The sequence below is a fragment of the Ferrigenium straubiae genome, assembly GCF_051257895.1.
Taxonomy (GTDB): domain Bacteria; phylum Pseudomonadota; class Gammaproteobacteria; order Burkholderiales; family Gallionellaceae; genus Gallionella; species Gallionella straubiae.
Window position 1 is genome coordinate 112,043 of sequence record NZ_CP194331.1, and the last position, 229,407, is coordinate 341,449.

At 59.4% G+C, this 229,407-nt stretch carries 213 protein-coding genes, 1 tRNA gene, 1 other RNA gene, 1 pseudogene and 1 CRISPR repeat array (2 of these 217 only partly in view); of the genes and pseudogenes, 152 read left to right on the forward strand and 64 right to left on the reverse strand.

All coding sequences use genetic code 11. From position 1 onward, the window contains the following. Positions 1–36: the 5' portion of an Mth938-like domain-containing protein gene (locus tag ACRRNM_RS00565; protein WP_435626303.1), read on the reverse strand. 336 nt of this gene lie to the left of the window's left edge; 36 of the gene's 372 nt are visible here — the first part of the coding sequence; it begins with the start codon at positions 34–36; the stop codon falls past the left edge of the window. Positions 37–176: 140 nt separating this feature from the next. Between ACRRNM_RS00565 and ACRRNM_RS00570 the strand changes: the two genes are divergently transcribed. The 5 genes from ACRRNM_RS00570 (at position 177) to rimO (ending at position 6,380) form a co-directional block, all read left to right on the forward strand. Beyond that, positions 177–1,406: a pyridoxal phosphate-dependent aminotransferase gene (locus ACRRNM_RS00570; RefSeq protein ID WP_435626304.1), complete on the forward strand. Its 1,230-nt coding sequence runs from the start codon at positions 177–179 to the stop codon at positions 1,404–1,406. 94 nt (positions 1,407–1,500) lie between these two features. Then, positions 1,501–2,811 (forward strand): homoserine dehydrogenase, encoded by a 1,311-nt coding sequence (locus ACRRNM_RS00575; RefSeq protein WP_435628618.1) that lies wholly within the window; start codon positions 1,501–1,503, stop codon positions 2,809–2,811. A 12-nt stretch (positions 2,812–2,823) separates the two neighbouring features. Beyond that, positions 2,824–4,230 (forward strand): threonine synthase, encoded by a 1,407-nt coding sequence (gene thrC / locus ACRRNM_RS00580; protein WP_435626305.1) that lies wholly within the window; start codon positions 2,824–2,826, stop codon positions 4,228–4,230. Positions 4,231–4,271: 41 nt separating this feature from the next. Further along, positions 4,272–5,030, forward strand: coding sequence for a ZIP family metal transporter (locus ACRRNM_RS00585; protein ID WP_435626306.1), 759 nt, complete (start codon positions 4,272–4,274; stop codon positions 5,028–5,030). Between the two features lie 18 nt (positions 5,031–5,048). Then, complete coding sequence (rimO, locus tag ACRRNM_RS00590; protein WP_435626307.1) at positions 5,049–6,380, forward strand: 30S ribosomal protein S12 methylthiotransferase RimO; 1,332 nt, start codon at positions 5,049–5,051, stop codon at positions 6,378–6,380. Positions 6,381–6,493: 113 nt separating this feature from the next. Here the strand turns inward: rimO and ACRRNM_RS00595 are convergent, their stop codons facing one another. Then, positions 6,494–6,703 (reverse strand): hypothetical protein, encoded by a 210-nt coding sequence (locus ACRRNM_RS00595; RefSeq protein WP_435626308.1) that lies wholly within the window; start codon positions 6,701–6,703, stop codon positions 6,494–6,496. Positions 6,704–6,815: 112 nt separating this feature from the next. Next, on the reverse strand, positions 6,816–7,382 hold the full coding sequence (locus ACRRNM_RS00600; protein ID WP_435626309.1) for a DUF3106 domain-containing protein: 567 nt from the start codon (positions 7,380–7,382) through the stop codon (positions 6,816–6,818). A gap of 152 nt (positions 7,383–7,534) precedes the next feature. Between ACRRNM_RS00600 and ompR the strand changes: the two genes are divergently transcribed. The 21 genes from ompR (at position 7,535) to ACRRNM_RS00705 (ending at position 32,339) form a co-directional block, all read left to right on the forward strand. Beyond that, positions 7,535–8,248, forward strand: a complete 714-nt coding sequence (gene ompR / locus ACRRNM_RS00605; RefSeq protein ID WP_435626310.1) for an osmolarity response regulator transcription factor OmpR — start codon at positions 7,535–7,537, stop codon at positions 8,246–8,248. Further along, complete coding sequence (locus ACRRNM_RS00610; protein ID WP_435626311.1) at positions 8,245–9,546, forward strand: ATP-binding protein; 1,302 nt, start codon at positions 8,245–8,247, stop codon at positions 9,544–9,546. The genes ompR and ACRRNM_RS00610 overlap by 4 nt, the downstream gene beginning before the upstream one ends. A gap of 73 nt (positions 9,547–9,619) precedes the next feature. Further along, positions 9,620–9,889: a hypothetical protein gene (locus tag ACRRNM_RS00615; RefSeq protein WP_435626312.1), complete on the forward strand. Its 270-nt coding sequence runs from the start codon at positions 9,620–9,622 to the stop codon at positions 9,887–9,889. Between the two features lie 71 nt (positions 9,890–9,960). Then, positions 9,961–10,992 carry a CAF17-like 4Fe-4S cluster assembly/insertion protein YgfZ gene (ygfZ, locus tag ACRRNM_RS00620; protein WP_435626313.1) on the forward strand — a complete coding sequence of 344 codons (1,032 nt, stop codon included), beginning with the start codon at positions 9,961–9,963 and terminating at the stop codon, positions 10,990–10,992. A gap of 64 nt (positions 10,993–11,056) precedes the next feature. After that, the gene (locus tag ACRRNM_RS00625) at positions 11,057–12,286 is read left to right on the forward strand and encodes an NnrS family protein (RefSeq protein WP_435626314.1); all 1,230 of its coding nucleotides are present in this window, start codon (positions 11,057–11,059) and stop codon (positions 12,284–12,286) included. A gap of 230 nt (positions 12,287–12,516) precedes the next feature. Next, positions 12,517–14,457, forward strand: a complete 1,941-nt coding sequence (locus ACRRNM_RS00630) for a type IV pili methyl-accepting chemotaxis transducer N-terminal domain-containing protein (protein ID WP_435626315.1) — start codon at positions 12,517–12,519, stop codon at positions 14,455–14,457. Next, positions 14,454–15,107, forward strand: coding sequence for a response regulator (locus ACRRNM_RS00635; RefSeq protein ID WP_435626316.1), 654 nt, complete (start codon positions 14,454–14,456; stop codon positions 15,105–15,107). The genes ACRRNM_RS00630 and ACRRNM_RS00635 overlap by 4 nt, the downstream gene beginning before the upstream one ends. 308 nt (positions 15,108–15,415) lie before the next feature. After that, a complete protein-coding gene (locus ACRRNM_RS00640; protein ID WP_435626317.1) occupies positions 15,416–16,678 on the forward strand; it encodes an MFS transporter in 1,263 nt (420 codons plus the stop codon). A gap of 82 nt (positions 16,679–16,760) precedes the next feature. After that, positions 16,761–18,395, forward strand: a complete 1,635-nt coding sequence (locus ACRRNM_RS00645) for an antiporter (RefSeq protein ID WP_435628619.1) — start codon at positions 16,761–16,763, stop codon at positions 18,393–18,395. A 127-nt stretch (positions 18,396–18,522) separates the two neighbouring features. Beyond that, on the forward strand, positions 18,523–22,284 hold the full coding sequence (locus ACRRNM_RS00650; RefSeq protein WP_435626318.1) for a nitrate reductase subunit alpha: 3,762 nt from the start codon (positions 18,523–18,525) through the stop codon (positions 22,282–22,284). A 35-nt stretch (positions 22,285–22,319) separates the two neighbouring features. Beyond that, positions 22,320–23,867: a nitrate reductase subunit beta gene (gene narH, locus ACRRNM_RS00655; protein WP_435626319.1), complete on the forward strand. Its 1,548-nt coding sequence runs from the start codon at positions 22,320–22,322 to the stop codon at positions 23,865–23,867. Positions 23,868–23,876: 9 nt separating this feature from the next. Continuing rightward, the gene (gene narJ / locus ACRRNM_RS00660; protein ID WP_435626320.1) at positions 23,877–24,407 is read left to right on the forward strand and encodes a nitrate reductase molybdenum cofactor assembly chaperone; all 531 of its coding nucleotides are present in this window, start codon (positions 23,877–23,879) and stop codon (positions 24,405–24,407) included. A 10-nt stretch (positions 24,408–24,417) separates the two neighbouring features. Further along, positions 24,418–25,164, forward strand: coding sequence for a respiratory nitrate reductase subunit gamma (gene narI, locus ACRRNM_RS00665; RefSeq protein ID WP_435626321.1), 747 nt, complete (start codon positions 24,418–24,420; stop codon positions 25,162–25,164). 160 nt (positions 25,165–25,324) lie between these two features. Continuing rightward, positions 25,325–26,038: a carbonic anhydrase gene (locus ACRRNM_RS00670; RefSeq protein ID WP_435626322.1), complete on the forward strand. Its 714-nt coding sequence runs from the start codon at positions 25,325–25,327 to the stop codon at positions 26,036–26,038. A 185-nt stretch (positions 26,039–26,223) separates the two neighbouring features. Continuing rightward, entirely contained in the window at positions 26,224–26,460 is a 237-nt protein-coding gene (gene hfq, locus ACRRNM_RS00675) for an RNA chaperone Hfq (protein ID WP_435626323.1), read from the forward strand. Continuing rightward, a complete protein-coding gene (gene hflX, locus ACRRNM_RS00680) occupies positions 26,460–27,584 on the forward strand; it encodes a GTPase HflX (RefSeq protein WP_435626324.1) in 1,125 nt (374 codons plus the stop codon). Before hfq ends, hflX begins: the two co-directional genes overlap by 1 nt. A gap of 9 nt (positions 27,585–27,593) precedes the next feature. Then, positions 27,594–28,772 (forward strand): FtsH protease activity modulator HflK, encoded by a 1,179-nt coding sequence (gene hflK / locus ACRRNM_RS00685; protein WP_435626325.1) that lies wholly within the window; start codon positions 27,594–27,596, stop codon positions 28,770–28,772. Beyond that, a complete protein-coding gene (gene hflC, locus ACRRNM_RS00690; RefSeq protein WP_435626326.1) occupies positions 28,773–29,651 on the forward strand; it encodes a protease modulator HflC in 879 nt (292 codons plus the stop codon). Further along, the gene (locus ACRRNM_RS00695; RefSeq protein ID WP_435626327.1) at positions 29,651–29,836 is read left to right on the forward strand and encodes a DUF2065 domain-containing protein; all 186 of its coding nucleotides are present in this window, start codon (positions 29,651–29,653) and stop codon (positions 29,834–29,836) included. Before hflC ends, ACRRNM_RS00695 begins: the two co-directional genes overlap by 1 nt. Positions 29,837–29,846: 10 nt before the next feature. Then, a complete protein-coding gene (locus ACRRNM_RS00700) occupies positions 29,847–31,004 on the forward strand; it encodes an ATP phosphoribosyltransferase regulatory subunit (RefSeq protein ID WP_435626328.1) in 1,158 nt (385 codons plus the stop codon). 24 nt (positions 31,005–31,028) lie between these two features. Beyond that, a complete protein-coding gene (locus ACRRNM_RS00705; protein ID WP_435626329.1) occupies positions 31,029–32,339 on the forward strand; it encodes an adenylosuccinate synthase in 1,311 nt (436 codons plus the stop codon). Between the two features lie 138 nt (positions 32,340–32,477). Here the strand turns inward: ACRRNM_RS00705 and ACRRNM_RS00710 are convergent. Further along, positions 32,478–32,564 (reverse strand) — tRNA-Leu (locus tag ACRRNM_RS00710). Positions 32,565–32,612: 48 nt separating this feature from the next. On the opposite strand from ACRRNM_RS00710, the gene rnr reads away from it, so the two are divergent. The 4 genes from rnr to ACRRNM_RS00730 all read left to right on the forward strand — a co-directional run bounded on the left by rnr (position 32,613) and on the right by ACRRNM_RS00730 (position 36,822). Further along, on the forward strand, positions 32,613–34,859 hold the full coding sequence (gene rnr, locus ACRRNM_RS00715) for a ribonuclease R (protein ID WP_435626330.1): 2,247 nt from the start codon (positions 32,613–32,615) through the stop codon (positions 34,857–34,859). Next, positions 34,852–35,592 (forward strand): 23S rRNA (guanosine(2251)-2'-O)-methyltransferase RlmB, encoded by a 741-nt coding sequence (gene rlmB, locus ACRRNM_RS00720; RefSeq protein ID WP_435626331.1) that lies wholly within the window; start codon positions 34,852–34,854, stop codon positions 35,590–35,592. Before rnr ends, rlmB begins: the two co-directional genes overlap by 8 nt. 37 nt (positions 35,593–35,629) lie before the next feature. Further along, positions 35,630–36,256 carry a phosphoribosyltransferase gene (locus ACRRNM_RS00725; RefSeq protein ID WP_435626332.1) on the forward strand — a complete coding sequence of 209 codons (627 nt, stop codon included), beginning with the start codon at positions 35,630–35,632 and terminating at the stop codon, positions 36,254–36,256. 161 nt (positions 36,257–36,417) lie between these two features. Beyond that, positions 36,418–36,822, forward strand: a complete 405-nt coding sequence (locus ACRRNM_RS00730) for a hypothetical protein (protein WP_435626333.1) — start codon at positions 36,418–36,420, stop codon at positions 36,820–36,822. 91 nt (positions 36,823–36,913) lie between these two features. On the opposite strand, the gene ACRRNM_RS00735 is transcribed toward ACRRNM_RS00730, so the two are convergent. From ACRRNM_RS00735 to ACRRNM_RS00795, 13 genes are all read right to left on the reverse strand, one after another. Further along, entirely contained in the window at positions 36,914–37,915 is a 1,002-nt protein-coding gene (locus ACRRNM_RS00735) for a hypothetical protein (protein WP_435626334.1), read from the reverse strand. 144 nt (positions 37,916–38,059) lie between these two features. Further along, on the reverse strand, positions 38,060–38,551 hold the full coding sequence (locus ACRRNM_RS00740) for a hypothetical protein (protein ID WP_435626335.1): 492 nt from the start codon (positions 38,549–38,551) through the stop codon (positions 38,060–38,062). A gap of 349 nt (positions 38,552–38,900) precedes the next feature. Further along, a complete protein-coding gene (locus ACRRNM_RS00745; RefSeq protein WP_435626336.1) occupies positions 38,901–39,527 on the reverse strand; it encodes a dienelactone hydrolase family protein in 627 nt (208 codons plus the stop codon). A gap of 134 nt (positions 39,528–39,661) precedes the next feature. Then, positions 39,662–40,750: an AmmeMemoRadiSam system radical SAM enzyme gene (gene amrS, locus ACRRNM_RS00750; RefSeq protein ID WP_435626337.1), complete on the reverse strand. Its 1,089-nt coding sequence runs from the start codon at positions 40,748–40,750 to the stop codon at positions 39,662–39,664. A 1-nt stretch (position 40,751) separates the two neighbouring features. Next, entirely contained in the window at positions 40,752–41,300 is a 549-nt protein-coding gene (gene amrA, locus ACRRNM_RS00755) for an AmmeMemoRadiSam system protein A (RefSeq protein ID WP_435626338.1), read from the reverse strand. Then, entirely contained in the window at positions 41,290–42,093 is an 804-nt protein-coding gene (gene amrB / locus ACRRNM_RS00760; protein ID WP_435626339.1) for an AmmeMemoRadiSam system protein B, read from the reverse strand. The genes amrA and amrB overlap by 11 nt, the downstream gene beginning before the upstream one ends. Before the next feature lie 140 nt (positions 42,094–42,233). After that, positions 42,234–43,508 carry a complex I 51 kDa subunit family protein gene (locus tag ACRRNM_RS00765; RefSeq protein WP_435626340.1) on the reverse strand — a complete coding sequence of 425 codons (1,275 nt, stop codon included), beginning with the start codon at positions 43,506–43,508 and terminating at the stop codon, positions 42,234–42,236. After that, on the reverse strand, positions 43,496–45,088 hold the full coding sequence (locus ACRRNM_RS00770) for an FAD-binding protein (protein ID WP_435626341.1): 1,593 nt from the start codon (positions 45,086–45,088) through the stop codon (positions 43,496–43,498). The genes ACRRNM_RS00765 and ACRRNM_RS00770 overlap by 13 nt, the downstream gene beginning before the upstream one ends. Before the next feature lie 6 nt (positions 45,089–45,094). Then, positions 45,095–45,766, reverse strand: coding sequence for a 2Fe-2S iron-sulfur cluster-binding protein (locus ACRRNM_RS00775; RefSeq protein WP_435626342.1), 672 nt, complete (start codon positions 45,764–45,766; stop codon positions 45,095–45,097). Then, complete coding sequence (locus tag ACRRNM_RS00780; RefSeq protein WP_435626343.1) at positions 45,763–46,662, reverse strand: thiamine pyrophosphate-dependent enzyme; 900 nt, start codon at positions 46,660–46,662, stop codon at positions 45,763–45,765. Before ACRRNM_RS00780 ends, ACRRNM_RS00775 begins: the two co-directional genes overlap by 4 nt. After that, on the reverse strand, positions 46,659–48,380 hold the full coding sequence (locus ACRRNM_RS00785) for a 2-oxoacid:acceptor oxidoreductase subunit alpha (protein WP_435626344.1): 1,722 nt from the start codon (positions 48,378–48,380) through the stop codon (positions 46,659–46,661). The genes ACRRNM_RS00780 and ACRRNM_RS00785 overlap by 4 nt, the downstream gene beginning before the upstream one ends. A gap of 212 nt (positions 48,381–48,592) precedes the next feature. Beyond that, positions 48,593–49,132 (reverse strand): gamma carbonic anhydrase family protein, encoded by a 540-nt coding sequence (locus ACRRNM_RS00790; protein ID WP_435626345.1) that lies wholly within the window; start codon positions 49,130–49,132, stop codon positions 48,593–48,595. A gap of 54 nt (positions 49,133–49,186) precedes the next feature. After that, a complete protein-coding gene (locus tag ACRRNM_RS00795; protein ID WP_435626346.1) occupies positions 49,187–50,365 on the reverse strand; it encodes an amidase in 1,179 nt (392 codons plus the stop codon). Between the two features lie 195 nt (positions 50,366–50,560). Between ACRRNM_RS00795 and ACRRNM_RS00800 the strand changes: the two genes are divergently transcribed. Beyond that, a complete protein-coding gene (locus ACRRNM_RS00800; protein WP_435626347.1) occupies positions 50,561–50,710 on the forward strand; it encodes a hypothetical protein in 150 nt (49 codons plus the stop codon). Between the two features lie 70 nt (positions 50,711–50,780). Further along, entirely contained in the window at positions 50,781–50,924 is a 144-nt protein-coding gene (locus ACRRNM_RS00805; protein WP_435626348.1) for a hypothetical protein, read from the forward strand. A gap of 42 nt (positions 50,925–50,966) precedes the next feature. Here the strand turns inward: ACRRNM_RS00805 and ACRRNM_RS00810 are convergent, their stop codons facing one another. The 6 genes from ACRRNM_RS00810 to ACRRNM_RS00835 form a co-directional block, all read right to left on the reverse strand. Continuing rightward, positions 50,967–52,331: an NAD-dependent succinate-semialdehyde dehydrogenase gene (locus tag ACRRNM_RS00810; RefSeq protein WP_435626349.1), complete on the reverse strand. Its 1,365-nt coding sequence runs from the start codon at positions 52,329–52,331 to the stop codon at positions 50,967–50,969. A 94-nt stretch (positions 52,332–52,425) separates the two neighbouring features. After that, positions 52,426–53,847, reverse strand: a complete 1,422-nt coding sequence (pntB, locus tag ACRRNM_RS00815; protein WP_435626350.1) for a Re/Si-specific NAD(P)(+) transhydrogenase subunit beta — start codon at positions 53,845–53,847, stop codon at positions 52,426–52,428. A 34-nt stretch (positions 53,848–53,881) separates the two neighbouring features. Beyond that, positions 53,882–55,465 (reverse strand): Re/Si-specific NAD(P)(+) transhydrogenase subunit alpha, encoded by a 1,584-nt coding sequence (locus ACRRNM_RS00820; protein ID WP_435626351.1) that lies wholly within the window; start codon positions 55,463–55,465, stop codon positions 53,882–53,884. Positions 55,466–55,685: 220 nt separating this feature from the next. Then, on the reverse strand, positions 55,686–56,690 hold the full coding sequence (locus ACRRNM_RS00825; RefSeq protein ID WP_435626352.1) for an HpcH/HpaI aldolase/citrate lyase family protein: 1,005 nt from the start codon (positions 56,688–56,690) through the stop codon (positions 55,686–55,688). 28 nt (positions 56,691–56,718) lie between these two features. Then, a complete protein-coding gene (gene oadA, locus ACRRNM_RS00830) occupies positions 56,719–58,554 on the reverse strand; it encodes a sodium-extruding oxaloacetate decarboxylase subunit alpha (RefSeq protein WP_435626353.1) in 1,836 nt (611 codons plus the stop codon). 25 nt (positions 58,555–58,579) lie between these two features. Further along, positions 58,580–59,998, reverse strand: a complete 1,419-nt coding sequence (locus ACRRNM_RS00835) for an acetyl-CoA carboxylase biotin carboxylase subunit (protein WP_435626354.1) — start codon at positions 59,996–59,998, stop codon at positions 58,580–58,582. Between the two features lie 704 nt (positions 59,999–60,702). Between ACRRNM_RS00835 and nifJ the strand changes: the two genes are divergently transcribed. Together nifJ and ppdK are read left to right on the forward strand one after the other, a co-directional pair. Beyond that, complete coding sequence (gene nifJ / locus ACRRNM_RS00840) at positions 60,703–64,287, forward strand: pyruvate:ferredoxin (flavodoxin) oxidoreductase (protein ID WP_435626355.1); 3,585 nt, start codon at positions 60,703–60,705, stop codon at positions 64,285–64,287. Between the two features lie 189 nt (positions 64,288–64,476). Then, a complete protein-coding gene (ppdK, locus tag ACRRNM_RS00845) occupies positions 64,477–67,272 on the forward strand; it encodes a pyruvate, phosphate dikinase (RefSeq protein WP_435626356.1) in 2,796 nt (931 codons plus the stop codon). Positions 67,273–67,403: 131 nt separating this feature from the next. Here ppdK and ACRRNM_RS00850 read toward each other — a convergent pair whose 3' ends face one another. Beyond that, a complete protein-coding gene (locus ACRRNM_RS00850; protein WP_435626357.1) occupies positions 67,404–67,661 on the reverse strand; it encodes a hypothetical protein in 258 nt (85 codons plus the stop codon). Positions 67,662–67,691: 30 nt separating this feature from the next. Here ACRRNM_RS00850 and ACRRNM_RS00855 point away from each other — a divergent pair, with 30 nt between their 5' ends. The 9 genes from ACRRNM_RS00855 to ACRRNM_RS00895 are packed head-to-tail and all read left to right on the forward strand — an operon-like array spanning position 67,692 to position 74,572. Beyond that, positions 67,692–68,690 carry an FAD:protein FMN transferase gene (locus tag ACRRNM_RS00855; protein ID WP_435626358.1) on the forward strand — a complete coding sequence of 333 codons (999 nt, stop codon included), beginning with the start codon at positions 67,692–67,694 and terminating at the stop codon, positions 68,688–68,690. Between the two features lie 2 nt (positions 68,691–68,692). Then, positions 68,693–69,193: a SoxR reducing system RseC family protein gene (locus ACRRNM_RS00860; protein WP_435626359.1), complete on the forward strand. Its 501-nt coding sequence runs from the start codon at positions 68,693–68,695 to the stop codon at positions 69,191–69,193. 19 nt (positions 69,194–69,212) lie between these two features. After that, positions 69,213–69,794, forward strand: coding sequence for an electron transport complex subunit RsxA (gene rsxA / locus ACRRNM_RS00865; protein ID WP_435626360.1), 582 nt, complete (start codon positions 69,213–69,215; stop codon positions 69,792–69,794). 2 nt (positions 69,795–69,796) lie between these two features. Further along, entirely contained in the window at positions 69,797–70,372 is a 576-nt protein-coding gene (locus ACRRNM_RS00870) for an RnfABCDGE type electron transport complex subunit B (protein WP_435626361.1), read from the forward strand. A 12-nt stretch (positions 70,373–70,384) separates the two neighbouring features. Further along, on the forward strand, positions 70,385–71,878 hold the full coding sequence (gene rsxC, locus ACRRNM_RS00875) for an electron transport complex subunit RsxC (RefSeq protein ID WP_435626362.1): 1,494 nt from the start codon (positions 70,385–70,387) through the stop codon (positions 71,876–71,878). After that, positions 71,875–72,951, forward strand: coding sequence for an RnfABCDGE type electron transport complex subunit D (locus ACRRNM_RS00880; protein ID WP_435626363.1), 1,077 nt, complete (start codon positions 71,875–71,877; stop codon positions 72,949–72,951). The genes rsxC and ACRRNM_RS00880 overlap by 4 nt, the downstream gene beginning before the upstream one ends. After that, positions 72,948–73,598, forward strand: a complete 651-nt coding sequence (rsxG, locus tag ACRRNM_RS00885) for an electron transport complex subunit RsxG (protein ID WP_435626364.1) — start codon at positions 72,948–72,950, stop codon at positions 73,596–73,598. The genes ACRRNM_RS00880 and rsxG overlap by 4 nt, the downstream gene beginning before the upstream one ends. Beyond that, positions 73,595–74,278 carry an electron transport complex subunit E gene (locus ACRRNM_RS00890; protein ID WP_435626365.1) on the forward strand — a complete coding sequence of 228 codons (684 nt, stop codon included), beginning with the start codon at positions 73,595–73,597 and terminating at the stop codon, positions 74,276–74,278. Before rsxG ends, ACRRNM_RS00890 begins: the two co-directional genes overlap by 4 nt. A 9-nt stretch (positions 74,279–74,287) precedes the next feature. Then, entirely contained in the window at positions 74,288–74,572 is a 285-nt protein-coding gene (locus ACRRNM_RS00895) for an RnfH family protein (RefSeq protein ID WP_435626366.1), read from the forward strand. Positions 74,573–74,657: 85 nt separating this feature from the next. Here ACRRNM_RS00895 and nhaB read toward each other — a convergent pair whose 3' ends face one another. Further along, positions 74,658–76,163, reverse strand: coding sequence for a sodium/proton antiporter NhaB (gene nhaB / locus ACRRNM_RS00900; protein WP_435626367.1), 1,506 nt, complete (start codon positions 76,161–76,163; stop codon positions 74,658–74,660). 37 nt (positions 76,164–76,200) lie between these two features. Continuing rightward, complete coding sequence (locus tag ACRRNM_RS00905) at positions 76,201–76,842, reverse strand: pentapeptide repeat-containing protein (protein WP_435626368.1); 642 nt, start codon at positions 76,840–76,842, stop codon at positions 76,201–76,203. 245 nt (positions 76,843–77,087) lie between these two features. Here ACRRNM_RS00905 and ACRRNM_RS00910 point away from each other — a divergent pair, with 245 nt between their 5' ends. After that, the gene (locus tag ACRRNM_RS00910; protein WP_435626369.1) at positions 77,088–78,656 is read left to right on the forward strand and encodes an ATP-binding protein; all 1,569 of its coding nucleotides are present in this window, start codon (positions 77,088–77,090) and stop codon (positions 78,654–78,656) included. Next, positions 78,643–79,269 carry a response regulator transcription factor gene (locus ACRRNM_RS00915; RefSeq protein ID WP_435626370.1) on the forward strand — a complete coding sequence of 209 codons (627 nt, stop codon included), beginning with the start codon at positions 78,643–78,645 and terminating at the stop codon, positions 79,267–79,269. Before ACRRNM_RS00910 ends, ACRRNM_RS00915 begins: the two co-directional genes overlap by 14 nt. A 24-nt stretch (positions 79,270–79,293) precedes the next feature. Here ACRRNM_RS00915 and ACRRNM_RS00920 read toward each other — a convergent pair whose 3' ends face one another. Further along, the gene (locus tag ACRRNM_RS00920) at positions 79,294–80,046 is read right to left on the reverse strand and encodes a 4-hydroxy-tetrahydrodipicolinate reductase (RefSeq protein ID WP_435626371.1); all 753 of its coding nucleotides are present in this window, start codon (positions 80,044–80,046) and stop codon (positions 79,294–79,296) included. Between the two features lie 157 nt (positions 80,047–80,203). Between ACRRNM_RS00920 and ACRRNM_RS00925 the strand changes: the two genes are divergently transcribed. Both ACRRNM_RS00925 and ACRRNM_RS00930 read left to right on the forward strand, forming a co-directional pair. Further along, positions 80,204–81,448 (forward strand): cation:proton antiporter, encoded by a 1,245-nt coding sequence (locus ACRRNM_RS00925; RefSeq protein WP_435626372.1) that lies wholly within the window; start codon positions 80,204–80,206, stop codon positions 81,446–81,448. A 3-nt stretch (positions 81,449–81,451) separates the two neighbouring features. Next, positions 81,452–82,669 carry a cation:proton antiporter gene (locus tag ACRRNM_RS00930; protein WP_435626373.1) on the forward strand — a complete coding sequence of 406 codons (1,218 nt, stop codon included), beginning with the start codon at positions 81,452–81,454 and terminating at the stop codon, positions 82,667–82,669. A 126-nt stretch (positions 82,670–82,795) separates the two neighbouring features. Here the strand turns inward: ACRRNM_RS00930 and ACRRNM_RS00935 are convergent, their stop codons facing one another. Continuing rightward, entirely contained in the window at positions 82,796–84,124 is a 1,329-nt protein-coding gene (locus ACRRNM_RS00935; RefSeq protein WP_435626374.1) for a cation:proton antiporter domain-containing protein, read from the reverse strand. Positions 84,125–84,809: 685 nt separating this feature from the next. On the opposite strand from ACRRNM_RS00935, the gene ACRRNM_RS00940 reads away from it, so the two are divergent. The 6 genes from ACRRNM_RS00940 (at position 84,810) to ACRRNM_RS00965 (ending at position 92,743) form a co-directional block, all read left to right on the forward strand. After that, positions 84,810–84,998, forward strand: a complete 189-nt coding sequence (locus ACRRNM_RS00940) for a hypothetical protein (protein WP_435626375.1) — start codon at positions 84,810–84,812, stop codon at positions 84,996–84,998. Positions 84,999–85,475: 477 nt separating this feature from the next. After that, entirely contained in the window at positions 85,476–85,751 is a 276-nt protein-coding gene (locus ACRRNM_RS00945; RefSeq protein ID WP_435626376.1) for a helix-turn-helix transcriptional regulator, read from the forward strand. A gap of 8 nt (positions 85,752–85,759) precedes the next feature. Next, a complete protein-coding gene (locus ACRRNM_RS00950) occupies positions 85,760–86,647 on the forward strand; it encodes a hypothetical protein (RefSeq protein WP_435626377.1) in 888 nt (295 codons plus the stop codon). Positions 86,648–87,135: 488 nt separating this feature from the next. Then, positions 87,136–87,909, forward strand: coding sequence for a hypothetical protein (locus tag ACRRNM_RS00955; protein ID WP_435626378.1), 774 nt, complete (start codon positions 87,136–87,138; stop codon positions 87,907–87,909). A gap of 1,112 nt (positions 87,910–89,021) precedes the next feature. Then, positions 89,022–89,297 carry a hypothetical protein gene (locus tag ACRRNM_RS00960; RefSeq protein ID WP_435626379.1) on the forward strand — a complete coding sequence of 92 codons (276 nt, stop codon included), beginning with the start codon at positions 89,022–89,024 and terminating at the stop codon, positions 89,295–89,297. A 701-nt stretch (positions 89,298–89,998) separates the two neighbouring features. After that, a complete protein-coding gene (locus ACRRNM_RS00965; RefSeq protein ID WP_435626380.1) occupies positions 89,999–92,743 on the forward strand; it encodes a conjugal transfer protein TraG N-terminal domain-containing protein in 2,745 nt (914 codons plus the stop codon). A 120-nt stretch (positions 92,744–92,863) separates the two neighbouring features. Here ACRRNM_RS00965 and ACRRNM_RS00970 read toward each other — a convergent pair whose 3' ends face one another. Beyond that, positions 92,864–93,076: a hypothetical protein gene (locus ACRRNM_RS00970; protein WP_435626381.1), complete on the reverse strand. Its 213-nt coding sequence runs from the start codon at positions 93,074–93,076 to the stop codon at positions 92,864–92,866. Positions 93,077–93,149: 73 nt separating this feature from the next. On the opposite strand from ACRRNM_RS00970, the gene ACRRNM_RS00975 reads away from it, so the two are divergent. The 7 genes from ACRRNM_RS00975 (at position 93,150) to ACRRNM_RS01005 (ending at position 97,070) form a co-directional block, all read left to right on the forward strand. Continuing rightward, positions 93,150–93,593, forward strand: a complete 444-nt coding sequence (locus ACRRNM_RS00975; protein WP_435626382.1) for a hypothetical protein — start codon at positions 93,150–93,152, stop codon at positions 93,591–93,593. Then, on the forward strand, positions 93,590–93,886 hold the full coding sequence (locus tag ACRRNM_RS00980; protein WP_435626383.1) for a hypothetical protein: 297 nt from the start codon (positions 93,590–93,592) through the stop codon (positions 93,884–93,886). The genes ACRRNM_RS00975 and ACRRNM_RS00980 overlap by 4 nt, the downstream gene beginning before the upstream one ends. Before the next feature lies 1 nt (position 93,887). Continuing rightward, complete coding sequence (gene traN / locus ACRRNM_RS00985) at positions 93,888–95,207, forward strand: conjugal transfer protein TraN (RefSeq protein ID WP_435626384.1); 1,320 nt, start codon at positions 93,888–93,890, stop codon at positions 95,205–95,207. A gap of 87 nt (positions 95,208–95,294) precedes the next feature. Then, a complete protein-coding gene (locus ACRRNM_RS00990; RefSeq protein WP_435626385.1) occupies positions 95,295–96,107 on the forward strand; it encodes a hypothetical protein in 813 nt (270 codons plus the stop codon). A gap of 8 nt (positions 96,108–96,115) precedes the next feature. Continuing rightward, on the forward strand, positions 96,116–96,529 hold the full coding sequence (locus ACRRNM_RS00995; protein ID WP_435626386.1) for a hypothetical protein: 414 nt from the start codon (positions 96,116–96,118) through the stop codon (positions 96,527–96,529). Next, entirely contained in the window at positions 96,529–96,717 is a 189-nt protein-coding gene (locus ACRRNM_RS01000; protein WP_435626387.1) for a hypothetical protein, read from the forward strand. Before ACRRNM_RS00995 ends, ACRRNM_RS01000 begins: the two co-directional genes overlap by 1 nt. Before the next feature lie 215 nt (positions 96,718–96,932). Next, entirely contained in the window at positions 96,933–97,070 is a 138-nt protein-coding gene (locus ACRRNM_RS01005; protein ID WP_435626388.1) for a hypothetical protein, read from the forward strand. A gap of 222 nt (positions 97,071–97,292) precedes the next feature. Here ACRRNM_RS01005 and ACRRNM_RS01010 read toward each other — a convergent pair whose 3' ends face one another. From ACRRNM_RS01010 to ubiG, 4 genes are all read right to left on the reverse strand, one after another. Further along, the gene (locus tag ACRRNM_RS01010; RefSeq protein ID WP_435626389.1) at positions 97,293–98,564 is read right to left on the reverse strand and encodes a tyrosine-type recombinase/integrase; all 1,272 of its coding nucleotides are present in this window, start codon (positions 98,562–98,564) and stop codon (positions 97,293–97,295) included. 188 nt (positions 98,565–98,752) lie between these two features. After that, positions 98,753–99,120: a transfer-messenger RNA gene (ssrA, locus tag ACRRNM_RS01015) on the reverse strand. A gap of 44 nt (positions 99,121–99,164) precedes the next feature. Next, the gene (locus ACRRNM_RS01020) at positions 99,165–99,818 is read right to left on the reverse strand and encodes an HAD-IA family hydrolase (RefSeq protein WP_435626390.1); all 654 of its coding nucleotides are present in this window, start codon (positions 99,816–99,818) and stop codon (positions 99,165–99,167) included. A gap of 2 nt (positions 99,819–99,820) precedes the next feature. Then, positions 99,821–100,516, reverse strand: coding sequence for a bifunctional 2-polyprenyl-6-hydroxyphenol methylase/3-demethylubiquinol 3-O-methyltransferase UbiG (gene ubiG / locus ACRRNM_RS01025; RefSeq protein WP_435626391.1), 696 nt, complete (start codon positions 100,514–100,516; stop codon positions 99,821–99,823). A 154-nt stretch (positions 100,517–100,670) separates the two neighbouring features. Here ubiG and gyrA point away from each other — a divergent pair, with 154 nt between their 5' ends. The 18 genes from gyrA to ACRRNM_RS01115 all read left to right on the forward strand — a co-directional run bounded on the left by gyrA (position 100,671) and on the right by ACRRNM_RS01115 (position 122,154). Then, positions 100,671–103,223: a DNA gyrase subunit A gene (gyrA, locus tag ACRRNM_RS01030; RefSeq protein WP_435626392.1), complete on the forward strand. Its 2,553-nt coding sequence runs from the start codon at positions 100,671–100,673 to the stop codon at positions 103,221–103,223. Further along, complete coding sequence (gene serC, locus ACRRNM_RS01035; protein ID WP_435626393.1) at positions 103,224–104,306, forward strand: 3-phosphoserine/phosphohydroxythreonine transaminase; 1,083 nt, start codon at positions 103,224–103,226, stop codon at positions 104,304–104,306. 19 nt (positions 104,307–104,325) lie between these two features. Further along, positions 104,326–105,390 carry a prephenate dehydratase gene (gene pheA / locus ACRRNM_RS01040; RefSeq protein WP_435626394.1) on the forward strand — a complete coding sequence of 355 codons (1,065 nt, stop codon included), beginning with the start codon at positions 104,326–104,328 and terminating at the stop codon, positions 105,388–105,390. A gap of 22 nt (positions 105,391–105,412) precedes the next feature. Next, positions 105,413–106,189 (forward strand): class I SAM-dependent methyltransferase, encoded by a 777-nt coding sequence (locus ACRRNM_RS01045; RefSeq protein WP_435626395.1) that lies wholly within the window; start codon positions 105,413–105,415, stop codon positions 106,187–106,189. Between the two features lie 19 nt (positions 106,190–106,208). Continuing rightward, on the forward strand, positions 106,209–107,312 hold the full coding sequence (gene hisC, locus ACRRNM_RS01050) for a histidinol-phosphate transaminase (RefSeq protein ID WP_435628620.1): 1,104 nt from the start codon (positions 106,209–106,211) through the stop codon (positions 107,310–107,312). Then, positions 107,309–108,325 carry a 3-deoxy-7-phosphoheptulonate synthase gene (gene aroF, locus ACRRNM_RS01055; protein ID WP_435626396.1) on the forward strand — a complete coding sequence of 339 codons (1,017 nt, stop codon included), beginning with the start codon at positions 107,309–107,311 and terminating at the stop codon, positions 108,323–108,325. The genes hisC and aroF overlap by 4 nt, the downstream gene beginning before the upstream one ends. A gap of 183 nt (positions 108,326–108,508) precedes the next feature. Continuing rightward, entirely contained in the window at positions 108,509–109,381 is an 873-nt protein-coding gene (locus ACRRNM_RS01060) for a prephenate dehydrogenase (protein ID WP_435626397.1), read from the forward strand. Between the two features lie 7 nt (positions 109,382–109,388). After that, complete coding sequence (locus ACRRNM_RS01065) at positions 109,389–111,032, forward strand: glycosyltransferase family 39 protein (protein WP_435626398.1); 1,644 nt, start codon at positions 109,389–109,391, stop codon at positions 111,030–111,032. Next, positions 111,029–111,400 (forward strand): SMR family transporter, encoded by a 372-nt coding sequence (locus tag ACRRNM_RS01070; protein WP_435626399.1) that lies wholly within the window; start codon positions 111,029–111,031, stop codon positions 111,398–111,400. Before ACRRNM_RS01065 ends, ACRRNM_RS01070 begins: the two co-directional genes overlap by 4 nt. A gap of 6 nt (positions 111,401–111,406) precedes the next feature. Further along, a complete protein-coding gene (locus tag ACRRNM_RS01075) occupies positions 111,407–112,534 on the forward strand; it encodes a DegT/DnrJ/EryC1/StrS family aminotransferase (RefSeq protein WP_435626400.1) in 1,128 nt (375 codons plus the stop codon). A gap of 84 nt (positions 112,535–112,618) precedes the next feature. Beyond that, positions 112,619–112,960, forward strand: coding sequence for a quaternary ammonium compound efflux SMR transporter SugE (gene sugE / locus ACRRNM_RS01080; RefSeq protein ID WP_435626401.1), 342 nt, complete (start codon positions 112,619–112,621; stop codon positions 112,958–112,960). 419 nt (positions 112,961–113,379) lie between these two features. Next, the gene (locus ACRRNM_RS01085; protein ID WP_435626402.1) at positions 113,380–114,477 is read left to right on the forward strand and encodes a glycosyltransferase; all 1,098 of its coding nucleotides are present in this window, start codon (positions 113,380–113,382) and stop codon (positions 114,475–114,477) included. Further along, positions 114,474–115,394: a formyltransferase gene (locus ACRRNM_RS01090; RefSeq protein ID WP_435626403.1), complete on the forward strand. Its 921-nt coding sequence runs from the start codon at positions 114,474–114,476 to the stop codon at positions 115,392–115,394. The genes ACRRNM_RS01085 and ACRRNM_RS01090 overlap by 4 nt, the downstream gene beginning before the upstream one ends. A gap of 10 nt (positions 115,395–115,404) precedes the next feature. Continuing rightward, positions 115,405–116,445, forward strand: coding sequence for a bifunctional UDP-4-keto-pentose/UDP-xylose synthase (locus ACRRNM_RS01095; protein ID WP_435626404.1), 1,041 nt, complete (start codon positions 115,405–115,407; stop codon positions 116,443–116,445). A gap of 165 nt (positions 116,446–116,610) precedes the next feature. Next, the gene (locus ACRRNM_RS01100) at positions 116,611–117,516 is read left to right on the forward strand and encodes a polysaccharide deacetylase family protein (RefSeq protein WP_435626405.1); all 906 of its coding nucleotides are present in this window, start codon (positions 116,611–116,613) and stop codon (positions 117,514–117,516) included. A 93-nt stretch (positions 117,517–117,609) separates the two neighbouring features. Then, on the forward strand, positions 117,610–118,452 hold the full coding sequence (locus tag ACRRNM_RS01105) for an HDOD domain-containing protein (RefSeq protein WP_435626406.1): 843 nt from the start codon (positions 117,610–117,612) through the stop codon (positions 118,450–118,452). A 4-nt stretch (positions 118,453–118,456) separates the two neighbouring features. Beyond that, positions 118,457–119,365, forward strand: a complete 909-nt coding sequence (locus ACRRNM_RS01110; RefSeq protein WP_435626407.1) for a Tll0287-like domain-containing protein — start codon at positions 118,457–118,459, stop codon at positions 119,363–119,365. Continuing rightward, the gene (locus ACRRNM_RS01115) at positions 119,362–122,154 is read left to right on the forward strand and encodes a PAS domain S-box protein (protein ID WP_435626408.1); all 2,793 of its coding nucleotides are present in this window, start codon (positions 119,362–119,364) and stop codon (positions 122,152–122,154) included. Before ACRRNM_RS01110 ends, ACRRNM_RS01115 begins: the two co-directional genes overlap by 4 nt. Before the next feature lie 217 nt (positions 122,155–122,371). Here the strand turns inward: ACRRNM_RS01115 and ACRRNM_RS01120 are convergent, their stop codons facing one another. From ACRRNM_RS01120 to mutL, 6 genes are all read right to left on the reverse strand, one after another. Then, a complete protein-coding gene (locus tag ACRRNM_RS01120) occupies positions 122,372–123,538 on the reverse strand; it encodes a nucleotide sugar dehydrogenase (RefSeq protein WP_435626409.1) in 1,167 nt (388 codons plus the stop codon). Positions 123,539–123,606: 68 nt separating this feature from the next. Beyond that, positions 123,607–123,993 carry a DUF302 domain-containing protein gene (locus ACRRNM_RS01125; protein ID WP_435626410.1) on the reverse strand — a complete coding sequence of 129 codons (387 nt, stop codon included), beginning with the start codon at positions 123,991–123,993 and terminating at the stop codon, positions 123,607–123,609. A 78-nt stretch (positions 123,994–124,071) separates the two neighbouring features. Further along, positions 124,072–125,106, reverse strand: coding sequence for a tRNA (adenosine(37)-N6)-dimethylallyltransferase MiaA (gene miaA, locus ACRRNM_RS01130; protein WP_435626411.1), 1,035 nt, complete (start codon positions 125,104–125,106; stop codon positions 124,072–124,074). A 102-nt stretch (positions 125,107–125,208) separates the two neighbouring features. Beyond that, positions 125,209–126,594 carry an MFS transporter gene (locus tag ACRRNM_RS01135; protein WP_435626412.1) on the reverse strand — a complete coding sequence of 462 codons (1,386 nt, stop codon included), beginning with the start codon at positions 126,592–126,594 and terminating at the stop codon, positions 125,209–125,211. A 40-nt stretch (positions 126,595–126,634) separates the two neighbouring features. After that, positions 126,635–127,099, reverse strand: a complete 465-nt coding sequence (locus ACRRNM_RS01140) for a hypothetical protein (RefSeq protein ID WP_435626413.1) — start codon at positions 127,097–127,099, stop codon at positions 126,635–126,637. 60 nt (positions 127,100–127,159) lie between these two features. Next, positions 127,160–129,013, reverse strand: a complete 1,854-nt coding sequence (mutL, locus tag ACRRNM_RS01145; RefSeq protein WP_435626414.1) for a DNA mismatch repair endonuclease MutL — start codon at positions 129,011–129,013, stop codon at positions 127,160–127,162. A gap of 110 nt (positions 129,014–129,123) precedes the next feature. Here mutL and ACRRNM_RS01150 point away from each other — a divergent pair, with 110 nt between their 5' ends. Then, the gene (locus ACRRNM_RS01150) at positions 129,124–129,588 is read left to right on the forward strand and encodes a hypothetical protein (protein ID WP_435626415.1); all 465 of its coding nucleotides are present in this window, start codon (positions 129,124–129,126) and stop codon (positions 129,586–129,588) included. A gap of 3 nt (positions 129,589–129,591) precedes the next feature. Here the strand turns inward: ACRRNM_RS01150 and ACRRNM_RS01155 are convergent, their stop codons facing one another. Together ACRRNM_RS01155 and ACRRNM_RS01160 are read right to left on the reverse strand one after the other, a co-directional pair. Then, positions 129,592–131,190, reverse strand: coding sequence for a DNA internalization-related competence protein ComEC/Rec2 (locus tag ACRRNM_RS01155; RefSeq protein ID WP_435626416.1), 1,599 nt, complete (start codon positions 131,188–131,190; stop codon positions 129,592–129,594). 78 nt (positions 131,191–131,268) lie between these two features. Next, positions 131,269–131,706 carry a DUF6641 family protein gene (locus ACRRNM_RS01160; RefSeq protein WP_435626417.1) on the reverse strand — a complete coding sequence of 146 codons (438 nt, stop codon included), beginning with the start codon at positions 131,704–131,706 and terminating at the stop codon, positions 131,269–131,271. Between the two features lie 173 nt (positions 131,707–131,879). Here ACRRNM_RS01160 and ACRRNM_RS01165 point away from each other — a divergent pair, with 173 nt between their 5' ends. Then, complete coding sequence (locus tag ACRRNM_RS01165; protein WP_435626418.1) at positions 131,880–132,143, forward strand: type I restriction endonuclease subunit M; 264 nt, start codon at positions 131,880–131,882, stop codon at positions 132,141–132,143. A 32-nt stretch (positions 132,144–132,175) separates the two neighbouring features. Next, a complete protein-coding gene (locus tag ACRRNM_RS01170; RefSeq protein WP_435626419.1) occupies positions 132,176–132,637 on the forward strand; it encodes a thermonuclease family protein in 462 nt (153 codons plus the stop codon). Between the two features lie 269 nt (positions 132,638–132,906). On the opposite strand, the pseudogene ACRRNM_RS01175 reads toward ACRRNM_RS01170, so the two are convergent. Then, positions 132,907–133,179 (reverse strand): annotated as a pseudogene (locus tag ACRRNM_RS01175) (integration host factor subunit beta); the annotation flags it as partial. Between the two features lie 195 nt (positions 133,180–133,374). On the opposite strand from ACRRNM_RS01175, the gene ACRRNM_RS01180 reads away from it, so the two are divergent. After that, a complete protein-coding gene (locus tag ACRRNM_RS01180; RefSeq protein ID WP_435626420.1) occupies positions 133,375–133,818 on the forward strand; it encodes a helix-turn-helix domain-containing protein in 444 nt (147 codons plus the stop codon). 235 nt (positions 133,819–134,053) lie between these two features. Here ACRRNM_RS01180 and ACRRNM_RS01185 read toward each other — a convergent pair whose 3' ends face one another. Further along, a complete protein-coding gene (locus tag ACRRNM_RS01185) occupies positions 134,054–134,656 on the reverse strand; it encodes a tyrosine-type recombinase/integrase (protein ID WP_435626421.1) in 603 nt (200 codons plus the stop codon). A gap of 295 nt (positions 134,657–134,951) precedes the next feature. On the opposite strand from ACRRNM_RS01185, the gene ACRRNM_RS01190 reads away from it, so the two are divergent. After that, positions 134,952–135,299 (forward strand): hypothetical protein, encoded by a 348-nt coding sequence (locus ACRRNM_RS01190; RefSeq protein ID WP_435626422.1) that lies wholly within the window; start codon positions 134,952–134,954, stop codon positions 135,297–135,299. A gap of 32 nt (positions 135,300–135,331) precedes the next feature. Here ACRRNM_RS01190 and ACRRNM_RS01195 read toward each other — a convergent pair whose 3' ends face one another. Further along, a complete protein-coding gene (locus tag ACRRNM_RS01195) occupies positions 135,332–135,703 on the reverse strand; it encodes a hypothetical protein (protein WP_435626423.1) in 372 nt (123 codons plus the stop codon). An 88-nt stretch (positions 135,704–135,791) separates the two neighbouring features. Here ACRRNM_RS01195 and ACRRNM_RS01200 point away from each other — a divergent pair, with 88 nt between their 5' ends. The 4 genes from ACRRNM_RS01200 (at position 135,792) to ACRRNM_RS01215 (ending at position 138,297) form a co-directional block, all read left to right on the forward strand. Then, positions 135,792–136,733: a DNA cytosine methyltransferase gene (locus tag ACRRNM_RS01200; protein WP_435626424.1), complete on the forward strand. Its 942-nt coding sequence runs from the start codon at positions 135,792–135,794 to the stop codon at positions 136,731–136,733. Between the two features lie 126 nt (positions 136,734–136,859). After that, positions 136,860–137,615, forward strand: a complete 756-nt coding sequence (locus ACRRNM_RS01205; RefSeq protein ID WP_435626425.1) for a hypothetical protein — start codon at positions 136,860–136,862, stop codon at positions 137,613–137,615. A gap of 20 nt (positions 137,616–137,635) precedes the next feature. Further along, entirely contained in the window at positions 137,636–138,058 is a 423-nt protein-coding gene (locus tag ACRRNM_RS01210; RefSeq protein WP_435626426.1) for a very short patch repair endonuclease, read from the forward strand. A 95-nt stretch (positions 138,059–138,153) separates the two neighbouring features. Beyond that, positions 138,154–138,297: a hypothetical protein gene (locus ACRRNM_RS01215; protein ID WP_435626427.1), complete on the forward strand. Its 144-nt coding sequence runs from the start codon at positions 138,154–138,156 to the stop codon at positions 138,295–138,297. On the opposite strand, the gene ACRRNM_RS01220 is transcribed toward ACRRNM_RS01215, so the two are convergent. Next, positions 138,263–139,123, reverse strand: coding sequence for a hypothetical protein (locus tag ACRRNM_RS01220; protein WP_435626428.1), 861 nt, complete (start codon positions 139,121–139,123; stop codon positions 138,263–138,265). The genes ACRRNM_RS01215 and ACRRNM_RS01220 overlap by 35 nt on opposite strands. Before the next feature lie 151 nt (positions 139,124–139,274). On the opposite strand from ACRRNM_RS01220, the gene ACRRNM_RS01225 reads away from it, so the two are divergent. From ACRRNM_RS01225 to ACRRNM_RS01240, 4 genes are all read left to right on the forward strand, one after another. After that, positions 139,275–139,520, forward strand: a complete 246-nt coding sequence (locus tag ACRRNM_RS01225) for a hypothetical protein (protein ID WP_435626429.1) — start codon at positions 139,275–139,277, stop codon at positions 139,518–139,520. A 358-nt stretch (positions 139,521–139,878) separates the two neighbouring features. Further along, a complete protein-coding gene (locus ACRRNM_RS01230; protein ID WP_435626430.1) occupies positions 139,879–140,367 on the forward strand; it encodes a hypothetical protein in 489 nt (162 codons plus the stop codon). Between the two features lie 110 nt (positions 140,368–140,477). Then, complete coding sequence (locus tag ACRRNM_RS01235; RefSeq protein ID WP_435626431.1) at positions 140,478–140,933, forward strand: hypothetical protein; 456 nt, start codon at positions 140,478–140,480, stop codon at positions 140,931–140,933. 368 nt (positions 140,934–141,301) lie between these two features. Beyond that, the gene (locus tag ACRRNM_RS01240; RefSeq protein ID WP_435626432.1) at positions 141,302–141,529 is read left to right on the forward strand and encodes a hypothetical protein; all 228 of its coding nucleotides are present in this window, start codon (positions 141,302–141,304) and stop codon (positions 141,527–141,529) included. Positions 141,530–142,067: 538 nt separating this feature from the next. Here the strand turns inward: ACRRNM_RS01240 and ACRRNM_RS01245 are convergent. From ACRRNM_RS01245 to ACRRNM_RS01255, 3 genes are all read right to left on the reverse strand, one after another. Continuing rightward, positions 142,068–143,816: a recombinase family protein gene (locus ACRRNM_RS01245; RefSeq protein ID WP_435626433.1), complete on the reverse strand. Its 1,749-nt coding sequence runs from the start codon at positions 143,814–143,816 to the stop codon at positions 142,068–142,070. 58 nt (positions 143,817–143,874) lie between these two features. Next, the gene (locus ACRRNM_RS01250) at positions 143,875–144,645 is read right to left on the reverse strand and encodes a ComEC/Rec2 family competence protein (RefSeq protein WP_435626434.1); all 771 of its coding nucleotides are present in this window, start codon (positions 144,643–144,645) and stop codon (positions 143,875–143,877) included. 78 nt (positions 144,646–144,723) lie between these two features. Further along, positions 144,724–145,629, reverse strand: coding sequence for a cation diffusion facilitator family transporter (locus ACRRNM_RS01255; RefSeq protein ID WP_435626435.1), 906 nt, complete (start codon positions 145,627–145,629; stop codon positions 144,724–144,726). Between the two features lie 330 nt (positions 145,630–145,959). Between ACRRNM_RS01255 and ACRRNM_RS01260 the strand changes: the two genes are divergently transcribed. The 19 genes from ACRRNM_RS01260 to ACRRNM_RS01350 all read left to right on the forward strand — a co-directional run bounded on the left by ACRRNM_RS01260 (position 145,960) and on the right by ACRRNM_RS01350 (position 161,741). Next, positions 145,960–146,508: a DUF2062 domain-containing protein gene (locus ACRRNM_RS01260; RefSeq protein ID WP_435626436.1), complete on the forward strand. Its 549-nt coding sequence runs from the start codon at positions 145,960–145,962 to the stop codon at positions 146,506–146,508. A gap of 174 nt (positions 146,509–146,682) precedes the next feature. Next, positions 146,683–148,560: a pyruvate kinase gene (locus tag ACRRNM_RS01265; RefSeq protein ID WP_435626437.1), complete on the forward strand. Its 1,878-nt coding sequence runs from the start codon at positions 146,683–146,685 to the stop codon at positions 148,558–148,560. 27 nt (positions 148,561–148,587) lie between these two features. Continuing rightward, entirely contained in the window at positions 148,588–148,959 is a 372-nt protein-coding gene (locus ACRRNM_RS01270) for a hypothetical protein (RefSeq protein WP_435626438.1), read from the forward strand. Between the two features lie 370 nt (positions 148,960–149,329). Beyond that, on the forward strand, positions 149,330–150,685 hold the full coding sequence (locus ACRRNM_RS01275; protein ID WP_435626439.1) for an FAD-dependent oxidoreductase: 1,356 nt from the start codon (positions 149,330–149,332) through the stop codon (positions 150,683–150,685). A gap of 188 nt (positions 150,686–150,873) precedes the next feature. After that, positions 150,874–151,509 carry a response regulator gene (locus ACRRNM_RS01280; protein ID WP_435626440.1) on the forward strand — a complete coding sequence of 212 codons (636 nt, stop codon included), beginning with the start codon at positions 150,874–150,876 and terminating at the stop codon, positions 151,507–151,509. Positions 151,510–151,730: 221 nt separating this feature from the next. Further along, entirely contained in the window at positions 151,731–151,994 is a 264-nt protein-coding gene (locus tag ACRRNM_RS01285) for a hypothetical protein (protein ID WP_435626441.1), read from the forward strand. A 4-nt stretch (positions 151,995–151,998) separates the two neighbouring features. After that, on the forward strand, positions 151,999–152,205 hold the full coding sequence (locus ACRRNM_RS01290) for a cold-shock protein (RefSeq protein WP_435626442.1): 207 nt from the start codon (positions 151,999–152,001) through the stop codon (positions 152,203–152,205). A 32-nt stretch (positions 152,206–152,237) separates the two neighbouring features. Next, positions 152,238–152,705 (forward strand): Hsp20/alpha crystallin family protein, encoded by a 468-nt coding sequence (locus tag ACRRNM_RS01295; RefSeq protein ID WP_435626443.1) that lies wholly within the window; start codon positions 152,238–152,240, stop codon positions 152,703–152,705. 93 nt (positions 152,706–152,798) lie between these two features. Further along, positions 152,799–153,131: a hypothetical protein gene (locus tag ACRRNM_RS01300; RefSeq protein WP_435626444.1), complete on the forward strand. Its 333-nt coding sequence runs from the start codon at positions 152,799–152,801 to the stop codon at positions 153,129–153,131. Between the two features lie 78 nt (positions 153,132–153,209). Then, positions 153,210–153,716 carry a BCAM0308 family protein gene (locus ACRRNM_RS01305; protein WP_435626445.1) on the forward strand — a complete coding sequence of 169 codons (507 nt, stop codon included), beginning with the start codon at positions 153,210–153,212 and terminating at the stop codon, positions 153,714–153,716. Between the two features lie 10 nt (positions 153,717–153,726). Beyond that, on the forward strand, positions 153,727–153,942 hold the full coding sequence (locus ACRRNM_RS01310; protein ID WP_435626446.1) for a hypothetical protein: 216 nt from the start codon (positions 153,727–153,729) through the stop codon (positions 153,940–153,942). Positions 153,943–153,977: 35 nt separating this feature from the next. Next, positions 153,978–155,297: a class I SAM-dependent methyltransferase gene (locus ACRRNM_RS01315; RefSeq protein ID WP_435626447.1), complete on the forward strand. Its 1,320-nt coding sequence runs from the start codon at positions 153,978–153,980 to the stop codon at positions 155,295–155,297. Further along, a complete protein-coding gene (locus ACRRNM_RS01320) occupies positions 155,284–156,399 on the forward strand; it encodes an NAD(P)/FAD-dependent oxidoreductase (RefSeq protein WP_435626448.1) in 1,116 nt (371 codons plus the stop codon). Before ACRRNM_RS01315 ends, ACRRNM_RS01320 begins: the two co-directional genes overlap by 14 nt. Before the next feature lie 71 nt (positions 156,400–156,470). After that, positions 156,471–156,920, forward strand: coding sequence for a CBS domain-containing protein (locus ACRRNM_RS01325; RefSeq protein ID WP_435626449.1), 450 nt, complete (start codon positions 156,471–156,473; stop codon positions 156,918–156,920). A 27-nt stretch (positions 156,921–156,947) separates the two neighbouring features. After that, complete coding sequence (hpf, locus tag ACRRNM_RS01330) at positions 156,948–157,325, forward strand: ribosome hibernation-promoting factor, HPF/YfiA family (protein WP_435626450.1); 378 nt, start codon at positions 156,948–156,950, stop codon at positions 157,323–157,325. A 55-nt stretch (positions 157,326–157,380) separates the two neighbouring features. Then, positions 157,381–157,887, forward strand: coding sequence for an Hsp20/alpha crystallin family protein (locus ACRRNM_RS01335; RefSeq protein WP_435626451.1), 507 nt, complete (start codon positions 157,381–157,383; stop codon positions 157,885–157,887). A gap of 3 nt (positions 157,888–157,890) precedes the next feature. After that, the gene (locus ACRRNM_RS01340; RefSeq protein WP_435626452.1) at positions 157,891–158,478 is read left to right on the forward strand and encodes a YbhB/YbcL family Raf kinase inhibitor-like protein; all 588 of its coding nucleotides are present in this window, start codon (positions 157,891–157,893) and stop codon (positions 158,476–158,478) included. 81 nt (positions 158,479–158,559) lie between these two features. After that, entirely contained in the window at positions 158,560–159,285 is a 726-nt protein-coding gene (locus ACRRNM_RS01345; protein WP_435626453.1) for a protein-L-isoaspartate(D-aspartate) O-methyltransferase, read from the forward strand. Positions 159,286–159,353: 68 nt separating this feature from the next. Then, a complete protein-coding gene (locus ACRRNM_RS01350; protein WP_435626454.1) occupies positions 159,354–161,741 on the forward strand; it encodes an SAM-dependent methyltransferase in 2,388 nt (795 codons plus the stop codon). A gap of 24 nt (positions 161,742–161,765) precedes the next feature. Here ACRRNM_RS01350 and lolD read toward each other — a convergent pair whose 3' ends face one another. Continuing rightward, on the reverse strand, positions 161,766–162,461 hold the full coding sequence (gene lolD, locus ACRRNM_RS01355; protein ID WP_435626455.1) for a lipoprotein-releasing ABC transporter ATP-binding protein LolD: 696 nt from the start codon (positions 162,459–162,461) through the stop codon (positions 161,766–161,768). Beyond that, on the reverse strand, positions 162,454–163,698 hold the full coding sequence (locus ACRRNM_RS01360) for a lipoprotein-releasing ABC transporter permease subunit (RefSeq protein WP_435626456.1): 1,245 nt from the start codon (positions 163,696–163,698) through the stop codon (positions 162,454–162,456). The genes lolD and ACRRNM_RS01360 overlap by 8 nt, the downstream gene beginning before the upstream one ends. 237 nt (positions 163,699–163,935) lie before the next feature. Between ACRRNM_RS01360 and ACRRNM_RS01365 the strand changes: the two genes are divergently transcribed. Then, positions 163,936–164,184 (forward strand): addiction module protein, encoded by a 249-nt coding sequence (locus ACRRNM_RS01365; RefSeq protein WP_435626457.1) that lies wholly within the window; start codon positions 163,936–163,938, stop codon positions 164,182–164,184. Positions 164,185–164,186: 2 nt separating this feature from the next. After that, positions 164,187–164,480, forward strand: coding sequence for a type II toxin-antitoxin system RelE/ParE family toxin (locus tag ACRRNM_RS01370; RefSeq protein ID WP_435626458.1), 294 nt, complete (start codon positions 164,187–164,189; stop codon positions 164,478–164,480). Between the two features lie 119 nt (positions 164,481–164,599). Next, positions 164,600–165,373: a CRISPR direct-repeat array (repeat unit 37 nt; unit sequence GTTGTAGCTCCCTCTCTCACCCCGGATGAGCTACCAT). 62 nt (positions 165,374–165,435) lie between these two features. Here the strand turns inward: ACRRNM_RS01370 and cas2 are convergent. Genes cas2 through cas9 form a run of 3 tightly spaced genes read right to left on the reverse strand, consistent with a single transcriptional unit; the run spans position 165,436 to position 169,996 of the window. Beyond that, complete coding sequence (gene cas2, locus ACRRNM_RS01375) at positions 165,436–165,744, reverse strand: CRISPR-associated endonuclease Cas2 (RefSeq protein WP_435626459.1); 309 nt, start codon at positions 165,742–165,744, stop codon at positions 165,436–165,438. A gap of 27 nt (positions 165,745–165,771) precedes the next feature. Then, positions 165,772–166,677 carry a type II CRISPR-associated endonuclease Cas1 gene (gene cas1, locus ACRRNM_RS01380; RefSeq protein ID WP_435626460.1) on the reverse strand — a complete coding sequence of 302 codons (906 nt, stop codon included), beginning with the start codon at positions 166,675–166,677 and terminating at the stop codon, positions 165,772–165,774. Beyond that, entirely contained in the window at positions 166,664–169,996 is a 3,333-nt protein-coding gene (cas9, locus tag ACRRNM_RS01385) for a type II CRISPR RNA-guided endonuclease Cas9 (RefSeq protein ID WP_435626461.1), read from the reverse strand. Before cas9 ends, cas1 begins: the two co-directional genes overlap by 14 nt. Positions 169,997–170,560: 564 nt before the next feature. Between cas9 and ACRRNM_RS01390 the strand changes: the two genes are divergently transcribed. The 15 genes from ACRRNM_RS01390 to ACRRNM_RS01460 all read left to right on the forward strand — a co-directional run bounded on the left by ACRRNM_RS01390 (position 170,561) and on the right by ACRRNM_RS01460 (position 189,687). Next, positions 170,561–171,616 (forward strand): hypothetical protein, encoded by a 1,056-nt coding sequence (locus ACRRNM_RS01390; protein WP_435626462.1) that lies wholly within the window; start codon positions 170,561–170,563, stop codon positions 171,614–171,616. A 30-nt stretch (positions 171,617–171,646) separates the two neighbouring features. Further along, positions 171,647–173,179: a cyclic nucleotide-binding domain-containing protein gene (locus ACRRNM_RS01395; protein WP_435626463.1), complete on the forward strand. Its 1,533-nt coding sequence runs from the start codon at positions 171,647–171,649 to the stop codon at positions 173,177–173,179. Positions 173,180–173,218: 39 nt separating this feature from the next. Then, positions 173,219–174,187, forward strand: a complete 969-nt coding sequence (locus tag ACRRNM_RS01400) for an acetyl-CoA carboxylase carboxyltransferase subunit alpha (protein WP_435626464.1) — start codon at positions 173,219–173,221, stop codon at positions 174,185–174,187. 50 nt (positions 174,188–174,237) lie between these two features. Then, positions 174,238–175,632: a tRNA lysidine(34) synthetase TilS gene (gene tilS, locus ACRRNM_RS01405; RefSeq protein ID WP_435626465.1), complete on the forward strand. Its 1,395-nt coding sequence runs from the start codon at positions 174,238–174,240 to the stop codon at positions 175,630–175,632. Between the two features lie 264 nt (positions 175,633–175,896). After that, entirely contained in the window at positions 175,897–176,442 is a 546-nt protein-coding gene (locus tag ACRRNM_RS01410) for a hypothetical protein (protein ID WP_435626466.1), read from the forward strand. 723 nt (positions 176,443–177,165) lie between these two features. Further along, positions 177,166–177,591 (forward strand): nucleoside-diphosphate kinase, encoded by a 426-nt coding sequence (gene ndk / locus ACRRNM_RS01415; protein WP_435626467.1) that lies wholly within the window; start codon positions 177,166–177,168, stop codon positions 177,589–177,591. A gap of 12 nt (positions 177,592–177,603) precedes the next feature. After that, positions 177,604–178,689, forward strand: a complete 1,086-nt coding sequence (rlmN, locus tag ACRRNM_RS01420; RefSeq protein ID WP_435626468.1) for a 23S rRNA (adenine(2503)-C(2))-methyltransferase RlmN — start codon at positions 177,604–177,606, stop codon at positions 178,687–178,689. 18 nt (positions 178,690–178,707) lie between these two features. After that, the gene (gene pilW, locus ACRRNM_RS01425) at positions 178,708–179,475 is read left to right on the forward strand and encodes a type IV pilus biogenesis/stability protein PilW (RefSeq protein ID WP_435626469.1); all 768 of its coding nucleotides are present in this window, start codon (positions 178,708–178,710) and stop codon (positions 179,473–179,475) included. After that, the gene (locus ACRRNM_RS01430) at positions 179,472–180,377 is read left to right on the forward strand and encodes a helix-turn-helix domain-containing protein (protein WP_435626470.1); all 906 of its coding nucleotides are present in this window, start codon (positions 179,472–179,474) and stop codon (positions 180,375–180,377) included. Before pilW ends, ACRRNM_RS01430 begins: the two co-directional genes overlap by 4 nt. A 2-nt stretch (positions 180,378–180,379) precedes the next feature. Continuing rightward, positions 180,380–181,612 carry a flavodoxin-dependent (E)-4-hydroxy-3-methylbut-2-enyl-diphosphate synthase gene (gene ispG / locus ACRRNM_RS01435; protein WP_435626471.1) on the forward strand — a complete coding sequence of 411 codons (1,233 nt, stop codon included), beginning with the start codon at positions 180,380–180,382 and terminating at the stop codon, positions 181,610–181,612. 93 nt (positions 181,613–181,705) lie between these two features. Next, on the forward strand, positions 181,706–182,974 hold the full coding sequence (hisS, locus tag ACRRNM_RS01440; protein WP_435626472.1) for a histidine--tRNA ligase: 1,269 nt from the start codon (positions 181,706–181,708) through the stop codon (positions 182,972–182,974). Positions 182,975–182,983: 9 nt separating this feature from the next. Beyond that, the gene (locus ACRRNM_RS01445; protein ID WP_435626473.1) at positions 182,984–183,622 is read left to right on the forward strand and encodes a tetratricopeptide repeat protein; all 639 of its coding nucleotides are present in this window, start codon (positions 182,984–182,986) and stop codon (positions 183,620–183,622) included. Beyond that, positions 183,619–184,782: an outer membrane protein assembly factor BamB gene (bamB, locus tag ACRRNM_RS01450; protein ID WP_435626474.1), complete on the forward strand. Its 1,164-nt coding sequence runs from the start codon at positions 183,619–183,621 to the stop codon at positions 184,780–184,782. Before ACRRNM_RS01445 ends, bamB begins: the two co-directional genes overlap by 4 nt. Positions 184,783–184,946: 164 nt before the next feature. Further along, complete coding sequence (gene der / locus ACRRNM_RS01455) at positions 184,947–186,347, forward strand: ribosome biogenesis GTPase Der (RefSeq protein ID WP_435626475.1); 1,401 nt, start codon at positions 184,947–184,949, stop codon at positions 186,345–186,347. Between the two features lie 22 nt (positions 186,348–186,369). Continuing rightward, on the forward strand, positions 186,370–189,687 hold the full coding sequence (locus ACRRNM_RS01460) for an SNF2-related protein (RefSeq protein WP_435626476.1): 3,318 nt from the start codon (positions 186,370–186,372) through the stop codon (positions 189,685–189,687). Positions 189,688–189,731: 44 nt separating this feature from the next. Here the strand turns inward: ACRRNM_RS01460 and ACRRNM_RS01465 are convergent, their stop codons facing one another. Both ACRRNM_RS01465 and ACRRNM_RS01470 read right to left on the reverse strand, forming a co-directional pair. Then, the gene (locus ACRRNM_RS01465) at positions 189,732–190,103 is read right to left on the reverse strand and encodes a hypothetical protein (protein WP_435626477.1); all 372 of its coding nucleotides are present in this window, start codon (positions 190,101–190,103) and stop codon (positions 189,732–189,734) included. Positions 190,104–190,358: 255 nt separating this feature from the next. Next, positions 190,359–191,138 carry an endonuclease/exonuclease/phosphatase family protein gene (locus ACRRNM_RS01470; protein ID WP_435626478.1) on the reverse strand — a complete coding sequence of 260 codons (780 nt, stop codon included), beginning with the start codon at positions 191,136–191,138 and terminating at the stop codon, positions 190,359–190,361. Between the two features lie 345 nt (positions 191,139–191,483). Here ACRRNM_RS01470 and ACRRNM_RS01475 point away from each other — a divergent pair, with 345 nt between their 5' ends. Genes ACRRNM_RS01475 through ACRRNM_RS01485 form a run of 3 tightly spaced genes read left to right on the forward strand, consistent with a single transcriptional unit; the run spans position 191,484 to position 195,410 of the window. Continuing rightward, the gene (locus tag ACRRNM_RS01475) at positions 191,484–191,741 is read left to right on the forward strand and encodes a hypothetical protein (protein WP_435626479.1); all 258 of its coding nucleotides are present in this window, start codon (positions 191,484–191,486) and stop codon (positions 191,739–191,741) included. Next, positions 191,738–194,356: an AAA family ATPase gene (locus tag ACRRNM_RS01480; RefSeq protein WP_435626480.1), complete on the forward strand. Its 2,619-nt coding sequence runs from the start codon at positions 191,738–191,740 to the stop codon at positions 194,354–194,356. Before ACRRNM_RS01475 ends, ACRRNM_RS01480 begins: the two co-directional genes overlap by 4 nt. Before the next feature lie 16 nt (positions 194,357–194,372). After that, positions 194,373–195,410 carry a virulence RhuM family protein gene (locus ACRRNM_RS01485; protein ID WP_435626481.1) on the forward strand — a complete coding sequence of 346 codons (1,038 nt, stop codon included), beginning with the start codon at positions 194,373–194,375 and terminating at the stop codon, positions 195,408–195,410. Between the two features lie 266 nt (positions 195,411–195,676). Here the strand turns inward: ACRRNM_RS01485 and ACRRNM_RS01490 are convergent, their stop codons facing one another. Further along, positions 195,677–196,621, reverse strand: coding sequence for a FecR domain-containing protein (locus tag ACRRNM_RS01490; protein ID WP_435626482.1), 945 nt, complete (start codon positions 196,619–196,621; stop codon positions 195,677–195,679). 89 nt (positions 196,622–196,710) lie between these two features. On the opposite strand from ACRRNM_RS01490, the gene ACRRNM_RS01495 reads away from it, so the two are divergent. The 19 genes from ACRRNM_RS01495 to ACRRNM_RS01585 all read left to right on the forward strand — a co-directional run bounded on the left by ACRRNM_RS01495 (position 196,711) and on the right by ACRRNM_RS01585 (position 215,633). Beyond that, entirely contained in the window at positions 196,711–197,040 is a 330-nt protein-coding gene (locus ACRRNM_RS01495; RefSeq protein ID WP_435626483.1) for a metal-sulfur cluster assembly factor, read from the forward strand. 58 nt (positions 197,041–197,098) lie between these two features. Next, complete coding sequence (locus tag ACRRNM_RS01500; RefSeq protein WP_435626484.1) at positions 197,099–198,187, forward strand: hypothetical protein; 1,089 nt, start codon at positions 197,099–197,101, stop codon at positions 198,185–198,187. Between the two features lie 162 nt (positions 198,188–198,349). Beyond that, positions 198,350–198,748, forward strand: a complete 399-nt coding sequence (locus ACRRNM_RS01505) for a DUF2946 family protein (RefSeq protein ID WP_435626485.1) — start codon at positions 198,350–198,352, stop codon at positions 198,746–198,748. A gap of 121 nt (positions 198,749–198,869) precedes the next feature. Next, complete coding sequence (locus ACRRNM_RS01510) at positions 198,870–199,403, forward strand: DUF411 domain-containing protein (protein WP_435626486.1); 534 nt, start codon at positions 198,870–198,872, stop codon at positions 199,401–199,403. 68 nt (positions 199,404–199,471) lie between these two features. Next, positions 199,472–200,746 (forward strand): TolC family protein, encoded by a 1,275-nt coding sequence (locus ACRRNM_RS01515; RefSeq protein WP_435626487.1) that lies wholly within the window; start codon positions 199,472–199,474, stop codon positions 200,744–200,746. After that, positions 200,743–202,614: an efflux RND transporter periplasmic adaptor subunit gene (locus ACRRNM_RS01520; RefSeq protein ID WP_435626488.1), complete on the forward strand. Its 1,872-nt coding sequence runs from the start codon at positions 200,743–200,745 to the stop codon at positions 202,612–202,614. Before ACRRNM_RS01515 ends, ACRRNM_RS01520 begins: the two co-directional genes overlap by 4 nt. 1 nt (position 202,615) lies before the next feature. Further along, a complete protein-coding gene (locus ACRRNM_RS01525; protein WP_435626489.1) occupies positions 202,616–205,786 on the forward strand; it encodes an efflux RND transporter permease subunit in 3,171 nt (1,056 codons plus the stop codon). A 94-nt stretch (positions 205,787–205,880) separates the two neighbouring features. Beyond that, positions 205,881–206,387 carry a YHS domain-containing protein gene (locus ACRRNM_RS01530; RefSeq protein WP_435626490.1) on the forward strand — a complete coding sequence of 169 codons (507 nt, stop codon included), beginning with the start codon at positions 205,881–205,883 and terminating at the stop codon, positions 206,385–206,387. A gap of 65 nt (positions 206,388–206,452) precedes the next feature. Beyond that, the gene (gene glgP / locus ACRRNM_RS01535; RefSeq protein WP_435626491.1) at positions 206,453–208,147 is read left to right on the forward strand and encodes an alpha-glucan family phosphorylase; all 1,695 of its coding nucleotides are present in this window, start codon (positions 206,453–206,455) and stop codon (positions 208,145–208,147) included. A 25-nt stretch (positions 208,148–208,172) separates the two neighbouring features. Continuing rightward, positions 208,173–208,424, forward strand: coding sequence for a hypothetical protein (locus ACRRNM_RS01540; RefSeq protein ID WP_435626492.1), 252 nt, complete (start codon positions 208,173–208,175; stop codon positions 208,422–208,424). A 72-nt stretch (positions 208,425–208,496) separates the two neighbouring features. Continuing rightward, positions 208,497–208,982, forward strand: coding sequence for a hypothetical protein (locus ACRRNM_RS01545; RefSeq protein WP_435626493.1), 486 nt, complete (start codon positions 208,497–208,499; stop codon positions 208,980–208,982). Further along, on the forward strand, positions 208,964–209,371 hold the full coding sequence (locus ACRRNM_RS01550) for a hypothetical protein (protein WP_435626494.1): 408 nt from the start codon (positions 208,964–208,966) through the stop codon (positions 209,369–209,371). Before ACRRNM_RS01545 ends, ACRRNM_RS01550 begins: the two co-directional genes overlap by 19 nt. Before the next feature lie 130 nt (positions 209,372–209,501). Continuing rightward, complete coding sequence (locus tag ACRRNM_RS01555; RefSeq protein ID WP_435626495.1) at positions 209,502–210,209, forward strand: lycopene cyclase domain-containing protein; 708 nt, start codon at positions 209,502–209,504, stop codon at positions 210,207–210,209. An 83-nt stretch (positions 210,210–210,292) separates the two neighbouring features. Next, positions 210,293–210,526 (forward strand): DUF2933 domain-containing protein, encoded by a 234-nt coding sequence (locus ACRRNM_RS01560; protein ID WP_435626496.1) that lies wholly within the window; start codon positions 210,293–210,295, stop codon positions 210,524–210,526. Continuing rightward, on the forward strand, positions 210,523–211,164 hold the full coding sequence (locus ACRRNM_RS01565; RefSeq protein WP_435626497.1) for a methyltransferase family protein: 642 nt from the start codon (positions 210,523–210,525) through the stop codon (positions 211,162–211,164). Before ACRRNM_RS01560 ends, ACRRNM_RS01565 begins: the two co-directional genes overlap by 4 nt. A gap of 197 nt (positions 211,165–211,361) precedes the next feature. Then, positions 211,362–211,799, forward strand: coding sequence for a hypothetical protein (locus tag ACRRNM_RS01570; protein WP_435626498.1), 438 nt, complete (start codon positions 211,362–211,364; stop codon positions 211,797–211,799). 210 nt (positions 211,800–212,009) lie between these two features. Continuing rightward, positions 212,010–212,582 carry a class I SAM-dependent methyltransferase gene (locus ACRRNM_RS01575; protein WP_435626499.1) on the forward strand — a complete coding sequence of 191 codons (573 nt, stop codon included), beginning with the start codon at positions 212,010–212,012 and terminating at the stop codon, positions 212,580–212,582. Beyond that, on the forward strand, positions 212,579–213,253 hold the full coding sequence (locus tag ACRRNM_RS01580) for an HD-GYP domain-containing protein (protein ID WP_435626500.1): 675 nt from the start codon (positions 212,579–212,581) through the stop codon (positions 213,251–213,253). The genes ACRRNM_RS01575 and ACRRNM_RS01580 overlap by 4 nt, the downstream gene beginning before the upstream one ends. Then, on the forward strand, positions 213,237–215,633 hold the full coding sequence (locus ACRRNM_RS01585) for a heavy metal translocating P-type ATPase (protein WP_435626501.1): 2,397 nt from the start codon (positions 213,237–213,239) through the stop codon (positions 215,631–215,633). The genes ACRRNM_RS01580 and ACRRNM_RS01585 overlap by 17 nt, the downstream gene beginning before the upstream one ends. A 484-nt stretch (positions 215,634–216,117) precedes the next feature. Here ACRRNM_RS01585 and ACRRNM_RS01590 read toward each other — a convergent pair whose 3' ends face one another. Genes ACRRNM_RS01590 through tadA form a run of 4 tightly spaced genes read right to left on the reverse strand, consistent with a single transcriptional unit; the run spans position 216,118 to position 218,418 of the window. After that, a complete protein-coding gene (locus ACRRNM_RS01590) occupies positions 216,118–216,918 on the reverse strand; it encodes a thiopurine S-methyltransferase (protein ID WP_435626502.1) in 801 nt (266 codons plus the stop codon). Positions 216,919–216,938: 20 nt separating this feature from the next. Further along, positions 216,939–217,367: a GNAT family N-acetyltransferase gene (locus tag ACRRNM_RS01595; protein WP_435626503.1), complete on the reverse strand. Its 429-nt coding sequence runs from the start codon at positions 217,365–217,367 to the stop codon at positions 216,939–216,941. Between the two features lie 11 nt (positions 217,368–217,378). Continuing rightward, entirely contained in the window at positions 217,379–217,858 is a 480-nt protein-coding gene (locus ACRRNM_RS01600; protein ID WP_435626504.1) for a L,D-transpeptidase family protein, read from the reverse strand. Next, positions 217,855–218,418, reverse strand: a complete 564-nt coding sequence (gene tadA / locus ACRRNM_RS01605) for a tRNA adenosine(34) deaminase TadA (protein WP_435626505.1) — start codon at positions 218,416–218,418, stop codon at positions 217,855–217,857. The genes ACRRNM_RS01600 and tadA overlap by 4 nt, the downstream gene beginning before the upstream one ends. Before the next feature lie 250 nt (positions 218,419–218,668). On the opposite strand from tadA, the gene ACRRNM_RS01610 reads away from it, so the two are divergent. Beyond that, positions 218,669–219,931, forward strand: coding sequence for a hypothetical protein (locus ACRRNM_RS01610; RefSeq protein WP_435626506.1), 1,263 nt, complete (start codon positions 218,669–218,671; stop codon positions 219,929–219,931). A gap of 430 nt (positions 219,932–220,361) precedes the next feature. Here ACRRNM_RS01610 and ACRRNM_RS01615 read toward each other — a convergent pair whose 3' ends face one another. The 3 genes from ACRRNM_RS01615 to ACRRNM_RS01625 all read right to left on the reverse strand — a co-directional run bounded on the left by ACRRNM_RS01615 (position 220,362) and on the right by ACRRNM_RS01625 (position 225,669). Then, a complete protein-coding gene (locus tag ACRRNM_RS01615; protein ID WP_435628621.1) occupies positions 220,362–221,792 on the reverse strand; it encodes a DEAD/DEAH box helicase in 1,431 nt (476 codons plus the stop codon). 242 nt (positions 221,793–222,034) lie between these two features. Next, positions 222,035–224,548, reverse strand: coding sequence for a putative bifunctional diguanylate cyclase/phosphodiesterase (locus tag ACRRNM_RS01620; RefSeq protein WP_435626507.1), 2,514 nt, complete (start codon positions 224,546–224,548; stop codon positions 222,035–222,037). Beyond that, a complete protein-coding gene (locus tag ACRRNM_RS01625; protein ID WP_435626508.1) occupies positions 224,545–225,669 on the reverse strand; it encodes an EAL and HDOD domain-containing protein in 1,125 nt (374 codons plus the stop codon). The genes ACRRNM_RS01620 and ACRRNM_RS01625 overlap by 4 nt, the downstream gene beginning before the upstream one ends. A 294-nt stretch (positions 225,670–225,963) precedes the next feature. Here ACRRNM_RS01625 and ACRRNM_RS01630 point away from each other — a divergent pair, with 294 nt between their 5' ends. Then, the gene (locus ACRRNM_RS01630; protein ID WP_435626509.1) at positions 225,964–226,452 is read left to right on the forward strand and encodes a low molecular weight protein-tyrosine-phosphatase; all 489 of its coding nucleotides are present in this window, start codon (positions 225,964–225,966) and stop codon (positions 226,450–226,452) included. A gap of 118 nt (positions 226,453–226,570) precedes the next feature. Continuing rightward, positions 226,571–226,972 carry a hypothetical protein gene (locus ACRRNM_RS01635; protein ID WP_435626510.1) on the forward strand — a complete coding sequence of 134 codons (402 nt, stop codon included), beginning with the start codon at positions 226,571–226,573 and terminating at the stop codon, positions 226,970–226,972. A gap of 65 nt (positions 226,973–227,037) precedes the next feature. Here ACRRNM_RS01635 and ACRRNM_RS01640 read toward each other — a convergent pair whose 3' ends face one another. Further along, positions 227,038–229,407: the 3' portion of an Rne/Rng family ribonuclease gene (locus tag ACRRNM_RS01640; RefSeq protein WP_435626511.1), read on the reverse strand. Its footprint extends 171 nt past the window's final position; only the last 2,370 of its 2,541 coding nucleotides appear in the window; its start codon lies beyond the right edge, outside the window; its stop codon occupies positions 227,038–227,040.

A 229,407-nucleotide genomic window follows, 5' to 3' on the forward strand; every position in this document is an offset into this window, starting at 1 on the left:
TTTGGTGTCGCCGAGATTGGCCAGTTGCAGCTTCAAGTCTAGCTCTCCATAGTCGTGTTGCATTTGCTGCGCGGGGGCTGCGCGGGTAAAATCGCGCCTTTGCTGCTTTGTGCCGGATTCTACCATTTCGAGATGGCGGAACGCACCGGGCAGCATCCCGCATGAACAGGTGAATTGTGAAACCAATACTGAAATCGACCAAGCTTTCCAACGTGTGCTACGACATCCGCGGGCCGGTGATGGAACGCGCCAAGCAGATGGAGGAGGAGGGTCAGCGCATCATCAAGCTGAACATCGGCAACCTCGCGCCGTTCGGTTTCGAGGCGCCCGAGGAAATCCAGCGCGACGTGATCCTGAACATGCCGAATTCGTCCGGCTATTCCGATTCCAAGGGCATGTTCGCGGCGCGCAAGGCGATCATGCATTACTGCCAATCGAAGAACATCAGGGGTGTCGGGCTGGAGGACATCTACATCGGCAACGGCGCGTCGGAACTGATCGTGATGACGATGCAGGGGCTGCTCAACACCGGCGACGAGGTGCTGGTGCCCGCACCGGATTATCCGCTGTGGACAGCGGCGGTCACGCTGGCCGGTGGTACGCCGCGCCACTATATTTGCGACGAAGCCAACGAGTGGATGCCCAACCTTGCAGATATCCGCAGCAAGATCACGCCGAACACGCGCGCCATCGTCATCATCAACCCGAACAACCCGACCGGTGCGCTGTATTCCGACGAGATTCTGAAGGAGATCGTCCAGATTGCGCGCGAGCATGAGCTCATCGTCTTCGCCGACGAAATCTACGACAAGATGTTGTACGACGGCGCGACGCATACCTCGATGGCCTCGCTGGCCGACGACGTGCTGTTCATCACGATGAACGGCCTGTCGAAAAACTACCGCGCCTGCGGCTACCGCGCCGGCTGGATGGTGGTGTCGGGCGAGAAGAAGCATGCGCAGGATTACATCAACGGGCTGACTATCCTGGCCTCGATGCGGCTCTGCTCCAACGTGCCGGGGCAGTTCGCGATCCAGACCGCGCTGGGCGGCTACCAGAGCATCAACGACCTGGTCGCGCCGGGCGGGCGCCTGTGCAAGCAGCGCGACCTGGCCTGGAAGCTGATCACCGCGATCCCCGGCGTGACCTGTGTCAAGCCGAAGGCCGCGCTGTACCTGTTCCCGCGTCTCGACCCGAAAATCTATCCGATCAAGGATGACCAGAAATTCATCCTCGAGTTGCTGGAGGCCGAGAAGGTGCTGGTGGTGCAGGGCAGCGGCTTCAACTGGGTGCATCCGGATCATTTCCGCGTGGTGTTCCTGCCGAATGCCGATGACCTGACCGAAGCGATCGGGCGCATCGCGCGTTTCCTGGAAGGCTACCGCAAGAAACACGGCACGGATTAACAATCGTAGGAGCCCGATTTATCGGGCGATTCAATCGCGCAATAAATTGCGCTCCTACAAAGAAATTTTGAATAACAGGCAAAATATCATGAGCATCAAACCAATCAACGTAGGCCTGCTCGGCATCGGCACCGTCGGCGGCGGCACGTTCACCGTACTGAAACGCAATGCGGAAGAGATTGCGCGCCGCGCCGGGCGTCCGATCCGCATCACTGTCGTGGCGGACAAGAACCTGGATCTGGCGAAGCAGGTCACCGGCGGCGCATGCCGCATCACCGACGATGCGTTCTCGGTGGTGAGCGACCCGGAAGTGGATATCGTCGTCGAGCTGATCGGCGGCTACGGGGTCGCGAAGGAGCTGGTGCTCAAGGCGATTGCCAATGGCAAGCATGTGGTCACTGCTAACAAGGCTTTGCTCGCGACGCACGGCAACGAGATTTTCAAGGCAGCGCAGGACAAGGGCGTGATGGTCGCGTTCGAGGCGGCGGTGGCGGGTGGTATCCCGATCATCAAGGCGCTGCGCGAAGGGTTGACCGCGAACCGCATCCAGTGGATCGCGGGCATCATCAACGGTACCACCAATTTCATCCTGTCCGAGATGCGCGACAAGGGCCTCTCCTTCGACACCGTGCTCAAGGAGGCGCAACGCCTCGGTTATGCCGAAGCTGACCCGACCTTCGACATCGAGGGCGTGGACGCGGCGCACAAGATCACCATCCTGTCCGCGCTGGCCTTCGGTATCCCGATGCAGTTCGACAAGGCGTACATCGAGGGCATCAGCAAGCTGGATGCGACCGACATCAAATACGCCGAACAACTCGGCTACCGCATCAAGCTGCTCGGCATCACGCGGCGCACGGCTGAAGGCGTGGAGCTGCGTGTCCACCCGACACTGATCCCGGCGAAGCGCCTGATCGCCAACGTCGAGGGCGCGATGAACGCGGTGCTGGTGCAGGGCGACGCGGTCGGCTCGACGCTGTATTACGGCAAGGGTGCGGGCGCGGAGCCGACCGCCAGCGCGGTGATCGCCGATCTGGTCGATGTGACGCGCATGCACACCGCCGACCCGGAACATCGCGTGCCGCACCTGGCGTTCCAGCCGGACCAGTTGGCTGATCTGACCATCCTGCCGATGGACGAGGTCACCACCAGCTACTACCTGCGCCTGCGCGTGCAGGACAAGCCCGGTGTGCTGGCCGACATCACGCGCATCCTCGCCGACGAGCAGATTTCCATCGATGCGGTGATCCAGAAGGAGCCCGCCGAAGGCGAAGAGCAGACCGACCTGATCCTGCTCACCCACCAGACGCGCGAGAAGCGCATCAACGCGGCGATAGCCAAAATGGAAGCGCTGCCGGTGGTGGCGGGCAAGGTGACGCGTTTGCGCCTCGAACAACTCGGTTAAGAAAATACCAACATGAAATACACTTCAACCCGCGGCGGCATGGCCGCCAAACCTTTCACCGAAATCCTGCTCGGCGGCCTCGCCGACGACGGCGGGCTGGCGGTTCCCGATCATTATCCGAAGCTGAGCCCGGCCGACCTTGCCAGGATGCGTGGCATGAATTACCGCGAGCTGGCATTCGAGGTGATCAGCCGCTTTGCCACCGACATCCCGGCGGACGACCTGAAGGCGATCATCGCCCGGACTTACACCGCGCAGGCTTTTGGCAGTGACGAGATCACCCCGGTCAGGACGCTCGAACCCGGCCTGCATATCCTCGGCCTGTCCAACGGCCCGACGCTGGCGTTCAAGGATGTCGCGATGCAGTTGCTCGGCAACCTGTTCGAGTACGCGCTGGCCAGGGATCATGCGGAACTGAACATCCTCGGCGGCACTTCCGGCGATACCGGTTCGGCGGCGGAATACGCGATGCGCGGCAAGCGCGGCATCCGCGTGTTCATGCTGTCGCCGCTCGGCAAGATGAGCCCGTTCCAGACCGCGCAGATGTATTCGCTGCAGGATCCGAACATCTTCAACATTGCGGTGACCGCGCCGTTCGATGCCTGTCAGGACATGGTCAAGGCCGTGTCGAATGACCTGACCTTCAAGGAAAAATACCAGATCGGCACGGTCAACTCGATCAACTGGGCGCGCGTCGTCGCGCAGGCGGTTTACTATTTCCAGACTTATTTTGCGCTGACCAAAAGCAACGATGAGCAGGTTTCCTTCGCGGTGCCGTCCGGCAATTTCGGCAACGTCTGCGCCGGGCACATTGCGCGCCAGATGGGACTGCCGATCCGCAAGATGATTGTCGCAACCAACGAAAACGATGTGCTGGACGAGTTCTTCAAGACCGGCGTCTATCGCCCGCGCCCGGAGACGATGCATACCAGCAGCCCGTCGATGGATATCACCAAGGCGTCCAACTTCGAGCGCTTCATCTACGATCTGGTCGGGCGCGATCCGAAAGTTCTCAAGGGCTTGTGGCAGCAACTGGAAAAGGACGGCTCGTTCGATTTGAGCAAGACGCCTTATTTCGCCCGTGTGCAGGAATTCGGCTTGGCCTCGGGCGCGAGCAATCATGCCAACCGCATCGCCACCATCCGCCGCGTGCATCAGCAATACGGCGTGGTGATCGACCCGCACACCGCCGACGGCATGAAGGCCGGGCTGGAGCACCGCGAAGCCGGCATCCCGCTGGTGTGCCTGGAGACCGCGCTGCCCGCGAAGTTCGAGGAGACCATCCTCGAGGCGCTGGGGCAGGGGCCGCAGCGCCCGGCCGGTTACGAGAACATCGAAAGTTTGCCGCAACGCTTCGATACGCTGCCGCCGGACGTCGCGCAGTTGAAGGCGTACATCGCGGCAAGGATTCCGGCGTGAGCAGTTCCGGCGGCACTTTCATTTTCTGCTGAGCATATTGCATGACATCCTTATGGTGGATCATCGCGGCCAGCCTGATGGGCGGCGTGCTGAGCGTGTTGTGCGCCGCGCTGTTCGCGCTGAATGCCCGCCCGCACTGGGTCGGCTCGCTGGTCAGCTATGCCATCGGGGCGCTGCTCGGTGCGGTGTTTCTCGACATCCTGCCCGAGGCGATGGAGACCGGCAGCAGCGCGGCGGCGGTGAGTGGTACGGTGCTGGCCGGCATCCTGCTGTTCTTCACGCTGGAGAAGCTGCTGCTGTGGCGGCACTGCCACCACAACGATTGCGAGGCACACGAACACGATACGCATGGCCGCAGCGGTACGATGATCATGGTCGGCGACACCTTCCACAACTTCGTGGATGGGGTGATCGTCGCGGCGGCCTTCCTTGTCGATACCCATCTCGGCATCGTCACCGCGCTGGCGATCATCGCGCACGAGATCCCGCAGGAGGTCGGTGATTTCGCCATCCTGCTGCATTCCGGATATAGCAAGGCGCAAGCCCTGCGCGTCAACCTGCTGTCCAGCCTTGCTATGCTGGTGGGCGGCGTGCTGGCTTATTTCGCGCTGCAATCCGTGCAGAGCATCGTGCCGACCCTGCTGGCCCTGTCCGCGGCGAGCATGATCTACGTTGCCGTAGCCGACCTGATCCCCGGGCTGCACAAGCGCACGCAACTGCGCGACACCGTCCAGCAGGTGGCGCTGATTGCGCTGGGGATAGGCTCCATTTTCCTGGTCGGGGTGCTGGTTCCCGAATGATCCGAAAGAAGTATTGCAATGAATAACGCCATCCCGAAAGTCGGCTTCGTCTCGCTCGGTTGCCCGAAGGCGACCGTGGACTCCGAGCATATCCTCACGCACTTGCGTGCCGAAGGTTATTTGATTTCCGGAAGCTACCAGGATTCCGATCTGGTGATTGTGAACACCTGCGGCTTTATCGACAGCGCGGTGGAAGAATCGCTGGACGCGATCGGCGAGGCGCTGACCGAGAACGGCAAGGTGATCGTCACCGGCTGCCTCGGCGCGAAGGGCGATGTGGTGCGGCAGGCGCATCCCAGGGTGCTTGCGGTGACCGGCCCTCATGCCACCGACGAGGTGATGGCGGTGGTGCATCAGCACTTGCCCAAACCCCATGACCCCCTCTCCGATCTGGTTCCCGCGCAGGGCATCCGCCTGACGCCGAAGCATTACGCCTACGTGAAAATTTCCGAAGGCTGCAACCACAGCTGTACCTTCTGCATCATTCCCAGCCTGCGCGGGCCGCTGGTCAGCCGCCCGGTCGGCGAAGTGATGCAGGAAGCGCAGAGCCTGGTCAACGCGGGCGTGAAGGAATTGCTAGTGATTTCGCAGGACACTTCCGCCTACGGCGCGGACCTGAAATTCCGCACCGGATTCTGGAACGGCCGGCCGCTCAGAACGCGCCTGACCGAGCTGGCTGCGGCAATGGGAGGGCTGGGCCAACTGGATCAAAAAGCCTGGGTGCGGCTGCACTACGTCTATCCCTATCCGCATGTGGACGAGGTGATCCCGCTGATGGCCGAGGGCATTATCCTGCCCTACCTCGATGTACCGTTCCAGCATGCCAACCAGCGCATCCTCAGGCTGATGAAGCGCCCCGGCGACAGCGAGAACGTGCTGGCGCGCATCAAACAATGGCGCGAGACCTGCCCCGAGCTCACGCTGCGCAGCACCTTCATCGTCGGTTTCCCCGGCGAGACCGAGGAAGAGTTCGAGGAGCTGCTGGATTTCATCGAGGAGGCGCAACTGGATCGCGTCGGTGCATTCGCCTATTCGCCGGTGCAGGGTGCTGCGGCCAACGCACTGCCGGATCATATCCCGCCCGAAGTCCAGCAGGAACGCCTCACGCGGTTGATGCTGCTGCAGGAGGAGATCAGCGAGGAGCGCCTCCGTCACAAGGTCGGCAAGACCCTCACCGTGCTGGTTGACGAGGTGGATGAGGAGGGCGCGGTCGCGCGCAGCAGCGCCGATGCACCGGAAATCGACGGGCTGGTGTACATCGAAGACGGCCAGCGGCTAAAGGTGGGCGACTTTGTCGAGGTGAAGATCACAGATTCCGATACGCACGATCTGTGGGCGGAAACGATTTGAGTTGCAGTGATTCAAATAAAAACGGGAGCTTGGGCTCCCGTTTTTATTTGAACTGGTGGATTTTCATCAGGGCCAGAGTTGAGTGGCTACTCTGGATGCTGAATCCGCATGATTCAGGCTGTGACGTTGATGATCGTACCTATGGATTGTCCGCTGGTGTTAACCGTTGGTTTGATTGCATTCACATTGGATGAGACGCCATCATCGCTGTCCCCATCATTCTCTTTCTCACCGCGAACCTCAGCATGGGCTGGAGGAGGTGAGCTCTGCCTGATATTGTCTACCTGGAAACTGGTGTTCGATGAAACTGCGTTGATGGCCATTTTAATTCCCTTAATTAGAACCAAGTCATGGAGCGATACTAACAGATTATCGGTATTCAGAGAGCTTGTGTCAAATGGCCGAATGAGCCTCGCTCCGAGGAGAGCAGCTGAACTATCGCGCCTCGCCCGGCTTGCCGTCGGGCTGACCGGCAGGCATGTCACCGCGCCTGCCCATATCGCGTTTGAATTGCTCGCGCTCTTCCGGCGACATCCTCTCGAAGCGTTCATGCATCTCCTTGCGCCGTGCTTCACGCTCTTCGGGCGGCAGACTTTCCCAGCGCTCCCGCATCTTCTCGCGCATCTCGCGGCGTTCATCGGGCGGCATCTTTTCGAAGCGCTCGCGCATCTCCTTGCGTTTTTCGGCACGCTGTTCCGGGGTCATGTTCTCCCATTCCCTGCGCCGCTCCTCGCGGTAGGCGCGGCGTTCTTCCGGGGGCATATTTTGTATGTGTTCGCGCATGGCCTCGTGCATGGCGCGGCGCTCATCCGGCGACATCTTCTCGATGTGTTCGCGCATCTTCTTGCGCAGTTCCGCGCGCTGCTCCGGAGTCGTCTGCTGCGCTTCCTTGCGTGCCGCTTCGCGCGTGTCGGGATTCGGTCCGGCAGCGGCGGCTGGAGCGTTGAGGCCGAACGATGCGACGATGCCTGCGGCGATCATGGATTTCAAAATGGCATTCATGGTTTTCTCCTGCTGGGGTCCGCTATGGGTGTGGATGCATGATGCGATTGAACTGTAATTCAAGTGTTTGCGCCAGCGCCTGATTTGTAAAAGTTTGTTTCAGCCGCAGTCTTGCATCCTCCATTTTTCCGTCTTCTGTGTATCATGTTGCCATGAGCCAACGCATCCTCATCATTGACGACGACGCGCGCCTGCGCGAACTGCTGTTGCGCTATTTATCCGAGCAGGGCTTTACGGCCAAGGCGGTGGAGGACGGCAGCGCGATGGACAAGGCCTTGAAGCTTGGCCATTACCACCTGCTGGTGCTCGACCTGATGCTGCCCGGCGAGGACGGGCTGGCGATTCTCAGGCGGCTACGGGGCGCGGGCGAGAACGTGCCGGTGATCCTGCTCACCGCGAAGGGCGACGACGTGGACCGCATCGTCGGGCTGGAAATGGGTGCGGACGACTACCTGCCCAAGCCGTTCAACCCGCGCGAACTGGTAGCGCGCATCAATGCGGTGCTGCGGCGCAAGGGCTCATTGCCGGCCGGCGCGCCCGGGGCCGAGGAGAAGGCCATCGTCTTCGGCGACTGCGAACTGAACCTCGCCACGCGCGTGCTGACCCGGTCAGGCGCGCCGGTTTCCCTGACCACCGGGGAATTCGCGCTGCTCAAGGCGCTGGTGACCCATCCGCGCCATCCGCTGTCGCGCGACAAACTCATGGAGCTGGCGCGCGGCCGTGACCATGAGCCGTTCGACCGCGCCATCGACGTGCAGGTGTCGCGGCTGCGCAAGCTGGTCGAGGCCGATCCCGCCAAGCCGCGCTTCATCCAGACGGTATGGGGGCACGGCTATGTGTTCGTTCCCGACGGGGTCAAGCCTTGACCATCCTGCCGCGCACCCTGCTGGCGCGCGCCTTCCTGCTCATGGTCATCCTGATTGTGCTGTCGTTCGCCGCCTCCGTGGCGGTTTTCCGCCATGTCGAACAGGAGCCGCGCGCTCGGCAGATGGCGCAACTGGTGGTGTCGGTGGTCAACCTCACGCGCGCCGCGGTGCTGTCTGCCGCGCCGGAGTGGCGCGGTGCGCTGCTGTATGAATTGGCGGAGTCCGAAGATCTGCTGGTGCAGATGGCGGAGCCTAACGATGCGCTCGAAGCCTTGCCCGATCGTCCGCCGATATTGCGGGAAATGGCCGAGAAGGTGCGCGCCAGCCTCGGCGGCAACACCCGCTTCGCGGCAAAGCGCAACGGCGTGGAAGCCCTGTGGGTGAGCTTCTTCATCGGCGACGAGGAGTTCTGGGTGGCGCTGCCCAAGGAGCGCATCGAGCATCCGGTATCGGAGGTGCTGCTGATCTGGGGCAGCGTAGTGCTGGCGCTGGCGCTGCTCGGCGCCTATTTCATCGCGCTCCAGGTGACGCATCCCCTCAAGCGGCTCGCGCAGGCGGCGCAGGATGTCGGCCGGGGCGAGACGCCGCCGCAACCGCTGCCGGAACGCGGTGCGCAGGAAATCGTCGCGGTATCGCACGCCTTCAACCAGATGTCCGCCGACCTTGCCGCCGACGAGCGCGAGCGCGCGCTGGTGCTGGCCGGTATCTCGCACGACCTGCGCACTCCCTTGGCGCGCGTGCGGCTCGCCGCAGAATTTAGCGCGGATGAAGCGCTACGTAAGGGGCTGGCCGCCGATGTGGAGCAAATGGATACGGTGATTCAGCAATTCCTTGATTACGCGCGCCTCGATGAACATGAAGCCGCCGTTCCGACCGACCTGCAAGCCCTGGTGCAGGAAACGGCGCAGCCATTCGTGGTTCAGGCCAAATCGCTCATGCTCGATTTGCCGCCGCTGCCGCCACTTGCGGTGCGTCCCGTGCTGCTGAAACGCGCGCTTGCCAACCTGCTGGATAACGCCATTAAATACGGCGGTGGCGAGATCACCGTACGGATCGTGCAGGAAGGCGGCCGGGTCGTCGTGGAAGTGGCGGATCGCGGCGCAGGGATTCCCGCCGAGCAACGCGAAACCGCAAAGCGGCCGTTCATGCGCCTGGAAAGCGCACGCAGCGACACGACCGGGTCGGGTCTCGGGCTGGCGATCGTCGAGCGCGCCGCGCGGCTGCATGGCGGCGAATTTCAATTGGAAGGCCACGCCGAAGGCGGGTTGGTGGCCAAGTTTGTGCTGCCTGCGGGTTAAGAGGCATATTTCGCTTGTCGCCCGCAGCAAAAACGGGTAGGGTTAGCGCCATAAGTTTACCGGAGAAAAAATCATGGACGTCAGTAATGCTCTTGCAACTTCCGTCAGCGCGATAATCAACAGCCCGCAACCGCCAGCACCGAAAAATGACAGGCAGCCGGAGAAGCAGCAGGATTCCGCGGTAGTGAAACTGTCCGACAAAGCGCAGCAGATGAGCCGTGCCGAAAATCAGAACAACAATACCGAGCGCGCCGAAACCAGGCCACAGGAAGTTGCGGAGCCTCCCGGTATCCAGTTCATGGAAGGTGAAAACAAAGGCGGACGCGTCAACACCTTCGCCTGAAGTTCAGTATATTCCGATCAACTGCGCCGTCCGGATAACTGCCGGGACGGCGTGTCTTGTACCGCTACATTATGAATCCAGACTGGCAACTATTCCTTACCCAGCAAGGCGCAACCATTGACGCAGGTATGGTGCAGCACTTTGGCAACCTCGCAGCCGAGTTGCGCACGGCGGAACAGAACACCGTTTTGTGCGACCTCGGCCAATTCGGCACGCTGCGCGCTTCCGGCGAGGATGCGCAAACTTTCCTGCAGAACATGCTGAGCAACGACATCCGCGAAGTCGATGCCGGCCGCGCACAACTCAGCAGCCTGAACACCCCGAAGGGGCGCATGGTGGCGAGCATGCTGATCTGGCACAGCGGCGACGACTATCTGCTGCAACTGCCGCGCGTCATGTGCGAACCTATGCGCAAGAAACTCAGCATGTACGTGCTGCGTGCCAAGGTGAAAATCTCCGATGCAAGCGATGAGATCGTTACGCTGGGCCTGTCGGGTGAAAATGCACAGGAAATCCTGAGCAGGCAATTCGGCGAGTTACCGCAACAGCCGTTCGGCGTTGCCTATACCGGGCAAGCGGGTGTGCTGAAATTCGGCGACACGCGCTTTCAGATCAGCACCACCGTGCAACATGCGTCGGCGCTCTGGCTGGCACTCGGCCAGGATGCGCAACCGGCCGGCAGCACATGCTGGGACTGGCTCAACATCCGTTCCGGTATTCCCATCATCCTGCCGCAGACACAGGAACAATTCGTGCCGCAGATGGCGAATTTTGAACTCATCGGCGGCGTGAATTTCAAGAAGGGTTGCTACCCCGGCCAGGAAATCGTGGCGCGCATGCAATACCTCGGCAAGGCGAAGCGGCGCATGTACCTCGCACATCTCGACGGCGGCGCAGCGCCCCAACCGGGCGATGAATTGTTCAGCGCAGACATGGAAGGGCAGGCCAGCGGCATGATTGCCAATGCCGCACCCGCACCGGGCGGCGGTTACGATGTGCTGGCCGTGGTGCAGACCTCCAGCCACGAATCGCAAACGCTGCATTGGAAATCCCTGCAGGGCGAAGCATTGCAATTCCTGCAGCTGCCCTATCCGCTGGCGTAAGAGCCTTCTCGGCTTGCCGGATAGGGCTGCGTCCACTTTTCGTCCCGCATATTCCAAACAGATCATGGCTATTTCAAAACACTGGCATGCCTTTACCGCCGCGCCCCACCGCGTCATGTTCCTGGGGGGCGCGCTGCAATCGATCGCCGTGATGTTGTGGCTGTTCCTGGAAATGGCGACACGCTATAGCATAGCCGCCCAACCCATGGTCTGGCCTGTTGCCCCCGTCGCCATACATGGCTACCTGATGATCTACGGTCTGTTTCCATTTTTTATTTTCGGCTTCCTGATGACCACCTATCCACGCTGGATGAACGGCAAGGAAATTCCGGCGCGGCGTTATGTGCCGGCCTTTGTGCTGCTGATGCTGGGAAGTGCGGGTTTTTATGCGGGATTGCCGGGTGGCCGCCCCGTGTTGATTGCCGCCGCTGTTGCCACACTTGCCGGTTGGGGAGTGGCGTTGTATGCGCTATTGCGCGTATTGCTCGATACGCAGCACCCGGACAAGCGGCACCCGCAGATTATTTTCATCGCGCTGAGCATGGGCTGGTGCGGCCTCGCCGCCTATCTGGTCTGGCTGTGGAGCGACAATGCGGCCTGGCTGCATCTCGCCATACACGGCGGGCTGTGGCTATTCCTGCTGCCGGTCTTTGCCAGCGTCGGGCACCGCATGATCCCCTTCTTCACCAGTACCGCATTGCCGAATCGGCTCGTGGCGCGCCCCTACTGGGCATGGTGGACCATCCTCGCGGCCAGTGCGATGCACGGCCTGTTGAAGCTTGCCGAGGCAGACGCCTGGCTGTGGCTATGCGACGCACCGCTGGCGGTTGCGGTTTTCCATCTGACCTATGTCTGGGGGCTGCGCAGCAGCCTGCGCATTCCGATGCTCGGTGTGCTGCACATCGGTTTTGCCTGGCTGGGCATCGCCATGCTGCTGTCCACCTTGCAAAGTTTTGCGTTATTCATCAGCCACGGCGCAACCTTCATCTGGGGGCTCGCGCCGCTGCACGCGCTGACCATCGGCTGTTTTGCAACGCTGCTGATCGGCATGGGGACGCGCGTCACGCTCGGGCATTCCGGCCTGCCGATGCAGGCGGACACAGGGGTCAAGCTGATGTTTGCCGGCATACAGCTTGCCGCCTTGTTGCGCGTATTGGCCGACATGCTTCCCGTGCAAGCCATGCATTGGCTGTATCTGGCCGCGGCTTCGGCCTGGCTGATGTGTTTTGTGCCGTGGACGTTGCGCTATCTGCCGTTCTACTGGCGGCCGCGGGCGGATGGAAAAGCCGGATAGCGCTTCCACCGATACATCGGAATATGCCGGTGAGGGAAAATCCCTTGCTTGCATAAAAGGCATCTTGGTCGCATCATAGTGCCGTTCCGCAATCTCCGCAGAACGGAAAACACCGCCCGGGAATGGCGATGATTTCCAGTCCTGCGCCAGACTGAACCGGCTCAATTTGCCGCGCCAGACAGCTATCGCGCTGCATCAGAGTTTATAACCGGGCTGCGGTAATTCACTTCATGATCGGCAAGGGGCAGATGGTCGCAGTACTGAAACTCCAGGAGAAAATCACCGGCCTGCTGGTGTTCTACTTCCTCGTTGCCCTGGTTGCCATCAGTTCGACGCTGTATGTTTCCTGGCGGCTCGAGGGCGGCGCCGCGGCGATCAACGACGCCGGCAGCGAGCGCATGCGCTCCTATCACATCGCTTTCCTCCTCGGCCAGCAGGTGCAGCAACCCTCCGTCGAACTGCGCCACGAAATCGAGGCGAAGGTTGTGCAGTTCGAAAAAATCCTGTCCGACCTTGACCGCGGCGACCCGCGGCGGCCGCTTTCGCTGCCCAAGGACAAGGAGGTGCGCGCTCAGATGAGCAAGTTGCACCAGGCTTGGGAGGGCGAAATCAAGCCGCGTATCCAGCGCATACTCGATACCTCGCAACGGGCGGAGCAGGAGAGAATGCTGGCGGAATACCGGTATGTCGTGGAAAGTTTTGTCGGCAACGTGAACGACCTGGTTGCGATGGTGGAAACCAGCAATGCCCGTGCCACCACGCTGCTGCGCACTTTCCAGATCGGTCTGGTGAGTCTGGCGTTTATCGGCACGGTGTTGCTGATGAACCTGTTTTCGCTGATGGTGGTGCGCCCCGTCAACCGCCTGCGGGAAGGGTTGCAGCGCATGGGTAAGGCGGATTTCGGCGTGCGCCTGAAGGTTGCCAAGCGGGATGAATTCGGCGAGCTGGCCGAGGGGTTCAACCAGATGGCCGACCAGTTGCAGGATCTTTATGCCACGCTGGAGCAGCGGGTAGAAGAGAAATCCCGCAGCTTAGAGGTGAAGAATCGCGAGCTCACCGCACTCTACGATGTGGCTGCATTCCTGAATTCCTCGACCGCAACGGAACCCCTGTGCGGCATTGTGTTGGATAAGCTGGCTACCCTGATCGGTGCGCGCGACGGCGTGGTGCGTCTGGTCGACCCAAAGGGGGAGCAACTGCAGATTGTCGCCTCGCGCGGCGTTTCGAAATCCTTCCTGGCCGAGGAAACCTGTCTTGCCGTCGGTGATTGCCTGTGCGGCACGGTTGCGCGTGACGGCATTGCCATCAGCTCCGATTTTTCCTTTCCGACACAACCGCTGCTGTTGCACGCATGCAAACGGGACGGGTTCCAGGCGATGGTGGCTGTCCCGATCCGCTCCAAGCAGCGGGTCATGGGCATGCTCAATCTGTTTTTCGAAACGCCGCGTATCCTGCCGCCGTCGGAAATACGGCTGCTGGAATCGGTGGGGCAGCATCTCGGCGTCGCCATCGAAAATCAGCGGCTCGTCGCGCGCGAGAAGGAAATGGCGGTATCGGAGGAGCGCAACCTGCTCGCGCAGGAGCTGCACGACAGCATCGCCCAGTCGCTCGCCTTCCTGAACATCCAGATACAACTGTTGCGCAACGACCTGCAGGAGGGGCAGATAAGCACTGCCTTGCAGGGCCTGGAACAAATACGCGAGGGTGTGCAGGAAAGCTACGACGATGTGCGCGAGCTGCTGGTGCATTTCCGCACGCGGGTCGGCAATGCCGACCTGGAAACCGCCGTGCGCAGTGCGCTGGAGAAATTCGAAGGACAGACCGGTATACACGCCAGTTTTTCGCATCGCGGGACAGTGCCGGATCTGCCGCCGGAACACGTGCTTCAGGCCATGCACATCGTTCAGGAATCGCTTTCCAATGTGCGCAAGCACGCCAAGGCGAACCGCGTTGACGTGGAGCTTGTCTGTGACGGAGAATGCTCGCTCTGCATCAATGACAACGGCATTGGCTTCGATGCCGCGCACGATGCCGGCGATACCCATGTGGGGCTGAGCATCATGCGCGAACGGGCGCACCGCATTGGCGCCGAGTTGGCGCTGGAATCGAAACCCGGACAGGGCACGCGGGTGCGTCTTGTCCTGCCGCACAGGAGAGACTCGATAGCATGAAACCGATACGCATTCTGATCGTTGACGATCACACCTTGTTTCGCAGCGGCATCAAGCTGGTATTGCAGCGGCACGAGGGATTCGAAGTGGTCGGTGAAGCCGGCGACGGGCTGGAAGGCATCAAGCGCGCTAAACAACTCAAGCCCGATGTGGTGCTGCTCGACCTGCACATGCCCGGCACCAGCGGACTGGAAGCGTTGCGCGTACTGGCGGAAGATGTGCCGGAAACGCAGGTTGTCATGCTGACCGTTTCGGAAGATGCCGAAGATCTGCTGGAAACCCTGCGCGCCGGGGCGCGCGGCTACCTGCTGAAGAATATCGATACCGAGTTCCTGCTGGAATACATCCGGCGGGCGGCACAAGGTGAATCCGTGATGTCGCCGCAAATCGCCCACAAGCTGGCGGACTCCCTGCGCGCCCCGCCGAAGGAGAACGCTGCGGCAGCGGACGTCAGCCCAAGCAAACTTTCCCCGCGCGAACGGGAAATCATCGTCATGCTCGCCCACGGCGCCAGCAACAAGGAAATTGCCCGCGTACTCAATCTGTCTGAATCCACCATCAAGATTCACGTGCAGGGCATCCTGCGCAAGCTCAATATCGCCAAACGCGTGCAGGCTGCCGTCTATGCGGTAGCGCACGGCCTCATCTAGCCGGTTCCCCGCCCTCCCTGTGATCGCCGGTCAGTCCCTGCCGGTTTTTTTCTTTTTTAATCAGCAGGCCACTAACGGTGGCCTGCCTATGGCATCCGGCCTCGAGGCAGACGAAATCCGCCAGTAAGGTGACTTGATCTACCTCCCTCGACTACCCGAAAGAACTAGTTCTTTTTACCGTTGGAGTAGTTCTTTTTTTCGATTCGCTTAGTTCTTTTTCCTGCGGGCCTCTGTACTTCGGAAGAATGGGCACGCTATCCATGCAAGCCTATCCTGATGCCATAAGTAAAAGCAAAGGGGGGGTCGCCATGGCATCGCAAAAATACAAGGCGTGGTCGGTGGTAATAATGAGCACGCTGGCGTTCACGGTGTGTTTCATGATCTGGATGATGTTTGCGGTGATCGGTATTCCGATCAAGCAGACGCTGGGTCTCAACGAGACCCAGTTTGGCTTGCTGATCGCCATGCCGGTGCTCACCGGATCACTGATCCGCCTGCCGCTCGGCATGCTGACCGACAAGTTCGGCGGGCGTATGGTGTTCTTCGTGATCATGCTCTCTACCGTTATCCCGATTTATCTCATCTCCCTCGGCACGGAATATTGGCACTACCTGGTTACCGGCCTGTTCGTCGGCGTGGCTGGCGGCTCGTTCACGGTGGGTATCGCCTACTGCGCGCGCTGGTTCCCGAAGAGCCAGCAAGGCCTGGCTATGGGCATTTTCGGTGCGGGAAATACCGGTGCGGCGGTGACCAAGCTGGTGGCGCCGGCCATCGTGGTTGCGTACGGCTGGACGATGGTGCCGCAGGTTTATGCGGCGCTGATGCTGGGCACCGCGATTCTGTTCTGGTTCTTCACCTATACCGATGCGTCCCACGTAGCGGGTAAGAGCGTGTCGATCCGCGAACAGCTTGCGGCGCTCAAGGACCCCACGGTATGGAAGTACAGCCAGTATTATTCCATCGTGTTTGGCGGGTACGTGGCATTGGCGCTGTGGATGACCAAGTACTACATCAATGAATACGGGTTCGACCTCAAGACGGCAGCCTTTCTGGCTGCCGCATTCAGCATACCGGGTGGGGTGTTGCGCGCATTGGGCGGCTATTTTTCCGACCGCTTCGGGGCGCATACCATCACCTGGTGGGTGATGCTGGTGTCGCTGGTCTGCCTGTTCTTTCTGTCCTTCCCGAACGCCGAGTTCACCATCAAGACCGTGAATGGCCCTACGACTTTTTATGTAGGCCTCAGCGCGACGGTGTTCACCATCATCATGTTTACCCTGGGTATCGCCTTCGCGATCGGCAAGGCATCGGTCTTCAAATATATCTCCGACGACTATCCGCACAACATCGGTGTGATTTCCGGCGTGGTGGGGCTGGCTGGCGGTATGGGCGGGTTTCTGCTGCCAATCATGTTCGGCGCGCTGGTGGATCTGACGGGCATCCGCTCTTCGTCGTTCATGCTGATGTTCGGCATCGTGTGGGTCTCCCTTATGTGGATGTACTGGACCGAAGTGCGGACGCTGGACAAGGCTGCGGGCAAGAGAAAAAGATTGGCAGATTCACTTGAATAACCGGGTATCAAATTTCAATAAAAGGAGAATTTGAGTCATGATAAACAAGAAAGAACAACGCGGCTCGGTTGGCGCGGTGAGCATGGAAGGCTCGACCAGCTACAGCTCCGCCGACATTGCCGATTGGAACCCGGAAGACAACGCCTTCTGGGAATCGAAAGGCAAGAAGATCGCCAGCCGCAACCTGTGGATTTCGATCCCCAGCCTTCTGCTGGGTTTCGCGATATGGTTGATGTGGGGCATCATCACAGTGCAGATGATCAACCTCGGCTTTCCCTTTACGCCGGCCGAGATGTTCACGCTGACCGCGATTTCGGGGTTGATGGGCGCGACCTTCCGCATCCCGGCATCGTTCTTCATTCGTCTCAGCGGCGGGCGCAACACGGTCTTCCTGACCACCGCGCTGCTGATGATCCCGGCCATCGGAGCGGGTATCGCGCTGCAGGATAAGACCACCCCGCTGTGGGTGTTCCAGATGCTGGCGTTCCTGTCCGGCATCGGTGGCGGTAACTTCGCCTGCTCGATGTCCAACATCAGCGGCTTCTATCCCAAGCGCTTGCAGGGTACCGCCCTGGGGCTCAATGCCGGGCTGGGAAATTTCGGCGTGACCACCATGCAGATCCTGATTCCGCTGGTGATGACCGCCGGCATTTTCGGCGCGATGGCGGGCGACTCGATGGCGCTGCTGAAGGATTCCGGCTGGATCATGGGCAAGATCACTGCCGGTACCGCAACCTATATTCAGAATGCCGGTTTCGTCTGGATGTTGGCACTGATTCCGCTGGCGTTCCTCGGTTTCTTCGGCATGAACAACCTGCTGCCGTTGTCCCCCAACTATGGCGGCACGCTGGCTGGTTTTGCCAAGATACTGTACCTGTGGGGGCTGACCTGCGTCGTTGGTGTTGTTGGCCTCTATCTGTACCTTCCGGCACCGACTGGCCTTGGCGTACTTAATATGTGGGTGGCCTTGCCGCTGATCATGATCACCATGCTGATGGTGATGAAACTCGCGGCGTTCGGCGAGATGAAGGCCGGCATCAACAAGCAGTTTGCCATCTTCGGCAACAAGCATACCTGGTCATTGACCGTGCTCTACCTGCTCACCTTCGGTTCGTTCATCGGCTTTTCGATGGCCCTTCCGCTGTCCATCACGGTGATCTTCGGGGTGCAGCATGTGGTTGACCCGGCAACCGGCCTGATGACGCATACCCTGAAGAATCCCAACGCTCCTTCTGCATTGACCTATGCCTGGATCGGTCCGTTCATCGGTGCGCTGATCCGCCCGGTGGGCGGCTGGATTTCCGACAAGGTCGGTGGCTCCATCGTTACGCAGATCATCTCGGCGGTGATGGTAGTGGCCTCCGCCGCAACGGGTTACGTGATGATGCTGGCCTACAAGTCGGCGACTCCGGAAGAATATTTCATGATCTTCATGGTTTTGTTCGTCATATTGTTTGCGGCGAGCGGCACAGGGAACGGCTCCACGTTCCGCACTGTGGGCGTGATCTTTGACCGGCAGCAGGCAGGCCCAGTACTCGGCTGGACTTCCGCTGCAGCTGCCTATGGCGCGTTCATCGCACCAGTGGTGATCGGCGGACAGATCAAGGCCGGCACGCCGGAAAACGCCATGTATGGATTCGCAGTGTTCTACGCTTTGTGCCTGATTTTGAACTGGTGGTTCTACTTGCGTAGCGGCTCTGAGATCAAGAACCCGTAAAGGGCTTTAGGCAGGGTGGGTCGGCTGCATTGCGTCCGACCCGCAAATGATGGCTGGTTACGGCTTGAGGGTAAAAAACCGGACCGGGAAGTTTGAATAAAAATTTTTACACAGGAGCAAGAAAAACATGAGTCACTTTCTCGATCGATTGAAGTTTTTTGAAAAAATCAAGGAGACTTTCTCCAATGGTCACGGCATCGTCACCAACGAGGATCGCCAGTGGGAACAGGCCTATCGCACCCGCTGGCAGCACGACAAGATCGTGCGTTCCACGCACGGTGTGAACTGTACCGGCGGTTGCTCCTGGAAGATTTTTGTCAAGAACGGATTGGTCTCATACGAGGTGCAGCAAACCGACTATCCGCGCACCCGCGAGGATTTGCCCAACCATGAACCGCGCGGCTGTCAGCGCGGAGCTTCTTTCTCCTGGTATCTGTACAGCCCCCATCGCATCAAGCACCCGCTGGTCCGTGGCCGCCTGCTCGACCTGTATCGTGCCGAGCGTAAGAGCGGCAAGGATCCTGTAGACGCTTGGGCAGCAATCCAGGCTGACCCGAACAAGCGCAAGCAATACGTTCACGTGCGCGGCCTCGGCGGATTTGTGCGCGCCAAATGGGATGAGGTCAACGAAATCATCGCCGCCGCCAACATTTACACGATCAAGAAATGGGGTCCGGACCGGATTTTTGGCTTCTCGCCGATCCCGGCCATGTCGCAAATTTCTTACGCATCCGGTGCGCGTTACCTGTCCCTGATCGGCGGCGTATGCGGCTCGTTCTACGACTGGTACTGCGACTTGCCGGCGGCTTCCCCACAAACCTGGGGCGAACAGACCGACGTGCCGGAATCGGCGGATTGGTACAACTCCTCCTACATCATCGTCACCGGTTCCAGCTTGCCGACCACGCGTACGCCGGATGCTCACTTCGCTGTCGAGGCGCGTTATAACGGCACCAAGATCATCGCGATGAGCCCTGACTATGGCGAACACGTCAAGCTTTCCGATCTGTGGATGCCGGTCAATCCGGGTACCGATTCAGCTGCCTTCCTGGCGTTTGGGCATGTGGCGCTGAAAGAATTCCTGGTAGACAAACAGGATCCGTACTTCCAGGAATATAACCGCAAGTACACCGATATGCCGATCCAGGTGATGCTGCGCAAGGAAGGCGACGCTTATGTATCCGACCGTTGCCTGCGTGCCTCCGATTTTGCGGGCAATCTGGGCGAATCCAACAATCCGGAATGGAAAACCATCGTTTATGACGAAAAGTCCAAGACCTTTGTTGCGCCTAACGGATCAATCGGTTTCCGCTGGGGCGAGGAAGGTAAGTGGAATTTGCTGCCGAAGAATGGCGCCAGCCAGCAGGAAATTATGGCCGAACTGACCTGCATCAACAGCAAGGATGCGGTGGTTTCGGTGGGCTTCCCGCACTTCGCGCATGGCGAAGACAGCCTGCTGTTCCGCAATGTGCCGGCGCGCAAGCTGAAGCTGGCCAGCGGCGAAGAAGTATTGGTCACCTCCGTGTTCGACCTGCAGGTTGCGCAATACGGTATCGACCGCGGCTTGGGCGGCGGCAATGTCGCCAAGGACTACAACGACGCCAACGTGGCTTACACGCCAGCATGGGCATCCAAGGTTACCGGCATCAAGGCTATGGATATTGAGCGCACCGGTCGCGAGTTCGCGAAGAATGCCTCGCAAACCCACGGCAAATCGATGGTGATCATGGGCGCGGCAATTAACCACTGGTATCACAACGACATGACGTACCGGGGCGTTATGAACCTTCTGCACATTTGCGGTTGCGTGGGCCAATCCGGTGGCGGCTGGGCACACTATGTGGGCCAGGAAAAACTGCGTCCGCAAGCAGGTTGGGCGCCGATTGCCTTCGCACTCGACTGGCAGCGTCCGCCGCGCCAGATGAATTCGACCTCCTACTGGTATTTCCATACCGACCAGTGGCGCTACGAAACCGTGAAGGCGGAAGACATCACGTCGCCTGCCGGCAGGAACAAGAACGCGAAAGAGGGTTACTCGATCGCCGACTACAACGTTGCAGCAGTTCGTATGGGCTGGTTGCCTGGCTTCCCGCAATGGAACGCCAACTCGCTCGACCTAGCGGATGAAGCCGCCAAGGCCGGCGCTACCGACGAAGCTGGGGTTGCCAATTACGTTGCCGGAAAACTCAAGTCGGGTGCAATGGATATCTCTTTTGCCGACCCGGATGCGGATATCAACTGGCCGCGCAATATTTTCGTGTGGCGCGGTAATTTGATCGGTACTTCGGGCAAGGGGCAGCAATACTTCCTCAAGCACCTGCTGGGCGCGCAAAACAACGTGCTGCAGGAGGGCGGGGACGGAAACGACAACAAGCTGGTCAAGTGGCGTGACGAGGGTCCCGCAGGCAAGCTGGATCTGTTTGTGGACATCAACTTCCGCCTCAACTCCACCGGTGCCTACTCCGATATCGTTTTGCCGACCGCAACCTGGTACGAGAAAAACGACCTCAACACCACCGACATGCACCCCTTTATCCATCCGCTGTCGGAAGCCGTGTCGCCGGGCTGGGATTCCAAGTCCGACTGGCAGATTTTCAAGGAGCTTGCCAGGGTCTTCTCTGGCTTGGCCGCGAAGCATCTTGGTACACGCAAGGATGCGGTCATCTGGCCGATGCAGCACGACTCGGCGGCCGAGTTGGCACAGCCGTTTGGCCAGGTGAAAGATTGGCACAAGGGTGAATGTGAGCCGATCCCGGGCAAGACCATGCCGTTCATCAAGCTGGTGGAGCGCGACTATGGCAGCATCTACAACAAGTACATCGCGATCGGCCCATTGATGGTCAAGCTGGGCAACAACGTCAAGGGCATCGACTGGAACACCGAAGCGGAATACGAGGAGCTTAAGCTGTGCAATTACACGGTGAGAGTGCCGGGCGTCTCCTACGGTATGCCCTCCCTTGAGGAAGATATTTCCGTGTGCGATGCGGTGATGCGCATGGCGCCGGAAACCTGCGGTCCGGTGGCGCACAAGTCGTGGTCCGCCTTGTCGAAGAAGACCGGCATCGACCATCATCACCTGTATGCCTCACGCGAGGAGGACAAGATCACGTTCCGTGATATCCAGGTACAGCCGCGCAAGATCATTACCGCGCCAACCTGGTCGGGGATCGAGTCCGAGCATGTGTCGTATACCGCGGGTTACACCAATATTCATGAGCACATCCCGTTCCGCACCCTGACCGGCCGGGCTCACTTCTACCAGGATCACGAGTGGTTCCAGGACTTCGGCGAGACTTTCTGTGTGTACCGTCCGCCGCAAGACTTGAAGTCGTTCAAGAACGTGCCGGCTAACATCCTGCAAAAGCCGCATCTCAAGCTCAGGTTCATCACGCCGCATGGCAAGTGGGGTATCCACTCGAGCTATCAGGATACCCTGCGTATGTTGACGCTGTTCCGCGGCGGTCCTCATATCTGGATCTCTGAACTGGATGCGCAGCAGGTCGGGATCAAGGACAACGATTGGGTGGAGCTGGTCAACAGCAACGGCGCCAGCATGTGCCGTGCGGTGATTTCGCAGCGTATCCCGCGCGGTGCGTCGGTGATGCACCACTCCCAGGAGAAGAACGTGAACGTGCCGGGATCGGTTACCACCAACAAACGTGCCGGTACCCACAATGCGCTGACGCGGGTCATCATGAAACCGACCAACATGGTCGGCGGTTATGTGCAACTGGCCTACGGCTTCAATTACTACGGTACGGTGGGATGCAACCGCGATACCGAGATCATCCTGCGCAAGGTGGAGGATCAGGACATCGACTGGCTGGAGCGTCCGCTTACCCCGGAACGGGAAGCGCATCGCAACCCACCCGGAGTCGGCAAGCGCTGATCGTCACGTGAATTAGGATAAATTAGGAGAAACTCATGAAAGTACGTGCACAATTCGCATTCATTTTTAGCCTGGACAAGTGTATCGGTTGCCACACCTGTTCGGTAACGTGCAAAAACACGTGGACCAACCGCAAGGGCGTGGAATATGTCTGGTTCAACAACGTCGAATCCAAACCCGGCATCGGTTACCCCAAGGATTGGGAGAACCAGGAAAAGTGGCGGGGCGGCTGGACGCTGGTCAACGGCAAGTTGGAACTGAGGTCTGGCGGGCGCGCATCGCGGCTGCTGAACATCTTCTCCAACCCGGATCTGCCGCAGATTGACGATTATTACGAGCCGTTCACCTACAACTACGCGCGCCTGCAGAACGCGCCGCTGTCCGAGGCGACGCCTACCGCCCGCCCGCTCTCGCAGATCACCGGTCAGCCCATCGAGAAGATCAACTGGGGGCCGAACTGGGAAGACATCATGGCCGGCGCATGGGAAGACCGCAGTGTGGACAAGAACATGGATGGTGTCGGACGGGAGATTTATGGCCAGTTCGAGCAGACCTTCCATACCTATTTGCCGCGCATCTGCAACCACTGCCTGAATCCCGCGTGCGTGGCTTCCTGCCCTTCCGGTTCGCTCTACAAGCGTGAAGAAGACGGCATCGTGCTCGCCGACCAGGACAAGTGCCGCGGCTGGCGTTTCTGCATGAGCTCATGCCCGTACAAGAAGGTGTACTACAACTGGGAATCCGGCAAGGCCGAAAAATGCATCGCCTGCTACCCGCGCGTCGAATCCGGCATGCCGACGATCTGCTCCGAATCCTGCGTCGGGCGTATCCGCTACAACGGCATCATCCTCTATGACGCCGACCGTATCTCGGAACTGGCCAGCACGCAGAACCCGCAAGATCTGTATGAAGCGCAGTGCAAGATATTCCTCAACCCCAACGATCCTGCAGTGATTGCCGCCGCTCAGGCAGAAGGCATCAGCAAGGACTGGATCGTAGCCGCACAGAAATCGCCGATCTACAAGATGGCGATTGACTGGAAGATCGCCTTCCCGCTGCATCCGGAATTCCGTACGTTGCCGATGGTGTGGTATGTGCCGCCGCTGTCTCCGGTGCAGACCGCAATCGAACAGGGCAAGCTGAAAACCGGTGCGGATGGCGTGATCCCGCTGGCCAGCGAGTTGCGCGTGCCGGTCAAGTACCTGGCCAACCTGATGACTGCGGGCAAGGAAGCGCCGATCGTGAGCGCCCTGAATCGCATGATTGCGATGCGCAGCTACCAGCGCATGAAACGCGTGGAAGGTGTGGTCAATACGGCTGCCCTCGAGGCTGCAGGCATCACCGAGGAGATCGCGCAGGATATGTACCGTTACCTCGCGATTGCCAACTACGAAGACCGCTTCGTCATCCCCACCGGCCACGAAGAGGAGCGCCTGGACGATGCCCACGGCTTCCAGGGTCAGAACGGGTTCAGCTTCGGCAACACTTCCTCGACCGGTATCAGCAAGGTCACGCTGTTCCCGCGGCGCCGTCTGGAGTCGATGGAACCCAGGGAAAAAGCGCCGCTCGCGGGCGACCGTTAAGGAGAAATCATGCAAACTTATAAAATCCTATCGGCGCTGCTGGAATATCCGGAAGAGGAGTTGATCGACAACCTGCCGGAAATCCGCTCTATCGTTGATCAAAGTACAAGCATCGATGATGGGGAACGGGCAGTCTTGCGGAAATTTCTCGATTACCTGGGGAGCATGCCGCTGACAGAAGCGCAGGTGAACTATGTGAACACTTTTGACAGGACTGCAGAGCACAGCCTGCACCTGACACACCATTTGTTTGGCGATGATGACGACAGGAACCGCGGCCCTGCGCTGATCGACCTGGGAGAGATGTTCAAGGACTACGGCGTAAAGACGGTGACCAACGAGTTGCCGGACTATCTGCCGCTGCTCCTGGAATTCACCTCTTACCTGGACAGCAATGAAGCGACGGTATTCCTGTCCGATGTCCACAAGGTGCTGAATATTCTGGCCGGAAATCTGGCCAAGGCCGAAAGCCCTTATGCTCCGCTGATTTCCATGATCGAGAGCCGGGCTACGCTGACTCGTCTGACTGCTTTAACCTAAGGAGAATGAAATGCATGATTCAGTTTTTACTCTAAACAATTTGCTGTTCGGCGTGTATCCGTATGTCTGCCTTACGGTGTTCTGGATTGGCAGCTGGCTGCGCTTCGACCGCGAGCAATACGGTTGGAAGGCAGATTCCACGCAATTGCTTTCCAAACCCAATATGCGTCTGGCTAGCAACTTCTTCCACTTTGGTGTGATCGCCATTTTCGGCGGCCACTTCGTGGGATTGTTGACACCGCATGCCGTGTTCCAGGTGCTTATGGATGACATGTCGCACCAATATGTGGCTATCACCGCAGGCACCATCTTCGGCCTTTGTGCCCTGTTTGGGGGCGTTATCCTGTGGTTCCGGCGCTTCGGCAATCCGCGCATTTCGCTGACCAGCCGCTGGGCGGACAAGTTTGTCCTGACTTGGGTGATGCTTACGCTGATTCTCGGCCTGCTGACCATTCCGGTATCCATCGGCCACGCCGGCCACGGTGACCCCCGCGTGGTGACGGCCATGGCGGAATGGATCCAGAGTATTGTCTATCTCTATCCAAGCCCGCAATACCTGGAAGGCGTTGACACCATCTTCAAGCTGCACGTATTGGCCGGCATGACGGTGTTCCTGATCTTCCCGTTCACCCGTCTGGTGCATATCTGGAGCATGCCGTTCGGTTACCTGGCTCGCGCATACCAGATCGTGCGCTCCAAGAAGGTGAAGTATCAGGAAATCAACAGGTACGACCTCGGCAAGCCGGCAGATTATTAATAGGTTGCTGGCACCACCGTTGTCACTTAGCCTTCGCGCTGCCCGATCGTTCATTTATACGGAAGGGCAGCGCCCCCTGCCATGATGGTGATCCACGTTGCGATTCGTGCTGCGACTCGCCGGTTCATGAGCATCATTCATCAATGACAACAACTGCAATATGCGTGACGTAAACATATTTCTGAAGGGCTTCAGGCGCTTTCAGCATCATTACTTCGACCGGAATCCTGAACTTTTCGACCGGTTGTTCAGAGAAGGGCAGCGCCCGCGGGCACTGATGGTGGCCTGTTGTGATTCTCGCTGCGACCCCGGGGTGCTGACCGACAGCGAGCCGGGCGACATGTTTGTGGTACGCAATGTCGCCAACCTCGTCCCGCCATATATCCAGGCGACTTCCTATGCCGGAACCACTTCCGCCATTGCGTTTGCGATATGCAACCTGGCGGTGGAGCATGTGATCGTCATGGGGCACGCCAAATGCGGCGGTATCCGTGCGCTGATGGAAGACAAGACCCCTACGTTCGACGAGGAACAACTCATCGCAAAATGGCTCGGAATCGCCGCCGATGCCCGGCAACAGGTGTTGAAGGAGCTGCCGGGAAGATCGCGGGAAATCCAGACGCGTGCCTGCGAGCAGGCGTCCATCCTCAAGTCGCTGGAAAACCTGATGTCCTACCCGTGGGTCAGTCGGCGCGTGAACGATGGTACATTGGCGCTGCATGGCTGGTATTTCGACATGGAAAACGGAACGCTGATGCAATACGACAGTGACGCCGGGGAATTCCGTGTAATAGACTTGCGTCTCGAAGGGTCGGAGGGGGCGCTCCAACCGCAACGCCTGTTCGAAAATTGGGAATCAAACCCGCCGCCATAAAGCTGCGCAAGGTTTTCTGCCGGCAGTTCTATAGCGTCGCTCCACAATGCGCCCACCACTATCGCGGTATCGCCGGCCACCCTGTTAAAAACGGGGTGTTTTGCCGACTTTTGGACAAACCTGTTCACAGTTGCGCCGGAATCCAGTAAAGTGCCATCCCGTTCCTAACTGATAAGAGCAATAATATGAGTGCAAAAGGACAACAGCTTCAAGACCCGTTTCTCAATGCGCTGCGCAAGGAGCATGTGCAGGTCGCAATTTACCTAGTGAACGGCATCAAGCTGCAAGGCCAGGTCGAATCATTCGACCAGTATGTGGTGTTGCTGAAAAACACCCTTACGCAGATGGTTTACAAGCACGCCATTTCCACCATCGTTCCGGCACGCGCGGTCAACATTTCCTACGACGACTCCGCCGAGTAATGCAGCAAGACTCCGCGGGGGCCGAGGCCGCAGTCCTGGTCAGCATCGATTTCGGCGAGAACGACTACAGCGAGAGCCTGGCGGAACTGGGCCTGCTGGCCGAAACGGCCGGAGTGCGCACGCTGGCTGTCATCAAGGGGAGGCGGCAGCACCCCGATGCGGCGCTGTTTGCGGGTAGCGGTAAGGTGCAGGAAATCGCCGAACTCGTCGAGCGCATGGAAGTTCCGCTCGTCATCTTCAATCATGACCTTTCCCCCGCGCAGATGCGCAACCTGACCAACCGGCTGAATACGCGCGTCATCGACCGTACCATGCTGATCCTGGATATTTTTGCGCAACGCGCGCAAAGCCATGAAGGCAAGGTTCAGGTCGAGCTGGCGCAGCTCAAATATCTCGCCACACGCCTGGTCGGCATGAATCAGGGCATGGGGCAGCAGAAACATGCCGTGGGCGCGCGCGGTCCCGGCGAAACCAAGCTGGAGCTGGATCGGCGCAAGCTGGACAAACGCGTCCATCTGCTGAAAGAGCGCCTGGAGAAGCTCAAGCACCAGCGTGTCGTACAGCGCCGTGCACGCAGCCGCGCCGATGTGCTTTCGGTATCCATCGTCGGTTACACCAATGCGGGCAAATCCACGCTGTTCAACAGACTGACCCGCGCCGATGTCTATGTAGCCGACCAGCTGTTCGCCACGCTGGATACTACCTCGCGCCGCATGCATACTGAGGGGACGGGCGAGATTGTGGTGTCGGATACCGTCGGTTTTATCCGCCATTTGCCCCATTCGCTGGTTGCGGCATTCCGTAGCACGCTGGAAGAGACTATACAGGCCGATCTGTTGCTGCATGTGGTGGATGCCAATAACGCCATCCGCGATGATCAGATTGCCGAGGTGAACAAGGTGCTCGCGGAGATAGGCGCGGCGGATATTCCGCAGGTTCTGGTGCTCAATAAAATCGACTTGCAGGACCTTCCGCCGAGCGTGCAGCGTGACGATTATGGTAGAATCGCCCGCGTTTTCCTGAGCGCCAGGAGCGGCGCTGGGCTGGATGGTTTGCGGCTTGCCTTGGCTGAGGCCAAGGCCGCGCGTCAGGCTGCAGAAGCAACTAAATCAACCACACAGTGAGTGCAAATTATGGGATTGAACGATCCGCAATGGGGTAAAAAGAACAGCGGCGGCCCGCCCGACCTGGAAGAATTGCTGCGCAAGCTCAACGAGAGAGTTGCATCCATGATGGGCGGCAAGGGCGGAGAAGGCAAGTCCGGTGGCAATGAATCGCCAAAGGGATTCGGCGGAGGCATCGGCCTGATCGTCGCGATTGCCGCGCTGATCTGGCTGGGCAGCGGCTTTTATATCGTCGATGCCAGCCAGCGCGGCATAGTGCTGCGCTTCGGCAAGTTGGTCGAGACGACCCAGCCGGGCCCGCGCTGGCATTTGCCGTTCCCGGTCGAAACGGTGGAAATCGTCAACCTGAGCCAGGTCCGGACCGTGGAAGTCGGCTATCGCGATAACGTCAAAAACAAGATGCTGAAAGAGTCGCTGATGCTGACCGACGACGAGAATATCATCGACATCCAGTTTGCGGTGCAGTACTTCCTGAGCGATCCGGCCGACTACCTGTTCAACAACCGCATGCCGGACGAAAACGTGCGCCAGGCGGCGGAAACCGCCATCCGCGAAGTGGTCGGCAAGAGCAAGATGGACTTCGTGCTCTATGAAGGCCGCGAGCAGGTGGCTGCCGCGGCGACCAAGCTGATGCAGGATATCCTCGATCGTTACAAGTCCGGCATCCAGATCAGCAAGCTGACCATGCAGAATGCGCAGCCGCCCGAGCAGGTGCAGGCCGCCTTTGACGACGCGGTCAAGGCCGGTCAGGATCGTGAGCGGCAGAAAAACGAAGGGCAGGCTTACGCGAATGACGTGGTGCCGCGCGCGCGCGGTACGGCGGCGCGCCTGATCCAGGAGTCGGAAGGCTACAAGCAGAGCGTGATTGCCAATGCCGAGGGTGATGCCAGCCGCTTCAAGCAGATTCTCGTCGAATACGAAAAGGCGCCCAGCGTAACGCGGGAGCGCATGTATCTGGACATGATGCAGCAGGTGATGGGCAATATCAGCAAGGTGATGGTCGACCAGAAGAACGGCAACAGCCTGCTGTATTTGCCGCTGGACAAGCTGGTGGAAAGCACGCGCACCGCCGGTGGAGTAGCGGAGGCACTGACCGCTCCCGCTCCCGCCACTACGCAATCCAACGATAACACCGCGGCGCAACGCGCACGGGATTCGTTGCTCAGCCGCGACAGGGAGGCACGCTAAATGAACAAAAATATGGGCAACGTGTTGATCGGCGCGGTTGCCGCGCTGGTTCTGCTGGGAATGAGCGTGTTCGTGGTGGATCAGCGCCAGGACGCGATTGTGTTCCAGTTGGGCGAAGCGGTCAGCATCAAGACTGAACCTGGGCTTTACTTCAAGGTGCCGCTGATGCAGAACGTGCGCTATTTCGACTCGCGCATCCTCACCCTGGACACCGTGGAGCCGGAGCGCTTCATCACCGCGGAGAAGAAGAACGTGCTGGTGGATTCCTTCGTCAAGTGGCGCATCGTGGACGTGAAACAGTATTACGTCAGCGTGGGAGGCGACGAAGTACGCGCCAGGACGCGCCTACTGCAGACGGTGAATTCCAGCATGCGCGAGGAATTCGGCAAGCGCACCATTCACGAGGTCGTATCCGGTGAGCGCGAAAAAATCATGACGGTGCTGCGCGAAAAAACCGATAGCGATGCGCGCAAGATTGGCGTGCAGGTGCTGGACGTGCGCCTGAAGCGCGTCGACTTCCCGATCGAGATCAGCGAGTCGGTGTATCGCCGCATGGATGCGGAGCGCAAGCGCGTGGCTAACGAACTACGCGCTTCCGGCGCGGCGGAAGGCGAGAAAATCAAGGCCGATGCCGACAAGCAGCGTGAGATCATCTTGGCAGAAGCCTACCGCACGGCGCAGAAAACCAAGGGCGAGGGCGATGCCAAGGCGGCCTCCGTGTATGCCGCCGCGTTCGGCCGTAATCCGGAGTTTTATTCGTTCTACCGCAGCCTGGAAGCCTACCGGCAAAGCTTCAAGAACAAGAGTGACGTGATGGTGCTGGATCCGAGCTCGGCATTCTTCAAGTATCTGAAGAGCTCCGGCAAGGGCGGCAAGTAGTGCTGGAATACTGGCTGCTCGGTATTGCGATGATGCTGGTAATCGAAGGTCTGCTGCCATTCACGTTTCCCGACCTGTGGCGCGAGACCTTCCGCAAGATGATTGCGCTGACGAATGGGCAGCTGCGTTTCGCCGGCATCGTCTCGATGCTTTCGGGACTGATGCTGTTGTACTGGGTTAAATGAAAGTGCCGTAATGCAAAACTGGCTGCTTCCGGAATACATACAGGACATGCTGCCCGACGAGGCGTGGCGTGTGGAGTGGATGCGCGCGCAGTTCCTGGACCTGCTGCGCAGATCGGGCTATCAACTGGTCGCACCGCCCTTGCTGGAATATACCGAATCGCTGCTGATCGACGACAGCCGCGACGTGGATTTGCGCACCTTCAAGCTGGTCGACCAGTTGAGCGGCCGCACCTTGGCGCTGCGTGCCGACATTACGCCGCAAGTTGCGCGTATCGATGCCCATCTGCTCAACCGCGAAGGGGTAGTGCGCCTGTGCTATGCGGGCAGCGTGCTGCACACCCAGCCGGCCGGGCTGACGCGCACCCGCGAACTGCTGCAGATCGGCGCCGAAATATACGGGCACGGCGGGCTGGAAAGCGACCTGGAAATCCAGCAGCTGATGCTGCAATCGCTGGCCCTGCTGGGCATCGGGGGCATACACCTCGATCTCGGCCATGTCGGCGTATTCCGTGCGCTGGCAAGCCATGCCGGGCTCGGCAAGGAGCTGGAAAACGAACTGTTTGCGGCATTGCAGGGCAAGGACAGCGCGGCCCTGCAGTCGCTGGTGCAGCCGCTCGAGAAAACCTTGCGCAATGCCCTGCTGGCGTTGCCGATGCTGTATGGCGGCTGCGCCGAGGTGCTGGCGCGGGCGCGCCGGGAGCTTCCGGCCTATCCCGGAATCCATGCCGCGCTGGACGAGCTGGAAACGGTGTCGAAGAAGCTGCAGCCCCTGGCGTCCAGCGTCGGCATCGATCTCGCCGACCTGCGCGGCTATCACTACCACAGCGGCATGGTGTTTGCCGCCTACCACGCCGGAAGCCACGATGCGATCGCCCTGGGCGGGCGCTACGACGACCTCGGCCGGAGCTTCGGGCGCGCCCGCGCCGCGACCGGCTTCAGCATGGACCTGCGCCAGTTATACCAGTTGCTGCCGTCCGAGGCGGCGCAACTGGGCATCTGCGCACCGCATCTCGACGATGCCGCCCTGCGCGACAGGGTTGCGCAGCTGCGTGCGGCGGGAGAAACGGTGGTGGTGGATCTGCTCGGCAATCCCGCGTTGCGCCGCGAACTGCAATGCGACCGCGAACTGGTGCTGCGCGACGGCGCCTGGCAGGTTGTTCCCCTTTGATTTTTGAAATCCGGAAGCTTTGTAATGGCTAAGAACGTAGTGGTAATCGGCACCCAATGGGGCGATGAGGGCAAGGGCAAGGTCGTCGACTGGCTGACCGATCACGCGCATGGCGTGGTGCGCTTCCAGGGCGGGCACAACGCCGGGCATACGCTGGTGATCGGCGGGCAGAAGACCGTGCTGCACCTGATCCCGTCCGGCATCCTGCGCGGACATGTGATGTGCTACATCGGCAACGGCGTGGTGCTGTCGCCGCAGGCCCTGCTCAAGGAAATGGACAAGCTGCAGCAGGCCGGCATCGACGTCTACGGCCGCCTGAAGATTTCCGAAGCCTGCCCGCTGATCCTGCCTTACCACGAGGCGATCGACAAGGCGCGCGAATCGGCGAAAGGCGACGCCAAGATCGGCACCACCGGACGCGGCATCGGCCCGGCCTACGAGGATAAGGTCGCGCGCCGCGCGATCCGCCTGCAGGATATCTTCCATCGCGAGCGCTTCGCCGCAAAGCTGGGCGAGGTGCTGGATTACCACAACTTCGTGCTGAAAAACTATTTCCAGGCCGCGACGGTCGATTTCCAGAAGACCCTGGACGATACGCTGGCGCTGGCCGAGCGCATCAAGCCGCTGGTGATGGACGTGCCGCGCGCGCTGTACGAGGCCAACCGGGCGGGCAAGAGCATGCTGTTCGAAGGCGCGCAGGGCTCGCTGCTGGATATCGACCACGGCACTTACCCGTATGTCACGTCGAGCAACTGCATCGCCGGCGCGGCCTGCGCCGGTGCAGGTGTGGGGCCGCAGATGCTCGACTACGTGCTGGGCATCACCAAGGCCTACACCACGCGCGTCGGCTCCGGGCCGTTCCCCACCGAGCTGTACGACGCGGTGGACAAGTGCGACCCGATCGGCGCGGGCCTCGCCCAGCGCGGCCACGAATTCGGCTCCACCACGGGGCGCGCGCGCCGTTGCGGCTGGTTCGATGCGGCCGCGCTCAAGCGCTCGATTCAGATCAACGGTGTGTCCGGCCTGTGCGTCACCAAGCTGGACGTGATGGACGGCATGGAAAGCGTGCGCATCGGTGTGGGCTACCGCATCAACGGCGTGGAAAGCGACATCCTGCCGGCCGGTGCGGATGCGCTGACGGATTGCGAGGCGGTGTACGAGGAAATGCCGGGCTGGAGCCAGAGTACGGTCGGCGTGCAGCGCTACGAGGACCTGCCGCAGGCCGCGCGCAACTACCTGGAGCGCATCGCGAAGGTCTGCGGCGTGCCGGTGGACATGGTTTCTACCGGGCCGGACCGCGACGAAACCATCGTACTGCGCCATCCGTTCGAATAGGCCGATAGCGGCATGGACAACACTGAAAACGCAGTGTCCGATGTACACTGCGTTTTTGCTTTCGACCGGGATTTACAGCCCGGAAGAGGGCTGGGGCATGAAAATAAAAAGGCTCGCTTGCGCGAGCCGATTTATGATTGGTGCCCAGAAGAGGACTCGAACCTCCACAGTGTTGCCACCGCTAGGACCTGAACCTAGTGCGTCTACCAATTCCGCCATCTGGGCTGAGATTTGCGAAGGCGCGCAATTTAATTGTTAAAGGACTAGTTGTCAATGAAAAAGAAAAATAATTTACGCCTGAAAGACCCCCATCTCGAGCGCGAGCGCGAGCAATACGAGCATCCGCTGCCGAGCCGCGAATTCATTTTGCAGATCCTGGCGGAGCAGGGCGCGCCGGTCGGCGAGGAAGAGTTGCGGCAACTGCTGCACATCGAGGTGCACGAGGAAGACCTGTTTGCGCGCCGCCTGCGGGCGATGGAGCGCGACGGGCAGATCATGCGCAACCGCAAGCACGCCATCTGTGTGGTGGACAAGCTCGATCTGGTCAAGGGCAAGGTACAGGGCCATCCGGACGGCTTCGGCTTCCTGATCCCCGAGGATGGCAGCCCCGACATGTTCCTCAGCGAGAAGGAAATGCACAAGGTGCTGCACGGCGACACCGTCATGGTGCGCCAGAGCGGCGTGGACCGGCGCGGCCGCCCGGAGGCCAAGATCATCGAAGTGCTGGAGCGCGCCAACAGCCGCGTCGTCGGCCGTTTGTTCGAAGAGCACGGCATCCATTACGTGGTGGCGGAAAACCGCCGCATCAGCCAGGACATCCTGGTCGCAGCCGGCGAGACGGGCGGCGCCAAGGCTGGGCAGGTCGTGATCCTGGAGATATTGAAACACCCCGACAAGCACGCCCAGCCGATCGGCCGCGTCGTGCAGGTGCTGGGCAATTACGCCGACCCCGGCATGGAAATCGAGATCGCACTGCGCAAGCACGACCTGCCGCACGAGTTCCCCAATGACGCGGAGAAGCAGGCCAAACTGTTCGCGCCGGAAGTCAGGGCGGAGGACTGGATGGGGCGCGAGGACATCCGCAAGCTGCCGCTGGTGACCATAGACGGCGAAACCGCACGCGACTTCGACGACGCGGTGTATTGCGCGCCGGAGAAGGGCGGCTACCGGCTGGTGGTGGCGATCGCCGATGTCAGCCACTATGTGCAGACGAACGATGCGCTGGATCGCGAGGCGATCCTGCGCGGCAATTCGGTGTATTTCCCGCGCCGCGTGATACCGATGCTGCCGGAGGAACTTTCCAACGGCCTGTGCTCGCTGAATCCGAAGGTGGACCGGCTGTGCATGGTGTGCGACATGCACATCAGCGGCAAGGGCGAGATCGGCGAATACCGCTTCTACCCCTCGGTGATGCACTCCCACGCGCGCCTCACCTACACGCAGGTCGCCGAAATGCTGGCAGAGCCGGACGGCAAGCTGGCAAAAAAGAATGTGGCAATCCTGCCGCACCTGCAACACCTGCATGAGCTGTTCCAGAAGCTGCTGCACGCGCGCGAGAAGCGCGGCGCGATCGACTTCGAGACGGTCGAGACGCAGATGATCTTCACCGACCAGGGCAAGATCGAGCGTATCGTGCCGGTGGTGCGCAACGACGCGCACCGCCTGATCGAGGAGTGCATGCTGGCGGCGAACGTGTGCGCGGCCGGTTACCTGCACGAACACCGGCACACCGTGCTGTACCGCATCCACGAGGGGCCGACGCCGGAGAAACTCGAGGCGCTGCGCGAGTTCCTCGGGGAATTCGGCATGCAACTGGGCGGCGGCGACGAGCCGCAGGCCGGCGACTATTCCAAGGTGCTCAAGCGCATCAAGGGGCGTCCCGACGCGGGATTATTGCAGACCGTGATGCTGCGCTCGCTGCGCCAGGCGCGCTATGAGCCGGAGAACGTCGGCCACTTCGGCCTGGGCTATGAGGCTTACACCCATTTCACCTCGCCGATCCGCCGCTATCCCGACCTGCTGGTGCACCGCGCGATCAAGGCGGTGCTGCACGGCAAGCAATACAAGCCCGCGATGAAGTGGGCAGAGCTCGGCGAGCATTGCTCGATGACCGAGCGCCGCGCCGACGACGCGACGCGCGATGTCGAGGCCTGGCTGAAGTGCTTCTACATGCGCGACCATCTCGGCAGCGTGTTCAGCGGCACGGTCTCGTCGGTCACGAATTTCGGCCTGTTCGTCTCGCTGGACGATCTGTACGTCGAGGGGCTGGTGCACATCTCCGAACTCGGCAAGGACTATTACCACTTCGACGCGACGCGCCACCAGCTCATCGGCGAGCGCACCGGCCAGCGTTACCGCCTCGGCGACCGCGTGCAGGTACGCGTGGTCAAGGTGGACATGGAGAGCACCAAGGTCGATTTCGTGCTGGACGAGGGCGTGAAGAAAGCCGCGTCGCAGCCCGCGGCGAAGAAGGCTGCGCCGGAGAAAAAAGCAACGAGAGGAAAGAAGCAACATGGCTGACCTGCGCCTGATCTACGGCTTCCACGCGGTCACCGCGCGCATCCGCCAGAATCCGGATGGCGTGCTTGAAGTCTATCTGCAGGCGCAGCGCAACGACCCGCGCATGCGCGACCTAGTCAAGCTCGCGGAGGCGGGCGGCGTGCGCGTGATCCCGGTCGATGCGAAGCGACTCGACGGCATGGCGGGCAACGCGCGGCACCAGGGCGTCGCGGCGCGCGTCGATGCCTCGCGCCGCGTGCAGCACCTGGAAGACGTGCTCGATACCCTCTCGGAGCCGCCCCTGCTGCTGGTGCTCGACGGCGTGCAGGACCCGCACAACCTCGGCGCCTGCCTGCGCAGCGCCGACGCGTTCGGCGTGCACGCGGTGATTGCGCCCAAGGACCGCGCGGTCGGCATCACTGCGACGGTGGAGAAGGTCGCGTGCGGCGCGGCGGAAACCGTTCCCTACATCACCGTCACCAACCTCGCGCGCACGCTGCGCGAACTCAAGGAGCGCGATATCTGGGTGGCCGGCGCGGCGGGCGAGGCGGAGCAGGACTTGAACGGCTTCAAACACAAGGGCGCGCTCGCCTGGGTGCTCGGCGCGGAAGGCGAAGGTCTGCGCCGCCTCACGCGCGAGACCTGCGACGAACTGGTGCGCATCCCGATGCTCGGCAGCGTGGAAAGCCTCAACGTCTCGGTGAGCGCGGGCATCTGTCTGTTCGAGGCGCGGAGGCAGCGGCAGCATTCGTAGGTCGGGCAACATCAACGTGCGAAAGGAGGGCAGGAACATGCTATTCCGTGATCGTGACGATGCTGCGCGCCGCCTGGCGGAGGCGCTTGCGCAATACCGCGGCCAGAACCCGCTGGTGCTGGCGATACCGCGCGGCGCGGTGCCGATGGCAAAAATCATCGCCGAAGAGCTGAGCGGGGAGGTGGACGTGGTGCTGGTGCGCAAGCTGCGTGCGCCGGGCAACCCGGAGTTCGCCATCGGTGCGGTGGACGAGACCGGCTGGGTGTACCTCGCCGAGCATGGTCGGCATGTGGCGGGCAGCCAAGAATACATCGATTCCGAGAAGGCCGCGCAGATGGAAGTGATGCGTGAGCGGCGCGCGAGCTACACGCCGGTGCGCCCGCCACACGACCCGGCGGAGCGCATCGTCATCGTCGTGGATGACGGCCTCGCGACCGGCTCGACGATGATCGCCGCGCTGCATGCACTGCGCGCGAGGCAGCCGCAGAAGCTGGTCTGCGCCGTCCCGGTCGCGCCGCCCGATACGCTGGACAAGGTATCGCCCTATGCGGACGAGATAGTCTGCCTGAGCGCGCCGGAGCTGTTCTACGCGGTGGGGCAGTTCTACCAGTCCTTCCCGCAGGTGAGCGACGAGGAAGTGATCGCGGCGCTGGCGGGGGATTGAGCCTGAAAAGCTTCATCCACAGATTACGCGAGATTTAACAAAAGAAACTCGACGATGGTTTTAGAATCTGTGCGAATCTGCGTAATCTGCGGATCGAACTGCGGATTTCAGGATAGACTGTTTCGAGTTATAGCTAGCAACGACTTCAGAGAAGAAAGCCGATGAAAAAGAAAACCCCGCTCCGCGTCCCGGTCACCCAGGGCCTGAAGGACATCTACGCGATGGACATGCACTCCGCGTACCAAGCCGCCTGCCTCGGGCAATTCAGCGTCATCTCCTTCGGGCGGCTGGCCGCGGCCATTTCGGTCGTCCGCACGGCGCTCGAGCAGAAGCAGACCAGAATTCCCCATGCCATCGAAACGCTGGATGCGGCGATCGAAACGCTGATGGCCGTGAGGAAGCGGGGCGACGAGACCGGCGTCTGGGAGATCACCGAGACCGAGCGCCCATCCATTCTCGAAGGCATCGAGATGGCCGAGCAGTGCATCGGCACGCTGGATGTCGCGCTGCTGGCGCAGACCGCGGCGAGGCTGCTCAATGATGTTTACGGCGAGCAGGCGGGGTAGGAAACGCTGAGCGGGTATCTGGGTGGCAAGGAGTAATTCGAGGCTGACCCCTTTAATCTCCTTTAATTTCGGCGGAATGATGAGCTCGGCATTAAAGGATCGTCGCCTTCTGCGCATCCAGCTTGAATTTCAGAAGCTCAATGCTTAGCCTCTGTAGCGCGTCTTTCAAGTCAGTAGCGATTGCCTCTTTGTGAGGCAGGACGATTACTCTCCGGCAGTTCGCCGCTGTTCCATGAACCATGAGTTGGCCGATGGCGCCATAGACGTCTGATCGTGCCGTACTCGTCTTGACTTCGAAAACCTCAACAAGATCACGACCGACTGCAACCCCCATGTCGATCAGGACATTCTTAACAATGCGTCCTCCTTTGGGAAGTGGCTCCGACGTGCGCCAAGAATTCAAAGCATCAACAACGTCACCATGACGAGATAAATAGTCGATTTCGGCAGATCGTCGTCCCTTTCGCCTACCACGCGCTTCGGAGTAAAAGTCGTCGAGTTCCTTTTTCTTGCGCCGAAACTCAGGCGTTTCCATGTCGCCGGCGCGGACAGCCAGCTTGAAGCGGGCAATGATATCGACATACCGAGCAGCAGAACGGCTTGCAGCAACGCCGTCGATTGGCATAACCAATACACCCTCTCGGACACCACCAGACGTATCAACGACATCAACAGGACGCTGGTCACTCCATGCCAGAAAGGCAGATTTACCAACGCCTTTGGTTCCGCCGCCCACACGACCAGAATGTAGAAGGTAGATCGATCCGGTATCGTTGTCGCGAGCAAAGAACCCTGCGACTTGGTCATTGCGCCCCTCGTATGCGGTGTTTATCTCGACCGAAATCTGCAAACCACCTTCAGCCTTAAATAGGCCGAACCAGTTCAAGCGCCTTGGATTCGCGACATCATTGCTGTTGTGGTCGGATGACCAGTACCAGTAGGTTCCATCGGTGAACACAGAGGCGTCGAAGGTCGTGCCCCCGGGGTACCCAATGTTTCTAATTGCCTTTTGCTTGAAATCTCGGCAAATGGCGGATTCTAGCTTGCGTTGAACCTTGGCGATTTCTTCTTTGGACTCAATGAGGGTGAACATAAATATTTTTCGACTCCCGTATGAAAAATACAGCTACGTCATGACGCAGAATGTTTAAGTTAACCGGCTGGACGCCGTAGGCGATCAGTCCGAGCGGAACGAAGTGAAGCAGTGTTGAACGATGGGTTAGCGCGCATAGGGTGACTAGCTGCGCGAACGGCAAACTTCAAATTTGGCGACAGAAGAATTTTCTCTACATGCCTGATCGATAGCATCTTTCAGAACCCCAGATTTCACTGGCGTCCAGTAGTTTTGGAGAACGAGAAAGTCAACCGTAGCACTTGATTCTTTAATGGATAGCGCTCGAAGAGCTTTCTCGATTGCACGAAGTGCCTGATTCTTCTGGACGCTCGAGTATTCAATCCTGATTAGCGCGGCTTCTGGTTCCAACCAAGACCTATCAGATAGTGGTGGGAGGCGAAACTTGAGTTGCGACTTGGCAGAGATGACTTGTCCATTGAGCTCTTTGAACTCTGCTGCAGGAATGTATGTGTCAGGACCTCCGGGGAGCACTACCTTGCCGTTTTCGAACTTGGCATAGATGTCTTGGGTGATCTTGTAAATTACTTGCTGCCCAAGGGGAGGTTTTACGCGGAATTTCTCAATCACACGATCAGATGGGCCAACGTTTGTCATTACGAGCTCATAGGCAGAGCCCAACGGTTGAGAGTAAGAAAGCTGTAGCTCGCTATTGATGTAGTCAAACGTAAGACCGGCACCAGTCACAAGAAAACCCGAGGCTCCAAGCCATAGCCACAACTTTTTCAATGTACTGGATGGTGATGGCCTAGCAACGCCGGGCTGCGTTTGTGCAGCCTGGCTTGCGTTTCCTTTCTTACGTTTCGTTCTCTTAGACATCGAGCGTATAGATGCGAGGGGGTAGATGCGCTCTAACTATAAATTATGTGACGCACACTACCAACAAAGTCCCAGCTTAACAATATGCCGAAAGGCGCCTAGTCAGGCCGATGCTTGGATGATCGAATTACAGGTAGCGCGCGAACCACGCGGCCGCGTTGCGCGCGGCCTGTTGCAGCGTGCCGGGCTCCTCGAAGAGATGCGTTGCGTGCGGGATGAGGACGAGTTCTTTCTCGCAGTTCAGCAGCGCGTGAGCCTGCTGGTTCAGTTCGATCACGCCGTAGTCCGAGGCGCCGACGATGAGCAGGGTAGGGGCGGTGACGCTGCCCAGGGCGGCTACGCCGGCGAGGTCGGGGCGTCCGCCGCGCGACACCACGGCGGCGACCTTGTCGCCCATCTGCGCCGCGGCCTGCAAGGCCGCCGCCGCGCCGGTGCTCGCGCCGAAATAACCGAGTTTGAGCGATTGCGTTGCCGGGTTGGCCTGCAGCCACACCGTGGCGGCGAGCAGGCGGCGCGTGAGCAGCGCGATGTCGAAGCGCGTCTCGTAGTCCTGGTCTTCCTCGCGCGTCAGCAGGTCGAAGAGCAGCGTGCCTATGCCCTGCTGCTGCAGCACTTCGGCGACATAGGTGTTGCGCGGGCTGAAGCGGCTGCTGCCGCTGCCGTGGGCGAAGGCGACCACGCCCTTTGTAGATGGCGGCAGGATCAGTTCGCCGTCGAGTTCGACCTGGTCGGCCGGGATATGTGCGGTTGTCATGGCGTCTCTCCTGAAAGAAATAAGTCTGAAAACCGTAGTCCGCAGATTATGCAGATTCACACAGATTCAATCCGGCGTAATCTGTGGGCACTTGCCTTTTGCCTTTGATCTTCCCTGAAACTCGCTAAACAAGATTACGACATCGTGATCGGAATGCGGCGCGCGCCGAAGGCCTTGGTGAATTTCTCGAAGTGCCCCGCGATCCTCGCGTTGCAGTCCGGGCAGTGGCCGTCGGGCGTGAGGCTGTATTGCCTGATCTCGTACCAGTCGCGCTCGATCAGTGCGCCGTGGCACGAGGGGCAATACGTGGTGTCGCCCTCGCGGTTGTGCACGTTGCCGGTGTAGACGTAGCGCAGCCCTGCGGCCATGGCGATGCGCCGCACCCCCACGAGCTTCTGCGGCGGCGTGGGCGGCACGTCGATCATCTTGTAGTCCGGGTGGAAGGCGGAGAAGTGCAGTGGCACGTCCGCGCCGAGCTCCCTGGCGATCCACTCGCTCATTTTTCCGATCTCGTGGGCGGAATCGTTGTGGCCGGGGATCAGCAGCGTTGTGAGCTCCACCCACACATCGGTTTCGCGGCAGAGGTATTTCAGCGTGTCCAGCACCGGCTGCAGGTGTGCGCCGCAGAGCTTGACGTAGAACTCGTCGGAAAAGCCCTTGAGATCGACGTTGGCGGCGTCCATTTTGGCGAAGAACTCGCGGCGCGGTTCTGCGTGGATGTAGCCCGCCGTGACCGCGACGGTCTTGATGCCGAGCGCGTGGCAGGCGTCGGCGGTGTCCATCGCGTATTCGGCGAAGATCACCGGGTCGTTGTAGGTGAAGGCGACGCTCTTGCAGCCCAGTTGCTGCGCGGTCTTTGCGATGTCCTGCGGGCTGGCTTGGTCGTTCAGGCGGTCGAAGCTGCGTGACTTGGAGATGTCCCAGTTCTGGCAGAACTTGCAGGCGAGGTTGCAGCCCGCCGTGCCGAAGGAGAACACGCTGCTGCCGGGATAGAAATGGTTGAGCGGCTTCTTCTCGATGGGATCGACGCAGAAGCCCGAACTGCGCCCGTAGGTGGTGAGCACGATCTCGTCGCCGGCGCGCATGCGCACGAAGCACGCGCCGCGCTGCCCCTCGTGCAGCTTGCAGTCGCGCGGGCACAGGTCGCACTGGATGCGCTGGTCTTCGAGCCGGTGCCAGTATTTGGTTGGGTGCCGCTCGTCTACGCCGATCGGCTCGTCCATCTCAGCGCTCCTCGCTCCACTTGGTCACGGTATAGCGCAGCAGGCTTACCTCGTTCGTCCAGAAATCGTCCGGCAGGCCTGCCTTGCGCTTGAGCATCGCGAGAAAATCGCGCGGCTGCGGGAAGTGTTCCCAGACCTGCGGCAAAAAGGTGCTGCGGTAATGTCCGCACTGGAAGACGATGCCGTCGACGCCGGGGCGCATCTGCGCCAGCGCATCGGCCTCGTCCAGCACATCCATCGCGGTGGTCGGCGAGAGCAGCGAAATTTCGACTGTGGTGAAGTCGAGTTCTCCGGCATCCAGCGGCATGAAACGCGGGTCGTGCATGGCGGCGGACACGGCGTTGCCCTTCACGTCGGCGAGCAGTGAGCGGTGCGCCTGCAGCGTGCCGATGCAGCCGCGCAGTTCGCCGTCCTGCGTGAGGGTGACGAAGCATGCGCCGTGCTCGGACAGCCAGGGCGCGGTTTCGTCTACCGCACAAGGCATATTCAGGGCGCGTGAAATTGCGGCGCGCGCGATCGGCAATAACACTTTTCCACGTTCACTTTGCATGTCTCGTTTCCTCGGTAAAGGCGAGGGCGGCATAGCCCACCACATGGTCATGAGACCCCGCGGTGTCCCCGGAGTTTCGCAGGTCGAGCAGATGCGGCATGAGGCGGTGCTGGCGCGCCGCGGCGATAAGGCCGCTGACCGGGATACCGCCGCAGGCCTGGTCCGGTTCGACAGGCTGGCGCAGGTCGAGGATGGCCTGCACGGTGCCCTTGTCCACGCGCTGGGCGACGGCATAGGGCAGGTAGTGCGACAGGTCGGAACTGATGACGATCAGCGTCTCCTCGCCGCCCCACAGCGCTTCCAGCACCCCGGCGACCTCCTCTGGCGTCGCCATGCCGACCGCCAGCGGCAGCAGGGTGAAGTCCGCCAGTACGCTCTGCAGGAACGGCAGCTGCACTTCCAGCGAGTGCTCCAGCTCGTGCGCCTCGGCGCTCACGGTCACCTGCGGCAGGCGGGCGGTGCTGCGCGCCGCCTCCGCATCCAGCATCACTCGACCGAGTGGCGTATCGAAGGCATCGGCACCGGGCAGCGCGAGGCCGCGCACTGCGACGCGATGCGTGGGGCCGAGCAGAACCACGCGGCGGATGCGCTTGGCGAGAGGAGTCAGGGTGGCATAGGCGGTCGCCGCAATCGGGCCGGAATAGATGTAACCGGCGTGCGGCACGATCAGGGCCTTGGGGATCAGGCTGTGCGGATTGGCCGCGGCCAGCAGCGCTTGCACGTCATGCGCAAGCTGCCGGGGATCGGCTGGGTAGAACAGGCCTGCGACGGCAGGGGGACGGATGGCGGGCATGACAACCTCCCTACATGCGATGCCGCCAATATGAGGGAAGCGCGGGAAAGAATCAACCTGGAGCTGCACCTCACCACGAAGTGCACGAAGATCACGAAGTTTTTCTTCGCGTGCTTCGTGTTATTCGCGGTTCGGATTTTCTAGTGCTTCAGCGCCTGCCGGAACTCTTCCGGGAAGTGGTGGAAGGCACTGTCGAACAGTGCCACGGCGCCGTTGACGAGGTGGCAGCGGCCGCTGCCGGGCAGCATGGCGCACAGGTTCTTCAGCGTGGCGAGATCGGCCGCAGTGCCGCATCCGGTGTCGATCCGGTCGAGCAAACGGCTCATATTGGCGGTGCCGACCTTGCATGAGTTGCATTGGCCGCACGAGGAATGGGCGAAGAAGCGCTCGTACTCGGCCACCCGCTTGACGATGCCGGTGCCCTCCGAAATGACGATCATCGCGCCCGTGCCGAGGTTGGCGCCGCGCGCGCGCAGCGAGTCGAAATCCATCGCCACGTCGAGGTCGACCGGGGTCAGCATGGTGCTCGAAGGCCCGCCGGTGAACACTGCCTTGGGCTGCTTGCCCGAGAGCAGACCGCCGCCGTGATCGAAGATGAGTTCGCGCAGCGGCGTGCCCATCGGCAGCTCGTAGACGCCGGGGTGCAGCACGTCGCCGCTCAGGGAATACAGCTTGGTGCCGCTGCCCTGCGCCTTGCCGAGGGCGCGGAACCATGCGCCACCCTGTGCCACGATCTGCGGCACGTTGCTGATGGTTTCGACGTTATTGATCAGCGTCGGGCAGCCGTGCACGCCGGACTGCGCCGGGTAGGGCGGCTTGCCGCGCGGGAAGGGGAAGCGCCCCTCGACCCATTCCATGGCAGCCGTTTCCTCGCCGCCGATATAGTGTCCGGAGCCGGGCAGCAGCTTGAGTTCCAGCGGCATGCCGAGCGCGGCCGAGGCCTGTTCCAGCAGGCCGGAGGCCTGCCATTGCTCGAGCGCAGCTTTCATCGCGGCCAGCGGGCGAGCCAGGTCGGGGTTGGTGTAGAACCTGACGCGGTTGGCGCCGATCGCCAGCGCCGTCACCACCGCGCCCTCGATCACCTGATGGGGGGTTTTCTCGAGCAGTAGGCGATCCTTGAAGGTGCCGGGCTCGTCCTCGTTGCCGTTCACGATCAGGTACTTGTCCGGCTTCGGTGCCTCGGCGGCGACAAATTCCCACTTGCGCCAGGCCGGGAAGCCGCTGCCGCCCAGGCCGCGCAGGTCGGCCTGCTTCACTTCCTCGCGCACGGCGGCGGGGTCCTTTATGGCGCGTGCCAGCGCCACACCACCGCCGGAACTGCGCCAGCGGGCCATGTCTGCACCGACGCACCGGTCTGCATGGAGTAGCACCTGGACCGCCCCGAGGTGGGGCGTTTCAACGATCAGCGGTTCCATATGCCTCCTGCTGCATAATCAGGCAATACCTGCGGTGCGCGCTGCGTCATGGGCTGTCCCGCGAGGGTCAGGGCGCGGCGCATCCGGTTCACGTGTTCAAGGGTGACCTTCTTCGGGCCGCGGTCGCGGTCGGCGGTAGCCGCCGCGCCGGCGCGGCGGCCGAAGCTGATGATTTCGAGCAGGGCGTTGCCCATGAGGCGGTTGCGCCCGTGGATGCCTCCCGATACTTCGCCCACCGCATACAGGCCGGGAACGGTGGTGGCGCCGTTGGTATCGATGACCGCGCCGCCGTTCTGGTAGTGCAGGGTCGGATGGACCAGCAGGGGCTCACGACGCGGGTCGATGCCCGCGACATGGGTGCGTGTCATCAGGCTGGTAAATTGCTTTTCCAGTACTCCCGGTTGGGCGCGTTCCAGGCGCGGTGTGTCGAGCCATACGCCGGTGCGCTGGTCGTCAACACGAACCCCGCGTCCCTCCCTGCACTCGCGCAGGATGGCGGCGCATACCACGTCACGCGGCTGGAGTTCATCAATGAAGCGCTGTCCGAGGCCATTTATCAGCAGGGCGCCTGCCGCACGTATGCCTTCGGTCACCAGCTTCCCCGCCAGATGGGCAGGATGCAGCAGGCCAGTCGGGTGGTATTGGAAGGAATCCAGCTCGCACAGGCGTGCGCCGATACGGTACGCCAGCACCAGGCCGTCGCCCGTTGCGCCGAGATGATTGGAGGTCGGGAAACCGTTCAGGTGCAGCCGCCCCAGCCCTCCGGTTGCCAGGATGACGGAGCGGGTGCGCACGATGCGCGGCCGGCCGTCCAGCAGCGAGGTGAGCACCGCGCCGACGCATTTCTGGCCGACTTCGTTGGACAGCAGTTCGACGGCGGGGCTTTGCTCCCAGACTTCGATGCTGTGATGCTGGATGACGGCCTCGCGCAGTACGCGCATCATTTCCAGGCCGGTATAGTCACGACAATGGACGAGGCGAGGAGTGCTCATGCCGCCCGCACGCCGCGTATGCAGGTCGCCGCTGGGTGTCTGGTCGAGCTGCATGCCGAGGTTGATCAGCCATTGCAGCGCCTCCGGGCCGTCCCCGGCCAAGGCGGAGACCAGCGCAGGGTCGCCGACATTGTGGCCGCCGCGCAGGGTGTCCTGGATATGGCGCTGGATCGAGTCTTCAGGCTCGATGGCGGCCTGAATGCCGCCTTCGGCCATGACCGTATTGCTGTCGCCGAGGCGCAGCTTGGTGGCCAGCAGGACGCGCGCACCGTTTTCGGCCGCTGCCAGCGCCGCTGCGCAGCCTGCACCGCCGCCGCCGATCACCAGCACGTCGATATCGGTTACCGGAGCGCCAGCCAGGTCGGCTTCGTCGATAAATGCCTCGGTCTGCAAGAGTCCAGCCAGTTCGCGCTGGCAATTGTCGCCCGCGTTGGGGCCGACTGCCAGCTTGACCACGCTGCCTTGCAGGTGGTCTGGGTGGTAGGTGTTGAGCAGCGCGTCGATATCGGCCAGTTCGGGTGGCGGATCGAGATCTGCATCAGCGCGGTAGCGAGCCAGCGCTTCGGCCAGAGGGATGCCATTACTCATCTTCGATCAATCCTCGTCATTTTCATTTTTTGCCACCATCTCACGGCAGGTGTTCATGCGCTCCTGGCGCAACTCCTCCAGCCGGTGAATCAGGTTGGGCGGGCGAAGATGAAAATGAGCCGTTACGCGCCGGCTGAACAGGCCCACATGAGCCGGGGCGATCAGTTCCGGGCAGGCGGCGTCGCACAGTTCGCACATGACGCATTCAAAAAATACTTCCCCCGCCTCGCGGTAGCGGCCTGCCGCAGCCAGTGCGACACCGTCCTCGACGGCAATGTCCTTGGGGCATGCCTGCACGCAGCCGTGGCAATGCCGACAGCGCGATGCTTCGGGAAAAATTTTGTGGAAGCGTGCATGAATGTCCCAGCCATCCTTGAAATCGTTGATTTCGTAATGATGGCGGGGCGCCGATGCGGGCGGCAGGAATACGACCTCGATGCCGTCCTCGACGAAAGTCTGGCAGGCGAGATTTACCGTCACCTCCTTGCCACGCCGCAACATGACACGGCAGGAGCCACACACCCCTTCCATGCAGCCGACGCTCGTTATCTGCGGCACGCCGCCATGCCATGCGGCTTCGACCAGGGTCATGTCCGCGGAGGCGTTGACGGCGAGGCCGTTGATGGTCAGGGCGACGGGCTGGTCGTTTTCGTCAGGCGTGGTATTGCTTTTCGTCATGGACGCGAGAGGTCGATGATCTTCTTCAAATCATAGTCCTTGTGCCCGCCGACGCGCTTGACCAGTTCTGCCATACGCTCGTGAAGGGCGGGGCGATCGGTCTTGTACAGCAACCCGGTGGGGATGCGGCCGGCTTTTTTCGCCGCAGTGACCACGTTTATCGCGGCATTCAGGTCGCTTATATCGTGGGCAGGATCAACCTCGTCGCAGGCGTTTCTGAAGGACACTGCGGTATCCAGCTCGTTGAATGACGGGCATTGCGAGAGCAGGTTGATGAAGGCGAATCCGTTGTGTTCCATACCACCCTTGATGAGCTGTGCCCCCAGCTTGGCGTTGCCGGCAAACGCCTGTCCGACGTAAGTGGCACCGTAGGTGAGCATGTACAGGATCGGATCCAGAGGCTCTTCCATGCCGCCATACGGGGTAACTGCGGCCTTCATCTCCTCGCGCGAGGTGGGCGAGCATTGACCCTTGGTCAAGCCGTAGACGTGGTTGTCCATCAGGATGTAGGTGATGTTGATATTCTTGCGCGCCAGATGCGGCATGTGCCCGCCGCCGATGGAGAAGCCGTCGCCATCGCCGCCACTGACCACTACCGCGAGATCCGGACGCGCCAAATGCACGCCCGTTGCCACGGGGCCCGCACGGCCGTGCAGGGTGTGCATCTTGTAGGAATTGACGAAGTATGGCAGGCGCGAGGAGCAACCGATCCCGGAAACGCTCACCAGATGGTTCGGGTCGACGCCGAGTTCGGAAAGCGCGCGCAACAGTCCTGTCAATACGCCGTAGTGGCCGCAGCCGGCGCACCAGAATGCCGGCGTCTTTTCATCCTTGAAATCCTTGGGTTTGAAGTCCACCTTGTTGAAGTGGGTGTGCGGTTGAAGGATCGCGTTCATGCCAGTATCTCCTTGACTTTGTTTACTATCATTTCAGGCGTGAAGGGCATTCCGCCGCAAATGGTGTAGGACTCGGGGCGCAACGAAGTTTCCGCGCGCACGAAGTGCGCGAGCTGGCCCTGGAAGTTGACTTCAGGCAGCAGCAGTCGCTTGCACGATGCGCCGAAGTCCTCGAATTGCTGCGCCGGCAGAGGGTTCAGCAGCTTGGGATAGAAGCCCTTGACCTTGTATCCCTCGGCACGCAGGCGTTGCAGCGCTTCGCGCACCACGCCGATGGTGCTGCCCCAAGTGATGATGCCGAGGTCTGCCGCGCCTTCGCCATCCACTTCCGCCGGAGCGACATCGTTGACCACGTTCTTGAGCTTGTTGAAACGCTTGGCCTGCATGGCCTCATGGTTGGCCGATGCGTAGCTGGGCAGACCGCTCTCGCTGTGTTCGAGGCCGGTGGCGATGTGCAAGCCGCCGGGTGTGCCGGGATCGGCCATCGGTGAAATGCCGTCTTCGGTAAATTTGTAGCGTTGATACTCGCCTTCGCCGTTCCAGCGCTTGCGCTCCACCAGCTTGTAATCGGCCGGGTTCGGGCAGGGTACGCTCTGGGTCGAGAACGCCAGGGAGCCGTCGGAAAGCAACAGCACCGGGCACTGGTATTTTTCCGCGAGGTTGAACGCCACGACGGTCAAGTCGATGCAGTCCTTGACGTTTTCCACCGACAGCACGATGCGCCCGGCATCGCCATGGCCGCCGTGTATTGCCAGGAACAGGTCGGATTGCTCATGCTTGGTCGGCAAGCCTGTAGAGGGGCCGCCACGCTGAACGTCGACCACCACGCAAGGCAGTTCGGCCATGAATGCCATGCCCAGCATCTCGCTCATCAGTGCGAGGCCGGGTCCGGAGGTGGAGGTCATTGCTTTCTTGCCCGCATAGGAGGCGCCGAGAACCTGGGAAATGGAGGCGATTTCATCTTCGGCCTGAATCAGGGTGCCGCCGCGCTTGGGCAGGTGCTTCGCGACGTAAATCGCGACTTCGGTCGCCGGGGTGATGGGGTAGGCGGAGAAGAAGTCCAATCCCGCGATGATCGCGCCTAGGCCGATGGCGTTATTGCCCGACATCACGATGACTTCCTGTTTGGACTTGGGTGTGCCGATGGCCCATGGATCGGTCTTTTTCAGCGCAGCGGCCAGTTCGCGGCCGCGCTCCAGCGCTTTCAGGTTGCCCTGCACCACATCCTCGCCCTTGCGCGCGAACTTGGTGGTGAGCACTTCACGCAGGGATTCCACCGGAATGTTGAACAGTTCCGACAGCGCACCCATCGCCACCATGTTCTTGGCGCGCGGGTTGTTCAATTCCTTGGCTGTCTGGGTCATCGGGATAGGGTAAGCGTGTACGCCTTCCGGAATGTCCGGCGTGAAGTCGCTCGGGCTGTCGTAGACGATGGCGGTGCCAGGCCGGAGGAAGGCGCGGTTCATGTTGTACGCTTCGCCGTTGAAGGCGCACAGGACGTCGAAGATGTCGCCCTGGTTGTATACCCGTTCGGTGCTGGCACGCACCTGGTACATCGCGTAGCCACCCTTGATTTCGGCCGGGAAAGTCTTGAATGTGTAGACGTCGAGACCGGCGCGTGCGCAGGCCTGAGTGATGAAATCGCCTACTGAGATGACACCCTCACCGCCTTCACCGCCGATTCGGATGATCAGATCGTTCTTGGTTTTGCCTTGCATCTACTGCTCCTCAGTAACTAAGTAATGGGGGGTGTGCCGTCCGCAGGCCCTGTCATGGCGGCCACAACAATTTAAAAAAATAATTATATCAAAATATGCCGACGAAATTATACAGGTTTTGGAAGAACCGCCGCGCAGAATCATCGAATTAGAGGGGTAAAGATGGATTTGGTTGCGCGCCGATGGCTGGCGGGAAAATTGCCTGTCCCGGACTAGCGCGACGGGTTGTTCAGATAGTCGTCTTTCAGGCGGATATAGTGCTCGGCCGAGTATCTCAGGCGGGCGATTTCTTCCTGGGTCAGCGCCCGGACGGCCTTGACGGGGCGCCCCACGTAGAGCATGCCGCTTTCCAGCACCTTGCCCGGCGGAACCAGGCTGCCCGCGCCTATCATGACGCGGTCGGGAATGACGGCGTCGTCGAGGATGACCGAGCCCATGCCGATCAGGCATTCGTTGCCGATGGTGCAGCCGTGGAGGACGGCGGAATGCCCGACGGTCACATAGTCGCCGACTAGCAGGGGCGAGCCGTCCGGCTTGTCCGGCGTCTTGTGCGAGACATGCCCGATGGTGAGGTCCTGGATGCTGGTGCCCCGGCCGATCACGATACGGTTCACGTCGCCGCGCAACACCGCATTGCACCAGACCGAGCTGTCGTCGCCGATGCTCACCTCGCCGATGATCTGGCAGGATGCATGGGCATAGACGCGTGCTCCGAGGATCGGCATTTTATCGAGGTAGGCAGCTACAGGCATGAAGGCTCCGGGGAGATAAACGATAAATCGGTGCTTGGTGTATGGGGCAGCATTTTAACCTTTTCCGAAGAGTTGGGCAGCCGCCAGAAGCTGGCCATCCTGGCCGCGCGCACCCAGCAGCGAGATGCCGAGCGGGCAACCGTCCTTTTCCAGCAGCGGCATCGAAACTTGCGGCAGCCCGGCAACCGCGGCGATGCAGGTATGCCGCATGGTGTTGAGGCGGCCTGCGCGCGCCTCTTCTATCGACCGGCCCTTGAGCGGTGCGACGCCGGCAGCGGTCGGGAAAACGACCAGCGTGCCGGGAGAAACGATGCCTTCAATCTGTTCGATCAACTGCTTTCTGATCAGTCGCTTTTCCTCCATGTCGCTGCGGCTGACCGTGGATATCTTTTCGAGCCGCCCGCGAATTTCCGCGCCGAAGGCGTCGAGGTTCTGAGAAATCCATGCGCCATGCGCCTCGTTCAGCTCCCACCACTGGATGTTGCGCAGCGTCTCGATCCAGGTCGCGAAGTCCGGCTTGCCCAGTTCGATCTCGGCGGTCTCGATGCCGAGCCGGGAAAGGCCGCTGATGAACGTATCGAATTTCGTCGCGAGTTCGGCATCTTGTGTGGCAAACAGGTCGCGCGCGATCAGGAGCCTGCGCGCGTTGAATTCCGGGATGTCGCGGCCGAGCATGACGCCGCCCACCCTCGCCATCATCTCCGGCGTGTGCGCGAACCACCCGGCCGCATCGAAGCTCGGCGCCATCGGATACACGCCTTGCAGGGAAGCTGCGCCGTGTGTGGTGCGGATGCCGTAGATGCCGCAATACGATGCCGGGATGCGCATCGAACCGGCGGTGTCGGTGCCCAGCGCAAAATCCACCAAGCCGCCGGCGACCGCAGAGGCGGAGCCGCTGGAAGAGCCGCCCGGAATCCTGTCGGGGCATTTGGAATTCAGCGGCGTGCCGTAGTGAAAGTTTTCTCCATCGAGGGAGAAGGCCATCTCGTCCGAGATGGTCTTGCCGAGCAGCGTGGCGCCCTCGTTCAGCAGCCGCTCGACCGCGGGCGCAGTCGTCTGCGCCACGGGATGCGTGCTCTTCCAGCGCGGATTGCCTGCACCGGTGACGAATCCTTCGACATCGTAGAGTTCCTTCACCGCGAAGGTCAGCGAGGAAAGTTTTCCTTCCTTTGTCGGCGAGACGGTAATCATCTCGCCGGGGACGAAGGCGTTGCAGGTATCGACTGGTTTCATGGATAGGCTCATTGGTTGGCTTGCATCAGAATTTCAGCGGCTAGCCCATGCGTAAATTGCCGGATGTGATTCATGACACTGTAGGTGGAATGTACCCGAATTTGCTTATTGATCCGCTTGGCAATTAGCACGAACATCACCGACGGGTGCAAGTCACTTCCATCGGCGGAAGGAATCACGTTTCGGGGGTTGAAAATGGCAACCATAATCATCGGGATCGGTATAGGCATCGTCATCGTCGCCCTTGCCATCGAGCCGGAAAAGATTGCGCAATACCGGCGCTATGCCGTGCCGATGGGCGCTCTCGCTGGCATATTGATGGCAATTGTCCTGCTCGCGCAGTAGATAGGGGGCCTCAAATCTGGATGAAAAGGGATTTTTCCATGGCGGCAAAGTCATCTTGGAGGGATTGCAAATGGAGTCCATAATCATCGGCATTCTCTTCATTGCCCTTGCCATCGTGTCGGACAAGTTGGCGCAATACGGGCACCGGGTTTTTCCCATCGGTATTATCGCCGGCATACTCGCCGTTCTTGTGCTAGTGCATGCCATAGATTGAGCGTGTGCAGGCGGGGAGGGGAATCATCCTGTGCGGGAATTTCTACCGGATCCACACGGTCTTCGCATTCACGAATTCAAGCATCCCCAGTTTCGATAGTTCGCGCCCGTAGCCCGAGGCCTTTACGCCGCCGAAGGGCAGGCGCGGGTCGGATTTGACCATGCCGTTGACGAAGGTGCAGCCCGCCTGGATCTGCGCTGCCAGTTGTTCGGCGCGCGCCGTGTCGCGGCTCCAGATCGACGAGCCGAGTCCGTAGCGGGTATCGTTGGCGATGCGCAGCGCATCCGCTTCGTCTGCGGCGCGGATCACGGTCGCCACCGGGCCGAACATTTCTTCGTTGTAGGCGCGAACCTTCGGGGTGACGCGATCCAGGATCGAGGGGCGGTAGAAGAAGCCTTTTCCCTCCACCGCTTGGCAGCCACTCACCGCGACCGCACCCTGCGCGATGGAATCGCTGATCTGGCCATGCAATGAGTCGCGCAGGTCGGCGCGCGCCATCGGCCCGATCTGCGTCGCGTCGTCCATTGGGTCGCCGAGCCTGAGCGTCTCCACTTTTGCTTTCAACTGGCGCAGGAATTCGTCGGCGATCTGCGGCACGACGATGAAGCGCTTGGCGGCGATGCACGACTGCCCGCAATTCATGAAACGCGAGGCGGCCGCCGTGCTGACCGTCAACTCCAGATCGGCATCGTGCAGCACGATGAAAGGATCGGAGCCGCCCAGTTCCAGCACGCATTTTTTCAGGTGCTGGCCGGCGCACGCGGCCACCTTGCGTCCCGCGGCTTCCGAGCCGGTGAACGTGACACCATGCACATGCGGGCTGGCGATGGCCTCGGCCGTCTGCTCGACCTCGATCATCAGGCTCGTAAACACTCCATCCGGCAGGCCGCACTCGCGGAATACGGCCTCGATCGCCAGCGCGCACTGCGGCACGTTCGGCGCATGTTTCAACACCATCGCATTACCCGCCATCAGGGCAGGGGCTGCGGCGCGGAATGCCTGCCAGAAGGGGAAGTTCCACGGCATGATGGCCAGCACCACGCCGAGCGGATAATGCGCAACGTAGCTTCGGCCGGTGTCCGACTCCCCCGGTTCGGAGCGCATGAATTCTTCGGCATGCTGCGCATAGTAGTCGCAGACGCTCGCACATTTCTCGACCTCGGCTCGCGCCTCGCGCAGCGGCTTGCCCATTTCCTGCGTGATGAAGGTTGCATAGCGGTCGCACCGGGCGTGCAACTGATGCGCGACGTTGCGCAGCACTTCGGCACGCCGGGAAAAAGCAGTTTGTGCCCAGGCCTGTTGCGCGTGGTGGGCTTTCTCAAGCGCCCGCTCCAGGCGGCTGGCATCCCAGCTGGCGTAGGTCTGGAGCAACTGATTGGTGGCCGGGTTCAGGCTTGTGTGTGGCATGATCGGGATGTCGTGTAATTCCGGTCCGGGATTTTAACGTCAGATGGAATAACGCCCGCTGGTGCGGGCGTTATCCTGCCAAAATTCTGCTTCGCTATGCTTTCAGCGAGGCAAGCACCTCGTCCAGCATTTTCTTTGCGTCGCCGAACAACATGCGGTTGTTCTCCTTGTAGAAGAGCGGATTGTCGACGCCCGCGTAGCCGGAGGCCATGCTGCGCTTCATCACGATCGAAGTCTTGGCCTTCCATACTTCCAGCACCGGCATGCCGGCGATCGGGCTGTTCGGATCGTCCTGCGCGGCCGGGTTCACGATGTCGTTGGCACCGATCACCATCGCGACATCGGTGCACGGGAAGTCGTCGTTGAGCTCATCCATTTCCAGCACGATGTCGTAGGGCACCTTGGCTTCGGCGAGCAGCACGTTCATGTGGCCGGGCATACGGCCCGCGACCGGGTGGATGCCGAAACGCACGTTGACGCCTTTTTCGCGCAGCAGCTTGGTGATCTCGTAGACCGTGTGCTGTGCCTGCGCCACCGCCATGCCGTAGCCCGGCACGATGATGACGTTCTTGGCTTCGCGCAGCAGTTCTGCGGTCTCGACCGCGCTGACCGGCACCGCTTCGCCGGCCGGTTGTTGTGCATCGCCGCTCGGTGCGGCAGGTGCGCCGCTGCCGGTGCCGAAGCCGCCCGCGATCACGCTGATGAAGTGGCGGTTCATCGCGCGGCACATGATGTAGGAAAGGATCGCGCCGGAAGAACCCACCAGCGCGCCGGTGACGATCAGCAGGTCGTTCGACAGCATGAAACCGGTTGCTGCCGCCGCCCAGCCGGAGTAGCTGTTCAGCATCGACACCACCACCGGCATGTCCGCGCCGCCGATCGCCATCACCATGTGAATACCGAACAGCAGCGCGATCACGGTCATAACGATCAACGGGATCATGCCGTCGGCAACCGAGTGCGTATTGAGGAACTTGTAGCCGAAGAAAATAACGACCAGCAGGCCCAGAAGGTTTATCCAGTGGCGTGCGGGCAGGAGCAGCGGCTTGCCGCCGATCTTGCCCGACAGTTTGCCGAAGGCGATGATCGAGCCGGAGAAGGTCACAGCGCCGATCAGGATGCCGATGTAGATTTCCATCTCGTGGATGGCTTTTTCGGCACTGGATAAATTGGCCGCTGCCGCCGGGTCGATGTAATTTGCAAACCCGACCAGGCAGGCGGCCAGGCCGACCAGACTGTGCATCAGCGCGACCAGTTCGGGCATCTGCGTCATTTTTACCACGCGCGCGGCGTAGATGCCGACGCTGCCGCCGACTACCATGGCGCCGACGATCCACGGAATGCCGGCCATGGTGACACGCGGGCCGAAGATGGTGGCCAGTACGGCAAGCGCCATACCGATCATGCCGTAGAGGTTACCGCGCCGCGAGGTTTCCGGATGGGACAGGCCGCCGAGACTCAGGATAAAGAGTATCGTTGCGCCGATATATGAAACTGTTGCCAAGCTTTCAGACATGATTGATTACCTTGTATTGTTTTCTACGGCCTAGTTATTTGCGGAACATCGCCAGCATGCGCTGGGTGACGGCAAAACCACCGAACATGTTGACTGCGGTGAGCGCCAAGGCGGCGACGGCGAGGCCGAGGATAAGACCCCTGCCATCAGCTCCGCCGACCGGCGGCGCGACCTGCACCAGCGCACCGATGGCGATGATGCTGCTGATCGCATTGGTCACGCTCATCAGCGGGGTGTGCAAGGCGGGAGTGACGTTCCACACCACCATGTAGCCGACGAAGCAGGCCAGCACGAACACCGTGAAATGCCCGAGGAAGGCAGCGGGCGCGAAGGCACCGACGAACCAGAACAGGACTGTGGCGACGCCGAACATGATCGCCAGTTTGCCGCCAGCCATTGGCTCGCTGCTGCCGCCATGGCCGTGGCCTTTGGCGGCGGGTGCAGCCGCCTTTGCCGCAGCCGGTTTGGCCGGTGCAGCCGGCAGTTTGGGCGCGGGCGCCGGCCAGGTGACCTCGCCTTCCTTGATGACCGTCAGGCCGCGGATGGCGTCGTCGTCCATGTTGACGTTGATGTTGCCATCCTTGGCCTTGCACAGTTCCTCGGTGAGGCGGAACAGGTTGGTCGCATACAGCGTCGAGGACTGCTTGGCCAGGCGGCTGGGCAGATCGGTATAGCCGACGATGGTCACGCCGTGCTTCACCACGGCCTTGCCGGGCTCGGTCAGCTCGCAGTTGCCACCCCGTTCGGCCGCCATGTCCACGATGACGCTGCCGGGCTTCATGCTCTGCACCATCTCGGCGGTGATCAGCCGGGGTGCGGGTTTGCCAGGGATCAGCGCGGTGGTGATGATGATGTCGCATTCCTTGGCCTGCTTGGTGTACATCTCGCGCTGGGCCTGCTGGAAGCCCTCGCTCATCACCTTGGCGTAGCCGCCGCCGCCGGAGCCTTCCTCCTCGTAATCGACCTTGACGAATTCGCCACCCAGCGACACGACCTGGTCGGCCACTTCGGCACGGGTGTCGTTGGCGCGCACGATCGCGCCCAGGCCGGCTGCGGTGCCGATGGCCGCGAGGCCCGCCACGCCGGCGCCGGCGATGAAGACCTTGGCTGGAGGAACCTTGCCCGCAGCGGTGATCTGGCCGTTGAAGAAGCGGCCGAAGGCATTGGCGGCCTCGATCACGGCGCGGTAGCCGGCAACACCGGCCTGCGAGGTCAGGGCGTCCATCTTCTGCGCGCGGGAAAGCTGGCGCGGCAGCGCGTCGATGGCCAGCACAGTGGCCTTCTTCGCCGCCAGTTGCTGCATCAATTCCGGATTTTGCGCCGGCCAGACGAAGCCGATCAGGGTGCCGCCTTCGCGCATCAGGCCGACCTCTTCCGTTGTCGGCACGCATACCTTGAAAACGATGTCGGACGCGGCCCACAGTTTGGCCGTGCCGTCGATAATTTCCGCGCCTGCGGCACGGTAAGTGTCGTCGCTGAAATTTGCCGCATCACCGGCGCCGGATTCGACGGCGACCTTGAAGCCCAGCTTGATAAGTTTCTCTACGACTTCAGGAACAGTCGCAACACGTTTTTCTCCCGCGGCGGTTTCCCGCGGGATTCCTATCATCAGAGTCATGGAATTTCCCGTTTTGGTTAAAGTTTGTTTCTGTCTGCCGTTCCGGCTGGCATGCCGCTTCGGCTTGTGTTTTTTTGCTGCACCATCAGGATGTTTTGCTGCATTGCCGGAATGTCGTTCATTCGGGATGCGCGGAGGCACGATGTTACTTCAAAAATCTTCCGGCCATCAACCTTCTTTTTTCGCTTTTTTAGCGGCGCCTGCGGCGCAAAGGACGGGTTCAGGAAAAGAAGCGCAGACGGGCGTCGGAAGGGATGTCCATGCCTGTTGCCTGTGCGCGCTGCAGGAGTTCCCAGTAGTAGCGGTAGGAGGCGCGGTCGTGCAGCTTGCCTTCATGCTGGATAGGCCCCCAGGCCGCATCCTGGGCCGCCGCCAGCAAGGTAGCGGCTTCGCCGACTTCGGCGAAGTCCGGACGCATGGCCTCGACGATGGGCATGATCTGGGCAGGGTGAATGCTCCACATGCGCAGGAATCCGAGCTCCTGCCGGGCGCGACGCGCATCCTCCCGCACTACATTGATATCGCGAATTTCGGTGGTGACATTGTGGCTGGGTACGACGCCGTTGCCCAGTGCGGCGGCGGCGATTTCACACTTGGCGCGTACCACCAGTGCATGGCTGAACTGGCCGGGGGAGCGCATCGCGGTGGCAGGGATCGCGCCGTGATGCGCAGAGACAAAGTCCATTTGGCCGAAATCGATGGTTTCGACATGCGGCAGGCGGGCGATCTCCCACACCTCATGCAGCGCGCCAGGGGTCTCGATCAGCACATGGACGGGAATCGCGCGCGCGATGCCGTAGCGGTTCCTCAGTTCGTCGAGCGCGGCGATCTGGGTCGCAACATCACCGGCATTTTCAGGCTTGGGTAAAACGATATAGGCTACACATTGCCCTGCACGGCTGATGATGATTTCCAGTTCGTCGCGCCAGACCGGATGCCTGACATCGTGGATGCGCACGCCGATGCGGCCGTAGCGGTTCTCGCCGGACAGGAGCAGGCCGGCGATCATCTCCGCATGTTCCCGCTCCCTGCCCGCCGGGGCGCCGTCTTCGCAATCGGCGGTGATATCGAAGACAGGCCTTCCATCGGCCGATAATTCGGCCTGGATCTGGAGCGCCTTGTTCAGCAGCTTCTCACTGCCGGCAAAATGCTCGCACGCGGCAAGCCGGGGAAATGGGCGGCTGCCTGCATAGAGTACGTCGGATGGATGGAGACGGTCACTCATGCAGGGCATTCCAGCCGCTTATGCGGATTTACTGTATCTCAACCAGGGTTTCATCCGGCGCTACGCTGTCGCCCTTTTTGACATGGACGCCGATGACGACGCCGCTCAGAGGCGCCTGGATTTCGTTTTCCATCTTCATGGCTTCGATGACCAGTACGCCATCTCCGGCCTCGACCTTGTCTCCGGCCTTGACCTTGACGTCGACGATGGTGCCGGGCATGGCGGTCGTCACGCAGCCCTCGTGGGAGGGGCGCGGGCGTCCGGTGCCCGATGCCGGGGCGGCAGTTTTTTTCTTGCCGTTACCCTTGCCGCCGGAAACCTCGATCTCGTTCAGGGTCTCGACAATGACTTCTTCGGAAATGCCGTCGACGGATACGTAGAACGGGCGCTGGGCTTCGCCGTGGTGTCCACTGCCGGTGAGCTTGATGTGGAAGGTTTCACCGTGCAGCGTCACCTTGAATTCATTGGGTGCGTAGCGTTCGGAGGAGGTGGTGGCGGCCTCTTTGGATAGCAGCGGCTCCGGCTTGAGCGTGCCGGCGTTGCGCTCCTGCAGAAAGGTCTTCGCAATATCCGGGAACATGGCATAGGTGAGGACATCTTCCTCGCTCTTCGCCAGGTCTTCGCACGTGATCCTGAGCTTGTTCATCTCGTCTTCGAGCAGATCCGCCGGGCGGCAGGTCACGACTTCCGCGTCGCCGACCGCGAGCTTCCTGATCTGTTCATTGACTTTGCCCGGCGCCTTGCCGTAGTGGCCGAGCAGGTAGTTCTTGACTTCATTGGTGACCGATTTGTAGCGCGCGCCGGTCAGGACGTTCATGACCGCCTGTGTGCCGACGATCTGCGAGGTCGGCGTGACCAGCGGCGGGTAGCCCAGATCTTCGCGTACCAATGGGATTTCGGCGAGCACCTCGTTCATGCGGTTGAGCGCGCCCAGTTCCTTGAGCTGGTTGGACAGGTTTGAAATCATGCCGCCCGGCACCTGGTTCACCAGCACGCGCGTATCCACGCCGGTGAACGCGCTCTCGTACTGCCAGTACTTCTGGCGCACCTCGTAGAAATAGGCGGTGACTTCCTGGATCGCCGCGAGGTCGAGGCCGGTGTCGTATGGAGTGCCTTTCAGCGCGGCCACAATGCTCTCGGTCGAGGAGTGGCTCGCGCCTTCGCCGAAGGAGGAGTTGCAGGTATCCAGCATGGTGGCACCCGCTTCCACGGCCTTGAGGAAGCTCATGCCGGAGAGGCCGGAGGTTGCGTGGCTGTGCAGATGGATAGGCAGGCCGACGGCGGCGCGCAACGCCTTGACCAGGTCGGTGGCCGCATAAGGCGTGAGCAGGCCGGCCATGTCCTTGATGCAGATCGTGTCGCAGCCCATCGCTTCCAGCTCTTTTGCGAGTTCGATGAACTGGGGAATGCCGTGCACCGGGCTGGTGGTGTAGCTGATGCAGCCCTCGGCATGCTTGCCGGCTTTTTTCACTGCCTCGACCGAGACGCGCAGATTGCGCAGGTCGTTCATCGCGTCGAAGATGCGGAACACATCGATGCCGTTGTCCGCGGCCTTGGCGGCGAAGGCGCGCACCACGTCGTCGGAATAGTGGCGGTAGCCGAGCAGGTTCTGGCCGCGCAGCAGCATCTGGATGCGGGTGTTCGGCAGGGCCTTGCGCAGTTTCCTGAGGCGCTCCCAAGGGTCTTCCTTCAGGAAGCGCACGCAGGAGTCGAAGGTCGCGCCGCCCCAGGCTTCCAGCGACCAGAAACCGATGCTATCGAGCTTGTGGCAGATGGGCAGCATGTCTTCGGTGCGCATGCGCGTCGCGATCACGGATTGATGGCCGTCACGCAGCACCAGTTCGGAAATAAGGGTTTTTGCCATGGTTTTACTTGCCTGCTAGGTTGAATTAAATGCCTTCGTGCGCCGCGATCACGGCCGAGATGGCTGCTGCCCTAAGTTCCGGCGGGATTTTCGTGGTGTAGTCGATCAATTCCGGATGGGATTCCACGAACCCTGTGTTGAAGTCCGCATTTCTGAAGTCGGGGTGTTTCAGGATTTCCTGATAGTACGGGATGGTCGTCTTGACGCCGTAGATCAGCATGTCCTTGAGCGCGCGGCGGCCGCGTTCGACGACGCCGTCCCAGGTGAGCGCCCAGACGGTGAGCTTGGCGCACATGGAATCGAAGTAGGGCGGTATCTCGTAGCCGCTGTACATGGCGGCGTCGATGCGCACGCCGGGGCCGCCTGGCGCATAGTAGCGGGTGATCTTGCCGAAGCTCGGCAGGAAGCCGTTCTTGGGGTCTTCCGCATTGATGCGGAACTCCATGGCATAGCCGCGGAACCGGACGTCTTCCTGCTTGTATTGCAACTCATGCCCGTCGGCGATGCGGATCTGCTCCTGCACGATGTCGATGCCGGTAATGGTTTCCGTCACGGTGTGTTCGACCTGGACGCGGGTGTTCATTTCCATGAAGTAGAAATTGCCGTCCCGGTCGAGCAGGAATTCGACGGTGCCCGCATTCTCGTAGCCCACGGCACGAGCGGCCTTGACGGCCAGGCTGCCGATATATTCGCGCTGTTCTGCGTTAATTTGCGGCGAGGGGGCGATCTCGATCAGTTTCTGGTTGCGGCGCTGGATGGAGCAGTCGCGCTCGAACAGGTGGATCGTGTTGCCATGGCTGTCGCCCAGCACCTGCACTTCGATATGCCGCGGATTGACCACGCATTTTTCCAGGAAGACTTCCGGCTGGCCGAAGGCCTTGCTGGCTTCCGAAATCACGCGCTCATAGTTGCCGACCAGGTCCTTGTCGTTGTCGCAGCGGCGGATGCCGCGTCCGCCGCCGCCATTTGTGGCCTTGAGCATCACGGGGTAGCCTATTTTGTTGGCCAGCGCACGCGCCTCTTCCACATCGGCGAGATTGCCGTCGCTGCCTGGCACGCAAGGAATGCCCGCTGCGATCATGGCATTGCGCGCCTGGACTTTGTCGCCCATCTGGCGGATGACCTCCGCGTCAGGGCCGATAAACTTGATGTCGCGGCGGGCACAAATTTCCGCCAATTCCGGGTTTTCAGAGAGGAAGCCGTAGCCCGGATGCAACGCATCGCATCCCGAAGTTACCGCGATGTTGACGATGTTGTGGGCGTTAAGGTAACCGGCGACCGGCTCGGAACCGATGTGGTAGGCCTCGTCCGCTTTCTTGACGTGCAACGCATGGCGGTCGGCATCCGTGTAGATGGCGACCGACTTGATGCCCATTTCAGAGCAGGCGCGCACGATGCGCACCGCAATTTCACCGCGGTTGGCGACAAGTATTTTTGTTATCACAAATTGATCCTGCGTCTGGCTAAATGATGAAATACAGCCGGATTATAATTTTTCAGGTTGCACCCTGGTGGAGGGTTGCCCGAGTATTCGAGTTGGCCATTATAGCGGCATCGTCCTGCCATGCTCAATGGCAATTAGTTGGCCGGGTCATTGTAGTGGCTGCACGTGAGTTTTTGTTATAACGGCAGAAAGGCAAATGGGGAATCAGGCAAGCGCTTTGGTTTCTTTATTTTGGGGTTAATTTCCGGATTAATGCTTCGGACTAACAGACAAAATGCCGAATAATGTGTAGTATTACACTAGGTATTATCGATGGCAAATTTGAGATAGAGGGGTTGTGGGCAAACCGCATCGCGGTGGGCTGTAAGAAGCTTTGCGGCATGAATAGTTAGGATAGAATACGTAGCATCGGACTCGCTGGATTTGCCGTGCGGTGGTTGTTGGTGCCGCTACTGGCCTTCTGATTGATATTAGATTCTGGTTGTGGTCCCGCTTCGTCCATGGCGGATCTGGGGCATTCTCCGAACTTATGTTTTATTCGACTGGTCGTATGCATACGACTGGCCGCAAAACTCCATGCCCGCCCGCGGGTCTATCGATCTGATTCCGTGTGACCATCATGCGAATTTATGGAATTTCGGGCTGTGCCCATGCTTAATTTCCGGGCGACCGGACAGAATTAATATTGACTGAAGGAGTTTTTGATGTACCAAGCGCAAATGGTTACGATCGACGGGAATGAAGCAGCAGCCTATATTGCCCATCTGACCAATGAGGTGATTGCGATTTACCCGATTACACCCTCATCGCCGATGGGGGAATATTCCGACATCTGGTCGGCGCAGGGTACCAAAAACCTGTGGGGCACTGTTCCCCAGGTGATCACAATGCAGAGCGAAGGCGGTGCTGCGGGCACGGTGCACGGGGCGCTGCAGACCGGCTCTCTGACGACCACCTTCACCGCCTCGCAGGGCCTGCTGCTGATGATCCCCAACATGTACAAGATCGCCGGCGAACTGACGCCGTTCGTCATGCATGTTGCGGCGCGTTCGCTCGCGGCACAGGGCCTGTCGATTTTCGGCGACCACAGCGACGTGATGTCGGCGCGCTCGACCGGTTTTGCCTTCCTTGCCTCCAACACCGTGCAGGAGGCGATGGACATGGCGCTGATCGCCCAGGCCGCGACGCTCGAAGCGCGTGTGCCGATCCTGCATTTCTTCGACGGCTTCCGCACCTCCCACGAAGTAGCCAAGGTCGAGCAGGTGCCGATCGAAGTCGTGCGCGAGATGATCGACGACAAGCTGGTGTTCGCCCACCGCGCGCGCGCGTTGACTCCGGATCATCCGGTGATTCGCGGCACGGCACAGAATCCCGACGTGTACTTCCAGGCACGCGAAACGGTCAACTCCTATTACAGCGCGATGCCCGGCATCGTGCAGAAGGCGATGGACAAGTTTGCCAAGCTTACCGGCCGCCAATACCACCTGTATGACTATGTCGGCGCCCCGGATGCCGAGCGGGTGGCAATTCTGATGGGTTCGGGCGCGGATGCCGCGGAAGAAACGGTGGAGCACCTCACCGCCCATGGCGAAAAAGTTGGCATATTGAAAGTGCGTCTGTATCGCCCCTTTGCGTCGGAAGAGTTGCTCAAGGCCATTCCGGTCACGGCCAAGCATATTGCCGTTCTCGACCGCAACAAGGAACCCGGTGCGGACGGCGAGCCGCTGTACAAGGACGTGGTGACGGCGCTGGCCGAAGCCTTTACCGCCGGCAGGGGCAAATTCACCGCTCTGCCGCGCGTGGTGGGCGGGCGCTATGGTCTGTCCTCCAAGGAGTTCACGCCGGGCATGATCAAGAGCGTGTTCGACGAACTGAAAAAGGACCAGCCGAAGAATAACTTCACCGTCGGCATCATCGACGACGTAACCCACACCAGTCTCAAGTGGGACGCGACTTTCCGCAACGATGCCAGCCGCGGCGTGAACCGTTGCGTGTTCTACGGCCTGGGCTCGGACGGCACCGTGGGCGCCAACAAGAACACCATCAAGATCATGGGTGAGGAAACCGAGCTCTACGCCCAGGGTTATTTCGTCTACGACTCGAAGAAGGCAGGCGCGGTCACCGTCTCCCATCTGCGCTTCTCGCCCAAGTCGATCCATTCCCCCTACCTGATCGGCAACAGCGATGCGAACTTCATCGGCTGCCACCAGCCAGGGTTCCTTGAGCGTTACGAAATGCTGGATTACGCCGCCGAAGGCGCGGTATTCCTGCTCAACATCCCGGTCGCGCCGGATAAGGTGTGGGACAAGCTGACGCGCAAGATGCAGAAGCAGATCATCGACAAGAAGATCGAGTTCTATGCGATCGATGCCTACGCCATTGCCAGGGCGACCGGCATGGGCAGCCGCATCAACACCATCATGCAGACCTGCTTCTTTGCCATTTCCGGCGTGTTGCCGCGCGATCTGGCAATCGAGAAGATCAAGTCCGCCGCCGAGAAGTCCTACAGCAAGAAGGGCATGGCGGTGGTGGAGGCCAACTGGAAGGCGATCGACGAGACCCTTGCCAACCTGCACAAGATCAAGGTTCCGGCCACCGTCACCAGCGCGTTCGAAATGCCCGAAACGGTGGGCGCTAGCGCGACGGATTTCGTCAAGCGCGTGACTGCCGAGATCATGGCCGGCCGCGGCGATCTGCTGCCGGTGTCGGTGTTCCCCGCCGATGGCACCTGGCCTACCGGCACCGCAATCTGGGACAAGCGCAATCTGGCGCTGGAAATTCCGGTTTGGGACGAAGAGCTGTGTATCTACTGCGGCAAGTGCGCGTTCGTCTGCCCGCATACCGCCATCCGTTCCAAGGTGTTCCCGGTCGAATTGGCCAAGGATGCGCCGTCCACTTTCAAGCATATCCAGATCAAGGGCAAGGAATTCGAGCAGGGCATGCACGTCACTTATCAGGTGGCGCCCGAGGATTGCACCGGTTGTACCCTGTGCGTCGACATCTGTCCGGCGGTATCCAAGACCGACCCGACCTACAAGGCGCTCAACATGCGCGACATCGAGCCGCTGCGCAAGTCGGAAAAGGAAAACTGGGATTTCTTCCTCAATCTGCCGGAATTCGATCGCACCAAGCTGCGCACCTCCACCATCAAGGGTGCGATGATGCTGCAGCCGCTGTTCGAGTTTCCTTCAGCCTGCGTCGGTTGCGGCGAAACACCCTATATCAAGCTGGTTACCCAGTTGTACGGCGACCGCCTGGTGGTGGCAAATGCCACCGGTTGCTCTTCGATCTATGGCGGCAACCTGCCCACCACGCCCTACAGCACGAATCCCGAGGGGCGCGGTCCGGCTTGGGCAAACTCGTTGTTTGAGGACAATGCCGAATTCGGCCTGGGTTTCCGCGTCAGTATCGACAAGCAGGCCGAGCAGGCACGCGAGCTGTTGGCGCGAATGAAGGATAAAGTCGGCGCCGAACTGGCCGATTCCATTCTCGGCGCAGATCAGTCCGAAGAAGCGGGTATCTTCGCCCAGCGCGAGCGCATCGAAGCATTGCGCAAGGTGCTGGCCGGTATCAATACCGCCGAGGCGCGCAATCTGGAGAGCCTGGCCGACTATCTCGCGAAGAAGAGCGTGTGGATCATCGGCGGCGACGGCTGGGCTTACGATATCGGCTTCGGTGGCCTGGATCACGTGCTGTCCTCCGGCCGCAACGTCAATATCCTGGTGCTCGATACCGAGGTTTATTCCAACACCGGCGGGCAGTGCTCCAAGGCTACGCCGCGCGGCGCCACGGCCAAGTTTGCCGCTGGCGGCAAGCCGACCGGCAAGAAGGATCTGGGGCAGATTGCCATGAGCTACGGCAATGTCTACGTTGCCCAGGTCGCCTATGGTGCGAAGGACGCGCACACGCTGAGAGCCATTCTCGAAGCCGAATCCTTTGACGGCCCGTCGGTAATCATCGCCTACAGTCCCTGTACCGAGCACGGCTACGAGATGGGCATACAGCACCAGCAGCAGGAGTTGGCGGTCAACACCGGCCACTGGCCGCTGTACCGCTACGACCCGCGCCGCGAGGAGGAGGGCAAGAATCCGCTCTCGCTGGATTCGAATGAGCCATCCGTGTCCATCCATGAGTTCGTCAAGAACGAACCGCGCTTCCGCGGTCTGGTGAAGAACATGAATAGCGATAGCGGAAAAACCGTGGCGTTCTACGACAAGGAATTGCGCAAGCACTACGCGATTTTCGAGCACATGGCGAAGGACACCAAGAAGGGATCAGCCGACGCGTAGCATGGCCCGGGGTTCCCGTTGCACGGGAGTGCGTTGCACCGGATTCCTGAATTCACCAAAAGAAGCTAACTCACCGCGCTTGCCTGGCAAGCGCGTGAAGTTGCCATTGCGGATCGGTGATTGTGGTAAAGACATTTGTCATGGATTGTGCAAAGGCCGATAATATGCAAATTTTTAACGGGGGGTGTCATGAGTAGTGGCAAGAAATACATCTATACCTTCGAAGAAGGCGACGGAAAAAACAAGATGTTGCTGGGCGGCAAGGGTGCGAATCTGTGCGAGATGACCCAGATCGGTCTGAATGTCCCCCCCGGATTTACCATTACCACCGACGCGTGTACCGCCTACCTGGAAAAGAACAAGCTGCCTGATGGGTTGATGGACTCCGTCAAGGAGCACATGCTGGCGCTGGAAAAGAAGACCGGCAAGGGCTTCGGCAGCGGCACGAACCCCCTGCTCATCTCGGTGCGTTCCGGCTCGTCCATGTCCATGCCGGGCATGATGGACACCATCCTCAACCTCGGCCTCAACGAAACTTCGCTGCAGGGGCTGATCAAGCAAACCGGCAATGCCCGCTTTGCCTACGATGCCTACCGCCGCTTCATCCAGTTGTTCGGCAAGATCGCGCTCAACATCAGCGACGAGCATTTCGACGAGCGCATGGCTGCGATCAAGCGCAAATACGGCGCACCGCAGGATGTAGATCTGAGCGCCGAACACCTCAAGGAACTGGGGGGTGAGTTTCTCGATATCGTCAAGCACCATACCGGCAAGCCCTTCCCGCAAGACCCGTACGAGCAATTGGAAATCGCCATCGGCGCGGTGTTCGGCTCGTGGATGGGCAAGCGTGCGGTGGATTACCGCAAGCAGTTCAAGATCACCAGGGATCAGGCCAACGGCACGGCGGTGAACATCTGCACCATGGTGTTCGGCAACATGGGCAATGATTCCGGCACCGGCGTGGGTTTCACGCGCAACCCCGGCACCGGCGAAAATCTTATTTACGGCGAGTACCTGGTCAATGCGCAGGGCGAGGATGTGGTTGCGGGGATCCGCACGCCGAAGGCAATCGCCGAGATGGAGCAGGAGATGCCGGAGATATACCGTCAGCTGATGGCGCTGCACAACCGGCTGGAATCGCATTATCACGAAGTGCAGGATTTCGAGTTCACCATTGAGAAGGGCATCCTGTATTGCCTGCAGACGCGCAACGGCAAGATGAATGCGCGCGGCATGGTGCGCTCCTCGGTGGAGATGTTCCATGAGGGGCTGATTTCCAAGGAGCGCGCGCTGCTGCGCATCGAGCCTGCGGTGCTGGAGCAGCTGCTGGTTCCGCAGCTTGCGCCGAACTTCCACGGCAAGTCGCTGGCGCAGGGTCTGCCTGCATCGCCGGGCGCTGCCTCGGGCAAGATCGTGTTCGATGCCGACACCGCCGAGGCGCGCGGCCGCGCCGGCGAGAAGATCATCCTGGTGCGCGAGGAGACCAAGCCCGAGGACATCCACGGCTTCTTCCAGGCGCAGGGCATCCTCACCAGCCGCGGCGGCAAGACCTCGCACGCCGCCGTCGTGGCGCGCGGCATGGGCAAGCCCTGCGTCTCGGGCTGCGAGCAGATCGTCATCAACGACGTGCTGCGCAGCGCGCAGATCGGCGAGACTACCCTGCACGAGGGCGATGTCGTCACCATCGACGGCGGTACCGGCCATGTTTACGCGGGCGAAGTGCCGACGGTGGAGGCCGAGTTCTCCGAGGAGTTGGCCACGCTGCTGTCCTGGGCGGATGAGGTGGCGAAGCTCAAGGTGCTGGCGAACGCGGATACGCCCGGCGACGCCTCGCGCGCGCGCGAGTTCGGCGCGATGGGCATCGGCCTGTGCCGCACTGAGCGCATGTTCAACAGTACCGACCGGCTGCCGATCGTTCAGGAAATGATCCTGGCCGAGACGCCGGAAGCCCGCCAGTCCGCACTGGATCGCCTGTTGCCGATCCAGCGCGCCGACTTCAAGGGCATCTTCAAGGCGATGAAGGGGTTGCCGGTAACCGTGCGCCTGCTCGACCCGCCGATGCATGAGTTCCTGCCCACTGCGGCGCAGCTCGAACTGGAAATCGCGCACCTGCACCAGTTGCGCGATACCATCGACGGCCTGGAAGAGTTGCCGGAGACGCTCAAGATGCTCAATCCCAAGCTCTACCAGCAATATGCCGACGGCCTGATGAAGCTGATGGGCGGCCTGAGCGACTTCAAGGAGTCGCACATGGAGGAAGACGTCATCGGCAAGAAGGAAGTGATCCTGAAGAAGGTCAGGGCGCTGGCCGAAGTCAACCCGATGCTCGGCCATCGCGGCGTGCGGCTGGGCATCACCTATCCCGAAATCTACTCGATGCAGATACGCGCGATTCTGGAAGCCGCCGCGCTGTGCGCCAAGGACGGCGTGGAAATCTATCCGGAAATCATGGTGCCGCAGGTCGCCACGGTGGAAGAGCTCAAGCGCATCCACAGCTACGTGCAGCGCATCCACCAGGAAGTGAACGCAACCTACGGCATCAACGTGCAGTTCAAGTTCGGCTCGATGCTGGAAGTGGTGCGCGCCTGCGTGCGCGCCGGGCGCATGGCCGAAACTGCCGAGTTCTTCTCCTTCGGCACCAACGACCTGACCCAGGCCACGTTCTCCTTCAGCCGTGAGGATGCGGAAAACAAATTCCTCCCCGCCTACAACGAAACCGGCATCCTGGAAGACAACCCCTTCGAAGTGCTGGATATCAAGGGAGTGGGGCAGTTGATGAAGATGGCCGTGGCGAAGGGCAGGGGAACTAACCCGGAGCTGAAGATGGGCATCTGCGGAGAACATGGCGGGCATCCCGGCTCGATCCGCTTCTGCCACCATATTGGGCTCAATTACGTCTCCTGTTCCGGACCGCGCGTGCCTATCGCGCGCCTTGCGGCGGCACAGGCCAAACTGCTGGAGGAGCAGTACCAGGAGCCGGTCTGAGGTCAGTTGCAGTCCGGGTCGCGCTTGGCGGCGCGATCCCGGTTATGGCCTGATTTGAATCTTATTGTTTTTCCGGTGTCAACGGGGCAGACGGATGAGCGTTTTAACTGATGGGTTAAAAGATGGGTTTTTCATGCAAGTTTTGCTTGACCGAATAAACGCGATGCACTAATTTTATGTTCCGCAATATGAGCTTCAAACTGGCTTAAGCGCAGCGCAAAAACAAGATGTTCCCGGTATTCAGCCTGTCCGGAAATACCTGCTTCATCACCAACAATGCACGCTTCCCGATAGTTCAGGCAGATTTGACGCGGCGTCCGCTTATGCGGCCGGCGCAGGTTTTTTGTTAATGGAATCGCTTTTGTGCGGCATTTATCCGCCCCAGGCATGCTGCTAATTATTTATTCGAGGTCGTCCTTATGACTGCCGTAATGTCACGCCGCCGTTTTATCGCTTTCGTTGCCGCCGCCGCCGGCCTGCCGCTGCTGTTGAAGACGGGAAGCTCCCAGGCCAAGCCGGTGCGCTGGGAAGGCACCGCCTTGGGCGCGCCGGCCTCCATCCAGCTTTACCATGCCGACGAGGCACAGGCGCGCGCCGCCATCGCCGCAGGTCTCGACGAGCTGAGGCGCCTCGAGGCGATCTTCAGCGTTTACCGCGCGGACAGTTCCATTTCGAAGCTCAACCGCGAGGGCGTGCTCGAAAACGCGCCGGACGATTTCATTGCCATGCTGACCCGCGCCCTGTCGCTGGCCAGGATCAGCGAGGGCGTCTACGACCCCACCATCCAGCCAGTATGGCAGACCTATTTCCGCCATTTCACCGCAGCCAGCCCAGACCTGGCCGGCCCGGCGCCGCGTGATCTCGCCGCCGCGCTTGAACTGGTAGACTGGCGCGCCGTCGAGGTGGATGCCGGAAACAGGAAGGTCTCCTTCGCCCGCCCCGGCATGGGGCTGACGCTGAACAGCGGCGCGCAGGGCTATATCACCGACCGCGTCGCCGATACGCTGCGTGCCCACGGCTTCGGCAACATGCTGGTGGACATGGGTGAACCGCGTGCAATCTCGACCAAACCGGATGGTTCCGCCTGGCGCGTTGGCATTGCCAATCCCTCCAACCCTGACCGTGCAGTCGTCACACTGGATTTGGTGGACAAGTGCGTTTCCACCTCGGGCGGCTATGGCACCCTGTTCGATGCCAAGGGCGCCTTCACCCACCTGATCGACACCCGCACCGGTCGCACTGCGCCTGCGATGCTGGGGGTCTCGGTGGTGGCGGATACCGGCGTTGCCGCCGATGGCCTTTCCACAGCGATGCTGATGGCGCCGGTCGAGCGTCGCCAACACATCCTCCGTTCTGCCGGTGGGCAGAAGGCAATCTATGTCACGCCCGAAGGCGTAATCTCCACCGTAGAAGCGTGATCATGGACGAGTTCGCACATGGCGCCACGGATTTCAGCGCACCCAGCATGACCGAGGGCATCGCACAGGTGGTGAAGATAGAGGGCAGGGCCGCTTGGCTGGTGCCCGAGCAGGGTTCCAGTTGCGGCAGCTGCGCCTCGGCGGATGCATGCGGTTCCAAGGGGATCGGCACTACGGCCAGCCGGCTGGACAGCCGCCGTTTCCGCATCGACAACAATGCCAATCTCGCCGTCGGCGAGCGCGTGGTGTTCGGCATTCGCGACAACGTGCTGCTGAAGGCATCAATCACCGCCTACGCCCTTCCGCTGGCCATTCTGCTGCTTGCCGGGTCGTTGGCGCAATGGAAGTTTGGCAGCGACCTCATTACCATGGCGGCGATGGTCGCCGGCCTGGTCATCGGGCTGGTGATTTCGCGGATGGCGGCAGGGTATTTACAGACGAGGGGCGATCTCGCTCCGCAGTTTTTGCGTCGCGCCAGGCCGGGCGAAACATGCAGTTCTTGAGTAGGCAAGGGATAGCACAATGAAAGAATATTTGCTCTTGATGTTTAGCGCGGCGCTGGTCAATAACGTCATTCTGGGCCGTTTCCTCGGGCTGTGCCCGACCATGGGCGTCACCACGCGCCTGGATGCCGCCGTCGGCATGGGCATGGCGACTACATTTGTGATGACGGTTGCGGCCATCGCGGGCTGGACGGTCAACACGCTGCTGCTGGCCCCTTTCGAACTTGGCTATCTGCGCACGATCACCTTCATTCTGATCATCGCCTCCACCGTGCAGTTCACCGAAATGGTGGTCAGAAAAGTGTCACCGTCGCTGTTCCAGTTGCTGGGCATCTACCTGCCGCTGATCACTACCAACTGTGCCGTGCTGGGCATCGCGCTGCTGCTGGTCGACGCCAAGATGAGCATGCTTACCAGCGTCCTGTTTGCCATCGGTTCCGCCATGGGTTTCAGCCTGGTCCTGATCATTTTCGCCGGGCTGCGTGAGCGGCTGGCCGTGATGGATGTGCCGCGCCTGTTCGTCGGCCCGCCGATCGCCTTCATCGTGGTCAGCTTGCTGGCGCTGGCATTCATGGGTTTCTCGGGCATGGGGGCGAGTTGATTATGTCTGGCATGTTGATCGCTATCGGTAGTCTTACGTTAATCGGTGTTGCGCTGGGCGCCATCCTCGGTGTGGCTGCGCGCCGTCTCGCAGTGCAGGAGGACCCGCTGGAAGAGGAGCTGAAGGCCATGATGCCCGGCTCGCAGTGCGGCCAGTGCGGCTATGTCGGTTGCGCCCAATATGCATCGGCGCTGGCTAAGGGCGAGGAGGCATCGATCATGCTGTGTGCGCCCGGCGGCAAGCCGCTGGTCGAGGCGCTGTCCGCCAAACTGGGCATCGAGGCCGATCTCTCCGAACTCGATGACAAGGGGCCGGAGCACGCCTTTATCATCGAGGATCTTTGTATCGGTTGCACGCGCTGCATCCGGGAGTGCTCGACCGACGCCATCATGGGCGCGAACAAGCTGATGCACACCATCATCATCGATGCCTGCCATGGCTGTTCCAAGTGCGTCAAGGTTTGCCCCACCGACGCCATCATCATGGTTGAGTATCCGGTGACGCTGTCCAACTGGCATTGGCCCAAGCCAGAAGCCGAGAACACGTCCCCCAAACCCGAGACTGTGCCTGCGCACTAGGAGTTGTCACAGATGAAACTTTTCCCCGTAACCGGCGGCATCCATCCGGAATACCGCAAGGATTTAACCAGCGAGAAGGCCATCGTGGCCATGCCGATGCCGGCCATGCTCTACATTCCGCTGCAGCAGCATATCGGCGCGCCGGCCGAGGTGCTGGTGAAAGAGGGCGACCTGGTCAAGAAAGGCCAGATGATCGCGCGCAACCAGGGGGCAGTGTCGGCATCTCAGCATGCGCCTTCCTCGGGCCGCGTCGTGTCGGTGGCGGAGGTTGCGGCGCCCCATCCTTCCGGCTTGCCGCAGAAGACCATCGTCATCGAACCGGACAGCAAGGACGAATGGGCCGACTTGCCGACGCCCATTGCCGATCCGTTTACTGCCACCCCGCAAGAGATCAACGATCGCGTTGCCCAGTCTGGCATTGTCGGCATGGGCGGCGCCGCCTTTCCGTCGGCGATCAAGCTGAATCTTGGCACCCAGAAAAAACTTGAAATCCTGCTGCTCAACGGAGCGGAGTGCGAACCCTACCTGACCTGTGACGACCGGGTGATGCGCGAATATGCCGACGAAGTGATCGACGGCGCACGCATCATGGCCCATGCGCTGGGCACGCCCAGGGTGGTCATCGGCATCGAACAGAACAAGCCGCAGGCGATCGAGGCCATGACCAAAGCGGCTGCCGCTTTTCCCAATGTCGAAGTGGCCGCCGTGCCGGTGCAGTACCCGATGGGTTCCGAGCGCCATCTGGTGCAGGCGATCACCGGTCGCGAGACCCCGGCGCGCAAACTGACCGCTGATCTCGGCATCGTGGTGCACAACGTCGCCACCGCCCGCGCCGTGCATCATGCCGTCCGCTTCGGTTGCCCGCTGGTTGCACGCGTGGTGACGGTGAGCGGTGGCGCGATACGCAATCCCGGCAACGTCATGACGCCCATCGGCACCAGGATAAGCGACCTGGTCGAGTTCTGCGGCGGCTTCTCGTCGCGCCCCGAGAGCGTGGTCAACGGCGGACCGATGATGGGCCAGCCGCTGGCCAGCCTGGATGCGCCGGTGGTCAAGGGCACTTCAGGCATCCTGGCGCTCACCGCCGAGGAGATCAACGACCGTCCGACCTCCGCGTGCATCCGCTGCGGCAGTTGCGTCACCGTCTGCCCGTGTGGCTTGTCACCGGTGGATATGGCCGCCTTCATCCGCAAGGATAATCTGGACGTTGCCGCCAAGCTGGGCGTGATGGACTGTTTCTCGTGCGGCAGCTGCTCGTATGTATGCCCGTCGCACATCCCGCTGGTGCACTATTTCAACTACGCCAAGGGCGTGTTGCGGGAGCTGGAGACCGAGCGCCGCAAGAGCGAACGCATCAAGACGCTCGCCGAGACGCGCACCATCCGCATCGAGAAAGCCGCCGAGGCCAAGCGTGCCGCCCTGGCCGCGAAAAGCAAGCCGGCTGCAGAAGCTGCCCCGTCAGGCGGGGAGACCAAGGCTACTACCGAAGAAAAGGCCAACGCATGAGTACCGCAATCATGAAAAAGAGTGGGCCGTTCGGCCACGCATTCAGCAGCGTCCAGAGAACCATGTTTCTGGTGCTGCTGGCGCTGACGCCGGCTACCCTGTTCAACTTCTATTTGTTCGGCTGGCCGGCGATCCTGCTGTTCACCATCACGGTCGGTGCCTGCGTGGCTGTCGAGGCGGCCTGTCTGGCGCTGGCCGGCAAGCCGGTGGCGGCGACGCTGGCTGACTGCTCGGCGATACTGACCGGCTGGCTGCTGGCGATGAGCCTGCCGCCCTGGGCGCCTTGGTGGATCGGCGTGCTGGCGGCGATTTTCGCCATCGCGCTGACCAAGCATGCTTTCGGGGGGCTGGGCCAGAACCTGTTCAACCCGGCCATGGTCGGGCGTACCGTCATGCTGATCTCATTCCCGGTGGCGATGACCGTCTGGGTCGCGCCGCATCCGCTGTTTTCGGCGGGCGCACCGGGACTGGTCGAATCCTTCGCCATCACCTTCGGCGGCAACATCCCCGATACCATGAGCGCCGCCTCCGCGCTGGGCTACGTCAAGACCGAGCTGTCGCGCGGCATTCCGGTGACGCAGTCGATGGGGCAGATGCCGGACCTGATGGACATGGCGCTGGGCTACCGCGCCGGCAGCATGGGCGAGACCTCGGCGATCCTGATCCTGCTTGGTGGCCTGTTTCTGATGGCGAAGCGCATCATCTCCTGGCATATCCCGCTCAGCATGCTGGGGTCGCTGTTCCTGATCGCGGCGCTGTTCCATGCCGTCGACCCCGCACGTTTCACCTCCGGCACCTTTCACCTGTTGTCCGGGGCCACTTTCCTGGGCGCGTTCTTCATCGCCACCGATTATGTGACCTCGCCGGTATCCAAGTCGGGGCAGATCATCTTCGGCATCGGCGTCGGCCTGTTCACCTGGAGCATCCGTAACTTCGCCGGCTATCCTGAAGGCGTGGCCTTCGCGGTGCTGCTGATGAACTCGCTGACCCCGATCATCGACCAATACACCCGCCCGCGCGCCTTCGGACGCACCCGCAAGGGCGAACCGCTGCCCTTGGAGGAAAAAGCATGAGTTCGCAACGCACGCTGATCCATGGGCTGATCCTCGGCGCCTTCTGTCTGGGCTTCGGGACGCTGCTCGTCATGACCAACGGCTACACCAAGGACGACATCGCCATGCGCGCTCTGGAAGACCGCCAGAACTCGCTTGCGCAGGTGATTCCGGAAAGTATCCACGACAACAATCTGGCCACGGACACCCTCGTCCTGAAGAATGACCAGGGAAATGAAGTCACCATCTATGTCGCCACCAAGGAAGGCAAGGTGACCGGTGTGGCCTTCGAGACCTCCAGTCCTGGCTATTCCGGCGCGATCAAGGTCATGCTGGGCGTTGACCCCGAGGGCAAGATCATCGGCGCGCGCGTTCTGGCGCACAAGGAGACTCCGGGGCTGGGCGACAAGATCGAAGTGAAGAAGGGCGACTGGATATTGCGCTTCACTGGACTGAGCATCGGCAACCCGCCGCTCGACAAGTGGAAGGTGAAAAAGGACGGCGGTATCTTCGACCAGTTCGCGGGCGCAACCATCACGCCGCGCGCCGTGGTCAAGGCGATCACCGAAGGGCTGCAATTCTTCGACGCCAACAAGGCAAAACTGATGGAATTCAAGGCGGCAGATGCCGAAACCGGCAAGGCTCCAGCGAAGGGGGAAACTAAATGACGACGATGGCTGAATACCGCACCATTGCCCGCGAGGGGCTGTGGACGAACAATGGCGTGCTCAGCATGATGCTGGGCCTGTGCCCGGCCATGGCCATGACCAACAGCGCCACCAACGGCCTCGGCATGGGGCTCGCGACGGCGTTCGTGATGACCGGTTCCGCCGCGCTGGTATCGATTTTCCGCAACCGCTTCTCCCAGGAAGTGCGCATTCCCGTGTTCGTGCTGATCATCGCATCCATGGTGACGGTGGTGGATATGTGCATGAATGCGTGGCTGCACGAGATGTACAAGGTGCTGGGCCTGTTCATCCCGCTGATCGTGGTGAATTGCCTGCCGTTTGCACGCATCGAAATGGTTGCCTCGAAAAGACCCGTGCTGCCCTCGTTGGCGGACGGTTTCTTCATGGGCGTGGGCTTCGCCCTTGCACTTACCGTCATAGGCGCGATACGCGAGGTTGCCGGCTCCGGAACCCTGTTTGCCGACGCCTCGCTGCTGCTTGGCCCTGCCTTCAAGTTCCTGGAGATGCGCGTCCTGCCGCCCGACACGGGGATATTGATGATGATCCTGCCGCCCGGTGCGTTTTTGGTCACCGGCCTGGTGCTGGTCGCGAAACGCATGATCGACGAGCGCTCCAGCAAGGCCGCCCAGGTTAGCGCCGCAGCCCACTGCTCCCCGTAAGGAACGAACATGAAGATCGGAATCGCCTACGCCCTGCCGCACCGCCAAGCCTGGTTCGACATCGAAATGCCCGACGGTACCACCGTCCAGGACGCCATCAACCGCTCGGGCATCCTCAAGCAGTTTCCCGAAATCGATCTCGAAAAAAACAAGGTCGGCGTCTACGGCAAGGTCAGCAAGCTGGATGCCGTGCTCAACGACGGCGACCGCGTCGAGATCTATCGCCCCATCATCTGCGACCCCAAGACCGTGCCGCGCAAGGCCAAGGCCGGGGACGCCGCATCCGAGGAATAGGCGGGTCAAGAAATGGCTCGCCGCTCCCGCGGCTGACCGGCCCCTGAATGATTCGCCATCCCGCCAAGGCGCGGGGTTCCGGCCCCTAGAACAATATCAATCCCGCGACTATCGTGGTAACGACCGCATACGGCAGGGCCATCCAGAGCATGCGGCCGTAGCCGAGCCGGATCAGCGGGGCGATCGCGGATGTCAGAAGGTAGAGGAATGCCGCCTGTCCGTTCGGCGTGGACATGCTCGGGATCCCGGTGCCCATCACGACCGCCACCGACTGCGCGTCGAATAGCTCACGGGTAGTAAGCCCGGCGTCAAACGCGGCCTTGAGTTCCTTCATGTAAATGGCGGCCACGAACACGTTATCGCTGATGGCGGAGAGCGCACCGTTGGTGACGAAGATCATGAACACCTGCATCCGGGGCTCGAGCGCCAGGACCCAGTGGATGACCGAATTGAACATCTGCAGGCTGCCGATCATCGCCACGATGACGTAAAAGACCACCAGCAGGGAAGCGAATGGCAGGCCCGGCATGAAGGCTTCGGCGATATGGTGTTCGTCGGTGACCCCGGAAATCGCCGACACCAGGACGATCACTGCAAGCCCGATCAGGCCTATTTCCGCCACGTGAAAGGCGAGGGCCAGCACCAGGAGGATTGCGACGATGCCCTGCGCGACGAGTAACAGGCGGTCATGCGGCGAATGCTGCTCGCGCAGGCGGCGGTCCTCGTCGAGGAGAATCTGGCGCACGCCGGCAGGCAGCTCGGCGCCGTAGCCGAACCAGCCGTTTTTTTCGATAACCCAGCAGGTGGCAAAGCCGGCCAGCAGGGTAGGGATGCTGGCTGGAGCTACTTTGGTGAAGAACTCCACGAAGTTCCAGCCCGCTTCCTTGCCGATGATGATGTTCTCGGGTTCCCCGACCAGGGTGCAGACGCCGCCGATGGCGGTGCCGATGGCGCCATGCATGAGCAGGCTGCGCAGCACGGCACGGAACTGTTCGAGATCCTTGCGGTGGATCTCGTCCACGTAATCGTCCGTCAAGTCTGGATCGTCGTGATAGCCCCTGGAGGACACGGCACGGTGGTAGACCTCGTAGAAGCCCAACGATACGGCGACCAGCACCGCAAGGATGGTCAGCGCATCGAGAAAGGCGGAGAGCACAGATACCACGACAATGACGACCATGTTGAGGGTGACCCGGGAGCGTATGCCCAGCAGGATGTGGCTGATCACGCGGTAGAGCATGCCGCGCAGGAAATGCACGCCGGCCACCATGAAAATCACCAGCAACAGGACCGGCAAGCCATGTTCGATTTCCCTGTAGACCGCATGCGTATCCGTAAGTCCGAGAATGACGGCCTGCAAGGCGAGCAGGCCGCCCGGCTGGAGCGGAAAGCACTTCAGCGCCATCGCCAGCGTGAAAATGAATTCGGCGAGAATCAGCCAGCCGGTTGCCAAAGGGCCGAGGGCCAGGAACACCGCTACGTTGAGCAGCAGGCTGATCGCGACGGCCTGCTTGTACCAGCGCGGCGTGTGCCCGAGAAAGCTTTCCGATAGCAGGTGGATCACTCCGTTTTTTTGCATAACTGTGGCCATGTGTTCTGCTTGCCTTTATCTGAGTTGGAAAATGCGATCACCGGCAAACGCTGATCGATGAGGGCGCTCTGCAAATCCTGCCGTCAATCCAGGTGGTTTCGTTGAGCCGTGTTCCGAAAAGCCTGATCCGGAGGATATTGGCGCCGGACAAATTTGCCTGTTTGAGGTTGGCGTAGTTCATGTATGCGCCTTCAAGCTTGGCCTGCCTGAGATCGGCCTGGAACAGGTCGGTGTTGATGAGGTCGGCGCGCGTGAGGTTGGCTCCGGTCATGACTGCGCTGGACATGTCTGCTTCTTCCAGATCGGCCCTGGCCAGGTTTGCCATGGCAAAACGAGCGCCAACCAGCGACGATCGTTCGAGGTTGGCCCAGCGCAGGTCGGCGCCCTCAAGATTGGCGCCCGTCAGGTCACTGCCTTCGAGGCGCGCAAATTTCAGCTTGGCGCCGCGCAGGTCGGCGCCCTTGAGATTGACCCCCGACAGGTTCGCATTTTCCAGGTCGGCGTTGCGGAAATTGCCGTTGGCCAGTTGCGCATTGCGCCAGTCCACACTGACAAGCCTGGAGCCCTCGCATTGGGCTGCGGCTTGGGGCTGGCACCCCGCGATAGCCTTGGAGGCGACGCCCATGCTGACGACGGCAGCGATGGCTGCAAGAAGCCGGAAGGTTTTGGAGAAGATCATGGCAGTCCCCCTGTTGGAGAATTTCGATGCCGGGCATCGTAGGGAAAATGCCGCCCGCTGAAAATTGGGGCTGGCCACTAAGGCAAACCCGCAGTGCCTGCCGCGCAAGACGATGGATTTGCCTGCCGCCAACACCGCGCAAGAGCTTGCGCTTCATTCGGGTAAGGGCTTCCCGTAAGCGTGTTGCGGATGCGCTTGTGGACGTAAAAGGGGACAATGGCCGCCGGATCGATGCCCAAAACACCATGCCTTTTCCTGCAACCCATCTTTTTCGCGGCCTGTTATTTGTCGCCGCCTTTGTCCTGCTTGACTGGGCGAGCTACCTGCACCCGCTGTACGGGCTCAACATCACGCCCTGGAATCCGTCACTCGCCCTCGGACTGGTATTCTGGTTCCGGGTCGGCTGGCTGGCCGCGATCCCCTGGTTTGCCGCGATCCTGATCAGCGAGATCCTGGTGCGCGGCCAACCCGCGACATTGCCGATGACGCTTGCGCTCTCGGCCATGCTGACGCTGGGATATGGAATCATGGCGGAAGCGCTGCGCCGCAACCTTGCCGGCGACATTCTCCACGACCGCCGCCGCCTTCTGTTGTGGCTGGCGATAGTCGTGGCGGGCACCCTGATAACCAGCAGCATCTATATCCTGATGCTGTTCCTGTCCGGCCTCATACCGGTGGGGGATTGGCTGGTGGCGCTGGCGCGCTTCTGGGTTGGCGACTGTGTCGGCATCGTGGTCACCATGCCTTTCTTCTGGCTGCTGCTCGATGGCCGCAACCGCTTGCACCGTATCCTGCCGCACTGGGAAACGGCCGGTTATGGCCTGCTGGCGGCGGCGGCCTTGTGGATTTCCTTCGGGCTTGGCGGCACCGGGGAATTTCAGTATTTCTACATGCTGTTCCTGCCCATCGTATGGGCGGCGGCGCGCGACGGCGTGCCCGGCGCCGCGCTCGCGGCCTTCATGCTGCAGGCCGGTATCATCGTCGCGGTGCACTGGCATAACCTGGTGGCAGTGACGGTGTTTGAGCTGCAAATGCTCGCCGCAGTCCTGGCTTTCGTCGGGCTCTTCATCGGTGCGGTCGTCGACGAAAAACAGCGCGTGAGCGACGAGTTGCGCCGCACGCTGCGTCTGGCTGCCGCCGGGGAAATGGCTGGAGCCCTGGCGCATGAACTCAATCAGCCGCTCACGGCGCTATCGACCTATGGTTCCGCATGCCAGCAATTGCTCGAGCGAAATGGCGATGTAGAGCGTTTGCGCGATACCATCGGCCGCATGGTGTCGGAAGCGCACCGGGCGGCGGGCGTGGTGAGGCGATTGCGCGATTTCTTCCGCACCGGCGCCACGCACCTGGAACCGGTGGCGCTCGCGGAACTGGTCGGCACGGCCGTGGCGAAATTCCAGGGCAAGGCGGAGAGCCTGGGCGCCGAACTGGTGGTCGAGCCAATGCCGGCCTGCACGCTGCTGGCGGACAGACTGCAACTGGAAGTCGTGCTGCGCAATTTGCTGGACAATGCCCTAGATGCCGTGAGCGAGCAGCCGGCCGGCCAGCGCCGCATTTGCATACGAGCCGGGATGGCGGACAGGAAACGCGTGCGTATCCGCGTCGAGGACAGCGGCCCCGGCCTGGCCGCAGGAATGGCCGAGCACCTGTTCGAAGCCTTCCGCTCGTCCAAGGCCAGCGGCATGGGCCTGGGGCTGGCGATCAGCCGCGCCATCGCCGAGGCGCATGGCGGCGACCTGGCCGCAGATACGGCAGAGTGCGGCGTATTCGTGCTCACGCTACCAACGGAGGAAACAAGCGGTGATACCCCCTGACGGATATACGGTCTTTATTGTCGAGGACGACCCTTCGGTGCGCGATGCACTGGGCCTGCTGCTCGGCCTGCATGGCTATCCTGTCGCCATGTTTGGCGATGCCGAGAGCTTTCTCAATGCGCGGCGGAACGACTGGCGCGGCTGCGCGCTGATCGACATCCGCATGCCGGGCATGGATGGTCTGGCCTTGCAGAGGCTGCTGCTGGAATCCGGCTGCACCATTCCCGTGATCGTGATGACGGCCCACGGCGACGTGGACTCGGCGCGTGAAGCCTTCCGCTCGCAGGCGGTGGATTTCCTGGAAAAGCCCATCGATTACGAAAAGCTGCTCGCAGCCATCAACGATGCCTTCCGGCGCCAGGCCGCTGTGCGGGAAGCCGATGACAGGCAAACGGGATTTTCGCGCCTCCTCGCCACGCTAACCCCGCGCGAACGGGAGGTCATGGAGCTGGTCGTGGCAGGGCGGCACAACCGCGAGATCGCCGAGCTCCTCGGTATCAGCGCCCGCACGGTCGAGGTGCACAAAGCGAGAATGATGGACAAGCTGGGCGCGGATGGCGTGCCGGACCTCGTCCGCCTGAGTCTTGCCGGGCATAACAAGCTTCAGGAATGATGGTCAGGCGGGATGCTGAAGTATTCAGCCCATCAGTTCGGCGCGCATCAGCCGCAGCAACAGGTCATCGAACGTGTAGAACCCCTTCTCGCAATCGGCCAGATGGCTCAGCGCGAACGCCGCGCCGGTGCCGAATGCCTCGCGCCGGATGGACTCATGCGTGAGGCGCACGGTCTGGTGCGGGAAGCCGAAGATCACCTCATGGTGCCCGACGATGCCGCCGAGCCGCAATGAAGTGATACTGCCGCCGTCGACTTCCAGCGTTTCGGCGATCCTGCGTGCCGTGCCCGACACTTCCGGCTTTTCTTTGAAATGCTGCTCGAGTATCTCCACGTCTGCGAACGGCGCAACCTTGCGCAACAGCTTGGCGGCCACGATCAGGAAGTTGATCCCTAGGGTGATATTGGGCGAACACAGCACGCGCGTGTCCTGTCCCAGGCTGCGCGCATAGGCCAGATCGTCCTCAGAGTAGGCGGAGATTGCGCTGACCAGTATGATGTTCCGTCTGCGCACTTCCTCACCATAGGTATGTAGGCTTTCCCGCGAGGAGAAATCCACCAGCGCATCTACCGGAAGGTTCTCGAACAGATCGGCGAACGGGCGCTGTTCCAGCCCGATGATCGGGATATCGGTTCCGGGATGTGTCTGCCGTTCCGCAGCGACCGAACGGCGCGCGATCCAGCGCAACTCGAAGCGCGGGTCGTTGCCTAGTACATTGGCGACCGCTTGGCCCGCCTTGCCGTAGCCAACCAATCCCACGCGTAATTTATTGGTCATAAAATCTCCTGTTCATCCAGCGTGTGATCACCGCCAATCGTGGCACGATGATACCATCCGGTCGGCGTGCAGGCCTCCTGCGATGTAATGCGCGGCCATCAGTGGCCGTGTCAGGCGTCGGCTATAATCCGGTCTCGTCGTTAGCAGGAGCTTCCGGATGTCCACAACAATACTGGTCATCGGGCTGATGGTATTTTTCGCCCACTTTCTCTCGTTGCAGTTCCGCAAGACCAGCATTCCCGACGTGCTGGTGCTGATGCTGGCCGGCATCCTGATCGGCCCGGTGCTGGGTGTCGTCTCGCCCGAAGATTTCGGTAAGGTCGGCCCGGTGATTGCGACCATTGCGCTGGTGGTGATCCTGTTCGAGAGCGGCACCTCGCTTGACCTTGGCGTGCTCGGAAAATCGCTGGCGACGACCGGCGTGCTCACGCTGTGGTGCTTCTTCTTTACTACGGCCATCGTGGCGCTGCTCGGTTTCTATCTGCTTGACCTGTCGTTGCTCCCGGCTGCCATGCTCGGCGTCACGCTGGGCGGCACTTCCTCGGCGGTGGTCATCCCCATGGTGTCCGCGCTCCGGCTTTCGGAGAAGCCCGCCACCGTGCTGGTGCTGGAATCCGCGCTGACCGATGTGCTGTGCATCGTCGGCGTGTTTGCGCTGCTGCAAGTTCATACGCAGGGCGGCGTCGAGCCGGGCAGGCTAATCGGCGGGGTGCTGGCTGCGCTGATCTTTGCGGCGGTCATCGGGGTGGCGGGCGGCATCGGCTGGCTGCTGGTGCTGGGCAAGGTGCGCGACTTTCCCAACACGATCTCCTCCACGCTGGCCTATGTGTTCATCGTCTACGGCCTGACCGAGGCACTCGGTTTTTCAGGGGCGATTGCCGCGCTCGCGCTGGGCGTGACCCTGACCAACTTCAAGAAGTTCGGCCTGGCCAATTTCAGGAATATCGACAAGAACATCGTGCCGTTGAATGAAATAGACCTGGTGTTCTACCGCGAGTCGGTGTTCCTGCTGAAGACCTACTTTTTTGTCTATATGGGCATCTCAATCCATTTTGGCTCGGTGCATCTCGCGCTCACCGCAATCGCCATGACGGTGCTGGTATTCGCGATGCGCCTCGGCCTGACCCGCTTCGTATACCGCAATGCAGCCTATACTTTACGCGACTCCGCAATGACCTCGATGCTGGCGCCGAAGGGGCTGGCCGCCGCCGTGCTGGCCGGATTGCCGCTGCAATACGGCGTGAGCGGCGGCGAGATCATCCGCGACACCACCTACATGGTAGTGCTGGTCAGTATTGCGCTATGTGCCTTGCTGGTGGCAGCATTCCCGTTGCCGGGCATGCTGAAATTCTATTCGCACGCGTTGAACAAGCCGCTGCCACCCAGGACGCCGGAACCCTGACAAATGGAACTGCACCAATTCTTCCTGTTCCTGGCCATCATCCTGATTTCGGCGCGGGCGTTTTCCGAGGCGGCGGCGCGTCTCGGCATTCCCTCGGTGATCGGCGAACTGCTGGCTGGCCTGCTCATCGGCCCTTCGCTGCTCGGATGGGTATCGCCGGACACCACCATGAAACTGCTCGCCGAGATCGGCATCATCCTGCTGCTGTTCGAGGTGGGCATGGATACGGATTTGAGCCGGCTCGCGCGCTCCGGCAGCAAGCCCGTCGTCGTGGCGGTGCTCGGGTTTGCGCTGCCGTTCGCGTTGGGATACGGCATCAGTACCTCGGTGTTCGGTCTGGATAACTTCACTTCGCTGTTCATCGGCGGGACGCTCACCGCCACCAGCATCGGCATCACGGTGCGCGTGCTGGACGACCTCGGCAAGCGTCACTCCGACGAGGCTCAAATCGTGATCGGCGCGGCGGTGCTGGACGACATCCTCGGCGTGATGGCGCTGGCCTTCATGTACCAGTTCACGATAGAAAGGGAGGTCTCCCTGCGCGCGCTGGGAGAGGTCGGTTTTTACATTTTGCTGTTCATGCTGCTCGCGCCGCTGGTCGCCAAGCTGGCCTCGGGGGTGATCGAGCACTTCGAGCAGCATGCCGCCACGCCGGGGCTGCTGCTCACCATGGCGCTGTCGCTGATCCTGCTGTTCTCCTGGCTCGCGCATGCGGTGGGGGCGCCGGAGATCATGGGCGGTTTTGCCGCAGGGCTGGCGTTCAGCCAGCACTTCGGTTTCCGGCTATGGATGGGGAAACACCCGGCGCTTGAATTCAAGCCCAGCCCGAAACTGGCGCACCGGCTCGAAGAGCAGGTGCGCCCGCTGATCCATACCTTCTCGCCGCTGTTCTTCGTGATGGTCGGCGTGTCGCTCAACCTCAAGGCGGTGGATTGGGGCTCCGCGTTCATCTGGGAGCTGGCGGCCTTGCTGCTGCTGGTTGCCTTCCTTGGCAAGTTCGCGGCAGGTTTTGCCATCTGTGAACCGCGCCGCAACCAGACGGCCATCGGTCTGTCGATGATTCCACGCGGCGAAGTCGGGCTGATCTTCGCGCAGCTCGGCTTCAGCCAGGGCATCCTGACCGGCGAACTGTACGCCGCCCTGCTGATCGTCATCGCGCTGACCACCATCGCGCCGCCGTTCCTGCTCAAGTGGTTCTACGGGAGGGATGGCTCAGCCTGAGCTGGTTTTTTCGATTCCTCGTGGACTAGTCGTTCGTCCAAAACGGCTGCTGGTGCAACTTCACGATCAGCGGCTATTTGGTGATCTGTCGAACCGGGGCGCCGGAGCGCTCATCGACAAGGGCACTTATTGCACGATGCCGAGCTTTCTCGACCACCAGGGGGTGATGGCCGGCAGCAGGGTCAGGGTCCAGATGACCACCCAGGCCGTCAGCGGCATGAGCAGGGTCAGTTCCGGAAACTGTGCGACGGTGATGACCGCCAACACGACGGGGATCACGCCCGTCTCCCGTACCACGCTCAGGAAGAGCTTGTCCTTGATGCCGAGATCGGTCGGCAGCAGGGATAGCATGACCGCCACGGGCCGGGCGGCGAGGATGAAGATGAGTGATACCACCAGGCCCAGGACTGCGGTATCCCGCAGATCGCCCAGCGAGACGAAGGGGCCGACCATCATGAAGATTGTCGGCTTGGCGATGCTCTCGATCTTGATCTCCATGGTGTGCAGCGTCTTGTGGAAGTATTCCTTGCCATGGTTGTAGTTGGCGAGCAGGCCGGCGACGAAGGCGGCCAGGAAGCCATTGCCATGGATCAGTTGCGCCAGCAGGAAGGTGACCAGCGGAATGGCCAGCACCATCGCGAAATCGTAGGCGGTCTCTCCGACATCGCGCTCGTTGTCGCGCGACTTGTAAATCTCATAGCGGTACATCGCGCCCCAGCCGATGATGCCGGCGATGGCGCCGAACAGGAATTGCCCGCCGAGGTGCAGCATGTTGTCGGCACTGAACAGCCCGGCAACCATGGCATTCAGTGAATCCACGGAATTGCCGGCCAGGATCATGGCCGCGGTGGCCCCCACGAAGATGGCGCCCACCGCATCGTTGAGGGCGCTTTCCGCGACGGCAATGTCGGCGAGGCGCTTGTACTGGTTCTTGAAGACGATGCCTTTCAGGGTCGGGATCAGCGCCGCCGGATCGGTGGAGCCGATGATGGCGGCGAGCAGGGCGGCGGTCTTGCCATCCAGCCCCAGTGCCATCAGGACCGGGAACATGGCGAAGAAGGTGATGAGATAACCCACGAGGGCGATCATCAGGGTAGGGAAGGCGATCCTGGCAAAGTCGCGCCGCTCCACTTCATCGCCCCCCCCCTTCAGGATGATCGCGGCCAGTGCGGTACAAACCACCACTGCGAGCATCATCTGCGTGGCGATGGGCGCCAGGGCGTCGTGCAGGACGATGCCCACCAGCAACTGCAGGGTGAAGTTCGGGAATACGGTGCCCTCGGACAGCTTGCTGCACGCCCAGCCGAACACCAGGAACAGTCCGAGGCACCACAACGAGTTCGCGATCGCCGTCTCGGTGCCGCCAAGATGGGCAATGCGTTCGAGGATTGACGGGGCGGCGAGGTTCAGCAGGTAGGCGACGGCAAACAGGCCAGCAATTTTTATGTAGTTCATGATTTGGATATTCTTGGGCAAGCGATGTACTAGGAAACCGCGTGAAGTTAATAATTGACTGTTGGATATGAGTGAGTGCTTGTCTATTTGTTTTTGTACTATTTACTGCGTAGGCACACGCAGGCGATATTATCATAGTAAGTGAACCATCGAAACGATTAGGCTCGCACTGCCATTTTGGGTGTTCGATGGAATAGGCGGTTAAATTGGCGCTTGCATTGAAAGAGCATAATGGAAACCACAGCCTTACTTGAATTGGCCAAGCATGTCCGGCTGGTATTCGGCATCATCCCCGCCGTCGGAATCTTCTCCGGCCTGCTCGTGTGATTGCTCCGCGTACCCGATGTGGTGGTGTTTCTGCTGGTTGGCATGCTGCTTGGCCCTGTGCTGGGTATCGTTTGCCGAAGGGCTGGTATCAGGAGTCGTGGGGTACTCGCGAGCCGGAGTCGATTGCGGGGATGGATTGCGAGTGAGACGGTGGATGCGCTGTGCTTATCCACCCTACGGGACTGCAAATGACCAGGCCGGGCGATCCGGCACCTTTCACAAAAAACATAAGTTTCCTGCACAGATCTGGTTCACCCCTCCAGTCAATAGGCCGGAATATATAGGCATTTCGGCATATAGGTATCTTCCGGTTCCGGTGGTAGATTTCTCGTCACGAAATCTAACCAAGGCGCCGCCGATGAACACCGAAAACATTGCAAAGCCAGTAGAAATCAAATCATTCAGCCTGCAGGCCGAAATTATTCGGCAGATACAGGTCAACAACGGGCAGACTCCCTGCTATGCCACATCCAACAGTGATTACTGCGACAAGAAGGAGTGCGGCTGGCGTCATGACTGCTTCGATGATGCCGGCGAAGGCGGGTAATCGGATCGCTGCATCATTCGCGCATCAATCTGGCAGGCCATGCGCCCTCAATCCAAACAAAAACGACACCGCGAGGGTGTCGTTTTTGTTTGTTGGTGGGGCGGGGGCACCCGAACACTCTCTCTATTATTGGGTTTGCGTGATGAGCAATGCACCAATGCCCCCGTCGATGCCCCCTACTGGCTGATGTGACTCATCATTTTGCCTGTAACGTGTCTGGCCGACGTAGACTTTTCTTGGTTCTTATCGTCCCACGCGTTTTTATAAGTCTGTGTAACGCCAATACGTCTACGGATCAATGTTGATCCGCGTATGGGCGGTGGCGACACTCCTCCCATAATGGCATTAAAGCGGAGTTTGTGTAATTACGTCTATACATTACAACATTATGAATTTAATGAGATTTATTGATTGACTGGCATGGGATTTTAGTTAAAATAACACTGTCGCCGCCGCTCATTTTCAGGGAATGTGAAAATGAGCGAACAGCAATTGCGTTTCATCGGTCTGAAGACCGTTTGCAACATCACCGGTTTGTCCAAGTCCACTATCTACGGTGGTCGAATATCTGATTTCCCCAGGCCTGTAAAAATCAACGGTATTGGTGCTGCCAAGCAAAGCGGTTCACGTTGGGTTGATAGTGAGATCCGGGCTTGGATGGCATCGCGTATCCAGCTTCGCGATGCGCAATTGGTTTCGGCATCATTGCCGGCCACAACCAAGCAGCAGCCCACCAAACCAGTCTCGCAATAGGCTGTCTCATGAGACACGATACTTTGACGGCGCAGGCCGAGCGGCCTCGCATCGCCGATTTGGTCGCTGCTGCGCAAAAACGTGCGGCAATCAAAACAAAACAGGACGCAGCCACGCCGCTGCAAATGTTATTGCCAGGCATGGATGAGTTAATGCGAGCCATGCCTAACTTGCTGGCCAGATCATCTCTGTGCGCTCCGGTCGCCAAAGGTAAGCGAAAAATGCATAGCGGAACCGTGCTTGTGTCGCGGAAGGATGCGGTTATCGAGTATTGGGGGGAGCAGCTCGATGAAGCGGATGCGGACATCTTGTTGCAGCTGACCTTCCGGGCTCGGCATTCGGCGCTCGGAACCGCTGTCACAATTAACCGGGCTGCTTTCCTTCGGGAACTGGATCGAGCAACGGGGAAGCACGACTACGATTGGCTACACCGGCGACTAAAAGCGATGTCGGCAGCCACTTTGATCGTCGAGGCAAAGTCATCAGACGGAACCACCAAATATAGGATCGGTGACACAAAGACATTTCACATCCTTGCGGGTTTTGGATATGACGCGCGAACGGAGGCATACACCTACACGCTCGACCCGCAATGGCGGGTGCTATTTGGCAATCGCGAATTCGCGCTGATCGACTGGCCGAAGCGTTTGCAGATCGGGCGCGGACAGGATATGGCCAAGGCGCTCCAACGCCTCGTGGCCACGTCCTCGAATCGGCAACAACAATACGCCCTCGAATGGCTCCAAATAAAGTTGCAGTATACGGGGCGAATGCGTGATTTTAGGGGGGCGATGAACCGCGCAATGCACGAACTCGAGCGGATAAATGTAATCGCCAGGGGACGCATCGAAACCAGTACCAAGGGCAAGGAGCAGGCCGCATGGACGAAACTGTAGCCATCGGGATAGCGTCGCGCCCCCATCGGGATAGCGTCGCGCTCTATCGGGATAGCGTCGCGCTCTATCGGGATAGCGTCGCTCCCCATCCACGCAAACCTGCGCCAGCTTTGGCGTTTAGCGAGGTGAGTCGCTCGTTACCTTTTTTTTACCTATTTTTACCGGCGGATGTTCCCAGCGACACTGTGGATAATTTGTTGCGCCAGGCGCGGGGTACCCCTTCGGGGTTCCCCCACCTTCGGCGGCTCCCCCTCCCCAACAATGGCAAGCCGCCTGTGCGGCTTGGGTCATTGGGTGGATTCAGCGAGCACAGGTACACGAACCGCAGCGCGGCAAGCCGCTTGCGTCCCCTATGCGCCGCCTGCGCCTTCGGCTTGCCGGGGGCAAAGGGGCGGCGCGATCGCGCCGTTCGTGAGAGTGATCCAGGTACTCAAAACTTTTAAACCGTCTGCTAGACAGCAGCGTAGTCAACATAAGGAAATTCGATCATGCTCCAACTACTTCATCCAGCCATGAAAATGACCCGAGCCGAGAAGCTGGCGCGAGCAGAAGAGAAACGCCGCCGAGTAATGCATTTTCTCGCAAGCGGAGAGGGATATAGCACCATATCCATTCTCTCGCGTGTAATGGGAGTCAGCGAACAAACCGCTTTGCCGATGCTCAAAAAACTCGTTGAGGAAAGAATGCTGCGAGTGGACAAAAATGCTGTTCCCTTCAGCAATCTAAAACTATGGGGAATATCAGATCACGGTTTGGCCGTGACGGAAACAGCAGATCCACGATGTTCGGCATTCGTGGTTGGAAGAACAAGCCCCAATTTTGTTGCACATCATATCGACGGGCAGCATGTCAGGCTCAACCTGGAACAGGTTGGCTGGACAAACTATGTGCCAGGCAGGTTGCTGCTGGCAAACAACGATCAACGACAACACAAGTGTATTCCAGATGCACTTGTGACCAGTCCAAATGGCTGCAAGGTGGCCATCGAGATCGAGCGCCACGTGAAAAGTCGCACTCGACTTGCGCAGGTTATTGCAGCACACCTGCAGCAGGTCCGGTCGGGGCAATACAAATATGTTTACTACTTCACCCCTCATCGTGTCGCTTTAGAGCGTGCATTTTTATCCGTACCTGCCATCAAAATCGATGGGGCTTGGGTAAAGCTTACGGACGGACATAGATCAATATTTCGCATATTTGACATGGATTCCAGCCCGAAAGAAATTGCCGATCAGCGGGTAACAATTGATCTCACTTTATGATTGCTCGCCGTGTTTTTTTCTCGTGGATAGTCGCCTTTTGCCATCCACGAGAAAGCGCCACGAGTATTACTCACGATGTTGCCATTCCTTTCATCACCTCACACCAAGCCCTGCTTGGAGTGAGGATCGAAACGCATGGTGTGGCTCAAAACCCGCGCCACAACTGCATAAAAGCATCCCTAGGGACGGGGCTGGGAAGCGCCCCTTCTCGCTGTCGCTCGACCCGGGCAAGTCAACTGCGCGCAAGTCCCCGAAAGCCGCGCTCCGCGCTCGGGCAACCCGTTTAAGACGCCGCTTTTTCGCTGTCGCTCAAAAACGCCTTTAAACGGGTTGCCCGAGCGCTTCGCGTTCGACGATGAAACCGTCGAATCCTGACGATGAAACCGTCAGGACCGGGACTTGCGGGGCTTCGCCCCCACCCAAATATTTGACCTCGGTGCGGTCTGGACGATGAAGCCGTCCAGCCCTTACTCGGCGCAAATATTCGGGCGGCTCCCCCATCCCTTCGCTTGCGCTGCGGGAGGACTGCGCTCGTCGCTTGTCCCCAATTCGCACGATGAAGCTGTGCGAATCGGTTCCCCTGCGCCCTTCGGTTGCCGACCTGCTTCGCAGGGGCTACGCCCCAATCCGCTGCGCGGATCGGTCCCCAAACTCGCGCACATAGGCGCTCGCTTACTTTCGCCCTGGCGGGCTCATTTTGAACTGGCCAGCGGATGAAGCTGCTGGCCGTAGGTGCGCTACGCGCGGATTTTGTTTGGCCTTGCAGTGCAGGACTCCGAATATCTGCATCACTCCTGAGTTGCTACGCCCTTGACGCGAATCCTCCCCCAGCCGGCAAACAAGCGCACGGGCGTTGTGTGCTGCGCACGACTTTTGTCTGTGTGTTGATGCGCTTCGCGCAATTTCTAACTGCGTGCTTGCAAGAGGCCGAGGCAGTGCTCGGACGATGAAGCCGTCCTGCGCGCTGGCCGCACCAACCCCTTGCATTGTTTCCTAATCGGCTGAGGGCTGATGTCGCTGGGCGCAGCAACTCAGGAGTGATGCAGATAAATGCAGCGCAAGTCTGTACCGCAAGGAAAGCAAAGGCGGGCGAACAATCTAGGAATGATGCGATGAACCTCAAAAGCTTCAACTATATGAAAGGAACCGAATTCAATGAACGCCAGCTCTGGCTGCCATTCGGGGATGCTGTTGGCATGGTCCTACAGATCATGGCGGGCGTGAAGCAACAGGCTGCAGATTGGTTTCGGGCTTGGGTAAGGGAGTTCAGGGCATTACGTAAAGTGCCACTGCCAGAACAACAAACCTTCGCGTTTGGCTCTCCTTTTAGGTCGGCATTGGACGACCTGGTTATCGGAAAGCGATTGCCCTATTACGCTTATGCATAAGATGTTATGCATTTCAGAAATGCCGTACTTAATCCAGTAGCTCCGCCATTTTGCCATTTCGTCTGCACCATTACTTCATCATATTTGCCATATTTGGCTTGTTTAAAATCCCATTGCACTTATATATAACTAATTCATTGATTGCAAATAATATTGACGACCTGAGAAATATGTAGATAATAAAAAAAGAATAAGGCATAACCCAGCCTATCGCTTGGCAGCAATAATGGGCCCCAAGGACAATCAGTATTCCCGGGCGAAACTCGACACACCGTCGATGAGCACGCACAAGAAAGTCGGAAACGACGTGGAATAGTTGCAGATAGCACGCCCACCGGGAAGCCGGTGCAAAAACACACTAACGTATTGCATTTCCCTCCCCGCAGAAGCACCTGCAGGTAGCCATGCTCCAGAGGCCAAAGGCCAGAAAGAGTATTGCTACCATGTTACTCATTAGCCACAACTCTACGCCAAGTATCTCAGCAAACGAGCTGAGGACCACAACTATGCGAATTGCTTATGGCCTGCATGGCTGTGATCCTCGTCTATTACCGCGAGACGACCAAATAGCTGCACTCGCAAGTGCAGCTAGGTATGGCCAAGAAGAATTCGTGGTTACGCTTGTCTCACTTTTGCCATCTGATTTGCGCTTACCGGCGAGCCGAATTTGGGATCAACTAGCCTAGCCAAAGGGCAGATCCATGTCATCGTTGACCATTTACACACTGGGCGATATCCCCACGTTCACCGGAGTATTAAATGCGGTTGCGATGGTATTCCAGAGCGGTGCATTCACCGGTCCGGGCATCGGACTAGGTGCGGCCGTGGGTCTGGGCTTGCTCGTTTCCTTGGGAGTCCTGCTTCTGGTCGGCGGCGCGATCGCGATGTTTCAGGGTGGTGGCGCAGGCCCGGGCAACTGGGCGATGTTGTTGGTGCTGATCCTCGTGTATTCGGTGGCCACGCAAAAGGTCGATTTGCAGATCGAGGACTACTACACCGGCACCGCCACCACGGTCGCCAACGTCCCATTCGGCGTGGCCGTACCTGGTGCGATCATCTCATCTATCACACGGTCTGTTGCGGACAAGATGGAGGTAGGGTTTTCCACGGTGGACGGTAATTACATTTCCCTGTCGAGCGATGGTTTTGCCAGCCCTCTGCAGCTCATGCTTTCAATGCGTGGGGGTAAATACGCGTTGCCAGACGCGGATCCATTCCTGGCGGCCAACATCAAGGTTTTCGTGCTGGACTGCGTGGCGGGAAGACCGGGCTTCAGCCCCAATGCTTTTGCAAAGCAGAACATTCCAGGCGTCAACAACCCGATCGCATACATCACGACGCCCGGCGTGTATGGCGGGGGCCTGACGGTCATTTTCTCCGATGCCGATCCCGCCGGCATCGGATCCGCGTGTGCCGATGCCGCCACCAATATCAAAAACAAGATGGATGCTTTTGTCGGGCCGGGAATAAATTCTGCAATGTCGGCCTTTATCAATGCCAACATGAATAAACGGGCAAGCCCCAACACGGCGACGCCCAATAAATACACCGCCGACGATATTGTCGACGTGCACGGAAAAATGATCAACGGCATATGGGGAGCATCCCAAACAGCCCAGGATTTCATGATCACGGCGCTGACCTCGGGCACGATCAGCAATGCATACAATTGCGGGTTGTCCAATTCCAGCTACGCCACATACAACCAATGCACCATGACCATGACGCAATCCATGGAGCAATGGAAGATCGATGCTGCAGGGGGCGCTACAGGGTTCTCCAAGGCGATGATGCCGGCGATGAATATCTTGCTGGCCATGTTCTTCGGGTTCGCGCCGTTGATGTTTGTGTTCATGATGATGGCGGGCGCGCAAGGGCTCGGCATTCTGGTGAAATACATGTTCTTCGGGATCTGGTGCCAGACCTGGTTGCCGTTTGCCGTGGTGATCAACTACATCGGCGAAGTCATGGTGAAGTCTGAATTCCTGCGTCTGGCTGCCGCGGCGCCAAACGGCCTCAATCCGGCAACGGTGCCGGCCTTCTATGATGCGCTGTCTGTGAAGCTGGCCGTTATCTCGGACATGCTCGCCGCGGTGCCGCTGATCTCGATGGCGCTGATGTCCGGATCGATCTATGGCCTGACGAAGATCGCAAGCAATATGGGCAAGGATAAGGTCGATGAGAAGGGGGCTGCACCGGGTGTGCAGGAGACGGCCCCGCTCATGAGGACAGCGCCGGTTGGCTCTCAGAACGAGGCGAGAAGCGTAATGAATCCACATACAAGAGGGGAAACCGCGGGCGGATCCACGCTCCCTTCTTTGTCAGTTGGTGCGACGGCTCAACAAGCCCGTGCGAATGCCGAGAAATCAGCTGTTGCAGCGAGCACGGCTTATGGGCAGGCAGTTAAATCCACCGTGGCATCGACTTACGGGACAACGGATCAGGATCAGGCGATGCGATCGTTTGGCAGAGAGATTGGATCGAGCCGCGAAGAAGGCGATCAGTGGATATCAGACCGCGCCAGGGCCGCGAGCGAAAAAGTTACGCTTACACAAGAGCAAAGCGATGCACTTAAGGGGATCGCTGGAGCATCGGTTGGTATCAGTTTGGGCGCACTTGGGGCCAAAGGCGGAATTGAATATGCTCGCACAGCGCTGGCAAAAAAATCATGGGCGAAAGGCATTGATCTCACGTCGATGATCAAAGAGGCGCAATCTGTAGGCACTAAAGATACGTTGTCTGCGTCATTCCAATCCGGGAATTCGCACTCTCATACTGCCATGAGAGCATTGCAGCACGGATCCACTGATGAACTGTCGAGAGCAGAAAACCTGGTGGAGTCTGCTGGTCGCGAGGCATCGATTACATCTGCGTTGTCTAGAAGTGTTGGTTTGACCCAAGGCAAGCCCGTGGATCAATGGTCTGGGGATATTGTCAGAATGGGCAGAAATGCTGAACTGGCATCGGCTGTTTCTCGCAGGGGGCTTCGGGCTGAAGCCAAACATTTCAGGAATGAGTTGCGGAGTATGGGAATGAAAACGGAGGCGCAAATAGAGGTCGCCGGGAATTTGTTGGCGTTGGCCAACTCGGGCTCGACCGGCGCGAACGGTGATGCCATCTATGCGATGACAGGCGACGCGACGATGCGCAATATGCCTGAGATTAGCAGTCCCAATACGACAGCGGTGGCGCCCGAAAGAGTGACGGCATTTAAGGGTGATGTAGATGCTGGGATTGTTAAGGGGCAAGCTGCTGCTAATCGCGCAGTGCCAAATTCAGTGCCATCTAGCAGGTCCCCACAACAGGTTCATGATGCGCGAGGTGGGGGCGAGGCCCCGGGTTTGGGCGTGCTCCAGAACAGGCAAGATCCGGGCACCATATACAACAGTGCCCCTATCAACCAAATACAACGCCCATGGGACGGACTTGACGATATTCCAAAGTGACATACATAAAGATTTGCGTATACTTTGCGAGCGACATTTTTGAAGACTTTGCGGGGATTACAGAAATGATGAACCGGCTAACATTGTTAGAGGATGTGATCATCCTCGATCATATGATAATCAATCATCGTCTCTGGTTATTCCAATCCCCATTCGGCACCCTCGGTCGAAAAACTCGTGCTCTTCTTCCGTCAGCGGACGCACGGAAGAAACCAGTGAATCGATCTGATGCATCAGCAAACCAAAAAAATGTTTCAACACAGCACACCTTCTTTCTTTTTGTCCCACCACCGTTGCGGCAGAAAATTCAATCTCGATGTGTCCATTCTGCATACTTTTTCCGTTTGGTCAAAACATTTTTGCGGTAAGCAATCTGGAGTGAAACTACTTGAATCAAGGAGGCTTTATGGCATCACGTGACTTAATAAATTCCAATACGCTTCTAATTGAGGTGTTGCGTGCGCGCCCCAAGAGCGCGCGCATCGCAGTGTATCTGATGGTGGCTAACATCTTCATCCTGCAGGCCATCAGCGGATGGCACTATTTGATTGGCACAATACCCCTGCTTCAGCTCAACGCTAACCTGCTGGTGTATTCCACGCTGTTGTTCCTGCCCTGGCGAATATGGCTGGCCGGCGGCCACAGTCGTGTTGCTTATACGCTATTGATCTCCTCGTCTATCTCCTGGGCTGTTGTGCCTGCGTTTTTCGGGATTGTCCCCGATGCTTTTGCGGATCGTCTGATGTTGTTCTCAATAGTGATTCCTGTGCAATTGGCATCGCTAATTTCCCTGTGTTTACCGGCAACAACAGCGTGGTTTTCGATGGTTGAGAAAGCGAGGGTTCAATGAAGTCGGCTAATAAATTGGGAAAAATGCATCCATACAATTCGATCACGCTATCCTGCAATCCGTTTGGTGTGGAAAGAACAACGGGGGCTTTCTTCGTGGAGCGGCGAATCATCGAATTTTTTAAGAGACAAATTGACACCTTGCCAAAAAACGATTGCACAGCAGGTTATTTGTCCGGTGAGCTAATGGCTTGGGGATTGGTTAAGCTTATCAGTGAGGAAACTGAGAGAGAGCTTGAGGGGTTGTTGTGTAAGGAATGGTCCGCAGTGTTTGAGGCTAGGCTACAGAAATAATATGCGGGTGCTCCAACTGGGCTTGGTGGGGTTGTTGATCTGCTTGCAATCAGGCATTGCTCAAGCCGCACCGACTTGCATAAAGACCGGAGAGGTTTGCGTAGATGCCACGCCGTGCAAGACGATTTCCGGCGTTCAGGTTTGTCTTGCCGGCGTCACGTTGCCGGCAGGCGCGGTAGCATTGGCCGATACCTGCTGGCACTACACAGCAACCTATGATTGCGCCGGGGGAATGCAGAGTACGTGCCAGCCGCTCATTGACAAGGGGTGTGGGCTGACAAAGTCCAATTGCATTACCTATCGTAATGATGGCGTGACTTGTTCGGCATACGAACAAACATACCAATGCACTCAAACTCCGGCCGTATCTTCGACCGGGACCACTTGCGGCGCCACCACTTTTTGCTTGAACGGCCAGTGCTTCGATCTTGCCCGCCCGCAGAACCATGATATGCAGAAAACGGCTGCCATGATGGAACTCGCGCGCCAGGCGGGAAATTATCAGGATCCTGCGACCATGCAGTTTTTCAAGGGCACCGGCAATAACTGTGTGAACGCACTATTTGGGCTTGCTAACTGCTGCACGGTCGGGGCCGCGCCGGGGATGTCGAATGCTGCGCAGATTGGCACTGCTACGGCAATCAACCTTGGGTCTTCATACGTCATGGATGCGCTGGGCGGCAGCACAGGATCCGCACCGAACCTTTTCAGTCAAGCCTACAGCTACCTACAAAGCCCAAGCTGTACTGCCTTGCCTGGCACTACGCCGTTCAGCTTCATGGGCGTATCGGTGAACTTTACTGGCACACCGATGTTCTCTTTTGATCCGACATCGCTGGCCATCTCGCTGGCCATCATGGTAGTGACCGATCTCCTTTCCTGTACGCAGGACGAAAAAATGCTTTCGATGAAGCGGGGGGAACGGCTATGTATCGGGACTGGCAGTTATTGCTCCCAGAAAGTCCCGCTGCTGGGAATATGCCTGGCTGTTACCGAAACCTACTGCTGCTACAACTCGCGTTTGGCGCGTATTATCAACCAGCAGGGTTGGGCGCAACTTGGAACCTCAGTTAATGCTTCATGCGATGGATTTACCCAGGCGCAGTTGAGCTCGATTGATTTTTCCAAGATGGACCTGACTGAGTTCATGGCTGAAATCAAATCGCAGATCGATATCCCGAAAATTCAGGCCGACATGCAGGCGCGCCTCAACGCAATGGGCAATGCGAATGGGCCAACCAGCCCGACAGCCAATACGCCGGTTTTGAATCCAAGCGCAGCGGGTGGATATACGGGCGGATTCCGGCTTGTCGCGCCATAAATGTCTGGTCAGAATTTGCGTTGTATGCATAATTGGCGCATGAGTTACTTTTGTTTGTTCGGCCATGGAAGTTGGGGGAATCTACACATGAAGCATCTATTCTCGCTCTCTATCTTGTTGCTTTCGCTCAGCGCATTTGCGGATGAGTCGTCATCCGGCGCGGTGTCTGCTGTTGTGCCAATCGCTGAGGTTGGTTCGGCATCGGGCATGAGTGAGCCGCCGCAATACAAGGTCAGCAAAAATATCGTAGGGTTGTTTGGCAGTACCTTCAACCCTGTTTTCAAGGAACCCGGCAAAAAGGTGTTCATCGAATTCGTCAGCCCGAAGATGCCCAGAGACTCGACCGACGAAAAGATAAAACAGGCAGTCATCGAAGTTTCCAATGCCGTGGACATGCTGAGCGGAGAGGCCCGCAAGGTGTTGGCGAAAGGCGGGATAACCGTGATTGAAGACAAGGCCGATGCCGACATTGCATTCGAGATTGTTGCAGCGCAACTTCATTATGGGCACGACCATGCACACCCTATTATCGTGCCGTATCTGGGGATTGCCGCAACGACTGACTGGGATGATCTTCAGCGCAAAATGAAGCTGCAGAAACCTGGCGCAAGAGCAGGCTTGGACGCCGGTATTTTTTTCGGCCCTGCCATGGCTTTGCTTTCTGGTGTGACAAGAGCCGTTGCCGACCAGCACAGCGATGATTTGGTGGAAGATACGTCGCCTGTCGAGCAGGGGATGTTGCTGGTGGTCGAAATGTATATCAAGAAAAATGGCGAGTTTAAGAGGGAGCAGCGCGATTGGCCGAGGGCGCAGTTGGAAAAACCGAGCACCTATATTTATGCCAAGCCGGATCAGCTTTTTGCTGATGCCGTCGAGTGCATTATTTCCTGTACCCGTTAGGAGCTGTGATGCGTCGAATTCTGTTTTGTTTGCCCATGCTGGCCACGCTCCCCGCGTACGCCGAGATCCGCGATGCCGGCGAGGTGGACAAGGCCGGTATGGCAACCATCTGGCGGCAGGTGGTCGGCGGGGATGATGGCTTGGCAGTCAATGCTGTGCTGGTCGGCGAACTGGCGGCAAAGATCCGCGAAACAACCGGATCGCCTGGTCCATATAAGGCGACTGTCAGCCGCGTGAAAAAATACCGCGAGCCGGGTTGCGCGCGCATCCGTATTGCGTATGTGTTTCCGGCCGCCAGAACGGTCGATGGAGGCCGGCGGGATGCGGATATAAGCTATGAACAGAATTTCTGCCTCGATGGCCATATACCTCGCGAGACGATTGATTTGAACGCAGTACCGAACAATAAAGGAGATATTTGATGAATGAGTTCATACGAGGCTTTATCAAAGGCGCCAAAGAAACCCCTCGTGGCTTTTTTGCACCCGTTATTGCCATCTGGCGGCTCTTATTGGATACCACTGAATCGCTCGTTGAGCCGAAGAATGCATCGAGCGTCAGAAACCTAAATGGAGGTTGTAATGGACTATCGCAGAATCATCATCAATAGTGTTCGCCTTTACTTTGCACCTCTGGTTGGTGCGTGCAGAGGTTGGCGTGCGGAAGCATTGAAGTACGAAAGACGGTTTCGAGACTGCAATTATGTATAAGCTCAAAACGTGGTTATATGAGTTTGTTGCTAGTAAGGAATTTGTGACTGGAGGCGTAAGCTTGCTTCTCATGCTTTCAATTGCACCTGCTATTGGCCCCATATGGGTGGACTAAATGACCATTGATACGTTAATTTTTTCCGTCCTCGCTACGCTGGTTTTGCTCGTGATTTCGATTTACGCGAACAAACATCGTTCAGAGGATGGCCACAAAAGCGGCAAGAAACACCAGAACGGCGGCGGGCACGTCTAGATCAAAAAGCAAGCGGTCCGCTCTATGAGCGGCCGGTATGTTGGGCTCGCACATGGCGCGTACTGGGTTGCTTTTCCCAGCACGCAAGCCAGGTGTGAGCAGACAAGCGATAGCGCGTCAGGTACGAGCGCCGCCTATGGAAATTCCCTCTCGCCGTTGGCGTGGGCTGCGCCCGTCGAGAGGGCTTTTCCACAGGCTAAATAGCTTTGCTGCAACTACACCTTAACCCGATTTTTTGAACGGCAGCACCGTCGCACCAGCACGTAACCCGTCCAGATAACCCGCCCAATTCTGCATCATTTTTTTCCGTTCATCGAGCCGCAGCAAGTGCGTTTCTCTCTTGTAAGCTGCGCGTACCTGGTCTTGGTCCGCGTGAGCTAGTTGCAGCTCGATCAGCCGCACGTCATAGCCGAGCTGTTCCAAGTTCGTCGAGGCCATTGCCCGGAAACCGTGCCCAGTCATTTCTTCACTTGTATAGCCCATGCGCCGAATCGCGGACAGAATCCCATTATCAGAAAGGCAGCGAGTGGCAGACATGGGAGAGGGGAACAGATATTCACTTTCATGCACCTTGCGCAACTCTTGTAGAATTGCCGTAGCTTGGTCAGACAATGGCACAACGTGCGGGCGCTTTGCCTTCATCCTTCCTGCTGGGATCGTCCACAGTCTCGCTACCAGATCGAGTTCTTCCCACTTGGCTTGCCGCAGCTCGCCAGGTCGAACAAACACCAAAGGCGCTAGTTTCAACGCCAGTCGCACCACCTCAGAACCCTTGTATTCGTCGATATTGCGCAGCAGCCTCCCGATTTCAGATGGTTCTGTAATAGCGCCCAAGTGGATTTCCTTGGCCGGGGGCAACGCGCCACGCAAAGACATCGTTACATCATATTCTGCACGCCCGGTACTGACTGCATACCGCCACACCTGGGCACAGTTCTGCAATAACCGGTGCGCGGTTTCAAGCGCTCCACGCGCTTCAACCCTGCGCAGCACAGCCAACAATTCAATAGGCTTCACTGTATTTATCCCGACACCCTTGAAATGTGGGAATAGGTCACGCTCAAGTCGGCGAATAATTTTTGAAGCGTGACTGTCCACCCATTGTGGGCTGAACTTACTGAACCATTCCCTGCTGATGGCTTCCACCGTTTCCAATGCTTCGGGTGATGCAGCAGCGGATGCGATTGCAGCGCTTCGGGCTTCTTTTTTCACTTCCATGGGATCGAGCCCCGCCGCGAGCAGCTTGCGTGCTTCCAGTGCCGATTCGCGTGCGTTCTTGAGGCTTACTGCTGGATACAACCCAAAAACCAGTCGCTTCTCTTTTCCAGCAAATCTGTATTTCATTCGCCAGCTTTTTGCGCCGCTCGGCAAAACCTCCAAATACATACCTTGCCCGTCAGCAAGCTTGTACGCCTTTTCGCGTGGCTTTGCGGCTGCTGCGGCCTTGTCGTTTAGTTTCATTATTTTCTCCACTTGATGCTGGCGTGTGCTCATGATGCCCCCTGTGTGTCAGAAAGGCAAGAAATGCCCCTTGTAATGCCCCCAAAATTGCCGGACGCTGTGGCACGTATGGGGACGATATGGGACAAATGCGGAATGACTGGTGCGCGCCAGATAGCTTGGTTTTATTGATTTCTTGCGAAGAAAAAGCCCGGCTGGTAAGGCCGGGCTTTTGTTTGAAGTGGTGGAGGCGGGGGGAATTGAACCCCCGTCCGCAAGTCCTCTACAGATAGTTCTACATACTTAGCCAGGCTGTTTGATTTGATCCCGGACACGCCAACCGGCGGGCTGGTACGGGACGAGTCACCTTGAGTTTAATGTCCAGCAAAGTGACCCTGCTCGACACGATCCCATGTTAGGACCTCGCTCATCTCGGCCTTGCGGCTTTGAGCCTCCCCATGGGAGAGAAGGTGCGAGGTCTAGCTGACTAAGCAGCTAAAGCGTAGTTTTCGTCGTTTGCGACTAGTTTTTTCCAGCTGATTTACGAGGTGGCGGGTCCTCGGTATGCCCTACGCTGCTTTGCAACCCACGTCGAAGCCAGGTCGCCCCCGGTTCGTTGTTCGTTTAAAGCGTGCCGAATTGTAGCACGCTGTATCAGAGGCCGAGGAAGCGGATTAGTTCCGTGGGGTGGTTGACGCTGCCCTGGGCGTTCCAGTTCTCGACCGAGGCGTCGGCTCCGACGTAGCCGTAGCCGGCGATGATGCCGGGCATGGCGGCGGCGTTGGCGGCCTGCATGTCGCGCAGGTCGTCGCCGAGGTAGAGGCAGTGGGCGGGGGCGGCGCCGGCCAGTGCGCAGGCGTGGAGCAGCGGCTCGGGGTGCGGCTTGGCGTGCGCGCAGGTGTCGCCGCTGACGAGGCAGGCGGCGCGCTCGGCATAGCCCAGCGCCTGCATCAGCGGATCGGTGTAGCGCTGCGGCTTGTTGGTGACGATGCCCCACTGGATGCCGCGCCGCTCCAGCTCGTTCACCAGCTCGGCCATGCCGGTGAACAGGCGGGTGTGCACGCAGATGTTGCGCTCGTAGTAGCTGAGGAAGATGTCGCGCAGCGCATCGTAATCCGGCGCATCCGGCTCGATGCCGAAGCCGAGCCTGAGCAGGCCGCGCGAACCGTGCGAGGCCTGCGGGCGGATGGTCTCCAGCGGCAGTGGAGGAAGGTTGCGCGCGGTGCGGGTGTGGTTGAGCGCGGCGGCGAGGTCGGGCGCGGTGTCGGCGAAGGTGCCGTCGAGGTCGAACAGGACTGCTTTGATCACCGTCAATCCTTGCGGCAGGCGACCATGTAGTTCACGTCCGTATCGCTGCCCAATGAATAAATCTGGCTGAGCGGGTTGTAGCTCATGCCGATGAGGTCGGTCACATTCAGCCCCGCGTGGCGGCAGAATTGCGCGAGTTCGGAGGGCTTGAGGAACTTGTCGTAGTCGTGCGTGCCGCGCGGCAGCAGTTTGAGCACGTATTCCGCACCGACGATGGCGAACAGGTAGGACTTCGGGTTGCGGTTGAGTGTGGAGAAGAACACCCAGCCGCCCGGTTTGACCAGTTTCGCGCAGGCCGTGACCACGCTTTGCGGGTCGGGCACATGCTCGAGCATTTCCAGGCAGGTGACGACGTCGTAATGGCCGGGCTGCCCGGCCGCGAGGTCTTCCACGGCGATCTTGCGGTAGTCGACGCTGCGGCCGCTTTCCAGCAGGTGCAGCTTGGCGACCTGCAGCGATTTGTCGGCGAGGTCGATGCCGGTGACGTTCGCGTTCAATCCGGCCATGCTCTCCGACAGGATGCCGCCGCCGCAGCCGACGTCGAGCACGGTCTTCCCGGCCAGGCCGGCGTGGCGGTCGATGTAGCCGAGGCGCAGCGGGTTGATGTCGTGCAGCGGCTTGAATTCGCTGTTCGGGTCCCACCACTTGTGGGCGAGTTGCGAGAATTTGTCGAGTTCGACGGGATCGGCGTTGGTCATGGCATGGAACCTGATTGATGAGGGGCTGACTTTAACAAAACTTGCCGCTTCGGCCAAATGGTATCGCCATCCATGCGGGTGGCTCGGGGTGGTGCCGCTGTGCTAAAATGCGCGCTTTGTTATACGCCGATTGCCTTTAGGTCAGAGCATATTCATGGAACAGAAATTCGCCAAAGAAACCCTGCCGGTCAGCCTTGAAGAGGAAATGCGCAAGTCCTACTTGGACTATGCGATGAGCGTCATAGTCGGGCGCGCGCTGCCCGACGTGCGCGACGGCCTGAAGCCGGTGCACCGTCGCGTGCTGTTCGCGATGCACGAGCTTTCCAACGATTGGAACCGCGCCTATAAGAAGTCCGCGCGTATCGTCGGCGACGTAATCGGTAAGTACCACCCCCACGGCGATACGGCGGTGTACGACACCATCGTGCGCATGGCGCAGGATTTCTCGCTGCGCTACACGCTGGTGGACGGGCAGGGCAACTTCGGCTCGGTGGACGGCGACAACGCGGCGGCGATGCGTTACACCGAAATCCGCATGGCGAAGATCGCCCACGAACTGCTCGCCGACCTGGACAAGGAAACCGTCGATTTCGGGCCGAACTACGACGGCTCCGAGCATGAGCCGCTGGTATTCCCGGCGCGCTTCCCCAATCTGCTGGTGAACGGTTCTTCCGGTATCGCGGTGGGCATGGCGACCAATATTCCGCCGCACAACCTCTCCGAAGTGGTGGACGCCTGCCTCGCGCTGCTGAAGAACCCGGACATGGACATTGAGCAGCTCATCGAATACGTGCCCGCACCCGACTTCCCGACGGCGGGCTTCATCTATGGCCTTGCCGGGGTGAAGGAAGGCTACCGCACCGGCCGCGGCCGCGTGGTGATGCGCGCGCGCACCCACTTCGAGGACATCGGCAAGGGCGAGCGCCAGGCCATCATCATCGACGAGCTGCCCTACCAGGTGAACAAGGCCAACCTGCTGATGAAGATCGGCGAGATGGTGCGCGAGAAGACGCTGGAAGGCATCTCGGAAATCCGCGACGAATCGGACAAGTCCGGCATGCGCGCGGTGATCGAGCTGAAGCGCGGCGAGAACGCCGACGTGATCCTGAACAAGCTGTACAAGGCGACCCAGATGCAGGACAGCTTCGGCATCAACATGGTCGCCATCGTGGACGGCCAGCCGAAGCTGTGCAACCTCAAGGATGTGATCGAGGCGTTCCTGCGCCACCGCCGCGAAGTTGTCACGCGCCGCACCATCTTCGAACTGCGCAAGGCGCGTGAGCGCGGCCATATCCTCGAAGGCCTTGCGGTGGCGCTGTCCAACGTGGACGAGATCATCGCACTGATCAAGGCAGCGCCGACGCCCGCCGACGCCAAGCGCGAGCTCATGGGTCGCGCCTGGCGCTCCTCTCTGGTCGAGGATATGCTATCCCGCGTCAGCGACGCATCGCGCCCCGAAGACCTCGCGCCCGAGTTTGGTTTGCGGGGCGAGGGCAAGGCGCGCGGCTACCACCTTTCCGATGCGCAGGCGCAGGCGATCCTGGAGTTGCGCCTGCAACGCCTGACCGGACTGGAGCAGGACAAGATCGTCGGCGAATACCGCGAGGTGATGGACAAGATCGCCGACCTGCTGGACATCCTCGCCAAGCCGGAGCGCGTCACCACCATCATCGGCGACGAACTGACCGCGGTGAAGGCGCAGTTCGGCGACAAGCGCCGCAGCGAGATCATCACGCACACGCAAGAGATGAGCATGGAAGACCTGATCGCGCCGGAAGACGTGGTGGTCACCTTGTCGCACGGCGGCTACATGAAGGCGCAGAAGCTGGACGAATACCGTGCGCAGAAGCGTGGCGGGCGCGGCAAGCAGGCGACGGCGACCAAGGAAGACGATTTCATCGACAACCTGTTCATCGCCAACACCCACGACTACATCCTGTGCTTCTCCAACCGCGGCCGCGCCTACTGGCTGAAAGTCTACGAAGTGCCGCAGGGCAGCCGCATCTCGCGTGGCAAGCCCATCGTGAACCTGCTGCCGCTGGCCGAGGGCGAGAAGATCAATGCCGTGCTGCCGGTGAAGGAGTTCAGCGAGAATAAATTCGTATTCTTCGCCACCGCCGACGGCACCGTGAAGAAGACCGCGCTGTCGCAGTTCGCCAACCCGCGCAAGGCCGGCATCATCGCCATCGCGCTCGATGAGGGCGATTTCCTGATCGGCGTGGCGCTGACCGACGGAAAACACGACGTGATGCTGTTCTCCGACGAGGGCAAGGCGGTGCGCTTCGACGAGAACGACGTGCGTGCGCTGGGCCGCGACACGCGCGGCGTGCGCGGCATGAACCTGGCCAAGGGCGGCAAGGTGATCTCGCTGCTGGTGGCCGAGAACGAGGAACAGAGCGTGCTGACCGCGACCGAGAACGGCTACGGCAAGCGCACGCCTATCGCGGAATACACCCGCCACGGGCGCGGCACGCAGGGCATGATCGCGATCCAGACCACGGCGCGCAACGGCAAGGTGGTCGCGGCAACGCTGGTGAACGCAGACGACGAGATCATGCTGATCGGCACCAACGGCGTGCTGATCCGCACCCGCGTCAAGGAAATCCGCGAGATGGGGCGCTCCACGCAGGGCGTCACGCTGATGAACGTGGAAGAGGGCGAGAAGCTGGCCGGCCTGAGCCGCATCGCGGAGCCGGAAGAAGAATAAATGACGATCTACAACTTCAGCGCAGGCCCGGCCGTGTTGCCGAAAGAAGTGTTGCTGCAGGCGCAGGCGGAATTGCCCGACTGGCGCGGCAGCGGCATGTCGGTGATGGAGATGTCGCACCGCGGCAAGGAGTACATGGGCATCCACGCGCAGGCCGTGGCCGATCTGCGCGAGCTGATGGGCATTCCCGCCAACTACAAGGTGCTGTTCCTGCAGGGTGGCGGGCATCTGCAGTTCTCGATGGTCCCGCTGAACCTGTTGCGTGGCAATGCTTCCGCCGATTACGTCAACACCGGCGAATGGTCGAAGAAGGCCATCGGCGAGGCGCAGAAGTTCGGCAAGGTGAACATCGCGGCGAGCAATGCCGACAAAAACTGCACCTATGTTCCGGCCTTCGACACCTGGCAGCGCGACCCCAACGCAGCCTACCTGCACTATTGCCCGAACGAGACCATCGGCGGCGTGGAATTCAACTGGGTGCCCGACACCGGGGACGTGCCGCTGGTGGCGGACATGTCGTCCAACATCCTGTCGCGCCCCTGTGACGTGTCGAAGTTCGGATTGATCTATGCCGGCGCACAGAAGAATATCGGCCCGGCGGGGCTTGCCGTGGTGATCGTGCGCGAAGATTTGCTCGGGCAGGCCGCACCGGGCACGCCGACCATGCTGGACTACAAGATCCACGCCGATGCCGATTCGATGTACAACACGCCGCCGACCTACGGCATCTACATCGCCGGCCTGGTGTTCCAGTGGCTGAAGAAGAACGGTGGCGTCGCCGCGATGGAGCAGGTCAACATCGCCAAGGCCAAACTGCTGTATGCCGCAATCGACACGAGCAACGGCTTCTACAACTGCCCAGTGGCGAAGAGTGACAGGTCGCGCATGAACGTGCCGTTCACCCTGAAGGACACGAGCCTCGACGGCGAATTCCTCAAGCAGGCCGAGGCGCGCGGGCTGCTCCAACTCAAGGGGCATCGCTCGGTGGGCGGGATGCGCGCTTCGATCTACAACGCCATGCCGCTTGCGGGCGTGCAGGCGCTGGTGGATTTCATGAACGACTTTGCCAGGCAACGCGGTTAGGCCTTAGACAGGGACAAGCATGAGCGAGAAACTGAAACAGCTCCGCGAACAGATCGACCGCCTGGACGACGAGATGCTGACGCTCGTCAATCGGCGTGCCACGCTGGCGCAGCAGATCGGCCACCTCAAGGAAAACGGCGTGGTGCTGCGCCCTGAGCGCGAGGCGCAGATCTTGCAGCGCCTGCAGGGCAGCAACCAGGGGCCGCTGAGCAATGCCGCGGTGGCGCAGCTGTTCACCGAAGTGATGTCGCAGTGCCGCGCGCTGGAGGCGCCGCTCACGGTGGCCTACCTCGGGCCGGAGGGGACGTTCACCGAGGCGGCGGCGCTGAAGCGCTTCGGCAGCGCGATACAGAAATTGCCCTGCGCGACCATCGACGACGTGTTCCATGCGGCGGAAAGCGACGCGGCGCATTACGGCGTGATTCCGGTGGAGAATTCCACCGAGGGCGCGGTGGGGCGCACGCTGGATCTGTTGATGCACAGCCCGCTGCAGATATGCGGCGAGGTGATGCTCGCGATCCACCAGTGCCTGCTGTCGCAGCATTGCGAACTTGGCGAGATCAGGACCGTGTACTCGCATTCGCAGTCGTTCGGGCAGTGCCAGAACTGGCTGAACCAGCATTTGGCCGGTGCAGTGCTGGTGCATGTTTCCAGCAACGCCGAGGCCGCGCGGCTGGCCGCAGAGAACCCGCACAGCGCGGCCATAGCCGGCAGCCAGGCGGCGGAGCTGTTCGGCCTGAACCTTTGCGTGAAAAATATCGAAGACGACGCCAAGAACACCACGCGCTTCCTGGTGCTGGGCAATCAGCAGGTCGCGCCTAGCGGCAACGACAAGACCTCAGTGGTGTTGTCCGCCGCAAACCGCCCCGGCGCGGTGCACGACCTGCTGGTTCCGCTGGCGAAGCACGGTGTTTCGATGACCAAGTTCGAGTCGCGCCCGGCGCGTTCCGGATTGTGGGAATACGTGTTCTACATGGACGTCGAGGGGCATCAAAGCGATGCCAAAGTAGCCGCCGCGCTGACCGAACTCAAGCAAGTCGCCGCATTCATTAAAATTTTAGGGTCATACCCTGTTGCCGTGTAGACGGCTGTTTTGGAGTAAGTGCATGGCAATGCCGCAACTGTGTTGGGATATCGAGTTCCTGAAAAACAATCCGACGCTGAAAGATGAAAACTACGGCATCCCCGCCGAGGTGAAACATACCGACTATCCGTTGCGCCTCGTGCGTTACTGGTTCATGTACCACTTCCTGCGCGAAGACGCGGCGAAGAAGGGCGCGCTGGACGTGTGCGAGATCGGCGTGGACTCCGGGCAGATGCTCAGCTTCATGCATGCCGCCGCGCAGCATGGCGGCGAAAAAGTGCCGCTGGCGAACTGGGACGCGGTGGATGCGCTGATCCAGCGCGATAAGCTGGAACGCGCCGGCTACAACCATTTCCATGAGGTCGACCTGGAGAGTCCGGAGTTCAGGCTGGAGGAGGGGAGGCAGTACGACGCGATGATCCTGCTGCATGTGCTGGAGCACCTGTTCAAGCCGGAAGAGCTGATTGCGAAGATCGTGCCGCACCTCAAGCCGGGCGGCATGCTGATCGGCGGCTTTCCCTCCACGCCGGACCCCATGATGCAGTCGCGCGAGGACAAGATACGCCCCAAGGCGATGAAATACGGGCATGTCAGCGTGTTCTCGCCGCAGCGCGTGCGTGACATGGCGGCGGCGAACGGGCTGGAGGTGGAATTCCTGAGCGGTGCGTTCTTCATGCGCAAGAAGGGGTTCTTCCTCGAGAACTGCAAGTGGTGGCTGCGCTTCAACCTCTGGTTCGGCGCACTGTTCCCCGGCTGGCCGGGTGAGACCTACTGGATTTTGCGTAAGCCTGCCAAGTAACTTTTAAGATTTCGAGATGATGGATTACACACAACTGGCCCCGGCCTACATCCGCGCCATCGCGCCCTACCAGCCCGGCAAGCCGATCTCCGAGCTGGAGCGCGAGCTGGGCATCAGCGGCATCGTCAAGCTGGCCTCCAACGAGAACCCGCTGGGCTGCAGCCCGCAGGCCATGGCGGCGATGCAGGAGGCGCTCAAGACTATAGCGCTGTACCCGGACGGCAACGGCTTCGAACTGAAGGACGCGCTGTCCAAGCGCTACGGCGTCGAGCACGCGCGCATCGTGCTGGGCAACGGTTCCAACGACATGCTGGAGCTGGCTGCGCGCGCCTTCCTCACGGTGGGCGACAAGGCGGTGTATTCGGACCATGCCTTCGCGGTGTACCCGCTGGCGACGCAGGCGGTGGGCGCGACCGGCATCAGCGTGCCCGCGATCGATTATGGTCATGACCTGAAAGCGATGCTCAAGGTAGCGGTCGAACACAAGGCCAAGCTGGTGTTCGTCGCCAACCCGAACAACCCGACCGGTACCTTTCTGAACGCAGCGTCGCTGCTGGATTTTCTGCGCGCATTGCCCGCGAATATCCTGGTGGTGCTCGACGAGGCGTATAACGAATACTTGCCCGAAGAGAACCGCTACGATTCGGTTGCCTGGCTGAAGGAATTCCCCAATCTCATCGTCTCGCGCACCTTCTCCAAGGCCTACGGCCTGGCCGGTCTGCGCGTGGGCTATGCCTTCGCCAACGCACAGGTGGCCGACATGATGAACCGCGTGCGCCAGCCGTTCAACGTCAATAGCGTGGCGCAGGCCGCCGCCGTGGCGGCGCTGCAGGACGAGGATTTCGTGCGGCGCACCAACGAGCTCAACCGGTGCGGCATGGAACAGATCACGCAAGGGTTGCGCAAGCTGGGGCTGGAATTCATTCCGTCGTATGGCAACTTTATCAGCTTCAGGATCGGCGACGGAATGAAGATGTACCGCCGCCTGCTGGAACTCGGCGTGATCGTGCGGCCCGTGGCCGGCTACGGCATGCCGGATTACCTGCGCGTGAGCATAGGCACTGAAAACGAAAACGAAAAATTTTTATCTGTATTGGCGCAAGCCTTGGGAGAGACAGCGTGATTATCGTAATGGGCAGGGACGTGACCGACGCCGAAATCGGCGCGGTGGTGAAGCGGCTGGAAACGGCTGGTTTGAAGGCGAATATTTCGCGCGGCATCGAGCGCACGGTGATCGGCGCGATCGGCGATGAGCGCCAGTTGACCGAGGAGATGTTCACCTCGCTGCCCGGCGTGGAATCGGCGATGCATATCGCCAAGCAGTACAAGATCGTGTCGCGCGAGTCGCACAAGGCAAACACCGTGATCGATATCGCCGGCATCCCGCTGGGCGGCAATCAGATCCAGATCATCGCCGGGCCGTGCTCGGTGGAGACGCAGGAGCAGATGGACCTGTCCGCCAAGTTTGTGCACGAGGCGGGTTGCCGTTTGATGCGCGGCGGCGCGTTCAAGCCGCGCACCAGCCCCTATGCCTTTCAGGGCAAGGGCAAGGAAGGCCTGGACATGTTCCGCAAGGCGGCTGCCCCGTACAAGTTGCCCATCGTCACCGAATTGATGGATGCGCGCCAGATTGACCTTTTCCTCGAATACGATGTGGACGTGATCCAGATCGGCACGCGCAACATGCAGAACTTCGACCTGCTCAAGGAAGTGGGTAAGATCAACAAGCCGGTGATCCTCAAGCGCGGCATGTCGGCCACGATTGCCGAATGGCTGATGTCGGCGGAATACATCGCGGCGGGCGGCAACCACAACATCATCTTCTGCGAACGCGGCATCCGCACCTTCGAGACCGCCTACCGCAACGTGCTGGACGTGACGGCCATCGCCGTGCTGAAAAAAGAGACCCACCTGCCGGTGATCGTCGATCCATCGCACGCCGGCGGCAAGGCCTGGATGGTGCCTGCACTGTCTCAGGCGGCGGTTGCCGCAGGCGCGGACGGCCTGCTGGTCGAGATGCACCCGAATCCGTGCGAAGCCTGGTGCGATGCCGACCAGGCGCTGACACCACAGGAATTGAAGAAGCTGATGGGCACGCTGGGCGCTATCGCCGGAGCGATCGGGCGTACGCTTTGATCAAAAAATGCAGGGTGGGTTAGTGGTTTTATCGCGCAACCCACCATTCGCTCAATGCAAATTCCGGTGGGCTACGCTACGCTAACCCACCCTGCAAATGCTGTAGGAGCGCAACTTGTTGCGCAATGGTTACTTCTTGCAAGGAAATCGCGCAACAAGTTGCGCTCCTACCCGGGATAACATGTGACTCAACCGCAATTCAAAAAAATCGTCATCTTCGGCGTCGGCCTGATCGGCGGCTCGTTCGCGCTGGCGCTGCGCAAGGCGGCAGCGGTGCGCGAAGTGGTCGGCTTCGGGCGCAGCACGGCGACGTTGCAGGAGGCGCGACGGCTCGGCATCCTCGACCGCATCGGCGAGGATGCGGTGCGCGAGGTGGCGGATGCCGACATCGTGCTGCTCGCTACCCCGGTCGGGCAGATGGCGGAACTGATGGCGCGCATCGCGCCGCACCTCGGCGCGCACACGCTGGTCACCGACGGCGGCAGCACCAAGGGCGACGTGGTCGCCGCAGCGCGCGCGAACCTCGGAAACAGGATCGCGCAGTTCGTCCCGGCGCACCCGATCGCGGGTGCGGAGAAGAGCGGCGCGGCGGCGGCGCTGGCCGACCTCTATGTCGACAAAAAAGTGGTGCTGACGCCGCTGCCCGAGAACAGCACCGAAGCGGTGGCGCGCGTGCGCCAAGCCTGGGAACTGTGCGGCGCGGTGGTGAGCGAACTGACGCCGGAGCAGCACGACGGAGTGTTTGCCGCGGTGAGCCACTTGCCGCACCTGCTCTCGTTCGCGCTGGTGCATGACCTCGCTCAGCGCGACAACCGCGACCTGCTGCTGTCCTTCGCCGCGAGCGGCTTCCGCGATTTTACGCGCATCGCCGCGAGCAGCCCGGAGATGTGGCGCGACATCTGCCTCGCGAACCGCGAGGCGCTGCTGGTCGAACTGCGTCGCTATGCCGACGAGTTGTATGTGCTCTTCCAGGCGCTGGAGCAGCACGACGCTGCGAAGCTCGAAGAGGTATTCAGCGAGGCACGCAAGGTACGTACCAACTGGACGGGGCAATAAGAAGACAATGGCTGTTATCTCGATCAAACGGGTCTGGGGGCTGCTTGCCGCCATCGCGATCATCTGGTTCGCCAATCTCGAATACCGCACGCTGATCAAGCCGGATGAGGGGCGCTACGCCGAGATTCCGCGCGAGATGGTGGCGAGCGGCGACTGGGTGACGCCGCACCTCAACGATCTCAAGTATTTCGAGAAACCACCGCTGCAATACTGGGCGACGGCCACTGCCTACACCCTGTTCGGCGAGCATCAGTGGACTTCGCGCCTCTGGACCGGACTGACCGGCTTCGCGGGCATCCTGCTGGTGTGGTTCGCCGGGCTGCGCCTGTTCGGGCGCGAGGCGGCGGGCTATGCCGCGCTGCTGCTTTCGAGCAGCCTGCTCTACGTGTTGATGGGGCACATCAACACGCTGGACATGGGCGTGACGTTCTTCATCACGCTGGGCATCTTCGGCCTGCTGCTCGCGCAGGCGCAGGCGGACAAAACAAAACGGCGTAACTGGATGCTGGTCGCGTGGGCGGGCATGGCGCTTGCGGTGCTGAGCAAGGGCCTGATGGGCATCATCCTGCCGGGCGCGGCGCTGTTCATCTACTGCGTCGTGCAGCGCGACTTCGGCGTGCTGAAGCGCATGCACTGGCTGTCCGGCCTCGCGGTATTTTTCGCGATCACCGTGCCGTGGTTTTTGCTGGTGATGAAAGCCAACCCGGAGTTCTTCGAGCGCTTCTTCATCTACGAGCACTACCAGCGCTTCACCAGCACGGTGCACGGGCGCTATCATCCGTGGCACTACTTCATCCCCATCCTGCTGGCCGGGGCGCTGCCGTGGACGGTGCTGATGTTCGATTCGATGTGGCGTACCCTGCGCGACAGCAGCCTGCCGGACAAGATGTTCAACACCCGGCGCTTCCTGCTGATCTGGGCGGTATTCGTCTATGTGTTCTTCTCCATCTCCGGCTCCAAACTGCCGTCCTACCTGCTGCCGATGTTCCCGGTGCTGGCCTTGCTGATGGGCAAGCGCATCGCCGAAATGCGCGCGCGTACGCTGTTCTGGCAGATCGCACCGGCCATCCCGGTCACGCTGCTGTTGCTGGGGCTGGCGTTGAACGTGGACAAATTCGCCGACACGCCGAACCAGATCGAGCTGTACCCGCATTACGGGCCGTGGCTGGTTGCCGCCGCATTGATGTTGCTGGGCGGCCTGTCGGGGGGGATGCTGCTGCTGTGGCGCGAAAAGAAGCCTGTTGCGGTCGTAGTGCTGGCACTGAGCGCCCTGCTGGCAGCTCAGATCGGCCTGTCCGGCTACGAGACCGTGGCGCGCGAGCGCTCCGCGAAACATATCGCCGAGGCGATCCGTGCCGAGGTGAAGCCGGGCATTCCGTTTTATTCGGTGCTAACCTATGAGCAGACGCTGCCGTTCTACCTCAAGCGCACCTTCACGCTGGTGCAATACCAGGACGAGATGGCGTTCGGCATCCAGCAGGAGCCGCAGCGCTGGATACCCACCGTCGAGGAATTCGCGAAGGTCTGGGCCGCGCAGCCCGAGGCGCTGGCCATCTTCCCGGTGTATGCTTATGCTCAAGTACAGCAACTTGGGCTTGAAATGAAAACCATCTTTGAAGATACGCAGCACATAGTGGTGAAGAAACCATGAGCCTGGTCAGTTTCATCCTGATTTTTACCGGCGTGATGCTCAATGCCGCCGCGCAGATCCTGATGAAGGCGGGAACCAATGCTGTCGGGCATTTCGAGTTCAGCATGGAGAACATCCTGCCCATCGGCCTGAAACTGGCTACCGAGTGGCATATCGTCACCGCGCTGTTCTGCTATGCGCTGAGCGTGGTCGTCTGGATCCTCGCCCTGTCGCGCGTGCCGGTCAGCATCGCTTTTCCGTTGTTGTCGATGGCTTATATCGTGACTGCAGTGGCCGCTTGGTACTTGCTGGGCGAACCCTTAAGCATGACAAAACTGGTCGGCATCGGCGTGATCATCCTCGGCGTCATTATCATTTCGCGGGCATAAATTCTGATGAGTAATTTTCTTCCATTCTCACGTCCGACCATAGACGAAGCGACCATCGCCTCGGTAGCGGAGGTTTTGCGCTCCGGCTGGATCACCACCGGCCCCAAGGTGCTGGAATTCGAGAAGCGCCTGTCGGAATACTTCGGTGGGCGCCCGGTGCGCAGCTTCAACTCCGGCACCTGCACCATGGAGATCGCGCTGCGCATCGCGGGCATCGGGCCGGGCGACGAGGTCATCACTACGCCGATCTCGTGGGTGGCGACCGCCAACGTGATTCTCGAAGTGGGCGCGACGCCGGTGTTTGCCGACGTTGATCCGGTCACGCGCAACATCGATCTGGACAAGGTCGAGGCCGCGATCACACCAAGAACCCGTGCGATCATTCCGGTCTACCTCGCGGGCAAGCCGGTGGACATGGACCGGCTGTACGCGGTAGCCAATAAATACAAGCTGCGCGTGATCGAGGATGCCGCGCAGGCCATCGGCTCATCGTGGAAGGGCAAGCCCATCGGCTCGTTCGGCGACTTCGTCTCGTTCAGCTTCCAGGCCAACAAGAACATCACCACCTCCGAGGGCGGCTGCCTGGTGCTGAACAACGAGGACGAGGCGAAGCTTGCGGAAAAATACCGCCTGCAGGGCGTCACGCGCAGCGGCTGGGACGGCATCGAGGTGGACGTGCTGGGCGGCAAGTACAACATGACCGACGTCGCCGCCGCGATCGGCATAGGCCAGCTCGCGAAGTTGGACGCCATCACCGCGCAGCGGCGCAAGCTCGCGAAACATTACTTCGAAATACTGGGTGCGGACTTCGAGGCTCAGACCGGCGCGCAACTGCCACCAGCGGATTTCGAGAGCACCAACTGGCACCTGTTCCAGATCGTGCTACCGGAGCGTATCACACGCGCCGACTTCATGGGAAAGATGAAAACGCACAACATCGGCGTGGGCTACCACTACGCGCCTATCCATCTTTTCAAGCTGTACCGCGATCTCGGTTTCAAGGAAGGCATGTTCCCCGTCGCCGAATGCGTCGGCAGGCAGATCGTAAGCTTGCCGATGTTCTACGCGATGAACGAAGGGGATGTCGAGCGCACCTGCGCGGCGATGCGGGAGGTGTTGGTAAGTAACGCATAAATTACGTTGGGCCTTTCAGAAGTGGGGACGACCTCACCTCTCTAAATCAACCAGGGGACGGCCCCACTTATAGGAGAGGCGCTTATGAACTGGTTCATTCTTGTGGTGGCAGGCTTATTCGAGATCGGCTGGGCGGTTGGGCTTAAGTACACAGAAGGATTCACCCGGCTTTGGCCGACGGTCGGCACCGTACTCGCAATGGTCATTAGCCTTGGGTTGCTTGGCATTTCCATGAAGTCTCTGCCTGTAGGCACCGCATACGCTGTTTGGGTTGGTGTCGGTGCCGTCGGCACCGCAATCCTTGGCATTGTCTTGCTAGGTGAGTCTGCAAACCCTATGCGGTTGTTAAGTCTTACGGTTATCGTCGCCGGTATTGTTGCCTTAAGCTTGCAACACCGGCCTAATAACTCGTTCAAACAAGCGTAGATTGAGCAAGTGTAGGATGGGTTGAGCGTAGCGATAACCAATGACTTGGCTGGCGTATTTTGGCAGCCTAGTCAGATGGCTATGCAAAGCTACCCATCAATCAAAACCGCCGGGGGTTGCCCGGCAGCAAGTTACCTTCTTTTGCGTCGCCAAAAGAAGGTAACCGAAGAAAAGGCGACCCCGGTTTGCCGCCGCTACGCGGTGCTCTGCGTTGCTCAGCCGGTCAGGCCTCCTCATAAACTCGCACGATCCGCTACGCGGCCACGTGCTCAAACATATTCGTCGGACTGCCCCTGACCGGCTTGCGCTACTCGGCGGCGCACAGGGGAAATGAAAGGCGGTCTTGTGTGCGCTATGCGCACGCTACTTGGATACCCGATTTCGCTAATCCCCGCCCCATGCGGTAAAATGCCGCCCTTATGAGCAATCCCCAACTTTCCGTCGTCATTCCCGTCTATAACGAAGAGCAGGGCCTGCAGGCGCTGTTCGACCGGCTGTATCCGGCGCTGGACAAGCTCGCCATCTCCTACGAGATCATTTTCATCAACGACGGCAGCCGCGACCGTTCCGCCGCGCTCCTGCGCGAGCAGTTCCAGAAGCGCCCCGATGTGACGCGGGTGATCCTGTTCAACGGCAACTTCGGCCAGCACATGGCGATCATGGCGGGCTTCGAACATTGCCGCGGGCAGCGCGTGGTGACGCTGGATGCCGATTTGCAGAACCCGCCCGAGGATACCCATCTGCTGCTGGCAAAGATGGACGAGGGTTACGATTACGTCGGCTCGATCCGCCGGCAGCGCAGCGACAGCTGGTGGCGGCATGCTGCGTCGCGCGCGATGAACGGACTGCGCGAACGCATCACGCGCATCAAGATGACCGACCAGGGCTGCATGTTCCGCGCCTACGACCGCCACATCGTCGATGCGGTCAACAGTTGCAAGGAAGTCAGCACCTTCATTCCGGCGCTGGCCTATACCTTTGCGCGCAATCCCGCCGAGGTGGTGGTGGGGCATGAGGAGCGCACTGCGGGCGAATCGAAGTATTCGCTGTACAGCCTGATCCGCCTGAATTTCGACCTGATGACCGGCTTCTCGCTGGTGCCTCTGCAATGGTTCTCGATGGCGGGCATGTTGATCTCGCTCGGCTCGGGCGCGTTCTTCGTGTTCCTTGTGGTGCGCCGCCTCGTCATCGGCCCAGAAGCGGAAGGGCTGTTCACGCTGTTCGCGCTGATGTTCTTCCTGATCGGCATCGCGCTGTTCGGCATCGGGCTGCTCGGCGAATATATCGGCCGCATCTACCAGCAGGTGCGCCACCGGCCGCGCTACCTGGTGGAGGCGGTGCTCGAGGGACAGGGCAAAGCGGGAAGGGGAAAGGGAGAAGGGAGAAGGGAGAAATCCCCGGTTGAAATGGCTGCCGGAGAGCCCGATCCTTTCATTTTCGAGCCGAAAAAGAAGAGAGAAAAAGCCAAGCCTGCCGAGCCCGAACATCCTTCGCTGTTTTCGGATGCCCAAGAATGAGTAAAGCCGTTGTTTTCGCTTACCACAATGTAGGCTACAGATGCCTGTCAGTTCTATTGGCGCATGGCGTGGAGGTCGCGCTGGTGGTCACGCACCGTGACAATCCCAAGGAGATCATCTGGTTTGACAGCGTCGCGGAACTGGCGGCGTTGCACGGCATTCCGGTCATCACACCGGACAACCCGAATACGCCGGAAGTGGTGGAGCGGATTCGCGCGTTGCAGCCGGATTTTTTCTTCTCCTTCTACTACCGCGAGATGCTGAAAAAGGATTTGCTGGACATTCCAAAGTGCGGCGCACTGAACATGCACGGCTCGCTGCTGCCGAAATACCGCGGCCGCGTGCCGGTGAACTGGGCGATAATCCACGGCGAGACGGAGACCGGCGCGACGCTGCATTACATGACCGAGAAGCCGGACAACGGCGACATCGTCGCGCAGCAGGCGGTGCCTATCCTGCCCAACGACACCGCGTTCGAGGTGTTCCAGAAGGTGACGGTGGCGGCGGAGATGGCGCTGCACGGCGTGCTTCCCGCGTTGCTGGCGGGCAAGGCGCAGGCGGTGAAGCAGGACTTGAGCAAGGGCGCGTATTTTGGCGGGCGCAAGGCGGAAGACGGCATCATCGACTGGTCGCAGTCCGCGCTGCAGATCCACAACCTGGTGCGCGCCGTAGCGCCGCCGTATCCGGGCGCGACCACGCAACTGATGGGCAAGACTATGCGCATCCTGCAGACGCTGGATACTCACTGTGAAGTGTCGGGGGAGAAACCTGCCTTCTATGTGAAAGAAGGCAAGGCCTACGCGACCTGCGGGCAGGGCGTGTTGCGCGTGGTGCGCTTCGAGTTGGATGGCGCCGCGATGAGCGCGGCGGAGTTCACGGCGCAGTATGGCACGGAAAAATTTGAATTCAATCGTTAAGGAAATGGCAATGAAAAAAGTATTGATACTCGGCGTAAACGGCTTCATCGGCCACCACCTGTCCAACCGCATCCTCGCCACCACCGATTGGGAGGTGTACGGCATGGACATGAGCAGCGACCGTATCTCGGATCTGATCGGCAAGCCGCGCTTCCACTTTTTCGAAGGCGACATCACGATCAACAAGGAATGGGTCGAGTACCATGTGCGCAAGTGCGATGTGATCCTGCCGCTGGTGGCGATCGCGACGCCGTCCACCTACGTCAAGCAACCGCTGCGCGTGTTCGAGCTCGATTTCGAAGCCAACTTGCCGATCGTGCGTGCGGCCGTGAAATACAACAAGCACCTGGTGTTTCCGTCCACCTCCGAGGTTTACGGCATGTGCCACGACGAGGAATTCGACCCGGAAAATTCCGAGCTGATCTGCGGCCCGATCAACAAGCCGCGCTGGATCTACTCTTGCTCCAAGCAACTGATGGATCGCGTGATCTGGGGCTACGGCATGGAAGGGCTGAACTTCACGCTGTTTCGCCCGTTCAACTGGATCGGCGCCGGGCTGGATTCGATCCACACGCCGAAGGAAGGCAGCTCGCGCGTGGTCACGCAGTTCCTTGGGCACATCGTGCGCGGCGAGAACATCAGCCTCGTGGACGGCGGGCACCAGAAGCGCGCCTTCACCTACATCGACGACGGCATCGCCGCGCTGATGAAGATCATCGAGAACAAGGACGGTGTCGCGACCGGCAAGATCTACAACATCGGCAACCCGACCAACAACTACGCGATCCGCGACCTCGCCGATATGATGCTCAAGCTGGCGAACGAATATGCCGAATACCGCGACTCGGCGCAGAAGGTGAAGATCGTCGAAACCACCTCGGCGGCGTATTACGGCAAGGGCTATCAGGACGTGCAGAACCGCGTGCCGAAGATCACCAACACCCGCGAAGAGTTGAACTGGAAGCCGACCGTCAACATGGCCGATACGCTGCGCAAGATATTCGACGCGTATCGCGGTCAGGTGGCGGAAGCGCGCGGGCTGGTGGATTAACCGGCGGTAGGTCGGGCTAGCGTGGCGTTAACCAATAACTTGGCTGTCGTTTTTGACCGCTTAGTCAGATGGCTATGCAAAGCTCCCCGACGTTTTTGTACCCAACATATCGGGTTACGCGATGAAGCCGCTAACCCGACCTACGCTCTGGCTCCTGAATTCTGAATGAAACAACTCGCCCTCAAGATCGACGTCGATACCTACCGCGGCACGCGCGAAGGCGTGCCGCGCCTGGTCGAGGCGCTGCAGCGCCACAACGCGCAGGCCACCTTTTTCTTCTCGCTCGGCCCTGATCACACCGGGCGCGCGATCAAGCGTGTGTTCCGCCCCGGATTCATCGGCAAGGTGTCGCGCACTTCGGTGGTGGAGCACTACGGCATCCAGACGCTGCTGTACGGCACATTGCTGCCGGGGCCGGACATCGGTAAAAAATGCGCGGCGATCATGCGCGGCGTGCGCGATGCGGGCTTCGAGACCGGCATCCACTGTTACGACCATATCCGCTGGCAGGATCACGTGGCGGGCAAGGATGCCGAATGGACGCGGTGCGAGCTGCAGCGCGCGGCAGATCGCTACCAGGAAATTTTCGGCGAATCGCCGCATGCGCATGCCGCCGCCGGCTGGCAGACGAACCGCCACGCATTGCGCCTGACGCAGCACATGGGGTTCGACTACAGCTCCGACACGCGCGGCACGCATCCCTTCATCCCGACCTGGCAGGCCGAGATCGTCGCCTGCCCGCAACTGCCCACCACGCTGCCGACGCTGGACGAGCTGCTGAATCGCGACGGCATCACGCGGGACAACATCGCGCAGCATATCCTGCAACTGACTGCAGATGCGCCGGCAACAGGACATGTGTTCACGCTGCATGCCGAACTGGAAGGCGGCAAGCTGTTGCCGATTTTCGAGCAGTTGCTTGAGGGCTGGCAGGCACAGGGCTATGAACTGGTGTCGCTGCGCCAATACCTGCAAGGGCTGGACGCCGGGGCGCTGCCGCGCCATGAGGTGGCAATGCGCGAGGTGGAAGGGCGGGTGGGCACGCTGGCGGTTGCGGTGGAGGCAACATAGCCGGACGGGCGCTCTCACCTGCTACCCCCAATCGCCTGTGCAACCTTGCAAATTGCTAGTATATTTGCCGGCAAAATAAAAATCGGGGGGTGTATGCCGGAAGCCGAAGGATTGGGACACTGGGTAGCGACGCTCACGCGCGCGGATCTGCCTGTCCTGAAACAGACCGCACGCGATCTGGCAGCGTTGCGCGAGGACGACCGAAGACTGAGCACCTCTTCCATCGCAGGGGTCATCGCGCGCGACCCCATCCTGACCGTCAAGCTGCTGCGCTACCTCCAGCAGCACAAGCACAAGAAGCAGATCGCCGAAGTTGTCCAGGTGGAGCAGGCGTTGCTGATGCTCGGCATAGAGTCTTTTTTCAACAAAGTCCCATCCGGTCTGCTGGTCGAGGATTTTCTGAAGCCGCATATCGCCGCGCTTCCTCCTGCGCTGCGTGCCGTACATCGCTCGCATCGTGCCTCGGAATACGCCATGGACTGGGCGGCGCGGTTGCACGACCTGCATTATGAAGAGGTGCGCATCGCCGCCCTGCTGCACGACATCGCCGAGATCCTGATGTGGTGTTTCGCCCCGCAGCCGATGCTGGAAATCCGGGCCGCCCAGCAGAAGGATAAAACGTTGCGCAGCCACGATGTCCAGCAGCAGGTGCTGGGATTCACCCTGCTCGAACTGCAACGGGAACTGGTGGTGCAGTGGGGCCTGCCGCAGCTCTTATCGACCCTGATGGACGATTCCTGCGCGAACCAGACGCGCGTGCGCAATGTCGTGCTGGCGGTCAACCTCGCACGACATTCAGCCAATGGATGGGACGACGCAGCCTTGCCGGACGACTTCAGGGAAATCGGCGAACTGCTGCGCATGCCCGCCGAGCAGGTGATGCTCATGCTGGAAGAGGATGAAGGTATCGTGTGCGACCTCAGCAAGCCGCATTGAGACGATGATCTCGCAGACAGGTAATCCCGATATTCCCCATGGTTTCTGGCTGCGCAGATACGGTCTGCTGGCGCTCATCTGGAGCGCCCTGGCGGGAGGTTCCTTGCTGTGGAATTTGTACCAGGAAAATCAGAGCGTCCTGGAGATGGCAACCGTGGCGACGCGCGCCAACATCCAGAAGGATATCGGCTTTCGCAACTGGGTGAATTCGCATGGCGGTGTCTATGTCACCCCGACCGAACGCACGCCGCCCAATCCCTATCTCGATATTCCTGACCGCGACGTGGTTACCACTACTGGCAAGGCGCTGACGCTCATGAACCCGGCCTATGTGCTGCGCCAGATGCAGAGTGAATTTCCCGACGAATACGGCACCAGGAGCCGCATCACCAGCCTCAAGCCGCTCAATCCCGCGAATGCGCCCGACGAGTGGGAAGCCAAGGCATTGAAGAGCTTCGAGCAGGGCAGCAGGGACTTTCTGGAAGTGCAGGAGATAGGCGGGCGGCCCTACCTGCGGATGATGGAGCCGTTCATCGTCAATCAGGGATGCATGAAGTGCCATGCGCATCAGGGCTACAGGATAGGCGACGTGCGCGGCGGGATCGGCTCGTCCGTCGCGCTGGATCGCTTCTATGTACACCGGCGCAGGCACAGCGGCATCATCATGTTGTCCCATGGCGTGGCCTGGCTGATCGGTTTGGCGGGGATCGGCATCTCATACCGGCGCGACCGGCGCCTGGCCGCCGAGCGCCATGAGTCCGGCCGGAAACTGCAGCAGCAGCAGCTCGACGAGTTGCTGCGCTTCCAGAAGCTCACCGTGGGGCGGGAGTTGCGCATGAAGGAGCTCGTCGAGGAAAACATCGCCTTGCATAAGCAGATCGACTCCGCCAGGCCGGGTGACACAAAGCCATGAGCGACACCGAAAAATTGCGGCAGGAACTGCAGGCGGCGCGGCAGACGATCGCCGAATTGCAGGCCAGGCTGGGAAACCGCGAGGAAACTCACCGGCTCGCAACGCTGGAGCTCGAAGAAAACCGCAGCGCGCTGCTGTTCATGCTCGAAGACCTGGAACATGCGCGCAAGAAAATCGAGCACTCGCACAAGGAATGGATGGACGCGCTGGACGTGGTGAAAGATCCCATCTTCATGCACGACGGGGAATACCGCATCCTGCGTTGCAACAAGGCTTACCAGCAATGCGCCGGGCTCAAGTTTGGGGAAATCATCGGTCGGCCATACTACGAAATCTTCCCCAGGAGCGATGGGCCATTGTCCTGCTGCCTGCGCGCGATGAAAAAAGCCACAACGGAAGAAGAGGAGGAAGTGGCCGTCGGTGATACAACCTACCGCTCGCGAGCCTTTCCAGTCAATGATGAGCATGGCGCTTATCTCTATTCGGTGCACATCCTGGATGACGTCACCGATAGCCGCCGCGCCGAAAAAATGTTGCGCGAAAACGAGCAGAACTACCGCACGCTGGCCGACTCTGCCCCGGCGCTGATCTGGGCTTCCGGTACCGACCATCTGTGCAACTATTTTAACCGGCCCTGGCTGGAATTCACCGGGCGCACGCTGGGACAGGAGCTGGGCAACGGCTGGACAGAGGGCGTGCACCCGGACGATATCCAGCACTGCCTGGATGTATATCTCTCGGCCTTCGAACGGCGCGAGCCGTTCAGCATGGAATACCGCATGCGCCGGCATGACGGCGAGTACCGCTGGATGCGCGATGACGGCTGCCCGCGTTACGACAGCGACGGGAATTTCATCGGTTATCTCGGCTACCTGATGGACGTCACCGAGCGCAGGCTGGCGGAGCAGGAACTGCGGCTGAGAGCGCAGTTCCTGGATGGCGCCAATGATTCGATCTTCGTGAGCGATTTCGACGGGAACTTCATTTACCTGAACGAGGCCGCCTGGAAGTCGCGCGGCTACACCATGGACGAATTGATGGGCATGAACCTGCATGTCCTCGATACGCCGGAATACGGGCAACTTCTCGATATCCGGTTCAAGGAGTTGCTGGAAAAAGGACACTGTGTTTTTGAATCCGCGCACCGCTGCAAGGGCGGCCCGGTCATACCCATCGAAGTCAGTGCGCGCCTCATCGAATCGGGGGGCCACCGGCTGATTCTCGCCGCAGCCCGGGACATCACCGAGCGCAGGCAGGCCGAGCGGGCGCTGCGCGAGAGCGAGGAGACCTACCGCTCGCTGTTCGAGAACACGCTGAACGGCATCGCCCACTGCCGCGTGATCTTCGAGGGCGAGACTCCGGTCGATATCGAATACCTCAGGGTCAACCCGGGTTTCGAAAAGATAACCGGCCTGCAAGAGGTGGAGGGGCGGAGGATCAGCGAGGTTATTCCCGGCTACGGCCGCGACAACCCGGAGTCGCTCGAAGTTTTTGGCCGGGTGGCGCGCACCAGGGAGCCCGCCCGCTGGGAGCACCACCTGGCCGCCCTGGACAGGTGGTTCTCGTTCTCCGTCTATTCTCCGGCACAGGGCGAAATCGTCATCGTGAGCGACAACATCACCGAGCGCAAGAAGGCGGAAATCGCGCTCAATCATGCCAATCGCGCCCTGTCCGCGCTGAGTGCGGTAAACCGGAGCCTGGTTCATGCGGACGACGAAACGGAATTGCTGCAGTCGATCTGCCGCTCCATCGTCGAACAGCACGGCTACCGGATGGCCTGGGTGGGCTATGTGCAACACGATGAAAACAAGTCCGTAAAAATCATGGCGAGCGCCGGTCATGTCGAGGGCTATCTGGACAACATAAACGTTACCTGGGCGGAGACCGAGCGCGGCATGGGGCCGACCGGGCGCGCCATCCGCAGCGGCACCACACAGTTATGCCAGGACTTCGCCAATGACCCGCGCCACCTGCCGTGGCGCGAGGCGGCGCTCCAGCACGGTTATGTCGCCAGCATCGCGCTGCCGCTGGCCAACGGCGAGGTATTCGGTGCACTTACCGTATATGCCGATGAGATAAATGCCTTCAGTCACGCCGAAGTCGAGCTGCTGGAAGAGATGGCAGGGGATATGGCGTTCGGCGTGCGCACTCTGCATATCCGCCAGGAGCGCGACCTTGCGCTGGAACAGAACCGGCGGCAAGTGGAGCAACTGCAGAGCAACCTGGAGGATACGGTGCATGCAATCGCCACCATCGTGGAAATGCGCGACCCTTACACCGCAGGCCATCAGGCCAGGGTGGCCGATCTCGCGGCGGCGATTGCCAGGCAAATGGGGCTGTCCGACGAGCAGGTACACGGCATCCATCTTGCCGGGGTATTGCATGACTTGGGGAAAATCCGGATTCCGGCGGAAATCCTCAGCAAACCCGGCAAGATCAGCGACATCGAGCGTAGCCTGATCGAGGCACATCCCCAGGCGGGCTATGATATTTTGCAGGGCATCAATTTCCCTTGGCCGATAGCGCAAATGGTACAGCAACACCATGAGCGGCTCGACGGTTCAGGCTATCCCCAGGGGCTCAAGGGCGAGGCCATCCTGTTTGAGGCGCGCATCCTGAGCGTGGCGGACGTGGTCGAGTCGATGTCATCGCACCGCCCCTATCGCCCCGGGTGGGGTGTCGATGCTGCGCTTGAGGAGATCACCGGGCAACGCGGCATCCATTTCGACCCGCAGGTGGTGGGTGCGTGCCTGGCTCTGTTCCACGAGGGGGGTTACCGCTTCCCATAGCCCGGATATTTCAGCGGCATTCAATGCAGGAGCCCGGCTTGCCGGGCGCTTTGCCCGAAACCTTATCGCGCAAACAAGTTGCGCTCCTGCGTTTCATTGGCATTCATTCTGGCTGCGATACCCATTGTATTTTGCGTCATGGGTGCGTACCCCAATATTCATGAGGCTTTTCGTTGAATTACACGAAGGGCGATGAAATATGCGGGCTAGGCGCGCCTTAGTCCTTGCCGAACAAATCGCGGCTGTAAACCTTGTCAGCCACATCCAGGATGTCGTCGGTAATGCGGTTCGCGACGATGACGTCGGATTCCTTCTTGAATTGAGCCAAGTCGTTCACCACCCTGGAGCGGAAAAACTCCGGCTCCTTGAGCGCGGGTTCATAAACGATGACCTCGATCCCCCTCGCCTTGATGCGCTTCATGATGCCCTGGATGCTGGAAGAGCGGAAATTGTCCGACCCGCTCTTCATGACCAGGCGGTGGATGCCGACGATCTTGGGGTTGCGCCTGACGATGCTTTCCGCAATGAAGTCCTTGCGTGTCGTGTTGGATTCGACGATGGCGTGGATCAGGTTTTGCGGGACATCCTGGTAGTTGGCGAGCAACTGCTTCGTGTCCTTGGGCAGGCAATAGCCGCCGTAACCGAACGACGGATTGTTGTAGTGGCCTCCGATGCGCGGATCGAGGCTGACCCCCTGGATGATCTGCTTTGTATCGAGCCCATGGGTAGCCGCATAAGTGTCGAGCTCGTTGAAGTAGGCCACGCGCATGGCGAGGTAGGTGTTGGCGAAGAGCTTGACCGCCTCGGCCTCGGTCGAGTCGGTGAACAGGGTGGGGATGTCCTGCTTGATCGCGCCCTGCTTGAGCAGGCCGGCAAAGATTTCGGCACGCTTTGAGCGTTCACCTACGACAATCCGCGAGGGGTGCAGGTTGTCGTACAGTGCGCGGCCTTCGCGCAAAAACTCCGGAGAGAAAATCAGGTTGTCGCAGTTGAATTTCGTGCGGGTCTTGACGGTGTAGCCCACGGGAATGGTGGACTTGATGACCATCACCGCCTGCGGGTTGATGCTCAGGACGTCCTGGATGACCGACTCGATCGAGCGGGTGTTGAAGTAGTTGGTCTCCGGGTCGTAGTCGGTCGGGGTGGCGATGATGACGTAGTCCGCCCCGGTGTAGGCTTCGCGCTTGTCGAGCGTGGCCCTGAAGTTGAGGGCCTTGTGCTGCAGGTAATCCTCGATCTCGGCATCTTCGATGGGCGACTGCTTGCGGTTGAGCATCTCGACCTTTTCAGGGACGATGTCGATCGCAACCACCTCATTGTGCTGGGAAAGCAGGATGGCGTTGGACAGGCCTACATATCCGGTACCGGCGATGGCAATTTTCATGGATTGAACGTTAGCGTCCTAAAAATATGGCGCGCATTATGCCGCAGAAGAGCGGTGCCGTCAGCCGCCTAGGCATTCGCCAGCGCGCGTTCGATCTTTGTGTCGGCCTCCTGCGCCAGCTTTGCTAGCCCCGCATCGCCGAGAATCTGCATCATCGCGGTCGGCTTGGCGAGCTCCAGCGAAATCCTTCCCGGCGCGACTTCGCGGACCACCGCGTTGCAGGGCAGCAGGCTCGCCACGTCGCTGTTCGCGGTGTAGGCCTCATAGGCCAGCATCGGGTTGCACGCGCCGAGGATCACCGTGGGGATGAGGTCCTTGCCGGTTCTCTCCTTGATCTTGCTGTGCATGTCGATGCGCGTCAGGATGCCGAAGCCCTCGGCGCCCAGCGCCTTGGTGATGCGCTCGATGGCTTGATCCATGGTTGTGGAAATTTCGCGTTTGAAGTTGATGGTCATGACGGGTCTCCTTGCATTGGTTGAGGGGCAACTTGAATATTAGCGAATGCTAACACAGTGGTTTGCCGAATAACAGGCTTAAATACTTCCGCCAAGGGTATCGAGCACCGTCTGCGCCAGGTCCGGCGCAAGGCAATCCACTTCGATGTTGCCCGGCATCGAGCGTAGCCAGGTGAGTTGGCGCTTCGCGAGCTGGCGCGTGGCGGCGATGCCGGTTTCCTGTAGTTGCGTTTCGTTGATCTCGCCTTCGAGATATTGCCAGGCCTGGCGGTAACCGACGCAACGCATCGAGGGCAGGTCGGGGTGCAGCGGGTATTTTTCGCGCAGCGCGCGCAGCTCATCCACCAGCCCCTGTTCGAGCATGGCCTTGAAGCGCGTGGCGATACGCGCGTGGAGTTGCGCACGGTCGGAGGGAACGAGGGCGATGGAGAGGATGCGGTAGGGCAGTTCGCCTTCTCCCCTCTCACACTTGTGGGAGAGGGGCTGGGGGAGAGGGAAATGTGCGGCATCTTGCCCTCTCCCCAACCCTCTCCCGTCAACGGGAGAGGGGGCAGAAGTGAAGGGCTTTTTGATTAACGCGGACATCGGCTGCCCCGTGATGCGGTAGATTTCCATGGCACGCTGGATGCGCTGCGTGTCGTTGGGCGCGAGGCGCGCGGCGGTCTCCGCATCCACCTCGGCGAGTTGGCTGTGCAAATGCTGGATACCGTGTTGCGCGATCTCGGCGTCGAGTTCGGCGCGTATCTCCGGGTCGGCCTGTGGCAGGTCGCTCAGCCCCTCGCGCAGCGCCTTGAAGTAGAGCATGGTGCCACCGACCAGCAGCGGGATTTTTCCTCTTGCAGTGATGTCCGCCATCAGGCGCAGTGCGTCGTGGCGGAATGCGGCGGCGGAATAGGCCTCGGTCGGGTCTATGATGTCGATGAGGTGATGCGGTGCGCGCGCGAGGGTCGCGGCGTCCGGCTTGGCGGTGCCGATGTCCATGTCGCGGTACACCAGAGCCGAATCCACGCTGATGAGTTCTACCGGCAGGCGCTGCACGAGCTCCACCGCGACGCCGGTCTTGCCGCTCGCGGTGGGGCCCATGAGGAAGATGGCGGGGGGGAGGATATTCATAAAACCTGATTTAACCACGAAGAGCACGAAGGGCACGAAGAACATACCGAAATAAACTTCGTGATCTTCGTGTGCTTCGTGGTGAGAGGGTTTTTTTCAGGTTCACGCCAACTCCCGGTCGCGTGTCTCGCGCATCAGGAACACCGCCAGCAAACTGATCGCCGCCGCGGCGGAGACATAATAGCCCACCCAGGCGAGGCCGCCGTGCAGCACCAGCTGCTGGGCGAGGTAGGGCGCGAGCGAGGCGCCGAGGATGCCGCCGAGGTTGTAGGCCGCGCCTGCGCCGGTGTAGCGCACCGCGGTCGGGAACAGCTCCGGCAGCAGCGCGCCCATCGGCGCGAAAGTCGCGCCCATCAGGAACAACTCGATGGAGAGGAAGGCGGTGATGAGCATGGGCGAGCCGCTTGAGAGCATCGGCTCCATCAGGAAGCCGGAGAGCAGCGCCGCGCCGCCCGCGACGAGCAGCACCGGGCGGCGGCCATAGCGGTCGCCCGCGATCGCGGCAAGCGGCGTCGCGGCCGCCATGAACACGACGGCCACGCACAGCATGGAAAGGAACTGCGCGCGCGGGATGCCGAGCGTCGCGACGCCGTAGCTCAGCGAAAACACCGTGGAGATGTAGAACAGCGCGTAGCACACCACCATCGCCAGCGCGCCCAGCAGCAGGGGCAGGGCATGATTCCTGAACAATTCCACCAGCGGCAGTTTTTTATATTCCGTTCGTGGTGAGCCTGTCGAACCATGAACGACTTGCCCTTCGACAAGCTCATAACCAGCGACTTGGCTGGCGTTTTTTGGCAGCCTAGTCGAATGGCTAGTAGTTTCATCAGGGCGAACGGCCTGGATGGACTTGAGAAACACCGGCGTCTCCGCGAGCCTGAGCCGCACGTACAGGCCGACCATCACCAGCGCCGCGCTCGCGAGGAAGGGGATGCGCCAGCCCCAGGTGCGGAACTCGGCATCGTCGAGCAGGCTCGACAACAGCAGGAAGCCGCCGACCGCAAACAGGAAGCCGACGGGCGGCCCGAGCTGCGGAAACATGCCGAACCAGCCGCGCCTGCCCTTGGGCGCATATTCCGCCGCTAGCAAGGCCGCGCCGCCCCATTCCCCGCCGAGGCCGATGCCCTGGCCGAAGCGCAGCAGGCACAGCAGCGCGGGTGCGGCCCAGCCCACCATCTCGTAGCTCGGCAGCACGCCGATCAGCGTTGTGGAGATGCCCATCACCAGCAGCGAGGCGACCAAGGTGGTCTTGCGCCCGATGCGGTCGCCGAAATGCCCGAACAGCAGCGCGCCGAAGGGCCGCGCGAGGAACGCGATGCCGAAGGTGAGGAAGGCGTTCAGCGCCTGCGCCGCCGGATCGCCGCTTGGGAAGAACACCGGCCCGATCACCATCGCCACCGCGAGGCCGTAGATGTAGAAATCGTAGAACTCGATGGCGGTGCCGATGAAGGAGGCGAAGGCGATGCGCGTGGTGGCTGGGTGTTTCACTATCAGTTCATCAGCAATTTTAACTAGCGGCACTCCATTGTTATTTTTCGCTTATGCCTTGATGGAACCAATCTTTAATTGGAATTTTTATAAAGTCACACTTTTCTGATGCCAAGATAGCTACAGAATAAAGCACGACAGCGACAATTGTTCCTAGTGTCCACCGAACCAATTTTTGGAACCAAAGTATCCATGTGTCCCGTCGTTCGGCTTTCCTTTGCGCTTTACCGTGCTCCAAAGATAGTGTCGAACGAGAGCGATATTCACCTAGTTTTTCTACAATCTCGATCGACTCGATAATGAATCCCTCGATTAACGGCAACCCTCCGGTTCCTGATGGGTTTTTCTGAAATTGCATTGATAACGAACCGTGTCCTTTCCCTCTTGAAAATAGCTCAATTCCATCATGAGTGAGATTATCATTGATGCTCTGCAAATATTTCTTGAGATTGATAAGGTTTGGCTGAATATCTTCAAAAAACTTGCTTCCATTGTCATTGTTCATTTTTTGATCCTTCAAGTTAGCTGCCAACAGTCTAAATAAGCTGAATCTATTTTAACCAAGTCATTTTCCCCGCATGAACATCCTGTCGAGATCGCCTAGGCTCAACTGGAACCAGGTCGGCCTGCCGTGGTTGCACTGTCCGGCGCGTTCGGTCTGTTCCATCTCGCGCAGCAGCACGTTCATTTCGGTAATACTGAGGATGCGGTTGGCGCGTACTGCGGCGTGGCAGGCGAGGGTGGCGAGCAGTTCATTGCGGCGCTCGGTGAGCGCGCGCGAAGCGCCGAACTCGCGCAGTTCGTGCAGCACCTCGAATGCCACCGTCTCGGCCTCGTCCTGCCTCAGCATCGCGGGTATCGCGCGCACCGCGAGCTGTGTGGGGGAGAGCGGAGCGAGGTCGAAGCCTAGTGTCTTCAGCACATCCTGTTCGGCTTCCACCGTCGCGACATCCAGCGGCTCGGCATAGAAGCTCACCGGGATCAGCAGCGGCTGCGCGGCGATCTGCTTCTCGTCCAGCGCGGCCTTGAGGCGCTCGTACACGATGCGCTCGTGCGCCGCGTGCATGTCCACGACCACGAGGCCATGCGCATTCTGCGCGAGGATGTAGATGCCGGAGAGTTGGGCGAGGGCGTAGCCGAGGGGGTGCTCAGTCTGTTGCAGAATGGGTTGAGCGTAGCGATACCCATCGTTTGCTTGCGATGAGGGTTGATGGGTATCGCTACGCTCAACCCATCCTACGTTGCCGGCTTCCTGATTGCGCACCACGGCAGCTTCTTCCCAAAGTTTATAGGCTGCCTGAGATTGTGCGGCACTGAACGACATGGGTTGCTGATAGGTCGGGCGTGATTGCTTCGCCCCCTCTCCCCAGCCCTCTCCCCCGAGGGGAGAGGGGTTGGTTTGGGCGGGGGTTGATGCTGCCGTATTTTCTGCCATCGGCGCGCTCAGCGCCTCCTGCAAGGCATGGAAGATGAACTGGTGCACGCCCTGGCTTTCGCGGAAGCGCACCTCGCTCTTGGCCGGGTGCACGTTCACGTCCACCTGCTCCGGCGGCAGGTCGAGGAACAGCACGAAGGCCGCGTGGCGCTGGTGGTGCAGGATGTCCTGGTAGGCCTGGCGCAGCGCGTGGCTCGCGACCTTGTCGCGTACGAAGCGGCCGTTGACGAAGAAGTATTGCGCGTCGCGCGAGCCGCGCGAATAGGCGGGCAGCGCGGCGAGTCCCTGCAGCGCCAGGTTTGCGGTTTGCCGCTCCACCGGCACGGCGGCGTGACCGAACTCCTCGCCGAGGATCGTGGAGATGCGTGCGGCAGGCGGCTGCGCGGGCAGTTGCCAGACGGTCTTGCCGTTGTGTTGCAGCGAGAACGCGACATCGGGACGCGACAGCGCGATGCGCTTGAAGGTTTCTTCGCAGTGGGCGAATTCGGTGGACTCGGACTTCAGGAACTTGCGCCGCGCCGGCGTGTTGAAATACAACTCGCGCAACTCCACCGTGGTGCCTTGCGACTGGCTGGCCGGAACGGGGGGGCTGAGCCGGCCGTCGATCGCCTCGACCTTCCAGCCATGGGCGTCGGCTGCGGTGCGGCTGGTCAGGGCGAGTTGCGCCACCGCCGCCATGCTCGCCAAGGCCTCGCCGCGAAAGCCCATGCTGGCAACTTTCTGCAAATCATCCAGCGACGCGATCTTGCTGGTGGCGTGGCGCATCAGCGCCAGCGGCAGATCATCCCTGGCGATGCCCTTGCCGTTGTCGCGCACCCGCAATAATTTGACGCCGCCGCCTTCCAGCTGCACCGCGATGTCGGAAGCATTCGCGTCGAGGCTGTTCTCCAGCAGTTCCTTGAGCGCCGACGCAGGGCGCTCGATCACTTCGCCGGCGGCGATTTGATTGATGAGCAGGTCGGGCAACAGGCGGATGGCAGGCATTTCGATAAACAGGCAGTGTGGCAATTCGCCGCAGATTATAGCGGATGGGTCGGGTTATAATCGCCGCCGGAGAAACGATTCATCAACGAAATTTTAAAGGGCAGGACGAAATGACAGCGGAACAGAACGGCAAGACTTACGAGGTGGGATTCCTCATGGAGAAATTCCAGCATATCTTCTACATAAGCTGCCCGGACGACTCGGAGGCCAAGACCTTCGCGCATGCCGTCTTCCACTATTACGATACACCGGACGATTGGGGGCGGAAGCGGGGCATCACGACCATCGCCCCGATCAAGCCCACCAACTGCCTGCCGGATTTCCTGCATATAGGCATGGTGTCCAAGGAAGAGTTGCCCATGCCGGAAGAAAACGCGGAATCGCACCAGGCCGTCAAGAAGGCGATTCAGAAGGTCATGGAGGCGGGTCAAGTGCCGATGGCCATCTACGACGAAGAAAAGAAAATAATGACCGTCTATGCGACAAAGGAAGTGGAGGCGGTTCCGCAGGACGGCGCATCCAGCGTGGTGCAGAATTTCAGCAATTTCGGGGGCATCCCGGGCCAGAAAAAATAGGCCTCACGGGCGCGGCGCATGCGTCCAGTAACGGCGATGCGTCTTGCGGTAGCGTTCCACCTCCAAACCCTGCGCGCTCATCTCGACCAGGATCGCGCCGTCCTCGTCCGAGCGCAGCAGTTCCGCGCCGCTGTCGGCGTAGCGTTGCAGCACCTCTTCCCTGGGGTGGCCGAAGCGGTTGCGGTAGCCGGCGGTGAACACCGCATAGTCCGGCAGCGTGGCGGCGACGAAATCAAAACTTGATGAGCTTCTGCTGCCGTGGTGCGGCGCGACCAGCAGGCTGGTGGACAGCCTGTCCGCATGTTCCCGGATCAGGCGCGCTTCCGATTCCTTCTCGATGTCCCCTGCCAGCAGCACGCTGTGCTTGCCGATGCCGATGCACAGCACGCAACTCCGGTCGTTGTCGTGCGGCTTCTTCGCACCGCTGTCCGGTGCGGGGTGCAATATCTCGAATTGCACGCCGTCCCAGTTCCAGCGTTCGCCGTCCCGGCAGCGTCTTGGCTCCCCTCTCCCGTTTGCGGGAGAGGGGGTGGGGGAGAGGGCTGGCGATTGCAGCAGCGGATGTGTCGCAGCCAGCGAGGACGAAACCCACCCGACCGGCATCGCCTGCATGACCGAGGCGGCGCCGCCGGTGTGGTCGCTGTCGTCGTGGCTGAGCACCAGGCCATCCAGTCCGGCGATGCCGAGCGCGCGCAAGGTGGGGATCAGGATGCGGTTGCCGCTGTCGGCCTCGCCGGAAAAATCCGGGCCGGCGTCGTAGAGCAGCGCGTGATTGCGGGTCTGCGCGGCGACTGCCAGCCCCTGCCCGACATCGAAGACGATCAGGCGTAGCGCGCCCGGCGCGGGAGCTTCCGGCTTGTTCAGGAACATCGGCAACAGCAGTAGAACACCCAGCCAGCGCGCCGGGAAGCCGCGCGGCAGCAACATCCACAAAGCGCCCAGCATTGCGGCCACGATAGTCCACGGAGGTGGTGCGTGCTGCGTCCACACCGGCTGCGGCAGGGCGTTCAGCCATTCGAGGAAACGCATCGTGCCATCCATCGCGAGATGCGCCAGCCACAGCGGCGCCTCGATGGGCAGCGCCGCGCCGAGCAGCGCGAGCGGCACGACGATGAGGCTCACCAGCGGGATCGCGACCGCGTTGGCGATGGGCGAGACCAGCGAGGCCTGCTGGAACAGCCCGAGCAGCAGCGGCGTCAGCCCGACGGCCATCGCCCATTGCACGTTGGTGTACTCCGCCAGCCAATGGGATTTTTCCAGCCGGTGCGCGGTGACGTAGAGGATCAGCGCCACCGCGCCGAATGACAGCCAGAAGCCCGCCGACATCACCGCCCACGGGTCGGGAACCAGCACGCCGAGCAGCGCGATGGAGAGGATCTGGCCGGGCGAGAAATTGCGGTTCAGCCACAGCGCGGCGGCGACCGCGCCGACCATGTATACGGTGCGCTGTGCGGGCACGGCGAAGCCGGACAGCAGCGCGTAGCCGAGAGCCGTAAGCAATGCAGCCACGGCGGCGGCCTTGCGCGCGGGCAGGAATAAAGTCAGCCGCGCGCTGCACCGCCACAGCCAGTAACAGATTGCGAAGCCGAGGCTGGCGAGCATGGTGATATGCAGGCCGGAGATGCTAATAAAGTAACCATTAAAACATTAAATAAGAATGTAGCAAGTTAATAAAAACAACTACTTAGAAAGCTCAGAACGAATGCTCGTAGCGACCGTGCTCAAGCTCTTGTCCAGTTCGCCGCTTTCAACCGCTTTCATCAGTAATTCGATAGCGGGGATCAAAGTGGCAAGGTTTTCTACCTCGATGCCCGTCTTGCCTTTCGCCAATTCAAGCCGTTTATTCGCATAGCGAACCTCAAATACCAGCTTGCCATCAGCGTTCCGATACCACCACGGGCGAATCTTGTGATTGTGTTCAGCTTGAGTCTTTTCGCCAGTTTCCGACTTGACCGTTCTCATACGCTTGATGATGTACTCACGCCCATCTGTCTTCGCTTTCACGCATTCGATCTGTTCACGAAGTTTTTCAATCACCCTGATTTGCCGATGTAACGCTGGCGGCAGCTTGTTCGATTTAACTGCGGTTACAACCTTCAATTTGTCGAGAAATGTCATTTCAAAATCCTCCAATAATTAAGTAAGGCAGTCGGCAAAACAACCGAAAGATGAGGCATAACCCATGTTTGTCTAGTTATGATCCATAGAGGCATAATATCCAGTAACTATCTGAGCGTACACGGTTATTTAGATATAATGCCCTATCTACAATAACCAGATTAAAGGCAGTTATGTTTGAATTGGGACAGGTTGTGGCTACGCCAGCGGCGTTGGCAATACTGGAAGAAAACGGACTGGGATATTCAGCGTTGCTGTATCGGCATCAAAGTCTTGAAAGCGTTGAACTTGATGATGAAGATCGACAAGCAAACCTCAATGCTGTGAAAAATGGCGAACGAATCTTGTCACGGTATACAGTCAACGGCACGAAGCTGTATGTGATCACCGAATGGGACAGGTCAGTTACTACGTTGCTGCTGGCGGAAGAGTATTAGAATGCTGGCATCACTAACTGATGCCACCATCTATGAAATTGTTACTCGCCACACTTGCCCTCACTCTATCCTTTCCCGCTTGGGCTGACTTCACGGGCAATGTCGTCGGAGTAGCTGACGGTGACACCATCACTGTACTAGACGAAAACAAGATTCAGCACAAAGTGCGACTGGCAGAAATTGATGCTCCCGAAAAAGCTCAGGCATTCGGCAACAAGTCGAAGCAAGCATTATCGGCACTGGTGTTTGACAAGCAGGTGTCAGTAGTCGAACAGGGGCAAGACAGGTACAAGCGTACAATCGGCAGGGTCTATCAGGGTGACGTTGACGTAAGTGCTGAACAGGTCAAGCAGGGAATGGCGTGGGTGTATCGGAAATACTCGAAGGACAAAACGCTATTGCCGCTTGAAGATGAAGCCAAGTCGCAACGGCTTGGACTGTGGGCTGACAGTAATCCCACTCCGCCGTGGGAATGGCGGCATTCAAAGCGTTAGGCTGCTACAGACTTGCTCAATAATGAATACGTACGTTTCGCTACGGTTGAAGCATTGTGTTCACTATGACTGGTTCGAAATAAGGCAGCCAGAGTAGCAGTTAACGGATCTAACCCCAATTCAGTAATAATTTCCCATCTTTGCTGATTGGTCAATTTTGACCTATTGAATTCAGAACATTCAGAATCGAGAATTTCTCGGATAGGAATTCTTTTCGGTGGTGTGCTTGTATCGACCACATGGAAGCCGTCAATTCGATACTCAATCATATCCACACGCTCACGAAGCTCCTTGCCAGCCTTAAAGTGCGGCACATACTTGGCAGGCACTTTCACGCTAACCCCCGACTTTGGATTACGTCCGTTGCGTGGCGGTTTGTAATTCAAACCGAAACTGCCAAAGCCACGAATCTCGACACGCTCGCCCTTCGACAGCGAGGCGGACATAGCATCGATGATTACCTTAACCGCAGACTCAGCGTCTTTTAATTGGAGTTGCGGGAATTGCTCGGCGATGCGAGCGATGAGTTCAGAACGTGTCATTGGGTTTGCTGTTGTTCGGTGGTAGATGAAAAGCGGCTGCGACTATAAAGAATTCAAACCAAATCGACAACCTCGCTTCAAGGTGGGCTTAATTTTCCCCCAGATTACAGCAATTTTGATAAAAACAGCGACGAATATGTCGTACTTGAATAGTATTCATTGATTTACTCCTAAAATTAATGCAGAATGCCCAGCATGATGAATCAGCAAGTAACTCCAAATAACTATTCGCTACATAACAAGTGGGGAGAAGCTCTTAATAGTGGCTTCGTAGTTATTCCTGCTGCGTTGTTGCGTTACCAGCACAAATTAGAAATAGGAGATGGTGAACTCGTAGTGTTGATGAATCTCTTAATGTCATGGTGGAAAGTTGATCAATTCCCGTTTCCAAGGGCATCGACTCTGGCAAAACGCATGGGCGTAACCGCAAGAACAGTGCAGCGGCATATTGAGAAACTAGAAGAAAAGAAACTTATTAAGCGATTTTGGGCTTCAGATCGCCGAAGTGTTCATCGGGCAACTACGCAGTACGATCTGAGCGGAATAGTCGCTAAGCTAAAAGAATTGGGAGCTGTAAGCCACCAATCAAGGAGCACATTGCTCACCAATGACGATGTCAGTAGTGGAGTAGTGCAGTGAAGAATTTGGGAAATCCTGCCAAATTTCAGCCGTAAACCCCTGGCAGGGAATCTCTGCGTCCAAAACAGAGATTGCGCATACGGTTGATATATCGAAGAACCACCGAGCCTCCAAAACTCGACGTTCCGAAGGTACAGGTGCTATTTTATACCAAGATGCAATGGTCGGCATATTGCAAATACAGGGCACAGTAAAAAGGTAATCGGTGACAACCGCACTTTAAATGACGAGAGTTTCAAACCAGATCAACAACTTTTCTTCGTGCTTCGCTGTCACTGTCAATGTAACGCTGTGTTGTTTGTAAGCTGCTGTGACCCGCCAAGCACTGAACATCACGGAGCGAGCCGCCAACGGTTGAAATTCTTCGTGCCGCATTGGTGATAAACGTTCGCCGACCGCTGTGCGATGAGCAACCCATCAATCCCGCTTTGGCATACCACCCCTGAAACATATTGACGATGACCTGAGCAGTCGTGCCGCTGCCTCTTTGCGTCTGGATTATTTGTGTACCGTGAAGGGTAGCCGTTGACGAACGCTTGGAAGCACTCTGGAACGATTCGATCAAGTGACCCTTGAGTTGCTTATTGAGTGGGATGACCCGTCCTGACTGTCCCTTTGAGGCACTATTCTCAAGGGCGATTTGATCGACGATGTTTCCGTCAGCGTCTAGAACCATCGACCAACGCAAAGCAGCTATTTCTTTTGCTCGTAGTCCAGCTTTGATCGACAGTAAAAATATCAGTCGGTTTCGGTGAACGTCCTGTGTCATGGACAGGGAAGAATAGACCAGATCGATTTGTTGCTTGGTTAATGCCTTTGCTTGTTTGCCGAGTGCCATAATTTAATCTCATTATAAAAGAATATAAGTTAATTCTAATATAATGACGAATTAACGTACACCGCTTTGCGAGGCAGTTATTTCCTTGTAAAACATACAATTATGGCGACTCGTTATATATTGTATATTCTATAACGAGTCGTATTATCGAGATTTTTGCTGTTACGAGAGCGTGCCGACAAACCCGCTGTTAGAATCTAAACTCTGGAATTACGGCTAGTGGCTTAAAGAAAAACGGAATTTAATCCGTTGATTGGTATATAATGCAACTATCTGATTTAATGGGTTTTATTAAATGGCTGGCAAGAATGAATCATCAATGAGTAATGCCGATGTTGGCAAGGCATTCGATGCCATCGTTCTGAGCCTTGGTCGAGGTGATCTCAGCGAAATATTGTTTAATTGGAACGAATCTCAGCTCAACGAGGATGGCGATAAAATTTTCGCATATCCGGGTAGGGATGGACGATTATCAAAGGGCAAAGAGGGTGGTAAGGTTAACATTAGCAAGCGAGAATTTTTAATGTGGCTATTAAGTGACAACCCATTTAATGAAAAAGTGTATGGTGCAAATATTAGAAACGATGCTCAGTGGACAGAACTAATCCAGCGAGCACGAGAGGCATTTGGACTACCCAAATGAGCAGAGTGTCATGAGTAATTGGATTGTTAGATTCAGTGTGCAGATGAATGAGCCGTTAGTTTAGTGATGTTTTTGGTATAGACTTTTCGAGGGTATTTAGAAATTTTTTCGCCCCAAGAAAATAATGCGTATTTTTTTGCCGCACTCCTTAAGCAAGCTGATAAAGCATAGGCTGAGAATCTGCTTCGACTGGTTTTATGAGCATAGATACCAATTTTATCCATCAAAATGAGATAGTCCTTCTCATTGCGTGTTGTAGCCTTGAGGTTAATTGAAAATATTTTCTCAATGCGCCTGCACCTAGAAAGATTATCTGCCGCAACCTTGGGGGAGAGACTCAGTTCCATTATTTGCCATTGTTTGAATGCAGTCCATTCGTCTTTGGATTGAATTTTCATAATCATATTTTGGTACCCGCTTAAATATTATGAATATAGTTTTTCATTATATGGCAATTTTTTATCAAAATGATTTCACTGTTTGCATCGCATAATGACAGCTAAAAAATTTAGAACCATCGATTTGTTCGCTGGCATCGGTGGGATTCGATTGGGCTTTGAGGCGCATGGATGCGTCACCGTACTTGCTTCCGAGTGGGATAAATACGCTCAAGCTATGTATGAAGAGAACTTTGGGCATAAGCCATTCGGGGACATCAACGAAATCCCGCCTAAAGAGATTCCTGATCACGAAATTTTATTGGCTGGTTTTCCGTGCCAACCATTTTCAATAGCCGGGAAGGGCTTGGGGTTTTCTGACACCAGAGGCACTTTGTTTTTTAACATTGAAGCTATTCTTGCTGAAAAACGACCACGGGCTTTCTTGTTAGAGAATGTTAAGCGATTAACAACTCATGATGGGGGGCAAACATTCTCTGTCATTATGAAAAGGCTTAGGGAAATCGGTTATACAGTTTATTCTAAAGTCTTGAACTCCCTTGACTACGGTCTTCCGCAAAAACGTGAGCGGATATACATTGTCGGATTCTTAGATCAGCTCCCCTTTGAATTTCCCAAGCCTTTGGGTTATTACAAGCCTCTATCAGAAGTGCTACTGCCGGATGGCGAGGTTGATGCTAACTATTTTCTGAGCGAGCGGTTGAAAGAAAAGCGTATAAAGGCAGTAAAACCAAATGCGCCTTACCCATCTATATGGCATGAAAACATAGGAGGCAACATTTCCGCTTTGCCTTATTCATGCGCATTGAGGGCAGGGGGCAGTTATAACTATCTGGTCGTCAATGGGGTAAGAAGGCTCACCGATAGAGAAATGTTGCGTTTGCAAGGCTTCCCAGATGATTTTAAGATCAACATCCCTTATTCACAGCTTAGGAAAGTAGCTGGGAATTCTGTTTCTGTCCCCGTAATTCAATACATTGCTGGCGAGATGATCAAAATGCTTAAGCACAAGAATCCAAGTAAATCGAAAAGATGAAATTATCCTAAAGGGCGATATCCTTGGTTGGCAGGAATACCAAATGCACATAAAGGATGCTTTCAGTATTTGATATAAATGAGGTAGTCTGAGGTCTGATATCTTTCAGTCCGAAGGTTACCCAAAGTGAATCAGATACCCAAATTAAGAAAAGCCGTCAAAAGCAACCCGCTATACCCGTTAAATTCGTTTCCCGCAGAATTTAAGAAGAAGCTAGCGCAGCACATTTGTGTGCATCTTGCCACTCGAAGTAATGCCGACTTGGAGGGGAAAGATTGGGAGAGAATTTTTGCGGAATGCATAAATGCCCAATGGTCACCATCCAATGTGGGCTTGGACGATATAACTCATATTCAATCGTCTACAGCTTGGGGGGCAAAAACTGTTAAGGGCAAGGTTGCAACATCTCCAACTAAGAAAACTAATCGAACCGTGAGATTGATTTCGGGAAGAAACTCCCCAGCGTACTCTTTCGATAAAGCGGTTGACAGAAAGAAACATGATCCAAATTTGGTTGGCGGGATGGTGCTTGAAATATGGAATAGTAGAGTTAAAGAGGTAAGGGCAAAATTCACCAATTTGAGAACGGCTGTCCTAATTAAGGATAAAGACCTTTCTAAGGTGGCGGTCTTCGAATTTGATACAGACCTCTATCCGGTGGATCAGTATTCTTGGAAATGGAATAAAAATAACAACCTTGAAGGCTTTAACTCACAAGGCGTGCACAAATTCACTTGGCAGCCTCATGGTTCACAATTCACCATAGTCGAAGATGTTCCTCTTAATGTATTAAAACTTTCAATCAAAAAGCCCAAAGAAATTTCTAGCGAGGCGGTTCTGAAGCAAATTGGATTTGATGACACTTTTTATTCGGTGCTGTAACTGTCTGTGGAAGCGACCTTATGGCTGACAGTTTTTCTCCAAGTAAACGCAGTGAAATAATGAGCAAAGTTCGATCGTCAGACACTTTACCTGAAATATTGGTTAGGTCGGCTTTGCACCGCTTGGGATTCCGCTTTAGGTTATGTGTAGCTAGTTTGCCAGGTAAACCAGACATCGTTTTGCCAAAATACCATTCCGTGATCTTTGTACATGGCTGTTTCTGGCATCAGCATAAGGGGTGTAAAGGTGGACGAATGCCAAAGTCTAGGGTCGAGTATTGGGTATCAAAATTGGAACGGAATGTTGAAAGAGACCGTCAATCTAAAGCAGCACTAAAGAAAATGGGCTGGAGAGTTCTGGTTGTTTGGGAATGTGAGATTAACAAAACTCTGCCCAAAACTGTGAGCAAATTGGCTGCCAAACTGACAAAGCCAATGAATTGAAATTAGCTTCGAACTACTCATAACTGTTGAGTGGTTAGATAAATATTAATAGTGGCATACTTCATTGCCCGTGAAAATATTTAGGGAGAAGCAAAATGATGGGATTCAAAGAATGGGTTATCTACAACGCCGAACAGAAGAAGATTGCCGAAAGCAAAGCAACAGACCGCAACACCTCAGAAAAACTCAGCACACAAAAGATCGTTAGGAGGATTTTGGAACGCTCGGCGGATCGCTGAGCAAATGCACTCTGCCAGTCGTTACTTTCTTCTCTTTCGGTTTCGGTTTCGGTCTCTCTGAAAGAAAGCATCCTCTGCCCGTTGCTTCGATATCTTTTTTAGCATTTCGTAGATAGCGGCTGACAGATGCTGCCAGTACATTCTTGTTGTCCGTTGAATTCTTATCGGACGACTTGATCTTATGAGCAACCATAAATTTGGGCAGGGCGTTTCCAATTTCCCATAGTTTCATTTCTGGATTCTCCATCCAGAAGTCATAAATCTTCAGCGTAAGCTCCAATCCTGCTGGATTTGGCTGACCGACGAATTTGTAAGTTGCGTTGCTGTGCTTGGCGTACTGATGCCCCCGCTTGTCATCGCCCTTGGGTTGTACGTCCAGTCCCTCATGATGAATTTTCAGAAGCTTCCTAAAATGCTGTTCTAGGAATTTCTTCGGCAGGTTAAGGGGAATACTTAAGACCAGCGTCCCGCTGTCACCAGCGACCACCTCGTCCTTCTGGAGAACCCTGAAACTATCTTCTGCCCGTGGCTCCGCAAAAAGCTGAGCTCCTCGTTTATCATCGAACGGCAAGGGCTTTTCGTCCCACCATGCCTTGAAGTCATTGCCTCGAATATCACCGAAGTCAGCATACAAAGCTGCCATCTTTCCTTTGCCGCCACTCTCACAGCAAGCGACGTATTCAGCGTTCCGCTTCAGGTACGCCCACCACCAGTAATACACCGACTTTTTCCAAGCCGATTCGGTCTTTGGATTGCTTTTCGTGCCGAAAGTCGGGTGCTGGTAGGGAAAGTGTCTGCCTGACGGTCTTTTCTTAGTGGTTTCCATAGCCGAAGCATAGCACTTATTAACAGTTTAAAGGTTAATTTAAGCGGCAATTCAGTTTAATTCGCTTAAATCGTATACTTAATTAAGTCGAGAAAACATGCAGTTAATGAATTGCTTGTTCGATTTTTAACTAACATAATGGAGATTTAAAATGAGCGTATTTAGAAAAAAATTAACAGTAGCAAAACTTGATGAACTTAACAAACTAACTTCCGAATTCAAATTGCCAATTCATTGTATACAACGCCCTGAAGCTAGAAAATTTGTCGAAAATGGCATAATTTTACATACACCATTTTTGATGACCATTGCCGAAGAATATATAAAGAAATATCCAAGCCGACTACTACCCAAAATACTCAAAGAGGTAAGTTGTAGAGTTGATTTGCGGTCATAGTCCGCCAACGACGCAAATAAACTTTGCGTCAAAACGACCGATTAATGACAAATCTACCTGTCATTAATCGGTCGTTTTTTGTTCTATTCACCATCGTCAAATTGCCGCTATCCACACGGCAGGCAGCACTCCGCATCAAACAATTACGCCAGCAACACATAGACAGTTTAACGCTGGTTCTGAGCAGTCATTTTGTTGATGATTTTCATCGTCAAGGCATATTAAACATTAACAGGTTAAAAGAACAAATAAACGGCAATTCTTGTTAATTCGCTTATTTGAGACAATGTAATTGTCAGGTTAAATAAGTTATATCAACGAGTTATCTGAATATTTACCTTCAATAAAGGAGTTTCAAATGAGTAAAAATACCGCAATATTCAACGCCGCAACAAAGACCCATTTAACTGGTTTTCCGTTCGGAATTAATAAAATTATCTGGAATTTCGATGACACCAGCAATGATTTCACCTCAGCTCAGCAAATCGTAGATTTATTTGGAATTCAAAATCCTCACGAAAAGTGCGAAATTGAATTTAACGCTGCTCTTGAACGAAATTACGAATTCTCAAAAATTCATTCAATCGACTCCGCAAGGCTGGTTTATGAAATTGGTTATACGTGTCTCGCTTATCAAATTTATCTAGATTTGCTGAAACTTCAAAAAAATGAAATTTCAGTGCTTCCTGCTGCTTTAGTAAATGAGCAAAATGGATTCGATTGCTTCGTTAATGAGTATTTCGTGAAAATCTGTAGCTACGATGATTACGAATATTATTCAGAAACTGGCAATCCAGAAGTTGCTGAGTGGATTCTTGAATCGATAAAGAATTGCTCCAAGTCCTAAGCAATTATCGTTGAATAAAAGCGAGCAATATTTTTGAAATATTGCTCGCTTTTCCGTGCGTCTCGTATAAATACATCTATACACAATTAAATACAGTGACTAGCTGAAAAATGGACAAAAATAAACTGATTTCCGACTTGTCGAGCGAGTTTTCTATCGATTCCAAAGGCTATTTCATCACGCTGAATGCTTTTAAAAATGACGTGATTCAGTTCGAGCAAGACTTGAGCAAAATCGCTCATAAGTTGAACGATTTCTGCTACAGCCGAGCATATAAACGTAAAGAAAAACGTCTGAAAATCATCGCAGCAATTGAAACTGGCAAAGTAGACGGAATGCTACACGCTCATTTAATCGTAGCTCTTCAAGATGAAACAGACAGAACATTGCCTGAAATGAATAGTTATGTCCGCAAGCACTGGTACAAAACAATTGGATTCTTCGATCATTTTGGAACGATGGTTGACGTACAGGACATTGGTGAAGCCGCTGGACGAATAGCTTACATCGTGAAAGACACGAATTATTTGCTACGAAACGACAATTTGAACATTGTCATGCTTTAAATCTTGAACGCCGACGATCTCGGTAAATACATTATCTGTTTCAAATCGGCAGTTTGAATGCTGCCACTCTACATTATTAGTACGTGAAGCCTGAGGCGAACTCGGCAAATATATTATTGAGCAAAGTGAAATCTTATGGTGAAACCCCATAGGATTAAGTGTATCTAGAATATCTGTAAACACTGGATTACTGGATTACTTAATCACTGGAACCATGTAACAAGACTGATCAATCCAGACAGTGACAGATAGAGACAGACAAGCACAGACAAGAGACACACACACTGAACGATACTGACAAGCACAGACAAGCACAGTCACTCACTCATTCAGTAATCCAATAACAACAACCAATAAAGGAGATCAACATGATTCAAGTCAAAACTAAAGACCAACGAGAACTCAACATGATTAGCATCAATATAAAGAACGCCAGATATTTACTGGACGTCATCTATGCCAGTAACGTAGAGAACATCAAGATGAACAAAATTGCTAGCAAAACAGATTTCGTACGTTTCGTTGACGAGCTTGAATCACTGATCGATTCATCTTCTGGAACGTTAACCCTGACAGCAACTATGTCTAATCACTAAGGAATCCATATGCTTCAAGTCAAAATCAATAACAGGAACGATTTAGTGAAAGCTATCAACGCAATCAGCGTGAAGAAAATAATCTGTAACGAAGTACGAGATCAAAAAGAATTAAATGTATTCATCGCCAATATCAAGTCGCTAATAAGTACATCTGGCACATTAACCCTCGTCGCTATAAAGGAATAACCATGACAAAACCTGATCAACATTCAACCAGCATTAGACTGCCCGTCGAGCTACATAACTGGGTACTCGATTACGCTAAGAAATGGCGAACTTCACCAGCTTTCATTTATCGCCATGCTCTATGGAAATTCAAGGAAGCGAACACGCAACGATGAAACGAAAATGCCCTGTCGATAACAAGCAGGGCATTTTCTTTGGCACTGTTCAAATTGGAACATTGCTAACTGTCTTGCAGAGTCGATCTTAATCTTGACCGTAGAGCATCACTGGTGACGTTTTGGGGCACTTTCTCATCATCGCAATGGAATTCCTTAACTCGTTACAATTAATGCCTCTAAGGTCACCAAAATCATTGCTTCAGATATTCGTCAATTGAAAGAAGTTTGAAGTTGTGTAATACATTATTTTCGCTCACACGCAGATTTTCTCCATTCTCAAAAAATATGAATATGAATCTGTTTGCCTTTACTGATGCCGCACCCAAACTATCGTGATACTTTTTAATCTGCCTTTTTGTGAAGCCCAGTTTAAGGAATTCAATTTCTTGTAATTTACGCTTTTCGTCTGAAATCCAACTGCCAATAGGGAACAAATAAATCTGCAAAATTGCTCTTTTTATCCGTTCTGACAACCTGATTCGTAAATCGTGGAGTTCTGTCCCGTCCAGCTTTTTAAGCTGCTTAGTTAACTCAGTTATGGCATCTTGTTGCAGAGACTGTGTTGCTGCATTAGATGCAAGTCGAGCTGCGTTAAATTCTGCCAACTCCTTTTCATTTTTCAAGCTTGTAAGCTCAACCTCAATTTCAGAAATTCGTCGCATTACTGTTTTTGGTATTGCATCCTTATTATCCTCAATCGCAACAAGCAGATTGTTCAGTTTTGATTCTTGATCTGCTATTTCGACTTCTATGCCAATTACCTTTTTTTGAGCATGTTCAATTTCCGCACTACTTGTAGATTGTTTATTCATTGCAGCGGCGAAATCTACCGATCTACAGAAGTTGATAATTTGAAGCTCAAGCTCTGAATAATCCCACTGTATAAAACGGCAACCCAAGCCACGGCGAGCATTGCTGCAAGCAACATACTTCGCTTCTCGACGTGTCCCATCTGGTTTTTTATTGACATATCCACCCATTACCATCGAACCAGCACAGTACCCGCAACGCAGTAGCCCAGAAAACAAATTGCTCAAATTCTTACCCTTGCTTACACCACCTCTTGTCCGCCTATCAACACGGATAGAATTAACTAATAACCACTCTTCTTTACTCATGATAGCTGGATAGTAATTAGCTATTGGCTCGCATACTGAAGTAATCTCACGGTTGCGTTGCAAATGCATTTGAAACTCACCATACAAGGCTTTGCTGCTAAACATTTTCTGAATATACGAAGGGTTCCAGCCATTTGTTTTACTGGAAAATGGTGGTATTCCTTCTTCATTCAATCGCTTCGTTATAGTGCTATTTCCAATCCCGTCTTTTGCCATATCAAAAATTCTCTTAACTACTTTCACACGTTCTGGAATAAGTTCAAAGCCTGTTGCATCTAAAGTCGGCTTCATCCAATATGGACAGCGAGCAGTCAATCGCTTTTTATCTATATTTTCTCGTTTAACATCCCAGTTGCGACGTATTCGTACACTTTTTGCAGCTGATTCCTCTGTAGCTCGACTCATGATTACGATAGACATAATCAAACTCGTAAAATTATCGTTCACATCTTGTCTGCTGTAGACCATCCCATCAGTAAGTGAAACTATTGTGATCCCTGCATTTAAAATGCTTAAGAAAACCTCAAGAGCATCCATTACTTGAGCACGAGATAATCTATCTAAGCTTTCAACCAGCAAATATGAGCCTTGCTCAATCTTCCCCTCCTTGACCGCCGTTAGAAAATACCCTAATGCTCCCTTTGTAATATTTGATTTGTCGTATGCTGAAACACCTAAATCCGTCAGATTCAGAGTAGTGTCCAGTTCGAGTTCGGGATGTTGTGCTAAATACACTTCTCGAAGGACGGTTTGTCGCTTTAGCGAATCGCCCTTTTGCTGGATTGTTGATGAAAATCTGATGTATGAATATGCTTTTGGCACTCTTCGCTCTGGCAGGGGTTACGTAAAATTGAATTGTACAGAAAAGATGTTTTAATGGTTACATAATACTCATGAGGTGGTTGACCCCGGTGCGCGTGAACACCTGCCACTGCTCTGGCGGGATGCTGTTCTGGTCGCCGATCGCGAGTGCGCTCAACACCCCGGCATAGGGCGCGCCGCCGAGCGCGGCATCGAACCTGTCGCGCACCGCCTCGCGCCAGGTTTCGACGCGGTAGCCGGGGCCGTCCGCCAGTTCGTCGATGCGCCGGTTATCGCCCTTGTTGTGTACATAGCCTGTCGCGCGGATGTTGCGTTCCAGCGCCCAGAGCTCGAAATCGAAACCATGCGGGTTTGCCGTGCCGTGCGGCTGCCTGAGCCGTAGCGTGAGCCGCCAGCGCTCCCCGGCCTTGAGTTCGAACGGCTCCGTCTTGTCGTCGGAATAGGTGCTGAGGTAGATGCGCGGCGGCACGAAGGCCTGCGGCGTGACGACCTGCTCCACGTCGAAGCCGAAGCGCAAACCACGCTCGTGGCGGCGCGGCAGCTCTGCGACCACGCCGACCACCTCGATGTCGCGCCCCTGCCATTCATCCGGCAGGCTCACGGCAAGGCGCTCTCCGGCCTGCCAGGCGGCGTGGTAAAAGCCTGCCCCGCAGGCCAGGGCGGCGAGCAGCAGGAAGCGGAGATAGCGGGCAAGCTGCTTGTCGCGGGGCAGGAAGAAAAGGGTGAAGAGGAAGAGCGGCAGCAGCCACGCCCACGCAAAATCAGGCAATGCGGCCTGCTGTTGCAGCAGCCACACGCCCAGCGTGAAGAAAATGGCGAAGACGACCATGCACTAGATTAGCGCAAAGTCGGCAAGGGAATGGCCACAAAAAAACGGCAGCGCGGCTTGAGGTGTTACGGATTCTTCCTAAGCGATGCGATCCAGCGCCTCGTCGGACAGGGACGTGGGGTCTTCCAGCGGTTCGAGATGGGTGGTCACATGGGCGCGGGGCACGGCATGCATGATGTCGGTTTCGATTTTTTCCAGCCAGTCGTGGCCTTGCTGCACCGTCCACGCGCCGGGCACCAGCACATGCAGCGTGACGAAGGCGCGCATGCCGGCCTGCCGGGTGCGTAGGGCGTGGAAATCCAGCCCCTGCCGGCGGTAGTCTTCGAGCACGGCCTCGATGGCCTTGCGCCGTTCCTCCGGAATCGACTCGTCCATCAGGCCGGAGGCGGAGCGGTGCAGCAGTTGCCAGCCGGTCCACACGATGTTCGCGGCGACCAGTAGCGCGATCACCGGGTCGAGCCACAGCCAACCGGTCAGCCACACCAGCCCGACGCCGGTGATCACGCCCACGGAAGTCCACACGTCGGTGAGCAGGTGGTGGGCGTCCGCCTCCAGGGTGATGGAATTGTGCTGGCGCCCAACCGTCATCAGGATGCGCGCGGTGGCGAGGTTGATGAGCGAGGCGACCACCGATACGGCCAGGCCGATGCCGACGGATTCCAGCGCCTGCGGATGGAGCAGGCGGTTCACCGCCGCGTAGCCGATGCTGGCCGCGGCGACGAGGATGAGGAAGCCTTCGAAGGCGCTGGAGAAATATTCAGCCTTGCCGTGCCCGTGCGCGTGCTCTTCGTCCGCGGGCGCTTCCGCGAGCGACAGCATGGCCAGCGCCATCAGCGCTCCGGCGAGGTTGACGAAGGACTCGAGTGCGTCGGACAGCAGGCCGACCGAGCCGGTCAACCACCAGGCCACGCCCTTGAGCAGGATGGTGGCGAGCGCGGCGGCAATGGAAAGGTAGGCGTAGCGTTTCAGTGAGGTAGGTGGCATGTCCGGTCGTCGAGAATGCGAATGAGGTGCGCATTATTTCATATTTGATGAAACGGGGCTTTTATCCAGAACCCTTCACCACGAAGGACACGGAGATCATGCAGCACGAATTAAGTAGCACTGCCATACCGCCCCGGCCTGCGCCGGGGTGACGGCCAGACCGGCATCCGGTGGCGCGCAGAGTACGCCGATATTGGTTTTAGCTGGATTCATGGTCAAGTCAGGAATGACGGGATTCACAGTGTTTGCGTTCTTCGTAGCCTTCGTGGTTTGGCCGCCGTTTTCGGGTTTCCGGGATTATGCGGGCAGGACGGCTGGTAGAATGAAGCCATGCGCAAATTTTTCCGCAGATTCGTGCCGCACCACGAGATGGTGAAAAGCCATCCCTGGATCAAGCCGTTCGGCAGCTGGCTGCACCATCCCAACCTGTGGCATCTGCATCGCCGTTCGGTGGCGGGCGGGGTGGCGATCGGCCTGTTCTGCGGGCTGATCCCCGGGCCGCTGCAGATGATTTCCGCAGTGCTGCTGGCGGTGCTGCTGCGCGTCAATCTGCCGGTGGCGGCATTCACCACGCTGTACACCAACCCCTTCACCATCGTGCCGCTATATTTGCTGGCATACGAACTCGGTGCGTGGGTGAGCGGCGTGCGCAGCGGTGCGGCAGTGGTGCAACCGTCGTTTCCGGAATTGCATTGGAACAACTGGGCGACCGGCCTGTGGGACTGGCTGGCGATGCTCGGCAAGCCCTTCCTGATCGGCTTGCCGCTGCTTGCCCTGGGGCTGTCTGTCGCCGGATACTTCGCGGTGCGCTTGGCGTGGCGCGCGGCGGTGATCTTGAAGTGGCGCGCCAGGAAGCGGCGGCGGATGGCTGAGGGGTAGTAAGACCTGCACCACGAAGAGCACGAAGGGTTCAGTGTATTGCGGCACGGCGACTTCCCCGCAAGAATGGATCGGCGCTTTGAAAAGTCATCCGGCTCTCTTCGTGTTCTTCGTGCCCTTCGTGGTAAACAGTTTTTTTCTGTAGTTTGTGTCGGATCAATAAGCGGGGCAGACATGGCTTACACGAGAGCGACATTCGATTTGCGCGAACTGCTGGAGGCGGTGCAGACCCTGCGCGCCGATGTGGAAGAAACCCAGCAGGACTTGCTGCGCAAGTGGCGTCCGCACCTGAAAAACCGCACCTTCATTCCCAGCGCAGCCAATCTCGCCGCCTATGTCGGCCTGCGCCGCCATGACCTGCGCGCCCTGCAGCAGCAGCTCGCCATGCTCGGCCTGTCGTCGCTGGGGCGCTGCGAGGCGCATGTGCTGCCGACGCTGGACTCGGTGATCCAGGTGCTGCGGCATATGGTCGGCGAGGCGCGGCCGGTGCGCTATGTCCCGGATTCGGCGCGTGCCATCGGGCGCGAACAGGCCCTGCTGAAACGGCATACCGCCCTGCTGCTCGGAGAGCCGCCGCAGAAACGCTGGACGCGCTTCATGGTGACGCTGCCGAGCGAGGCGGCCGAGGAATACCTGTACGTGCGTGACCTGGTGGTGCGCGGCATGGATTGCGCGCGCATCAACTGCGCGCACGACAACGATGCGGCATGGCGCAACATGGCCGCGCATGTGCGCCGCGCGGAAAAGGAAACCGGGCGGCCGTGCAGGGTTTTGATGGATCTGGCCGGGCCCAAATTGCGCACTTCATTCGTGACTGCCGGCCCGACGGTGCTGCACCTCGGGATCAAGCGCGACGAGCGCGGCCGGGTGGTGCAGCCGGCCCGTGTGATCCTTGATGCATCCGGCGCGCCCGGCTGCGGCGCAGCGGTCAATAAGATCGGCCAGCGCGTCCCGGCGCGCCTCAGCGTTCCCGCCGCGTGGCTGGAAAAAATAAAGCCTGGGGACAGCATCCTGTTTGAGGATTTGCGCAAGCGCGAGCGCCGCCTGCTGGTTGCGGAACGGCTGTCGCCCATCGAGGTGCTGGCCACCTGCGAAGCGGGCGCGTATATCGGCATCGGCACATCCCTGCGGCATGAAGCCAAGCGCAACAAGGGCGCCGCCGCCACGGCGCCGAGCGGCGAGTTCGTCCCGCCGCCGGCGAAGATACGCGTGTTTCAGGATGACCTGCTGCTGCTCACGCGCGAGGATGTTGCGGGCAAGCCGGAAAAACGCGATACCGACGGCAAGATCATCAAGCCGGCGCATATCTCATGCAGCGAGCCCGGGGTGTTCGCCTTTCTCAAGGCCGGACACAAGGTGTGGATCGACGATGGGCGCATCGGTGCGGCCATCGAGAAAGTGGACAAGAAGGGCGCGTGCCTGCGCATCACGCGCGCGCGCCAGCAGGGAGAGGTTATCGGCGCGGAGAAAGGCCTCAATTTCCCCGACAGCAAGATCGTACTGCCGATCCTGAACGACGACGACCTGAGCGCGCTGGACTGTGCCGTGGAGATCGCCGACCTCGTCGGGCTATCCTTCGTGCAAGGCGCGGAAGATATGGACAGGCTGAGCGCCGAGCTGCGCGCGCGCGGTAAGCCGGACATGGGCATCGTCGCCAAGATCGAGACGCCAGCCGGGGTGCGCAACCTGCCGGAAATCATCGCCCACGGCGCCGGGCGGCACCCGTTCGGCGTGATGATCGCGCGCGGCGACCTGGCGGTGGAGATCGGCTACGACCGGCTCGCGGAAATCCAGGAGGAAATCCTGTGGCTGTGCGAGGCGGCGCATGTGCCGGTGATCTGGGCGACGCAGGTGCTGGAGAACATGGTCAAGCAGGACATTCCGTCGCGCGCCGAGATCACCGATGCCGCGATGGCGGAGCGCGCCGAGTGCGTGATGCTCAACAAGGGGCCGTATCTATTCCACGCGCTGGATATCCTGGACAACGTGGTGAGCCGCATGCAGCACCATCAGCTGAAAAAGACCGCGCAGTTCCGTGCGCTGCATTGGTGATATAGTTATCCTGAAAGGAGAACTGCCATGGGTTTGATTGAAAAAATACTGGGTCCGAAATCAAAGTACGACAAGAGCCTGCCCTATACCTACGAGGCGAGGGTGCGTCTGTTCGAGGGGAGCGAGGAGTACAACTCCTATCAGGCGGACACGATCTGCGGCCTGGTGGAATACCTGCACAAGAAAGGCATCAAGCCCGGCGAGGTGCAGATCGTCGAGGTCTACCAGGAGCAGGAGTTTCCGGTTGACGTGACGCGTTATGCCTCGTCCGAACTGGAGTGGCTATTCAAGCCGGACATCTGCCATGCGTTCGAGGATCATTACAAGGGGCATATCCAAGAAGGCACTTGCTCGTTCAAGGATCGGGATAGCGGGGGCAGCGGCCCTAACGGACTTTAAAGGCCATACGGAAAGTCTGCGAATCTGTTATGACTGATCCGGATCGGCGAGCTTTTTTACGGACGGGTGTTTGCAATAGCGCGTATCGCCGAAGGACAGCGCCCATGGGCACCCGATGGTTTTCATCAGGCATTCCACCAGACCGGTGCCGCCGGCTCTGCGCGTCTGACAGTTGAAGATCTCGCTACCGAGGGGGTGAGACGGGGTATTTTGGTAAGCCAAGTTGCCATCCAGCATTATGCAGATGAATGGCACGATACCGGTAGCATTCCGAAATTGATATGGGTGTATGAGGAAGATCAGCTGTCGGCGTCTGTCTTACGGAGCGCACAGCATAGCGGATAATTCTCACTCGCCGTGGAGGTGATACATGCGCGTCGCGATCATCGGTTCCGGGCCTGCCGGCTTCTATGCCGCAGAGGCGCTGCTCAGGCGCACTGATACAGTCGTCCATGTCGACATGTTCGATCGCCTCCCCACCCCGTACGGGCTGGTGCGGGGTGGCGTTGCACCCGATCATCCGAGCATCAAGACTGTCTCCCGCGTTTACGACAAGACCGCCGCGCGCCCCACCTTCCGGTTTCTGGGCAATGTGTGCCTCGGGCGTGACATGACGGTGGAGGATTTGCGCCGCCACTACCACCAGATCGTCTACGCGGTGGGCAGCGAGGCAGATCGCCGCCTCGGCATTCCTGGGGAAGGCATCCCGCGCTGTACCCCGGCGACAGTATTCATAGGCTGGTACAACGGGCATCCCGACTACCGCCACGCGCAGATCGATCTGTCGGTGTCGCGCGTCGCGGTGGTGGGCAACGGCAACGCCGCCATCGACGCTGCCCGGATTTTGCTGCGCACCCCTGCCGAACTGGAAAAAACCGATATCGCCGCACATGCGCTGGAGGCGCTGCGCAACAGCCGGGTGCGCGAGGTTTTCATCCTCGGGCGGCGCGGGCCGGAGCAGGCCTCGTTTACGCCGCCCGAACTCAAGGAGTTCGGCGAGATGGAAGATGTCGATCCGGTTGTCGCACCCGAAGAACTCGCGGGCTGCGCCATTCCTGATGCAGAGGCTAATTCGCAGCAGGAGAAGAACCTGAAGATCCTCCAGTCCTTCGCCGTGCGGCAGCCTGCTGCGAAAGCAAAAAAACTGCACCTGCGCTTTCGCGTCTCGCCGACCGAGGTGATCGCCGATGCCGACGGCAAGGTAGCAGGTCTGGTGCTCGAAAAGAATTGCCTCGAAACCCGGCCGGATGGGACGGTTATCGCGTGCGGCACCGGCGAGGTCGAGACCCTTGATGTCGGGATGGTGCTGCCCGCGATCGGGTTTGCCGCGAAGCGGATCGCCGGGGTCCCGCACGACGAAACGGCGCAGGTCATCGCCAACGAAGACGGGCGTGTCATCGACCCCGTCAGCCGCGCCGTGGTTGCCAACGAATACGTTGTCGGCTGGGCGCGTACCGGGTCGCATGGGCTCATCGGCTCGCACAAGGGTGCATCCGCCCATGTCGTGGAGCACATGATCGCCGACGGTGCGGGACTCGAGGCGCGGGAGCTGCCGGAGCCCGAAACGATCGATTTCCTGCTGCGTGAGCGCGGGGTGCAAATCGTCTCTTTCGATGACTGGAAAAGGCTCGATGACGTGGAGGTGGCGCGCGGGGAGCGGCGCGGCGCTCCCCGTGACAAGATCACCGACGTCGAGGCGATGCTCGCGCTGCTTGGCCGGCCCTGAGTTGCGGCAGCTGGCGGCCGCCTCATGTGCGCGGACAGAAGTTGGAATCGGATATTTCTGTTGCGCGGGGTGATTTTTGCCGCACACATGGTGTATTCTTCCCTGCTGGAAAGATTGAAATTGCAGCACGCGGTCGAAAGGAAGCGTAGTTTTTCTCCGCATTCCAATCAAACACAAGGGGTCACCCTATGATTCGCCTGTTGATTGTCGACGATCATGCCATTGTGCGCGAAGGACTGAAAAAAGTCCTCGCTTTGACCAAGGATATCGATGTGACGGCGGAGGCGGCCGATGGTGCTGAGGTCATCCAGCACCTGCGCAGTCCCGCGCATTTCGATTTGCTGATGATGGATCTGGTCATGCCTGGCGTCAGCGGCATGGACCTGATCGAACGCATCAAGGCATATCGCGCAACCTTGCCCATTCTTGTCTTCAGCATGCACAACGAGTCGCAGGTGGCCTTTCGCGCGATCAAGGCCGGGGCCGCCGGTTTCATCGTCAAGGACAGCGATCCGGAAATCCTGCTCGAAGCCATACGCAAGGTGGCTGGCGGCGGCAAATATATCGATCCTGTATTGGCCGAACAACTCGCGTTCGATGCGGTATTTCCCGAACAGCGCGCGCCTCATGCCCTGCTTTCGGACCGGGAATTTGAAGTGTTTCGCATGCTGATTGCGGGCAAGCGGGTCAACGAAATTGCCGATCAGCTTGCCATCAGCAACAAGACGGTGAGCACCCATAAGCAGCACCTGATGGAAAAGATGAAGGCCGGCAGCACGGCGGAACTGGTGCGCTATGCCGTCCAGTATGATTTATTTCAGTAATTCATCAAGTTAACTTGCTCACCGGTTAGAGAAATCCCTACCCCTATCGGCATTTATACCGATGGCAGAATCAGTAATTCCCGATGTGCCACTATTGCTCATCCGAGCATAATCAACCTCCCTCTGAAGTGATTTTTAATTGCCGCACCACCGCATGCGACGAGTGAATCCGGATATCTGCACCCGATTTTCTCACGGCGGCTACGAAAGGAGTTGGGAGTATGAACCGCAATATGACTGCAACCGAGACCAGGGATGCCGGCAAACGGTGTGGCGGGAGCATTTGCTGGTCCAGCGAATGGTCGTTTGTCGAGGATACGGATGCCACTTCGCAAAAAGTGGTGCGCCCCCTGATCAACAAACAGCTACCGGCGGAAAAACACTCCAACGCAAACACGGGTAGCCAGGCTTTTTTTGCGAGCTGCCTCGACGGCAGTACCGTGCAAAATCGCAGGAATGTTCCTGTTTTATCAGCAAGGAGATAGTCACATGGCAACCGGTACAGTTAAATGGTTTAACGATGCAAAGGGATTTGGTTTCATCACCCCCGATGATGGCGGCGAAGATTTGTTCGCGCACTTTTCCGCGATCAGCATGAATGGTTTCAAGTCCATCAAGGAAGGCCAGAAGGTCAGCTTTGACGTAGTGCAGGGTCCCAAGGGCAAGCAGGCTTCCAACATTCAAATGGCTCAATGATTGTTTTATCGACATCGACAAGGAGAAACAGCATGAACGGCATCACACGCCATGATCCATTCAACGATTTCCCGCGTTCCTCGCTACTCAAGCGTTTCGACCCATTCGGTGGTATGGACGATATCTTTAACAGGTTCATGATGCGCCCGTTATTTCGCGAAGGGGTGGATTTCGAGCCGCAGATCAGGATGGATGTGAAAGAGGCGGATGGAAAATACCTGGTCAAGGCGGAAATTCCCGGCGTGAACAAGGATGACATCCACGTGACCATAGATGGCAACCAGGTTTCCATCAGCGCCGAGATCAAGCAGGAAAAGGAGGCAAAGGAAAGCGAACGGACGATCTGCTGCGAGCGCAGTTACGGCATGGCCTCGCGCAGTTTCAGTCTGGCTGACGAGATTGACCAGAGCAAGGTTGAGGCCAAATACAGCAACGGCGTGCTCGAGCTTACCTTGCCCAGGAAATCCGGGTCTGCACGCAAGGAAATCCACATTTCGTGAAATGCGGCGCCGCCGGAAGACACTCACGGAATTGCACGCAGCCAATATGGCGGCTGAACAAGATATGCAAGGCACAATTTACTGGAGGAAATCATGTTGAAGCGAATATTGGCGATAACTGCAATAAGCGGCGCTTTGGCGTTTACGGGCGGTTCTGCTTTGGCAGACGACAAGGAAGGCACACAACGGCAATCCAAGGCGCAAAAACAGGAGCAGGTATACGGCAGCCAGTTGATGATGCGGAAGGAGCGTTCCGAGCATCGCGCCAAAATGCGTGCCGCAAAAACTGCCGAAGAACGCGAGCAAATCCGCAAGGAGCATCACGAGCGCATGAAGGAACGAGCCAGTAAACGCGGAGTGACTCTCCCTGACGACCCTCCGGCCAGGAGCGGGGGCATGGGTGGGGGTTCTCCCGGCGGTTACTGATCAGCCAGGCGAGTGCACCATGAAGTGTGGGTAAGAGGCATGGGCGACCATGCGATCAACTATCAGGGAAAATTTATTATGAGACACCCAGCCACTTACGACGGTTTCCGTCAAATCCAGCGGCACGATGGCATTTTCCAGGAGCGCGTGCATGATGCCTACAAGGCCAAGGGCAAGCTGCAGGAGCCTACCGTTTGCTCTCTATGCGGTGCGGTTTTTCATGAAGGGCGTTGGCAGTGGCTCGCAGCTCCGGCAGACGCGCATCGGGAAATCTGTCCTGCCTGCCATCGTATCCACGACCATTATCCCGCCGGATACCTCACCCTGAAAGGTGAGTTCTTCCAGTCCCACCGCGATGAAATCATGCATCTCGTGCGCAACCATGAAAAACACGAACGGGCGGAGCATCCGCTCAAACGCATCATGGCGGTTGAGGAGGAGAAAGGCGGTGCGACGCTCGTGACCACCACCGATATCCATCTCGCTCGTGGCATGGGCGAGGCATTGCATCATGCCTATCAGGGCGAACTGGAATTCCACTACAACCCGGAACAGAACTTGTTGCGCGTAAGCTGGACGCACTAGGTGAACTGGCTTGCAAAGCCTGTATTCACCTCTGTCGAAACAGCCCGGGTTTTATCCCGATTTTCCGCCTGACTGTTTTCTGGAAGCAACCGGACTGCAGGCAACGGATATTCACCCGGTGAACATCCTTCGTTTTCGCCCGATGGCGAAAGCCGGAAACAGCAAGCTATTTCTCTTCGGGAGCATGGTGGCCGGTCTGCGCGGCACCATGGCGAGACAGGCCTGACGGTGGCGGCGCGACATGATTGCGAGGAGCAAAGCATGGGACAAGAGCAAGCCGGCCTGGCAGACAAACCGATAGACGGTATCAATTATCTGGCACCGGCAGGGGAGCGGTACCGGGCACGCGGCAATATGGTCTTTGCCATGGAAAAACAGTTGTTGTCGAGAATGATGCGCGCCATCGGCAATCCTCCGGTTCAGGTCGTGCTATGGAATGGCCAGGGAATTCCAGAGCATGGGGAAAATGCGATAGCGCGAGTCCTCGTTTGCGACCGCGGCGCACTGTTGAAACTGGTTGCCGATCCTGAGCTTTACTTCGGCGAGCTGTACTCGGCGCAGCGCGTGGAGGTGCAGGGAAATCTGCTGGATTTCCTCGAGGCGGTCTATCGGGCCTGGCCCCTGCACACCCAGGAGAAGATCGGGAAAAAACTGCTGGCCCCGTTCTACGATGCGCGGCGCAACACCATCCCCGGTGCACGCCGCAATATCTGCCACCACTACGATATCGGCAACGATTTCTACCGGCTCTGGCTCGACGAGAGAATGGTGTACACCTGCGCATATTTCCCCAGCCAGGAAACCCCCCTCGAAGAGGCACAGCTCGCCAAGATGGATCACGTCTGCCGCAAACTGCGCCTGCAACCGGGCGAAAAAGTGGTGGAGGCGGGCTGTGGCTGGGGGGCGTTGGCCTTGCATATGGCCGGGCACTATGGCGTATCTGTGAAAGCCTACAACATATCCAAAGAGCAGATTGCCTTCGCACGGCAGCGCGCCCGCGACGAAGGGCTGGATGGGCAGGTCGAGTTCATCGAGGACGACTACCGCAACGTGCGCGGCGAATTCGATGCCTTTGTTTCCGTCGGCATGCTGGAGCATGTGGGGGCGGGTCATTACCGGGAATTGGGAGCGGTCATTGACCGCAGCCTCAAGGATGACGGGCGTGGCTTGATCCACAGCATAGGCCTGAATTACCCCCGCCCCATGGACGCATGGACCGAGCGCCATATTTTCCCCGGTGCCAATCCGCCGAGTCTGGCGCAGATGATGCAGATCTTCGAACCCTACGATTTCTCGATCCTGGATGTGGAAAATTTGCGGCTGCACTATGCCATGACCCTGGAGCACTGGCTGCAGCGTTATGAGGACAATGCCGGGCGTGTGGCGGAAATGTTCGACCCGGCATTTGCGCGGGCGTGGCGCCTGTATCTCGCCGGATCGCTCACCGCCTTCAAGGCTGGCGGTATGCAGCTGTTCCAGGTGGCTTTCGCCCGCGCGTACAACAACCGGATTCCATGGACGCGGCGACACCTGTACGAACCGCAGCATGCCTCCGGAGGAGAGCCGCATGGAAAGCTGTGACGCGCTCGTCGTCGGAGGTGGCCCCGCAGGCTCAAGCTGCGCCTGGCAGCTGCGCCGCCATGGCATCGACGTGATGGTGATGGACAAGGCGCTGTTCCCGCGCGACAAGGTCTGCGCCGGATGGATTACTCCGGCGGTGGTGGAGGCGCTGCAGCTGGATGCCGGGGATTATGGCCGCCGGCACGTGCTGCAGCCGATCACGGCTTTCCGCACCGGGCTGATCGATGGCGCGGACATCGAGACCCGCTACCCGGCCACGGTCAGCTACGGCATACGCCGCTACGAACTGGATGACTATCTGCTGCAGCGTTCGGGAGCGCGCCTGCAACTCGGGCAGGCGCTGCAATCCCTGCACCGCGACCGCAAGCAATGGGTCGTCAACGATGCCATTACGACTCCCGTGATCATCGGCGCGGGCGGACACTTCTGCCCGGTGGCGCGCCTACTGGGAGCGAATCCGGGAGCAGGCGAACCGATCATCGCGGCAAAGGAAATCGAGTTCGAGATGAGCCGCCTGCAACGTTATGACTGCCAGGTGCAGCCGGACACCCCGGAGCTCTATTTCTGCCGCGATCTCAAGGGGTACGGATGGTGTTTCCGCAAAGGCAATCACCTGAACATCGGGTTGGGCCGGGAAGACAGCAATCACCTTCCGGAGCAACTCAAGCAATTCTGCGAATTCCTCAAGCGGCGCGGCAGAATTCCGCAGGACATCCCGGACAGTTTTCACGGTCATGCCTACCAGCTCTACGGGCGCACGGCGCGCAAACGGGTCGACGACGGCATGCTGCTCGTCGGCGATGCGGCCGGGCTGGCCTATCCGCAAAGCGGCGAGGGAATACGGCCGGCGGTGGAGTCCGGCCTCATGGCTGCTGCTGCCATCCTGGCAGCCAGGGAGGACTACAGCCGCGATCAACTGCTGCCTTACGCCAACCGGCTGGATGAGTACTTTGGCCCCGCGGCGGCGCCCAACGGCGCCATGCCTGAATTCCTGCGCAATTTTCTTGCCGAGGCATTGCTGGGCAACAAATGGTTTACCCGTCATGTGGTGCTGGATCGCTGGTTTCTGCATGCCCGCCAGCCTGCCATGCAGGCCGATTAAGGTGCGGTATTTTCCGGCCGGATCGGGATTTTTGTCCGTGATGCCGGCCGATAAACGAGAGGGAGGTCATCATGCCTGTTGGTGAAATTTGCAACCGCGAAGTCGTCATCGTGCAGGCCGGCCAATCCGCCTTGGAAGCAGCCCAGCTCATGCGCCAGCACCACGTTGGCGATCTGGTGGTGGTCGAGGAACGCGGCGGCTTCCGGGTTCCGGTCGGCATCGTTACCGACCGCGACCTGGTGGTGGAAATCGTGGCTCCGGGGCTCGATCCGTCGGCCATTACAGTCGGGGACATTATGGTGTCCGACCTCGCCACGGTGACGGAAAACATCGGCGTGTTCGAGGCAATCCAGTACATGCGCACCAGGGGCGTGCGGCGCCTGCCGGTGGTGGATGGCAACGGCGGGTTGGTCGGCATTCTTGCCGTGGACGACTTGCTGGAGCTTCTGGCTGATGAATTACTCCTGCTTGCCAAGCTGGTGAAGCGCGAACAGAAAAAGGAAATGGCGAATCGTCGTTAACCCGCATCGAATCTGAAGGAGGCACCCATGCAGACCCCATTGCAGCTCACTCTCCGCGATGTCGAGCACTCGGAGGCGCTGGAAACGCATATCCGCGACAAGGTGGCCAAGCTCGAAGAATTCTTCAAACATATCACCTCCTGCCGCGTGGTGGTCGAGGTGCCGCACAAGCATCATCAGCAGGGCAAGCAGTTCAACGTGCGCATCGACATCGGCGTGCCGGGCAGCGAGATCGTGGTGAATCGCGACCATGCCGAAGACGTTTACGTGGCCCTGCGCGATGCCTTCGACGCGGCAAAACGCAGGCTTGAGGATTATGCGCGCAAGATTCGCGGCGACATCAAGGCGCACGAGCCGAGGCGCAGGGGCGAAGGCGGCGAGGCGGAGGCTGAAGCCGAAGAATAGGCGTCGGGCTATACCGCTGCATATCCATTTCAACCTTGAAACAAGGAGCGCGATCATGCTGGATACACTGAAAGAGGCGGGAAAAAACATCGGGCGCGAGCTCGGCCGCACTTGGGAGAACCTGTCGGAAGGCTGGCGCGAACTATTGAGCCGCAGCAGCGACGCTCTGACGCATTTCTCCCGCAGCAACAGGAGCGAAGCTCCCCAGGAGAGCGGTGCGCTCGCTGCCTTTCCGCGCTGGAGCCTGCTGGCGGGAGAAGTGGAGGAGACGGATAAGGAAATCGTGGTGCGGGTGGAGGCGCCGGGAGTGGAGAAGGAGGATTGCCGCATCATGATCGAGGGCAACATGCTCCATCTGAGCGGGGAAAAGCGCTTTGCGCGCGAAACCTGCGGTAGTACCTACCATGTCATGGAGCGTGCCTACGGCACATTCCAGCGCACCATCCCTTTGCCTCGCAATGTGGATGCGGACAGGGCGGAAGCGAGTTACCGGAACGGAGTGTTGAGCGTGCGCCTGCCGAAGGTGGCAAGCGAAAAAGGCAGAGCTATCCCGGTGTCCTGAGGCATGAAGGCCGGATTCCGGCACGCCCCCTGGATATGGGCGGTCATTCCGGGAATCGTGCTCTGCATCTCCGCCGCGGCAGCCAGCCTGCCGGCGGGCGGAAAGGAGAAGACTGCCATGCCCATGACCCTCAATTCGCCGTCGCTCGTGCATGGCCGCGCGATTCCTGCGCGCCATACCTGCGATGGCATGAACGTTTCCCCGCCGCTCGTCTGGAGCGGCGTGCCGGCCGAGGCAAAGAGCCTGGCGCTGGTCGTCGATGACCCGGATGCGCCCGATCCGGCTTTCCCGAAAATGACCTGGGTTCACTGGGTGCTGTACAACATCCCCACCAGTGCGGTCGGCCTGGCGGAGGGGATCGCGGTAGAGGGCAGTCAAAGCGGAATCCTGCAGGGACTCAACGACTGGCGGAGCACCGGCTACGGCGGGCCATGCCCGCCCATCGGCGAGCATCGCTATTTTTTCAAGCTGTATGCGCTGGATGTCTTGCTGCCGGATTTGAAACATCCCACCAAGGCGGCTCTGGAAAAGGCCATGCAGGGCCATGTGCTCGACCGGTCCGAACTGGTCGGGTTGTTCCGGCGGAAATGATCCCGTACCCGGCTTGATGAACCCGGAAAACCAGTTGTCCGCAGATTACGCGAGATTAAACGCGACGGTTTTGAGGGCGACATGAAACCCCATCTTGCCTCCGGCTTCTTCATTTTTTTCTGTTGGGCTGTTCCCTCGCAGGCAGGATCGTTCGATGCCGCACGCGGCAAAATGGTGGAGGAGGTAGTAGCCGATGCCGCCGCCACAGCCCCATACAGCGGCAGTCCCTCGCTCAGTCCAGCCGTCGTTGCGGCGATGGAAAAAGTGGAGCGCCACCGCTTCGTGCCTGGCGCGCTTGCCACCCTAGCCTACCTCAACCGTCCCCTGCCGATCGGCCACGGGCAGACGATTTCGCAGCCCTTCATCGTGGCGCTGATGACCGACCTGATGAAGGTCAAGGCGGGCGACAAGGTGCTCGAGATCGGCACCGGCTCGGGATACCAGGCGGCGGTTCTCGCGGAACTGGCCAAGTCGGTTTACAGCATCGAAATCATCGAGCCGCTCGGAATGGAGGCGGGCGAGCGGCTGATGGCGCTCGGCTACCGCAACGTGCAGACCAGGGTGGGCGACGGCTACTACGGCTGGCCGGAAGCGGCGCCGTTCGACGCGATCATGGTCACGGCTGCCGCCAGTCATGTGCCGCCGCCCCTGATAAAACAGCTCAAGCCGGGCGGGCGCATGGTGATTCCGCTCGGCACCCAATTCATGACCCAGTACCTGATGCTGGTGGAGAAAAAGAAAGATGGCTCGTTGACCAACCGCCAGATTCTGCCGGTGCGTTTCGTTCCGCTGACCGGCGGGCATTAACATGAAACTCGCGCAGCGAGTCCTTGTCCCCCTCGCCCGCTTGCGGGAGAGGGCTGGGGGAGAGGGCCATGAACCGTCCGCCCTACATCGCCATCGGCCTGCTCTCCGCCTGCGTCCTCGCCTACGAGGTGTTGCTGACGCGTTTGTTCGGCATCGTGCTGTGGCACCACTTTGCCTACATGATCATCAGCGCGGCGATGCTGGGCTACGGGGCGAGCGGCAGCTTGCTGATCCTGCTCAAGGAAAAAATCGCTCCATACTTCGGCGCGGTATATGTCACGGCCGCTGTCGCATTAGCTGTGCTGATGCCCGCGGCTTTTCTGCTGGCGCAGCAGGTGCCTTTCAATCCGCTCGAGCTGCTGTGGGACAAGACCCAGCCCGCCAAGCTGCTCGCCATTTACCTGCTGATGATGCTGCCGTTCTTCTGCGGAGGGATGGGCATCGGCCTGGTCTTCTCGCGCTTCGGCAGAGAGGCACCGCGCGTTTATACCTGCGACATCCTCGGTGCGGGAGCGGGCAGCCTGGGCGTGATCGGTGCGCTGTTCCTCGTGCCGCCAGAGCGGCTGCTGACCGTTCTTGAGTCGGTGGCTTTGCTGGCCGCCGCGATCGCCACCGCCGAACTGAAGCTGCGGCCGAGATGGCTGACGGGGGTGTTCGCCGGGCTGGCCGTGCTGGCCGCCGTGGCGCTGCCCGGCATCCAACTGCAGCCCTCTCCGTACAAGGACCTGAGCCAGGCCCTGAACATTACCGGGGCGCGGGTGGTCGAGGAGCGCACGAGTCCGCTGGGGCAGGTCACGGTCGTGAAAAATACCCGCGTGCCGCTGCGCCAAGCGCCGGGGATGAGCCTCAATGCCACGATGGAGCCGCCGCCCCAGCTGGGTGTGTTCGTCGACGGCGACGGGCCGTCGGCATTGACCAGATTCGATGGCGATCTCGCGCCGCTGGCCTATCTCGGCCAGCTCACTTCGGCGCTGCCGTATCATTTGCTTGTGAAGCCGCGCGTCTTAGTGCTGGGTGCCGGTGCCGGCAGCGATGTGCTGCAGGCGCTCTACTATCGCAGCACCGTGATCGATGCGGTGGAGTTGGACCACAACGTCAGCGATCTGGTCAGCCAGCGTTTCCGCGACTTTTCCGGCAATCTTTACGGCCAGCCCGGCGTGCGTGTATACGAAGCCGAGGTGCGCGGCTTCGTTAATGCCAGCGATCAGCGCTACGACCTGATCCAGGTGGCGCTGCTCGATTCGTTCGGCACCGCCTCGGCCGGGTTGTATGGCCTGAGCGAAAACTATCTCTACACGGTCGAGGCGCTCCAGGCCTACCTGAACCGCCTCGCACCGGGAGGCATGCTCGCCGTCACCCGCTGGCTCGTGCTGCCGCCGCGTGATGCGCTGAAACTGTTCGCCACGGCGGTATCTGCTTTGGAGAAGAATGGCGTGCCCAATCCCGCCGCGCGGCTGGCGATGATCCGCGGCTGGAAGACCGTCACGCTGCTGGTGAAGAACGGTGATTTCACCGCACGCGAAATCGCAGCAATCAAAAAATTCAGCCGCGCGCGTTCCTTCGACCTGGCCTGGCATCCCGGCATGCAAGCCGGTGAGGCGAACCGCTACAACATCCTGCCGCAGCCCTATTTTTTCGAGGGCGCCGTTGCGCTGCTGAGTCCGCAGCGTCAGGATTTCATCAACCAGTACAAGTTCTTCATCAAGCCGGCGACCGACGACCGGCCGCATTTCTTCCGCTTCTTCAAATGGAAGGCCGCGGCAGAAATCTTCTCCCTGCGCGAGCGGGGCGGCATGTCGCTGTTCGACTGGAGTTATCCGCTGCTGGTTGCGACGCTGCTGCAGGCGATTGCGGCAAGCGTCCTGCTGATCCTGGTGCCGCTTGCGCTGTCGAGTTGCCGGCGCACCTTGCCCGGTGCGCCGGTGGCGCTGTATTTCCTCGCGATCGGCTTCGCTTTCATGTTCATGGAGATCGCCTTCATCCAGAAATTCGTGCTGTTCCTCGCGCACCCTCTGTACGCGGTAGCCGTGGTGCTATGCGCCTTCCTGGTGTTCGCTGCAGCGGGAAGCTGGCTTGCCGGGCGCTGGCAGACGGCGAACAAGGTCCTCATTGCGGTAGTCGCGATGGGCGTCCTGGCGCTGCTCTATCTGGCCTTCCTGCCCGGCCTGTTCCGCTCGCTGATCCATCTCTCCGACGCGGCGAAGATCATCATCTCCGTTGCGCTGATCGCGCCGCTGGCGACATGCATGGGCGTGCCGTTCCCGACCGGCATGATGCGGCTCGCGGGCACCGCCGAGAGTGCCATTCCCTGGGCGTGGGCGATCAACGGCTTCGCCTCGGTGGTGGGTGCGGTCCTCGCCACGCTGCTGGCGATACATCTGGGTTTTGCCGCGGTGATTTTGCTGGCAGTGCTGATCTACGGGGTGGCCTGCGCGGCCTTGAGGAAGTTCGCCTGAGCGGTTTGCTCAGTGTGCTCCGGGCTACCCTTCCAGCAGCACGCCGTCCAGCAGCCGCAGACGGCGCTGCATCCGCCCCGCCAGTTCGTAGTCGTGGGTGACGACGATGAAGCTGGTGTCGAATTTTTCGTTGAGCTGCTGCATCAGTTCGAACAGCGCCTGGGCGCTGTTGCGGTCGAGGTTGCCGGTGGGCTCGTCAGCCAGTACGCAGGCCGGTTCGGTGACCAGCGCGCGCGCCACGGCGACGCGCTGGCGCTCGCCGCCGGAGAGTTCGGCGGGGTGGTGGCGCAGGCGGTGCGCCAGCCCGACCTGTTCCAGCATCGCCGCGGCGCGTGGCTCGGCCTCGGGTTTCTTCATACCGCGGATCAGCAGCGGCATCGCGACGTTTTCCAGTGCGGTGAATTCCGGCAGCAGGTGGTGGAACTGGTAGACGAAGCCGAGCGCGCGGTTGCGCAACTCGCCGCGCTGAGCCTCATTCATCTGCTCCACTTCCTGGCCGAGCACCTGCACGTTGCCGCCGCTGGCCTTGTCCAGCCCGCCGAGCAGGTGCAGCAGCGTGCTCTTGCCCGAACCGGACGCGCCGACGATGGCGACGCGCTCGCCGCGCCGCACGTCGAGATCGACGCCCTTGAGCACCGGCACATCCTCCTTGCCGATGGTGAAGGTCTTGCGCAGGCCGCGGCAGGAGATCACGTTTCCTGAATCCTGCTTCTTACTCATAGCGCAATGCCTCCGCAGGTTGGGTTTTGGAAGCACGGTAGCTCGGATAGAGCGTCGCCAGCAGGCTGATCAGGAAGGACATGGAAGCGACCACCGCGACCTCGGGATAGCGCAGGTCGGACGGCAACTCGGTGATGTAATACACGTCCTTGGCGAGGAACTGCACGCCGAACAGGCGCTCGATGAACGGCACCACTACGTCGAGATTCAGTGCCAGCGCGATGCCGCTGAGGCTGCCGAGCAGCGTGCCGATCACGCCGATCACTACCCCCTGCACGATGAAGATTTTCATGATGCTGCGCGGCGACGCGCCAAGGGTACGCAGGATCGCGATGTCGGCCTGCTTGTCGGTAACCGCCATCACCAGCGTGGAGACGATGTTGAACGCTGCCACCGCGACGATCAGCGACAGGATGATGAACATCATCTTCTTTTCCATCTGCACCGCGCGGAAGTAATTGCTGTTCTGGTGCGTCCAGTCGTTGGCGTACAGGTCGGCCGGCAGCTGGCTCTGCAGCTCGCGCGCCACGCGCGGCGCGAGGTCGATGTCGTGCAGCCTGGCGCTGATGCCGGTTACCGCGTCGCCGAGCTGGAACAGTTTCTGCGCGTCATTCATGTGGATCAGCGCGAGGCTGTTGTCGTAGGGCGCCATGCCGATCTCGAAGATGCCCGCCACGCGGAACTGCTTGAGGCGCGGCATCATGCCGGCGGGCGTGATCTGCCCCTGCGGGGCGATCAGCATGATCTTGTCGTTGAGTTTCACGCCGAGTGCGCGCGCGAGGTCGGAGCCGATCACGATGGTGAATTCCCCGCCGCGCAGATTGCCCAGCGCGCCCACCTTCATCTTGTCGGAGAGCCCGGTAATGGCGGTTTCCTGCTGCGGGTCTATGCCGCGCACCATCACGCCCTGCACACTCTGGCCGAACGACAGCATGCCCTGTCCGGCGACATACGGTGCGGCGGCGGAGACCTGTGGGTACTGCGCGACCTTGTCCAGCACGGCCTGCCAGTCATGCAGCCGCCCGCCGTCCGCGACCACCTCCACATGCGGCGACACGCCCAGCATGCGCGCGCGGATTTCCTTCTGGAAGCCGTTCATCACCGACAGCACCACAATCAGCGCCATCACGCCCAGCCCCATGCCGAGCATGGAAATCAGCGAGATGAACGAGATGAAATGGTTGCGCCGCTTGGCACGGGTGTAGCGCAGGCCGATGAACAGTTCGTAGGGTTGCAAGATAGGGCTGTAATAATTGGAACGGGCGTAAGTGTGCCACAAGGCGGCGGATGCAACTAGGCCCGACCGCGCTTGCCACGCATATATGGGTGCGGTCGAATGCCTGCTCCAGGTGAGTCAGGCTCACTGGCGCGGGCAATGGCTCCAGTGCTGGAGGGCGGAAAAAATGATGGGGTCATCGGCTTCGTTTATGGGTGATATGATGCCGGCGGAAATATCTATGTTTTGGAGGATCTCATGGCACAAATCCTGGAAAAGCTGGAAGCTGAAGCCTTGCAACTCTCGCCCAAGGAACGCGGCGAACTGATCCACCGCCTTATCGTTAGCCTGGAAAGCGAGTCTGACGATACACCCGAAGCCATCGCCAAAGCATGGGATGAAGAAATCGCCCGGCGTGTGGCAGATATGGATGCAGGCAAAACGGTCTGGATACCGGCGGAAGAGGTTTTTGCTCGCCTTGAAGCCATCGTTGATAACGCACGCTGATCGTGCGCCTCTCGTTCAACTCAGAGGCGCTTGCCGAAGTAGAGGAGGCAACCCGCTGGTATCGAGATAATGGTGGCACATTGCCCAGCCGCGCGTTCATACAGGAATTGCGGCGTATCGCACAACTGGCCGCCGAACAACCCGGCATCGGCGCATCCGGCCAGCATGGAACAACCAGGCTATATTTCAAGCGTTTCCCGTATACATTAGTTTTTCGAATCCAAGGATCATTTGTAAGAGTGATCGCGGTTGCACATCAACGCCGCCGCCCTGGGTATTGGGCGGAGCGGCGCTGATTCGTTAGCTGACGAGCTTTTGCAGGCCACAACCACTGTTACGGGGTACGGTTTCTTGCCAAGCCCCGCGAAGCGGGAACGATGGCCGGATTGCCCCCTTGCGGGGTCGTCCGGCCGGCGTTGTAGCTCCCTCTCTCACCCCGGATGAGCTACCATTGTCGATGTTGACGCTGTTCTTATTGCCCAGTTGTAGCTCCCTCTCTCACCCCGGATGAGCTACCATGGGTACAAAATTGTTGCGAGCGTTAAAGCAGTTGTAGCTCCCTCTCTCACCCCGGATGAGCTACCATTCCTCAGCTCCCATGCTCTCTATTTGCGCGGTTGTAGCTCCCTCTCTCACCCCGGATGAGCTACCATATGTCGCGAGGCGGTACTTCGGCGGACTGGGTTGTAGCTCCCTCTCTCACCCCGGATGAGCTACCATCAAGACTGTATCGCTATCGAACCAGGGATTGTTGTAGCTCCCTCTCTCACCCCGGATGAGCTACCATTTTTTCAGCGCAGTATATTTACAACTACGGGTTGTAGCTCCCTCTCTCACCCCGGATGAGCTACCATGAAGAGGTGCCAGTTGAATTAGCGGGACAAGTTGTAGCTCCCTCTCTCACCCCGGATGAGCTACCATTTTGCCCAGTATGGTAATAACTGGCTTCAGGTTGTAGCTCCCTCTCTCACCCCGGATGAGCTACCATGTCAGATGCGGGATATTGCTGAACAGAACCGTTGTAGCTCCCTCTCTCACCCCGGATGAGCTACCATAGCTTGGGGATATGGTACTCAACAACAGATGTTGTAGCTCCCTCTCTCACCCCGGATGAGCTACCATCGGAACACCCTTGTTTGCGCCATTTGCGACGTTGTAGCTCCCTCTCTCACCCCGGATGAGCTACCATAGGCCTTACGCAGATGCCCGCCCAGCTTAGGCTGGGTGGGCGTTTTGCTTCCTGAAAGGGATTCAGAACAACAGCATTTGGTTGGCCTTGATGGCTTTTTCCTGAAAAAGTGGCAGGCCGACGAGCAGTTTCATGCTGGCAAATTGCTTTTCCGTCACGCTCAGGCAGCGCACCGAGCCTTCGGGCGGCAGGTTATCTACCAGTCGCTTGTAGTGTTTTTCCAGCGCATCGTTGCCGTTCAGGATGCGACCGTACACCGAGAACTGGATCATGTCGTAGCCGTCGTTGACCAAAAAGCGGCGGAATATGGTGTAGGCGCGGCGTTCCGCCTTGGTAACCACCGGGAGATCGAAGAATACGAGCAGGCGCATGAATCGTCGGGTCTCCGTACTCACGGCTCAACACTCCAGCCGGTGCTGCTCCAGTCCAATGATGCCGGGCGCTTCCAACAGCGATTCACTGCCGCCGTCATAGATGCGGGCGAGGCTTTCGATCATATGCTCGATGGCAGAGAGCGCGGACATCTTGCCGCGCGGCATGCCCACATCCACGTTGAGCAGGCTCACCAAGGCAACCTTGTCTTCGGGATGCAGTTCGTCGTCGGGCTGCGGAATCATCCTGTGCACGAACAGATCCACCAGCGGGCGGAAAGGTTCGATCACGTCGTCTGCGAGGTTGAAGGCATTCTGCTCACTGGCATGGAACAGTCCAATGGAAGGCATCAGTCCATGCGCCACCAGACCGCGCGCAATTGTGCCGCGCAGCACGGCATAGCCATAGTCCAGCGCGGCATTGGCGAAGCGCGCTTGGTCACGGCGGAAGTCCTTGCCGAACAGTTGTGTGAAGTAGAAGAAGGCGGCCTGTCCTTCGAGGTTGTCTGCATCGCCCGAGCGCACCCGCCGAGCATAGGAATCCAGCCTGTCTGCGCTGTCGCGTCCGGCCATGCGCAGCACGGTGGCCTGGTTAGCGATCTTCTTGCGCACAATGGCTGCCCATGTCTGCTTGGCGATGGGACGCGGCAGGTCGAGTTGTAGGCGCAGCCAGCGCGTGGCGCGCGAATGCGGCAGGAAGGGCAGGAACACGCCGCTGGGATGGTGCGTATCGCCCGTGGCGAACAGGCTGATGCCATACTCGCCGCAGGCTGACAGCACTGGGTGGGTTAGCGTGATCTCGCGGTGGTTGAGTACGATCACCGCAATGTCTTCGAACGGCACGCAGGCGGTCTGCTCCTGCTCGATGGCGAGCGAGTAATGATCCCGCTTGAGCTTGGCGGGGCGGGAGATGACGACGCTACGCCAAGTCACGGCGTTTCTCCGGCGGGGCGGGGTAGAAGTTTCCCAGCACATCTACATGAAATTTTTCAAAGGACCGGATGCCGATTTTTACGCCGAGATTTACCCATACACCTTGCCAGGCTTTTCCAGTGGCTATGGACTCATTGTTGTCATGTGATCTGATCGAAATACTTGCCGTTGCAACACCCAGCCCGACAAAATATCCGAAAAATGTGGTGTTCCGATTTTTGAGTTTAACTAGATCATTTGGGAACAGTGAAAATTTGAAATCAAAACTTTCATCAATCATTGTCCACTCATCACGTGGCGTATTGGCTGTTGCGGCACGGCTTGGCAACACACCATTTTTTCTGCGGTCCGATTGATAGATCGGTATGAGATAAAACTTGCCTGTTTTGTGGAATACATCCACACGCCAGATGCTGGCTTGGTCGGCGATACCTCCTCGAACTGGAACCCCACCTTTCTGGACATCCTTAATTTTGATTGCCCGAATCAGCGGGCCGGGTGTGCCATCCCGCCGCGGCTTGTGGACTGGCGGCATGTTGGGGCCGAAAGCTTTCTTTCCGTCACCTTTATGGGCTTCCAGCCTATTACGCAAAATATCAATTAGGGCTTCATTGCGCCCATCGTGAGCACCCACGATATTGTCCAGATCAGCTATTTTTAGGCCTTCCAGTCGCACGCGTTTACTGCTGGTATCTTTGCCGAGATGCGATTTTTTTGAGCGTACCGTGTCCTGATGCACCGGGCCTCCAGCACGGTGCTTGATGGCTCGTGAAATTAGCACGGGCTTGAGGCCTGCCAGCACTGATTCGTCGTAGGTTGAGAAATACTCGCGGATGATTTCACTCGGGTTTGCGGAGAGCCGTGCCTGAACTTCTTCCCGGAAATGCGGCCACGGTTGCGGGAAGCGCTCGCCGAGTGCTGTTGCAGTTTCTGCGTTAAGAATTTCTCCGGTTTCCTTGTCGGCGAATGTTCCGTCCGGGAGTTGGACCAGTTCACCCTTGCGGGAAAAATTGCTCACGCGCTTTTGCAGTGACCGTGTGGCTGCCGCAATTACGCAGGCATCCAATGCGTGGTGCAGGTCGCTGGCCGCGCGGTTCTTTGTTAATCCCCAGCGGGCGCGCAGAAAGTTGGTGTAGCCACCAGCCGGACAGAGCACGCGGCTTTCGCGCGGTTTTATTTGGCCGCTTGCATCCGGTGCGAACTGGAGGCGCTGTCGAACATAATCCGCAAAGTATCTGGTGATATAGCGGGTATCGTTGAGGTTGCGCGATTTAAACCCTTCGGCTTCTTCTGTAGTGAAACTCTTACGCAGCAGGCGATCCCGCTTGGCCTTGCGGATATTTTTGTGGCCCCGTACCCATGCTTCGAAATTCCGCCATTGCGAGCTTTGATTTACGCCATCCATAAACTCGAAAGGAGTCTGGTTTCCCTTGTTCTGGTTTTGTTTGGTGAGAACCAACACCTTGTTGTTCTGGCTGTCGTCAAAAGAGCGAGAGTAGGGCAGGATGTGATCAATCTGGGTGGTGTTGTCTTCGAAGATGCGGCGAATGTCTCCATCCAGCGCCAATGGATGCAAGGAATAGGCGCACTGCCCATCCTGCTCTCGATAGAGCCGCATTTTCAGCAATTCATCGCCTTTTGGCGAACGCCCAACCTGCTCGATGAAGTAATCTACGGTGGCCTGTTTCTCTACCTGGAATTCCTTTTGACCGGCTTCGATTTCTTTGCGCTCCTCCCACGTCTTTGAAAGGTCGCGTGCCAGTTCGACATGGATAGCCACAGGCGAACACCTGTAGTCTGCAATCAGAGCATTCAGCACTTTGCGTGTTTGATTCAGTGCGCGGAATACCACAGGGTTGCGGATTTCCTTTAAATTGAAGGCTGGCAGGTATTTGCTGCATGAGGTTTCTTCGTTGGGTTTGGCGTGGTTGTAACCTGCCTGCGAGCATGCCTCGTCGTAGCGAAGCCCCGCTTCAAGGTGTGGCATCAACTTGGTAATCGCCTTGTTGGAAAGTTGGATGAAGTTTGAATAATCCACTCTCAGAATTGCTTCGATAGTTACTGCATCAAGATTAAGTTTGGCCAGTTCCAGCTTGAGTTCTTCGTCGCTCTTGTAAATAGAAAGAGCAAGCGCAATGGCATCCATTTCAATTGGGTTGCCTGCCAGGGCATTGCCACTTAGCCGTTCCCATGCGTGTCTGGTCGCTTCGTTATCCAATTCCTTCTTGAGATCATGCCAGCCTTTCAATTCGATCAGCGTGGCTTCCTCGGGGTCAACCAGTTCGCCTTTCTTGTTTCTCTTTATGCTGTAGGGAAGCCCCGCAAATCCGGCATTTGGCGAATCGCTGAGTCCAATGGCTCGGCGTAATTGCTTGTAGGTGACTTTTGCAAGCCTGTAAGGCAAATCCTTCGCAACTTGTAGTTCGCCGGGGGTCAGTGATCTTCTTTCGCCAGCTTGAATAATCTTGATGTTGTTTAACTTCGACGATAGCCAGACGAATCTTTCTGCGCTGAAACTTCTCTTGGGGGCACGGTATTCGTCTTTTTCGAAGGTGCAGCGACCAATCATTTCCAACATAGCCTTGCCGGTTATGGAGGGTTTCTGATACCAGAGCAATTCGAGAACGGCTTGCTCCAGCTCTGCGGAAGCATATGGGTTGCCTGAGTTGTGCTGGGACTCAAAGAGCTTGCGGAGTTCTTCATCCAATAAACTGCGGGAGAAGCTGTTGAGGTAGCTGCCAGCCTTGTTGCGCTTGGTCTGCAAAAAGGCCTCATCTTTTGCGGCCATTTCTCCCAGAGTGCGCCATTTGCCCTGCATAAGGGCGGCAGTGCGCTTTACTCCCTTGGTAAGTTTGCCACCCTCCTTGTTGTCGTCCACGGTCTCGGATTTTCTTGCGGCATAAAAACCACGATGCTTGATGATGTGATAAAGCACCCGCGCCCAGTCAGCCCCATCAAGTTTTTCATCCAGTCCCTTGGCGCGCAGTTCCCAAGGCTCTGATCTTGCAGGGTTGCCTTTTTTGCTTGAGGTGGTAGTGAAGTTTTCTATGTTCGCATTAGGGACAGCGCCTATGTCACGAAGCAGGCGGCGTAATTTCTTGAGGCGGAGTACACGCCTATGTAAGCGGTTACGCTGTGTTTTCATTAGGCGGCGATGTTCATTCAGGGAGTCGCCTGTTTTAGGATCCTCCGCCGCATCGAAGCACCGCACCCCGAGATCAATGATGCGGTTTTCGCCCAGCACCGCCCATCCGACCGAAGCAATACCGATGTCCAAACCGAAAGTCAGCGGGCCGAGATTTTTCTTCTTGCTTGCCATTCGTTTTCTCCCTTATGATTCGCACCGTAGCTTATCCGGGGTGAGAGCCGTTGCTACAATAAAGAATCGAAAGATTCTGTATCCAAGCCCGGCGGGGAAACCTGCCGGGCTTTACTTTTCAGGATTTAGATTCGAGGCTAAGCATCGCACGTGCATGAGCATGGGCCATTGTCCGTGCATCACGATTGAGGTGGATGGAGGCCAGCAATTGTTATCACCTGAATAACGATAAATCCGCGTGAGCGGAACGGTTCTACCCTCACCCTATCCTCCCCTGCAAGGGGGAGGCTAATGAGGGAGTTGCGCCAGCCTCCTGTGCTGATTTCCCGCCGTCTTCGCGCCGTACTTTGCGGGGCGATAGGCTGCGGCGGTTGCGCAAGCCGGTGAACTTTAGGAGGTGGCGGTATTGCTGTCAACCTGGCTTGATATTTTTCAGGGCGCGCTGAAAGTCTTCCGTTAGTGGTGAGCCCTTCGACAAGCTCAGGGTGAACGGATTTCGCTAGTGTCTCCTTCAAGTCTGCCTTGCCGGAAATGGTTTTTCGGGCAAATGATAAACTTGCTGCCATGAAAAAAATTCATCTGATGGTTTGCGATTTGTTTTTGCCGGCGGATTTTGCCGCCGAGGTTTGTGCGGATTTGCGCCTGCCGGCATTGGAAAAGATGCTGGCGCGCGGAGTTTTGACAGGGTCTGCTGCTGCTTCGGCAAGCTCAGGAGGCTCAGGGCGAGCGGAGGAACGGGCTTCCCTGGAAAATTATCTGTACGAGTTGTTTGGCGTGCCTTGCGGGGCGGATGCGCCGGTTGCGCCGATTTCCGCCGCGTTCGATGGGCTTGACGAGGGCTGCTGGCTGCGCGCCGATCCGGTGTATCTGCGTTTGCAGCGCGACCAACTGGTCCTGCTGCCGGAGGTGGAGGTCAGCGTGGGCGAGGCCGCGCAACTGTGTGCCGCGCTGAACGAGCATTTCGCCGGGCAGGGCATGGAGTTTTTCGCGCCGCATCCGCAGCGCTGGTATCTGCGGCTCGACCGCTTGCCGGATATCGAGACCGTGCCGCTGTCGCAGGCGGCCGGGCGCAACGTGCGCAGCCTGCTGCCGAGCGGCAAGGAGGCCGCGCACTGGCATCGGATGTTCAACGAAATCCAGATGCTGCTGCACTCCCATCCCGCGAACGAGGACCGCGAGGCGCGGGGTGCATTGCCGCTCAACAGTCTGTGGCTGTGGGGCGGCGGCTGTAGTTTCGCTGAGCCATTGCAGAAAAATTATGACAGCGTGAGTTCGGACGAACCGCTGGCCGAGATGTTCGCTGCGGCTGCAGGGGCTTCCTTTGCGGGGTGGCCGGCGCAATGGCGCGGCGAGGGAAATGGCGACAGGCAACTGCTGGTCTGGACGGGCCTGCGTTCGGCTTTGCGGGGCGGCGACCTGGCTGCTTGGCGCACCGCGTTGCAGGAATTCGAGACGGCTTATGCGCAGCCGCTATGGCATGCGCTGCGCGCCGGGAAGATCGCGCAGTTGCAGGTGGATGTCCTCGGCGGCGACCATGTCCGTCGCTTGTCGTTGACTCAGGTCTGCACTTGGGCATTTTGGCGGCGCGCCAAGCCGCTCGCCCGATATTCGATGATGTAAAATGCCGCCATCCGAGCACAAGGAACAAGCATGCCTTTCTTGAATACCGCGATGCAGTTTTTCTGGCGCGAAGAGTCGCTGCCGGTGTTGGCGATGACGCTGGCGCTGGCCTTCCTGCTGTTTCATTTCCTGAAGGAAGAGCGCAAGAGCGTCCTGAACACGCTGGCCTTCTTCTTCGCCAGCCTGGCGCTGCAATTTACCAGCGGCCTGATTCACGCGCTGCAATTTGCCGCCGCCGCCGCCGTGCTCCACGAGGCGGGGCTGATCTGCGCGGGTATCGCGGTGATCCGCCTATGGGGGCTGGTGGTGTTCCGCATCGCGTTGCCGCTGATGCGCATCATGCCGCCGCGCATCGCCGAGGACATCTTCGTCATCATCGGCTACATCGCCTGGGGGCTGGTGCGGCTGCGCTACGCCGGGCTGGACCTGGGCAGCATCGTCGCGACCTCGGCGATGATCACCGCCGTCGTGGCGTTCGCGATGCAGGATACGCTGGGCAACATCCTCGGCGGCCTCGCGCTGCAGCTCGACAACTCCATCCAGATCGGCGACTGGATCAAGGTGGACGACATCTCCGGCCGCGTGGTAGATATCCGCTGGCGCTCCACGCTGGTCGAGACGCGCAACTGGGAAACCGTGGTGTTCCCCAACAGCCAGCTGATGAAGAACAAGTTCCTGGTACTCGGACGGCGCACCGACCAGCCGGTGCAATGGCGGCGCTGGGTGTGGTTCAACGTCCACCTCGGCGTGACGCCGACCCGCGTGGTCAACGCGGTGGAGAGCGCCATCCTGCAGGCGGAGATCGACAACGTGTCCAAGGCTCCCCAGCCGAACTGCGTGCTCATGGAGATGGACAAGGGCTGTGCCCGCTACGCACTGCGCTACTGGCTGACCGACCTCGCGGCGGACGATTCCACCGATGCGTCGGTGCGCTGGCATGTCTACACTGCGCTGGAGCGCGCCGGCATCAAGCTTGCTGTGGAAGAGCAGAACGTCCATTACATCAAGGAAAGCGAAAAATACGAGGAGGCGATGCGCCAGCGCGAACTGCTGCGCCGCATCAAGACGCTCAAGCGCGTCGAGCTGTTCGCGCAGATGACGGACGACGAGCTGCGCAAGCTGGCGGAGCGCCTGAAATACGCCCCGTTCGCCAAGGGCAACGTCATCGCGAGGCAGGGCACGCCCGCGCAGCACTGGCTGTTCATCATCATCAGCGGTGAGGCGGAGGTGTACCTGGAAGGAGCGGGCGGCGAGAAACGCAGCCTGAACGTGCTCTCCAACGGCGCCTTCTTCGGCGAGATGAGCCTGATGACAGGTTCGCCGCGCGTGGCGACGGTCATCGCGAGGACCGATGTGGAATGCTACCGCCTCGACAAGGAGGCCTTCGAGGAAATTCTGCTGGCGCGCCCCAGCATCGCTGAAGAGATATCGCACATATTGGTGGCGCGCCGCCTGCAACTGGACAGCGCGATGCAGAACCTGGACGAGGAATCCAAGCACAAGGTAATCCACCACCAGCATGGCGAAGTGCTCGCAACCGTCAAGCGGTTCTTCGGTTTGTAGTATCATCGCGCCGCATAAAAGAGCAACACGGGACCAAACATGAAAGTATCGTTTCTGGATTTCGAAAGCCCCATCGCCGAACTGGAAGACAAGATCGAGCAACTGCGCTATGTGCAGGACGACTCGGCGCTCGACATCGCCGACGAAATCGGGCGTCTATCGAAGAAGAGCGAGGCGCTGACCAAGGACATCTACGCCAAGCTCACGCCTTGGCAGATTTCGCAGGTGTCGCGTCATCCGCAGCGCCCCTACACGCTGGATTACGTCGAGCACCTATTCACCGATTTCGAGGAACTGCACGGCGACCGCGCGTATGCCGACGACAAGGCCATCGTCGGCGGGCTGGCGCGCTTCAACGGCCAGAGCGTGATGGTGATCGGCCACCAGAAGGGGCGCGACACCAAGGAGAAGATCGCGCGCAACTTCGGCATGCCGCGCCCCGAGGGCTACCGCAAGGCGCTGCGCCTCATGAAGCTGGCGGAGAAATTCGGCATCCCCATCATGACCTTCATCGACACGCCAGGCGCCTATCCCGGCGTGGGCGCGGAAGAACGCGGCCAGTCCGAGGCGATCGGGCGCAACCTCTACGAAATGACCGAACTGCGCGTGCCGATCATCTGCACAGTGATCGGCGAGGGCGGCTCGGGCGGCGCGCTGGCGATCGCGGTGGGCGACGCGCTGCTGATGCTGCAATACAGCACCTACTCGGTGATCTCGCCGGAAGGCTGCGCCTCGATCCTGTGGAAGAGCGCGGAAAAGGCGCCGGATGCCGCCGAGACGCTGGGCATCACCGCGACGCGCCTCAAGACGCTGGGTCTGGTGGACAAGATCATCAACGAGCCGCTGGGCGGCGCGCACCGCGATTACGCCATGACCATGCAGAACGTGAAGAAGGCGTTGCAGGATGCGCTGAAAACGGCGCAAAACAAGCCGCTCACCAACCTGCTGCAGGACCGCTTCAACCGCCTGATGAGCTATGGCAAGTTCAAGGAAGTCACGCTTCACTAAAGGAAACCTGCTGCGCGACCCGATAGCGGCGTTGCGCAGGATGTCTGCCTGTGTCACATAATCACCTCGTCGAACGCCTCGCGGCACAGCTTGCGCAGCTCCTTCCCGCGCGCAGTTCCATCCTGGTCGGCCTGAGCGGCGGGGTCGATTCAGTCGTACTGCTGCATCTCCTGCACCAACTCGCGCCGCGCTTCTCCTGGCAACTCTCCGCCCTGCATGTCCACCACGGCATCAGCCCCAACGCCGATAGCTGGGCGGCGTTCTGCACCGAGGTCTGCGCGAGCTATGCCATCCCGCTGCGGGTCGAGCATGTGGACATCGCCCCGCTGCGCGAACACGGCATCGAGGCGGCCGCGCGCAAACTGCGCCATGCGGCGTTCGCGAAGCAGCCAGCAGACTTCGTCGCGCTCGCGCACCACGCCGACGACCAGGCCGAGACCCTGCTGCTGCAACTGCTGCGCGGCGCGGGGGTCAAGGGCGCGGCCGCGATGCCTGCGATGCGCACTCCCTCTCCCTCGATGGGAGAGGGCGGGGGAGAGGGTGATAAAACTCAATCTCCCACTCTGCTCCGCCCTTTGTTGCACTGCTCGCGCCGGGAAATCCTCGATTACGCCGCGGCGCAAGGCCTGCGCTGGATCGAGGACGAGAGCAACGCCGACGACAGCTACCCGCGCAACTTCCTGCGCCACCGCGCGCTGCCGCTCCTGGAAGAAAGATTCCCCGCCTGCCGCGACACCCTCGCGCGCAGCGCGCAACACTTCGCCGAGGCGAGCGAGCTGCTCGACGACCTCGCGCGGCTCGACGCACCAGATTCATTCCCCTCCCCCGCAGGCGGGGGAGGGGGTAGGGGAGAGGGTGCTCTCGAAATCACGCACCTCCAATCCCTCTCCCGCCCCCGCGCCAAAAATCTGCTGCGCTATTTCCTGCATCAGTGCGGCGCGCCGATGCCGCAGACCGTGCAGCTCGACGACATGCTGCACCAGCTATGCGAAGCGCGGCAGGATGCGGCGGTGTGTGTCGCTTTTGGTGATTGGGAAGCACATCGCTACCAAGGCAGGGTCTATGCGCTACGCACCCTCGGCGAGTTCGACCCGAACTTGGTGTTGCCGTGGCAGGGCGAGGCCGAGCTGACTTGGACCGCCTTGCATGCCCGCCTGCGCTTTGAGCGGACGGAAGGGGCGGGCATCAGCATCGCGAAGCTGCAAGGCGCACCGGTCACCCTCCGCCTGCGCGGCGGCGGCGAGACCCTGCGCCCGCACCCGAACGCCGCGACGCGCACCCTGAAGAACCTCCTGCAGGAACACCATGTCCCGCCCTGGCGGCGCGAACGCCTGCCGCTGCTGTATTGTGGCGACGAGCTGGTTTGCGTGCCGGGCGTGGCGATTGCGGCGGAGTATCAGGCCGCAAAAGGCGAGGCGGGTGTTACGGTGACGTTGCGGGATTGAACAAGGCTTTTCGTCTTCCTGCAATCTCAAAATAATTCGAGTCTGACCCCTTTAGCTTGCAGAGAAAGGCATTCCGCCCACATGCAATTTCAAGATGATTTGAGCCTGCCCCATTAACTCGTGGTTTAACAAAATAAGCATAGATCGAAATATATATGCAATCCGGCATATTGATTTATGCCGGGAATGCTGAAACACTGTGCGCCATAATTTTGGAGGAGTAAAGAAATGCGAATTTTCAGTTATATATTCAAGATGTCGAGCATGAAGATGCTTGCTGCTAATGTTGCGGTTCTACTCATGGCTGCTTTTGCCTCGTCTGCGGCGGCGGATGGGTCTGCACTGACTGGCGCCGATGCCCGGATATGGGATGGGCTCTCTCGAACGTCATGGATCGCCCAAGGCGATGGAGCGCGGATCGTTTATGCCTATGTCGATCCGAATTGCCCATATTCGCGTGACCTGTACGCTAAGGCACAGCAGTTATTGAATCCGGTGACGGTGCAGATTCGATGGATACCGGTGGGTGTGCTGCCCAGAGTAACCGAGAGTAGCCGACAGAAGGCGGCGGCCGTCCTCAAGGGCGGAGCTAAGGGCCTTGATTTGGTAATGCGTGGAAAATCCCCAGATGTATCTCCATCACCGCGCGAATTCAGTCAGGTGAGCGACAGTGCTGACTTTCTTGATGAAATCGCAAAATATGCGCCGAGGGGCGTACCGAAGTTTATTTACATCAAAGATGCTGGTGACGATGTCCGTATCTTCACTGGTGTCCCGCAGCAATCCGAACTTGCCAAAGTTTTGCGGTGAGATCGGCCTTTCTTTGTCTTGGACGATCATAAAGTCAGGCCGTGACAAAAAAGTTGATTCCGCAAGTGGTACCAGCAGATTTTGGGCGAGTAGAGGGAGATGTTGCTGGGATGGGCTGGATTCTGGCTCGGGAACGTTTTCAGCAGATTTTCACAGCACCGTATGAGTATTGTGAGCTTTGGGACACTATTCAAAAGATGCACGGCTGTTTTAAGCAGAACGACGCTACAACTTGGGCTATGGGTATGAATGTGATCATTTCCATACTCAACAGCCTTCCCGAGGGCTGTTCAAGGGACGAGTTGCGCCGTGCGTTCTGCATATAGGTTCTCCATATTCCATGGCGTTATATTTCCCGCAACATACGGTAGTCACCGGCAGTTCAAACATTTCGTCGAGAGTGGCCGCGCAGCGCGCGCGGAAGCATGAATCATTGCGCCCTTTTGGCGGGCAATGGAAATAGAAGTTTTTGACGATGCGCACCACGGCCATTAAAGGGTTAGCTTCACATTATGTTTTTGCATCTTTCCCTCATCTTTAAGTCTGGCACAGTGTTCCAGCATCCCGCTAGCCAGTCAATATGCCCAACGGCCTATTTTGGCCTCCTGAGTCTCCGCGAAACGCTCCGGTCATAAGGCTTGCCACCTGCGACACGGCAGGCAAAGCCTGATAGAATCGCGGGTTGGAAATTCCTGATTAACTTTAACCGTTTGGAGAAATAGCATGGCTGTTGAACGTACCCTGTCGATTATCAAACCCGATGCCGTGGCCAAGAATGTCATCGGCCAGATTTACACCCGCTTCGAGAATGCCGGGCTGAAGATCGTTGCCGCGCAGATGCGCCACCTGACCCGCACCGAGGCAGAAGGCTTTTACGCGGTGCACCGCGAGCGCCCATTCTTCAAGGACCTGGTGAGTTTCATGATCTCCGGCCCGGTGATGATCCAGGTGCTGGAAGGCGAGAACGCCGTGCTGAAGCACCGTGACCTTATGGGCGCGACCGATCCGAAGAAGGCCGACAAGGGCACGATCCGCGCCGATTTCGCCGACAGCATCGACGCGAACGCGGTGCATGGTTCGGATTCCGCCGAGAACGCGAAGACCGAGATCGCCTATTTCTTTGCGACGAAGAACATCCATTCCCGCTAAGCCTCTGGCACGATGAAGCAGAACCTCCTCGACTTCGATCCCGCAGCACTGACTGCCTGGTTCGCGGAACACGGCGAAAAGCCGTTCCGCGCCCGGCAGGTGCTGCGCTGGATCTACCAGTCCGGGGAGTCCGATTTCGATGCGATGAGCGACCTTGCGAAGTCGCTGCGCGAAAAACTCAAAGAGATCGCCTGCGTCGAGGCGCCCAGGGTGATGCGCGAGGAGCTGTCGGACGACGGCACGCGCAAGTGGCTGCTGGACATGGGCACCGGCAACGCGGTCGAGACCGTGTTCATTCCCGAGGAGAGCAGGGGCACGCTGTGCGTCTCGACGCAGGCGGGCTGCTCGCTGGACTGCGCGTTCTGTTCGACCGGCAAGCAGGGCTTCAGTCGCAACCTTTCGACGGCCGAGATCATCGGCCAGCTCTGGTGGGCGAACCGTGAGCTTGGCAAGGACGTTGATAATAATTGGAAGATCAGTAACGTTGTGCTGATGGGCATGGGCGAGCCGCTGCTGAATTTCGACCACACCGTGAGCGCGCTGCGCCTGATGCTGGACGACCACGCCTACGGGCTGTCGCGCCGCCGCGTGACGGTGTCCACTTCCGGCATCGTGCCGGCGATGGACCGGCTGCGCGACGAATGCCCGGTCGCGCTGGCGGTGTCGCTGCACGCCCCGAACGACAAGCTGCGCGACGTGCTGGTGCCGATCAACCAGAAGTATCCGCTCAAGGAACTGCTGGCGGCCTGCCGGCGCTACCTGGAAAAAGCGCCGCGCGATTTCATCACCTTCGAGTATGTGCTGCTGGACGGCGTGAACGACAGCGAGCAGCAGGCGCGCGAGCTGGTGCGGCTGGTGCGCGACGTGCCGTGCAAGTTCAACCTGATCCCGTTCAACCCGTTCCCGGAAACGCTTTACCGGCGCTCGAAGCCGGAGGCGATCCGCCGCTTCCGCGACGTGCTGATGGAGGCGGACATCGTGGCCACCACGCGCAAGACGCGCGGCGACGATATTGCCGCGGCATGCGGACAACTGGCCGGGGTGGTGCAGGATAAAACCAGAAGAACCGTGCAGCGTCCGGTGGCATTGCACAGATAAATGAGCCGAGGTAAGCCGATGAAAAAACTGATTGCCCTTCTGTTTTCGTTGACCGTGCTGGCGGGTTGCGGCACGCCCTCCGGCGGAGGGCAGTCGGCCCCCGATCAGCTCAAGGTGCGCGCCAGCGCCAGCGCAAAGGTGCATACCCAGCTGGCGGGCATGTATTACGAGCGCGCGCAGATGGGCGTTGCGCTGGGCGAAATAGATGTGGCCTTGCAGGCTGACCAGAACTACGCGCCGGCCTATAACGTGCGCGGCCTGATCCATATGGCCCTGCGCGAGTACAAGGAAGCCGAGGAGGATTTCCAGCAGAGCCTGCGCCTCGACAAAAACGATTCCGAAACGCACAACAACTATGGCTGGTTTTTGTGCGAGCAGGGCAGGGAAAAAGAATCGATCCCGCATTTCATGTCGGCGTTGAAAAACCCCTTGTACGGGACGCCGGAGCGCGCCTACCTGAACGCCGGGCTGTGCTACAAGAAAGCGGGCGAGCGCAAGGATGCCGAGGAGTTCCTGAAACGCGCGCTGCAGGTGCAGCCAGACTTGCCGCAGGCATTGCTGGCGATGGCGGAGCTGAGTTTCGGCAGCGGCGATTACACCGCCGCCAAGCAATACCTTGTGAAATTTTCGGAGAAATCCGACAGTCTGACGGCGGAACAGCTCTGGCTTGCGGTGCGCATCGAGCGCAAGGTCGGCGACCGCAATGCCGAGGCCAGCTATGGCGCGCAGTTGCGCAAGCGTTACCCCGACGCGCGCGAAACCCAATTACTCATGCGCGGAGAATGATGGAACAGATTCCAGAAAACAGCGCCGGCCAAGGCGAGAGCCCTGCACCCGCAGCGGCGCTTCCATTGGGGAAGACGCTGCGCGAGGCGCGCGAGCGTCTCGGCCTGAGCGTCGCGGATGTATCCGGGCAGACCAAGCTCGCGCCGCGCCAGATCGAGGCGCTGGAAGCCGAGGATTTCCGGAGTTTGCCCGAGATGCCGTTCGTGCGCGGCTTTGTGCGCAGCTACGCCAAGATATTGCAACTGGATGCGCAGCCGCTGCTGGCGTCCGTGCCACAGGAAAATGCATCCCAGAAGTCGCTGGTGCCGAATTCCGTCGAAGCGCCATTCCCCGTTGCGTCTTCTCCGCAGCGGCAAAACCTGATCTGGCTGGGTGCGGCCCTGCTGCTGTCGGTGGTGGTGGTCGCGTTTTCGGTATGGAATTTCACGACACCGCCCGCGAAACCCGAAGCGGCGCAGGTTGAAACACCGGTTGCCCTGCCCGAGAGGGTGGAGGTTATTCCGGCATCGCCGGTTGCCGAGGCGGCCGTGCCGCCTGCGGCAATGACGGCACGATCTTCGACGGAAGCGCAGGCTCCGGCAGCAAAGGCTGCAACGCCTCCGGCTGTGCAACAAGCCCAGGCGGAAAAACCGGCGGCGCAGCCCGACATACCGCTGCAGTCTGCCACGCTGCGCCTGACGTTCGGCGAAGAATCCTGGACGGAAATCAGGGGTAAGGATGACAAGATACTGTCGTCGCAGGTCAATCTCCCCGGCAGTGAATTGCGCCTGAAGGGGCAGGGGCCGTTCTCGCTGGTGATCGGTCATGCCGCATCGGCACGGCTTTATTATCGCGGCAAGCAGATCGACCTGACGCCTTTTATCAGTTCTTCGAACGAAGTGGCGCGGCTGACGCTGGAATAGGCATGGGCGAAACCGTAATCAGGCGCCGCCCGTCGCAACGGGTGTCGGTCGGCAGGGTGATGCTGGGCGGCGGCGCGCCGGTCGTGGTGCAGTCCATGACCAATACCGATACGGCGAATATCGAGGCAACGGTGCGGCAGGTTTACGACCTCGCGCAGGCCGGTTCGGAGCTGGTGCGCGTCACGGTGAATACGCCGGAGGCCGCCGCCGCGGTGCCTGCCATCCGCAGGCAGCTCGACGCCATGGGTTGCGATGTGCCGCTGATCGGCGACTTCCATTACAACGGGCATCGCCTGCTCACCGGGTTTCCGGAATGCGCGCAGGTGCTGGCGAAATACCGCATCAATCCCGGCAACGTCGGGCGCAGCCGCAGCGATGAGGACCCGTTCGCGATCATGATTGCTGCTGCCGTGCGCAACGGGAAGCCGGTGCGCATCGGCGTGAACTGGGGCAGCCTCGACCAGGGGCTTGTGGTGCGCATGATGGACGAGAATTCGCGCCTCGCCGAGCCCAAGGATGTGCGCGAAGTGACGCGCGCCGCGCTGATCGCCTCCGCGCTGCAGAGCGCGCAGCGCGCCGAGGAACTTGGCTTGGCGCATGACCGCATCGTACTGTCCTGTAAGGTCAGCGAGGTGCAGGATCTGATCGCGGTGTACCGCGCGCTGACGCAGCAATGCGACTACGCGCTGCACCTCGGCCTGACCGAGGCGGGCATGGGTTCCAAGGGCATCGTCGCCTCGACGGCGGCGCTCGCGGTGCTGCTGCAGGAAGGCATCGGCGACACGATACGCGTGTCGCTGACGCCGGAACCGGGCGGTTCGCGCACCCAGGAAGTGGTGGTGGCGCAGGAGATTTTGCAGACCATGGGGCTGCGCGCATTCGCGCCGATGGTCACCGCCTGTCCCGGCTGCGGACGCACTACCAGCACCGTGTTCCAGGAATTGGCGCAGGGTATCCAGGCGCACCTGCGCGAACAGATGCCGGTCTGGCGTACGCAGTATACGGGCGTGGAGAACATGATCGTCGCGGTAATGGGCTGTATCGTCAACGGCCCCGGCGAGAGCAAGATGGCGAACATCGGCATCAGCCTGCCGGGCACCGGCGAGAGCCCGTCCGCGCCGGTGTACATCGACGGCGAGAAGGCGATGACCCTGCGCGGCGACAATATCGCGGCGGAGTTCACGCGCATCGTGGACGAGTATGTGGCTAAAAACTATGGGAAACGTGAAAAGTGAAATGTGAAACGTAACCCTCCCGGCAGGGAGGGGGCGCGATGGCGCCGGGTGGGCATCACCTTTCACGTTTCACCTTTCACAGATTCTAAATTTATGAGCAACGAAACACTGCAAGCCGTAAAAGGCATGAACGACATCCTCCCGGATGAGGCCGAGCTTTGGCTCTGGTTCGAGGCGGAGGTGCGCGACTGGCTGCACGGCTACGGCTACCGCAACATCCGCATGCCGCTGGTCGAACCGACCGCGCTGTTCAAGCGCGCGATCGGCGAGGTCACCGACATCGTCGAGAAGGAGATGTACAGCTTCGAGGATGCGCTGAATGGCGACCACCTGACGCTGCGCCCGGAGGGCACGGCCTCCTGCGTGCGCGCCGTGCTGCAGCACAACCTGCTGTACAACGCGCCGCAGCGTCTGTATTACAGCGGGCCGATGTTCCGCCACGAGCGGCCGCAGAAGGGGCGCTACCGGCAGTTTCACCAGGTCGGCGTGGAGGCGCTGGGCTTCGCCGGGCCGGACATCGACGCCGAGCAGATCCTGATGTGCGCGCGGCTGTGGCGCAGGCTCGGCCTGCGCGATGTCGCGCTGCAGTTGAACACGCTGGGCGATGCGGCCTCGCGGCATCGCCATCGCGTGAAGCTGATCAGTTATTTCGAGCAGCACCGGGAGGTGCTGGATGCGGATGCCACGCGCCGCCTGTACACCAACCCGCTGCGCATCCTGGACAGCAAGAACCCGGCGATGCAGGAACTGGTTGCGGGCGCGCCGGGGCTGGCGGACGAGTTGGATGAGGACGCGCTGAGGCATTTCGACGAAGTGCAGGCGATTTTGCGCCGCCACGGCGTGGCGTTCGAGATCAACCCGAATCTGGTGCGCGGGCTGGACTACTACAACCGCACCGTGTTTGAATGGGTGACCACGCGCCTCGGCGCGCAGGGCACGGTCTGCGCGGGCGGGCGCTACGACGGGCTGGTCGAACAGATCGGCGGAAAACCGGCCCCGGCGATGGGTTTTGCGATGGGCGTGGAGCGCCTGCTGGCGCTGTTGCAGGAAGACGGCATGGCGCTGCCCAAGGCGGAAGTTGATGTGTATGTGGTGCATCAGGGCGAGCTGGCTAGCCAACTCGCCAGCCGCGTGGCGGAGCTGTTGCGCGACGATAAACTGCGCGTGCTGCTGCACTGTGGCGGCGGCAGTTTCAAGTCGCAGATGAAGAAGGCTGATGCCAGCGGCGCGCGCGTCGCGGTGGTGATCGGGGACGACGAGGCGCAGGCCGACGAGGTCAGCGTCAAGCCGATGCGGGGCGGCGAACAGGTGCGGGTGGGCGTGCAGAGCCTCATCGCAACGGTTAACGGGATTATCAAGTAGGAGTGGATCATGGCGGCACTGGACTTGCAGGAACAGGAACAACTCGATGCGCTCAAGGCGTGGTGGAAGGAAAACGGCAACAAGCTGCTGGGGGTGCTGCTCGCCCTGGTTGTCGCAATGGGCGTCTGGCGCGGCTGGCAGTACTACCAGCACAGGCAGGCCAGCGAAGCAGCGACCCTGTTCGCCGAGTTCGTCAAGCAGCTGGGAAGTAATGATGCCAAGCGCGTCAACGATGCCGCGACCATGGTGATGGAAAAATATGCCACCAGCGGATATGCCCCGCGCGCCGCATTGTGGGCGGCGCAGGTGAACGAACAGGGTAAGGATACGGCACGCGCCAGGACGCAGCTGCAATGGGTCATCGACCACTCCGGGGAGGATGGCCTGAAAGACGTGGCGCGCCTGCGCCTGGCCGCGGTGCTGCTGGACGAGAAAAAATACGACGATGCGCTGAGGCTGCTGGGGGACAAGCATCCGGCCTCGTTCGATGGCATGTATGCCGACCTGCGGGGTGATATTTTGAGCGCGCAGGGCAAGAAAGACGAGGCCCGTTCCGCCTACAAGCTGGCCTACGAAAAAACCGATGCCAAGAGCATGTACCGCAACCTGATCGAGATGAAACTGGACGCACTCGGGGAAGCGAAATGAGACTGAAGCTGCCGCATCTATCGTTGCTGTTCGCCCTGCTTGCGCTGGGCGGCTGCTCGTCCGTGAAGTCGACCATGAACGACTGGTTCGGCAACAAGGATGACGCGACGCATCCGGCCAAACTGGCGGAATTCGCCGAGACCGCCAGGTTCGAGGTGCGCTGGCATGCCGATCTCGGCGATTCCGGTGCAAGCCTGCTGCAGCCTGCGCTGACCCGGGACGCCATCTATGGCGCATCCGGCAAAGGGGCGCTGACGCGGCTGAATCGCGCCACCGGTGCCCAAGTGTGGCGTGTTGACACCGGCATTACCATCAGCGGCGGTGTGGGCGCCGGCGAGGGGCTGGTGCTCGTCGGCAGCGACAAGGGCGAGGTACTGGCTTACGGCGAAGACGGCAAGCTGCGCTGGAAGAGCAAGGTTTCCAGCGAGGTGCTGAGCGCGCCACAGGCGGCGGAAGGCGTGGTGATCGTGCGCAGCGGCGATGGGCGTGTTGCCGGCCTGAATGCGGCGAATGGCAAGCGCGAGTGGCTGTATGAGCGCAGCACGCCGGCCTTGGTGGTGCGCAGCCACAGCGGGGTGACGCTGCAGCGCGATGCGGCTTTCGCCGGATTCGCCGGCGGCAAGCTGGTTGCCATGAAAATCAAGGATGGCTCGGGAATGTGGGAAGTATCGGTGTCGCAGCCGCGCGGTGCGACCGAGCTGGAGCGCATCAGCGACATCACCAGCAATCCGGTGGCGGACGACGAACAGGTTTGCGCCATCGCCTTTCAGGGGCGCGTGGCGTGCTTCGATACTGCGCAGGGCAGCCCGCTGTGGAACCGGGACATCGGAAGCGACAAGGGCATGATGCTGCTGCGCAAGTACCTCTATCTCAGCGACGCGAAGGGCGCGGTGATTGCTCTGGACAAGACCAGCGGCAGCACGATATGGAAGAACGACAAGCTGTCTTTGCGCGATACCGCCACACCGTATGCCCTGGGTAATTTCGTCGTGGCGGGTGATTTCGAGGGCTACCTGCACGGCCTGAACCGCGAGGACGGCAGCTTCGCCGCGCGCATCAAGCTGGATGGCAGCGCGATCCAGGTCGCGCCGATCGAACTCGACAACGGACTGCTGGTGCAGACGCGCGACGGCGGCCTGTATTCGCTGTCCATTCATTAATCTTCACCACGAAGCACACGAAGGACACGAAGAAGGGCAAGTCGATTTCAGGGCTGGATTGCTTTTCGGCAATCTGGCCTGTGTTACTCAAGCGCCATGAGAAACCTTCGTGCCCTTCGTGTGCTTCGTGGTGAAATGTTTTTTTCCTAATTGATTCTTTCGACATGCTACCTACACTCGTATTAGTCGGCCGTCCGAACGTGGGTAAGTCCACCCTGTTCAACCGCCTCACGCGCAGCCGCGATGCGCTGGTCGCCGATCTGCCCGGCCTGACCCGCGACCGCCATTACGGGCGCGGCCGGGTGGGCGACCGCCCTTACCTGGTGGTGGATACCGGCGGGCTGGAGCCGGTCGCCAAGGAAGGCATCCTGTACGAGATGGCCAAGCAGAGCCGTCAGGCGGTGGACGAGGCCGACGTGGTGCTGTTCCTGGTCGATGGCCGCGCGGGCTGCACGCCGCAGGATACGATCATCGCCGGGCAGTTGCGCAAGACCGGCAAGCCGATCCTGTTGCTGGTCAACAAGGCGGAGGGCATGCAGCGCACCAGGGTCGCCGCCGATTTCTTCGAGCTTGGCCTGGGCGAACCCTTGCCGATCTCCTCGGCGCATGGCGACAACGTGGAGGAGGTGGTCGAGCTTGCGCTGGAGAATTTTCCTGAGGCAGCCGAGGAAGAATCCACTGAAGAAAAGCCTCCGAAGCTTGCCATTGTCGGACGGCCGAATGTCGGCAAGTCTACGCTGGTGAACGCCATCCTCGGCGAGCAGCGCGTGATCGCGTTCGACCAGCCGGGCACCACGCGCGACTCCATCTACATCGACTTCGAGCGCGACGGCAAGCAATACACCATCATCGACACCGCCGGGGTGCGCAGGCGCGGCAAGGTCGACGAGGCGGTGGAGAAGTTCTCCGTGATCAAAACCATGCAGGCCGTTGAAGACGCCAACGTGGTGGTGCTGGTAGTGGACGCGCAGGATCAGATCACCGAACAGGACGCGCATGTCGCCGACTTCGTGCTCCAGGCCGGGCGCGCACTGGTGCTGGCAGTCAACAAATGGGACGGGCTGGACGAGCACCAGCGCGGGCAGGTCAAGAACGACATCGAGCGCAAGCTGCATTTCCTGAGCTTCGCCAAGCTGCACTACATTTCGGCGCTGAACGGTAGCGGCGTGGACAAGGTGCTGAAGTCGGTGGACGAGGCCTACGCGGCGGCGATGGCGAAACTGCCGACGCCCAAGCTCACGCGCGTCCTGATCGCCGCACTCGAGAAGCAGCAGCCGCCGAAAGGCTCGCGCTTCCGCCCCAAGATGCGCTATGCCCACCAGGGCGGCAGCAACCCGCCGCTGATCGTGATCCACGGCAGCGGGCTGGACGATGTGCCGGCGAGCTACACGCGCTACTTGGAGCGTACCTTCTGCGATGCCTTCAAGCTGCAGGGCACGCCGCTCAGGATTCAATACAACTCCAGCAAAAATCCGTTCGAGGGCAAGAAGCCCAGGCCGCTCACCGAGGCCGAGCAGCGCCGGGCGCACCGCGCGCGCATCCGTGGGCGCAAGCTGTATGGATAGCCTGGCTCACGCAGGTTAAACCATGTCACTTTCGCAGTCTTACACCATCAAGGATGTCATCCGCTGGTATGAGCCGGGCGAAATCCAGAAGGCCAAGGCTTACCTGAATTCGATCGGCCACCTCGAAGTCCGCCCCGACAAGATCGTCGCCGAGGTGAAGGGAACTGCGGCGCATCCCTACCAGGTGGAGATATCCTTCAGTGTCGGCAAGGTAGGCGAGTTGCATATCGAGCCGACGTGCAACTGCCCGGTGAGGTGGAAATGCAAACACAGCGCGGCGGTGCTGCTGTCGGCGCTGGCCCTGCCGCGCCCGCCCGCCGTCAACCATGCCGTGCTGGAGTGGATCGAATCCTTCCGGCGCACGGCGAGGGCACAGCCGAAGAAAACCGCGAAGTCTGCGCCGCGACCCGAGAAGCTGTGCTATGCGCTTACCCGCTCCACCTACACGGGCGACTATATTTTCGGCACTTACAAGGGCAAGCTGGATGCCGAGGGGCGGCTGGCGGGCCGGCTCGAGGAATGGAGCAACGTCGAGCGCGCCCTGCTCAAGCCGCCGCAGTTCGTTACCGAAGAAGACCTGCCCATCCTGCGCCTGTTGTGGCAGCAACGCGACAGGTACGGCTATTTTCCGGTCAAGGGCGTGCGCGGCAACGAGATCATGGCATCTCTGCTGGCGAGCGGGCGGCTGTTTTTCATCGGGCAGGTAGCGGGCAACCGCTACCTGAAGTCGGAGCCGGTGCACCTCAGGCAGGGCAGGGTGCGCAAGGCGCAACTGGAATGGGGCGTCGACGATGCCGGGCGGATGGCGCCCAGGATAGTCAGCGGCGCGGCGCTGGAGGTGTTCCCGTTCAGCGAGGCGACCTGGTATGTCGATGTCGCCAGCGGCGAAGCCGGGCAGTTGCAGACCGTCCAGACGCCCGCCCAGGTCGCGCAGTTGCTCGAGATGCCGCCACTCGCCGAGATCGATGTCCCGGTGGTATCCGAGGTGTTGCGCGAGCTGGTGCCCGACCTGCCGCCGCCCAGTGCGGGGCGGCTGCGCACGCTCAAGAGCCCGCTCACGCCGATGCTGCTGCTGGATACTTCCGAACCCTTATGGATGGGCAGCTTCCGCGGCTATCGCTACGGCACGCGCGAACTGGATTTCGCGCGCGTCCGCTTCCGTTACGGCGAGGCCATCCTGCCGCTGGGGCATCCGGGCGAATTTGCCACGCTGCAGAACGGAGAGACGGTGCGGGTGATGCGCGACTCGAAGGCGGAGAAACGTTTCCTCAACACGCTCGGCGCATACGGGCTGGAGGAAATGCCGGGCTTCGGCCTGTCCGGCAACATCGGCGAGCGGCCGGTCTTCGTGCTGGAAAACGAGAAGGCTTGGCCATCCTTCATGCAGGAGATGATTCCGCGGCTGCACAAGGCGGGCTGGGAAGTCATCATCCCGCAGGGCTTCCGTCACCATGTGCTCGAAGTGGAGGCATGGGAAGCGGAGTTCGGCGAGCGGGAAGACGGCTGGTTCAGCCTGAACATGGGCATCGTGGTGAATGGCCGGCGCCTGCCGCTGGCGCCGCTGCTGCATGAGCTGTTCAGGGTCGACCCGCGCTGGCTGGACGCCATCCGGCTCGAAAGAATGGACGATGACGAACCCATCGAACTGCTGCTCGAAGAGGGCGGCAAGGTGCTGGCTCCCGCCGGGCGCATCAAACCGCTGGCGCGCACGTTGATCGAGTTGTTCGAGGGCGGCAGGAGTGGCGATGAAATCCGCCTGTCGCGCTACGACGTGGCGCGCATCGGCGACCTTACCGGGATGGAGCGCTGGCAGTTCAAGGGCGCGGCCGCCGTGACGGGTCTTGCCGACAAGCTCAGGAACGCGGCCGGCATCAAGCCGGTCGCTGCGCCGCAAGGCTTCGCGCTGCAACTGCGCCCCTACCAACTCGAAGGCCTGTCCTGGCTGCAGTACCTGCGCGAGCAGGAGCTGGCCGGCATCCTGGCCGACGACATGGGGCTGGGCAAGACCGCGCAGGCCTTGGCGCACCTGCTGCTCGAAAAACAGAGCGGGCGCATGGACAAGCCCTCGCTGGTGGTGCTGCCCACCTCGCTGATTTTCAACTGGAAGCGCGAGGCGGAGCGCTTTGCGCCACAACTCAAACTGCTGTCCCTGCACGGCAAGGAACGCGCAGAGCATTTCCCCGCGATTCCCGAGCACGATGTGATCCTCACCACTTACCCGCTGCTGTGGCGCGACGAAGAGGCGCTCGCGGAGCATGCCTACCACCTGCTGATCCTGGACGAGGCGCAGACGGTGAAAAACGTCTCCAGCCAGGCGGCGCAGGTGGTGCGCAAGCTGAACGCGCGGCACCGCCTGTGCCTCACCGGCACGCCGCTGGAAAACCATCTGGGCGAGCTGTGGGCGCAGTTCGATTTCCTGCTGCCAGGCCTGCTCGGCACGTCGAAAGAGTTCACCAGGATTTGGCGCAACCCGATCGAGAAGCAGGGCAATACCCAGCGCCGCGACCTGCTGGCGCGGCGCGTCCGGCCCTTCATCCTGCGCCGGCGCAAGGAGGATGTCGCGCAGGAGCTGCCTGCCAAGACCCTGATTGTGCGCAGCGTCGAACTGGAAGGCGCGCAGCGCGATCTCTACGAGGCGGTGCGCATCGCGATGGATCAGCGCGTGCGCGAGGAAATCGCCGCCAAGGGACTCTCGCGCAGCCACATCGTCATCCTCGACGCGCTGCTCAAGCTGCGCCAAGTATGCTGCGACCCGCGCCTGCTGAAGTTGGCCAGCGCCAAGAAAGTGAAGGAGCGCGCCAAGCTCGACCTGCTGATGGAAATGCTGCCGGAGTTGGTCAGCGAAGGGCGGCGCATCCTGGTGTTCTCGCAATTCACCTCCATGCTCGAGCTGATCGAGGCGGAACTGACGCGCGAAAAGCTCGACTACGTGAAGCTCACCGGCGACACGCAGAACCGCGAAGAGGTGGTGCGCCGTTTCCAGGATGAGGAGGTGCCGGTTTTTCTCATCAGCCTCAAGGCGGGCGGAGTAGGGCTGAACCTGACCGCCGCCGACACGGTGATCCACTACGATCCGTGGTGGAATCCTGCGGTGGAAAACCAGGCCACCGATCGCGCGCACCGCCTCGGCCAGACGAAAAACGTGTTCGTCTACAAGCTGGTCGTGGCGGGCAGCATCGAGGAGAAAATCCTGGCGCTGCAGGAGAAGAAAGCCGAACTCGCCGCCGGCATCCTGTCGGAAGATGTCAACAGCTTGGCCAAATTTGGCGAGGCCGACATTGCCGCATTGCTCGCGCCGCTGCCGGAAGACGAGGAGACTGCAAAAGATCTGGCTCAATAAAATGCCCCTGGGCCGGAGCCCAAGGGCAAAGCGCATCACAACCGTTAACAGATATGAGTGGTGCCCCGCTCGGTTTTACCCCAGAGGGCAATGCTGATCGCATCCATATACGGATCGGGTGTCCTGACGAACTCTGCGGCTTCGAACGCGGCAGGCGCGCGATACAGGTCACGGTAATAACTGGCCAATACCGGATCGCTGGTGCTGTTCACCAGGGCATTGACCTCTTCTTCCATCGGATCGGTTTTTGCGGCAGCTTCCTGGGTAATCACTACCGTGGAGGCTGACGGTCCACAATACATGCCGCGATACATGCCTCGCTCGAAGCCGGTGGTGATTTCATCCGCGCTGACATAGACAGAGGCAGGCAGCAAGGCGGCTGCAATCAGTGTCGCAATCAATTTGTTTGGTTTCATGATAATTACTCCTTTAGTCGATCAGGGCGACGCAAAACATCGCCTACGCCAAATAAACGAGCATTTACTGTGCCGGAAACCCGATTGATCGGAAAATCATGCTGTTAGATAAAGCATGGTTGCCCTGGTTGGGAGGGTGAAACGGAATATGAACGTCAACACCGTTTGCAGTGAACGATTTGCCGGGTGACTGACCGGTATGGCCAAGCCGGAATCGAGGCTGGTTTTCGCCGTCTTGAGTTGTGGCTTGTGCCGCTACGCCAGGTCCAGAAACTCGAACTCCACCACCAGCATGTGGTGATCGGAAGACATGGTCGGCTGCACGGCATGGCGCACCGGCTGCAGGTGCCGGTTGTAGAAAATATGGTCGAGCACATAGGGGCGGCGGCGCCACGTGATCTCTTCCGACTGCACGGTCTGATAGCCGGCTTCGGTAAACTGCTTGACCAGCGAGCCATGATTGCTGACGTTGAAATCTCCACCGAGCAGCGCGGGACCGTTCGTGCGGCGCAACTGCTCGACAACCAGCGTGCGCTGCTCGACATGATCCTCGCTTGACGAGTTGAGCATGAAATACGCCAGGAGATGCGTATTGAAAAGCTGGAGTTCGCGGCCGGCAAGCGTGGTCTTTGCGCCGATGAGCAGGCGGTCGGTGGGCGTTTTCTTCTCGCCCAGGAATTCGAACTCGATCGGCGGCGACGGCAGGTCGAAGCGGAAGGTGTCGCGCAACGGCGTTTTCGAAAAGATGGCCAGCCCTATGCCGAAAGGCAACTCGCGTGGGTCGGCTTTCGGATAGGAAAAATAGCCGTCATAGCCCTTAAGCGCCGCTTTCAGCCTTGTGTAATTGGGCGGTGGATTGCGTTGCACGCCACCGGTCTGGGCATGCTCCACCTCCTGCAGCAGCACAACATCCGCATCGTGGCTGAGGATTTCCGAAATGGTCAACTCAAGGTCGACGGAAGCACGGTCGGGATAAGCATCATCCCAGCCTTGGCCGAACTGCATGTTGAACTGAAGGACTTTGAACGTACTCATGGGTGGTACGGCGTGGTCAAATTACGCACATGATAGCGCGGCAACGGCAAAATGGAAAATCAGATGATGGCAATGTAGCAATGTTTTCCCGTCTGCCGGTTCCTGCAGTCTTTTAAAAGCGTGAAAATGGTGTCACTGGATTGGGCTAGGCAAGCATAAACCAGATAGTCGGAAATGACAGATATCGCCCCCGAAGCGGAAGTTCAGGCTGTGCGCTCAAAAATGGACAAGACTACGTAAGCATCACTTCAAATCCACTTCATTTGCTGGCGCATCAGTCCGTTACCCTTTAGTATTCGCCGCGAATCGCAGCATAAGCGGTGCAGGAAAAAGGGGAATTGACACATGGCTATAACAGAGGCTCAAACACGTGCTGAGCTGATTGATGCCCAGCTCGGTGCGCCCGGCTGGAACGTCAAAGACCCTGCGCAAGTCGTCGAAGAGTTCGACATTCTGACCAGTCTGCCTGACGATGTTGCTGAGCCGTGCACCAAATATGAAGGCCATCAGTTCAGCGACTACGTCCTGCTGGGCAAAGACCGCAAACCACTTGTTGTGGTGGATTTGTCGCGCGTACCGTTGCAAAAAGAGGGCGCAGCATGATTCTTTCCGAATACCGTCGTTTCTCGCAGACATTGGGCGCCACCACCGCGCCAGACATGCGCAAAGTAGCTAATCTCGTGTTGCAACATTGGGGGGACTTGCTTCCACTCACAACAGCACAAGGGCAGCGAGTCAAGAAATTTGTCGAGTTGGCCCAAACGTACTGGGATACCATCAGCGCGGATATTCAACTGACACAAGTTCAACCCGTCGCTAACACCAACGCGATACGTCAGTTAAAAAGCCTTCGTGTCGGTCCCTTTCGTGGCTTTGCCAAACCAGAAAATTTTGATCTTTCCAGTTCGTTGGTGCTGATTTATGGCCCAAACGGCACCGGAAAGTCGAGTTTTTGCGAGTCGCTGGAATACGGCTTGCTGGGTAGCGTTGCCGATGCCGAAAGCAAACGCTTTCGCGAACAGAACGATTACCTGAAGAATGCTCATACCGACACTTTTTCCGCACCAGTGATTTGGGCAACGGATAGCCAAGGGCAAGAGTCAGTGGTTCAGGCCAATGAAGCGGTGTATCGCTTCTGTTTTGTAGAAAAAAACCGTATTGATAACTTTTCGCGCATCGCCGCGCAAACGCCAGCCAAGCAAACCGAGCTGATTTCTACATTGTTTGGACTGGATTCATTTAATGAGTTTGTGCGTAATTTCAGCCCTGATATTGATGGCAACAAATACATTGATTTGATCGGAAAAAAAGCGGAGGTACTAAAACAAAAACGACAATCCCTCGCAGGTTCTGAGCAGCAAAGAAAAGCCAATGCCGAAGAATTGAAGAGGTTGGATTCAGAAGAAATTGCGCTGGCTAGCCAATACCGTGAGGGTATTACCTTTGCGCAAATGGTAATGGAGCTGCGGGGCGATGATGAAAACTCGGGGCGAATTGAATTCATTGAAAGTGAGCTACAGCAGCCTCTAGCCGCAAAAAGCCAATTAACCATCGCAAACTTGCAAGGGCTTCAACAAGGGATTCGCAGCAATCTAGCGAATGCCAGCGCTAAAGAACAGGCGCTGAAAGAGGCTGGTCAACAAGTATCGTTTAAACAGTTGTACGAAGCGGTTAGTCAAGTGCAAGCCAGCAGCCCATCACATTGCCCAGCGTGTAAAACCTCTTTGCAACAAGTCACAGTAAATCCCTACACGCATGCCAGCGGCGAACTGAAAAAACTTCAGCACTTGGCGCAGTTGCAACAAGAGCTGCATCAACTCAATGTCGAGATAAACCAATCGCTGAATTCACTTGCGCAAGTCGTGGCAGCTTGTATTGAGCGCCTCCAGCCCAATAACGTGTTGTCCGCTTATCATGTTTCATCCGTCAGCGTTGGTTGGTGGAATTACCTGCATCAAACTTTGAGTGATGGATTCACACCATGGCAACACTTGGAAGCCCAAGTTCGACAGCTCGAAGAAACAGATAAGGCGATAGACCAAGCCGCTCAGCAACGTACAATCAAACAGCAGCAACTTACAAGGCTACGTGAATTCGATACGAAAATTACGCAATTGCAGACGCGCCGCACAACTGCCGATACTGCTATCACTTCAGCGGATCAGGCTATTGCCAATTTCGAGGCAGTAAACGCGCAGCTGATTGTAGATGCAACGACAGAAATTGGGGTGGTCGCAAAAAACAAAGCCATTGCCCACGCCTATGCCAGCTTTGTTGCCAAATTAAACGACTACAAAAACAAATTACCTGCGCAGTTGGTCGCCGATTTGGGCGATAAAGTGGTTGAGCTTTACAACGCCTTTAATCGAAATGACTTACCCAACGAAAAGCTGTCATCTGTTCGTTTGCCTTTATCGCAAAATGAGCGACTAAGAATTTCATTTCAAACTGAACCAACTCGATGGTTTGATGCCTTGCATGTCTTAAGCGAGGGGCATATTCGCTGTATAGGCTTGGCGATATTGATGGCAAAGAACATAAAAGAAAATTGCCCCATCTTGATTTTTGATGACCCGGTAAATGCCATTGACGATGAGCATCGCCGCACGATTCGTGAAACGCTATTTGTCGATGATTTCTTCAAAGGTAAACAAATTATTCTCGCTATTCACGGTGAGGAGTTTTTTAACAGCACGCATCAGCTTATTGGTAAGGAGGCTGCAAAAATTGCCGAGTCGTATATTTTTGCCTCTAACCATGGACAGCACCATATTCAGGTTCATTCTTTAAAAAGACCAAAAAATTATGTGCTGGCCGCGCGGGAGCTTTATGACACAGGTGAATACCGTGACTCACTCATGTCCGCACGACGAGGGCTGGAGAACTTGTGTGAAAAAGCGTGGTATCACTATGGCAAGCATAGCGACAAATCTGACAGTCCAATCAGTGTATCTCGACGAGCACCCAATCAGCCTTGGGATTTAAGGTCACTTGCTGATAATTTGAAATCGAAATTCAAATCTTCAAAAGCGGAAATTTTGAACAAAGAGCAAATAGTAAATTCGCTCTCAAAATTGTTAGGTACGGATGCCAATCAGCCTCCATGGACTTATCTCAATAAAGGTACGCACGACGAAACTGATTTGCCCGAATTCGACCAGATTATAGTAGGCGAAATCGTGATCGCTCTTGAGCAGCTGGATACTACACTTTCGTAGAATCACGAGGCACGACATGACCGACAGCAGCAAGCTCATCCGCAACAGCACAGCCGAGTTCCTGATCTTCACCGCTCAGGCCGGTGAGCAGAGCATCGAGGCGCGATATGAGGACGAAACCGTCTGGCTGACGCAGAAGCTGATGGCTGAGCTGTTTGCGGTGGATGTGCGCACGGTCAGCGAGCACCTGAAGAACATCTTTGCCAGCGGTGAGCTGGGCGAAGATTCAGTTATCCGGAAATTCCGGGTAACTGCCGCCGACGGCAAGTCCTACGCCACTAACCACTACAATCTCGATGCCATCATCTCGGTCGGCTATCGGGTCAACTCGGTGCGCGCCACCCAGTTTCGCCAGTGGGCCACGGGTGTGCTGCGCGAGTTCGCCATCAAGGGCTTTGTGCTGGACAAGAAGCGCCTGGAGAATGGCTCTTTCCTGAACGAGGACTACTTCGAGCGCCTGCTGGCCGAGATTCGCGAGATTCGGCTGTCCGAGCGCAAGTTCTATCAAAAGATCACCGACATCTACGCCACGGCGGTGGATTACAACCGCGATGCGCCCACTACCAAAGCCTTCTTCGCCAAGGTACAGAACAAGCTGCATTTCGCCATCCATGGGCACACTGCCGCCGAGCTGATTGTGCAGCGTGCCGACAGCGGCAAGCCGCATATGGGCCTGACCTCTTGGGAGAATGCCCCCGGCGGCAAGATCATCAAGACTGACGTTGTTGTCGCCAAGAACTATCTTTCCCGGGAAGAGCTGGAATCCCTCGGGCGTATCGTGAACGCATACCTCGATCTGGCCGAAGATCGTGCTCGCCGCAATATCCCGATGACGATGGAAGACTGGGCCAAGCGGCTGGATGCTTTTCTGGAGTTTACTGAGCGGAATGTGTTACCAGATGCCGGCAAGGTTTCCACTGAAATGGCCAAAGCACACGCCGAAAGCGAGTTCGAGAAATACCGTGTCGTGCAGGATCGGCTGTTCGAGAGCGATTTTGACCGGGTGATCAAACAGATTGAGGTCGAACACAAGCCAGACGACAAAGATCAATAGCCTGCCTGACGAAAATCACGGCGTATCAGTGAGATCTTCGCGAATGACGGGTATGCGCATAAGAGCGGAAGTCTGTCTAACTGGCACTTGACGGCTGCAACGACCGAGAACCGGCCACTCGACGACAGCTGCCTACACGACCGCAACTGGCTCGGAGCTGACCGTCGAGCTATGTTCTTCGCCATCCCGAAAGCGGCTATTTGAGTTCGATTAATTGGGTCGCGTGAGAGCGAATGCTGGTGGCCTGAGATGGCCGCCGACCATCCTTAATTCTTTTCCGGGCGGCGCTGTGGTTCGCTGAGGCGGCGTTCGGTCTTTTCGCGGGCGCTGCCCTGGGTTGTCTCCTTGTTCTTTTCGTGGCGTACGCGCGGGGCATTCGGTTTTTCTTCGCGCCGCGGCCTGGCTTCCTTGCGTTGGGCCTCGCGGCGCTGCCCGGCCTGTTTCTGCCGCTCGGCGTGCAACTTTGCGCGTTCCTCTTTCGTCGCCTTGGGGCGCTCGCTGCGGATTTCTTTCAGGTGCTTGATGCGCTCCTCGCGTATCTGCTCGATGTGGTCACGCAGCGACTCCTTGCGCTTCTCGATGCGTTCCTCGGTCTTCAGTTTGCGCTTTACCAAAAAATCCGGCTTGCGGGCCAGGAGAAAAGGCGCGACTGTGCGGAATCTGGGGGCGAAGGCAAACTTTTTCGGCGTCACCTCGCTCTCGCCGTATTGCGTCTTCAGCACCGTGGCGCCTTCGTTGACCGTCTCGTAGGTGCCCGGCTCGTCGCCATCGGCGCCCTCGATCACGGCGGTTTCATGGTCGGTGCCACGGATGCCGATGGTGGCGGTAGGCTTGGTGATGCGATAGGCGGGTGCGTTGTGCTTGCCTATCCAGCCGGTGATGGAGCGTATCGCTCCCCTGATCAGGGACATGAAAATCTTGTCGCCGGGGCTGCCGTCGGCCTTGTATTCGTCCACGCGAAACTCGGTGTTCTGGCGTATGGCGACGATCCCGCCGTCCACGGTGGCGAGATGCACTTCGCCGTCCGCTGCGGTGCTGATGGTCTGCTTTTCGTATATCTGCTGCCCGGAGAAAATATCGCTGCGTTGCCCGGCAGGGTCCGATACGGAAGCGCTGCCGGAGAGGGAATCGACGGTGGCAAACAGCTCCGTGGCATGAGCATTGCCGAGAGGCAACATCAGCATCGCCAGTAGGGTGAACAGTCTTTTCATGCTTCCTCCCTCGGAGTAGTCGGCCGCGATGGGTTAGAATACGCCGCAAATATGTCTCAATAGATCGAGCGATGTCCACACCATCAAGAATGCCCACCGAAGAAGAAGTCCTGTTCGCCCTACGCAGTGTCATCGATCCGGAAGTCGGGATGAATATCGTCGATCTTGGCCTGATCTACGGCGTGGAGATTTCGGACGAAAAGCTGCATGTCGATCTGACCATGACTACGCCGGCCTGCCCGATGGGAGAGATGATCCTGGACAACGCGCGGCATGCGCTGGAGGCAGTGGTGCCGGTGGACGTTGAAATCGAGCTCAACCTTGTGTGGAATCCGCCGTGGAGCGCGGACAAGATGAGCGAACATGCGCGCAAATATTTTGGCTGGAACGGAGCCGTTGAAAGCCCGGATTTGAATTGATGGTGATGATGAGAACCTCAAGTGTAATAACTGCCAGCCTGCGCCAAGGGAGCAGGGCATGACCGCACAACCCGGTGGTTTGGGCGTTCCGTTCCGCCTGCCGCTGTTGATCCTGGGTTTTGTTTCCCTGGCGTCGGGTGTGCTGGCCGGTCTCGCGCGGCTGGGCTGGGGAGTGCCGGCACCGACGGCGCAACTGGTCTTGTTGCATGGGCCGCTGATGGTGTGCGGCTTCCTCGGCACCGTGATCGGCCTGGAGCGCGCGGTTGCGCTGGGCCGACGCTGGGCCTATGCGGGCCCGCTGCTGACCGGGCTGGGCGGCGTTTCCATCCTGGCAGGCTTCCCGGTTGCGATAGGCGCATCGGCCATGGCGCTCGGCAGCGCCGTGCTGCTCACCGGGACTACCCTGATCACGCTGCGCCAGCGCGAACTGTTCATGGTCACCATGGCGCTCGGCGCATTGAGCTGGCTGGCCGGCAACCTGCTGTGGCTGGCCGGTGCCGCGGTGCCTGCGGTGGTGGCGCTGTGGGTAAACTTCCTGGTGCTGACCATTGCCGGCGAACGTCTGGAACTGTCGCGCTTCCTGCCGCCTTCGCCCGGCGCCAAGAAAATCTTCAAGGTCATCCTTGCCGTGCTCGTGGCGGGCGCTCTCCTCAATGTGACCGGCAGCGGCGCCGCCGTGTATGGCATCGGGCTGCTCGGGCTGGCGCTGTGGTTGCTGCGCCAGGATGTCGCGCGCCGCACGGTAAAGGAAAAAGGCCTGACCCGCTTCATCGCCGTGTGCCTGCTTTCCGGCTATGCCTGGCTCGCCGCCGGCAGCCTCGCGCTGCTCGCCGCCGGCAGCCTGACGGGCGCGGCCTACGATGCGGTGCTGCACGCTATCCTGCTGGGTTTCGTGTTCTCCATGGTGTTCGGCCACGCGCCGATCATTTTTCCAGCGGTGGTGAAGGTCAGGATGCCTTATCACTGGACCTTCTACCTGCCGCTGCTGGTGCTGCATGCATCACTGCTGGTGCGCCTCGCGGGCAGCGGGCTGATGCAGCCGGAACTGCAAAGCCTCGGCGGATTGCTGAATGCGGCGGCGCTGGCGCTGTTCATCCTGAGCACTGTGAGCAGCGTGGTGCGCGGTTTTCGTGCCGGGAAAAAATAATCCACTACCACGAAGGCCGGAATGAAGGCAGCTGTAAAGTTCTTCTTCGCGCCCTTTGTGTTCTTCGTGGTGAACTGATTTTTTGGCGAACTTTACTTGCCAGGCCATGTCCGAATTCCGTATTCATTTGACAGAACCGCCGGCCTTTGCCAAGCTATGCCCATGTTCCGCGCCACCCGAAAATTTATCGCAGTGATCCTGGCCATCTGGCTGCCGCTCTTCAGCGGTAATGCGCTGGCCATGTCGGTTGCCATGCAGGCGATGCGTGGCGACTGTCATTCCACTGCTGCACAACAGGATGAGCTGCACTGCGCTTCGACCGTGCAGCAGCACGCGCACCATGACCAGCTTGCCGCGGAACAGGATCAATCCACTAGCCACCAGGGCAATGCCGGCGATGATTGCGGCACCTGCCACCTGGCCTGCTGCGGATACTTGGCTGCCGCATCCATCGAAGTGATGGGGGCCCAACCATCGGCCATGCTGTACCTGCCCGCTACGGCGCAGTTCCAATCCATCACCTCGACTCCGCTCGACCCTCCGCCTCTCGCCCGCCGCTGATGCGGGAAGAGTGCCCCTGTTTTTTCGCAAGCGCGCCGGATTTTCCGGCACAAGGCCTCGCCCGGAACCATCAGGCAGCCGTACGGCGCCTGCTTATCGATCACTTTTAAGGATTTGAATCATGAAGACGAATCAAGCGAGTTTTGCCAGGACATTGACCGGGATTTATCCGAAGAAATACATTTTGCTGCAGGGCATGGTGCTGTGCGCCGCATTGGCCTTCTCTCTTTCCGGTTGGGCGCAGCCTCAAGGCACGGCACAGGCTGCCGCGAAGGCTGCAGAGCAGTTGCCCACCGTGGAGGTGTACAAGAGCGCACAGTGCGGCTGCTGCAAAACCTGGGCGGAGCATCTGCAGAAGAGCGGTTTCAAGGTGGTATTGCATGACGTGAACGACATCCCTGCAGCGCGCAAGAAGCTGGGCATGCCCAGCCAATATGGCTCGTGCCATACCGCCAAGGCCGGGCAATACCTGATCGAAGGCCATGTGCCGGCGGCAGACATCAAGCGCCTGCTCAAGGAACGCCCCAAGGCCATCGGCCTGGCCGTGCCTTCCATGCCGCCCGGTTCGCCCGGCATGGAAAGCGACGAGCCCGTTCCCTACGAGACCCTGCTGATCGGCAAGGACGGCAAGGCCAGCGTGTACGCGCGGCATTAAACCCGCACAATCGGCCGGACAGGAATTCCGGCGGTTGTTTTGCAATTGTTGGACAGAAGGAGCGGATCATGAAGATTCGATTTTTCGTCGGGCTGGCGATTTGCGGGTTGATGGGCGTGTGGCCTGCCCATGCGGCGGAGGAGCGCATGCTGGGCTCCGATCTCGCCGGCTTGCTGGAATATGCGCGTGAGCACAATCCCGAACTCGCGGCAACGCGCTTCGACGCGGATGCCGCAGCGCAGCGCGCGCATTCGGCGGCGGCGCTGCCCGACCCGGTGCTGCGCGCCGAACTGATGGACATCACCAACCAGGGCACGGACAAGAGTGCGAGCCTGTGGCCCTCGCAGGCCGGCAGCACGCGCTACACGCTGATGCAGAGCCTGCCGTGGTACGGCAAGCGCGACCTGAAGCGGGAGGCGGCCGAGGCCGGCGCGGAGCAGGCGCGCGGCCAGAACGCCGCGACCTGGGCGGCTCTGTCGGCGCAGGTGAAGTCGGCCTACGCGCAGTACTACTATGTCGTGGGCAGCCAGAAGATCGCGCGCGAACTCTTCGACCTCGTGGAGCAGGTGGAGAAGGTCGCGCGGGTGCGCTACGCCAACGGGCTTACCGCGCAGCAGGACGCGGTGCGCGCGCAGGTCGAGCAGACTTCCATCAGGACCGGACTGGTCGCGCTGGACAATTCCAGGCGGCAGGTCGAGGCGCGCCTCAACGCATTGCTATCGCGCCCCGCGACGATGCCGCTTGCCGCGCCACAGGGCCTGCGCGGCATTCCTTCAACGGCGAGCCTCGCCAACCATGCGGTGCTGGAGAACCGCATCCGCGAACATAATCCCGAGTTGTTCATGGACGAGGCCGGCATCCGCGCGGGCGAAAAAAGCCGCGACCTTGTCTTCAGGAACCGCTATCCCGATGTCCTGCTCGGCGTCTCCCCGACCCAGTCCGGCAACGCGGTGCGCGAGTGGGGCGTGATGCTCGAACTCAACATCCCCTTGCAGCAGGAGGCGCGCCGCTCGCAGGAGCGCGAGGCCGACGCGATGCTGGCGGCGGCCAAGGCGCGCCGGGAGGCGACTGTCAACCGTATCCTGTCCGCACTCGCCGAAAACCTCTCCGGCCTCGATGCAGCGCGGCGCATGGAGTCGCTGGGCTCCGGCGGCCTGCTGCCGCAGGCGAATGTCGCCTTCGAATCCGCGCTGATAGGCTACCAGACCGGCAAGGTGGATTTCGCGGCGCTGCTGGACGCGGCACGGCAGATCCTGAATGCAAAGCTGGAAATACTGAAGGCGCAGACCGACGCGCAGATGCGTCTCGCCGAGATAGAACGACTGCTGGGAGAAGAGCTATGAAGCCAACAAATGCAATGATTGCCGTGGCACTGGCCGCGGCGCTGGCCGCCGCAGGCGGTTACTGGTCGGGTATCCAGAAGACAGAAAGCAGAGAAACAACGGCTACGGCGCAGAAAGAGCCCGCACGCAAGATTCTGTATTACCGCAACCCGATGGGCCTGCCGGACACCTCGCCGGTGCCGAAGAAAGATGCGATGGGCATGGACTATGTGCCGGTATACGAAGGCGAGGAGGCTGGACAGGCCGCTTCGGCAGGACAGGTGAAGATCAGCATCGAGAAGGTGCAGAAGCTCGGCGTGAAGACCGAGCAGGCGGCGCGGCGCATGCTCGATCGCACCGTGCGCGCCGTGGGCAAGGTGGAAGTCGACGAGCGGCATATCCACAGCATCGCGCCGAAGTTCGAAGGCTGGATTGAAAAGCTGCACGTGAAGACCACCGGGGAAGCGGTGAGGAAGGGGCAGGCCCTGTTCGAAGCCTACAGCCCCGAGCTGGTCTCGGCACAGCGCGAGTACGCGATTGCGGTCGAGGGCGTCGCGGCGCTGAAGGATGCGGACGAGGACACGAAACGCAGCATGCAGCGGCTTGCCGAGGCCAGCCTGCAGCGTCTCAGGAACTGGGACATTTCCGAGCAGCAGGTGAAGGAGCTTGCGGCATCGGAGGCCACGAGGCGCAGCCTGACCTTCCATGCGTTCCACACGCCGGTGAACGGCGTCGTGCTGGAGAAGAAGGCGCTGGAAGGGATGCGCTTCATGCCCGGCGAGGTGCTGTACCAGATTGCCGACCTTTCCTCGGTGTGGGTGGTCGCCGATGTCTTCGAGCAGGACATCGCGCTGGTGAAGGCCGGCAGCAGGACACAGGTGAAGGTGAACGCCTACCCGGACAAATCCTTCGAAGGGACGGTGGACCTGGTCTATCCGACGCTGAATCCCGCGACGCGCACCGTGCCGGTGCGCATGGAAATCGCCAATCCAAACGGGCTGCTCAAGCCGGCCATGTTCGCCAACGTGGAGATTCCGGTGGCCGGCAAGGGCGAGGTGCTGACCGTGCCGGTCTCGGCGGTGATCGACAGCGGCACGCGCCAGGTGGTGCTGGTGCAGCTCGCGCCGGGGCGTTTCGAGCCGCGCGTGGTGAGGTTGGGCGGCCGCGGCGAAAACTATGTCGAGGTGCTTGAGGGCGTCGCGGAAGGCGAGCAGGTGGTGATTTCCGCGAACTTCCTGATCGATGCGGAGAGCAACCTCAAGGCGGCATTGGGCGGCCTTGGCGAGCATGTCGGCAGCGCGCCGGCGGAGCAGGGGCAACAGGGCGCGCAGGCACAGCAGAAGCGCAACGGCGTAGGGCACGAGGTGCAGGGTACGCTGAACGCCATCAACGCGGACGGCACGGTCAACATCACCCATGGGTCGGTCGAAACGCTGGGCTGGCCGGGCATGACGATGGACTTCATGCTCGCCAATCCTTCGCTGACGGATAACGTCAGGACCGGCAGTGCTGTCGCGTTCGAGATCGTCGAGCGCAAACCGGGCGAATGGGTGATCACCAGGCTGGAGGCGAAGCCGGCCGCCCCTCCCGTTGCCACGGCAGGGGAGCGGAAGAAGCCGGCGGCACCATCGCAGCCCGCCGCAGGGCACCGGGTGCAGGGCACGCTGAACGCCATCAACGCGGACGGCACGGTCAACATCACCCATGGGCCGGTCGAGTCGCTGGACTGGCCGGGCATGACGATGGATTTCATGCTCGCCGATCCCGCACTGGCGGCGGGCATCAAGCCGGGTGCCGCAATCAGTTTTGAGATCACCGAACGCAAGCCGGGCGAATGGGTGATCACCCGGCTGCAACCCAGCCAGGCCAACCCTCACGAGGGGCACTGACATGCTGGACAGAGTCATTGAATGGTCTGCGCACAACCGCTTCCTGGTGATGCTCGCCACGCTGTTCGTCACGCTGGCGGGCATCTATGCGGTCGTCAGGACGCCGCTGGATGCCTTGCCGGACTTGTCCGACGTGCAGGTGATCGTCTATACCGAGTATTCCGGGCAGGCGCCGCAAGTCGTCGAGGACCAGGTGACCTACCCGCTCACCACGGCGATGCTCGCGGTGCCGAAATCCAAGGTGGTACGCGGCTTCTCGTTCTTCGGCGCATCGTTTGTGTACGTGATCTTCGAGGACGGCACCGACATCTACTGGGCGCGCTCGCGCGTGCTCGAATACCTGAACCAGGCCGCGGGGCGGCTGCCGAAAGGCGTTGCGCCGCAACTCGGGCCGGACGCGAGCGGGGTGGGCTGGGTGTACCAGTACGCCGTGCTCAGCGACAGGCACAACCTCGCCGAGCTGCGCACCATGCAGGACTGGTACCTGCGCTACCAGTTGAACAAGGCGCATGGCGTCGCGGAAGTGGCCTCGATCGGCGGCTTCGTGCAGCAGTACCAGGTGACCGTCGATCCGGTGAAGCTGCGCGCCTTCGGCATTCCGCTGAATACGGTTGCGCAGGTAATCCGCGAGTCCAACCGCGATGTCGGCGGGCGCGTGGTCGAGATGGCCGAGACCGAGTACATGGTGCGCGGCAAGGGCTACCTGCGCGGCAAGGACGACCTGGAAAACCTGGTGGTGAAATCCGAGCGTGGCACGCCGGTGCTGCTGCGCGACATCGCGCGCATCGAGCTCGGGCCGGACGAGCGGCGCGGCCTGGCCGAGCTCAACGGCGAGGGCGAGGTGGTGTCCGGCATCGCGATGGCGCGCTACGGGCAGAACGCGCTGGAGGTCATCGCAAACCTCAAGCATAAGATCGTCGAAGTTTCCGCCGGCCTGCCGGAGGGGGTGAGCATCCAGGCGGTGTATGACCGTTCGGAACTGATCCGGCGTGCGATCGATACGCTGAAGAAAACATTGATCGAGGAAGGGCTGATCGTGGCAGCGGTGTGCATGGTGTTCCTGATGCACGCGAGGAGCGCGCTGGTCGCCATTGTGATGCTGCCCATCGGCGTGCTGATCGCCTTCATCGCGATGCGTGCGTTGGGATTGAATTCCAACATCATGAGCCTCGGCGGGATCGCGATCGCCATCGGCGCGATGGTGGACGCGGCCATCGTGATGATCGAGAACGCGCACAAGCATCTGGAACGACTGCCGACAGTTCCCTCTCCCGCAAGCGGGAGAGGGGAGCCATTAAGCGAGCGTGCCCGCGCCATCCTTGCAGCCTGCAAGGAAGTCGGCCCCTCGCTGTTCTTCTCGCTGCTCATCATTACCGTGTCGTTCCTCCCGGTATTCACGCTGGAGGCGCAGGAAGGGCGCTTGTTCGCGCCGCTCGCGTTTACCAAGACGTTCGCGATGGCGGGCGCGGCGCTGCTGTCGGTCACGCTGGTGCCGGTGCTGATGCTGCTGTTCATCCGCGGCCACATCAGGCCGGAATCGGAAAATCCGCTGAACCGCTGGCTGATCTCGATCTACCGCCCGGTGATCGACGCCGTGCTGCGCCGCAAGAAGGCCACCCTCGCCGTGGCCCTCGCGGCGATGGCGCTGACCCTCTATCCCGCGACGCGCATGGGCAGCGAATTCATGCCGACGCTCAACGAGGGCACACTGTTCTACATGCCCGCGTCGCTGCCCGGCATGTCGGTGACCAAGGCGGCGGAGCTGCTGCAGACGCAGAACAAGATCATCAGGAGCTTCCCGGAAGTCGCGTCGGTGTACGGCAAGGCGGGGCGCGCGCAGACCGCCACCGACCCCGCGCCGCTGGAGATGTTCGAGACCGTCATCAACCTCAAGCCAGAGAAGGAATGGCGCGACGGCATGAGCATAGACAAACTGATCGCCGAGATGGACAAGGCGCTTCAATTCCCCGGCGTGGCGAACTCGTGGACCATGCCGATCAAGGCGCGCATCGACATGCTTTCCACCGGCATCCGCACGCCCATCGGTATCAAGGTGTTCGGCAAGAACCTGGAGGAGATGGAAAGGCTCGCGCGGGAGATCGAAGCAGTGGTGCGCACCGTGTCCGGCACGACCAGCGCCTTCGCCGAGCGCATCACCGGCGGCTATTACCTCAACATCGAGCCGGATCGCGCGCAACTGGCGCGCTACGGCCTGAGCATCAACGAGGTGCAGGAAGTGGTTGCCACCGCGCTCGGCGGCGAGACCGTCACCACCACGGTGGAAGGTCTGGAGCGCTTCGGCGTGAATCTGCGCTACCCGCGCGAGCTGCGCGACACGCCGGAGAAGATCGCACGCGAGGTGCTGGTGCCCGCGCCGATGCTGGGCAGCGGGGAAGGGGCGATGATCCCGCTCGGGCAGCTCGCGAAGGTGAGCGTGGGCAAGGGCGCGCCGTCGATCCGCACCGAGAACGCGCTGCTGTCGGCCTACATCTACGTGGACATCCGCGACCGCGACATTGGCTCCTATGTGGCGGAGGCGCGCAAGGCGGTGGCGGATCAGGTGAAGTTCCCGCCGGGCTACTACGCGACCTGGAGCGGGCAGTTCGAGTACATGGAGCGCGCCGAGGCGAAGATGAAGGTCGTGATCCCCATCACGCTGCTCATCATCTTCCTGCTGCTCTACCTGAACTTCGGACGCGTCACCGAATCGCTGATCGTGATGCTGTCGGTGCCGTTCGCGCTGGTCGGAGGGGTGTGGCTGCTGTGGCTGCTCGGCTACAACCTCTCCGTGGCCGTGGCGGTGGGCTTCATCGCGCTGGCCGGTGTCGCGGCGGAGACCGGCGTGGTGATGCTGATCTATCTGGAAAGTGCGTGGGAGGAGCAGCGCGCACGCTGTGCCGCCGAAGGCCGCGAGCCGGGGCCGGACGACCTGCACGCGGCGATCATGGAGGGCGCGGTGAACCGCGTGCGCCCGAAGATGATGACGGTGACCGCGATCATGGCCGGGCTGCTGCCGATCATGTGGAGCACCGGCGCGGGCTCGGAAGTGATGCGCCGCATCGCCGCGCCGATGGTCGGCGGGATGATCTCCTCGACGGTGCTGACGCTGGTGGTAATCCCGGTGATTTACGCTTGGATCAAGCAAAGAAAAATATTGACTGCTGGCCGCTGAGGGGCAGGGAATGGGTGATTATCCGTATTGAGATCGAATGCCGGATGAAGTTAGATGGGGATCGCACAGCCACAGTGTTACAAGGAGAAATGAAATGCTAATCGAAGATTATGTTTGCGGGATGCAGGTCAATGAGGGTGAAAACCAGATCATGTACCGGGGAGGGGCTTATTCATTCTGCTCCATGCAATGCCGGGAGCGTTTTCAGGCTAATCCCCATCTGTATGTCGGGCTGCCTGGGCAGAAGGCTCCGAAACAGGAGGGGCGTTCGGTAATCAAACAAAGGCGCCTGCGTCTGGCGCAGCCCTTGTCATCAGGCCAGGAAAAAATGCTGGTTGATGCGCTGCAAACCATGATGGGCATCCAGGCTGTTTCGGCCGAAGGCGAACGTGTCGCGATCACCTACGATCTGCTTCAGGCGACCGAAGAACAGATCGAGAACAAGCTGGCTGAAATCGGCATCCAGCTCGGTGAAGGCTTTGCCGATCGCTTGCGCCGGGCATTTGTGCACTATGAAGAGGAATGCGAAGCAGGTAATCTGGAGGTGCATGCGGATGACATCGAGCCGCTTTATGAAGCGTTCCGGCGGGACGAAAGATAGAGGTAAACAGGGAACTTCGGCCGGGATACGGCGGCCGAATCGCGGTGATGAGGAGGGCGGTAATCATGCTGAACGAATTCATCCACGAACCGCGCATCGCGTACTTCTCCATGGAGATCGCGCTGCGCAACGAAATTCCGACCTATGCCGGCGGGCTGGGGATGCTCGCCGGCGACACCATGCGTTCGGCCGCCGACCTCGGCCTGCCGATGGTGGCGGTCAGCCTGGTCAGCCATGCCGGCTATTTCCGCCAGGAGATCGACGCGCAGGGGCGGCAGATCGAGCATGCCGCGACCTGGGATATCAGGCGCTGGGCGCAGCCTCTCGACGCCAAAATCGCCGTGCAGATCGACGGCCGCACGGTGTGGATCGGCGCCTGGCTGTACGTGCTCGAAGGCCACATGGGCGGCCGCCAGCCGGTGTTGCTGCTCGACACCGACCTGAACGAGAACGACGGCGGCGACCGCGAGATCACCCACTATCTCTACGGCGGCGATAACGTCTACCGCCTCAAGCAGGAGATCGTGCTCGGGCTGGGCGGTGTGCGCCTGCTGCAGGCAATCGGCTTCACCATCCGGCATTACCACATGAACGAGGGGCATTCCGCGCTGCTCGGCCTGGAGCTGATGCGGCGCTACACCCATTCCACCGAACATCTGCGCCCCGGCGAATCTCCCTACGACCTGCCGCACGTGCGCGACCTGTGCAGCTTCACCACGCACACGCCGGTCGAGGCCGGGCATGACCGCTTTTCCTACGACCTGGTGCGGCGCGTGCTCGACAACGACTTCGACATCGAGACCATCAAGCGCCTCGCCGGGGAGGAGAGCCTCAACATGACGCGGCTCGCGCTGAACCTCAGCGAATACGTCAACGGCGTCGCCAAGAAGCATGCCGAGGTATCCAATGCGATGTTTCCGGGCTACAAGGTGCATGCGATCACCAACGGCGTGCATCCGTACATCTGGGCTGCCGAGAGCTTCCGCCAGCTCTACGACCATTACACGCCCGGCTGGTGCCATGAGCCGCAGTTGCTGATGCGCGTCGACTGCTGCATTCCCGATGCGGCGATATGGGAAGCGCATATGCAGGCGAAACAGCGTCTCATCGGCAAAGTGCAGGCGCTCACCGGCGTGTCGCTCAAACCCGATGTCCCGATTTTCGGCTTCGCGCGGCGCATGACGGCATACAAGCGCCCGGACCTGCTGTTCTCCGACCTGGAGCGCCTGCGGACGATTGCCCACAACCAGCCTTTCCAGATCGTGCTTGCCGGTAAGGCGCACCCGCAGGATGAAAACGGCAAGCGCCTGATCGAGCACCTGTATGTTCATGCGCGCGATCTTGCCGGCACGATCCCGGTTGTCTACCTGCCCGATTACGATCTGGCGCTTGCCCAGATGCTGACCGCAGGGGCGGACGTGTGGCTCAACACGCCGTTGCCGCCGCTCGAGGCTTCCGGCACCAGCGGGATGAAAGCCGCCTTCAACGGTGTGCCCAACCTGTCGGTGCTCGATGGCTGGTGGATCGAGGGCTGCATCGAGGGCGTGACCGGCTGGACAATCGGCGATGCGGCGGGAATGGCCGACGGCAAAGCGCAAGTGCTTTACGACAAGCTCGAACAGGTTGTGCTGCCGCTGTATTACGGCCACGGCGACGGCGGATGGGTCAAGGTGATGAAGGGGGCGATCAGCAAGAACGCCTCGTATTTCAACAGCCACCGCATGATGCGGCGCTATGCGACGGAAGCGTACGCAAGATGAGCGCAGTGATTTAAGGAGAAGAGATATGACACCGAAAACTGTATTGTTTGCCACCCTTTTCGCATTGCTTGCGGCCACGGCTGCGGGAGCCGGAGAACCCGGAGCAGACAAACCGGCAGCAAGCCAGGGCGAGGAAAAAACCGGCTCACCGGAAGGGGAGCACAAGCTGGATTTCAAGGAATTGTTCGGCTGCGAGCCGATGGGGGAAGATGGCCACCCAATGCCGAAACCGGCATCGGGGGTGGAGCAGCAGGAAACCATGCAGCCCAGGCAATAGCGTTGACGCTATGCGGCGAATGCCGGATAGCACAACCTGGGGCGGCAAATATTCAACTGAACGGAGGTCGGCATGGCATACCGGAAATCGGAAACGGCGCAGTTGGCATTCATCAGGCCTGCCCAGTTTGGTGCGGCAGCGCTGGTGCTGCTGCTCGCCGTCTATTTCGGCGTGGTCAGCCTGATTTCGGGGGTTGATTTTGCGTTCGAGCAATTCGCGAAGTTCTGGTATTTCATCGTGCTCCTCGCGCTGGGCTTCGGCATCCAGGTCGGGCTCTACACCTACCTCAGGAACCTCGCCGGACGACACGGCGCATCGGGCAAGGTGGTTGCCGTCTCCGGCACAACTTCTACCGCCGCGATGGTTTCCTGTTGCGCGCATTACCTGACCAACATCCTGCCCATTCTCGGAGTCACGGGTTTTCTCACCGTGGTTGCGGAGTACCAGATCGAGCTGTTCTGGGTCGGCCTCGCGTTCAATGCCGCTGGCATCTTCTACGTCGTATCGAGAGTCATCAAATTTTCCAGGGAGCACAAAAAATGCGAAAACAATTCCTGATCGGCCTTGCCTTTGCAGTAATGGCTGCTGCGGCAGTTTCGATGGGCTATGCGGCGGAGCCAGACTATGCGCCGCAAGTCAGCAACGAGGGCGGAGTGAAGGTCACCGTTACACCGCGCATTTCGAGCACAGCGAAAGCCTGGGATTTCCAGGTGGTCATGGAAACCCACACGCGGGGCTTGGGCGATGACCTGGCCAAAGTCTCGGTGCTCATCGCGGATGGCAGGCAATACCTGCCCGTGGGATGGGAAGGCGCGCCGCCGGGAGGCCATCACCGCAAGGGCAAGTTGCGCTTCAAGGCGGTTGCACCGCAGCCGAAATCGATGGAACTGCAGATACGCCTTGCAGGCGATGCCTCTCCAAGGAGCTTCAAATGGCCGGTGAAGTAAGAGGCTGTCTTAATAAATTCGCGGGTAGGGATGACGCAGTTGTGCAACGCATTCTCATGCTGTTCGGATCGGTACGGTTCCGGACAATATTGCAGCGTGCGCCATGCCGGGTAACCGGGGAGAGGCAGGCATGAAATATGTCTGGTTATCCTGGTCCGGCGCATTCCTGGTTCCTTGGGCATTGCTGTATTTCGTCAGGCCCGGCTTCCGGCAGAAGATGCTGCGCGTCAGTCTGGCGACCAGCCTGCTCGGCCTCAGCGAGCCGATTTTCGTGCCGGAATACTGGAACCCGCCGAGCCTGTTCGACCTCGCGCAACGCACCGGATTCGATATCGAAAGCCTGATTTTCTGCTTCGCAATCGGCGGCATCGGCGCGGTCATGTACAACGCGCTTGTCAACAGCGGTATTGGCGAAGTTCCGCACACCGAGCGCCATAACGGCCGCCATCGCTGGCATCGCCTCGCCATTGCGGCACCGTTTCTGGCTTTTCCCATGTTGTATTTCCTGCCGTGGAACCCGATTTATCCGGGCATCGTTGCGATGGCGCTCGGCGGAATCGCCAACGTGCTGTGCCGCCCGGATTTGCTGCGCAACACCCTGATCGGCGGCGGGCTGTTCCTGTTGCTCTACGCAATTTTCATGCTGTTGCTGATTTTTTTCGCACCGGGCTATATCGAGCAGGTATGGAATCTGCCCGCCCTTTCCGGGGTTCTGCTCGGCGGCATTCCGCTGGAAGAGCTCGCTTTCGGTTTTGCCTTCGGGCTGTACTGGGCGGGCATTTATGAGCATTTCACCTGGCATCGTGACCAACCGGGAAAAGAGGCTGGACATGCGTAATAGGCTGCGTATCCGCATGATTGCATTACCCCTCAATGCATCTGCCATAACTGTGTCCACCAGAAACGGGTAAGGAGGCAAGCATGTCCGAGCAACAAGAAATGCACCACCAATCCAGAGGCCGCTGGGTGTTCTACGGCTTTCTCGCGGTTGCCGGTTTCTTTATGTTCACCGAGCACCGCGCCCACGTGCTGGGGATATTGCCCTACTTGCTGCTGCTCGCGTGCCCGCTGATGCACCTGTTCATGCATCATGACCACGGCCGCCACGAGCAGCATGCGCATAACCATGATTCACCCGAAGGAGGCTCGAAATGAATGCCTCGTTTCCAGATTACGGGCTGTGGTCGCTGGTCATCATCAACTCGCTGGTGTTCATCATCTTCGCCTTCAGCTTTGCCAAGCCGCAAAGCCGGCGCGACTGGCGTTCGTTTGGCGCATTCTCCGCCTTCATCGTGGCGTTATTCACGGAGATGCATGGCTTCCCGCTCACCATCTATTTGTTTTCCGGCTGGCTGCAAAGCCGTTATCCGGGCGTGGATTGGTTCGCTCACGATGCCGGCCACCTGTTCGAGATGATGTTCGGCTGGCGGGCAAATCCGCATTTCGGGCCGTTTCATCTGATCAGCATGGCGCTCATCGTCGGCGGATTTTTCCTCCTTTCCTCCGCGTGGAAAGTGCTCTATGAGGCGCAACGCACGCACCACCTGGCGACCACCGGGCCTTATGCCAGGGTTCGCCATCCACAGTACGATGGCTTCGTGCTCATCATGCTCGGTTTTCTGGTGCAATGGCCAACTATCCTTACGCTGCTGATGTTTCCGGTGCTGGTATGGATGTACGTACGCCTGGCGCGGCGGGAGGAGCGGGAAGCCGAAAAGGAATTTGGAGAGGCCTATATCCGGTATGCCGAAAAGACTCCCGCATTCTTCCCGCAAACGGGAGCGGCCGGCTGAATTCAGCGTGCCACGCCAGCCTGTGCAACTACCGAAGGAGAAATGAAATGTTAACCAAAGATTACGTTTGCAGTGGAAGCATTTGTCGCCGAGGAGCTGGTTTTTCGCAACATGGTCAGCCTTAAGTGCGGCGAGCAGCTTTCGATGCACTGCCTGTCTCTTGCGCTGCCTTACTGTGAATCTCAGGGAGAAGTACGATGAAAATATTTTGTTCCAGCATCCTGGCCGTCTTGTGGCTAACCGGCTGCGTCAATCCGGGTCATGTTCATCAAATGCTCGGCAAAGACGGAGGAGCGTTCACCGCTGGGGAACTGGTTCATGACCATGCCTGGGGGAAGGACAATCACCTCGTGCTGGAGATGTCGAGCCGGCGTTACGAGGCTCATGGATTTGCTGTCGAGCGCCATCGCCATTTGGGGGAACTGCGCAAACGCTATTACTTTTCCAATCCGAAACGATGGGAGCGGATTTTTTCCGGCCTCGATACCAGTGAGATGGTTTATTGTATTGAAACGGTGGCCAGATCCGTGGAGGGGCAGGAACTGTCGTGCAGCTTGATATGGAAATCCGGCGCCAAGCCCGCCGGCTTTTGCACGGACCAGGCAGGTACGGCATTTCCGGTAAATTTTGAATAGGATAACGCTGATACGAAAGGGATAGCACATGGCAAATTCAGGAATGATCGGCCTTGCGGTCATTTCGTATGCGTCGTTCCTGCGGCGCAGATGGAACGGGCGCGCCTCGATGTCTGCGCCGCACGAGGCTGAGTCATGAAGGCTCATACATCATCGTTAACGCGCAAGCTGATCCGGAAATGGGACCGGCATGCTCCCGGATACGACCGCATGAGCGAACCCATGGAGCATATGCTGGGTTTCGCGCAGGCGCGCGCGCGGCTGTTTTCCGGCCTGAGCGGAACCATCCTGGAGCTGGGTGTCGGAACCGGGCGTAACCTGCCGTACTACCCGCAAGACGCGCGAATGATCGCCCTGGACCTGAGCCGCGGCATGATCGGGCACGCCGTGCGCAAGGCGAATGCGCTGTCTTCCACCGTTGTTTTTCTTGTGGGCGATGCTGAGGAGCTGCCGTTTGCGGATGCCTCGCTGGATGCGGTGGTGGGCAGTGGCGTGTTCTGCTGCGTGCCGGATGCGGTGCGAGGCTTCAGGGAGATCAAGCGCATATTAAAACCCGGCGGAAAAGTCGTTTTGCTGGAACACATGCGGCCGACCGGCGTGTTGGGCCTGTTCTTCGATCTGCTCGATCCCCTCGTGAGCCGGTTCATGGGGCCGCACATCAACCGCCGCACTCTCGAGAGCATACGGGCGGCAGGGCTGGTCATCGAGCATGAGGAAAACGTGCATTCCAACTGGGTAAAGCTGGTGGTGGCGAATCGAAAGAAGCCGGAGAGGGAGGGATGAGCAAAGGAACAGAAATTCTGGAGCAGGCAGATGCCGCATTTGCCGAAGCCTTGGCCGAAGCGCTGGATATTCGCGAGCACGAAACCGGCGCGCACTCCAAACGGGTCGCCTGTCATACCCTGGTATTGGCTCGTCATTTCATGGGAGATGCCGACCGGTTGCGGCAAATCTATTGGGGCTCATTGCTTCACGACATAGGCAAAATCGGCATACCGGATGCAATTTTGCTCAAACCCGGCCCGCTTGATGAGGATGAGTGGGAGTCAATGCGGACGCATCCGGAAAAAGGATACCGCATCGTTTCGCAGATTCCGGACATGAAAGAGGCTGCGGAAATCGTACTCAGCCATGAGGAGCGCTTCGACGGGAGCGGGTATCCGCGCGGGCTGCGCGGAGAACTGATCTGCCTCGGGGCGAGGCTGTTTGCCGTAATAGATACCCTGGATGCGATTACCTCCGACCGCCCTTACCGAAAGGCAAGCACCTTCGAACAGGCGCGTGACGAGATTGTCAGGATGAGCGGGGCGCAATTCGACCCGGTAGCGGTGCAGGTGTTTCTGGCAGAAGAAGCAACGTTTCGCGAAATGGCGGAAGCCAAGTGCATAGTCCCGCACGACCTGGCGATTCCGCAACCAAAAATACAAGGAGTAGTGCATGGCATCCGACATTGATCCGGTTTGCGGCATGACGGTGAAACCGGAATCACCGCATCGCTGGGAATATCGCGGCGCCGAATACCGCTTCTGCAGCGCGAAGTGCCTGTCGAAGTTCCAGGTATCGCCGGAGGCTTACCTCAAGCCCCAAGCGGCGGAGCCGCATGTTGCCAAGCCCGGCGTGATGTACACCTGCCCCATGCACCCCGAGATCCGCCAGCCCGCGCCGGGAAGCTGCCCGAAGTGCGGCATGGCGCTGGAGCCGGAATCACCGCTGGTTCCGGGGGCGGTCGAATACACCTGTCCGATGCATCCCGAGGTGGTGCGCAGCGAGCCGGGCAGTTGCCCCATCTGCGGCATGGCCCTGGAGCCGCGCGGTGCTTCCGCGGAAGACAACACCGAACTGGACGACATGACGCGGCGCTTCTGGACGAGCGCTGCGCTGGCGCTGCCGGTGTTCGTGATGGCGATGGCCACCGATCTCCTGCCGCAAGCGATGCCGGTATTCGTTTCGATGAAGGCGCTGCAGTGGATGGAGTTCGCCCTGGCGACCCCGGCGGTGCTGTGGGGCGGCTGGCCGGTCTTCCAGCGCGGCTGGGCCTCGGTGGTCAACCGCAGCCTCAACATGTTCAGCCTGATCGCGCTCGGCGTCGGCGTGGCGTGGACGTACAGCGTGGTAGCGATGCTGCTGCCGGGAATCTTCCCTCCCACGATGCGCAGCATGGGCGGCACGGTGCCGGTGTACTTCGAGGCGGCGGCAGTGATCATGGCCCTGGTGCTGCTCGGGCAGGTGATGGAATTAAGGGCGCGCAGCCAGACCAGTGCTGCGATCAGGCTATTGTTGGGCCTCGCGCCGAAGACCGCGCGCATCGTGCGTAGCGATAACAGCGAGGAAGACATTCCGCTGGAGCAGGTGCAGCCGGGCGATACGCTGCGCGTGCGTCCCGGCGAGAAGGTACCGGTGGACGGCGTGGTGCTCGAAGGGACGAGCGCACTGGACGAATCCATGGTCACCGGCGAATCCATTCCGGTGGAGAAGGCCGTGGGTGCGCGACTGATCGGCGCGACGGTGAACGGCACGGGCAGCCTGCTGATGCGCGCCGAGCGCGTCGGCGCCGACACCCTGCTCGCGCAGATCGTGCACATGGTGAGCGAGGCGCAGCGTTCGCGCGCGCCGATCCAGCGCCTCGCCGATGTCACGGCGGCTTATTTCGTGCCGGTAGTGATAGGGGTAGCGCTCGCCACGCTGGCGGTATGGGGCATCTTCGGGCCGGAGCCGCGCCTCGCCCACGCCATCGTCAACGCGGTGGCAGTGCTGATCATCGCCTGCCCCTGCGCGCTGGGGCTGGCCACGCCGATGTCCATCATGGTCGGCACCGGGCGCGGAGCCACTCTGGGCGTGCTCATCAAGAATGCCGAGGCGCTGGAGACCATGGAGAAGGTGGACACGCTGGTGGTGGACAAGACCGGCACGCTGACCGAGGGCAAGCCGAAACTGGTCTCGGTCATTCCGCTCGCCGGATTCGATGAAGGTGAAGTGCTACGGTTAGGTGCCAGCCTGGAGCGTGCCAGCGAACATCCGCTGGCGGCGGCGATTGTCGGAGGCGCGCAGGAAAAAGGATTGTCACTGACAGCAGTGAGCGATTTTCGCTCGTACACCGGCAAGGGCGTTGCCGGAAAAGTCGAGGGCCGTGCGGTCGCGCTGGGCAATCTAAAACTGCTCGAGGAATTGAGGATCGACGCAGGTGAATTGCCCGCACGCGCCGAGGCGCTGCGCGGTGACGGCCAGACCGTGATGCTGCTCGCGGTAGACGGCAGGGCGGCGGGTCTGATCGGCGTGGCCGATCCGGTCAAGGCCTCCACGCCGGACGCGATTCGCGCGCTGCACGAGGAAGGTGTGCAGGTCATCATGCTCACCGGCGACAACCGCATCACGGCGGAGGCGGTCGCGAAGAAGCTCGGCATCGACCGGGTCGAGGCGGACGTGCTGCCCGAGCGCAAGGCCGCCATCGTCAAGCAGTTGCAGAGCCAGGGGCGCATCGTGGCGATGGCGGGCGACGGCATCAACGACGCGCCCGCGCTGGCGCAGGCGCAGGTCGGCATCGCGATGGGCACCGGAACCGACGTAGCGATGGAAAGCGCGGGGGTCACGCTGGTCAAGGGTGACCTCAACGGCATTGTGCGTGCCGTGCGCCTGTCGCGCGCGACCATGAAGAATATCCGCCAGAACCTGTTCTTCGCGTTCATCTACAACGTGCTCGGCATTCCCGTGGCGGCGGGCGTGCTGTACCCGGTGTTCGGCCTGCTGCTCTCGCCGATCATCGCCGCCGCCGCGATGAGCTTCAGCTCGGTGTCGGTGATCGCCAACGCTATCCGGCTGAATCGGATAAAACTGTGAGAAGCTGTCTTTAAAATTGCTGCGGAGGGCGTCTGCGGCGTTGCGCGGTACTCGCAATCCTCATGTACTTTGTGTACATTCCGGTTGCTGCGTTGACCAGCGACTTGGCTGGCGTTTTTTGCCAGCTTAGTCGAATGGCCATGCAAAGCCCGTGCGCCTTGCATCCATCCCTCCTCACGAATTTTTAAGGCAGCTTCTAAGAACTTTTGCGTGCGTGAATTTTCCAGGGAACGCATGATGAAACATTACGAATACGCGAGGATCAATTCATGAAATTCGCCCCCGACCTTCCTCCGCCAGCAACCCCGCCAGATGTCCGGCCGGAAGTGGGAGCCCTGGCGGGGACCAAGCGCGTCAGGCCCGTCGCACCGCGCATCTCGCCGCCGCTGATCGTGCAGCCGCATGTGGAGCATGAACCCCCGTCCGGTATTGCCGAAGAAGGGGAGAGGCGCCACGATCCGCATTTTCACGGAGAGCGCCGGACTTACTGCCGCCGTGTCGAATACCGGCCCATGCTGGTCGAGCTGCGCTCGGGAAGAGAGCGGCGCCGGCACAACCAGCGGGCGGACGATATCACCGAGCATATCGACATAAAAACCTGAGCGGCAGTTTCAGCCGAGCGGCTGACGTTAGGCAGCGTCAGCAGGAAGATGTTCTCCTGCAACCTGCTCAGGCCGCGCTCGCGGAAGCGCGGGTTCTGCGCGAGCACGTCCAGTTGGGCCAGCAGGCGTATTCCGGCGTGATCGCGATAGAGCGCATTTACTTCGTCTACGGAAACCGCGAACGGCGGGCCAGACATTTCCGCCTGGGGATAGTCGAGGGTGACGAGCAGGATTTGCGCGGCGGGCGGCAGGATGCTCACCAGATGGCGGGCATAGCGTTCGCGCATTTCCGGCGGCAGTGCGATCAGCGAGGCGCGGTCGTACACCGCCTTGACTCCAGCCAGATCGTCCCTGTCCAGATCGAAGAAATCGCCGCACAGGATGCGGATGCCATCCGCCTCATGGCTGTCGAACCTTTCGCCCCTGGTGCGCTGCGGAGAGAGCCCGTTCTCCTCGAAGAACGCCTGCGCCGCGAGGGGGCTCAATTCCACGCCCAGCACCGCATGTCCCTGCTCGCGCAGCCAGAGCATGTCGCGGCTCTTGCCGCACAGCGGCACGAACACCTTGCTACTGCGCGCCAAGCGCAGTTCCGGCCAGTGCTCGCGCAGATAGGGATTGATCTCGTCCTGGTGAAAACCGGTCTCTTTCCGTTCCCAGCGCTCCAGCCAAAAATTCTTTTCCATTTTTATCTCGCGGCAGATCGTCAGAGTTTCAGGGACATTCTGGCATGCGGCTGGCCCGCGACCATGAACACTTCGCCCTGCTCGGCAAAACCGATGCTGCGATAGAAAGGCACATAGCGGGACAGCACATCGACGCTTACCTGCGGGTAGCACTGCGCGCGGGCGTAATCGAGCAGCGCCTCCATGATTGCCGTGCCGACTTTCTGCTTGCGCCACTGCGGCAGCACCGCGATATGCCCGATGTGGCCGTCGGGCTGCATCCGCCCGCAACCGATGGCCTCGCCCTGCAGGCTGAGGGCCAGGGCATGGCGGCTGTTTTCGTCCAGCCCGTCCCACTCCAGTTCTTCGGGTATGCCCTGTTCGCGGACGAATACCGCCTCGCGGACCGGCTTGAGCAACGGTTCGCCATCGTGCCAGGCGACCAGGCTGATGGTAAAGGGATTGCCCATCGTGCACCTCCTCAAGCGAAGATTTCGACTGCCGTTCCTGCGGGTACCAAGTCGAACAATTCTACCAAATCGGCATTGCGCATGCGGATGCAGCCATGCGAGCCGGGTGTGCCGATCTTTGCCGAATCCGGCGTGCCGTGGATGTATATGTGGCGGCGCATGGTGTCGCATTCGCCGAGCCGGTTGAAGCCGGGCTCACAGCCCGACAGCCAGAGGATGCGCGTGAGGATCCAGTCGCGCTCCGGGAACTGCGCGCCGAGTTCCGGCGTATAGATTTCGCCGGTCGGGCGGCGGCGCACGAACACCGCGTTTTCCGGCTGCCCCGCGCCGATCTTCGCGCGGATGACATGCCTGCCGCGCGGCGTGCAATAGCTGCCGTTGGTCTCGCCCGCGCCGTTCGCAGCGGTGGAAACGGCGTAGTGGCGCAGCGTGTTGCCCGCGTCGTCGAGCAGTTCGAGCTGCTGTGTGGCGATGTGGACGTTGATCTTCATTCGGCCTTCTGCTGCGCGCGGCGCATGGCGAAAAAGCTGCTGAGCAGCGCGCCGCATTCCTCCGCGAGCACGCCGCCCGTCACCGTGGCGTGATGGTTCAATCGCTCGACTCCCCTCGCACCTTGGGGGAGATAACCAATGACTTGCCCAGCGTTCTTTGCTGGGTTAGTCAGATGGCTAGTAGTTCCATCAGGGGAGAGGGGTAAGTCTCCAAACACATCCAGCACGCTGCCGCACACGCCGGTCTTCGGGTCGCGCGCCCCGTACACCACCCGTGCGATGCGCGCGTGCATGATCGCCCCGGCGCACATCAAACAGGGCTCCAGCGTCACGAACAGCTCGCAGCCCACCAGCCGGTAGTTGTCGAGATACTGCGCCGCGTCGCGCAGCGCCATCATCTCGGCGTGCGCGGAAGGATCGCGGCGCGAAATCGGCGCATTGAAACCGCGCCCGACGATCTCGCCGTCCTTCACCACCACCGCCCCGATCGGCACCTCACCCGCCGCCTCGGCCTGCCGCGCGAGCTCCAGCGCAGCGCGCATGAAAATTTTGTCGCTCATCTTACTTGTTCGAGGGATCGCACATACCCTTGCCATGTTCATTCATCGCGCGAGTATAAATCATCGCCGCGCATCGGTCGCGGCGCAGGCAATATAGGCCGTTCGGCATATTGTTTTTTAGCTGGAATGCTGGAACACTGCGTCCCAGTCAGGGAGGAGGGAATGCCGCAGTCGGCTACTGCATGTTGCTGGAATATTCGAACCTCCCCCCTTTTGTACTATATTTGTTCACAATGGAATGGGAGATGTTATGCAATCTAGATGGAAAAAACCAGTATTGGCCATCATGTTATCCGTTACGATAGCTGGATGTGTAACTCCTCCTGTTAAATTTCAAGCTTATGAAGTTAAGCCCAGTAACAAAATCCCCCTAGAAATTGGAGCTGCAGCTGAAGCTTTGCTGGGTAAGTGTGTAAATTCCGTTGATAAGAGCGGATTCGCGCAATACAGCGCGTGTGTTGGTGACTTCAAGAGTTACTATGGAACAATTATAGAAACAGGTGCTGATCTTCACGATAAAGGAATTTTTCAAATAGACGCTAAATTGGGATACAAAGAGCTAAGTCTTGGGGGTGGTGTTCACTACTACAGTGAATATAAAGTTGATAAACAATTATCGAAAGAACCAAAAGGTAAATACGATTTAGAAGAATTAAATCTTTTATATGAATCCTGTGTTGCATCCCCCCCTACGCAATATATTATTGAAACTGTCTATCGCGGTTGTAGCGCTACTGACAATATCGAAAAGGTGGAGCAGGTTGATTCTAAATACTTAAAGAATTTTATAAATGCAGGTGGGTTTCGCAACGGAGTTAAAGTGATAGGGGACCCTGTTAACTTTAATACAGGGGAGGAAACTAAAAATAATGTCTCGTGTGGTTCTCCGCAAATAATCGCGGTTGGAGTTGTTCCCGTTTCCAATATCTGCAAAAACATCGATGTTCATAGAATGTCTGAATTTCAAAAGAATATTCACTCGCTGGAAAAGCAAATTTTGGGACTTAAGGGTGAAAACGATTTGCTAAAAGAAAAAATGGAAACTTACAAGGGGTCTGTAGAAAACCTAAAATCGAAAACAAAAAAACAAGAGGCAACTATTAGTGAGCTTAACAAAAAAATTGCTGAAGGAAATACCGATTCACAGGTTTTACTAAATCAATTAAATACTGCAAAAACTGGATTAGGTTCCGTAGAGACGAAGCTCGAGAAAGCCGTCGCAAATGCAAATCAATTAGCATTAGAGGTCATTAGCCAGAAAAATGTGTATGAGAAAAAGTTGTTGGACCTAAATGCAGAAAAGAAAAATTTAGATGAAGACTTGGGCCGATTGAATAAAACTCTAACGGATACTTTCAAGAAATTAGAGGATGCCAAGGCAGATATTGTTAGAAGCGAGAAACTCCGCAACGAGGCTGAAGAGGAAGCAAAGCAACTACGAAAGTTGGCACAGGCGAAGAAACAAAATGAAAAAGATATTGAGCAGTCAGCAAGCGTAGCGTACAAGAATTAATGTACATCGCGGGTTCAAGTTTGAAGTGCAACGCCTGACTTGAAGCAAATCCAAAGGGTCAGCTTCGCATTTTGAGATGGGTTTCGCATCGCGAAACCCATCGGCTTTTTGGTTTTGAATTTTCTTCCCCTGTGCGCCGCCAAGTAGCGCAGACCAGACAGGGGTAGTCCGACGAGTATGTTTGAGCACGTGGCCGCGTAGCGGATCGTGCGAGTTTATGAGGAGGCCTGTCTGGTTGAGCAACGCAGGGGACCTCCGAAGGAGGCGGCAAACCGGGGTCGCCTTCTTTTTGGTTACTTTTTCTTGGCGACGCAAGAAAAAGTGACTAGCTGCCGGGCTACCCCCGGCGGTTTTGATTTTAGTTGTAGCCGTTCATGGTTTCGATACCTCACCACGAACGGATCAAGTTAGCTGAAATCAATCACTGAAATTACCTCCCGCGCTTCACCGGCTTCGGCGAGAACAGCGCCGGCTGCGGCATGGCCTGATGGCGCGCCGCTTCGGAAAGGTGTTTCTGGTCGGCGGGTTTTTGCGCCGGGCGCGGTTTGGCGGGCTGCTGGCCGGGGCGCGCTTGAGGGGTGCGTTGCTGCGGGTTGCGCGGTTTCTGGCCCTGGCTGTCGCGCTGTTGCGGGGTGCCGGGCTTCCGGCCCTGGCCGTCGCGCGGTACGCGGTTTTTCTCGCCTGCCGGACGCGGTGCGCTGCTGCGGCGTTGCCCGTGGGGCGGGCGCGGCGGGCGTGGGGCTTCGACGGGAATGTTGGTGGGCGGCACGAAGCTGTCGATCGCCACTTTCGGAATCTCGCGCTTGATCAGCCGCTCGATGCTCTTGAGAAACGGCAGTTCTTCGCTGTCCACCAGCGAGATCGCCGCGCCGCTGCTGCCCGCGCGCCCGGTGCGGCCGATGCGGTGCACGTAGTCTTCCGGCACGTTGGGCAGTTCGAAATTCACCACATGCGGCAACTGGTCGATGTCCAGCCCGCGCGCGGCGATGTCGGTAGCGACCAGCACCGGCAGCGAGCCGTCCTTGAACTGCGCGAGCGCCTTGGTGCGCGCCGGCTGGCTCTTGTTGCCGTGGATCGCCATGGCCGGAATGTCGTCCTTGCACAGCTTTTCCGCGAGCCGGTTTGCGCCGTGCTTGGTGCGGGTGAACACCAGCACCTGCTTCCAGTCGTTGTGCTTGATCAGGTGCGCGAGCAGATAGCTCTTCAGCTTCTGCGGCACGAGGTGGACGCTTTGCTCGACCAGTTCCGCGGTGGTGTTGCGGCGCGCCACTTCGACGTATCCGGGGTTGTGCAGCAGGCCGTCGGCCAGTGCCTTGATCTCGTCGGAGAAGGTCGCCGAGAACAGCAGGTTCTGGCGCTGCTTCGGCAGCAGCGCAAGGATCTTCTTGATGTCGCGGATGAAGCCCATGTCGAGCATGCGGTCGGCTTCGTCGAGCACCAGGATTTCGACGCCGGACAAATCGAGCGTCTTCTGCCCGACATGGTCGAGCAGCCTTCCGGGGGTCGCGACGAGGATATCCACCTTGCCGTGCAGGGCCTTGATCTGCGGGTTGATGTTCACGCCGCCGAACATCACCATGGACTTTAGCGATAAATACTTGCCGTAGGTCTGCACCGATTCCTCGACCTGCGCGGCGAGTTCGCGCGTCGGGACGAGGATGAGGCAGCGTGGCCGGCCGGGGCGCTGGCTGGCAAGGGGTTTTTCGGTGAGCAGATGCAGGATCGGCAGGGTGAATCCGGCGGTCTTGCCGGTGCCGGTCTGCGCGCCTGCCAGCAGGTCGCCGCCGGCCAGCACCAGCGGGATGGCCTGCGCCTGTACCGGAGTAGGGCGCGTGTAGCCGGCATCGGCAATGGCGCGCATCAGGGGTTGCGACAGCTTCAGGTCGGCGAAGGTAATTTCATGGGGTTTTGGGGTGTTCGGCAAAATAGGGCTCCTGCGGCGGCCTGCCGCACACAAGGGCGGCACCAATCGAGGCAGACGAATAAGTGATCGAGACGATCTGGAGATTAAGGAAAGAACCGCTGCACTGATTGGTCGGGTGCAGGGTGCGCGCATTATACCTTACTTGCCCCGGGCTTGCCGGGAAGGCGGAAGGCGGCTTTTCAGGTTTTTGCGCGCTGCAGGAACTTGACGAATTCGTCTTCGGGCAGGGGGCGGCTGTAATGGTAGCCCTGTATCTTTTCGCAGCCGGCTTCCCTGAGGAAGGCCAGTTGCTCTTCCGTCTCCACGCCTTCTGCGATGACGCGCAGGCCGAGGTTCTTGGACAGGCTGATGATCGCCCGCGTGATGGCCTCGTCGTCGCTGTCCTTGGTAATGCCGCGCACGAACGACTGGTCGATCTTGAGTTTGTCGATAGGGAAGCGCTTGAGGTAGCTCAGCGACGAGTAGCCGGTGCCGAAATCGTCCAGCGACAGGCCGATGCCCAGCAACTGGAATTCGTCCATCATGGCGATCGCGCCTTCGACGTTTTGCATGATCATGCTTTCGGTGATCTCCAGCTCGAGGAAGCGCGCATCCAGCTCGTGGCGCGCGAGTGTTTCCGCCACCATGCGCGGCAGGTCCGGGCGGAACTGCTTGGCGGAAATGTTCACCGCCAGCTTGACGATGGGCAGGCCGGCGCGCTGCCATTCCTTGTTGCGCGCGCACACGGTTTCCAGTATCCACTGGCCGATAGGGACGATCAGCCCGGTCTCTTCCGCCAGCGGAATGAAGGTTGCCGGGGAAATCATGCCATGGTCGGCGTGGTTCCAGCGCAACAACACTTCCGCCCCGACGATTTCGCCGCTTTGCAAATTCATCTGCGGCTGGTAGTGAAGCGCCAGTTCCTCGCGTTCCAGGGCGCGGCGCAGGTTGCTTTCCAGCTTGAGGCGCTCCAGGGCGCGCCTGTTCATGTCGGGCGAGAAGAACATGTAACCGTCGTGTGTTTCGCCCTGCTTGGCGCGGTACATCGCAATATCGGCGTTCTTGATCAGGGTTTCGGCATCGTCGCCGTCGTCGGGATAGACGCTGATGCCGATGCTCGCGGAAATCAGCAACTCGTGCCCTTCCACCATGATGGGCACAGACAGGCTGTCGAGGATTTTTTGCGCGACGATGGAGGCGTCTTCGTGCCTGGCGATATCCTTCAGGGCCACGACGAACTCGTCGCCGCCGATGCGGGCGATGACGTCCTCGCCGCGCAGGACGGCGGACAGCCGGGCGGCGACTTCCTTGAGCAGGGTGTCGCCGTGCGCGTGGCCGAGGGAATCATTAACCTGCTTGAAGCGGTTGAGGTTGATGAACAGGATCGCGCCATGCTTCCTGCTGCGCTGCGCTTCGAGCAGGGATTGGCGTAGCAGGGTGTGCAGCCTGAGGCGGTTAGGCAAGCCGGTGAGCGTGTCGTAATAGGCCAGACGGTAGATCTGCTGCTCGGCGTTCTTGCGTTCGGTGAGGTCGGAGAACACGGAGAAGTAATGGGTGACTACCCCGTCCTTGTTGCGCACCCCGCTGATCGACATCCATGCCGGAAAGTTCTCGCCGTTTTTGCGCCGGTTCCACAGTTCGCCGATCCACAGCCCGTTGTTGGCGAGCGAAGCGTTCATCTCTTCGTAGAAGGCCTGGTCGTGCAGGCCCGATTTCAGGATCGAGGGTAGCTGCCCGATGGCCTCGTGCGCCTCGTAGCCGGTGATCTTGGTGAAGGAGCGGTTTACCGAAAGAATGCGCTTGGACACATCGGTGACGATGATGCCTTCGTCGCTGTATTCGAAGATCGCCGCCTGCAGGCGCAGCTCCGCTTCCGCCTGCAGGCGCTCGGTGATGTCCACCAGGTAGCCGAGGATCGCGGTAGGGTTGCCACGCGCGTCGCGCGACAGGGAGAGGCTCAGGCTGGCCCAGAACACCTCGCCGGACTTTTTGCGGCGCTTGACCACCATCTCGCGCCCGCCGTGTTCGAGGAAGGCTTCGTGGAGCAGCGCGTCCTCGTCTTCGTTTTCGTCGGCATAAAGGAACAGGATGTTTTTCCCGATCGCCTCCTCGGCGGTATAGCCGAACTGCTGCTCCGCCCCCTTGTTCCAGCCGGTGATGTAGCCGCTCAGGTCCATGGCGATGACGGAATCGTGGATCTGGTCGAGTATCTGTTGTTGCCGCGCCAGCTTGTCTTCGCTGTCCAGGAGATCGCGCTTGCGCTCGTCGAACTGCAGGCGGTCGAGCAAGGTCGTCGCGATCAGCCCGGCCAGCGATTGCAGGGTCGGCAGGATGGTCCGCGGTGCGCGCACGCACAGCGCGCCGACCAGTTCATCCTGGGCAAGCAAAGGGCAGCCCAGTAGCACCGGCTCATCCTCGTTGTCGCCGGCCGGCAGCAACATCGGCTGGCCGTCGCGTTCGATTTGTTCCGCCAGGCTGCGACAGTCTTCGGGCAATTTGCGCCGGCCGGCCAGGTGTGCCGCACGCCCGTTGAAGTGACAACAGACTTCGGGCCAGTTAAAAGCATCCCGGATCGCTTTGCCGAGCGCCTGCGCAAAATCCCTTTCGCCGGTGTGCAGCACGCTGTGCACGATACCGCCCGCCACGGCAAATGCGTGGCGGCTATCGGAATCGTTGCTATGGGTATCGGAAGGGAAGCCGGCTTGCAATTTCATTTCGTCCCGGCGACTTTCAAAGCCCAGAAAATCGCGTCAAGCTGGAAGCGGCTCAGCGCCTCCGGCGCTATCCCCAAACTGGACAGCAGCTGCTGCACGCCGGCAAAGTCGCGCCGTTCGGTTGCGCATACCAGGTCGAGGAGGGCGCCCAGCCGCCCCTCGCGTTCGAGCAGCGCATCTTCCACCGGCTGCGGCAGGGAAACCGATTCGAGCAATTCCTCCAGCGGGGTTTCCATCAGGATATCCAGCATGGAAAACACCCCTGTCATGAAGGCATGTTCCTGGTCGGTTTTTTCACCGCCTTCTTTGGATAAGAGCTCCATGATCCGGCCGCGTTCGGCGGCGCGCTGCATCAGGATATCCGGTCTGTCGTCGCCTTCCTTGCGCAGGGAGAACATCAACAGTTGCACCCAGCGCTGCAGTTGGCGCCTTCCCAGCACCATGATGGCCTGTCCGAAATTGGTGATTTCCTTGCTCGTGCCGAAAGAGGCGGAATTGACCAGCCGCAGCAACTCGAAGGCCAGCTTGGGCTCCAGCTTGAAAACTTCCTCCATGGTCGCCGCGTCCGCATCCGCTGCAACCAGGGAAAGCAGGCGCATCAGCGAAACACGTGAGGAATCCTTCGACTGGCCCGTATGCTCCGGCGTATCCAGCCCGCCAAAGGCAAAGTAGTTGAACCCCGTTTTGGCGCACCATTCGAATGTTTCCATCGAGCCGATGCCATAGACAAACAGCTTTGCCCCGGAGCGGCTGGCATCCAGCAAGGCCTTTTCGCCAAACGATTTGCGTATGGTAGAGCCATCGAAGACATGCATCGCCACCATGTCGCGGGAAAGTCCGGAGGGTACGGTCAGGCCGGTTACGGCCAGGCGTATCTTCTTGGCGTGCCAGGCGCGGAAGGTGGCCATGCTCGCATCGGCCGACAGGAAGTTTTCGCTGAGCACGGCCACCAGCCGGGATGGCGGGAAAGGCAGTTGCAGCGGCTGTTTGCATATGCCCAGAACATCAGCACCCACAAAAAACAGCTTGCCCTCAACCCCGTCGACCGCAAGCGCTTCGCTGCTCATCTGATCGAAAAAATTCTGGGGCACAAATACCGATTGATCTGTCTCGAGGCTCACGCCCACCCATGCGAGACTACGGTCATAAACGGGGTACCACAATCCGATCGCCGACATAATTCTTTTCCTGAAAGATCGCCGCCCCATGAATTTTAATGGGGCGGGTTAATGACATGATTTGCTGTACAGGCCGCATTCTATATCAGCAGGAGTATATTTTGTGCTAAGCCAATTGCCGAGGCTGAGGAGGCAGAAGCCGGTGGCGCCAGCTCGTAATACAATATCGCCCGAGATACCGTTTTACGTCGGCTTGTCGATGAGTACGACGGCGCGCAATTCCGGAAAGTGGCTACGATGAGAGATAAGATTTCCGTTGTTTTTATCTGCATGGGCAACATCTGCCGCTCGCCCACGGCGGAGGCGGTGTTCCGTCACTACGTTGAGAATGCCGGCCTGGCCGGAAAAATCCTGATCGATTCGGCGGGGACGCACGACTACCACATCGGCGCCCCCCCCGATCTGCGTGCGCGGCAGGCGGCGCAGCAGCGCGGCTATGACATGGGCGGCCTGCGTGGGCGGCAGGTAGAAGAGGATGACTTTCGCCGTTTCGACTATGTGCTGGCGATGGACCGGGCCAATCTCGCCATCCTGCAGCGTCTCGCGCCGCCGGACGGCAATGCGCGGGTGCAGCTGTTTCTCGAGTATGCGCGGTATCATGCCGAACGCGAAGTACCCGATCCGTATTACGGCGGCGCAAGTGGCTTCGAGCGCGTGCTGGACATGGTGGAAGACGCGGCGCAGGGGCTGTTGCAGCATATCCGTCACAAGCATTTGGGGAGTTGAAAAACTGCTGCGGTGAGAGCTATCTGCGGCTGGCTACGGTTTTCTGCCAATTGAACTCCGGCAGGCTTGGGGGCAGAATGCAGGCGGCAGTTCTTCGTAAATTCATTGGGAGGCCGGGATGGAAAATCGTTCGGAAAGTGACGACACAAAAATAATCGCCGCTCTGGTCTGCCTGTTCATCGGTTTCCTCTTTGCTTGGAATATCACGGCGCATATTTCCGATATCTACGAACTGCGTCTGGACGCGGAAACCTGCAATCGAGTGAAGATGCTCGGGCTGGCGCCGTCCACCGCCGAGTGCGTCTTTACCGCGCCGTTCCGGCAGGTCGGGGTCGGCCAGCCGGTTGGCTTCATGGTGCTGCCGGACGGCAGCGAGATGCAGGTTTCTCCGCTTGCGGCAAAACAGACCGGCAGGAGCGCAGAATGGTCGGCTTCCATGAAGACGCAGCTCGTGATGACCTTCCTGTTCTGGGCGGTTACGATGGCGCTGCTGGTTAGCGTCTTCCGCAGCAGGGAATAATCGGGAAGGACAACAAAAAGCCGCACGGCTGAAAACCGTGCGGCTCTTGTTTTGGGCCGGATGAACTAAGCCTGCGGGCGCTGCGTCTCGACCTGCACCAGCGGCTCATTCTCCACGTACACCTCGCGCGGGCGTGCGCGGCGGCGCTGGGCGGGCTGCTCGACGGCTGGAGCACTGACTACTGCGCTGAACTTGCCAGGATCGGTCTCGATCTGGATTAGTCCTTCGCCGCCCGATGCCGTTGGCGCGGCAATTTCCCTCGCCACTGCAGGAGGCGCGGCAACTTTATTCGCTGCGGCAGCAGGAGCAGCCTCCTGCGGCGTAGCGATTGCCGGCATGGCGACGTATTCGCTCGGTTGCAGGGGCGGCGTCCAACCCTTCGGGTAGGCGATGTACTCGGAAGGCTTCATCCTTGCCGGAGCAGTCTCGACCGGCGCGGCGATCTCCTGCCTCGCAGCGGGAGCGGCTTCCGCGATGGGAGTTTCACCGCCGCCGACCAGTGTTTCACCGGCCTGGGTAACGTTCTCGCGGCGCTCGCGCTCGCGGCGTCCGCCACGGCGTCCGCGGCGGCGACTACCTTCGCGTGCAGCGCCTTCCTCGGCCTGTTCGGCGGCGGGTGCGGCAATCTGTGTTTCCGGTGCGGGTTTTTCCTCAGGTTGAGGCGCCGGTGCGACGCGCGGCGGGCGCGGTGGTCTGGGCTGGCGCGGCTCGCGTTCGCTCTGCGGGCGTTGCTCCTGGGGTTTTGCCGCGGCTTCGGCCTGCTTCTCGCCGCGTTCGCGGCGGCCGCCTTCGCCGCGTTCACTGCGCTCACCGCGTTCTCCACGCTCGCGGCGCTTGCCGCCTTCGCCGCGTTCTCCACGCTCGCGGGATGTCCTGCCCTGGGGCTTGGCTGTCGCCGGCTTGGCCTTGGGCGGCTCTTCCGCACTCAGCGTCTTGAACCAGCCGAACAGTTTGCCGAGGATCGAAGGTTTGGGCACTTCCTCAACAACCTTAATCGGCGCGGGTTGTGCCGGGGTGATGCCCTGTACCGCAGCTTGCGCGCGCACGACCTTCTGCTGCTCCTGTGCGGCGCTCAGCGGTTTTTCCTCGGCGGGTTTTTCCACCAGTTTGTAGCTGGCCTGCAGCATGTCGGCGGTCAGGTCGTCCTGGCGCAGGCGGCTGATGTTGTAGTTGGGCGTTTCCAGGTGCGGGTTGGGAATCAGCGTGATGCTGACGCGCAGGCGCGATTCGATGCGATGGATGTCGGCACGCTTTTCGTTGAGCAGGAAGGTGGCAACGTCCACCGGTACCTGCGCGTGGATCGCCGCGCTGGTTTCTTTCATCGCCTCTTCCTGGATGATGCGCAGGATGTGCAAGGCGGAAGACTCGGTGCCGCGGATGTGACCGATGCCGGCGCAGCGCGGGCAAGGCATGTAGTTGCTCTCGCCCAGGCTGGGCGCCAGACGCTGGCGCGACAGTTCCAGCAGGCCGAAGCGTGAGATCTTGGCGGTCTGTACGCGGGCGCGGTCGTAGCGCAGCGAATCGCGCAGGCGGTTCTCCACATCACGCTGGTTCTTGCTGTTTTCCATGTCGATGAAGTCGATCACGATCAGACCGCCCAGGTCGCGCAGGCGCAACTGGCGGGCGATTTCTTCGGCCGCTTCGAGGTTGGTGTTGAAGGCGGTGGCTTCGATGTCCGAGCCCTTGGTGGCGCGCGCCGAGTTGATGTCGATCGCGGTCAGCGCCTCGGTATGGTCGATGACGATCGCGCCGCCGGACGGCAGGCGCACTTCGCGCGCATGGGCGGATTCGATCTGGTGCTCGATCTGGAAGCGCGAGAACAGCGGCACGTCGTCCACGTAGCGCTTGATGCGGTTCACGTTGTCCGGCATGACCGTACTCATGAACGCCATCGCCTGTTCGTAGATGTCCTGCGTGTCGATCAGGATTTCGCCGATTTCCGGGTTGAAGTAGTCGCGGATGGCGCGCACCACGAGGCTGCTTTCCAGGTAGATCAGCGACGGCGCTTTTTCGGCTTTCGCCGCACCCTCAATCGCATCCCAGAGCTGCTTGAGGTAGTCCAGGTCCCACTGCAGTTCTTCCTTGTTGCGCCCGATACCGGCGGTGCGCGCGATGATGCTCATGCCATGCGGTACGTCGACCTGCCCCAGCACTTCGCGCAGTTCGTCGCGATCTTCGCCCTCGACGCGGCGCGACACGCCGCCGCCGCTCGGGTTGTTCGGCATCAGCACGATGTAACGGCCGGCCAGGCTGATGTAGGTGGTCAGTGCCGCGCCCTTGTTGCCGCGCTCGTCCTTTTCCACCTGTACCAGCAGTTCCTGGCCTTCGCGCAGGGCTTCCTTGACCGAGGGACGGGAGCCAGCGCCGGGCTGGTAGTACTGGGGGGCGACTTCCTTGAACGGCAGGAAGCCGTGGCGAGAGCCGCCGTATTCGAC

Coding starts and splice junctions, on each gene's coding strand:
- ACRRNM_RS01520 (WP_435626488.1), top strand. CDS start 200,743: ATGAAGCCAACAAATGCAATGATTGCCGTGGCACTGGCCGCGGCGCTG.
- ACRRNM_RS01150 (WP_435626415.1), top strand. CDS start 129,124: ATGACAGCGGAACAGAACGGCAAGACTTACGAGGTGGGATTCCTCATG.
- serC (WP_435626393.1), top strand. CDS start 103,224: ATGACGATCTACAACTTCAGCGCAGGCCCGGCCGTGTTGCCGAAAGAA.
- ACRRNM_RS01195 (WP_435626423.1), bottom strand. CDS start 135,703: ATGATTATGAAAATTCAATCCAAAGACGAATGGACTGCATTCAAACAA.
- ACRRNM_RS01525 (WP_435626489.1), top strand. CDS start 202,616: ATGCTGGACAGAGTCATTGAATGGTCTGCGCACAACCGCTTCCTGGTG.
- mutL (WP_435626414.1), bottom strand. CDS start 129,013: ATGCCTGCCATCCGCCTGTTGCCCGACCTGCTCATCAATCAAATCGCC.
- ispG (WP_435626471.1), top strand. CDS start 180,380: ATGGGCGAAACCGTAATCAGGCGCCGCCCGTCGCAACGGGTGTCGGTC.
- ACRRNM_RS00600 (WP_435626309.1), bottom strand. CDS start 7,382: ATGAATGCCATTTTGAAATCCATGATCGCCGCAGGCATCGTCGCATCG.
- ACRRNM_RS01210 (WP_435626426.1), top strand. CDS start 137,636: ATGGCTGACAGTTTTTCTCCAAGTAAACGCAGTGAAATAATGAGCAAA.
- ACRRNM_RS00740 (WP_435626335.1), bottom strand. CDS start 38,551: ATGACAAACGTTGGCCCATCTGATCGTGTGATTGAGAAATTCCGCGTA.
- ACRRNM_RS00800 (WP_435626347.1), top strand. CDS start 50,561: ATGGCAACCATAATCATCGGGATCGGTATAGGCATCGTCATCGTCGCC.
- ACRRNM_RS00950 (WP_435626377.1), top strand. CDS start 85,760: ATGAGACACGATACTTTGACGGCGCAGGCCGAGCGGCCTCGCATCGCC.
- ACRRNM_RS01590 (WP_435626502.1), bottom strand. CDS start 216,918: ATGGAAAAGAATTTTTGGCTGGAGCGCTGGGAACGGAAAGAGACCGGT.
- ACRRNM_RS01170 (WP_435626419.1), top strand. CDS start 132,176: ATGAAATTGTTACTCGCCACACTTGCCCTCACTCTATCCTTTCCCGCT.
- narJ (WP_435626320.1), top strand. CDS start 23,877: ATGCAAACTTATAAAATCCTATCGGCGCTGCTGGAATATCCGGAAGAG.
- hisC (WP_435628620.1), top strand. CDS start 106,209: ATGGATTACACACAACTGGCCCCGGCCTACATCCGCGCCATCGCGCCC.
- ACRRNM_RS01555 (WP_435626495.1), top strand. CDS start 209,502: ATGAAATATGTCTGGTTATCCTGGTCCGGCGCATTCCTGGTTCCTTGG.
- ACRRNM_RS00790 (WP_435626345.1), bottom strand. CDS start 49,132: ATGCCTGTAGCTGCCTACCTCGATAAAATGCCGATCCTCGGAGCACGC.
- ACRRNM_RS00780 (WP_435626343.1), bottom strand. CDS start 46,662: ATGAACGCGATCCTTCAACCGCACACCCACTTCAACAAGGTGGACTTC.
- ACRRNM_RS00990 (WP_435626385.1), top strand. CDS start 95,295: ATGAAGCATCTATTCTCGCTCTCTATCTTGTTGCTTTCGCTCAGCGCA.
- ACRRNM_RS00775 (WP_435626342.1), bottom strand. CDS start 45,766: ATGACGAAAAGCAATACCACGCCTGACGAAAACGACCAGCCCGTCGCC.
- ubiG (WP_435626391.1), bottom strand. CDS start 100,516: ATGACCAACGCCGATCCCGTCGAACTCGACAAATTCTCGCAACTCGCC.
- ACRRNM_RS00705 (WP_435626329.1), top strand. CDS start 31,029: ATGGCTAAGAACGTAGTGGTAATCGGCACCCAATGGGGCGATGAGGGC.
- ACRRNM_RS01630 (WP_435626509.1), top strand. CDS start 225,964: ATGAGAGATAAGATTTCCGTTGTTTTTATCTGCATGGGCAACATCTGC.
- narI (WP_435626321.1), top strand. CDS start 24,418: ATGCATGATTCAGTTTTTACTCTAAACAATTTGCTGTTCGGCGTGTAT.
- ACRRNM_RS01315 (WP_435626447.1), top strand. CDS start 153,978: ATGGGACAAGAGCAAGCCGGCCTGGCAGACAAACCGATAGACGGTATC.
- traN (WP_435626384.1), top strand. CDS start 93,888: ATGCGGGTGCTCCAACTGGGCTTGGTGGGGTTGTTGATCTGCTTGCAA.
- ACRRNM_RS01045 (WP_435626395.1), top strand. CDS start 105,413: ATGGCAATGCCGCAACTGTGTTGGGATATCGAGTTCCTGAAAAACAAT.
- rsxA (WP_435626360.1), top strand. CDS start 69,213: ATGAAAGAATATTTGCTCTTGATGTTTAGCGCGGCGCTGGTCAATAAC.
- ACRRNM_RS01000 (WP_435626387.1), top strand. CDS start 96,529: ATGAATGAGTTCATACGAGGCTTTATCAAAGGCGCCAAAGAAACCCCT.
- ACRRNM_RS01090 (WP_435626403.1), top strand. CDS start 114,474: ATGAGTAAAGCCGTTGTTTTCGCTTACCACAATGTAGGCTACAGATGC.
- ACRRNM_RS00635 (WP_435626316.1), top strand. CDS start 14,454: ATGAAACCGATACGCATTCTGATCGTTGACGATCACACCTTGTTTCGC.
- ACRRNM_RS01075 (WP_435626400.1), top strand. CDS start 111,407: ATGAGTAATTTTCTTCCATTCTCACGTCCGACCATAGACGAAGCGACC.
- rlmB (WP_435626331.1), top strand. CDS start 34,852: ATGGCTGACCTGCGCCTGATCTACGGCTTCCACGCGGTCACCGCGCGC.
- ACRRNM_RS01285 (WP_435626441.1), top strand. CDS start 151,731: ATGAACCGCAATATGACTGCAACCGAGACCAGGGATGCCGGCAAACGG.
- ACRRNM_RS01595 (WP_435626503.1), bottom strand. CDS start 217,367: ATGGGCAATCCCTTTACCATCAGCCTGGTCGCCTGGCACGATGGCGAA.
- ACRRNM_RS01345 (WP_435626453.1), top strand. CDS start 158,560: ATGAAACCCCATCTTGCCTCCGGCTTCTTCATTTTTTTCTGTTGGGCT.
- narH (WP_435626319.1), top strand. CDS start 22,320: ATGAAAGTACGTGCACAATTCGCATTCATTTTTAGCCTGGACAAGTGT.
- ACRRNM_RS01480 (WP_435626480.1), top strand. CDS start 191,738: ATGATTCTTTCCGAATACCGTCGTTTCTCGCAGACATTGGGCGCCACC.
- rnr (WP_435626330.1), top strand. CDS start 32,613: ATGAAAAAGAAAAATAATTTACGCCTGAAAGACCCCCATCTCGAGCGC.
- ACRRNM_RS00765 (WP_435626340.1), bottom strand. CDS start 43,508: ATGGAACCGCTGATCGTTGAAACGCCCCACCTCGGGGCGGTCCAGGTG.
- pntB (WP_435626350.1), bottom strand. CDS start 53,847: ATGTCTGAAAGCTTGGCAACAGTTTCATATATCGGCGCAACGATACTC.
- rsxC (WP_435626362.1), top strand. CDS start 70,385: ATGAAACTTTTCCCCGTAACCGGCGGCATCCATCCGGAATACCGCAAG.
- ACRRNM_RS00625 (WP_435626314.1), top strand. CDS start 11,057: ATGGCTATTTCAAAACACTGGCATGCCTTTACCGCCGCGCCCCACCGC.
- ACRRNM_RS00930 (WP_435626373.1), top strand. CDS start 81,452: ATGGAACTGCACCAATTCTTCCTGTTCCTGGCCATCATCCTGATTTCG.
- ACRRNM_RS01580 (WP_435626500.1), top strand. CDS start 212,579: ATGAGCAAAGGAACAGAAATTCTGGAGCAGGCAGATGCCGCATTTGCC.
- ACRRNM_RS00920 (WP_435626371.1), bottom strand. CDS start 80,046: ATGACCAATAAATTACGCGTGGGATTGGTTGGCTACGGCAAGGCGGGC.
- ACRRNM_RS01335 (WP_435626451.1), top strand. CDS start 157,381: ATGCTGGATACACTGAAAGAGGCGGGAAAAAACATCGGGCGCGAGCTC.
- ACRRNM_RS01470 (WP_435626478.1), bottom strand. CDS start 191,138: ATGAGTACGTTCAAAGTCCTTCAGTTCAACATGCAGTTCGGCCAAGGC.
- ACRRNM_RS00965 (WP_435626380.1), top strand. CDS start 89,999: ATGTCATCGTTGACCATTTACACACTGGGCGATATCCCCACGTTCACC.
- ACRRNM_RS01280 (WP_435626440.1), top strand. CDS start 150,874: ATGATTCGCCTGTTGATTGTCGACGATCATGCCATTGTGCGCGAAGGA.
- ACRRNM_RS01600 (WP_435626504.1), bottom strand. CDS start 217,858: ATGAAGATCAACGTCCACATCGCCACACAGCAGCTCGAACTGCTCGAC.
- ACRRNM_RS01010 (WP_435626389.1), bottom strand. CDS start 98,564: ATGAGCACACGCCAGCATCAAGTGGAGAAAATAATGAAACTAAACGAC.
- ACRRNM_RS01220 (WP_435626428.1), bottom strand. CDS start 139,123: ATGGAAACCACTAAGAAAAGACCGTCAGGCAGACACTTTCCCTACCAG.
- ACRRNM_RS01240 (WP_435626432.1), top strand. CDS start 141,302: ATGATTCAAGTCAAAACTAAAGACCAACGAGAACTCAACATGATTAGC.
- ACRRNM_RS01260 (WP_435626436.1), top strand. CDS start 145,960: ATGCGCAAATTTTTCCGCAGATTCGTGCCGCACCACGAGATGGTGAAA.
- ACRRNM_RS01125 (WP_435626410.1), bottom strand. CDS start 123,993: ATGACCATCAACTTCAAACGCGAAATTTCCACAACCATGGATCAAGCC.
- ACRRNM_RS01410 (WP_435626466.1), top strand. CDS start 175,897: ATGAAGATGCTTGCTGCTAATGTTGCGGTTCTACTCATGGCTGCTTTT.
- ndk (WP_435626467.1), top strand. CDS start 177,166: ATGGCTGTTGAACGTACCCTGTCGATTATCAAACCCGATGCCGTGGCC.
- ACRRNM_RS00615 (WP_435626312.1), top strand. CDS start 9,620: ATGGACGTCAGTAATGCTCTTGCAACTTCCGTCAGCGCGATAATCAAC.
- ACRRNM_RS01395 (WP_435626463.1), top strand. CDS start 171,647: ATGCCTTTCTTGAATACCGCGATGCAGTTTTTCTGGCGCGAAGAGTCG.
- amrB (WP_435626339.1), bottom strand. CDS start 42,093: ATGCCCGCCATCCGTCCCCCTGCCGTCGCAGGCCTGTTCTACCCAGCC.
- ACRRNM_RS00890 (WP_435626365.1), top strand. CDS start 73,595: ATGACGACGATGGCTGAATACCGCACCATTGCCCGCGAGGGGCTGTGG.
- ACRRNM_RS01620 (WP_435626507.1), bottom strand. CDS start 224,548: ATGAAATTGCAAGCCGGCTTCCCTTCCGATACCCATAGCAACGATTCC.
- ACRRNM_RS01445 (WP_435626473.1), top strand. CDS start 182,984: ATGGCGGCACTGGACTTGCAGGAACAGGAACAACTCGATGCGCTCAAG.
- ACRRNM_RS01140 (WP_435626413.1), bottom strand. CDS start 127,099: ATGAACAATGACAATGGAAGCAAGTTTTTTGAAGATATTCAGCCAAAC.
- ACRRNM_RS01085 (WP_435626402.1), top strand. CDS start 113,380: ATGAGCAATCCCCAACTTTCCGTCGTCATTCCCGTCTATAACGAAGAG.
- hflX (WP_435626324.1), top strand. CDS start 26,460: ATGCAGCAAGACTCCGCGGGGGCCGAGGCCGCAGTCCTGGTCAGCATC.
- ACRRNM_RS01235 (WP_435626431.1), top strand. CDS start 140,478: ATGGACAAAAATAAACTGATTTCCGACTTGTCGAGCGAGTTTTCTATC.
- ACRRNM_RS01200 (WP_435626424.1), top strand. CDS start 135,792: ATGACAGCTAAAAAATTTAGAACCATCGATTTGTTCGCTGGCATCGGT.
- ACRRNM_RS00585 (WP_435626306.1), top strand. CDS start 4,272: ATGACATCCTTATGGTGGATCATCGCGGCCAGCCTGATGGGCGGCGTG.
- ACRRNM_RS00940 (WP_435626375.1), top strand. CDS start 84,810: ATGAACACCGAAAACATTGCAAAGCCAGTAGAAATCAAATCATTCAGC.
- ACRRNM_RS00850 (WP_435626357.1), bottom strand. CDS start 67,661: ATGCCTGGGGCGGATAAATGCCGCACAAAAGCGATTCCATTAACAAAA.
- ACRRNM_RS01550 (WP_435626494.1), top strand. CDS start 208,964: ATGCGAAAACAATTCCTGATCGGCCTTGCCTTTGCAGTAATGGCTGCT.
- ACRRNM_RS01465 (WP_435626477.1), bottom strand. CDS start 190,103: ATGAAACCAAACAAATTGATTGCGACACTGATTGCAGCCGCCTTGCTG.
- ACRRNM_RS00785 (WP_435626344.1), bottom strand. CDS start 48,380: ATGCAAGGCAAAACCAAGAACGATCTGATCATCCGAATCGGCGGTGAA.
- nhaB (WP_435626367.1), bottom strand. CDS start 76,163: ATGGCCACAGTTATGCAAAAAAACGGAGTGATCCACCTGCTATCGGAA.
- ACRRNM_RS01190 (WP_435626422.1), top strand. CDS start 134,952: ATGGCTGGCAAGAATGAATCATCAATGAGTAATGCCGATGTTGGCAAG.
- ACRRNM_RS01110 (WP_435626407.1), top strand. CDS start 118,457: ATGATCTCGCAGACAGGTAATCCCGATATTCCCCATGGTTTCTGGCTG.
- ACRRNM_RS00905 (WP_435626368.1), bottom strand. CDS start 76,842: ATGATCTTCTCCAAAACCTTCCGGCTTCTTGCAGCCATCGCTGCCGTC.
- ACRRNM_RS00960 (WP_435626379.1), top strand. CDS start 89,022: ATGAACCTCAAAAGCTTCAACTATATGAAAGGAACCGAATTCAATGAA.
- ACRRNM_RS01295 (WP_435626443.1), top strand. CDS start 152,238: ATGAACGGCATCACACGCCATGATCCATTCAACGATTTCCCGCGTTCC.
- ACRRNM_RS00700 (WP_435626328.1), top strand. CDS start 29,847: ATGCAAAACTGGCTGCTTCCGGAATACATACAGGACATGCTGCCCGAC.
- ACRRNM_RS01505 (WP_435626485.1), top strand. CDS start 198,350: ATGTTCCGCGCCACCCGAAAATTTATCGCAGTGATCCTGGCCATCTGG.
- rsxG (WP_435626364.1), top strand. CDS start 72,948: ATGAGTTCGCAACGCACGCTGATCCATGGGCTGATCCTCGGCGCCTTC.
- sugE (WP_435626401.1), top strand. CDS start 112,619: ATGAACTGGTTCATTCTTGTGGTGGCAGGCTTATTCGAGATCGGCTGG.
- ACRRNM_RS01565 (WP_435626497.1), top strand. CDS start 210,523: ATGAATGCCTCGTTTCCAGATTACGGGCTGTGGTCGCTGGTCATCATC.
- ACRRNM_RS01275 (WP_435626439.1), top strand. CDS start 149,330: ATGCGCGTCGCGATCATCGGTTCCGGGCCTGCCGGCTTCTATGCCGCA.
- ACRRNM_RS00640 (WP_435626317.1), top strand. CDS start 15,416: ATGGCATCGCAAAAATACAAGGCGTGGTCGGTGGTAATAATGAGCACG.
- lolD (WP_435626455.1), bottom strand. CDS start 162,461: ATGAGTAAGAAGCAGGATTCAGGAAACGTGATCTCCTGCCGCGGCCTG.
- ompR (WP_435626310.1), top strand. CDS start 7,535: ATGAGCCAACGCATCCTCATCATTGACGACGACGCGCGCCTGCGCGAA.
- ACRRNM_RS01155 (WP_435626416.1), bottom strand. CDS start 131,190: ATGCTCGCCAGCCTCGGCTTCGCAATCTGTTACTGGCTGTGGCGGTGC.
- ACRRNM_RS01490 (WP_435626482.1), bottom strand. CDS start 196,621: ATGAAAAGACTGTTCACCCTACTGGCGATGCTGATGTTGCCTCTCGGC.
- amrA (WP_435626338.1), bottom strand. CDS start 41,300: ATGCAAAGTGAACGTGGAAAAGTGTTATTGCCGATCGCGCGCGCCGCA.
- miaA (WP_435626411.1), bottom strand. CDS start 125,106: ATGAATATCCTCCCCCCCGCCATCTTCCTCATGGGCCCCACCGCGAGC.
- ACRRNM_RS01005 (WP_435626388.1), top strand. CDS start 96,933: ATGACCATTGATACGTTAATTTTTTCCGTCCTCGCTACGCTGGTTTTG.
- ACRRNM_RS01545 (WP_435626493.1), top strand. CDS start 208,497: ATGGCATACCGGAAATCGGAAACGGCGCAGTTGGCATTCATCAGGCCT.
- ACRRNM_RS01515 (WP_435626487.1), top strand. CDS start 199,472: ATGAAGATTCGATTTTTCGTCGGGCTGGCGATTTGCGGGTTGATGGGC.
- ACRRNM_RS00820 (WP_435626351.1), bottom strand. CDS start 55,465: ATGACTCTGATGATAGGAATCCCGCGGGAAACCGCCGCGGGAGAAAAA.
- pheA (WP_435626394.1), top strand. CDS start 104,326: ATGAGCGAGAAACTGAAACAGCTCCGCGAACAGATCGACCGCCTGGAC.
- hfq (WP_435626323.1), top strand. CDS start 26,224: ATGAGTGCAAAAGGACAACAGCTTCAAGACCCGTTTCTCAATGCGCTG.
- ACRRNM_RS01400 (WP_435626464.1), top strand. CDS start 173,219: ATGAAAGTATCGTTTCTGGATTTCGAAAGCCCCATCGCCGAACTGGAA.
- ACRRNM_RS01070 (WP_435626399.1), top strand. CDS start 111,029: ATGAGCCTGGTCAGTTTCATCCTGATTTTTACCGGCGTGATGCTCAAT.
- ACRRNM_RS00870 (WP_435626361.1), top strand. CDS start 69,797: ATGTCTGGCATGTTGATCGCTATCGGTAGTCTTACGTTAATCGGTGTT.
- ACRRNM_RS01120 (WP_435626409.1), bottom strand. CDS start 123,538: ATGAAAATTGCCATCGCCGGTACCGGATATGTAGGCCTGTCCAACGCC.
- nifJ (WP_435626355.1), top strand. CDS start 60,703: ATGTACCAAGCGCAAATGGTTACGATCGACGGGAATGAAGCAGCAGCC.
- ACRRNM_RS01250 (WP_435626434.1), bottom strand. CDS start 144,645: ATGGTCGTCTTCGCCATTTTCTTCACGCTGGGCGTGTGGCTGCTGCAA.
- ACRRNM_RS01305 (WP_435626445.1), top strand. CDS start 153,210: ATGAGACACCCAGCCACTTACGACGGTTTCCGTCAAATCCAGCGGCAC.
- ACRRNM_RS01500 (WP_435626484.1), top strand. CDS start 197,099: ATGACCGCACAACCCGGTGGTTTGGGCGTTCCGTTCCGCCTGCCGCTG.
- ACRRNM_RS00725 (WP_435626332.1), top strand. CDS start 35,630: ATGCTATTCCGTGATCGTGACGATGCTGCGCGCCGCCTGGCGGAGGCG.
- ACRRNM_RS01390 (WP_435626462.1), top strand. CDS start 170,561: ATGAAAAAAATTCATCTGATGGTTTGCGATTTGTTTTTGCCGGCGGAT.
- ACRRNM_RS00935 (WP_435626374.1), bottom strand. CDS start 84,124: ATGAACTACATAAAAATTGCTGGCCTGTTTGCCGTCGCCTACCTGCTG.
- ACRRNM_RS01430 (WP_435626470.1), top strand. CDS start 179,472: ATGATGGAACAGATTCCAGAAAACAGCGCCGGCCAAGGCGAGAGCCCT.
- ACRRNM_RS01265 (WP_435626437.1), top strand. CDS start 146,683: ATGGCTTACACGAGAGCGACATTCGATTTGCGCGAACTGCTGGAGGCG.
- bamB (WP_435626474.1), top strand. CDS start 183,619: ATGAGACTGAAGCTGCCGCATCTATCGTTGCTGTTCGCCCTGCTTGCG.
- ACRRNM_RS01485 (WP_435626481.1), top strand. CDS start 194,373: ATGACCGACAGCAGCAAGCTCATCCGCAACAGCACAGCCGAGTTCCTG.
- ACRRNM_RS01365 (WP_435626457.1), top strand. CDS start 163,936: ATGGCACAAATCCTGGAAAAGCTGGAAGCTGAAGCCTTGCAACTCTCG.
- ACRRNM_RS01255 (WP_435626435.1), bottom strand. CDS start 145,629: ATGCCACCTACCTCACTGAAACGCTACGCCTACCTTTCCATTGCCGCC.
- rimO (WP_435626307.1), top strand. CDS start 5,049: ATGAATAACGCCATCCCGAAAGTCGGCTTCGTCTCGCTCGGTTGCCCG.
- ACRRNM_RS00975 (WP_435626382.1), top strand. CDS start 93,150: ATGGCATCACGTGACTTAATAAATTCCAATACGCTTCTAATTGAGGTG.
- hpf (WP_435626450.1), top strand. CDS start 156,948: ATGCAGACCCCATTGCAGCTCACTCTCCGCGATGTCGAGCACTCGGAG.
- ACRRNM_RS00630 (WP_435626315.1), top strand. CDS start 12,517: ATGATCGGCAAGGGGCAGATGGTCGCAGTACTGAAACTCCAGGAGAAA.
- ACRRNM_RS00645 (WP_435628619.1), top strand. CDS start 16,761: ATGGAAGGCTCGACCAGCTACAGCTCCGCCGACATTGCCGATTGGAAC.
- ACRRNM_RS01495 (WP_435626483.1), top strand. CDS start 196,711: ATGCCCACCGAAGAAGAAGTCCTGTTCGCCCTACGCAGTGTCATCGAT.
- ACRRNM_RS00980 (WP_435626383.1), top strand. CDS start 93,590: ATGAAGTCGGCTAATAAATTGGGAAAAATGCATCCATACAATTCGATC.
- ACRRNM_RS00995 (WP_435626386.1), top strand. CDS start 96,116: ATGCGTCGAATTCTGTTTTGTTTGCCCATGCTGGCCACGCTCCCCGCG.
- ACRRNM_RS01460 (WP_435626476.1), top strand. CDS start 186,370: ATGTCACTTTCGCAGTCTTACACCATCAAGGATGTCATCCGCTGGTAT.
- ACRRNM_RS01320 (WP_435626448.1), top strand. CDS start 155,284: ATGGAAAGCTGTGACGCGCTCGTCGTCGGAGGTGGCCCCGCAGGCTCA.
- ACRRNM_RS00745 (WP_435626336.1), bottom strand. CDS start 39,527: ATGACAACCGCACATATCCCGGCCGACCAGGTCGAACTCGACGGCGAA.
- ACRRNM_RS00880 (WP_435626363.1), top strand. CDS start 71,875: ATGAGTACCGCAATCATGAAAAAGAGTGGGCCGTTCGGCCACGCATTC.
- ACRRNM_RS01325 (WP_435626449.1), top strand. CDS start 156,471: ATGCCTGTTGGTGAAATTTGCAACCGCGAAGTCGTCATCGTGCAGGCC.
- cas9 (WP_435626461.1), bottom strand. CDS start 169,996: ATGGCAAGCAAGAAGAAAAATCTCGGCCCGCTGACTTTCGGTTTGGAC.
- ACRRNM_RS01615 (WP_435628621.1), bottom strand. CDS start 221,792: ATGCGCGCCATTGCCGATGCCGGCTACACGCGCCCTACTCCGGTACAG.
- ACRRNM_RS00810 (WP_435626349.1), bottom strand. CDS start 52,331: ATGCCACACACAAGCCTGAACCCGGCCACCAATCAGTTGCTCCAGACC.
- ACRRNM_RS01560 (WP_435626496.1), top strand. CDS start 210,293: ATGTCCGAGCAACAAGAAATGCACCACCAATCCAGAGGCCGCTGGGTG.
- ACRRNM_RS00670 (WP_435626322.1), top strand. CDS start 25,325: ATGCGTGACGTAAACATATTTCTGAAGGGCTTCAGGCGCTTTCAGCAT.
- ACRRNM_RS01540 (WP_435626492.1), top strand. CDS start 208,173: ATGACACCGAAAACTGTATTGTTTGCCACCCTTTTCGCATTGCTTGCG.
- ACRRNM_RS01065 (WP_435626398.1), top strand. CDS start 109,389: ATGGCTGTTATCTCGATCAAACGGGTCTGGGGGCTGCTTGCCGCCATC.
- ACRRNM_RS01510 (WP_435626486.1), top strand. CDS start 198,870: ATGAAGACGAATCAAGCGAGTTTTGCCAGGACATTGACCGGGATTTAT.
- ppdK (WP_435626356.1), top strand. CDS start 64,477: ATGAGTAGTGGCAAGAAATACATCTATACCTTCGAAGAAGGCGACGGA.
- ACRRNM_RS01610 (WP_435626506.1), top strand. CDS start 218,669: ATGCAATCTAGATGGAAAAAACCAGTATTGGCCATCATGTTATCCGTT.
- ACRRNM_RS00955 (WP_435626378.1), top strand. CDS start 87,136: ATGCTCCAACTACTTCATCCAGCCATGAAAATGACCCGAGCCGAGAAG.
- ACRRNM_RS00825 (WP_435626352.1), bottom strand. CDS start 56,690: ATGAGTGACCGTCTCCATCCATCCGACGTACTCTATGCAGGCAGCCGC.
- ACRRNM_RS00595 (WP_435626308.1), bottom strand. CDS start 6,703: ATGGCCATCAACGCAGTTTCATCGAACACCAGTTTCCAGGTAGACAAT.
- ACRRNM_RS00795 (WP_435626346.1), bottom strand. CDS start 50,365: ATGAAACCAGTCGATACCTGCAACGCCTTCGTCCCCGGCGAGATGATT.
- ACRRNM_RS01160 (WP_435626417.1), bottom strand. CDS start 131,706: ATGACATTTCTCGACAAATTGAAGGTTGTAACCGCAGTTAAATCGAAC.
- gyrA (WP_435626392.1), top strand. CDS start 100,671: ATGGAACAGAAATTCGCCAAAGAAACCCTGCCGGTCAGCCTTGAAGAG.
- ACRRNM_RS00910 (WP_435626369.1), top strand. CDS start 77,088: ATGCCTTTTCCTGCAACCCATCTTTTTCGCGGCCTGTTATTTGTCGCC.
- ACRRNM_RS01115 (WP_435626408.1), top strand. CDS start 119,362: ATGAGCGACACCGAAAAATTGCGGCAGGAACTGCAGGCGGCGCGGCAG.
- hflC (WP_435626326.1), top strand. CDS start 28,773: ATGAACAAAAATATGGGCAACGTGTTGATCGGCGCGGTTGCCGCGCTG.
- ACRRNM_RS01585 (WP_435626501.1), top strand. CDS start 213,237: ATGGCATCCGACATTGATCCGGTTTGCGGCATGACGGTGAAACCGGAA.
- ACRRNM_RS01300 (WP_435626444.1), top strand. CDS start 152,799: ATGTTGAAGCGAATATTGGCGATAACTGCAATAAGCGGCGCTTTGGCG.
- tadA (WP_435626505.1), bottom strand. CDS start 218,418: ATGAGCGACAAAATTTTCATGCGCGCTGCGCTGGAGCTCGCGCGGCAG.
- hisS (WP_435626472.1), top strand. CDS start 181,706: ATGAGCAACGAAACACTGCAAGCCGTAAAAGGCATGAACGACATCCTC.
- ACRRNM_RS01270 (WP_435626438.1), top strand. CDS start 148,588: ATGGGTTTGATTGAAAAAATACTGGGTCCGAAATCAAAGTACGACAAG.
- ACRRNM_RS01165 (WP_435626418.1), top strand. CDS start 131,880: ATGTTTGAATTGGGACAGGTTGTGGCTACGCCAGCGGCGTTGGCAATA.
- ygfZ (WP_435626313.1), top strand. CDS start 9,961: ATGAATCCAGACTGGCAACTATTCCTTACCCAGCAAGGCGCAACCATT.
- ACRRNM_RS01185 (WP_435626421.1), bottom strand. CDS start 134,656: ATGGCACTCGGCAAACAAGCAAAGGCATTAACCAAGCAACAAATCGAT.
- ACRRNM_RS01215 (WP_435626427.1), top strand. CDS start 138,154: ATGATGGGATTCAAAGAATGGGTTATCTACAACGCCGAACAGAAGAAG.
- hflK (WP_435626325.1), top strand. CDS start 27,594: ATGGGATTGAACGATCCGCAATGGGGTAAAAAGAACAGCGGCGGCCCG.
- ACRRNM_RS00730 (WP_435626333.1), top strand. CDS start 36,418: ATGAAAAAGAAAACCCCGCTCCGCGTCCCGGTCACCCAGGGCCTGAAG.
- ACRRNM_RS01225 (WP_435626429.1), top strand. CDS start 139,275: ATGAGCGTATTTAGAAAAAAATTAACAGTAGCAAAACTTGATGAACTT.
- ACRRNM_RS01105 (WP_435626406.1), top strand. CDS start 117,610: ATGCCGGAAGCCGAAGGATTGGGACACTGGGTAGCGACGCTCACGCGC.
- ACRRNM_RS00770 (WP_435626341.1), bottom strand. CDS start 45,088: ATGAGTAATGGCATCCCTCTGGCCGAAGCGCTGGCTCGCTACCGCGCT.
- ACRRNM_RS01635 (WP_435626510.1), top strand. CDS start 226,571: ATGGAAAATCGTTCGGAAAGTGACGACACAAAAATAATCGCCGCTCTG.
- ACRRNM_RS01290 (WP_435626442.1), top strand. CDS start 151,999: ATGGCAACCGGTACAGTTAAATGGTTTAACGATGCAAAGGGATTTGGT.
- ACRRNM_RS00860 (WP_435626359.1), top strand. CDS start 68,693: ATGGACGAGTTCGCACATGGCGCCACGGATTTCAGCGCACCCAGCATG.
- cas2 (WP_435626459.1), bottom strand. CDS start 165,744: ATGCGCCTGCTCGTATTCTTCGATCTCCCGGTGGTTACCAAGGCGGAA.
- rlmN (WP_435626468.1), top strand. CDS start 177,604: ATGAAGCAGAACCTCCTCGACTTCGATCCCGCAGCACTGACTGCCTGG.
- ACRRNM_RS01350 (WP_435626454.1), top strand. CDS start 159,354: ATGAACCGTCCGCCCTACATCGCCATCGGCCTGCTCTCCGCCTGCGTC.
- der (WP_435626475.1), top strand. CDS start 184,947: ATGCTACCTACACTCGTATTAGTCGGCCGTCCGAACGTGGGTAAGTCC.
- ACRRNM_RS01570 (WP_435626498.1), top strand. CDS start 211,362: ATGAAAATATTTTGTTCCAGCATCCTGGCCGTCTTGTGGCTAACCGGC.
- ACRRNM_RS00945 (WP_435626376.1), top strand. CDS start 85,476: ATGAGCGAACAGCAATTGCGTTTCATCGGTCTGAAGACCGTTTGCAAC.
- ACRRNM_RS01575 (WP_435626499.1), top strand. CDS start 212,010: ATGAGCGAACCCATGGAGCATATGCTGGGTTTCGCGCAGGCGCGCGCG.
- ACRRNM_RS01095 (WP_435626404.1), top strand. CDS start 115,405: ATGAAAAAAGTATTGATACTCGGCGTAAACGGCTTCATCGGCCACCAC.
- amrS (WP_435626337.1), bottom strand. CDS start 40,750: ATGGACGAGCCGATCGGCGTAGACGAGCGGCACCCAACCAAATACTGG.
- ACRRNM_RS00855 (WP_435626358.1), top strand. CDS start 67,692: ATGACTGCCGTAATGTCACGCCGCCGTTTTATCGCTTTCGTTGCCGCC.
- ACRRNM_RS00970 (WP_435626381.1), bottom strand. CDS start 93,076: ATGCAGAATGGACACATCGAGATTGAATTTTCTGCCGCAACGGTGGTG.
- ACRRNM_RS01230 (WP_435626430.1), top strand. CDS start 139,879: ATGAGTAAAAATACCGCAATATTCAACGCCGCAACAAAGACCCATTTA.
- ACRRNM_RS00925 (WP_435626372.1), top strand. CDS start 80,204: ATGTCCACAACAATACTGGTCATCGGGCTGATGGTATTTTTCGCCCAC.
- ACRRNM_RS01100 (WP_435626405.1), top strand. CDS start 116,611: ATGAAACAACTCGCCCTCAAGATCGACGTCGATACCTACCGCGGCACG.
- ACRRNM_RS00735 (WP_435626334.1), bottom strand. CDS start 37,915: ATGTTCACCCTCATTGAGTCCAAAGAAGAAATCGCCAAGGTTCAACGC.
- ACRRNM_RS01180 (WP_435626420.1), top strand. CDS start 133,375: ATGATGAATCAGCAAGTAACTCCAAATAACTATTCGCTACATAACAAG.
- ACRRNM_RS00895 (WP_435626366.1), top strand. CDS start 74,288: ATGAAGATCGGAATCGCCTACGCCCTGCCGCACCGCCAAGCCTGGTTC.
- ACRRNM_RS00805 (WP_435626348.1), top strand. CDS start 50,781: ATGGAGTCCATAATCATCGGCATTCTCTTCATTGCCCTTGCCATCGTG.
- ACRRNM_RS01475 (WP_435626479.1), top strand. CDS start 191,484: ATGGCTATAACAGAGGCTCAAACACGTGCTGAGCTGATTGATGCCCAG.
- pilW (WP_435626469.1), top strand. CDS start 178,708: ATGAAAAAACTGATTGCCCTTCTGTTTTCGTTGACCGTGCTGGCGGGT.
- ACRRNM_RS00650 (WP_435626318.1), top strand. CDS start 18,523: ATGAGTCACTTTCTCGATCGATTGAAGTTTTTTGAAAAAATCAAGGAG.
- ACRRNM_RS01530 (WP_435626490.1), top strand. CDS start 205,881: ATGCTAATCGAAGATTATGTTTGCGGGATGCAGGTCAATGAGGGTGAA.
- ACRRNM_RS01340 (WP_435626452.1), top strand. CDS start 157,891: ATGAAGGCCGGATTCCGGCACGCCCCCTGGATATGGGCGGTCATTCCG.
- thrC (WP_435626305.1), top strand. CDS start 2,824: ATGAAATACACTTCAACCCGCGGCGGCATGGCCGCCAAACCTTTCACC.
- glgP (WP_435626491.1), top strand. CDS start 206,453: ATGCTGAACGAATTCATCCACGAACCGCGCATCGCGTACTTCTCCATG.
- oadA (WP_435626353.1), bottom strand. CDS start 58,554: ATGGCAAAAACCCTTATTTCCGAACTGGTGCTGCGTGACGGCCATCAA.